Source organism: Ktedonobacter racemifer DSM 44963 (assembly GCF_000178855.1).
In the GTDB taxonomy this organism is placed as follows: domain Bacteria; phylum Chloroflexota; class Ktedonobacteria; order Ktedonobacterales; family Ktedonobacteraceae; genus Ktedonobacter; species Ktedonobacter racemifer.
The window spans coordinates 2,956,656-3,187,341 of record NZ_ADVG01000001.1 but is presented as its reverse complement, the minus strand read 5'-3'; the positions used below and the strand labels follow the sequence as shown (position 1 = coordinate 3,187,341).

Genomic DNA, 230,686 nt, shown 5'->3' with positions numbered 1-230,686 from the left:
CTGCTCTACCAAACGCCGGGGAAGCGGGTAACCTACGCATGGGGGCATCTACTAGCGCTTGTGGCGCCAGTTAATATGTTCTGGGGGATCATCACCCTAGCAATCTCACTGTTATTGTTCATCGGTTACATCCCTTTGACGCGGTTCTTGCGACGTGTATATGGGCATGCGCATGCACGGGTGTACCTGGAAAGTGGTAGCAACGGCTAGGGTTTGGTGAATGTTTCTCCATTGTAGATGTATGCTTTCGTAGATATAATAGAGGAAACAGGTTACAGCTATTTTATTGTTTTACGTTTGTATAAGTAAGGAATGCGTATTTCTATGTTACGGCGATTCTTGCTCTATCGGTCTGTGTGGTGTGGTCTAGGGGTGGTCTGCCTGGTGCTGGGGATACTCGGGGCGATAAACGTCGTGCTGACGCGTTCGGCCCTGCCTTCGGTGAGTTTCTCCTGGATTCTGTCAGATCTCCTCTGGTGGCCGGGGTATATCCATGGCCTGGGCTTTGGAGGCGTGCTGACGTATATCGGTATTGGCATCTTCCTGCTAGGCATAAGCTCTGGACGTGGGCGTGTGGCATACTGGTGCCTTCAGGCGGCGACCTGGTGCGCGGGTCTGAACACCTGGTACCAGCATGCGGGAAGCTGGGGACCCGGCGCTCTGGGTATTATCATGCCAACAAATCTGCTTGGATGTGTGATAACCCTTGCCTGCTCGCTTGCGCTCCTGGCTGCATATATCCCCATAACGCGCCTATTTAGACGACTCCTGGAGGCAAACTCGGCCGAGAAGGACCTTGAAGCGGCTAAGACCACGGCAGAGGCTTAGCTTTCTGAATTGTCTCGCGATCTTTATGTATTGCTGCTTGCCAGTAGATGCGTCAGGATTGCGGGATTATTTTGGGCGCGCTCGATAAAGGTGTCTACCTGCTGTTGGCTCAGGGTCCCATTGTCGACCTCGGGTTGCAGGTTGCTATGGAGTGTATCGCTGATCAGTTGCTGTAATTGCGTGGTTGAGACACCATGATTGCTGGCGACCTGCGCGATATCTTCTCCACCTTGCAACTCCTGGATCAGGGCCTCTGGCGAGGTATGCAGGTCATTGGCTATCTGTGTGCGTATGGAAGAGAGATGCTGGCGTAGCACGAGCGGCATGGAGTGGCCTGGAAGAAATGGACTCTGTCCACCTGTATTATTTGCCGCGTGCGGAAGGCCGGGAAATTGTATGATGCCTGGGCGTTGTGCCCCGTTGGGATGTGGATAGAGGCTATTGAGCCTCGGTATGAAGGCAAGCGTGACGACCGTTACCAGGACGAGAGCTGTCACCAGGGCCGCTGTGGTGATATAGAGCCATTTGCGCATGCGCTGTTTGGCTCTCCTGGGCTGCGGCTGCTGGTAGGGATAGCGAGCGTACTCCTGGTAAGGGGGGAATGTGGGGTGAGTGGCATAGGGGTCTTGCGCGGTTACAAAAGAACCTTCCTGGTCTGGGTGAGGATAGACAGTCTGGGTCTGCTCATTATAGTAATTGCGTTGATAAGGGTCCAGGCTGACGTGTGGCAGCGTTGAAGCGGGAAACGGCGCCTGGTAGTCCTGGTATATTGACTCTTCATGTGGTTCAGAATGCCTTTGTGGCTGGCGTGGATTATGGCTGTGTGGTTGCTGCTCCATGAGATGACTCTTCTCCTCTTGGTAGATGCCTGTTCTTTTTCAGTATAAATCTGAGCTATGTTGAATTATTTGAGTGTATGTGTATGGTTACAAAAAAGAGACCGGAACAGCTCCGGTCTCTCGCGTGAAAAAGGTTACTAAGGAATGGGCTTTGAAAGGAAGCGTGCTATTTGGTCTTTTTGCCCTTCCCAACGTGATTGATCACCATCTCGAGGTAGTTGGGGTGCTTGCCCATGGCGGTTGTGAATTGGTCAACCTCGCTCTGGGTGAGCTGTCCCTGGCTGACGCCCTGTTTGAGCACGGTCGTCACGGCATCCTGCACGTCTTTTTGCAGGTCCTGCTCAGAGACACCCTGGGCCTTGGCGATATCGACTGGTTTCTTGCCGGATTTGATATCGTTGGTGAGCTGGTCTGAGGTCAGCTTCAGATCTTTCGCGAGCGCGTTTACCAGGTCTGTGCGATGCTGTACCAGGTACTGGCGAACGGCTGAGGACTGGGCGCCCTTCCCGTTGTAGCCACACCACTGGTGTTTGCCCAGGTTCTGTTTGAGCTTATCTGCCTGGGCCTGGGTGATTTTTCCATCTTTCACCATCTGGTCCAGGATATCCGATGCGCTCTGCTGGTGTGCGTTTTTGAGCTGATCAACAGAGATATTCAGGTGCTTGGCCATATCTTGCTGAAACTGCTGGCAATATGTTGCATCGCTGGTAGTCGTAGTCGCGCCCTGGTTGATGACGCTACTGGCGAATGCCGATAGTGGTGTAAAGAAGAACGCGCCAAAGAGAGCCGCGACTACAAGGGCCAGGCTCCCCAGGCCAACAAAGATTGTTTTCTTCATAGAGTAAATCTCTCCTCTGGATGATGTATATCTATTTACTTCACTTTTTAACGTCGGTACATGCATATTCTATGATGCAAAGATGAACGAAAGCTCTTGTGGGTTTCAAGATTTGCTCAAGATTGCACGTGGGCGGATGAAAAGGTCTCTTTTTCTGTTGAGGCTATGCTAAGATACTGTGTAAAGCGAAAGAATTATGGTGGCTATTGCCTGGTGGGTTTTGGAGTAAAGAGCCATGGCGCAGAAAATTTTGATCATTGAAGATGAAGAAGGTATTATCCATTTACTCAACCTCTATCTTAAGGATGCGGGCTATCTGACCATTGCCGCGCGCGATGGTGCCGATGGCCTGGCGTTGCATGCTCGTGAGCACCCCGACCTGGTGGTCCTGGATATTATGTTGCCCGCCATCGATGGCTTTGAGGTCTGTCGGCGCATCCGGGCCTGGTCGCAGACCCCCATTCTGATGTTGACTGCGCGCAGCGCCGAGGACGACCGCATTAATGGTCTCGAATTGGGCGCGGACGACTACTTGCTAAAACCATTTAGCCCGCGTGAGCTGGTCAGCCGTGTGCGAGCCATACTGCGCCGGATCCCATCGAGCCAGGAGGCTACGCCTGCTTCTAAGGAGACGAAAGAGGATGAGAAGTCAGTTCTGCGCTTCCCGGGACTCTCGGTTGATCTGCTGGCACGGCGAGTGGAGGTGCAGGGGCGCGAGGTCGCGTTGACACCAACCGAGTTCGATCTCCTGGCCTTGATGGCCCAATCGCCTGACCGGGTCTTTACACGCGAGATATTGATGAACAAAGTTTGGGGCTATGACTATCTGGGCGATGGACATACCATCGATGTGCATATTAGCGCCCTGCGTAAGAAGATTGAGGCGGGAGAGCAGCAGCGCTACATCAAGACGGTGTGGCGTGTAGGCTATCGCTTTGAGATAAAGGGTACTCGTTAGGACGAAGAGCATGCTTGTTTGAGCAGTACCGGGAGAGAGCGATGACGCAGAAACGTATGCGCTGGTGGCAGAGTATTCGCTGGCGCCTGGCCCTGGGATCAGTAGGGGTGATGATACTAGCGATGATCCTGCTGGTGGCAACGGCGATTCTGGCTATACTTTACTACTATGATAGTGACCAGAAAACGCAGTTGAATGAGCTATCGGAGACCCGTGCCCAACAGATTGGGCGTGAATATAGTCATCAACTCAGTATTGGCGAGGCCAGTGCCGCCGCTCTACAAAAAGCTTCTGTGATGACGCTACCAGTTGCGCCCTTGAAGAACTTACAAGACCAGACTTTTGTGAATGTGGTGTTGGGAGCAAACAATCGGATTGCCTATCCTACGCAGTCAAAAGTGTCGTCCAAACAACTGATGCGTACCGCGCAGATACGTGCCATCTATGCCTTTATTACCAAGTACCTGGATCCTAGCCAGAAGGGCAGCGATATTACCCAGTTCCGCAATGATCTTGCCCAGGCGCAGAATGGTGACACCGTCACAGATACTCTAGGTAACAAATTGTTGCCACAATCCTTTATTATGCGACCAATCTTCACCGATGGTGACTCGCACCACGAGGTTGTGGGTGTGCTTTTTGTCGCCCCCCGTTCTACAGTGGAGCGTTCCTTACCACAATATATCTCAAATGTAGGAAGCGTAGTGCTGCTGGCGCTGGTGGTGGTGGCTCTGCTGGCCGCGCTAGGGGCTATCCTCTTCGCGCGTACGATTACGCGGCCGCTGGAAAAAATGACGGTCGCGACACGCCAGATGGCTGTAGGCGATTACAATGTCCGCGTACAGGGGCAGGCGATGGGTGAACTGGGCGAGCTAGCAACTACATTCAATGAAATGGCCTCTCAGTTGCACCAGGACGTGGAGGCCCTGCGTGAGCAGGAGCTCTGGCGTCGCGAGCTGATTATGAATATCACCCATGACCTGGCGACGCCGCTGACCGCCATCGCGGGCCTGGGCGAGGCCATGGTCGATGGCATTAACCAGACCCGCGAGGATTACGAGGCAACGGGGAGAATCATTGTACGCGAAACACTACGTCTGCGGCGCCTGGTGAAGGACTTGCATGTCATGGCCAAGGTAGAGGCGGGGGCGCTCCATCCACAGCGCACCTCGCTACGTATGGCGGCCCTGGTCGATGAGGCGATAGCGGTCCTGGCCCCCGAATTTGAGCGTGCGGATGTGGAACCGTTGAATAATATCTCCTTTGAACTTCCCCAGGTCGAGGCGGATGCGGATATGATCACGCGTGTTGTCTCCAATCTCTGTGACAATGCGCTCCAACATACGCCATCGGGAGGACAGGTCGTGGTCGATGCCCAGGTGCAGGGAGCCGAGTTGCTGATCTCAGTCACCGATACTGGTAAGGGCATCCCCTCCGAGTTGCTTGCGCGCATCTTCGAACGCTTCTATCGCATCGATGGTTCGCGTCAGGCACAGGGAGGCGGGGGAAGCGGTCTGGGGCTTTCTATTGTACGCGCGATTGTCGAGGCCCATGGAGGGCGTGTCTGGGCCGAGAACGCCCCTGGCATGGGGGCGCGCATTATCTTTACCTTGCCCCTGGTAGCCGCTGGCCAGCCCTCCTTTGCCGACGCCACTACGCAACCCCTCCAGAAAATTGGCCTGCTGGCGACATCCCAACCTGGTGGCTCTCCCTCCTCTTCAAAAAACTAGCGGATAAGATGTGGCGATACTTGCAGCACCTGCGGTGCCGCATATAGTTAATAAAGTGCGGTGGTGAGCTGGCTATGCCAGCTCACCACCGCACTTTATTAACTATATGCGACAAAGCATAATCCTGATGGCTGGACGCACAATGATATACTGTGAAAAGCCCATGTTATGGCATATGTTTGTGTGTCGATTAGTTTCAGGATAAAGTATGACGACGCCTATTTCTACTGAGTATGAGGGGAAACTGTCGGCGGGATTGGCGCGCCTGACCCGTGTGATCAATACCGAAAGTGAGCCTGAGCCTATCTACGAGGCAATTCTGCGCGAGGCGCAGTCCCTGGTAGATTGTGAACAGGCTCATTTGTATATCTATGGTTATGGCCTTGATGGACAGGCACACCCTTCGTTTCTGGCAACCCTGGTGGCCGCCGAGAGCACTACCAGCGCTCCATCGGTCAGGGTTGAGGTCTTATCAGCCAAGCGGGCAGCGTGTCTGATGGCTGAAGAAGAGCTGCTATCGCGAGCGGTAGCACTGAGCAAACCCGTGACCGGCCTGGTGAAGGGAAGCCAGGAGAAGACGCTCGGCGTCTTCCCTTTAGAGGCACGCGGACGGCTTCAAGGCTTGCTGGCCTTGAGGTACACTCGGCGCCTGGTAGGTGATGAGATCACTGTAGGTGCGCGCCTGGGGGAATTGGCCGCCACGGCGCTCGCGCTTCTCGCCTCGCAGCGACACCAGCAAGAGGGTGAGGTACGCTTCCTTTCCAGGCTCGCGCATGAGTTACGCTCTCCCTTGAACGCGATAAATGGATACCTGGATCTCTCGTTAAGTGGAGTAGGTGGCGAGTTAAGCGAGCAGCAGCGTGAGTTTATGCAACGTGCCCGTGTAGGAAGTGAATATTTATATGCCTTGCTTGAGGATCTACTCCTGCTGGGGCGCGCCAACACTGGCCAATTGCAGTTTCGCAAACAGGTAACACACCTTTCCGAGCTAGTGACGAATGCGCTTGAAGATCTGGAGTTGACGCTTGAAGATGCGGAGATCCAGGTTAGCACACAGCTGGCGGATCTGCCGCCTATATATGCCGATCCCATCCGTCTTCAGCAGGTTCTGCGCAACTTTTTCTCTTATCTCGTGGCACAGGCCCGATCCCAAGATCAGTTGCTTCTGCTAGCCTCTGTGGAGGCTGAGAGCGAAACACCAATTGAGGAAGATAGACAAGAGGAAAATGGGCGCTGGCTGCACCTGGAGTTAGAGGGTCCACTGGGAGATCACCAGGAGGCCCAAGAGAGTGAGAAGGGTGTTTTCGCTTCCGAAACGCTACGTGCCCTCGCCATTGCGCGCTTGATTATAGAGCAGCATGGTGGCGTCTTGACTCAGGAGGAGCGCGCTGGTGGGCGATGCGCGTTGTTGGCGCGCCTGCCTATCGTCTTATCCTGAGCGAGGATGTGCTTGACCCCTCACGTCTGCGGCGCTCGTTATGTTTGGTAGTGTGATGCGGATTGGCAGCGACAGGCTGCCAATCCGCATCACACTACCATGCCTAATTGCTATGGGGAGAGGATTTATAATAGAGGTGAAGGGAAATTTGAGGGCGTGAATTGGCACGTTTTCGTTATTGGGTAGACAAAAGGCGAAAGAGGAGAGATTGCTGGAGAAACCCTTGACGCGTGGTATTTCGCGTGTTATTCTCAAGTTATCCCATCGTGTTTCTTGGCACTGTCTATTAGGAAACCTGAGCGCGCTTGCCGTGCCACCTTCAGGTGGTCCCCGAATGGGGGTTGGTTTCCGCATACGAAGTCAGCAGCAAATGCCAGGAAAAATGCGCGGTACTGTACTTGCTTTTCATCAGGAGAAGGAGACCGACTGTGGGTATGCTAAGGATCATGTCTCGTCGTGGTGATGATCGCATCATGTGGGACCCCAAAAAAGTTGAAGCGAATGATCCCGAAGCGTTGGCTGCCGTACATGAGGCGGAACGCATCTTCGAAGAAGCGCGTGTACGTGGCGCAACTGCATTCAAAGTTGTCGAGTCAGGTCCTGTAGAGCGTATTGATAAGTTTGACCATACCGCAGAGCAGATCGTTCTCGTGCCGCGTGTCGTCGGTGGGTGAGGAGAGAACTGCTTATGTTGGAAACGCTGAGTTTGTTTCTCGGCATCTGGCTGCTGTTTCTCCTACTAGCGATCTATTACCTGTCGCAGTCGCCTGACGGACGGGTGGGACGTTTACGCGAGACAGTAAGCGAGCATCTCTCGGCTGAGAGCAGAGCGAAGGCCCTGCTCCAGGAGATGCTCTCAGAGGGCCAGTATCAACAGCTCATAAAATGTGGCTATCTCGAGGTATCGAGTCCATCGTATGATAGCCGCATTTACCGTATACCTGGCTCTGGCGGCCTGGTAAAGGTCTATGAGCGAGGCTGCGCGATTATGGAGTTGTGTTTGCAGCCAACTGAACCCCTCCCCGATGGCGATGTCGTGGTAATGCACAAACTGATGATTGAAGCGAACGAAGAGGAGTATCTGCAAAAAGCCAATCATTTTGCGCCTGGCATTATCTCTCTGCGATGCCAGCACCTCTAGCGCATTTCAAGGAGTGGGGAGATAGCTATAAGTAAAGAGGAGGGATGGGCATGTGGTGGGGCAATTGCCCCACCACATGCCCATCCCTCCTCTTTACTTATATTAAATATTCCTGCTAAACTTTGTAAAACAGAATACGTATATAGATTGAGAGAAACAACAAAGGCTTTAGTAGCGATTTTTTATTTTATTGGCTTAAGTGCGATTTTATGAAAATAGGTGCGTTGGCATAAAGTAAAAAGCCCTCAAAGATTGGTCAGGGAGGAAACTGCCAGGTATGACTGAATGTCCAAATTGTAAAGCACCTGTGCGTGAGGAAACACGTTTCTGTAGCGCATGTGGTCAACGGTTGCAAACGCAATCCTCTACCTCAGATGCGCCCACTGTCCCTGCTTCTGGCGGGTTTTCCACCGTCGCTCATACGTTATTGCCGGGTATGCGGCTACAGGGCGGGCGTTATCTCGTCAAGAAAGTGCTGGGCGAGGGAGGCATGGGGGCGGCAGCCCAGGCGACGGACAATCGCCTGGATGATAAACCGGTCGTGATTAAAGAGCTTATTTCAGATTCGACGGATGATGCCCGCTTTCAGGATGACGTGCGCAATTTCAAGCGCGAAGTGGCGATGCTTGCGCATATAGATCATCCGCTTATTCCCAATGTGACCGATCACTTTCAAGAAGGATCGCGCTATTTTATGGTTCAGGAGTACGTGGAAGGGGAGACGCTGGAGGAACGGATTACGCGTCTGAACCAGCCATTAAAAGAGCGCGATGTCTTGATTTATGCGTTGGAGGTACTGGATGTGCTCGATTATCTGAGCCAGCAGACGCCCCCCATCGTGCATCGTGACATCAAGCCCGCCAACATCATAATCGGGAGTAAAGATAAGAAGGCGTACCTAGTAGATTTCGGCATCGCACGCGCGGAGGTGATGCGTAACGCCCAGCGTAAGCAAACGACCGCGCTGGGAACACCTGGGTATGCACCTCCAGAGCAGTATCAGGGGAACGCCGATCCCCGTTCTGATCTGTATGCGTTGGGGGCTACGCTACACCATTTGCTCACAAATCGTGATCCCCGGCACCACGCGCCGTTTAGCTATCCGCCTGTACGAACCCTGAATCCACAGCTCTCGCCTGATATTGAGCGCGTATTGACGCGGGCGCTGCTCAACGATATGACGCAGCGCTACCAGAGCGCCACTGCACTTCGTCAGGACTTTGTCTCGATTCTACAGCAACGCTTTGGTGTCTCGGATAGCCTGGGTCACTATGGTGCGACCTCTTCAAGTTCGTTGCCAGCTTATTCGGCGCCTACTACGGTAGGTACACCACCAGTGGGTCAGAGTGGTGGGCTAGTGCCAGTGGGTCAGAGCGCTTCTGGTGCGATCCCACCGACAGTGCGCATGGTGCCACAGGGGGGAACAAGTGTCACGCCGCCTGTCCTGCCACCTGTATATGGCCCTCCCCCCTATACGCCACAATCATTAGCAGCGCCAGGCTGGGCGGGTCCACAGTCGCAGCCTCGCCGTCGCCAGCCCTGGTGGCTTTTCTTGCTGCTCCTCTTGCTTGTCTGCCTCTTGATTGGTGGGGGTGTGTTTTTCTACCAGGGCTTGCTACAGGGTAAACATACGACCACGGAGCCGAATAAAGCCGGTATGGGCGTGACGCAAATAGGCAATGAATTGATTGGTGTGAGCGATGGAAGCTATAGCTTTGATACAGGGCGGGCCAATGGAAGCTTGATGACGCAGGCCGCGGAGCGTTATCGTCAGGGGGATATTGGTGGCGCGACCTCTCTCTGGAGCCAGGCCGCGGCGCAAGTTACTTCAGATGCCGAGCCGTTGATCTACCTGGAGAACCAGCACGTCGCGACGGTTCCTCATATCACCTTGGTTGTCGCGACTATGCTCTCGGGTGATGGCTCATCGGTGGGAGCGGGACGTGATAATCTCCAGGGGGCCTACCTGGCGCAAAAGGAGTTTAACGATGGCGCTAAGCTGAGCGGGGGCCTCAAGGTGCGTCTACTTCTTGCGAACTCTGGCAGTAAATCGACGTATGTTAATCAGGTAGTCGAGCGTATCAAGAACATCGTGGCAAGCGACAAGACGGTGGTTGGAGTCATGGGCTGGCCCTTTAGCTCGCGCGCGGTCGGCGGTGCGCAGCTATTGGGTGAGGCGCATATCCCTCTTCTCTCACCGACCGCAACCAGTGACCAGCTCACCGGGATCTCGCCCTATTTCTTCCGCGTTGCCCCAACGAACAAGGCGGAGGCTATCGCGGGCGCCAGGTATGTAGCGAACACGCTGCACGCGAAGAGCGTGGCGGTGTTTGTGGACGTGGCTGAATCCTATAGTCAGAGCCTGGCGCAAGACTTTGAGCGCCAGTGGCAAAGTGATGGAAATAAGCTTGCCACCGAGGCACGTTATACTACTGGCGACGGAGCATCGATTATAAAGGCTTTGCCAGGGGTGCTGGCGACACACCCCGATGTGATCTACTTCGCGGGACACTCGGCTGATGTGAACGTTCTCCTACTGAACCTGCCCTTGGGAAATATCCAGGTTATGGGTGGCGATGCGCTCTATGAGCTTAATGGCTACACCTCTAGTGCGCGTGCTGGCTTTAGCCGGCTGCGCTTTACCGCGCTGGCCTACCCGGATGAGTGGTCGGTGCTTGGCAAGGAAGATCAGACCCCAGGCTTTTTCGCGGCTTATAGCGCGACGTATAATCCCAGCCGCAATCCCCCACCGTCAGTCTATGGATATACACGTCCAACCAGCGATGTTATGCTCTCATATGATGCGATGACGGCGCTGCTGAAGGGGGCGGAGAATATCTTGAAGACGGGCAAGACGCAGATCACTCCGGTTGACCTGAAGAATGGCCTGGCCCAGATCAGTGGCTCTCATGCCTTTCAAGGAGTAAGTGGACAGATTAGCTTTGGCCCTAACGGTGATCCGGTGGATAAGGCCGTTGTGATTTTGCATGTTTCAAATGATGGTTATATTCAGATGGAGAGTGGAATCGAGGGGCGTTTCTCTCTTAAATAGGAGAGAGGAGCCTCTTGGCCCTTAAGCAGCGATAAGACCTCTTCATTTGACGCTGAGGGCAAGTTTGCGTGTATTATGTATATGTTATCGTTCTGGGTCGTGGTGATGCGGGGGAGAAGATATTTCAAGATTGTATTCAAGCAAGATTATCACAGGACGTTCTTATTACAGCTCGCGGGAGCAGTAAATGCCCCGCGTTCATTTGCAAAGTGGTAGGCAGAATTCCATGAAATGTCCTTTTTGTGGTACGGATAATGTTCCCGGCGAGAGTTTTTGTAGCAATTGTGGTGGCTACCTCGATTCCTCCGCGCCCAGTTCTGTGAGTAGTGGAGGGACGTCGAACACCGCGACGATTGTCAGTACTGCCCCTACGACAGGTGGCGGTCTGGCAAGCTCCGGTTCTCTCATCCCCAACGCGAGGCTCCAGAATGGTCGCTATGTCGTCGAGCAGGTGCTGGGGAGTGGTGGTATGGGGACCGCTGTCCTGGCGAAAGATACACGCGTCTCTAATAAGCGTGTCGTCATCAAAGAGCTGGTCTCCGATAGTAAAGACCCGGTGCAATTCCAGGAAGATGTACGCAACTTTGAGCGCGAAGTAGATACCCTGGCCAATCTCGACCATCCATTGATCCCCACCGTGACAGATAGCTTTCAGGAGGGGACGCGCTACTTCATGGTTCAGGAGTATGCGCCTGGCGAGAATCTAGAGACGCATATCGACCGACTGGGTAAGGCCATGCCTGAACGCGAGGTTCTGACCTATGCCGTGCAGGTGCTGGATATTCTGGATTACCTGGGGCAGCAGACGCCGCCGATTGTGCATCGCGATATCAAGCCCGCCAATATCATTATTGGCAGCAAGGATAAGCGCGCCCACCTGGTGGACTTTGGTATTGCGCGCGCCGACGCGGCGAAAAACGCGAAAAAGCAGACCGCGGCCCTGGGAACGCCAGGATATGCTCCACCTGAGCAGTATCAGGGGAAAGCCGATGCGCGCTCAGACCTCTATGCCCTGACGGCGACCATGCACCATCTCTTAACGAACCGCGATCCGCGCAATTATGGCCCCTTTAGCTATCCGCTAGCGCGGTCGGTCAATCCGCAGGTCTCACCCGAGACGGAGCAGTTGCTAACAAAGGCCTTGACAATTGATCCGTCCAAGCGTTTTCAGAGCGCTGCCGAGATGCGCCAGCGCATTGAGCAAATCTTGCGCGATCGCTTTAACATGACGCCTGATACGAGCATGTATATGTTCTCGACATCGGGTTCGATGACCATGCCCGCGGTGAGCACGACGCCCGCGCCTGCAACTCCTCCGTCACCTCCAATCCAAAATCGTGGACAGCAGCAGGGGGCGCAGCCTACGTTTCCACCACCCAGGGTGGTGCCTCCTCCTCCACAGCGTCGCTCTGGGAGTGGCCTGGGACGCGGGCTGGCTATCCTGGTTGGGGTCGTGGTCCTGATCCTGCTGGTCATCTTTATCACGCCCTTTCTCTTTAAAGGGAACTCGGCCAACTTGTCAACGAGTAGCCCCACAGCCTTGCCAGTCGCGACACAAACCGCTGAGGTCAAGTCCAATGGCATCGGTGTGCAGCAAATTAACAACGAACTTATCGGTTTAAGCGATGGCACGGTGGCCTTCGATACCAACCGACCTGATGGTAATTTGAAGGTGCAGGCAGCGCAAAAACTCAAGAGTGGTGATTCCTCTACAGCCCAGTCATTGCTGCACTCGGCACTGGCTCAGGACACCAATGATGCCGAGGCCTTGATCTACCTGGAGAACCAGCATGTAATGAACTCGGGCTCGCCCTATGTGACGCTCGTGATTGGCGCGACCCTGACGGGGCAGAATAAAGATGTCGTCCAGGCTGGTCGTGATGCCTTGCAGGGCGCGTATGTGGTACAGAAGGAGTTTAACGCCAATAATGGCGCGAAACTCAATGGGACGCTGGTGCGCGTGTTGATCGCCAACGCAGGCTCCTCCTCAACGAATGTCGCTCAGGCGGCCAGGCAGATTGTGCAATTCTCGCAAACGGATAAGACCCTCATCGGGGTCATGGGATGGCCCTACAGCGGTTACGCTCAGAACGCGATTGGCGTCTTGAGCGCGGCCAAAATTCCCATGCTCTCGTCTACCGCTTCGAGCGATGACCTGACGGGAGCTTCGCCCTACTTCTTCCGCGTCGCTCCACCCGATAGTGTGCAGGGACAGGTAGGGGCGCAGTATGCGCTGAATAAGTTGCAGGCGAAGAATGTGGCGGTCTTCGAGGACCAGAGCGATGCCTATAGCCGTAGCCTCGCGGATGCCTTCACGCAAGCGTACCAGAAGCTCAACGGCAACGTGATGGGTCCCTATCAGTATACCAAGGGCGACCAGGCATCAGTAACCTCGCAACTCCAGAATCTAGCCAATGAGTCGACGGTCCCCGACGTGATCTACTTCTCGGGCTACTCGGGCGACGTGGCTTTGCTTATGAACCAGGTCGCGGCTAATAGCAAATTTGCCAATACCAAGATCCTGGGTGGAGATGCCCTCTATAACCTGGGAGGATATGGTAATAGTAGCAGTAGTGCTGGCTTTGATCGCCTGCGTTTTACGTCCTTTGCCTATCCCGATGAGTGGGAGGTGTTGGGCTATGGTAAACAGAAGCCAGGCTTCTTTGGCGAGTATAGCGCCATTTTTGACCCGCATCAGCAGCATAAGGGAGGTTACGGCTTTTCACGCCCATCGTATAATGTCATGCTGGGCTATGATGCGACGCTCACGCTGATCAAGGCAGCAGGAAATGTGGTAAGTGCGGGTAAGAAAACCTTCTCTGGCGATGATATACGTCAGGCGTTACTCAACATCAATGGCGGCAATGCCGTCCAGGGCGTGAGCGGGCAAGTCTCATTAGGCCAGGATGGTAACCCGGTCGATAAAGAGGTGGTGATCCTCTACGTCGATGCGCATGGCCTTACCCATATGGAGAATCAATCGGGAGTTGGAAAGTTCCTGGTAAACTCCTAGTATTGATTATTCCGTGATTTGCCTCTGGGTAAAGGTATGAGGGTGGCATGGGCATTTGCCCATGCCACCCTCATACCTTTACCCAGAGGCAATATTACTGTTTTTTCTGCGAAGAGGCTGAGAGGCGTTGGATGATCTCTACCTGCTCCAGGCCTTCAATTTCAACGATCTTTTGTCGCCCAGTTGTTCCGCGTATAAGTGTGATGGCGCGTTTGGGCAGCGATAGTGTCTCTGCAAGCAGTGCGATCAAGGCGGCATTGGCTGCCCCATCCACCGGGGGAGCGGTGAGACGCGCCTTGATCGCTCCCTCTTCCCATTCAAGTGTATTTCTGTTGCTGCGGGGAATAACCCGAACCGGCACCTGCATAGAGTGCACCTTCCTGACCGTTGCGGTTACCAGTTGGGGGGAAGCGCCTGTAGCAACAGGATCTGGATAATGTAGAGCAAGAACCAGGCCAGGATGAATGAGATGTCGAACATCCCAATAGGTTTGACATAGCGGCGAATAGGCACAATAAAGGGATCGGTCACCTTGACGAAGAAGCGGATGAAGGCGTTGCGCTCATCAAGGCCGAACCACGAGGCGACGGCGCGTATCAACATCGAGAGGAGCAGAAAGCCGATGCCATATTGGACGATGATGTTAAGAATGGGAAAAGGTAACATATACTATTTACTCCTGGACTGTACGAACATCGATCAGTGTGAAGCCCATTACCTGGCGACGAGTAATGCTTGTCACGCGCACACCCTGTAACTCGGGTAGCGTTGTGAAGTGGCGTTGGACATATTCACCAACCGGACGGGCGGCGGCCCAGCCAGCAAGTGAGGAGACCGCGGCGGTTGCCAGGCGCGTGCGGCGTTCGCTGGCGGCCATACCAAGCAGGGTTCCCAGCGTGACCAGCGAGATGCCTACAGAGAGATTGGTTCCGCAATTGGGATGGATTGCTAGTTCTTTCTCGCCCGCTTGCAGGCGATGCAGGGCCTCATCAGCCGCGCGGCGAAGCTCTCCAAGGTCGACATCACCAAAGACGATGAAGCCATTAGGATTGGAATGGGCGGCCACGTTTAGCTCAGGAATGCGTTGGCTCAGGATGGTAATAGTCGCATGCTCAAGGGCATGATTCTGGCGTGTACGACGACTAAACAATATACTCTCAAAGTTCACTGCGAGCCTCCTTTACGTGTATGCTCGGGCGCCAAAGATTGCCCGTCCAATGCGAACAATGGTGGCTCCTTCCTCTATTGCGATGACATAGTCATTGGTCATGCCCATAGAGAGTTCAGTACAGGTTGGACCCAGAATCTCGTCGCGCAGATGATCGCGTGCCTCGTGTAAGGCGCGGAAGACAGGGCGAACCTCTTCTAGGTCCTCGACCTGTGGCGCGACCGTCATCAGGCCACGTATCTCCAGGTGCGGCAAGGTTGCGACCTGGCGCGCCAGATCAGGGATATCAGTGAGCGTGACTCCAGTCTTGCTGGCCTCGCTCGCCACGTTGACCTCTAGCAAGATCGGCAGACGACCAGGTTCTTGATCTGTCGCCTCCTCTGCCAGCAGGCGGTCAAGCGTCCTGGCGAGATGCAGGCTATCTACACTCTGTACAATATCAAATGCACTCACGACTTTGCGCGCTTTATTCGTTTGCAGATGTCCAATCATATGCCAGATCAGGTCTGCTGGATGAAAGACTTCTATTTTGCTTAGGGCTTCCTGCACACGATTCTCGCCAAAATGCCTTATACCTAGATTATATGCTATCTGTATCATTTCTAGAGGTTTCGTTTTGGAGACCGCCACCAGGGTAACCTCTGAGGGCTCGCGTTGAGCGGTGTGTGCCGCTTCTGCGATTCTTTCACGCACATGCTTGATGTTGGCGCTCATCTCTGCTATTTGTTGATCGGATGCTTGATGCTCTATCACGATGACCGCTTTCAGCCTTTCCTCTTGAAATGGATAGTCAGTGTATATATGTCAATTACGTTTGAGTTGTACTCCTGGTTCTATCAGAAAGATTTTTTCTTGCGTAAGGTGTCAGCAATGCGGGCGAGCGCGTATTGCTGACACCTTACTCTCCTTGAAGCGCGATGAAGACCGCGAAGCGCCCGGTTTTCCCCTGCTCCTTGCGGTGTGAGAAAAAGCGCTCAACGTGGCAACTGGTACAGAGGTTTGCCGCCTCAATATGCTCCTCAAGCAGGCCAGCCAGGAGTAGCTGGCGGCGGTGCGTCTCTTGCAAATCGAGACGCAGGCTCTCGCGACCCTGCACATCGACTGTGCTAAAGGTCGCCGACTCGCGGACAAGCTTACGATATTGGGGATCTGTAGGTGCAACATCGAATAATTCGCGACCCATAAAAATTGCGCGTACCTGTTCAGAGACCTCGTAGCAACATGTGCCAATCGTGGGTCCGATACCTGCGAGGATGTCTTCTGGCTGGCAGCCAAAGCGCTCGCGCATAGCCTCAATCGTCGCGGGTCCGATGCCTCGTGCTGTGCCGCGCCAGCCCCCGTGTGCGATGCCGGTGACCTGTTTGACGGGATCATAAAAGACAAGAGGCGTGCAGTCCGCGAACGACATGGCCAGGCCTACACCTTGTTCATGGGTAATGACGCCATCGCCCTTGCGAATCGTCTCAGGTGCCCAGCCTGGTCGATAGTAGGAGACCTGGCCCCAGTCGGTACGCCAGGGGTCCTGGTAGGTAAACGTATGAATATCTGCTTCGTGGACCTGCCAGAGCGTCACACAGGGCCGGCCCTCCATATTCATTGCTTGCAAGACTAGTTGGCGATTCTGGATAACGCTCTCCACAGAGTCGCGTAGTGTGCTGAGAACTGGTGTGGAGGTATTGAGTCCGGTAAAGGGGGCCTCACTCACGCCGCCCGCGCGCGTAAAAACACCATGGATTAGATTGGGATAGGGGGTAAAAAGTTCAAATCGCAGGTAGTGTAGGTCGCCAAACTGCTGCTCAATCAAGGTTCTATCCTTTATGCTCTAACAAGAGAAGGGCTGGTCTGTTCCTCGCTATATCTGTGGCGCACTTCTCTTATTTCATATTCGGTCTCTGCTTTATGTTTCTTCATTCTAGCACATCCATCGGGTGTCTCAATCTTTCGCGCCTGCGGCGCTTATGAGCTAAGTCAGTGAAGGACGGGCGCGGGCATTCACCCGCGCCCGTCCTTCACTGACTTAGCTGGTGAGTGCTAGAAGCGTTGTAGGGCCCAAGCTGGCTTGGACTATGGTCCATCAGGAGGTTGGGAGGGCTGTGTTGGGAGAGGCGTGATGGTTGATGTTGCGTCTGGCTCAGAGGTGCTTGTGGGGAGAGGCGTGATGGTTGATGTTGCGTCTGGCTCAGAGGTGCTTGTCGGCAGAGGCGTGTATTCGGTGTCAGAATTGCGATCCTGGACGTTGCAGCTATGGGTACTGGCATCCAGGGCAAAGACGTGATTGAGGAGTGGCTGGAGCGCCGCGCATTCTGGGAGTATCACCGCCTGTGTGGTATCAGTTGTGGCGTCATAGATCTCTTGTGCTGTTCCATAGTCTTGCTCATTCTGCCCTGGCCCAAGCGTGATATGCTCAATCGTGTGTGTATCGAGGGTGCGCGCAAAATTGGCCAGGTTGAGTAGTTCGCCTGTGTCCAGGTCAGTATAGGTGTCACCCTGCATATCATTGAGAAGGCTGGCGAAATGTGTAATGACATTGGTCAGGGTCAACTTCTGGCGTAATGCCTCCAGCACCTGCTGCTGGCGTTGGTTGCGGCCAAAATCTCCAACCAGGTCGCCATGCCGCGAGCGTACATACTTGAGCGCCTCGGCTCCCGAGAGATGTTGTGGCCCGGGTGGCAGATAGAGGCGAGTGTAATTGTAAGCATTGTTGTAGGCCTTGTCTGGATCGGCCTGCTGTCTGGTATCATCGGGATAGGCATCATCCACAATGGGGTGGTGCGCCTCGATATCGATTCCTCCCATGGTATTGATGAGCTTAGCAAAGCCATCTAGACCGATCCAGGCGTAGCGATCAATTTTGATACCATAGTCTTCCGCAAGCGTTTTCTCTGTCAGAAGGACACCATCTTCGAAGCGATTGGCATGCTGTGTACCCAGGTAGAAGGCCTGGTCAAGCTTATACATTCCATTGGCTTCTGGCACCCAGACCCAGGAGTCACGTGGGAGTGAGAGCATCGTAACATGATTGTGTATGGGATCCACGCGTACGACTATCACAACCTGCGTTAGTACCTGGGGGAAAGTGTATTTGGCATCATTATCGCTCCCCAGGAGGAGAAAGTTCCAGGCATGGCCCTCAATACTCGCAGCCTTATTGACGGGGCGAAGAAACTTTGCCAACTGAGCCTGTAGCGGGTTGCCAAGCTGAAAATAGCCAGCCACGCTGATGAGTATAGCAAGCAGAAAGAAGGTTAAAAAGACATACGAGCCGATATGGTTTTTTTTGTATCGTCTGGAGGCTTGCTTTTGTGGAGGCGTAAGCTCAAAATTAAACACTGAAGGGTGTTTGAACTGGTGAGGCTGCGTTTGCCTGCTGAAGGCTTGTATATGAGGCTGCGTTTGCCTGCTGAAGGCTTGTATGTGAGGCCGTGGTGTCTGCTGTAGTTGTGAATCGAATTGCGTATGATCCGAAGGATACTGCTTCATAGACACTTCTCAGTTCTAGCTTGTAGTAATACGGCCCGGGGGTAGCCCTGGCTCGACAAACGCCTATGCCATCAGGTATTTTTTACGCTCATCCAACCGCAACGCACTGTGCGCTAAGAGGCGGAACAGTTCTGGCATCATGGGCGCTCCTTGACGAAATCTCGCCCATATTTATAGTATAGTGAAGGAGAGTATTGATATTCTCCGGGTTACTACGAGGAAGGTTGAATATGGTTTTAGCACAGATACAGCAAGCATTACAGGTGGAAGGATTGGCGGGGTGGCTCTTTTATGATTTTCGCGGCTCCAACCCGATTGCCTATAAGGTGCTCTCGCTCTCCACGCGCGAGTTCTACTCACGACGCTGGTTCTATTTTATTCCCGCGCAGGGCGAACCCACGGCCTGCATCAGCTCGGTGGAGTCGCATGTGCTGCGCTCACTGCCGGGAAAGCGGCTTGTGTTTCGGACCTGGCAGGAGCTAGAGACGCACCTGGGAGCGCTTCTGCCAAAGGGCGGACGCATCGCGATGGAGTACTCTCCGCGCAACGCCATCCCGTATATCTCGCGTGTCGATGCTGGAACGATTGAAATGGTGCGTGCCTGCGGCGTCGAGGTGGTCAGCTCGGCAGACCTGGCGCAGTACTTTGTGGCGCGTCTGACGGAGGCGCAGGTGCGTGGACATCGCGAGGTGGGCCGTCGCCTGATCGCCGCCAAAGATCAACTGCTCGCAGAGTTGGGTCAGGATCTACGCGCCGGTCGCGAGCTGCATGAGTATGCGGTGCAGCAGCGCTTTGTCGCCTTGATGCGCTCCATGGGCATCCAGCTCAATGGTAGTTATCCCATCGTCGCAGTGAATGGCAATGCCAGCAATCCGCATTATGCACCAGGTGAAGAGCACAGCAGCCCTATCCGCCGTGGTGACCTGCTCTTGCTGGACTTCTGGGGTACGCTAGAGGGCGAAGAGGATGCTGTCTTTGGTGATTACACCTGGATGGCCTTTGCTGGGAGCGAGGACGAGATTCCCCAGAAGCAGCGCGAGGTCTTTGAGGTCGTGCGCCAGGCCCGTGACTCCGCCATCGCCTTTATTCGGGAACGTCTGGTAGCAGGCACGCGTGTCGAGGGGCGTGAGGTCGACGATGTGGCGCGCAACGTCATCGCGAAGGCAGGCTATGGCGACTACTTTGTGCATCGCACCGGCCACAACATTACTACCATGGACCATGGCGATGGCGCCAACAATGACAACTTCGAGACCATGGACTCGCGTGCCCTGCTCGCCGGCACCTGTTGCTCCATTGAGCCCGGCATCTACCTCCCCGAGTTCGGCGTCAGAAGCGAGGTCGATCTCCTCATTCACGAACACGATGTCGAAGTAACCGGCGTGCCTGCGCAGGAGCGCCTGACTCCCCTTTTATAGTCGATGGAGAAAGTGTATGGGGGCGAACGGGCTATGCCCGTTCGCCCCCATACACTTTCTCCATCGACTATTGAGATTACAACCCTCCTCACATTGGGGCGTATAAGATAGTGATGACCGCAACGCAATAATTATTGATCCCGTTCGACAAGAATGTTTGCGTATAGAGCGAGATGTATTGCTATAAATGGTCGTGGATAAGCTCAGAAGCAGCTACAAAGATCCTCTACAATGTGAGCACAGCCAGACTGGAGGCTTCGACCCATGGGCGACGAGTATCGCGAAAACGACAACTATAACTACGATCCGCATACCCACGAACAAAAAGATGGGTTTCAGGGATCTTCCGATGATTTAGATAAGCGTATTGAGGATATCAAGCGCCTGGTGGTGCAGGGAGCGAACGAGGCTCAGCAGCGTATCAAGCGCGTTGTTGACCGGGCTGGTGGCTACTGGCAGCAGTCACAGACGACACCTATGCCTCATCAACCCTCAAGCGTTGAAGAGCACCGTATTCGTCAACTTGCTAACATGTGGAGTAACCAGAACTGGCGCGTCGCGCGCGAACTGGGCACCTATATGGAGGTGCGTTCCCTGCGCACCGATGAGGTCTGGGAAGTCACGCTGGAGACGCGCTGGGAGACCCGCACTATGGAGATTGTCAACGAGCCATATCAGGGACGCAACGTTGGTATGCCGCGGCCCTTGCTGCCAGTCTGGGACTACCAGTTGGCAGATGTGGTGGGCTTAAAAGCCCCGCTGACACGCACACGCTTGAACGATCTCGACGAGGTGGTCTCCTGTACCAACTGCAATAGTACAGGGCATGTGCTCTGCTCGAACTGCAATGGGCGTGGCTGGATCGTCTGCCCCGAGTGTAAGGGGCGTACCAAGAAGCGTTGCACAACCTGCCGTGGGCGTGGCTATATCTCTGATGTTACACCCGGTGGCGAGAAGAAGCCCTTCTTCCAGCGCCAGGCCGATACGCTGATGCGTTCAGTTAGTGGCAAGTTCTCCGATGCGCTGGATGGGATTCGCCAGCAGGGCGTGCCTGTTCCCAATCCCATGGATACCGACCCCGCGAGCAAAGGTCCTGTTATCCCCTGCCCGGATTGCGTCAAGGGCGAAATGCCCTGCACCTGTGGCAATGGCAAGCGGGTCTGTGATGTCTGTGAAGGCGCGCGTATGGCACTCTGCAACAATTGCGCGGGCACAGGGAAACTGGTACGCCATCGTGAGATTGTGCGTAGCTTTGACCTTCGTACGCAAGCGCGTATCGTGGGAGAGAGTGTTATCCCCTCGCAATACCTGGAGAAATCTCATGGCGACCTGGTCTATAGCGCCGAAATCACGGAGCCGCTCTACGCCGATGCCCCCCCTGACGAGGTACCAAACGACGTGTGGCGCTCTGCGGTGGAGATGATCAACGCGGAGCAGCGCCAGGACAAGCCGGGTATCGATCCCCAGACGCAGTCGCGCCCCACGCTCCAGGTTGTGGAACTGGTGCGCATCCCCTATACCGTCGTGGACTATCACTATGCCGACCAGGATTATACGCTGTATATCTACGACAACGAGGGGCAAGAGAAGTTTTACGCCGATTCTTATCCTGTGCGCTGGGATCGCATAGATCGCCTCTTTAAGGCCATCTCCAATGACCTGTTGACGCCAGCCCCAGGTGCGGCTCCTGGAGCGACAGGCACACCCACATCCTCCGAGGAGAGCAATCGTGGCTATAAAGCCGAGCGCACAACCGGGGGCTACCGGGTGCCCATTGAGTTCTCGCCCTACGAGCCCGAAGAGGAAGAGGGCGAGAAAAAGCCCGAGAAGCCCGATGACAACCAGGGCTTTAACGGGAACGACTATCGCTATCGCTAAGCAATAGACTTGCTCGCGTGAGCAAATGCGGTCCTCTGTCTGGTGTTGCATAACGCCATGCAGAGGACTTTTTTCTATTTCTCAACAGGATGTGACGTTTTCCGCGCCTTCCCGATAGTTATGAATGGATAAGTTCGTGCACGGACAACACTCCACAGAGACATAGGAATTAAAAATGCGGCAATCATTATTCACGGATGAGAATGTAGACTCACTCACATCCAGTCTCTATCAGCAGTACGCACAGGCGCTCTTTACCTACCTGCGTTTGCATCTACCTTTGCGCGAAGATGCGGAGGATATTCTGGTGGACGTTTTTGTAGCGGCCATGGAAAACTCTACATTTCAAGGTCTCGCACCGGGTCAGCAGCGCCAGTGGCTCTGGCGTGTCGCGCACAACAAAGTCGCTGATCACTATCGTTCAGCGGCGCGCAAACGGCAGATGTTGACGCTTGAAGAGGTTCAGGATGAACTTCTAGAGGATGAAGAGTTCGCACCGGCCTGGCTGGCCGAACGCAGCGAAGAGTATCAGCGCTTACAGGCACACGTCCAGAGACTACCAGAGTTGCAGCAGAAGCTGCTCCATCTGCGCTTCGTCAATGGCTTGCGCAGTGCGGATATCGCACGTATGCTCGGAAAGCAAGAAGGGGCTGTGCGAATGCTGCTCTCGCGTACGCTTAATCTATTGCGCTCTACCTACGAGAAACACTGAGGTGGCTTACCATGACGGAACATAATAACCAATTTACACCCGAGGACGTAGATGCGCAGATCGAACACTTCGCTGGCTCATCACGCGAGCAATCGCATCTGTTGAGCAATGCGCACAGCCCGGACGAGAGACTGGTCGCGGATCTGCAACTCATGTATCGCCAGGGGGCACCCCGGGCTATAGCTGATGAGGATGAGCAATCGCTTCAGCATGCCTGGGAACGTATCGCAATGATTGCTGCTGCGAAACAGGCCAGGAGGCCTGGGCGCCAGGCGCGCCCGAATGCGAGGAACGCAGTTATGAATCGAGCAGACAAACAGCCAAAGAACGTGACGAACTTATTCGAAAGGCGCACATGGCAACAGCGTATCGGGCTGATTGCCGCTGCCTGTGTGATTGTGCTAGTCGTGGGCAGTATGGTGCTACTCTTTAATGCCGCGCGTATAAAAAATACAAATTCGGCTTCAGGACCGCAGTTGGGAGTTACAGCCACGGCGACGCCAACCATCGCCAGTGGTAAGCCCTCTACCACCAACTTACCTATCAAATTGAGCAAGAACGTGGGGAAGGTAGTTTACACCTGGAATGGCCGTGCGAATGGGCAGATGGATGGCTTTTACGACCTGGCCTGGTCGAAGAATAGTAAGCGTATCGCCTCCGCCAGCCTGAATGTTGTTCTTTGGGATGCCACGACCGGAAAAAATAGCGTTGTACTTGACTCTAATCAAGGAAGTCAGTTTAGTGGAAGTATCCTGGCGGTGAAGTGGTCACCCGATGGGAGATATGTTGCTTCGACATTTGGGGGTCAGATTCTGATTTGGGACCCTGCGACAAAGACGATACTTCATAAGCTAACCTACCCAGGCGTTCCCGTTGCCAGTACCGCTACTGGTAGTGGTAAGTACCTCAATAGCTATGCGCCTCTGAGCGGTGGCGTTATGATTTATGACTTTGCCTGGTCGCCAGATGGCAAAGAGATCGTCGCTGCTAACCCCTTTCACAATGGGACATCGGCAAATGAGTCCATGGTCACCTGGGATGTAGCAACACAGCAGATCAAGACCAAATTTATTGGTCACACCGACGCTGTGAACAAGATTGCCTGGTCGCCGGATGGCAAGTACATTGCCTCGTCCGCGTACGATAGTACTGTGCGTGTGTGGGATGCGAAGTATGGGCAGGAAGTGTATAAGCTTAGTGGTCCTTACGCTGCACTGGCCTGGTCTCCAACTGATGCCAAACGCCTGCTTATCGGCTTCGCAAATGGCACACTGGAGAGCATTGATGCCACAAATGGCGCTAATCCCCTGAAGTATAGTGAACAGGTTGGACTGGGTATCTCATCTGTGGCCTGGTCGCCAGATGGCAAGATGGTGGCCGCAGCTGGTAAGGGTGTAAAGCTCTTTGATGCGCAGAAGGATGCCTTACTCTACACATATGGCGGTAACGCTGACTTTATTCGCTGCATGGCCTGGTCTCCCGATGGCAAATATATTGCTACGGGCGACAACATGGGCGAAGGTGGAAGCAATACCAATGATGTAAAGGTGTGGATCGCGCGATAGTTAGTTAGAGAGAACAAGAGAGGGGCATCGCGATACCGCGATGCCCCTCTCTTGTTCTCTCTAAGAGATTATACCGTGGCATGCTCACGCTGCTGGAAGTAGGCTTCCAGCTCATCTAAGCGGACCTGTGTCTGTTTGCTATCGATATCCTCACCCTCGGCGCGCATATCCTTGATGGTGATGACGCCATTCGCCAGCTCGTCGGCGATAATGAGGATGGCGTACTCGGCCTGTGAGTTGTTGGCCTGCTTCATCTGGGCCTTGCGGCTGCGGTCGCCGTAGCTCATCTCGGTACGTAGGCCGGCCTTACGCAGGCGCGCTGTGACGTGGACCGCCGCGTCCTTGAGCTCTTCTGTGCGGTCGAAGTAGACGACGAAGACCTGGGCCTTCTTCTCGGCGGGTGGCTCAATCCCCTGGCGCTTCATCTCCAGGATGGTGCGCTCAATGCCCGCGCCAAAGCCAATACCGGGCACATGTGCTCCACCCAGGAGCTCGGCCAGGCCATCGTAGCGCCCACCACCATTGATGGAGAGCTTACTGTCAAACTCCGAGATAAACTCAAACACCGTGTGGCTATAGTAGTCCAGGCCGCGTACCAGGAGAGGATTGATCTCGTAGGGGACTCCGTAAGCCTCCAGGTAGCGGCGCAAGGCGGCGAAATGCTGTTGCGCGCTCTCGCTCAGGTGATCAATGGTCTTGGGCGCGTTGGCGATTTTGGCCTGGTCCTGCGGCTCTTTACAATCAAGCAGGCGCAGTGGGTTCTTCTCAAAGCGCACTTTGCAGTCCGCGCAACACGTATCGAGCAGGGGGCGATAGTACTCTCTGAGCTTCTCGATGTATTGGGGACGGCCCTCTGGATCACCAATGCTGTTGACCTGGACGTTGATCTGTTTGAGGCCCAGGCGAGTATAGAATTGGTAGAGCAAGGCGATCATCTCTGCATCCAGAACTGGATCGTTCTCGCCGAGTGCCTCGCAGCCAAACTGGTGGTGCTCGCGGTAGCGCCCAGCCTGTGGCCGATCACGGCGGAACATAGGCTCGCTTAGATAGTAGAGCTTGACTGGCTGAGGCAGCCTCGACATGCCATGCTCCAGGTAGGCGCGCACAACGCCCGCCGTGCCCTCCGGGCGCAGCGAGAGGTTCTGGCTGCGGCCCTCTTTGTCGGCGCGGTCGTCAAAGCTATACATCTCTTTTGAGACGATATCAGAGCTCTCGCCAGAGGTGCGCCGGAAGAGCGAAGTCTCCTCCAATAGCGGGGTCTCGATGCGGCGATAGCCAAATAGCTCTGCGATCTCCTGGGCGACCATCTCTACATACTGCCAGTAGGGTTGCTCGTCTGGCAAGACATCTCTAAATCCTTGTAAGGCTCGAAATTGTTCTGACATAATGGCTCCTGCTCCTCCACATACATACGATTGGGGCTATTATAGCAAATTCTACCGTGAAAGGCACCTGCTTTGCAGCATTTTCGCGCCTGCGGCGCTCAAGGTAAGGGTGTATACGTGGAAAATGGCAAGGCCATTTTCCACGTATACACCCTTACCCTGGAGGGCTCGCGTAGCGACCCGAGGCGCAGCGATTCGAGGCACAGAGCTTATGTGATCCAATGGCCGGTGACAAACTGGGTGAGGAGGAGGAAGAGCAGGTAGCCTGAGATAAGCAGGTAGTGTAAGTGAAAGGCACGGCACTGTCCGATGTTCGCCAGGATAATGAAAGCCGGGAAATCCATGAGCAGATAGCGTGGAAAGGACTGGAGGGGGAAATCGCCAGAAGAAGGCCGTGGGGAAGAGCGAGAGATAGAGAATACTACGTCGTGCCAGTCCAGGGGTAGATGCGAATACAAAATCCTCCTGCACGAGGCGATAGAATACCATCAGCAGCACGAACCAGGCGAGGTGCGAGATGACCGTGCCCGCGAGGTAGGGCGAGGGAATAATGGGTAGTGTCAACCGGATCAAGAGGGGATAGAGTGGAAAGAAGGCCGAATGTTCGATCTGACTATAGCCCTGGATCGTAATGTGTTCATAGTGCAGACTGTCCCAATGCTCCCAGGCGTGAGCCAGTACTGGCCATGATGCTGCTCACCAGGAGAAGTCTGCCAGGGTGTACAGGAGACTATAGCATGTGCCGACAAAAAACGCGACATGCAGGGCCAGATAGAGCAGGACAACTTCGCGCGCGGCCTGATACCATGCGAGCAGGTGTCTGGCCTTCTGCCCTGAACAAAACGGGTCTCTATAGCTGCGTGGGGCGTGGGAACTACTCGTCTCACTGCGCCTCAATCCCTTGTGTCCGCTAAAGCGGATAAGCCTCATAGATCACTTTCCCCCGCTTCTATTGGCCTGTTAAAAGATATATGGTCTCTGTGAGGAATGTAGCAAGCAGATAAAATGATGTGTGTCTATATGTTGAGGCTTGTTCCTGTGTGGTAGGATACGAGGAAGAAGGTTTTATCCCTCATAGTCCAGGAGCCAGTGATGTCTGTTTCATTTGCCGAACAATATGCGAGCCTGTTGAAAGATGTCTTTCGCGAGCAGGCGCAGCAACAACTTGCACAGGGCGCGGATGCGCTAACATGTGCCGATATATATGCCGAGCAGGGCAAGCCCGATTTTACCCTGGCCTTTTTGCTTGCATTCGATGCTGAAGACGAGGTCAAACGCGAGATTTTGGCACGTTCATATGAGATGCGGGCTGATCTTTCGGAGGAGCAGGCCAGGAAGTTTTCCGAGGAGTTTCACCGCTCTTTCCCCTTGATCGCCCAGGAGGCGCAGAAAGATCGATCCGCCGCCCAGAAGATCCGCCAGGGGCAGAAATTGCGCCGGAGCACGCACCTCAAAGCGCTGCGTATGAACCCATAAACATATGTATGCTGAAAGAAGACAGAGAGTTGGCCGGGTCGCTCGTGAGCGACCCGGCCAACTCTCTGTCTTCTTTCAGCTTTTTATTTTTAGGCTTAGGCGTTCTCGCCTTCGTCTGAGGTCTCCTCGTCCTCCTCGATTGCGTCGGGGATTACCTCTTCAACCTCAGTTATGGCTGTCTCCTCACCCTCGACCACTTCGGCCTCGGCCTTTTCCTCGTCATCGGTCTTCTTGCCGTTGGCTACAGCGACGGCGACGACCTTATCATCTTCGGCGAGGTTCATCAGAGTGACGCCCTGAGTGGCGCGACCTGCCTGGCGGACCAGGCTTACATCGGTACGGATAACCACGCCGCTGGCCGAGATGAGCATCAGGTCGTTATCCTCTTCAGTGACCATGCGAGCCGAGGCAACCTTGCCGGTCTTCTCAGTGACCTTGGAGGTCAGCACGCCGCTACCACCACGATTGTAGGTGGGATACTCATCGATGGGGGTGCGTTTGCCATAGCCGTGTTCGGTAACGACCAGCAACTCGCCTCCAGGAATGACCGCGTTTAGGGAGACAACGGTATCGTCGTCTGTCAGGCGGATGCCGCGTACGCCACCACTGGTGCGCGAGGCAGAGCGGAGCTGGTCAACGCCAAAGCGAATAGCGTGGCCATGCAAGGTGATCAGCAAGACGTCTGCCTCGGGGCCAACGAGCTTGGCGCCGATCAGTTCATCGTCATCCTCCAGGTTCATGGCAATCAGACCTGAGCGGCGGACGACCTCGAAATCACTCATCGCGGTCTTCTTGACCTCGCCTTTCTTGGTGGCGACGACCAGGAAGTCATGGGTGTGTCCCTTGGGGACGTAGACAATAGCAGTGACGCGCTCACGCTGTTCAATCGAGATCAAATTGATCAGATGCTCGCCACGAGCCGTGCGACTGGTATCGGGCAGCTCATAGACGCGTAACTGGAAGACGCGACCCCGATCCGTGAAGAAGAGCAGGCTATCATGCGTATGTGGAACGAGCAGGTGGCGAACCGTATCGTCCTCGCGTGTCGCCATGCCAGTGACGCCTCGTCCACCGCGACGCTGCGCGCGATAGGTTCCAGAAGGCAGGCGCTTGATATAGCCCTTCTCGGTCAGGGTTACCACGACCTCTTCGTTAGGAATCAGGTCCTCGTCCTTGAAGTCGCGGACCTCGCCCTCCTCGATTTCTGTGCGGCGAGCATCGCCAAACTTCTCTTTGAGTTCCTTGAGGTCCGCCATGATGATGCCGCGAATCTCGTTGATATCGCTCAGGAGCTTGTGGTAGTAGTCGATATGCTGCAAGACATCCCTGAGCTCATCCTCTACCTTCTGGCGCTGTAAGGCGGCCAGGCTGGCGAGGCGCATATCCAGCACCGCGCGTGCCTGCTCGTTTGAGAAGCCGAAGGTTTGTTGCAGTTCTTCGGCCAGGCCAGCCGTCTCGCGCCGTGAGCCGCGAATAATATTGATAACCTCGTCCAGGTTATCCATGGCGATCTTCAAGCCCTCTAAGATGTGCTTGCGTGCCTCGGCCTTGCGTAGCTCAAACTGGGTACGCCTGGTGATGACCTGCTCGCGATGGGTAATGTAGTGCTGTAAAAACTTCTTGAGCGTCAGGGTTTGCGGCTGCGAGTCGACCAGGGCCAGCATGTTTGTATTAAAAGAGCTCTGCATGGCCGTATATTTAAAGAGAGAGTTGAGAATGCTGCGTGGATTGGCGTCACGCTTGAGTTCGACAACCATGCGCATCCCCTGGCGGTCCGACTCGTCGCGCACCTCAGAGATACCCTCAATTCTCTTATCGCGAGCCAGTTCAGCGATCTTCTTGACCAGGTCGGCCTTATTGACCTGGTAGGGAAGCTCGGTGGTGATAATGCTGGCACGTCCGCGCTCGTTCTCTTCGATATGGGTGCGAGCACGGATCACGATGCGACCTCGACCGTTGGCATAGGTATTGCGGATGCCTTCGCGTCCCTGAATGAGACCACCGGTTGGGAAGTCGGGGCCGCGTACGATACGCGCCAGGTCTTCGGTTGTGGCTTCTGGATTCTCAATCAGGTGGATAATGCCATCACAGATCTCGTGGAGGTTATGAGGTGGTATATTGGTCGCCATACCCACCGCGATGCCCGTTGTACCATTGAGCAGCAGATTGGGCAAGCGAGCTGGAAACACCACCGGCTCCTTGGCCTGGTTATCGTAGTTGGGAACGAAATCGACGGTATCCTTATCGATATCGCGTAGAAGCTCATCGGCAATGGCCGCCATTTTAGCTTCGGTATAGCGCATGGCGGCGGGTGGATCATCGTCTTGCGAGCCAAAGTTGCCCTGACCCAGGACGAGGGGATAGCGCATCGACCAGGGCTGAGCCATACGCACCAGAGCTTCATAGACAGAGGCATCGCCATGAGGGTGGTAGCTTTTAAGCACCTCGCCCACGGTACCAGCGCATTTGCGATACGTTCTGTTGGATTGTAGCCCCATCTGCTCCATGGCATAGAGAATGCGTCGATGCACGGGTTTTAAACCATCGCGTACATCGGGGAGCGCGCGGCTTACAATGACACTCATCGAGTAGTCGAGATAGGCTCCCGTCATCTGCTCGACGATGTTGACTGTTTTGATATTGCCTAGTTGCATAAAACATCCTCACCCAGAAAAAATCAAGACATAGCCAGATGGCGATATCGGAATGAAGTGCTGGTGTATAACGACTGTGTATCAGTTGCAGCTCTTACAGGTTTAGGAGGGGATTTAGAAAATTTGATCCTGCCTACGTTTATAGTATAGCACATTTGGGGCATAGTAACGAGTTTTTGCCCTTAGGTAATGGTACGTTATTAAGTTGGATTCATGTAGGCTTTTGGAAACAAATTTGGTATATTCTGCCCTATGTTTTAGAGATATCGTGTGGTATGATTTAATGCAAGAACGGAAATTGCGGGAGAGTCATATCACCTGTAGTCACAAAGAGGGCGAGTAGTGTTGCGTCCATTAACACTGATGCCATAGGGGAGTGACGAACATTATGTCTTTGCCATTTACAGAAACGCAATGCTTCTATGTAGCAATTCTGGCATTTATCGTCATCGGGTTTCAACGCGGCTGGAAGAGGGAACTGGTCTCGCTTGTGTTTGTGCTCCTGGCCATTTTCCTGGTGCGCCCCGATAGTGGAAAATCGTTTAGCGATTTTCTGAATCGCCTTCCATCCGTCTTTGGATTTCTCGTAACAGGAAACACCACAGGAACCCCTACGACTCCGACGACGAACTTTCTCTTAGGTCCCTGGGGGGCTATCATATTATTCGCTGCAGTTGTAGGGCTTGGCTACTTCATTGGGAATAAGGCATTCCCAAGGCCAGGCGCGCCAGCGGAGCGCTTTATTGGTGTTATTCCGGGGATTGTCTCGGGAGCCTTTATTATGGCCTTCCTTAGCAGTCTGATCCCTAAAAGCGCCAATGGGCAATCGTTTCTCACTGTTGCAGTCCAGACGCCTGATCCTGGCAATTTTGTGCCTATTCTCTTCCTCATCGCCATCGTTGCGGTCATTGTGGCCCTGATCGCTTCACGAACGAAGAAGGCTGGTGGGGGAGTCAAAAAATAGCAGGCGTTTACGCTGTCGTACCGTACTATAGGCTCCGCTTCAGGGGCCGCCTTTCAAGATCTTATTCCGAAACCCAACGTCACTCACGTGACTAGCGCTTCGCGCTCAGGGTTTTCGGATCAGAAGTAACTCGCGTTTGTGGCACGTTGCTCGGAGATGGAAGCATCGAGGTGAAGAATGGCTGAAAAAATCAGGGAGAAGGCCGCTAGCGCCACAAAGCAGGATCCCTGGGCTTCTGGACGCCAGCGTTTTAACTTGCAACAATTTCGGCGCAAAGGCCGAAAAAACAAATGGACCTTTTCTGGGCAGCAGCCTGATGAAGAGGTCCGTTTGGTTGTGCGCCGTCACTGGTGGTTTCTGATCCAGCCAGGCGCGCCAGTCATTGGCCTGGCCTTCCTGCTGGTGCTCCTGCTCTGGGCCTCGACGGTCCTTCCAGGGGATACTACTCTCTGGTGGACAATTAATGGCCTGCTCTTCCTCTGCCTGCTGGGAGTAGGAGGCTGGTTTGCCTATCGTCACCTGGTCGCCTGGTGGTATGAGACCTATATCATTACTAACAAGCGCATTATCAATGCGCGTGGTCTCTTGCAGCCTACACGCCAGCAGACGCCGCTTGAAAAGGTAGAGCAGGTAGGTACAGGCGTCGACTCGATGCTGGGCCTTTTCCTCGGCTTTGGCACGGTTCACGTCTACCTGGCGGGTGGCGACCTGGTCATGAAGGAGGTTCCCAACCCCAAGAAGGTGCGTGACGCCATCCAGGGGATCACGGACGAGATCAAGGCCAAGAAGAAACCTGAGCCCCCGATTCCGCAGGTGGAAGATCCGGCCCTGGCCAATGTGCTCAAAGAGCTGGCCAAAGGGAAGCCGGTCCCCGAGCTACAGAACGCGGATGCCGACCTGCCGCCGCTGCGAGGTGAGGAGGGACGCTTCCAGGGTCCCAGGCGCACCTTTGGTGGTATTTTGCGCATCCCGACAGATGTGCGCTATACCTCCGGCGAGTATACCGTCAAGTATGTGCAGCGTTCGCGCTATGTGCTCTGGCGCAATGAGATCATTCCCGCGGCCTCGCTCCTGGTTGTGCTGCCGTTGACCTTGCTGATGCCCTCGTTTAACCTGGTGACCGGGCCATTTCTGGGCTACTGGCTCTTCTTTATGGGCCTAGTGGTTCTGGGCTTGCTGGTCGCGATGGGCCTCATCTACATGAATTATGTCGATGATGTCTATATCCTGACCAATAAGCGTATTATTGATATCAATCGCTACTTCGTCTTCTTCTTCGAGCAGCGTATCGAGACCGAATACAAAAGCATTCGCGATGTCAAGGTCATGGTGCCCAATCTCCTTGAGCGCTTCCTGGATATTGGAAATGTCTACATTGAGACGCCGGGCAATAACCCAAACATCATCCTGGAGTCGGTTGACCATCCCTTTGTGTTGCAGGACGAGATCTCAGCTATTCGTGGACACAAGGAGAAGGTGGATAAGGCCAAAAAGGAGAATGAAGACAAGAAGAATATGGAGCGCTGGTTCGGCACCATCCTCAAAACAATTGAAGATACGACCAGGAGTCGTGGCGCGCCTGACTTGCGGCATAAAGACCTGCTGACCGCGATGGAATATGCCCATGAGTATGGGCTGGAGGTCTCGGTCTGGGGTGAGGCTGAGCCTACCAGCGCGATGCCGCCGGGCTATGTCTTGCATCAGAGTCCGCCGCCAGGAACCATCATGGAGGCCGGCAGTTGTATCGAGGTTGTCTTGAGCACGAGTCTGCGTACTCCTCTTGCCAACCAGGTCCAATCCTATTAGCCTAAAAGAAAGAGCTAGCCCCGGTCTTGAACCGGGGCTAGCTCTTTCTTTTAGGCTCTGCGAGTGTTGAGGGGATCTATGCGGGCTAGAAGTGCCACGCACTCGATATGATACGTCTGGGGGAACATATCTACAGGCTGGGCCGAGACCAGGCGATAGCGTCCACCCGTGCAGAGTGTCGCAATATCGCGTGCCAGTGTGCTGGGATCGCAGGAGACGTAGCAGATGGCGCGTGGGGCCATCGTCTGGAGGGCCTGCAAGGCCTTGGGATGACAGCCAGTGCGTGGTGGATCGACCAAGGCCAGGTCGATACGCTCACGGCGATAATGAAGCTGATTGAGCACACGCTCAAGCGTTCCCTCTAGCGAGGTAATATTGTTCTGGTTATTGAGTGTAGAGCTGGCACGGGCATCCATAACCGCGCTGGGCTGGGATTCCACCGCCAGCACGCGTGCGGCACGTGTGGCCAGGAAGGTGGAGAAGAGCCCGACACCGCTATAGCCATCGAGGACGACCTCGCTACGCTGTGGTTCGAGCATGGCCAGGGCGCGCTCAACGAGAACCGCGGTCTGCGTCAGGTTTACCTGAAAGAAGGAGTCCGCTGAGACACGGAAGTGCCGGCCTAATACCACATCATTGAGAAATTCCTGGCCCACAAACACACGGCCATAGCGTCCACCCACACGCTCAATGATCACGCCGACCATGGCGGGCGAGATGGCCATAAGCTCTTGCGCGAGCTGCTGGGGATCCTCAATCATCGAGCCTGGGCGGGCATGCACTGTGAGCAGTGTAGGCACGGCCTTGATGGTGTTAATGAGGCCTGGATTCCCGCTGCTCGCCTTGCCGATGGCGCCACGGATGGTAAAGCCCTGGATCATCTCGCCGCGTGTATCGCCAAAATAATCAATAATTTTCGCGCGTACCAGTTGATAGATATGGTCGAGTGCCGGGTGCAGCAGGGGGCAGGTTGGCAGATCTTGAACTTCGTGGCTATCCGTAAATTTCTGCCCAATCTCACCGCGTGGTCCAATGGTGAAGAGAGCGATATTGCGGTAGTGCCAGGGAGGGAGCGTGGGTGGCATCCCGATGGTGGGGTGGACCAGGGCATCAGGCTGTTTCCCAATACGCACCAGGAGCTGGCGTACAATATGGGCCTTCCAGGTGAGTTGAGCCGGGTATGCAATATGCTGCCATTGGCAGCCGCAGTCGGTCATGAGTGGATAGGCTGGTTCGACGCGCTCGGGCGCAGGGCGGATGATTTCAAGCAGCTGCGCTCGGGCATGTCCCCTGCGTTCCTCAACAATCTCGACGCGCACCCTTTCGCCTGGAATACCTCCAGGAACGAAGAGGACGCGCCCTTCATAGCGTCCTACGGCGTCGCCTCCGTAAGCAAGATCGGTCAATTCAACATCAATACTCATGTTCACCTCGGCGGTCACCTGGCGACAGTTTTGTCGCTGATGTCCGTCCCATCCTTCCAGCGTGATTTTCAGTGTAATTTCTAATGGTGCTCAATCTATTACTACGTAACCCCAGGGGAAGAGTCTCGCAAAACGAAAAGGACTCGCGGCTGAGCAGATATACTGTAACATACTCGCGAAACAAGGGCTAGTCTTGCACCTGGTCCGACTCTATATGCTGTTTTGTCAATATAGTGCCTGAACGAAAAGTCCTTTCCTCAACCTCTTCCTCGTATCATGAGTGATCTCTTCCTTCCGCCACTGCATAGATAGGTATTTATAACTTGAAAAGCTCAGGGCATTAGAGGGGTAGGGGGTGTTTGGGTTGACTATAGAGCCGAGTGCCAAAGCGGCTTAGCAGGACCGCACCCAGGCCAAGTAGCCCGGAGAAGAGCGAGACCAACCAGCCAATATAGGGGATTGACCCGGCCAGGGTCAGAACCATGATACCCACTACGACCTGTACCAGACGTGTGTTATAACGATGCTGTGGCGCAAACTTATGGAAGAGCATCGCCCCGATATGCCAGCCAATAGCTACAGTGCCAAGAGTCCAGGCGGTCAGAAGCCCGACAAAGATAATAATCGCCAACGGTATAGAGACGATAAGGGCAATCAAGACCGCGAGAACAGCCGGGGCCAGGAGTACACTTAGTAATCCCAGGACCAGGCTACGACGCGTTTTGGTTGTCGCCGTTGTGCGCACCAGCATCACATGTTCTGGCAATAATACTGTGAGTAATACACTTAATACGAGCCATGTCAAGAGGGACCAGAAGCGTATATCGGGTCCCAGGTCGCTGATAACGAGGAGTCCCACACTTTTGGTGCATTCAAGGACAGAACCATGTAGCTGGTATTGAGGGCCAGAGAACCAGTGCCCACCGCAGAGGCGGATATCCCCGTTAACACGCGCATTGCTTTGCATGGTGACGTTGCTGCCATAGGTCGTGACCTGTCCATCCACATAGCCATTGATGATAAGGTCACTGCCAAAGGCCACCACATCACCCCGTACAAGGCCCTGAATGATGATTTTTCCGCCAAACGCGGTTATATTGCTGCAAATCACCTCTCCACTATTCACGACCACGATAGAGCCAAAGAACGCTTTATGATAGGCTCCGGTACATGAGGATGGTGAAGATGGCTGCGGTTGATGTTCGGCCGCGAGCGCACGGTCAGACTCACTGTGCCAGGCTATCAGGCCACCCGCGAAGAGAAGGAGCAGGAGGAGGTAGTGGCGTGCGATGGAAACAAGGCGTGCAAAAACAGGGTTACCTACAACGTTGTGCTTCATACAGGAACTCGCACTCTCTTGATCATGCTCTTACATGGCAGAAGATCATAATACCGGTTGCTCAGGCTTCACGTGGGGGGCGCATTAAATGGAGCCACATCCCCATCATGACAACGACTGCGAGCGAGACGCCAGTGAGTAACCAGCTATTATGGGTGGTCAGATTGACGCCTTCCTGGATATACTGCACCAGAATGACCAGGACCTCTATAATACCACTCAAGGCAGACAACACGGGCGCAGCGAAGTCTGACTGAATGAGTAAGATCGCGAAGAGGAGCAGTGGCACACAGCTCAAAGCGAAAAACGTGAGGGCTGCCAGAACTGTGCCAAAGGGGCGTATACGCGAAATGCGCGAGTGCTGCTGCTGGCGGATATCTTCAAGCTGCTGGCTGACGCGAGCGCGCTGGTGAATCGCTTGCATGATCTGATCAGTAGAGACGCTGGCAAAAGCGAGCTGTGGCTCGGAGGCGTGAACTGCTTGTGCACGCTCAAGTTCCTGCTCGAAAGCGCGGCATCCCTGGCACTCGGCAAGGTGTCGTTTGAGTTCGCGTATTTTGGCTGGTTCTAGCTTGCCGTTGCGCTGAGCCTCCAGCCCTGCTCTAGCCTCGCTGCAACGCATCGGGTGAAACCTCCTCCTGCGTAACTTGCTTCTTGAGATGGCGACCCAACAGCTCACGAGCACGGTGCAGGCGAGCCTTCACGAGCGCGGGCGTTAGCTTGAGTGCTTGCGCGATCTCATCGTAGGAGAAGTCGTACCAGTAGCGCAGCACAATCACCGCGCGATACTTGCTAGGGAGCACCTGGAGATAACTCTGGATCTCGTCATGCTGTTCATCCTGTAGCGCTGACTGCTCAGGACCAACATTCGCGTCCACGATCCACTCCAGAAAAGGCACATCCTCCAGGGGAAGAGCCAGGAAGCGGCGGCGGCGCAGTTGGTCAATCGCCAAGTGTGAGGCGATGGAAAGCAGCCACGTGCTAAACTTGTGCGCGGGCTTATAGGTTGCCAACTGAGTGTAGGCGCGGACAAAGGTCTCCTGGGTGATATCCTCGGCCTCTGTCGTGTTGCCAAGCATCCGATAGGCCAGGTTCTGGACCGCATCTTTATAGCGCTCAACCAGGGATGCGAAAATGTTCTGATCGCCCTGGAGAACGAGCGAGACAATCTGCAAATCGCTCAACGTTTCCGTCTGAGGCGACGCCCAGGCCTGGCTTGCGCTAGCCTGGTTGCTACCAGCGACGCTCTGTGCGCCTGCTGGATTAAGTGCTCCGGTTTTATGTGTTCTATGTGAAGTTGTTTTGGGTGCCGCGACTGAACCGATATTTCCCAACACGTGGGAAGCGTTCACCGTCGAATCTAACATTGGTCACCGCCCACTACTTGCGTTCTAAACAATACAATCAACAGGTAAGGCTACGAAATAAGCATTGCCACTTTAAACTCTACGAGCGATATCTAAAAAAGTTGTAATCTTTTAAGCGCAGTGTAACATGACTGAGCCATCGTGACAAGTAGGAACCACTATCATGACATGCTATGACGCATTATTTTATGAAATTTCCTTCATTTCAAGAGAGTTTCAACTGCTCGTATTGTGCTTACACTTCTATATTTCGGCAAACACTTTTTCATTTTTATGGCTCAGGTATCCTCGGAGTATAAGCCTCGCCATATAGGTAAACGCAAAAACTTCGTTTCATCAAATGAAAACAGTAGGCTGAGGGCAGTTTATTTCGCAAGTTTCGCAAGTTTGCCACTCGCTATGGGCAGGCAAAGTCAGGGTGTGGTGGGAGGCAGGCAAAGCCTGCCTCCCACCACACCCTGACCATTTACATTGATTGCGAAGGATTTCTCATTGGCGATATCTCCCAGGATGGGGTTTTCGCTGGTAGATCCTGGGATGGAAGAGGGGCGCTCGTAGGTAGTTGCGATTTAGGTGCGCCAATCGCGTGAACTATCGGCGCAACCTCTGGCATGTTCGCGCATGACGGCGGTAACTTGAAGCCTTGACCAGCTCGATAAGGCTACAGGTATTGAAGATGTACGTGTGTCTGCTCATACGTTTAGGCATACCTTTGCAAAGTTTTACCTAGAACGTGGTGGTGAGGTGTTCAAGTTGGCTCGTGAGATGGGCCATAGTACTGTGAAAGTGACAGAGATTTACCTAAAGGACTATCGCAGTTCTGAGGCGCGCCGAGAACATAAAACATACTCGCCTATTGGAGATCTAAATCTTCCCAACAAAAAGAAGCGAAAGCGGAAGGAAGACAAGTAGCGCGTTTAGCCAAATAGTCGAAAATCTGGAGGTCTGGGGATATGCTGATCCCCAGACCTAGCAATGTTTTTCTTAGTCTGGGGATTGTCTAAAAATGGCAAAAAAAGAGAGTCTTCAGACTCTTTCGTGGGAATTCGCGTTTTTTCTAGGGCCGCTTGAGAAGCGGATTTCCTGAGAGGGTAGGGCGAGAGGGACTCGAACCCTCACGGCCTCTCAGCCTGGGGATTTTAAGTCCCCTGCGTCTACCATTTCGCCATCGCCCCGTGTGTGCCACGATAATAGCACGTTCAGCGGCTTTCGTCAATCATTTTTTGACGGTTGTGTCGATATTTTATTCTGCTTGATTGTTGAAACAGTCATTAGCGCCGAAAACATGAATAATCCTAGCTGGTGTGTCAAATATTGACGCTGGTGAACGACTGGGGCATAATATGAGCCGTGTTGGAGTGAAGAAACATTCATAGAGAAGAAGCGACCAGGTACGGAAATATGACTAACAGTGGAGAGAGCTTGCACATATCCTCTGAGCCGCGTGTGCACGGCTATTATGATGTTATCGTTGTGGGCGCGGGACACGCAGGCTGCGAGTCCGCGCTGGCCAGCGCGCGCATGGGACTCAAGACCCTATTGCTCACGATGAATCTGGATAGCGTGGCCTTGATGCCCTGTAACCCTTCTATGGGTGGACCAGCCAAGGGCCACCTGATCAAGGAGATTGATGCCCTTGGCGGTGAGATCGGGCGCAATACTGACCGCACCTTTATCCAGATGCGCCTGCTGAATACCAGTAAGGGGCCAGCGGTTCAGGCCTTGCGCGCGCAGTGTGATAAGCAGGCCTACCGCCTGGCGATGAAGTTTGTGCTGGAGAGCCAGCCAAATCTCGATCTACGGCAGGCGACGATCTTGCGCTTGCTGAGCACGCAGCGCGACGATGGGCGGCATGTAATGCATGGCGTGGTGACCAGCAACGGTTGGGAGTATCATGCGCGCTCAGTAGTGATGACGACGGGCACATTTATTAATGGTCGCCTGGTGGTTGGCGAGAAAACGCAGCCAGGCGGGCGCGCCGGAGAAGGTCCGGCGCTAGGTATCTCCGATTCGCTGCGTGCACTGGGCCTGGAGATGCGGCGTTTTAAGACGGGTACACCCCCGCGTATCGATGCACGCACGATTGATTTTAGCAAGACGGAGCGCCAGCCAGGAAGCACTATCCCGCTCTATTTTTCGCAGGATACAGAGGCGCGCGAGGATATCCAGGTACCTGGTGGGAAGCCAAACTCGGTCTACCCAGTGCTGGAGGAGGACCTGCGCGGCTGGCGTCCGCAGTTGCCCTGCTATCTGGTGCGAACGACCGAGCGCACCCATCAGATTATTCGTGATAATCTGCATCGCTCTCCGCTCTATACCGGCATTATCGAAGGTGTTGGGCCGCGCTACTGCCCCTCTATTGAGGATAAGATTGTGCGCTTCGCCGACAAGGTCTCGCACCAGATCTTTCTGGAGCCGGAGGGCTGGCGTACGGGCGAGGTCTATGTCCAGGGCATGAATACCAGCCTCCCTGAGGATGTGCAGCTGGAGATGCTGCGCAGTATTCCCGCGCTGGAGAAGGCGGAGATCATGCGTGTCGGCTATGCCGTCGAGTATGACTATGTCTTGCCCACGCAGCTCTTCCCTACGCTGGAGACCAAGCCCGTGGCGGGCCTCTTCCTGGCGGGCCAGATCAACGGCACCTCCGGGTATGAGGAGGCCGCGGCGCAGGGCATCATGGCGGGCATTAATGCTGCCCTCTATGCGCGTGGCGAGGATGGCTTTGTGCTGGGTCGACATGAAGCCTACATCGGTGTCTTGATCGACGACCTGGTGACGCGTCCCATGAGTGAGCCCTATCGCCTGCACACCTCGCGAGCTGAGCACCGGCTCCTGCTGCGCCCTGAGAGCGCTGATCTGCGCCTGGGCGACCATGCCTATCGCCTGGGCATGATTGGAGATGAGCGCTATGAGCAGGTAGTGCGTAAGCGCGAGGCCATCCAGAGTACCCTGGAGGTGTTGGAGAGCGTGAGCTTTACCTCCTCAAGAGTTACAGAGCAGCACGCGGAGACGCTGGGGATTGCTCCGCTGGGACAGAAGATGTCCGCGAAAGAACTGTTGCGGCGCCCAGCCGTGAAGTACTTCCAGATCGCACAGCTCTCGCAACGTATGGTTGAAGAGCGTGTAAGCATGGATGGCGCGGAGTCTGCGTCCAGGATCTTTATGGAACTGACCGACCTGCCGGAGGATACCGCTGAAGAGGTTGAACTCCAGGTCAAGTATGAGAACTATGTGCGCAAGCAGGAGCAACTGGTGCGCCGCACCTCGCGCCTGGAAGAGATGCGTATTCCAGAGAACCTGGATTATCGCGATGTGCAGCACCTGCGTACGGAGGCGCGTCAGAAGCTGCTTAAGACGCAGCCAAGGACGGTTGGGCAGGCCTCACGTGTAGAGGGAGTAACCCCCGCGGATATAGCCATTTTGATGGTGTATATCCAGAAAGTACGGGCTTTAAGGCTGTAATCTTGACATAAACCTATAGTACTGTGTACCATACACAGGCATAGGGGTTATAAAATATTAGTAAGAAGAAAAAGCAGTAACATTAAACATTCTCCTCGAGTGGTGGTACTGCTTTTTTCAGCAACCATGTTGGGGAGAGATCGCTGATGGAAGGGAGTAGCGACGTTATTACCCACGTACATGCGCGCTTACTACCCAATGGTTAACCTGGTTTACATGGGGTAAATGGCAATTACGTGATAGGTAATTGCCTATATGTTAGATGGACATTGGGAAGTGCCCACAGCCCACAGCAGTGTGCACGGCAACCTGAAAGACAGGAGAGGGAAGACTGTGTACATTCTCGTCGTAGATGACGACCGCTTTGCCAATACTCTGGTGCAATTTGTACTGAGCAAAGAGGGATACGAGGTAGAAACGGCGGATAACCCCCGCGGGGCCTTGCAAATGATTCAGAAGCGAGAACCGGACCTCTTGATTCTGGATGTCACGATGCCGTATATCAATGGTTTTGAGTTTTCCGCCAAGCTAAAGGCGGAAGGCTATGAGATCCCCCTTATTTTCATGACGGCCCAGGACACCATTGAGGCGAAGCTCCAGGGGTTCAACATTGGCGCGGATGATTACATCTGCAAACCCTACAACCACCAGGAACTGGTCGCGCGTGTGCAGGCCGTTTTGCGTCGGATCAAAAAGAGTGGCAAAACGGGCAACCAGAGTATCCGTGGAGGGCAGATAGAGCTCTTCCCGGCCGAACTGAAAGTTGCCGTGACGGGGAAGCAGCCCGTTACTCTGACGCCCACCGAGATGCATGTTTTGCGTGTCTTAATGCATAGCGCGGGCCAGGTGGTGAATAGAGACCAATTATTGGCGGAGGTCTGGAACGATAACGAGAACAACAGCAATATCGTCGATGTCTACATCCGTCGTTTGCGTGTCAAGCTGGAGGACGATCCAGACAAGCCGCTCTACATTCTCTCGGTGCGCGGCGTTGGCTATAAGTTTGTTGGCAAGTAGACAAGTAGACAAGTAAAGATGTAGGGATGTGCTCATTTCTTTCGCGTTCGAGTGAAGAAGAGCTGGCTTGAACAAGAACGTGAAGACATTCGGAAATGTAGGGGGTCAGGGTGCGGAAAGATATGTCACAAGAGGGGTCAGGAACGCATCGAGAAGAGGAGACGTATGACCTGGCGGTCGCGTCGCCTCGCCGGGGGCGCCGCAAGCGTGAGGAGACGGTGCCGTTAGAGCGCGAGCTGGTGCTTACGTCTTTTATGACGCACAGCCCGGACGCGCTACTGGTTCTGGATAAAGACTTTCGCCTGCGCGAAAGTAATCCAGCGGCCAGGGAGATGTTGCGTTTACCTGTAGGCAAGCCGGGGACGCTGTGGAAATGTCGCGAGGTGTTACGCTGCAAGAACCTGAACCGTATGGAGCTGTGTGGAACTTCGAGCTGTCCCCTGGCGCGGGTCCTGCAACAGGATGAGCCGCTACAGAACGAAGAACTGCTGGTCGGAGCAAAGGAGGAGATTTTTTGCGAGGTCTCTACCAGCGTAACTCCTATTCATATAGCCGCAGAGCCGTACGCGGTTTGGGCTCTGCGGGACCTCTCGGCCCTCAAGGTAGCGAACCAGGTGCGCTCGAATTTTGTCTCAATGGTTTCACATGAGTTGCGCACACCCTTAAACTCGGTCCACGGCTTTATTGAGCTTCTCTGGCAGGGGCATATGGGCGAGTTGAATGATGAACAGCGCCTCTACCTGGGATACGCTCAAGAGGGGGTTCAGCAGCTTATCTCAATCGTCGAAGACATTTTGTTTATGACGCGCTCGGACCTGGGGCAGTTTGAAACTAAGCAGCAAGGCGTACAGTTGCTAGAGCTGGTTCGCCTGGTGACGCAGAGCTTGCAGCCGCAGGCGGTGAAGGCGGGGGTTGCGCTTGTCTTGGAGATTGTGCCCGAGACACCTCTCTTATATGTTGATCCACAGCGCATCAAGCAAGTCTTAAATAACCTGATCTCCAATGCCATTAAATATACGCCACCCGGTGGCTCGGTGACTATTACGGCCAGCGTGCATGATGCACGCTTTCAGATGATCAGTGTCACCGATACCGGCTATGGTATTCAGGTTGAGGATCGCCCACATATTTTTGAGCGCTTCTACCAATCCAACCATAGCCAGCAATCGAAAATGGGTGGGTATGGCCTGGGTCTCTCAATCGCCAGATTGATCGTGGAGCAGCATGGCGGCACCATCAGCTTTGATACCGTGGTAGGCAAGGGTTCGTCTTTCTACTTCACACTGCCCATCCTGGAAGGGGCAAAGCGGCAGAAGGCCGCGAGCCGAGAGTAGTGGCACGACGCTGCTGAAGCACGCGTCTACATATAATGATACGGGCGTATCGCGCCATTATATGTAGACGCGTGCTTCAGCAGCGTCGCTCTCAGCTTTATTCTATGACCACAGGGTAGGCTGCTCTGACGCTTCTGGCTCGACCCAGGTTTTGTCTTTGGAGAGCTTATCGGCCAGGCGCGTTGGCTCCGGCAGGCGGTAGCCCTTACTACAGGCCAGAACGTAGCGGATGCTGGTCTCCAGGCTAATGAGATGCCCTGGTGAGATAATCATGGGGTTAACACGTGTGCGTGTGCGCACCATGGCACCTATAACCTCTTTTTTATAGATGAGAGGAACCCAGGAGCCAGCCTCTTCGTCGAGAGCCTCTTTATCGTAGTGTCCGACCAGTAGCGACTTGGCGCAGCCAATAGTGGGGATATTAAGCCAGAGACCCAGGTGTGCGCCGATGCCGATGCGCCTGGGGTGAGCGATGCCCTGACCATCTACCATGACCAGGTCGGGTTTCTGGCGTAGTTTGCGTATGGCGCCCAGGACGCTAGGCGCTTCGCGAAATGAGAGGAGACCCGGCACATAAGGCATCTGTATCGGCTCCTCGTAGATGTGCCGCTCCACAATCTCCAGGTCGGGGAAGGAGAGGAGCACCACGGCTGCCTGAGCCATATTATGCTCTTCATGGATGGCCATATCGACTCCCGCGATGTAGCGTACCTCGCCCACCTGATCCTCAAGAATAATATGCTGCGCCAGTTCATGTTGCAGGGCGATTGCCGCCTCAGAGCTCAGATTCCATGGGTGCGGTACTTGCATATGCCTCTCCCCTCTCTGCGTTGTGAATAAGGTGTGTTATCGAGCCTCGGCGATACAAATCAGGCGTGGACTCTCTAGCTGGTAGGGCGCCAGGTCATAGTCGCCATAGATATCCTTTACCTGAAAGCCTGCCTGCTCCAAAAGGAGTTCAATCTCTCCACGTTCGAAGAGGTAGTGATGTGTCGTGACGACCGTACGTTGAACGGGTCCGCCCTGGTGATGCTGATCATAAAAATGCGTTAGCTCCAGCAGGTGGCGATCATGCGAGGCGGCCGGGCTGACAAAGTGGGAGAGCCAGGTTTGATCATCCGCTTGCCAGGTTCCCTGGTGTAGCATCTGCCCACTCATACCCTCCATATAGCGCAGGTCACCGTTGCTAATGTCCAGAATGAAGGTGCCACCCATTGAGAGATGGGCACGAATGGTGGCCAGGGCCTGTTTCTGCTGGACGCGTGATGTAATGTGTGCAAAGGAGCCAAGCGCGATAAAGGCCAGGCGATATTTCTGCTCCAGGTGCAGAGTGCAGACATCTTGCTGTACCAGGGTACAACGATTGCTGAGGCCAGCATGGTCTAATGCCTGGCGTGCGAGGTCCAACATTTGCGCTGAGGTATCGACGCCCGTAACCTCGTAGCCATCCTCGGCCAGGGGAAGCAGGACGCGGCCACTGCCGCAGGCCAGCTCTAGAATCTTGCCGCCGCAGAGTTCAGCGAAGTTGCGATACATATCGAAATCTTCGCTGAACTGGGCGTGTTCGGCATCATAAAAAGGCGCAATCAGGTCATAGTTATTCATTGTGTGAAAACCCTTGTACTTCTTCTCCGAAAACCTTGAGCGCGAAGCGCTAGCTACGCAAGTGGCGCGCGCCTCCGAATAGGGGTTCGGAATAAGATCTTAGGGCGGGGAGAGATGCTAGATGCCATCGGCCTCCACAATCTTCCAACTGCCATTTATCTTATTGAGCGTGAGGTGAACAACGTACACTTTGTTGGTACGTGTGACCGTTACCGCAATTTTCGCGACGGTATTGTTCAATGATACCAGACGGGGGCTGCTACTTTCAATGCTTCCCAGCTGTTGATCGGCGCTTTGTGCGGCACTTGTAAAGGTCTCTTCGTCAGAAATCTGAGTGGTATTCCCATCATCTTGCGTGATCGAGAAGCTCGCACCTGGCGATACATAGGTATAGGCCTTAGTATAGTCCATTGTCTGCAATGATTGATAGTAGAGGGTGACCCTGGTCGGAGCCTGTACCGTGTCAGACTGGACCAGGCTGACGCCTAAGTAGCCAAAGACACCACAGATACCACATCCCAGGAGGGTCACACCTCCCAGCACACCAAGCGTAATCCAGAGCCACAGGAGCGAGGACTTCTTGCGTGGCGGCGGCATAACTGGGTAGGGATAGCGTGGCATGCCTGGAGCAGGGAATGGACCCGCTGGTGGCAGCGCGGGTAGGGATAGCCCTGATAGGCAGGTAGTGGAGCCTGATACTGCCCAGAGGGAATATGTGACGGTGTGGCTTGCGCAGGCGTTGTAGGTGGTAGAGGTATATCAGTGGACAGGGTTGGCTCATTGGGATCAAAGGACATATGAGTACTCCCTTTTCTTAATAATGGGATGCTACTGTTCTGTTAAAGCTCACTTGAAAAGGAAAAGAGGGGAGTGCAGAGGGGCGCAACCCCTCTGCGTCCCTTTCCCCTCCCGCCGCAGGCGGTATGAATCCCTTTCAAACGAAATTGAACAAAGTACTAATGTGTCGAACGCGGAAATGAAATATATTCTATAGAAGTGCATGTATGTAGGGACAGTATAATCAGGGACATGGGAATTTACAAGCTTCAAACAAACTGACAGGAGGAAAGGATCACATGCGCGCGTTAGTGTATGGAGCGCAAGGCCTGGCCTTAGAACATGACCACCCACAGCCACAGCCTGGAGAGGGCGAGGCGCTGATCCGGATTATGCAGGCGGGCATTTGCAATACAGACCTGGAGATTACGCGAGGGTATAAAGGCTTTCAGGGGGTGCTGGGGCATGAATTTGTTGGGGTGGTCGAGGCGATCCAGGGGCTTGATGCGCGCGGGCAATATAGCCATTTGCTGGGTCAGCGTGTAGTTGGTGAGATCAATATTCCCTGTCGCGGCGCGCAATGCTGGTATTGTCGCCAGGGAATATACTCGCATTGCCCTCGGCGAGCGGCACTGGGGATTGTGGGCAGGGATGGCGCTTTTGCCGACTATCTCACCCTGCCCGTTGAGAATCTACACCTGGTATCCGACGAGGTCTGCGACGAGGAGGCGGTATTTGTGGAGCCGCTCGCGGCCAATTTTGAGATGCTGGAGCAGGTGCATATCACGCCCGGTATGCGCATGCTGGTACTTGGCGATGGCAAGATGGGGCAACTGGCGGCCCAGGTCCTGGCTCTGAGCGGGGGCGAGGTCTGGATGACAGGGAAACACGAGGAGAAGCTGGCCCTTGCGCGCAAGCGAGGCATTGTAACGCAAACAGTAGCTGAGACTGAACGCCTGGTGCAGGAGGGCGAGCGTCTCGATCTGTTGGTGGAGTGTACCGGCTCGGAACAGGGCCTTGACATGGCTCTGCGCCTGGTGCGGCCACGCGGAACGATTGTACTCAAGAGTACTGTCGCGGAGAAAGGCGCGCTGGATCTCTCCCGTATCGTCGTTAACGAGATACGCGTGCAGGGATCGCGCTGTGGACCCTTCGAGCCAGCCCTGCGAGCCTTGCGCCAGAAGCACATAGATGTTGGACCTCTTGTCAGTGTTCGTTACGCCTTCGAGGATGCTGTGGAAGCTTTTCGCCAGGCTGAGCAGAAAGGCATGCTCAAGATTCTGCTCAAAATGCATTAATATCCGTACTCTGCTATACTAGAAGCTCATCTAGAAGCCCATCAATACGAAGCATGGAGGTTATGCGTGTGTTATCAGTGCGGAAAAGGGCCTGGCAAGAGGCTGCCTGGCCCTTTGCTTTGAGCCGTCTCCTCGCCATTATCCTGACTTATCTTGGAACAACGCGTTTTCCTCTGCCTGGGGAGTGGAAGTGGCACGGTTGCTCTATTTCGGTGCATGATTGTCTCTTTTCCTGGATGCGCTATGATGTGCTTGCGTATGTTGAGATTGCTATGCATGGTTATAGCATTACCCGAGATACGGCATTCTTCCCGCTCTGGCCCTTATTGATCCATAGCGTAGGTATGTTGTTCGGCGGTTCTCTTCTGGTCTATTTTTTGACGGGTATGGTGCTCTCAAACCTCTTCTTTTTCCTGGCCTTAATCGTTTTTTACAAATTGTTAGAGCAGGAGTTTGAAGCCTCCATTGCCAGAAATGCCCTCTGGTACCTGACATTTACCCCCTTCGCGATCTTTTTTGTCGCGGCCTATACCGAGCCGCTCTTCTTACTGCTATGTCTGCTCTGTTTTTATTTCTGGCTTCGTGGAGGCAAATACGATTGGTGGCTGGCGGGGCTATGCGGAATGTTGGCCTCTATGACGCGTTCAGCGGGTATTTTCCTGGCTCTGCCGTATATCATCGTATATGTACGGCGCTATGTATTTCCTTTGCCGTTAAAGTTAGAGCGTTGGCGCGAAAAGGTGGGTGCGCTACTGCCTATTGTGCTGATTCCGTTTGGCCTGAGTTGCTATATGCTCTACCTGTGGTATGCCAAAGGCGATCCATTGCTTTTTAGCAAGCAGGAGGCTACATGGGGGCGGGATTTTGCATTTCCCTGGCAGCCCATCTGGTTTGGTATCAAGCAGATTTTTGATCCCACCCTGCGTGCCAGGTTTAATCCGATGGATTTAGCCTTTGTCTTGCTGCCGCTATTGACTCTTGCCCTGGGTTGGAGGCGCCTTCCTTTACACTATATGCTCTTTGCCCTGGTTATGGCGTTCTTTCCTCTCTGCTATCCACAGTTTAATACGCTGGCATCATTCCCACGCTATCTCGTAGTTATTTTTCCTGTGACGATGATCCACGCCGTCTGGAGTAAGTACCCACGTTTTGACAAAGCCTACCTTGCGCTTATGCTACCGCTGTGGGGCCTCAATGTCATGCTCTTTGTCAACCACTACTGGGTTGCTTAGTAGAAAGAAGAGAGAGGTGTGGGTCAGCGCTGGCCGCTAATGGGCTAACAGACATCAGAGAAAAAGCGGGTCGAGGCGTACGCCTCGACCCGCTTTTTCTCTGATGTCTACACTTATTTATCGCGCTCGGACTGATGCAGCGCGGCCTGGGCGGCGGCCAGGCGTGCGACGGGAACGCGGAAGGGCGAGCAGCTCACGTAGTCGAGCCCGACCTGGTGGCAGAAAGCGATGCTTTCAGGATCACCGCCATGCTCACCGCAGATGCCCAGCTCAATATCCTTGTTGGTGTGGCGCCCCTTGGCCACGGCCATGGCGACCAGCTGGCCCACGCCCTCACGATCAAGGGTCTGGAAGGGATTGGCGGGCAGAATCTTAACCTTGTCTCTCTGACCGGGGACATCCAAGCCATCAACATACTTGAGCAAGAACTTGCCCTCGGCGTCGTCGCGGCTGTAGCCGAAGGTGGTCTGCGTCAGGTCGTTGGTGCCGAAGCTAAAGAAGTCGGAGACCGGTGCGATCTGATCGGCGGTCACGGCGGCGCGTGGAACCTCGATCATGGTGCCAAACTTGTACGCGATGGCGCCACCAGACTCGCGCGCTATCTCAGCTGCGACGCCCTCCAACTGCCTCCGGACCTCGCGTAGCTCATTGACGTGGCCGACCAGCGGAATCATAATCTTTGGCTGGAGCTTCTTGCCCTCGCGCGCCAGCTCGGCCGCGGCCTCCAGAATGGCGCGTGTCTGCATGATGTTGATCTCGGGGAAGAGCAGGCCGAGGCGACAACCGCGTAGGCCCAGCATGGGGTTCATCTCACGCATAGAGCCGACGGCTTCGAGCATGGTCTTCTTCTCTTGCAGTTCCGCCTCGTGTCCGCCCTGGGTCTCCAGGCGAGTGACCTCGACCAGGAGCTCTTCATAGGAGGGCAGGAACTCATGCAGTGGTGGATCGATCAGGCGAATAACGACTGGATAGCCCTCGCCCGTTGTGGGACTGACCATGGCCGAGAAGATGCCCTTAAAGTCGCTGCGCTGGAAGGGCAGCAACTGATCGAGCGCGGCCTGGCGCTCCTCGGGGTTGCGTGCGAGAATCATCTTCTGCACGATGGGGAGGCGCTCCTGCTCCATAAACATATGCTCGGTGCGGCAGAGGCCAATGCCCTCGGCTCCAAAGGCGACGGCGCGCTGTGCATCGCGTGGGTAGTCGGCATTCGCCCAGACACCAAGCTTACGTACCTTATCGGCCCAACCTAGCAGTGTCTGTAAGTCTTCCTCCCTGGCGAAATCGGGATCAACAGTCTGAATGCGACCCTGGAAGACCTCGCCCGTCGCGCCATCAATCGAAATGTCATCGCCCTCACGAATAACAATATTAGAATTGTTGACGCGGAAGAGACGCTCGCTATCACTGACGCGGATGCCCTCACAGCCAGCGACACAGGGGAGACCCAGGCCACGTGCCACAACGGCGGCGTGGCTGGTCGCACCACCGCGTGCGGTGAGGATACCCTTGGCAACGAGCATGCCATGTACGTCATCGGGGCTGGTTTCCGGGCGCACCAGTACGACAGATACCCCGGCTTTGCCCAGTTCCTCGGCGCGATCCGCGTCGAAGACAGCTTTACCGTAGGCCGCGCCCGGCGAGGCGTTCAGGCCCTTTGCGAGCAGACGGCCCTCCGTCGTGGCCTTTCGCTTCTCCGACTCATCAAAGCGGGGCAGGAGCAGCTGGTAGACATGCGCGGGTTCAACGCGTTGCAGGGCCTCTTCAGGCGTGATCAAGCCCTCGCGCACCATATCCACGGCGACCTTGATCGCGGCCCTGGCGTTGCGCTTGGCTGAGCGTGTCTGCAACATGTAGAGCCGACCATGCTCGACCGTAAACTCCAGGTCCTGCATATCGCGGTAGTGCGCCTCCAGGAGTTTAGCGATCTCCAGGAATTGGCGATAGACTTCGGGCAGGTCTTCGTGCAGGCGGCTGATTTTTGATGGCGTACGAATACCAGCGACCACATCCTCACCCTGTGCATTGAGCAAATACTCGCCAAAAATCTCGTGCTCGCCGTTTGAGGGGTTGCGGGTAAAGGCCACACCTGTGCCGCTATCACTGCCCATATTGCCGAAGACCATACTCTGGACATTCACGGCTGTTCCTAGATTGTGCGGAATTTTGTTGAAGTTGCGGTAGTCGATGGCGCGTTTATTGTTCCAGGAAGCGAAGACGGCCTCGATTGCCTTGCGCAACTGTTCATAGACGTCTGTGGGGAAGGGCTGTCCCGAGGCTCGCTCCGCGACCTGCTTAAACTCGACGACTAGCTCTTTAAGGGCCTGAGCGGGAATCTCGGCATCCGTCTTTGCGCCCGTGCGCTGCTTGTAGATCTCCAGGATATGTTCAAAGTCCTGGGGATTAGTATTCAACACGATCTTGCTGAACATCTGAATGAAGCGGCGATAGGCGTCATAGGCGAAGCGCTCATCCTGTGTTAGGGCGATGAGGCCTTGTACGGTTTCATCATTGATACCCAGGTTCAGCACCGTATCCATCATACCGGGCATAGAGAACTTCGCTCCGGAGCGAACCGAGACCAGGAGTGGATTCTCCCGACCTCCAAACTGTTTACCAGTCTGTGCTTCGACAATTTGCAGCGCGGCGAGGGCCTGATCCCACATACCAGCGGGGAACTGTTTCTGTTCCTCGTAGTAGGCATTGCAGACCTCGGTTGTGATTGTAAAGCCAGGAGGAACAGGCAGACCAGCATTAGTCATCTCGGCCACGCCAGCACCCTTACCACCGAGGAGGGCACGCATGGAGGCGTTGCCCTCGCTAAAGAGATAGACCCATTTTCGCGGAGACTGTTTGACAGCCTCCTCCAATTGTGTGTGTGTGATCTGTTGCGTCATGAAGATGTGTCCTCCACTTGTGCTTGTGGGTCCTGCCATGGTCTGTCTTCTGTCACATCGACAGGTCAAGAATAAGGCGTACCTTTTCCTGCGTGCCAGGACCCTGGTCGCGCTACAAATCGCGACCAATGACTACGTTGTCAAAACAATATTACGTGCCCAGCGTAGGACTGTGCGAGCGCTCTGAATATAGCTACTCGCTTCATCGGCACTGATGACCTCATCGGCCTCTTCAGGAGGGGTATCGGCGTAGAACGTCTCGGGATGAAACGGCGAGAGCCGGGCCATCTCCTCTTGAATTGAGTCCGGTGCTCCAACCTGTGCGCCCAGTGCGTGCAGGTCATGATTATATGGAGAGCGGCGGCCAATGTTGAGCAAGCTCACGGCTTGCGCAGCCTTTTCCGCCACCTGGTTGCAGTAATCGGCGCAGGCAAAATGACGCCCCAGGCCAATTTCAAGCGTGGCTGTGGTCATATCCTGTGCGGCCTCCGCGAAAAGCCCTAATGCACCCTGAACATCATGGTCCGGGTATACCTCCCTGTCCTCCTCATCCTCCTCACCTTCAAAGGGCGCAGGCGATGCCGCCTCTGCATGAACAAATGGTTGCTGGGTCTGATCCTGTGACTCTACTCCACCTAGGAGGAGAGCTTCTAGATCGCTTTCAGTGGAGTCATGATCGCTGTATCGATGGTTGGGCATTTCATGCATGTTAGACATGGTAAGTGTTCCTTCTACAGGGTGCCGAAACATAGGCACGTTTTACGAGGTGTTGTATAGCATTGATTATTAAGTAATGCTATCCCGAACATAGTATTCCTAATCAAGCTAATCTGTCAATGGCTGTAGGAGCATCCTTCGATGTGTTTAAGAAGTATCAGTTTAGCTAATACTTGTTTGTAATATTGATGTATGTGTATGTAGATGAAGGAAATTTTTTGTGTTGACGGATGTAATGAAATAAATTGCAAGAAAAGCGGAAAGCTGTATAATAGTGTATCAGACTGTTGGCGACAGGAGCGGTTTGCGCTTCGCATACGTGTATCTATGTATGTTGATATAAAAATGGTTATGCGTGAAAGTGAAGGTGCAAATGAATATAGATGAATCGATGTCTGTTATGGCACAACCCATGGTGATCGGTGTCTTTGAGAAGCGGGAAAAGGCCGAGGAGGCATTGGAGGATTTGCGCCGGGCGGGCTTTACGGATCAGCAAATAGGCTTTCTCTATCGTCATCTTGATACTCAGGAGAGCGAGAAAAAGATCTCGACCGAGTCCGCGATTGGGGCGGCGGCAGGCGCCATCGGCGGTGGTGCCTTAAGCAGCGTTCTGACGGCTGTCGCGATCTCAGTCATTCCGGGTGTGGGCCCTGCCATCGCGGGTGGGATCATCTTTGCCGCGCTGGGAGGAGCCGCGCTGGGAGCTATGGCGGGTGGCTTTGTGGGTATGCTGATTGGTATGGGCGTACCCGAAGACGAGGCACATTACTATCAGGGAGAACTGGAGCATGGTCGCACCATTGTCACCGTGAAGAGCAATGAGCGCTATGACGAGGCACGGCAGATGCTGAAGCAGCATGGCGCCTATGACGCGACCGAGCGCATGGCACAATTGCAGCCGGGGGATACGCAAGCTCAGTCCTCGCTCCCGGCAGCAAGTTTCCACGATGAAGACACAGTCGAGCGTGGAACGCCTGAGTACAATCAGAATGTGCCACTTGAAGAGGTTGATACCATCAAAGTCGAGAACTACCGCCCACCAGTGCGATAACAATAACAGAGTAGCCACGTACGCCAGGAGCGGGCCTGCTACTGGCGTACGTGGCTACTGGAGCTGCGCTCTGGCGTACGTGGCTATTGTTGGGACCAGGGGGGATTGAGGGTCAGGATCTGGTGATAGATGGGGCAACTGTCCTGGTGCGCGCCGGGCAGATAGCCTGTGCTCATGAGGAATTCATTGACGATCTCGCCACCCGTAAAAACAAAGTTCTTTTTGAAGAGTTTGACCCACTGCTCCTTATTTAGAGGATGATGAAGCGTGAGCCAGTTCGCGAAGGAGCCATGCTGCTCTCGCAGGACGACGAGGCGGCGCGCATTCTCAATCACAGCGCGGACCTTCAGGCGATTGCGAATGATGCCCGCATCACTGAGGAGCCGCTCTTCCTCCTGTGGTCCATAACTCGCAACTCGATCAAGATCAAAGCCTTCAAAGGCGCGCTGAAAGTTCTCCTTCTTCTTTAAAATAGTCTGCCAGGAGAGACCTGCCTGGTTGATCTCCAGGGCCAGGCGCTCGAAGAGGGCGGCGTCGGTGGCGAGGGGAAAACCATACTCCTGATCATGGTATGCCTGGTGCAGCGGATGCTCGCGGGCCAAGTCGCAATAGCTCTGAGCCATAGGTTCGTGTGTCCTCTTTTCTCTCGACCAAAGGTCCTTCATTGGGAAGTGCCTATCTGTTTGTTACGCAATATGCTCGTTTGTAGCGTAAATACTTCGGTTTGCTCTGTCAAGACAGGACTAAATACCTGATAGCGAGTAGGTAAAAAGTCATCATTTCCTGTGCCTGGCGCTCTGTTGCGTTGGAATAGAGTGAAAGCGCATAGACGCCGGGAGGGGATGTGAAGTGTGGAGGAGGTGCGCGTAAAATAGACGTTAGATATCTGCATTTGGGACGACGAAGGAGCTGCAAGCATGTTAGCAAGTATTCGTGATCTTGCGATCATGGGTGTTATTTTCTTATTATTTTTGATCGTCGCAATTATTGCCCTGGTGCGCTGGTCAAAACGGATCAAGCACATCCGAAAGTGCGAATTATTGGACCTTGAGCACGAGCTTGAGAAGATGCAGCGTGAGGTGCCGAATTACGCGGCGGCTCTGGTAATCGTTGATGTAGCTGTAGGAATTATCTTTCGCTCGAAGATCTCCCTGGTCCTCCTGGAGGGTATAGGTGTCGTCAATATCGTCTATTTGATTGTATTGCTTGTAGGCGTCGTAGGGTGGAGAATGATGGCGAGGCGTTGGCAGAAGATCCAGGAGCAGCTGCCGATCCAGGAGATTCGTGCGCAGATGTCGATGCAGGCGCAGGTAGGCGAGCAGGACATGGGGCTTCAGCAGCCCTGGCAGGCTCTTCCAGCTCCTATGCAGTGGCCAAATGGCCAGATGGATGGCTCGCAGGGGATGTGGCAAAACGGGGTGGCACCTGAGGCGCAAAACCAGTGGCCAACGGGCGGACAGATGGCGATGCCGCAGGGCCAGTGGCAAGGTCAACAGGAGTTCGACCAGCAGAATCAGTGGCAGGCTACGCCCATGCCCTCCTGGCAGCAGAATGGCTCTGGCCAGAACTGGTAAAAATTAAGTATCCAGATAGAAAAGCCGCTCTCTTCGACGAAGAGAGCGGCTTTTCTATCTGGATACTTGGGTTTCTTTGCTTAGCCGTAAAAGTAGCCACACTCCAACGTGAGTATGGTGTATGATTTGATCGTGGTATTGTGGGCTTTGCCCGCAATACACACCACAATACCACGATCCTACGAGCGCCGCAGGCGTGAGTAGTGAAGGCTTCACAAGTTCCTGGGAATGAAGGAGTAAACAGCGGTATGTTTCCATCGATGGTGGTTCCTGCTATACTACAGGTGCGCCCTGAGCTATGTCTGGAAAAGACTGAGCAACGAGAGAAAGTAGCAGCCAGCATGCCTGTGGAAAAATCTGCGGATCGACCAGGAGATAGAGCGTTTAGCGATGAACTGGCCCTGGAAAAGCTCTATGAACAGTTCCGACGCCCCATACATTCCTATGTCTATCGCCTGCTTGGAAACGTGGAAGATGCCGATGATATAACACAAGAGGTCTTTATACGTGCGTGCAGTGCCTGGGATGGACTCTATGAGCGAGATCATTTGTCGTCCTGGCTGTACCGGATCGCGACCAATTTATGTGTTGATCAACTGCGTCGACGCAAACGTATCTCCTGGTGGCCCCTTTCACGCCGCTCGCGCCAGGCCGAAAATGATGATGATGTGAGCGATGACGCCTCCCTCCTTTTAGCTGATAGTGGTGGTATCCCAGAGATCGCTGAACGTGAGCATATCCGTCTAACCCTGGCCAACATGCCCGAGGAGTACGCGGCTGCGCTTGTGCTACATGCTGCACAAGGGGTCCCCTACCAGGAGATCGCAGCTATTATGGAAATCTCGCCAAATGCCGCCGCGACGCGCATTTCCCGGGCCAAAAAGATGTTTATGGAACAATACAAGCGATTGAATAAGAGTAATGCGAGTGTGCAGGAGCGGCGAAAATGAATGATATTTTTCTCCCTCCCCTTCCTGCGGGACATGAAACCGATTCCCGGGCCTGCGAAATCGTTCACCTCTACCTGGCTGTGTGGGATGATCTGACGCCAGAGCAGCGACGAAGCGTCGCCCAGCATGTGCGTGGGTGTGAGTCGTGTACACAAGAGATGCGCCAGGTTCAGCAGGCAACACGCCTGGTCGCTGACCTCCCTCCATCACAACCCTCCGAGCGTGTTGATGCCGCGGTTCGAGCCGCGATAGCCGCACGCGCACAGGAGCGCGGCAAAACGAGTGACGAGTCGCGCCCGGTAGCCTTTCCAGAGAGACGCCGTGCGCACGCGAGAGCACGCTGGCGCCCTGCGATGCTGGTGGCGGCCGCGCTGATGGCTCTGGGAGTGTTACTGGTCTCTTATCTCTTCTTTCTACGCTCCGCGCAGGAGTTCCAGATTCCATCTCAGGTAAGCTGGAACGGCTATGTGCTCTACCATATCCAGACGCAGCAGACAAGTGATGGTGCATCCTACCAGGTCAAGACCTACCATGATTTCACCAGTAATATGTTCCATGTAGAGACAGTCATGGATGATAAACTGGATGTTGTAGCGGTAGGCAACGCCCAGCATGGAGTCCTGGGGAAAGACATGATGAATCACGTGGCGCAATGGGATGCTGACAACTGGGTCGACAGCAACTCTATGTTTGATCTGCAAAAATTACGGGCGAATATCGCGGCGGGGCGCGCCAGTTATATCGGTAAGGGAACCTTCCAGGGACGAGAGGTCTATCAGATTCGCTACCAGAATGACGATATTCTTCTGCTTGATATGCATTATATGCCCGTTAATGTGCTGGAGCAGAAGCCTTCCTCTGGCGAGAAGCCGATGTATGATACCCTTGAAGTGCTCACGCAGCAGCAGGTCCCTGAGAGCCTCTGGGACATGCAGGTACCCCCTGGCTTTAAGATGGGCGAGTTACCGCAAAAGCCTTAGATTTGCCCCTTCTCGGTCATAAAAGATAGAATAAGATAGAAGTTTGCTAGACCCTATGGCCACATCGGTGTGGCATTAGCATGAGGAGAACTCGCATGACCGAAGAACATATTCCGGTAATCGTAGGCGCGGCAAGGACGCCGACAGGCAAGTTCCTTGGTAGTCTCGCCAGTTTTACAGCCCCCCAGTTGGGGGCTATCGCCATAAAAGAAGCTGTAAAGCGCGCAGGTATCGACCCCAGTAGCCTGGATGAGGTCATCATGGGCAATGTCGTGAGCGCGGGCATTGGGCAGGCGCCGGGCCGCCAGGCCGCCATCCACGCGGGCCTTCCCGATGATATTCCCGCCTTCACAATCAACAAAGTCTGTGGCTCGGGTCTCAAAGCCGTCATGCTGGCGGCGCAGGCCATTCGTGCGGGCGATGGCCAGGCGTATATCGCGGGCGGCATGGAGAGCATGAGCAATGCCCCCTATCTCTTGCCCAAAGCGCGTACTGGTTACCGCATGGGTGATGGCAAAATCATTGACTCTGTGGTCCGTGATGGCCTCTGGTGCGCCTTTGAAGATATCCATATGGGCAATGAGGCAGAGATTATCGCCGAGAAGTTTGGCGTCACGCGCGAGGAGCAGGACCAGCTGGCGCTGCGCAGTCACCAGCGCGCGGCGGCAGCTACAGCCGAGGGCCGCTTTAAAGAGGAGATCGTGCCAGTTGAGGTGCGACAGAAGAAGGGTTCTTTGCTGGTTGAAAACGACGAGCCTATTCGTAGCGATACCTCACGTGAGGCGCTGGCGCGTCTCTCGCCAGCTTTTCTAGAGGATGGTACGGTGACGGCTGGTAATGCTCCTGGTCTAAGCGATGGAGCCTCGGCGACGGTCGTTGTTGATCAGGCCTTTGCGCAGGCGCAGGGCTTGCCCGTCCTGGCCCGAATTACGGGGTATGCCTCGGCGGCCATCACACCGCGCTATATCTTCGCAGCCCCCACGCGTGCCGTTCGTCGCCTGCTGGAGCGCACAGGTATGCAGTTAAGCGACTTCGACCTGATCGAGGTCAACGAGGCCTTTGCGGCCCAGGCGCTTGCCAATGGCAAAGAGCTGGACTGGGATTGGGAGCGCGTGAATGTCAATGGTGGCGCTATTGCCCTGGGCCACCCCATCGGCTCCAGTGGCTCACGTGTCTTGATTACCCTGATTCATGAATTGAAGCGCCGAGGTGGCGGTCGCGGCCTGGCAACCCTCTGCCTGGGTGGCGGTGGGGCAGTCGCGCTCTCCGTCGAGGTATAGTTTTTTAATGAAGTAGCGTAAATAAATGTGGTGCAGGCAAAGCCTGCACCACATTTATTTACGCTACTTCATTTTTACATGCCATTGGCGCAGGCGTACCAGGAAGACTGTTCCCAGCCCTCCCAGGAGCAGTGCGAGCACAGTCCAGCCATAGACTGCGCTGTACGAGGAGTGTGTGATACCTAGTCCAAACAGCGGGAAAAGCACGATCATGGCCAGGCTAAAGAGCCCCGTTTGAAACGAGAGGACAGTGGCGCGCTGAGCCTCGGGACAGCGCTGGTTGATATAGGTGCTGAGTGCTGGATAGAGCACAGCGGTCGCGGCCTGGAAGAAGATCAAGAACCCCAGTAAGCTTGGGATCATCTGTGGCTGCATCATCAAAAGCAGACCCGCTGCCTGGGCTAGGACAGCCAGGGGCAGCAGCCAGCGCTCTGGAATCTTGCGCATCATCGCAGGCACCATGGCCGTGAAAAGAAACTGGCTAACTTTGCTCAGCGCGATGATCAATCCTATCGCGCTCAGAGCGAAGCCCAGGCCATGCAGTTGCAACTGGACATAGAAGTAGATTGTAGTGCCACAACTCTCCGTAAGCCCTGAGATCAGGATCAGTCCCAGGATCGCAGGTGTGTTCCAGACAGTACGCAGGCCGCTGCCCAGGTGAGCTAGGACATTAATGCGCTCCTCTGGCTGGCGCTCTTCTATACCCTCTGGCAACAGACAGAGCGGTAGAATGGAGACCAGGCTGACAAGCGCTCCACAGATAAACGGCAGGGTTTGCATGATGCCGCCCAGATATCCTCCCAGCGTGGCGCCTATCATCTCACTTACCAGGCTAACCATCAGCGTCCAGCTCATGAGCTTGCTATATAGCTGTGCTTGGCGCTGAGCATCGGCATAGCCAGTCAGGGTCCAGAGCAGAGCATCGTTGGCCCCACCCAGGAAGGCGAGTGAGATGCCCGAGAGCGCGAATGCCAGGAGCATAAAGGGCGCCGTGGGATGAAGATAGAGTAGGCTATCTACTGCGCTAATCAGACAATAGAGAATCAGGCTTTTGCGGCGTCCCAGCAAGTCCGCGAAGATCCCGGTTGGCACCTCGGCGACGAACTTGGCGATGTGAAAAGTCATTTCAAACAGACCAATCACAAAGGGGCTATATCCCTGCGCCGCCAGGTAGATCATCCAGATAGCGCTGGTCAGCTGTACGCGCGAGGATGCGGTATAACCAAAGAAAGCGGTCAGCCAGCGACGCCAGGGGCGCGCCTGGGATATGCTGGCGGATAAAGTGTCCTCTGTCGAGGATTCCCTAACTGAGTCATTCATGGCTTCTAGATACTCCCTCTCATGAGATAGTAGGTAAAGGGAACGCTAGTGAGTGCTTCTGTAGGAAGCAACAGACGTGAGAGAGTACCTGGCGCGGATGGCTTACACGGGCAAGGGTAGCACATAGCCCACACGCTATGTCCCATGGAAGGGTGGAAAAAGGGCTAAGAAACAGAGGACGAAAAAGTAGCCATGCCAAAGGCAGCAGAATCTATCGCAGGACAGGAATATCCTGAGAATGGAGGCTCGGCGCTACTTCTCGCCGCATAAGCGCTACGCCAGGCTTATGCGGCCACCACATGGCCGAGGATTGATGGAATGAGGTGATGATGGGCCAGTCGCCCGGCGCTGGCGCGCGCGGTGACCTGGCGCATATGCTGTCGTGTCATATAGTTGAGGATAACATGCCCTCAGTCGCAAGTCAAGCGCTATTTCTGGCCTTTTCCAGCTCGCAAGCTCGCCGTTGGTAAGAGATATAGGCTTTGCCACCGGGTAAGGGTGTGTGAGATGGTGGGCCTGGCTCCGCCAGGCCCACCATCTCACACACCCTTACCCATACACCTTCTTGCCTGAGGCGTATGGTACAATAGGGATGTTACAACTATGAAATGAATCGTCTATTTGCGTTTCAAATATACTATTGCCTTTATGCATATGAGGAGAGCTTGCGAAGATGCTTGAACAGAAATCGACAGAGCCAGAGTTGCCTGAGGTCGAACAAGGGACGCTGTTTGATAAAGAAGAACTTGACCGTTTGCATGTGCAGCGCACACAATGGGAAGAGGGCCTCGTTAAGAAGTCGGTAGAGCGCATCCCCGAGCAGGACAACCTTATCACCACCTCTGGTGTGCCTATCGAGCGACTCTACACACCCGAGGATGTGCGAGGACTGGATTATCAGCACGACCTAGGCTATCCCGGCGCCTATCCCTATACGCGTGGCGTTCAGCCAACCATGTATCGCGCCAAGCCGTGGACTATGCGCATGTTCGCGGGCTTTGGCACTGCTGAAGATACCAATAAGCGTTTTAAGTATTTATTACAGCAGGGGCAGACGGGCCTCTCGGTGGCCTTCGATATGGCGACCCTCTATGGCTATGATACCGATCATCCCCTGGCGGCAGGCGAGTTTGGCAAGTGTGGCGTCGCCATCTCCTCGCTCGCGGATATGGAGGTGCTTTTCGAGGGGTTGCCCCTGGATAAAATCACCACCTCTATGACCATCAATAGCCCAGCCTCGGCCATCTGGGCCATGTATATCGCGAACGCCGAGAAGCGCGGCTTCTCCATGGCGCAACTGGGAGGTACGCTCCAGAACGATATCCTGAAGGAGTATAGCGCGCAGAAGGAGTTTCTCTTCCCGCCAGAACCCTCGATGCGCCTGGTGACAGATACCATCGAGTTTGGCACGCGCCATATGCCGCGCTGGAATACCATCAGCATCAGCGGCTACCATATCCGCGAGGCGGGCGCGACCGCTGTGCAGGAGCTGGCCTTTACCCTGGCCGATGGCCTGGCATATGTTGATGCCGCCCTGGCGCGTGGCCTGAAGATTGACGAGTTCGCGCCCAGGCTCTCCTTCTTCTTTGATGTGCATAATGATTTCTTCGAAGAGATTGCCAAGTTCCGCGCTGGTCGTAGGCTCTGGGCGCGCTTGATGAAGGAGCGCTATGGCGCGAAGGACCCACGCTCCATGATGTTGCGCTGTCATGCGCAGACGGCTGGCGTCTCCCTCACAGCCCAGCAGCCTGAAAATAACATTATCCGCACCACTATTCAGGCCCTGGCAGCGGTCCTGGGTGGCACCAACTCGCTGCATACCAACTCGCTTGACGAGGCCCTGGCTCTGCCCACAGAGAGCGCGGCCCTGATCGCCTTACGCACGCAACAGGTCATCGCTTCTGAGAGTGGCGTAACCAATACTATTGATCCCCTGGGAGGCTCGTACTTTCTTGAGGAATTGACCGAGCGCACCGAGAAGGCTGCGCTGGGGTATATCGAGCGCATTGATGCCCTGGGTGGCGTGCTGGCATGTATTCAGAACGGTTTCTTCCAGCGCGAGATTGCCGAGTCCGCCTATCGCTATCAGCAGGAGATCGATCAGCATAAGCGCACGATTGTGGGCGTGAATGATTACGCCATCGAAGAGCATATCAAGGTACCGACGCTCTATGTGGACTACGAGGGCGAAAAGGCCCAGATTGCGCGGCTGGCACGCGTGCGCCACGAGCGTAACAATCAGGCGACGCAGCGGGCTTTGGAGAATCTGAAGCGTGTCGCTGAAGGCACTGAGAATACTATGCCTGCCATCCTTGAGGCGGTAAAGTCTTACGCTACGCTTGGTGAGATCATGGATGTCTTCCGCGACGTCTTTGGCGATTATATGGAGCCCGCTGTCTTCTAGCGCGCCAGTTGTGTGCATGTCGGCAGCGTGAACAGTGATGAGAACCAGGGGCGTAAGACGGTGTACCTGTTTGATCTGGAGTGGTACAATGTCTTGCGCCCTCTTCTTATTCCGAAACCCAACGTCGCTCTCGCGACTAGCGCTTCGCGCTCAGGGTTTTCGGATAGGTAGTATGTATAGAAAAAGAAAGAGATCTGGATGCAGCAATACTCTGGCCTGGTGAAAAGGCGCGGTCTGGCAGAAGACGAATTGAACGCTGTCGCACACCTTATGGAGCTCTGTTATCAGCACGATCAGTCGTGGGTGCGGGTGAACGTGGGAGATTTGCGTCATCCAGCAGGCTTACTCTGCCAGAGCTTCCTGTACTATGAGGATGCTCTCCTGGTTGGCTACCTGGGAGTTGAAGGGTTGGGAGCGAGTGTGCGCGAGGTAACAGGTATGGTTCATCCCGCGTATCGCCGGAGAGGTATTTTTCGCCAGCTCCTGGCCGCGGCCCGACTGGGGTGCGAGCAACAGGATATCGCCAGGCTATTCCTGATTACTGAGCAGGGGTCGGAGAGCGGGAAGGCCTTCATCGCTTCGACTGGTGCGCGCCTTGAAATGGCTGAGCATGAGATGGTCTTGCAGCAATTTCAAGATCACTATGTGCTCGATGATCGTTTGCTGGTGCGCCAGGCGGAGGATGATGATCTAGAGGGCTATTTGCAGGCGGTCTCGACGAGCTTCGGTGAAACGGTTGAGCGCAGGCGCCCCCTCGTGACGCTCTTCTGGCATAATCCCAAGTTTCGCTTCTACCTGGCGACCTTTGGCGAGGGGGAGGTAAGCTGCCGTGAACCGGTTGGCTGTTTGCGCCTGGATGTGCATGAGGCCGAGGGGAAAATTGGCATCTATAGTGTTGGGATCATTCCCGCGTACCGGGGTCGTGGTTATGGGCGCCAGATGTTAGAGTCTGTGCTGCGTGACATTCCTGAGCGTGAGCAGAAGGTGATTACCCTGGACGTAGAGACTGACAACACGCCCGCGCTCCATCTCTATCGCTCCTGCGGCTTTCGCGTCGCGCGCACTTACGCGTACTACGCCCTGGACCTGGTACTGGCGGGCACATTGTCACCGGTGGAGTGATAGACCCACGTAAATAATAACGCTACTCTAGTAGCGATGAGGCAGGAAATATCGTTATGCATTGGTTAGAATTGACTGTTACGACTCATCCCGACGCTGTCGAATCGGTAAGCGAGCTGCTCAGCCGCTATACAATTGAGGGGATTGTGATTGAGGACCCGATTGAGCTACTTGAGGATGGGCAGGCGTATCGCGTGCGCCAGGGAGAACCTGTGCAGGTCCATGCCTATACGCCTATTGACGGGACCGAAGAGGAGATCAGCCAGCGGGTGCGTGAAGGTCTTTGGCACTTTGCCAGCATTGGCGCCCATTTTGTGGGAGAACTCCAGACGCGTGCCGTCAACGAAGAAGACTGGGCCAACGCCTGGAAAGAGTACTATCATGTGACGCTTATCGGTGAGCGGCTCGTAATTCGCCCTTCGTGGCGCGAGTATACGCCCAAGCCCGAAGAGGTTGTGCTAACACTGGACCCTGGCATGGCCTTTGGGACCGGCCTGCATCCCACCACGCGCATGTGCCTGGAGCAACTGGAGAAACGAGTCACGCCTGGCATGCGTATTCTGGATGTAGGCACTGGTTCTGGCATTCTGGCGATTGCCGCCGCCAAATTGGGGGCTGAGTTTATTCACGCCATTGATAATAGTAGTGTCGCAACCGAGAGCGCAAGCGAGAACGCAGCCTTAAACGAACTTGCAGAGCGGGTCAAAGTTGAACTGGGCGAGCTGACGCCTGAGAGCGCCGGGCAGATGAAGGGGCAGTACGATATCGTCGTTGCCAATATTATTGCGCATGTGATTGGCGCCATCGCGCCACAACTGGCGACAACCGTAGCCCCAGGCGGCCTGCTCGTCGTGAGCGGCATTATCGAGGCACGCAGGCCAGATGCCGAGGGGCCGCTACTGGAGACTGGCCTGGAACTGGTGGAAGAGACGATGATCGAAGATTGGCTGGCCCTGGTCTTCCGCAAACGTGCCTAACATATAGTCCTCGTTTATTAGAAGGTGTTCTCAGCGTCTGCGACGCTTCGTAGGTGTCAGTGTGTGGTGGGAGGCTGGCTCTGCCAGCCTCCCACCACACACTGACACGGCGAGCCACGCAGTGGCGAGTAGATCTGAGGAGATGGGACACAGATAAAGAGGTTGTATGCATCGTTTCTTCATTGAAGAGGCGCAGGTCGAGCCTGCGCTGCTCAGGCAGAAGGGCATGGCCATTCTCTTACCCGAGAATGTCGCGCACCAGGTGCGGGATGTGTTGCGCCTGGCCCTGGATGAGCGCCTGGTGCTATTGGACAACAGCGGCGAGGAGACGCTCTGTGCCGTCAAAAAGAGCGCGCGTGGCGAGGTAGTGGTCGAAGTTCTTGAGCGCCAGCGGGGAAAGAGCGAATCGCCAGTAGAGGTGATGCTCTGCCAGGGTATGCTCAAATCCGCGCGCTTTGAATGGATTCTGGAGAAGGGGACAGAACTGGGTGTCTCGACCTTTCTTCCGACCACCTGCCAGCGCTCCACCACTGGCCTTGAGGAGGCAGGAACCTCCAAGCAGAAACGCTGGCTACGCATTATTCAGGAAGCATCGGAGCAATGTGGGCGCGCGCGCGTCCCCACATTGCTCCCTGTGCGCCCCTTGATGCATGTGCTTGGCGATATACCAGAAGGGACGCTGGCGCTGATGCCCTGGGAGGAGGAGCGTACGCAGACGTTGCGTAGTGTCTTGCGTGAGGCCATGACCAACTATGAGGAGGCACCAACGCAGCGCCTACGCGTTATGCTCTTTATCGGTCCCGAGGGCGGTTTCATGGCTGAGGAAGTCATGATGGCGCGCCGGCATGGCGCCAAGATTGTGACGCTGGGCGAGCGTGTGCTGCGCGCCGAGACCGCTGCCATTGCCTCAATCGCCAACATTATGTATGAGATCGAGACTACCCTACGCTCTCGAGGGACGACCGAACAGCTCTCCATTCAGGGCTAAACGCCGGTTCGGCTCGCAAGCTCGCCTTTGGTAAAGGGGTGCCTGGTAGCGGCCTGGCAGAGCCAGGCCGCTACCAGGCACCCCTTTACCCCTGAGCGCCGCAGGCGCGAAAAGAGCGGGCAATCATGCCAATTATGAGGCCGCGCGCCAGCGCTTTTTGTTGACCATACGCGCACCTCGTGCTAAGATAATCTAATACAGTTCATTTTTATTCACCTTTCTGTTGAGTATTTGAGCAAGCAATCATGGAACATGTAGTACCTGGCGCGTTGCGGCGCCTGCGAGCCACGGATATTATCAGCATGGCCGGGCTGGCGGCGGCGACACGTGGGCAGGAGTACGCGCGCCTGGACGCGGTACAGGCGACCAGGCGCGACGATGGACGCTTGAGTGGCATCGTCGAAATCGCGGCCTCTTCAGCCAGCGAGTCGGGTCCAGAGGAAGAAGACGCCTTCTCTTTCCCCGAGCCTGATGCCGGCAGTCACTATGTAACAGTAGAACTGCAAGGCGCGATGCAGTGGCAGAGCTCCTGTACCTGTGAGGCCCCCTCAACGGCGCTGTGCGAACACGCGGCAGCCCTGTTATATGAGTGGCTTGCCCATCCAGGACTCTTCCGCACGCTTGCCGCGCAAGCAGCTATGGGAAATAGGCCACAGAAAGAACGCTTGCAAGACTTGGTAAACGACGCTGCCGCTGCTCAGCTTCCCACGAGTAAGACTCCCCGAGAAAAGCCTTCCTCACGCACAGGTGGCGCTTTCAGGCCGATATTGCCTCCTCAACACACGCTGGTGCAGGTCGGGGGTATGCGGGATATTCTTCCACAATTGGGGATCAGCGAGCTACGCAGTATAGCGCGTGCATATGCGATAACGGCTGGAAATATGAATAAGCCTCAACTGATTGCGGTTTTGCTGGAGCAGGTCGCGCGTCCTGAAACAGTAAAAAAGGTCGCGGCAAGCCTGGAGAAGCCTCTACGCCAGTTTCTGGCCGCGATTACTCTCTACGGATCAGCCATCCCCGATGAGGAGCTACGCGCCCTCTATGATCGTTTCTCACTGGGGCAGCCCGCGCACTACCAGCAGGCGCTTGTGTCCCTTCAGAGTGAGGGATTGCTCTTCCGCACCAGCCTGAATAGTGTCTCGCTCGCGCGTGGAGCGCTGGGCAGCGGTCAGCTTGAGATCGGCTGGTTTGTGCCCCTGGAGGTGCGAGCAGCCCTGAAGGTAACCGTGCCGATGACCCCCTATACGCTGCCCGCGGGCGTTCAGGAAGGCTCTGAACGCGACGATCAGCCGCGCGTACGTAGCATGGAACCGCTGCGCCTACTCTCCGAGTTGCTGTTGCTTGCGCGCCTGCTTGATGGCACCGGCCTGGATGAGGAGAGTGCCTGGTTAGATTTCTCAGATACCTTGCTGGCAGAGTTCACAGGCACGACACGCGCCTCAGATGGCTCTTTCTTGCTTCAGTCCACAAGCGATCAGCCGCCTGAAAGTCTTATTGCCCGCCTGCGTGAACGTTTGCCACGCTCTCGGGCCTTCCTGCGTTTTGCGTTGCGCTTGCTGCGTGGTGGCAATATGCTTCGGCGTGCTGATGGTGATCGCAACCGTCTTCATATTGCTGATTCGCTGGCGGAGAAACTGCTGGGCGAGGCCCAGGTGCAAGAGGCCCAGGAGCTCTTCATGCTCTGGCTAAAACATTCGTCTATCGACGAGTTGCTGGGGTTGCGCGAAGATGGCGTCGACCTGCGGTGCCGCGCGAACGCGTTGCATCAGCCGGTCTTGCGTATGGGCGAGCTGGAGATTGAAAATAGCGAGGCGCGTCAGTTATTGGTCTCGCTCCTGGCTCAGGTGACGCCTGGACAGTGGATGCATTTTGGGGCCTTCGCGCGCTTTGTGTATCGGCTGAATCCCCTGTTTCTCCAGAGGCGGCAGCGCTATTTTGCCTCCCCACACTGGTGGCTGGAACGACAGGATGATAAACCACTCAAGCCCTCGCAGTTTAAAGATTGGCAGCGGGCAGAGTACCACTACCTGGCAGCGTTAATTCAAGGGCCACTCTACTGGTGGGGGATCTGCGATATTGTGAGTGCGCCTGATGGCGCGTTGCTGGCTTTTCGCCTGACACCACTGGCGTCCTGGCTCTTACAGGGGAATGGCGTTCCTGGCGAGCTTGAGCGAGGACGAAGACGGCGCCTGACACGCCTGCTGGTGGTCGTAGATGCCCAGGAGGTGCTAGTTCCGGCTCACCCAGCGGCCTGGAACCTCATCAAGGTGCTGGAACGTTTCGCTCAAGCCATGGGCATTCAGCGCAGTTATCTACGGTATCGCTTCACGCCACAAGCGCTTAGCAAGGCGTTGCGTGCTGGTGAAGATACCAACGCTCTCTTCAAAATTCTGCACTTGCTTGTGCAGCGTCAGCCAGAACTGGCCGACGCGCTTGCGCAGGTGACTGCTCGCCTGGAGCGTTTGCAGAAGAGTTATGGGCAGGTACGCTTCTATACTCATGTCCCTTTGCTTGAGGTCGCAGACCAGGTCGTTATGCGAGAGCTTGAGGCGACGACCTCGCTGCATGAAGTGGTGGCGCGCCCGTTGAGTGAGACGATGGCACTGCTCCATGAGGGTGGGGCTACGCGCTTGAGCGACGAATTGAAGCGGCGTGGAAGTGCTCCTCTTGTGCATGAGAAGGATAATTATGAAGCCTAGTGACGTAGAATTGCTAGAGGCCATTCCTCTCTATCACCTGCACACACTTGCCAGGTCCAGGCAGATTCTGTTGACCGGTGCCACGCCTGAGGCCAATGTCAGCGCAGATGCCAGCGCATCGGCTGAATTAGGAGAGGTCGCACGCCAACTCTTTGATGCGGATGTCCTGCGCACGCTGGTGCGAACCCTGGGCGAGGGTGAGTGGCTGATCTTGAAAGAACTGGTGCTCTGTGGTGGGCGTGCGAATAGTCGTGATCTGGCCTTTTACTGTCACAGTGCCGGACTGCTTTCTACGCGGCAACAGACGGGAGAACCACCCAGTGAAATGGGGGTTGTGAGAGCTTATCGCATAGAGAATACGCACAAGCCTATAGCCTATCCTCCTGCGCACCCGCATGGTCCATTCGAGCAGGCCATACGCTCTCTCTTGTTGGAAGGCTTGCTCTTTTGGAGTAAGCAAACCAGCTTCGCGGGCCGGGAGTATAGTAGTGGGACCCATGACGGCCTGCTTATTGTTCCGCTGAGTGTGGAAACCGCGGTCCACGAGGTTGCAAAAGAGCGCGAGCTGGGGGCAGGGCCATTACTGTCGGCAGTGCCAGAGAGTGGAACAGACGCACGGATGCGGCTTTTACAGCGCTGGCTCTATTCCTACTGGTCTGTGGTGGCGGAGGTCCGCGAGGGGTTGCCTCTGCTCAATAACGGCCTTCTCTCTCGCTCGGCGCTGCGTAGTGTGTTGGCGCGCATGGCTGAGGGCGAGGACGACGTGGTGCGTAATGAAAATGAGTCGCTCCGTTTACTCTTTCTGCGCCTGCTGGCGATGAAGGTGGGATTGCTACGTGAGCAACAAGGGATGCTTCAGGCTGCCCCTGCCGAGGCGTATTTCGCGTTACCGTTCTATGAGCGTGCCAGGCAGTGCTATCAACTGGCGGTTGAGGGTTCCTTCTGGAATGAGATGTTCTACCTGCCTGCGATCAATGTCAAGCCGGGTCCAGAGCTGCTCGCAGAGGCCCACCCAGAGGTGGTGCGTTCGCGCCAGGTCGTGCTTGAGCGTGTGTTACAGGAGATCCCAGGGACATGGATAGACCTGCCCACCTTTGTCGCGCGTACCAGGCTCTATGCTCCCTCGCTCCTCTTTCCTCGTCACCAGGGATCACGTATGGATCGCTATTCCAACGAGTGTAACCCCTATGGCTGGGATTTTCGCTTACAACGTGGCTGGCTGACGCATCGCGAAGGCTGGTATCTCGTCGAAGGTGGCTTTATTCGTGCCGTGATTGAGGGCGTGCTGTCGTGGCTTGGTATCGTTGAGATGGATGCAAAGGAGCATCCAGGTGCGTTTCGCCTCTTGCCCGCGGGACGGGCGCTATTTCGCGCAGACGAGCAAGCGCTAGAACAGCCTGAGGGGCGCTTGATTGTGCAGCCAAATTTTGAACTGGTTGCCATGGCACCTGTTGCTGAGTCTCTCTTGCTTGCCCTGGATCGCTTTGCCGAGCGGGAGCAACTTGAATATGTCGCGCACTATCGCCTGACCAGGGCCAGCGTCACGCGTGCGATTCAGCGTGGGTACTTGATTGAAGATATGTTGCGGACCCTGGAAGTGGCGGCAGATGGAGCCCTGCCCCAGAATGTACGCTATACCCTTCTGGAATGGGAGCGCCAGGCCCGGAGGGTTGAAATCTGGCGTGAAGCCACGCTGATGGAGGTGGCGGATTCAGTCTTGTTAGATGCCTTACTGGGAGAGCAAGAGACGTCTTCGCTCTTTGGACGACGCTTATCGTCCACTCTGGTGGAGGTTGCTCCTGGCAAGCTGGCTGAGGCTCAGCAAGTATTATGGGAGCGCGAGCAGCTTCCAGCCGTGACACGCGCGGGTACACTCAGGCGAGAAGATGGGGAGGAGAGGCAGGAGCCGCAGTGGCGCTTGCGCGAAGATGGGCTGCTCCAGCCACTTTATGGCGTGCTCAACTTCTATCTTGTGCGCGTTGCCGAGCGCTTTTGTGCCTATGACGAGGCGAGAGGTGGCCTGTGCCTGACCGAAAGCTCGGTACACGCCGCGCTCAAGCAGCATATGACCCTGGATGAAGTCATGGATTTCTTGCGCCGCTACTGTATTGATGACATTCCAGGGTCGCTCGTGCTACGCCTCAAACTATGGGGCAATGGGTATGAGGGCCAGCGCCATATTGGCGTCGCCCGCGCGCCGCTATTGATCCTCCCCGAGCAGGTCCTGAACGACCTGGAGGCAGACGAAGAGATCCACAACTTCTTGCAAGAGGTCATCGCGCCAGAGCAACGCCTCGTTCACATCTCGGAACAACACCTGGAGCGTGTACTCCGCCTCCTCCGCGAGCGTGGCTTCACCACGGACTAAGATCTTGCTAAAAGGGATGTGCTCGCTACCCCGCGAGCCGCAGGCTCGCGGGGTAGCGAGCACATCCCTTTTATATTGAGCGAGCGCCGCAGGCGCGAGAAGTCACGCCAGAATGGGAAGTATGGATCTAGCTGAAGAGGCAAAAAAAGAGGCCTCAACCTGTTGACAAGGACGTGGAGGTATGATATCTTATAAGCGCAGTCGGGGGTGACCGAAAAGTTACGAAAGTAACCAGCGAAGTGATCTCCAAAGACATGCGGGAGTGGCTCAGTGGTAGAGCGTCACCTTGCCAAGGTGAATGTCGCGGGTTCGAATCCCGTCTCCCGCTCCACCTTTTTAGGGCGACGTCGCCAAGTGGTAAGGCAAGGCTCTGCAAAAGCTTCACCAGCGGTTCGAATCCGCTCGTCGCCTCCAAAAGACGTGAGTTTGTAATCACGTCTTTTTTTTATCCCCAGGATTCCACAGTATGCGAGAACAACGCACCTACTCCACCGATGCCATCATCTTAAAACATTCTGATCTAGGTGAGGCCGATCGCGTCCTGACCTTACTCACTCCCTACAAGGGCAAGATTCATGCCGTTGCAAAGGGGGTGCGTCGCCCTGTGAGCCGTAAATCGGGACATTTAGAACTTCTCTGTCAGAGCCGGCTCTATATCGCTCAGGGACGCAACCTGCATATTATCACCCAGGCCCAGACCAGCGACGCCTTTCTCGCCCTGCGCCAGGGCGATGACATATGGTATCGCACCTGCGCCATCTATCTTGCTGAGTTGGTGGATCGCTTTGTCGAGGATGATACCCAGCATGAGGATGTCTATAACCTGCTCCTCCTGGCGCTCAAAACGCTCGATGAGGATGCGCGCAAGGTGCAGCAGCAGCACCTGGACGACTCAAGTGAGCCTGAGCATGAGCGGGATCGCAGCATGCTTCTGTTACGTTACTTCGAAATCTACCTCCTTTCCTGCATTGGCTATGAACCCCTGTTGCGTACCTGTGCGCACTGCGATGCTGAGCTAGAGCCGGTCGTCAACGGCTTTACCCCCTCGCTGGGTGGCGCGCTCTGTCCCAATTGCTCCCAGTTATGGGCGCAGAAGATTTCTCCCAATGCCCTCAAAGTGTTACGCCTCTTGCAGCGGACAGAGTGGGCGCGAGTGCCCCACCTGCGTCTTGATCCCCGGCTTCACGCTGAAGTCGCCATGGCTATGCATGGACTCTTGCGCTATCATCTTGAGCGAGAACTCAAGTCCTGGAGCTTCCTGGAGATGCTGATCTCGCTCCCCCCAGAAAGCAAATAATTCAGGGTAAAGGATATCTGGCAGCTGGGGTGGCGGAGCCATGTATAGCCCAACGCTGCTAAAGCACGCGTCTTCATATAATGGCACGAAACCTGCGTACCATTATATGAAGACGCGTGCTTTAGCAGCGTCGTCGTCCCACTAGGCAATCATGCCATTCTATGGTATGGTAGCGTACAGTTAACTTGTGTGGCTCCCTAGAAGTTGTGTCTCTCTCCATCCACTCTGAGGAGGTCCCTATGAGCGAAGTTGCTCAGCCTACCAATCCTGGTCGCCAGGCTTCTCACTCCAATCCCTCAACTCGCGCCCGCTCTGTCTTCTGGGTTATGTTCAGCATCAGTTTATTGAATTATCTGGATCGTTATGTCTTTAATGGCGGAGTCAATGTTATCGCCAAAGAGCTGCATTTTGACCTGAGTCAGACGGGACTGCTGTCCTCGGCGTTTCTCGTTGTTTACACTATTTTTGCGCTACCTGTCGGCTACTGGGCAGACAAGGTCAAACGTAAAAATGTGGTCGCCTGGTGTATCGCGCTCTGGAGCGTAGCGACCGCGCTGACTGCTTTCGCGACCAATTTTACTACCCTCTTTCTTGCACGTATGCTGCTTGGAATTGGTGAAGCCGGCTATTTTCCTGCCGGGACCGCACTCTTAAGCGATTATTATAGTCGTAGCAAGCGTTCACGTGTGATGAGTACCTGGGGAACGGCCCAGCTCTTCGGCATTCTGATTGGTATGGGCGCTGGAGGAGCCGTGGCGGGCCTGTATATTGGGAGCTGGCGCCTGGCCTTCATCTTTACGGGTATACCGGGTTTAATCCTGGCATATCTGGCCTGGCGTATGCATGAGCCAAGGCGCAACCAGGCTGATGAGGAAGAACTGGCTTTGGAGGCACAGCGTGTCGAGGTGTTGCCTGAGATCCAGCAGACATCACAGAGTGCCGTGCCTGTTGAAGTTGGGAGCACACAAGAGGGCCAGACTGGCTGGACGCGTATATTACGGCTAGCCATGAAGGATGTGCTAGTGTGCAGCCGGACGCTGTTGCGGATCAAGACCTTGAGCGTGTTGATCGCGATGCAGATTTTTGCCTTCTTTGTACTGGGTGTCAATACCACTTTTCTCTCCATCTATTTACAACAGAAAGATACCTTTGGGTTCACATCTGGCCTGGCGGGCATCTACTCTGGGGGAATTATCGTCCTGGCGGGTATTGTAGGCACGCTGGTGGGAGGATATGCCTCGGATATGTTGAATCGCAGGCATGCAGGGGCCAGGGTTCTGGTCTGTGGCATCGGTTTTCTTCTGTCTGTACCCGCGTATGCCGTCGCTCTTCTGGCAAATAATCTCGTTCTCTTTACCATCTTCTTTATTCTCACCGCGTTCCTGCTCACGATTTATACCGGGCCAAGTACGGCGGCGACCCAGGATGTCGTGCCCTCTCGCCTGCGCTCTTCAGCTATAGCGCTCTCGCTCTTGATTGCGCATATGCTGGGGGACGCCTTTGCTCCGACCCTGGTAGGTGTTATGGCGACGTCCTTTGATCCGACCGGAGGAGAGCATTTTCGTCTTGGTATGGCGGGCCATGACCTGGCGACGTCCCTGCTCTATACCTGTCTACCTGCCCTGTTTATCGCCGGCTTGATAGGAGTATCTGGTGCCAGGTGGATGGCGGAAGATATTCGTGAGGCCCAGCGTGTAGACGCCCAGGAGCTGACTGAACAGGCCAATAGTGTGGTAGGAATGGCACAATAGGGTCAACAACATGCGCATAGACGTAGACAAGTGCGTCTCTTTCTTTGTATTATGAAAGGGTGGCTGGTAACGCCACCCTTCATTTTTGGGGAGGAAGGTTGGGAATAGAACAAGCTAAAGCTGGAAAAGGAAATCGTAATTCTATGATCCACTTCTATGAACTGGCACAGCTCGATGCTTCGCAGCGCGAGCGCCTCTTGCGGCGCTCGGAGGTGAAGATTGATGAGCTTATCGAGTATGTGCGACCAATTGTCAACGCGGTACGGGATCGGGGAGATGAGGCCCTGGTCGAGTTCATGGCTCGTTTCGATCATGTGCAACTGTCACCTGAGCATTTGCGTGTGAGCCGCGAGGAGATCGAGCGCGCGCATACCTTGCTTGATAAAGACGTCTATGCCGCGATTGAACACGCGATTCATAATGTACGGACCTTTCACCAGCATCAAATGCCGCATGAGCAGTGGTTTACGCAGGTTGCGCCAGGTGTAATGGCAGGCGAGAAGATCACGCCGATCAGTAGCGTAGGCCTCTATGTTCCACGCGGGAAAGGCTCCTTCCCTTCTGTGCTCTATATGCTGGCGACGCCCGCCAGTATTGCTGGCGTGCCACGCATCGTCGTGTGTACCCCGCCTGGACCCGATGGCCAGGTTGACCCGGCTTCGCTCGTGGCGGCGGACCTGTGTGGTGTGCATGAGATCTATCGTGTAGGTGGTGCCCAGGCCATCGCGGCCCTGGCCTATGGTACAGAGCATATCGCACGTGTGCATAAGATTACGGGACCGGGGAACCCCTATGTCTCGGCCGCCAAACGCCTGCTCTATGGCACGGTCGATGTGGGTCTGCCCGCTGGACCAAGCGAGGCGATCCTGCTCGCGGATGCAAGCGCCGATCCTGAACTGGTGGCGCGCGACCTCCTCATCGAGGCAGAGCATGGTCCTGATTCTTCGAGCCTGCTGGTAACGGATAGTCGGGAGCTGGCACTGGCCGTGCGTGAGCTCTTGCCTGGCAAGATTGCCGCTTTGCCGGAGCCGCGTCGCACCTTCTGCCAGACCGGGCTGGAGAGCGAGAACGGGACGGGCGGGATTGTCCTGGTAGCGGATCAGCAAGAGGCCATTGCCTTTGTCAATGAGTATGCGCCTGAACATATGGAGGTGCATGTCCGTGAGCCATTTGCCGTCCTGCCCATGCTCCACAACGCGGGCGAAATTTTGTTGGGAGCGTATACACCAACCAGCCTGGGGAACTATAGCCTGGGTACAAATGCCATTCTGCCCACGGGTGGATTTGCACATACCTTTTCTTGTACCTCGGTCTTTGACTTCCTGAAGCGTACTGGACTGGCGTATGCCACCCGGGAGGGGTATGCCTCGCTGAGCGAGGCCACCCGCCGCCTGGCCGAATTTGAGGGCTTCCCCTCACACGCCAACGCGGTCACGGATCGTCCCGATCCTATGTGAGTCCTGAGGACAGCATTCCAAAGAAGATGGGTTTTCTCACATATGCATATGCTACAAACCTGCCGCTTGTTCGTTCTACCACGTGAGGAGCGAACGGCAGGTTGGGAGAAGTGGACCATATTTGGAGATGAGCAGTGCTCAAATATGAGCAATTCCGCTTTATAAATATGAAGTCCGCTACTGCTCACCAATGCGAAGATATGTTATAATGCCCCCTATAATCAGGATGTAAGAAAAACGGAGTTTGGCAATTGGGTGGAAGCAACGAAGTTCGGCCGTGAAGTGAAAGATATGATAGAGCGGTAATATATGGATAATAGTTACTCAGCAGATCAGAATCGCCTATCGCCTGGTAGTAACGCTCAAGCGTCCGCGCCTGAGTCTGCTAATCAGCCTGTGCTGCCATCGACTGATGGGGAAGTGATAGGATCGCGCCGTCGTTTAGCGCCGGGAACCGAGCTATCAGATCATCGTTATCGCATTGAGCGCCTGGTGGCGTCGGGAGGCATGGGCGCGGTGTATCGCGCGATAGATACCCGTTTCAACCGCCCCTGCGCCGTCAAAGAGATGCTTGATGAGTTTAGCGATGAGAAGGACCGCGCGCAAGCGGTTGAATGGTTCTCGCGTGAGGCGACACTCCTACTTGACCTTAACCATCCCTGTATTCCACGTGTGCGCGACTTCTTTATTGAGCGTGGTCGCCACTACCTGGTAATGGATTTTATCGAAGGCTCTACCCTGGCGGAGGTCCTGGAGAAAGAGGGGAATGTGCTGGGGATACAGGGGGTGCGTGGCGTTACCGAGGTCCGTGCACGGATCTGGGCCAGGCAGCTGTGTGATGTGCTCAACTACCTGCACCGGCAGACGCCTCCTATCATTTTCCGTGATCTTAAACCCTCAAATATTATGGTCACCGGGCGCGATGAAATTAGATTGATCGATTTCGGTATTGCGCGTAGCTTCCAGTCTCAAGGGAAGGCGACCATCATTATGACCCTGGGTTACGCTCCTCCAGAGCAATTGCATGGTCAGCCAGAGCCTCGGAGTGATATTTACTCTCTGGGCGCGACCCTGTACCGCCTATTGACCGCGCATGACGCCGCCAATAACAAACCCTCAATCTTCGCCTTCCCCCCGCTGCGCTCGTTGCGTCCGGATATCAGTCCCGGGTTTGAGCAAGTGATTATGAAGGCCCTGGCCTATGCGCCAGATCAGCGCTGGCAGAGTGGCATGGAGATGGGCAACGCTACCGCGGTCCTTCCTCCCGTAACAGGCGTTCCTCCTATGCGCTCCGAACCTGTCTCTGGCGGACCCGTAACAGGCGGAAACAGATCGTCAGGCCCACAGGGAAATAGTATGCCTGGGCAGGTGGCTGGATCGAGCGCTTTTCCTCCTCAGCAATCCACGCCTAATGCCGGCATGACGGGTCCCGCCGGAACGTACATCGCAGATGCGCTCCGCCACCTGGCTGCTGGGCGCACTGAAGATGCCTATGGGGCCGTACAGTTTGCCTATGGCAGAGAGCCAAACAATGCCCTGGTACATAAACTCTTCGGGCAGGTGTTCGCGCGTCGGCGCCCAGCACAGATTGATCAGGCGATTCAGGCCTACAGGCGCTCGCTTGAGTTAAACCCTGCTGATACCGAGACCCATAAACTGCTGGGTGATGTCTGGCTCTATCTGCGCCCCATGCCCACGCAAGCCATTCCCGAGTATGTCGAGTCGCTCAAGCTAAACGCCCAGGACCCTGAAACTCATTTTCGTCTTGGACAGTGCTACGAGAAGACACGCCAACTTGACGGGGCCGTGTCTGAGTATCATGAAGCGTTCAAGCTGGCGAAGAGCCTTCCCAACCAGTCACAAATGCTGGTAGTCTTTGCGCAAACCCTGGGAAATCTGGCCTTTTACTTGAGGCGCTACAACCTGGCTGAAGAAGCCTTTGTGCAGTTGCTCTTTCTGAATCCCAGCGACTATGCGACGCGCTTCCAGTTGAGCCAGGTGTACGAGAATGAGAACCGCCTGGACGATGCCTTGCGTGAATGCGAACACGTCTTGCGTTCCCCAGGTGTCACTCCAGCCGTCCAGCAAATGCGCCAGCGCTTGCGTATGCGCATGGGTAGGTAAACGTGGATCCGCGTTCGCTCTGCATATTCGGCATAAAGAGGTAATGTCAAATGCGTAGGCAAGGTGAACCCTCACGGGGACAAGGATGTTGGTGGCAGGCGGCCATATATGGTCTGCTTGCCCTTGTGTTGGCATTGCAGTGGTTGCTGGTCTCTACAACAGGAGCATTTGCCATGTCGAGGGCGGGGCGAGCGAACGATCCCAGCCAGGAGGTCGCACGCGCCGGAACAGCGGTTGTGCGTTTGCTTGCTACGTATGAGATCGCATCAGAGACGAGCGCGCAACCTGAGCACTCGGCATCGTCCCTGCCCCTGGGATCGCTGGGCGTGCGCAATCAGCTCTTTTATACCTGTACTGGCCTGGGCACGATTATTGCAAGCTGGTCGGCTGCCGAGCTGAGCCAGCGCTTTCCAGATGCTAGTTTCGCGAATCAGAATACCTGGGTGCTGACGGATAGCAGCGTCGTAAGCAAAAGTGGCTCAGGTTGTCAGGCAGCAGGTGGTGGACGCCTCGTCACGTTAAAAGTCTATTTTAGTAATCTCTATAACAGCGATGCGCAACCGGTTGTCGCGTACGAGTCCGATGCTCAGAACAGTGTTGCCCTGAATACCTTTTGCCTGGATGAGAGCGAGAGCTGTGTACAGGATAGCCCGGTCGTATTTTCCTTTAATTCCAATAAACTATATCCATATGTAGATATGGCACAAACAAATGCTATCCAACCAGCCTCGCTTGGTCTGACCACGAGCAGTCCGACCAGCCAGGCTCTACCGCCAGTGAATGCGAAGGAGTCGCAAGCTGCGCAATATCTCTCACCTGCGCTTCTGCCCGCGAATGCGGCGCTCGAACCAGGAACGCCACTCCTGGATAAAAGCGGGGCCTTAGTACAACTGCGTCTCAAGAACCAGGTGATAGAGAGAACCGAGTTAGTGGCGGCTTTGCAGAAGGTGCCACCTACAGGAACGACGCATGTGTTGGATATAAATAGAAGTCTTGAGAATGATGTACATATGAATTGGGCGCAAGGAATCGCAAATTATTATCGACAGCCTCCCGACTATAGACGGGCCGAGGATTTCTTTCATAAGGCATTGCTCGCCAACACGGATTTCACAGGCGCGCATCTATTTGAGCAGAAGGCAAGCGAGGCATTGAATGTGAATAAACAATCTACCAGTAGTACCCAGGCAACCAGCGTGAGTATCACCGTTGCGGGCATCCCGGTCCCGATTTTGCCACTTGTGATTGCTGTCCTGGCTGTGCTCATTATTCTGCTTATTCTGACCAGCGTCTCTTTTGGTCGTAAGCGTGTGCAGCGTAAGCGACAACGCAGGCTACTGGAAGAGGCCGAGCGTAACGCCTCAGTTGAGGCCTCGCGTATTTCGGAGGAGGAGGAGAAGCTGCGCCAGCAGCTCCCCGCCTGGGAGCATAAGACCATGCCTATCGCCAGAGATGAAGATGCGGGGGCCACGTACTCTCCCGTACCTGTCGCGGCGGAAGTCTCGCCAGCAGCGGCGGGCAATATCGTGACGCCAACCGATCAGCCGACCGTGGTGAATAATACCGCGCCCTCGATGCAGGCCGTGCAACTGGTCTGTCCCAATTGTAAATCCCCGGTGTCAAAGGGCGATAATTTCTGCCATCATTGCCGTTGCCCTCTCTCGCCTTCGGCCTCTGGTCTGAATTTGCGTATACCATCACAGTATTTGCGCGACCAGCAAAAAAACGCGGCCCCAGTCGCGGGAGCCGTTCCCTTCCCCTCTATCGCTGACCTGCCAACCGTTGAGTTTACGCCCGAACCTGAGGAGGCGAAGGCCCCGGTATCCAAGGTTTCCGCGGCAGGTGATTCCGAGAGGACGGAACCCGGGCATAAACCCAGCCAACCCATTCACTACCTTGTGGGGACGCATACTGATCCTGGTATTAAGCGAAAGCACAAGCCAAATGAGGACAGCTTCTTTGCGGCCAGGGGGGTATGTCGTGTCTATGGTGAGGTTCTGCCGTTTGGCCTCTTTGTGGTGGCCGATGGCATGGGGGGGCATGCCGCGGGACGCGATGCCAGCCGCCTGGCTATCCAGACCATCGTAAACTTTATGGTTCCCAATCTACGGCCGGAGAACGATCTGCCACGCGAGGGCCTGGTGCGCCTCCTGGTGGATGGTGTGCAGCAGGCCAACCAGGCGGTACACCAGCATAATATGGAGCTGCATGCCGACATGGGAACCACGATGACCGCGGCCTTCATCGTGGCTGACACCGCCTATGTGACCAATGTCGGTGATAGTCGCACCTATCTCTACCGCCAGGGTGAGCAGTTGCGCAAAGTGACCAATGATCACTCGGTCGTGGCAAGCCTGGTCGAGGCTGGTATTATCCAGCCAGATGATATCTATACTCATCCCAAACGCAACCAGATTTATCGTAGCCTTGGCGAGAAGACCGCCATTGAGATTGATGCCTTTGAAGAGCAGGTACACGATGGTGACCTGTTGCTGCTCTGCTCCGATGGACTCTGGGATATGGTCCGTGATCCACAAATCGAGCACATGATCAAACAGTCACAGAAGGATGTGCAGGACATCGCGGATGCCCTGGTTCAGGCCGCCTTGCGTGAGGGCGGCGATGACAACGTGAGCGTGATTGTGGTGGGGATACGGGAGGCGCAAGAGGAATCCCGGGGACGTGGTTTCCAGGTGCTTGCCAAGCCCGACACGGTCCAGTTACCCCAACTCACGTGAAATTGTCGCCTCTTACTCACTGTGCTATAATCATTGCAGCATCTTCTTGCCTCTGTCGATATTCGGCAGAGGCTTGTATTGGGAGGAACGCTTGTGTCTCTTGGGTACTTATACGCGGGTATTCTGTTAGCGGCCGGCTTTGGTTTTGTTATTCTTGCAACTACGGTCTCTAACATACTCTCACCCCATAAAAAAACAAAAGAAAAATCCCAGACCTATGAGTCTGGTGAAAAGCCAATTGGCTCGGCCTGGGTACAATATCCACTTGGTTTCTACATCTTTGCCCTACTCTTTGTGGCCTTTGATGTGGATATTGTGTTTATCATTTCCTGGGCAGTCATCTTCAAGCAATTAAGTGTTTTTGGTTTTGTCGAGATTCTCTTCTTTATCTTAATACTCGCGCTTGGCCTGGTGTATGCCTGGCGTAAGGGAGTGACACGATGGATCTAGTACCACGTTCTACAAATATGCCTAGTGCGACAACGGGCTATCGTGACCAGAACGCTGCTCTGGCTCGCGACCTGGCTCCGCTCTCGCAGATCACAGGCAAGCCTGTCAATGCTACCACGCTCAAAGGGGATTTCCTGGGCCTGGTCGTTGATAAAGAGAACCTGGTGGCCGTCTGTCGCTTTGTGCGCGACCAGCTGGGATTTGATTTATTGGTGTGCGTCTCGGGTGTCGATATGCTTGATCACCTGGAGTCGGTCTATCACCTGCGCTCAACCACGCGTGCGCAGTTGCTACAGATCAAGGTACGTATCGAGCGCGAGAAGCCGGAAGTTGATAGCGTGGTCTCGGTCTATCCAACTGCTAACTGGTTGGAGCGCGAGACCTACGACATGTATGGCATTCGCTTCGCGGGCCATCCTGATCTCCGCCGTATGTTGCTGGATGATGACTTCGAAGGCTATCCCTTGCTGAAGGACTTCAAACAAGTGCCAATGACCGCAAAGCCTCGGGCGACCACGCAGATCGATCCGAATATGGCGGTCTCGGGCAAGTTCCAGCAGCAGCACCTGGAGCATGTGGTGCAGAAGAAACTGGGTCAGGGCCTGGAGGAGCGCCTTCATCCTGGCACTCCAACCTTCGGCCATGCTTTCCAGGATTATCAAGAGGCGGGCGAGCAACAGGCAGATACGGAATAAGCCTGGGAAGTTGAAAGCACGTCTGATAGAGAGCGTTTAACAGACACTTGTGGATCGCTTTCTTTCTATTGCAGAAGAACGTGAGTGTGGGCTATGCCAAAGGCCAGGACGCATCGTAGAGGCGCGGGACGCAGTCGTACTGAGAGCCAGAAACAGGGTCGTGAAACACAGGGCGTCGGCAAGGTCGCACCAGGTCAGGACAGAGAGGGGCGCGCGAACGGAAAGAGTCGTGCAGGGGAGGCAGGACAGACGTTGGGGAGTACCGCACGCTCGGGGTCTTTGGCACGTTCTAAGGGAGCGTCCCGGGCAAGAAGTGGTACACAGGGAGTGATGATGCCCATCCTCGTCGCTTGTGTTTGTTTTGGGACGGCGGTAGCACTAGCATTTTTCTCGGCGGACCCTAATCGCTACCTGTTTAGTGCTCTGGCGACACTCATGGGATGTATGTGGTCCTATATGTTCTGGGTCCGCCTGCGACGCCTGCAACGCAGATAAAACTATTGGCAGGCACTGAAACATACTAAACGAGGAAACCTCATGGCTACAAACCAAGAGATAAATATTCCGGTCGGCATCGTGAGCGAGGGTGGCGAACTAAAGTCTCAGGAGATGTTACTCAACCTGGGACCTCAGCATCCAAGTACACACGGCGTCTTGCGCCTGTTGCTCACGCTTGAGGGCGAGACGGTCGTCGATTGCACCCCGGTTATTGGTTATCTGCATCGCGGTATCGAAAAGATTCTGGAGAATCGCCCGATTATGGGCGGCATCCGTTATATGGACAACGCGGATTACCTTTCGCCTATGCTCAATGAGACCGCCTATGCCGGAGCTGTCGAGCAGTTGATGGGAATTGAGCTGCCACGCCGCGCGCAGTATATCCGCCTGATTACTAACGAGTTACAGCGTATCGCCAGTCACCTCGTGGCCGTGGGCACCTATCTGCTCGACCTGGGCGCGACCACTCCTGTCATGTGGGCCCTTCGTGATCGCGAAACCATCCTCTCGCTCTTTGAGGCGCTGGGTGGTAGCCGCTTTAACGTGAACTATATGCGCGTGGGTGGTGTCCTGCATGATCTGCCCAAGGGATGGCTCAAAGAGTGCGAGGAATTTCTCGACCAGTTTGTGAAGAATCATGCCGAACTGACGGCCTTGATTACTGGCAATGAAATCTTTGAGGCTCGTACCCAGGGCGTCGGCTATATTGATCCACAGCAGGCCCTGGCCTATGGCCTGACCGGCCCGATGCTGCGCGCCAGTGGTATCAACTGGGATCTGCGTGTGAACCGTCCTTACATGGCGTATCGCGAGATCGCAGTGAACCCCCAGGTGCGCCAGGAAGGCGACTGCTACGCCCGCTACAGCGTGCGTATGGCCGAAATGCTTGAGAGCGTGCGCCTCTGTCGTGAAGGAATTGATAAGCTTCCGGGTGGCCCTATCAGCACACGCACACCGATTGCGCTGCGTCCTCCACGCGGTGAGACCTACTTCGCGATCGAGAGCAGCAAGGGTGAACTGGGGGTCTACTTTATCAGCGATGGTAGCGAGTATCCCTGGCGCGCGAAGCTACGTGGCCCTTCCTTTGTCAATCTGCAAATCGTGCCTGAGCTACTGCGTGGTCATAAAATGAGTGACACCATCGCGATCATGGGTAGCACCGATATTGTGCTGGGTGAGGTTGACCGCTAATGCCTCCTGGAATTCAGGTGGAATGGGCGCTTCAGGCGCCGTTCCTCGCTGAATGCTCCGGGTACCTACCTTCAATGGTTACTACCGATTCGGAAACCTGAGCGCGGAGCGCTAGTCGCGAAAGTGACGTTGGTTTCCGCATAAGATCTTAGTAAACAAGGCGAAATGGCTGCTTCTGCGCCCGGCACTCGGTAAGCAGAAGCGTGTTCGTTCGCGCTGGAGTCATCTACGATGTTTACAGTTCTTGCTGATGATGGATTGTGGACACAACTGGTCAATGGCATTCTCTCATGGGATACCTTGCAGTTTGTGGTCGCCATCCTCTCAATATTTGGATTCGTGCTTACGAGCGCGACCATCCTGGTTCTGCTAGAGCGCAAGGTTATTGCTTGGGTGCAGGACCGTCTTGGCCCCTATCATACTGGCCCCTGGGGCCTCTTACAGAGCGTCGCTGACGTGGCCAAGCTCCTGCTGAAAGAGGATGTTCACACCGCTGATAGTGACCTGCTCCTCTTCTGGCTGGCACCCGCCGTCTTCCTGGCGCCGGCCATCGCGACCTTCGCTGTGCTGCCCTTCTCGCCCTATATCGGGGTTCCAGGAACAGCCCTGGCGACTGGTGTCGTCTTCTACGTTGCCATTAGTTCGATCGACGTTGTGGGCGTGGTCATGGCTGGTTGGAGCTCGAATAACAAGTATGCTTTGATCGGTGGCTTGCGTGCCGCCGCCCAGATGATCTCTTATGAGCTACCTCTGTTCCTCTCGCTCGTGGGTGTGATCATGCTAACCAGTGTGCTGGCGGGTCATCCTGGCTATCCCGGTGTGTCGGGCATTGGTACCGTCTCCCTGCGTGAGATTCAGAACTTCCAGAATATCTGGGCTAAGACTGGCAATCCAGTGCTGGACTTCCTCTTCGAAGGCTTCACGCCCTGGGCCTGGTTTATCCTGGTACAGCCTCTGATGATCCTCATCTACTACACTTGTGGCCTGGCCGAGACCAACCGCGCGCCCTTCGACCTGCCTGAGGCCGAGTCCGAGCTGGTCGCTGGCCATATGACAGAGTACAGCGGTATGCGCTGGGCGATGTTCTTCCTGGGTGAGTATGGCAACATGACCGTGGTATCAGCGGTGACGGCCTATATGTTTCTGGGTGGCTTCGCTGGCCCTGGTGTCTCCTACCTGGTTGGCTTAAACAACATCTGGTGGGGCCTGGCCGGCAACCTGCTGGGCCTGGTCTACCTGATCCTCAAGGTCTATCTGCTCTGCTTCGTCTTCATCTGGATTCGCGCCACGCTGCCACGCCTGCGTGCCGACCAGTTGATGCAATTTAGCTGGCTGATCTTGATGCCAGTCACCCTGGCCAATATCATCGTCACCGGCGGTGTCTACCTGATCTTCGACGCGCTTCACCTCCCCATCGTGGCCTTCCTGGTGACGCTGGGTGTGATTAACTGGGCGTCGGTCTATGGCTTTGTCCAGCTGGTGCGCCGCGCGACGGTGGCTTCGACCCGCCGCGCCCAGGCCCCCGCGATCCGCGCGCAGCGTCGTGCGGCTGCCGTGGCCGGCTTGCAGTTGAGCGATGGCGTTCCCGCTCGTGCTCAGCTGACCACTGGTGGTTCCGAGAAATAAATATCAAGCACAAAAAATACCTGCTGGGAATGCTCCCAGCAGGTATTTTTTGTGCTTTTGACGACGCTAGATACCATAGAGTGCCAGGGTGAGGGCGGCGATCCCGATAGTGACGAGCGAGCCCGCGATGACCTGTCCCGTCGTGTGGCGGTGCAGGACCACACGCGACCAGCAGACCAGTGCTACCAGGGCATAGGCTGGCAGGACGACCTGCCCATAGAGAGCGGTCAGCAGGGTCACAGCCCCTGCCAGTGAGGAGGCGTGAATACTGATCTTCCAGCGGCCCCAGAGCGTGACCAGCATCATGATGCAGCCAATAAAGAGTGTCATGAGAAGGGCGGTTTGCAGCGTATGAGGTCCGTGAATAAGTCCTAAGAGGGAGAAGACCGCGAGAACAGAGAGCAGACAGATGATAAAGGGGCCGACACGCTGTGAACGTTTGCTTACATCCATATCTGTAAATTTACCAAGCTTGACACCGATCAGGATATAGAGCATAGGACCCACGCTCACGAAGAAGAGCGTGAGCAGGGTATAGCCGATGGCCTGTAGCTGATTACTGGTGCGATAGAGTGCTACCAGGAGGATCGTTGGGATGGATACGACTGGTGGTGAGAGAATGGCTGAAATAGAATGTGCAATCCGCAGACGCAAGGTCCGAGGTGGCAGCCCAGCGGGGGAAACGCCGGTACTGAGAGTATTTGACATGCTCCTGCCTTTCAAAATGATGTCATTGAGGATTCCGCGTTAACGGGATACCCGAGTACCTGGCTGGCAGTTGTCGTAAAGGTGTGTGCGTCTCCGCTACACCAGACTTGGAGCAATCCCTGCTCAGGTGAGGCCTGATCAATGGGATGTGCGATGCCAGCCTGCTCAAGAAGAAAACGAGTGCGACGAGCGATAGCAGCACCGCTATCGATAACCTGGACGCCCGGGCCTACGATGTGCCGAATAGCTTCACGCAGGGCGGGAAAATGGGTGCAGCCCAACACCAGGACATCAATGTCGTGCTGGAGCAGGGGATGCAGAGACTGGCGTAAGGTCGCTTCAACCTCTGGCCCCTGTAGCTGTCCCTTTTCAACGAGTGTAACCAGTTCGGAGCAGCCCTGAGCATAGACTTCGACGCCAGTGGCGAAATCCTCGATGAGCTGTTGCAGGTATGCGGATTTGGCTGCTTGATTGGTTGCGGCCACGCCGATACGCCCCTTCCGGGTCAGGCTGGCCGCGGGCTTGACCGCGGGCACCACGCCAACAAAGGGCACGTCAGGGAACGAGAGACGGAGCGCTTCAAGAGCGGCCTGTGAGGCCGTATTACAGGCGACAACGATGAGCTTGACACCGCGCTCCAATAAAAAACAACTGGCCTGCTTTGCCAGTTCGATAATCTCTTGCTCGCTACGAACGCCATAGGGACAGTGCCTGGTGTCCCCATAGTAGAGAAAGTCTTCGTGCGGGAGAATCTTTCTCAGCTCGGTAAGAATCGTTAGCCCCCCCGCACCCGAGTCATAAACGCCAATGGGAGCGTAGGGGCGATGTGTATCATCACCCCTGCTCTCATGCCTGGCCAGGGGAGAGAGCGACTCGACTCCCTCTCCCAGCATCGTATGCACTTGTCCCTCATCAAAATTAGTGTTACGAACGTTCATGCTTTCCCTTGAAAAACCTCTTGTCTAAGCGTCAAAACTGCGAAATTCGTGCTGCTCACCGAAGATGTGGCGTAGCGTATCGCTAATCTCGCCCAGCGTCGCATAGGCCTCCACCGCCTCGATGATCAGCGGCATCAAGTTCTCGCTACCACGCGCCGCCGCTTCCAGCGCTTGCAGGTGCTGTTGAACCTGCTCGTTATCCCGGCGCTGGCGCAAGGTTACGAGTTTGGCTGCCTGCCCACGCCCGATGGCTGGATCAACGCGTAGCAGCTCGGCTGGTGGCTCGTGTTGCTGGGTGAAGCGATTGACGCCAACCACAATCGCCTCCTCCTGCTCAAGTGCGAGCTGATAGGTATACGCAGCCTGTTCGATCTCGGACTGCATATAGCCAAGCTCAATCGCGCGTACGCTTCCACCCAACTCGTCAATTTTCTGAATGTAGGCCCAGGCCTGCTCTTCGAGCTGGGCCGTCAGGGACTCGACAAAGTAGGAGCCTGCCAGTGGGTCCACGACATCGGCGACCCCAGTCTCATAGCCCAGGATCTGTTGTGTACGCAGGGCCAGGCGCGCCGAGTCCTCAGTGGGAAGCGAGAGGGCCTCGTCCTTGGAATTGGTATGCAGGGACTGGGTGCCTCCCAGCACGGCCGCCATGGCCTGATATGCCGTGCGCACCACGTTATTATCAGGCTGCTGAGCCGTGAGTGTCGAGCCAGCCGTCTGCGTATGGAAGCGAAGCATAAGTGAGCGTGGGTCCTGGGCATGGAAGCGCTCACGCATAATATGCGCCCACATCTGACGTGCCGCGCGGAACTTGGCGATCTCCTCAAAGAAATTGTTATGACAGTTAAAGAAGAACGAGAGCTGGCCCGCGAACTTATCGACGTTGAGGCCAGCATCGAGGGCGGCCTGCACATAGCTAATGGCATTAGAGAGCGTAAAGGCGATCTCCTGCGCCGCCGTCGAGCCAGCCTCACGAATATGATAGCCACTAATACTAATCGTATTCCAACGCGGAATATTCTCGGCACAGTACTGGAAGATATCCGTAATGATCCGCATCGAGTGCTGGGGTGGATAAATATAGGTGCCGCGCGCGATATACTCTTTGAGCACATCGTTCTGGATGGTGCCCGAGATCTTGCGCAGATCGGATCCCTGCTTCTTCGCCACCGCGATATAGAGCGCGAGCAGGATGCTGGCCGTAGCGTTAATCGTCATGGAGGTGCTGATGCGTTCTAGGGGCAGGCCAGCGAGCAGGGTCTCCATATCTTCCAGACTGGAGATCGAGACACCAACCTTGCCAACCTCGCCCTCAGAGAGCGCGTGATCCGCGTCATAGCCAATCTGTGTGGGGAGATCAAAGGCCACCGAGAGGCCAGTTGTACCCTGTGAGAGCAGGTAGTGATAGCGTTTATTTGACTCCTCGGCGGTGCCAAAGCCCGCGTACTGGCGCATGGTCCAGAGGCGTGAGCGGTACATGGTGGGCTGGACGCCGCGTGTATAGGGGAACTCGCCGGGGAAACCTATCCGTTCGTGTAAGTCGAGCGCTTGTACATCTTCTGCGGTATAGAGGGGTTGTACTGGTATGTGTGAACTGGTCTCAAAGCGGTCTCTGCGTTCCGCCGCTTTCTCCTGTGCTTTGCGCAGAGTGGTAGCGCGCCACTCCTCTGCACTCCGACTAACATGCTGCTGCATAGCAGTCCTCCTTATTGCATACCAATGGCATTATACCATATTGCCGAGCAGATGCCTCTGACGACAAAGGATGAGTCAAGGGGATAATGGTGATGTCGAGGTGCGCGGACGGATGCCCGCGCACCTCGACATCACCATCTTTTGGTAGTTATTTGATATCTATCTGATAGCTATTTGATAGTCTTTGGTCTTCGTATTTCGCCAATAGCTGTGTATACTAGTTTAGGATGTTCAGTCAGAAACGTTAGGGGCAGATCAGATGGGTAGCGAGATAGCTCTCTTGAAAGAGCAAATCGAGCAAGAGTATGATGCGGTACATAGTGGTTTGTATGGCCTGGTGAGTGGAACCGCACGACATGTCTTTATTCATACGCGTATGCAAAACATTGAGCGCTATCATCGGCGCCTGCGTGTTCTTGTGGGGGAGAATGCCGCGGATGATGTGCTCTGTGGCGTCCATGATACAAGCCATCTGCGTTGGGTGAGAAAATATCCTACTCAATTACCCTAACCCACCACTTTGACCACCATCGGTATTGATTAGCAGCTGGCCTCTCATCGGAGAGGTCCTGCTAGTCAATACCTTCCATACACGCTAGCTCTCCTGCTCCCCAGCGATAATGATCAGCACTTCACCCTGGTCGACCGCCTGGCCCTTCTTGACGCGCACCTCTTGAATAGTACCGCTGATGGGGGCATTCAGGTCATTCTCCATTTTCATGGCTTCGAGAATCACCACTGTCTCACCCTCTTGAACCGTTGCACCAGGCTCAATCGGGACCCTAACCACGAGGCCCGGCATAGGAGCCGCGACCGAGGCCATTCCGCTGGCCGTGCTTCCCTTGACCAGGCTTGAGAGCAGGCGCGTATGTTCATCTTCAACCTTGATCTCAAAGCGCTGGCCCGCGATATGAATTTCGTAGGTCTCACTATCTCTCTGATCGGCCCTGGTGATGCGGCGGGCGAAGATATCATAGGAGCGGCCGGCGATGATCAGGCTAAAATGACCGCCAGATCTGCCTGAGGACTGGCTCTCGCTGGCCAGTGTTGCGACCTGGCGCCAGTCAATGGGGAACGTCGTCTCTTCCAGTTGAATGCTCTGGCTGGCCCCATTGTCGCCAGTTGTGACCCGGTAGGTTTCCTTGCTTGCTTGGCTTGTAGCGATATACGTCATTGTACTTTTCTACCCCTGGCTTATATAGCAAATACACGAGCGTAACCAAGGACCTCTTCACAGGTGGGTTGGCGCGCCCATAGATGGCTTCTGATATTCGCGTGTGGTGTGTAGCATCCTCACGCCCTGTTATTGTACCATATTCTGTTTCCAGGTTTCCCTTTCTCATCTCAGGAGGGCCTTCGCGCCGCAGGCGCGAAGGGGTAAGGGATGTGGGTGGCAAATAGCAAAGCCATTTGCCACCCACATCCCTTACCTCCTGGAAGGCTAATGTAACGAGCCGATACCAAATGCTTGGAGAGCATTAGAAAGTCCTGGTTGTGGACAGGCGCTTCAGGGGCTATGCTTGTATCGATATCAGAGTAAGAGGGGTATGCAGGAGGAGATGCATGGCTATTTTTTCTTCGTGTGCGTGGTTAGTTCTAGTAAGGGAATGCCAGGTGCCAGCGAGTATGTGTTGTGATTGACCTGTTCGCCAACATTGTTGCGCTGATTATTACCCTTGTTGTTGAGCAGGTCAGGTAGCAAGGAATATGAGTTGTTATTGACCTGATAACCGATGGTGTTCCCCTGATTGTCGACCTGACTACCGGGAGCATTAAATTGATTTCTAATAGAGTTTGCCTGATTATTTACCTGGTTTCCACTGTTGCTAGCGTTGTCCTGATTGTTGCCCACGTTATATCCCTGATTCCCGCTGTTGCCCTGGTCAACTCCCCAGTAGTAACTGTTATTACTATTGTTGCCGCTTTCCTGGCCGTTTAGGCTGATCACTTGTCTGTTGATTTGGTTCCCAATAATACTTCTCTGATTGTTCACCTGGTTTCCACTGTTGCTAGCGTTGTCCTGATTGTTACCCGCATTATATCCCCGATTTCCGCTATTGCCCTGATCAACTCCCCAGTAGTAACTGTTATTACTATTGTTGCCGCTTCCCTGTTTGTATTGATTGTTCACCTGATAATTTTTTTGCTGCGAGAACCTGACAGGTGGGCGACTCGAGGAGGCGAGCGCGGTTGCTGGCAGACCTGTTAAAAGTAGGATTGAGAGTATCTGACTCGTAACAACAAGGGACACATGCTTGTTGGGGAGAGAAAATATCATCGTGCTCTTCTGACTATCCATTACTAAATAAAGAATCTTTGATAGAAGGGCTTTTACACCTCAAACAAAAGCCCTGCTTTCACCAGTGTACTGCTTTTGACACTCCCCCGGATAAATCCAGGGGGATTCTTCCTTCATCCAGGTGACTTGCTGACTCCCATTGCTGAGAGGCAGTAGCGGCCTTCCTGTCCAGAAGCGTTTCATGCACTCACAGGTGCATCAGTTCCCGTATGCCCTACGGTACTGAGAGCCTTCTGCAAAATGTTGAGCGCTGCGTTATGATCCCTGTCTAAGACCACACCACACCCCGTACACACATGCGTGCGCACACTCAATGTTTTCTTCACAAGTGTTCCACACGCACTACACTCTTGACTAGTATAGTGTGGGGAGACTGCTATGACAGGGATTGTATGCATTGCTGCATAATACTTGACCCAAAGCAGAAATTGCCCCCATCCAGCATCATGGATGCTCTTGGCAAGGTGCCTGTTCCTCACCATATTGCGAATCTGCAACTCTTCAAAGGCAATCAAATCGTGAGATGTGACGAGCGCGTTTGCCTGCTTTCTGGCAAAATCTTCGCGCTGCCTTTGGACTTTCAAATGGGCATACGCCACGGCTTGGCGGGCTTTTTTGCGGTTTTTACTCTTCTTTTGTTTGCGTGAGAGGCGACGTTGCAAGCGTTTGAGACGCTTTTCAGCCTGACGATAGTGGCGGGGATTCTCGACGGTGTTCCCTTCAGAATCGGTAGAGAAGGCTTTTAAGCCAACGTCAATTCCGACCTGTTTGCCAGTGGGAACATGTTCCACCCTTCGCTGTGCCTGGATACAAAACTGAGCATAGTACCCGTCTGCACCTCGGATGAGACGAACACGAGTGATAGCGGGTATGGGGCGAGTCGCAAGATCACGACTCCCGATCAAACGCAACCTCCCAATGCCACACCCATCGGTGAACGTGATATGTTTGCCATCGGGGTCCAACTTCCAACCTGTCCCCTTATACTCCACCGAGCGGTTATCATGCTGAAATTTGGGATAGCCTTTCTTGCCGGGCTTGTTCTGTTTGCAGTTGTCATAGAAGCGTACAATGGCAGACCACGCCCGATCCGCACTGGCTTGTCGAGCCTGAGAATTGAGCGAAAAGACGAAGGGGTGTTCTTTGGCAAGGACGGCGCAATGCATTTGCAAGTCATTCCTGGTGGCGTGGTCATCCATCCACAAGCGGAGGCACGTATTGCGAATGAACTGCACACTGCGAATAGCTTCATCAATGGCGGCGTATTGTGCCTTGGTGCCATCAATCTTATATTCGTAGATGAGCATTGCGCCCCTTGCTCCTTCCCTCTGTGTGATGCTATAATTATACATCAAAATTTTGATGTATGCAAGAGGTGAAAGAGTGAGACGTACAAACATTTACCTGAATGAAAAGCAACACCAAAAATTGCATGAGCAAGCTGAGAAAGAGGGTGTCCCTGCCGCAGAATTGGTACGACGTGCCGTGGATGCATTCCTGTTGTGGTATGATCCGTCCTACTGTCCAACTCCACCCAATCCACCCCAAACAAGGAAGAGCCATTCATCCCCCGGATAAATCACGGGGGCTTTCTAGCTCGTTTTCTGTAAGAACTGGCTTATTCGTATGTGCTAGTACGAAGAGTTAAGGGAGCAGTGGTGGAAATAGAACGTGTTTACCTGATTATGATCAGGTAGAAGCGGTTAAGCGCGAAAAATTTCTAACATTCCTCTAATATTTCTCCTATGCGCTTCTAACAATATATATGGCATACTCGCTTGCAGAGAATTAGTAAAGAGTAGTTATGCTGAAAGAAGAGGATCATGTCAGCAGCGCGCGAAGAGCCACAGGGAGAGATGAGCAGAAGAACGCCTCATAACCGGGTGGTAAGACGTTGTGCCAATTGTGATATTGAGATCCTCTGGTCCCCAGTTATCATGCACGGCGTGACATATTGTTGTCCCGGGTGTGCGGCGGGCGGGCCATGTAGCTGCGACTACTCACAGTATCCTTCGGTGAACATTGCCGGTGTCATCCACTATCAGAACGAGGGTGATGTTTCTGATGAGGATGGACCCGTGCAAGAGGCATAAACGTTCTGTTTGTTATAAGGAGTTGTAAAGTGGCTAAGATTCGACCTGTTGGTGATCGCGTGGTTGTAAAGCCAGCGGCAAAAGAGGAAGTAACCAGAAGCGGCATCGTTATTCCTGACACGGCCAAAGAGAAGCCCCAGGAAGGGACTGTCATCTCTGTCGGTAGTGGTCGCTTGCTTGATAATGGTGAGCGCGCGACCATCGATATCAAAGAGGGTGATCGTGTTCTGTTCGCCAAGTATGGCGGCACCGAGTTCAAGCTAGAAGGTGAAGAGTATCTCGTTCTTAAAGAGAGCGATATTCTCGCCATCATTGGTTAACGACAAGCCCCAGATTGGGAGAAATGTTGGTGCTTTAAGCACCCGATCTTACCCAGTTGCGAGATAGAAAAGGATACAGGATTAGACATATGGCAAAACAGGTAGTATTTAATGATGAGGCGCGTCGTGCCTTGAAGCGCGGTATTGATACCCTGGCCAGCGCTGTTAAGACGACCCTTGGTCCTAAGGGCCGTAACGTTGCCCTGGACAAGAAATTTGGCGCTCCTTCCGTCACGCATGATGGCGTGACCGTTGCCAAGGAGATCGAGCTGGAAGATCCCTGGGAGAATATGGGCGCGCAGCTGCTCAAAGAGGCCGCGACCAGAACCAATGATATCGCGGGTGATGGCACCACCACCGCCACCGTTCTGGCTCAGGCTATCGTTACCGAGGGCCTGAAGAACCTGGCCGCGGGTGCCAATCCTATGCAGCTCAAATACGGTATCGATAAAGGGACCGAGGCCATTGTCGCCTACCTGCGTCAGCTGGCGATTCCCGTTGAGGGCAAGAAGGAGATCGCTCAGATCGCTTCGATCTCGGCCGCCGATGAGCAGATTGGTGAGCTGATCGCCGACGTGATGGACAAGGTCGGTAAAGACGGCGTCATCACGGTTGAGGAGTCTCGCGGTATCAACTTCGAGACCGAGTATGTCGAAGGTATGCAGTTCGACAAAGGCTACATCTCTCCCTACTTTGTGACCAATACCGAGAAGATGGAGACCTCCCTTGAGAACCCCTATATCCTGATTACCGACAAGAAGATCAGCGCGGTTCAGGATATTCTCCCCGTGATCGAGAAGATTGTCCAGCAGGGTCGCCGCGAGATCGTCATTATCGCGGAAGATGTCGATGGTGAGGCTCTGCCTACCCTGGTCGTCAATAAATTGCGTGGTATCCTCAATATCCTAGCTGTCAAGGCCCCTGGCTTTGGTGATCGCCGTAAAGAGATGCTTCGCGATATCGCTACCCTGACCGGTGGACAGGTGATCAGCGAGGAGATGGGTCGTCGCCTGGATAGCGCAGATCTCTCTGACCTGGGTACAGCCCGCCTGGTGACCTCCAGTAAGGATGCTACCACCATCATTGAAGGTCATGGTGATGTCTCCGAGATTCAGGGCCGCATCCAACAGATCAAGGCCCAGATCGCAGAGACCACCAGCGACTATGACCGCGAGAAACTCCAGGAGCGCCTGGCCAAGCTCTCTGGTGGCGTTGCCGTCATTAAGGTCGGTGCTGGCACCGAGGTCGAGCTGAAGTATCGCCAGACCCGCGTGGAGGACGCGCTCTCCGCGACCCGCGCCGGTGTTGAAGAGGGTATCGTCCCTGGCGGTGGTGTGGCCCTGGTGAACGCTGTCGAGGCTCTGAACAACCTCAACCTTGAGGGCGATGCCGCGACCGGTGCCACCATCCTGCGCCGTGCGCTCGAAGAGCCCCTGCGCCAGCTAGCCATCAACGGCGGTAAAGATGGCTCCGTCGTGGTCGAGGGTGTGCGCCGTGCTCAAAAGGAGCACAACAGCAACCATATCGGCTACAACGTTCTGAGCGATACCTACGTCGATATGGTCGAGGCCGGTATCATCGATCCTGCTAAGGTGACGCGCTCCGCCCTACAGAACGCGACCAGCATTGCGGCGATGATCCTGACCACCGAGGCCCTGGTCACCGATATTCCTGAGAAGGAAAAAGCGGGCGCTCCCGCTATGCCTGAGTACTAGTCGTTCGTGTAGCGACAGACAGAAGCGCGGCAGTCCAGTAGTGGACTGCCGCGCTTTGCTTTGTGCTGTATCTCATGAGAGGAAATGCATTGAGTCGAGTATGTGCTGAAGGTATTTCGTCAACGCTTCTTGATAAATATCCTGGGGCGTATACATCTGGATATTGTAGTAGGTCTGCTTATAGCGCACGGTAAGTGAGTTTACATGGACGACGTTACCGCTGGTGAGTGTGACCAGTCCTTCTTTCTGCTGCCAGACCTGGTTGGCGATCTGCGGTTGAGCCGTGAGTGTCTGGGTGGGTTGAATCTGGGCCACGCTCTGGTTGCTGCCCAGGGCGCTCAGGACCTCTTGATTTAAGTCATCGGGGCCGCGAAGCGTTCTGGTGGTTTTCTCGCTGTAATGCACGACGGCAAACTGAACGCCCTGATCTTGTGACGAGAGCGTGACTGTGGTTCGGACATCGCTTTTATCGGGCGCGTTGGCCGTCCAGCCCGTGGGATATTGAAAGGAGAGGTTGAGGTCTGGATCACTCTCTAGCATATAGGCTGTTGCGGTAGGGAGCGGTGTGCGCTGGTCGGCTGTTAGCTGAGGCGCTGGCGTGGTCGTATGTGTATCTGAGGCGACGATGTCAAGCGCACGTGTCGTGTGGAGTGGCGTGGGTCGAGCATGCTCGATCCCCAGGCGTAGAAGGCCATAGGTGATGCCTGCTCCCACAAGTGGTGGGAGCAGCAGCAGTAGTCCCAGGAGGAGAACGCTGGGGAGCGCTCTCTCTGCACGGACATGCCTTCTTCTGCTTGGTGTGAGTGGTACCACGCGTGTCGCGGGTGTATTCACCAGTGTCAAGCTGGCGGGAATGGTTGTAGGCCACGCAGGGGTGCCCATGGGAAGATAGGAATAGGTCTGTGTGGATCGAGGGGAAGTGGATATGACTTCGGCATTCGCGCCGCAGACGCTACACTTCCCATTTCCACCCCTCGCCTCCGCCTGATCGGCTGCGCAATGCGTACATTTCATAGAGTTTTTCCCTTGGTTTATTCGCCTGGCGGAAGAAGCGTGCAATCGAAGCGTACGACGCCACTTCGCCTGTCGGTAACAACTTTTTGGACCTGGAGCTGAATTGGCTCGCCTATATTGACGCCCACATCATCGACATCAAGCACGCGACATTCAAAGCGGCGCTCTGGATTGGTCTCATCTGCCAGTACGCAGCGTACGTAACGATGCTCTTCACCTTGGATGGTGGTTTTTTGTCCTGTTTCTTTGACCACTAAGATGCCTGCACGAATCATAGTGTATGCTCCTTTGGACGGTCTTTGCCCAGAAAATAGCGTTCTATGTTGGATTATTGGCCGAGAGCACTGCGTTTGTCAACCTTTTGTGAGGGCATCGGAGAAACTATATATGTGAGTTTGCTGCCTGGATAAGAGCAAAGAGGCCTGTGGCGCACGTCCACAGGCCTCTTCTTTTTAGTCTTCATTTTTATTTTGCGGCTACTGTCTCTTCACGCGCAGCCACAACGGGAACCTGGAAGGGCTGGCCAAAGCGGCGGCGCAGCAGCATGGCCAGGGCTGGCCAACCATCTTTCCAGGGGGCAAGTTTTTTGTCCTGGCGCGGGTAGTAACTGATCGGTACTTCAAGGATGGTGTAGCCAGCCTGGAGGAGGCAGGAGGTAATTTCGGGCTCGATTTCGAAGCGGCGACCTTCCATCGGCAGTGCTTTGGCAACCTCGCATGGAAGCATTTTGTAGCAGGTCTCCATATCGTGAATGCGACTGCCAAAAAGGATGTTGGTCATTGTGGTCAGGAAGCGATTTCCCCAGCGCGTGGTAAACTTCTGTTCCGCGAGGTTGCGATAACCGTAGACCGCGATGTGGTTTAAGCCCTGGGTCTTTCCCTCTTCCCATTTACGGACGAGTGCTGGCAGATCCTGAGGATCGTATTCCATATCTGCGTCCTGGATGGTGACCATATCACCAGTAACCAGGGCAAAGCCCGTGCGTAGACCGACGCCTTTCCCTTGATTATGCTCATGGCGCACATAGCGGTAGGTATTGAATGGGGCTTGTTGGCGCATCTCTTGAAGGATCTCCCAGGTGCGGTCGGTTGACGCGTCGTCTACCACCACAACCTCCATGTCGAGATCTACTTCAGACAGCTTGGTGAGCATGGTCAATACAGTTTTCTCTTCGTTATAAACTGGTACAATCACCGAAAGACGCATAAGATAATGCCTCGTTTCTCCTCTTAATGACGGGTAAATATATTTAGAATAACCTTCCTATAAAAACGGATGACTCAAGGGATAGCAACGCTATGACTAAAAGGGCTATTGATTCCATACGTCAATGACCTCCGGTCTCAGACTGGAGGGTTGTTGTTACCTCTGGACTCCACCGCACCTCAGCGTACCTTCGCAGGCGCGCTGCTTTGGCTTCACGGCCCGAGGCATCAGGGATGATTGGTAGGGTAGACCGCCAGCGAGGTGCCTTATCCGTTGCACTCACAACGACATAAGACCCTTTTCCAACGGTCCCCCACAGAACCGTGCTTGCACGCTTTCCATGCACACGGCTCGCCAAGAGTACCTTTTTCAAGTTTCCAGTCTCTCTGGGATCTTGTGACTCATCCGAGTCAACCCCTTTCGAGTGGAATGTACTCTCTGGAGTCCTTCCTCGTGTCTCACCCATTACGGTGAGCGTTTGGGGTAGGGTAAGAGGCCGGGTCCTGATGATTCAGGAGCACCAACCCCTCCCCTCCGAACGCAGCATGCACCTTTCGATGCACTACGCTCTCCAGAGGCCAGTGTCTTTTCAACACGACTCCCACAGCGGTCTTTTGACACATCCATGTCAACCGCCACTTTTGAGTCTGGTCTCCTGCGACCCTTTGTCAGATAAAATCCGACTCGTATGGTCGCTCCGTCACCTTGCGCTTTACAGCGTTTAGGCGATCCCTCAGTTCCTCCAAATGTCTCAGTCTGTACGTAGGTGCCCATTTCGTCACTTCCTGCTCCTTGCAGGCTGGCTCCAACGAGAGCTTGCAGGGGAAGTAGTACCGTTCCCCTGCACGTTGAACACAGGCGATAGTCCCTTCTCCTGTGGGCTGGCGTTTTTCCGCCATGACTTGGATTCAGCCAATCAAGACTTCACCTTATACAGCTTCGCTTGACTTCCCTCTGGCTCCTGGGACTGGAGCTTCACCAGCATTTTACACGACATGCTACTTTCCCTTCAGTCCTTTCGGTTGAAGGTATCTCCGTCCACTTACGTGGGCGAATAAGTCGCTGTGTTACTCACCTTGCTCTAGTGAGCTTACCCCGACGGGTAAGAGAGACATTTGTGGCACAAAGGCGCACTACTATGACTCCTCCGTCGCCCTGCGTCTCGCGACGTGTAGGCGATCCCCAGGTTACACAGCGAACTCGGTTCGTACGTAGGTTCCCGCTCGTCGTTTCCTCTTCCCTAGAGGCTGGTTTCGATGGAAGCTCCGCAGGAGTACTTGTCATCCTCTGCGGCATCGAACAGCAGGCATCGACGCTAATTGGGCCTGCGGATGGGGGTAGCATCACCACGACTTGGGTTTAGACAATCCAGTCTTCGCCATATACGACCTAACTGACCAACCTATGGTTTGTAGCGTTCAAACGTCATTGGCCTTTTTGGCACCATGCTGTTGTCCCCTCTGTCCTTTCGGGAGAAGGTAAGGTGCTGTTTTAGCCACTTCGCTTCAGTGGCACCGTCCTCTGACGGCAAAGTTCACTGCGCCTCTCTGGGCGCACACAAGCATCCCGTCCTGATCCAGTCGTGCCGGACCAGGAGCGTTCTCATGGTGATATTCCTCGCGCCAACCAGATCGGTGTGCAGGCAGTAATGACACTGCTGGCACACAAACAGCAACCCTTTGTGTGGGCGGTTCTTCTCGGACGTATGCCCACACATCGGACACGCCTTTGAGGTGTAATCGGCATCCACTTTGATGGCGAGCGACCCGACAAGCGCAGCCTTGTAGCTGATGAGCGTATGCAACTGGGCAAAGGACCACTGCGAGTAGACCCGATTGGCTTTGCGAGCCTTGGGAGAAACTGGCTCGTAGCCCTTGCCGTTCTTCTTGCGCTTGCGCTTCCTGCGCCTGGTTCGCTCTCGGATATCCGTCAATTGTTCTAGCCCAAGAAGGGTGTGTGGGTGCTGCTCAACGATCTGTTTGGCGAGGGTGTGATTGGCTTGCAATTTCAACCGTCTCTCTCGTTGCTCGATACGTCTGAGGCGACGTTTCGCGCCACGAGTGCCTTTTTGCTGCAAGCGTTTGCGTAAGCGTGCGTAATGGTTGGCTTGGTGTCGAACTCGTTTGCCTGGATAAAAGCTCGCTTTGCCTGTGGAGGTGCAAGTCACGGCCAGGTAACGAATGCCCACATCCACACCGACGACCTCTTGAAGGTGTTCGGCTCTTGGCTCAGGGACGTCAATGGAGAGGGAGACAAGCAAGTACAACCGTTTCTTGGAGGCATCGTACCACAATTTCGCATCCCCGACGGTAGCTCCCTGCCGAATGAGCGTGATGTGGTTGCCATACCCCTGGTAGGCAACGCTGATCCGTCCATTGAGCGTGCCGATGCTGACCTGCTGGTTTCGCTGAAAGGTGTAGTCGCGCTCATAGGTGTATTGCACCGTCGGAGATGTGTAGTGTGGTGGCTGATCTAAGAACTTGTTTGTAAAGGTCATTTTCTTGCCAAGCGTCGGATCATCAAGCGAGTCATAGCAATGTAGATCATAGCTTCGCTGCTTTCTGTCAGCGTTTCATAGTCCTTACTCAAGCGACGACATTGGGTGATCCAGGCAAAGGTTCGTTCGACCACCCACCGCCTGGGCAGGACAACAAAGCCTTTCTGATCATCGCTACGTAGCACGGGCTGGAGAAGAAAGTGAAAATGCAGCATCACCCATTCGAGCAGATGACCGCGATAGCCACCATCGACCCAGATGCGCCGGAGCTTTTTGCAAGCCCCACCCAGGCGCTTGAGCAGAAGTTTGGCTCCTGCCGCGTCGGACATTGAGGCTGCCGTGACCACAACGGCCATGAGCAAGCCTAACGTATCAACCAGGATATGGCGCTTGCGACCCTTGACGTGTTTGCCTGCGTCATAGCCACGGATACCAGGCCCCTGTGTCGTTTTCACGCTTTGACTGTCCAGGGCACCTGCGGTTGGATGCTTGTGACGGCCAACTCGTCGACGAACCTGAGCACGCAGTGTCTCATGAATTCGGAGCCACGTCCCATCGCGACGAAACGCGCGAAAGTACACATACGCGCTTTGCCAGGCGGGATACTCTTTGGGCAGCATACGCCATTGGCATCCTGTCACGACCACGTAGAGGATCGCGTTGATGACGGCTCGCATGGGTAGGGTTCTGGGTCTTCCTCCCGGCTTGGCCGCTGGGATCAACTCTTTGATACAATACCATTGGGCATCCGTCAGATCTGTGGGATAGATTTGGTTTGCTTTCATATCCCAAGTGTATCTCACCTGACTGGTTGCCCCTTTTCAAACAGGCTCTAAGCCTTTAAAGCGCTTTTTGGTGAGCTTTGCGCGGCGATGCTCGGCATTTTTCTTGAGTTTGGTCCACAGGCCCTTGTAGGTGGTGGCAACCTGCCGCTCAACACTACAGGCGAGTTGGGAAGGGAGACGATACCGAGCACGTAACTCAGCATACATGCCCTTGTGCAGCCTGCTCACGCTGCTGGTTTTGCCCTGCTCGAAGGCATAGCGACTCACCGCATTAAGGGCATCGCGATACGCCAGTTGCGTGTGGCGCAGTGCCTCAAACTGCTCTGGGGTTAGTATGAGCTTGAGTTTTGCGGTGATAATCTGGTGCATGCTGGCTCGCTTTCAAGAGGGGTGGGAACGCCACCCGCCCAATCTCCTGCTTTCCCAATGACGTGTTTTGTGCAGAGAGTCCTGGTATTTGTCACGCTTTTGCGGAGAGCTGATTTTTTTGCTGATAAGCATCTCTTCTCCTCCCAGGTCAGTAGGTAATGAACAACAAGCGGATATGGTTCATGTCTGGAAGGGTCGCATCATTGGAGAAGGACACCGATTGTACTCCTGGTCGGGCTAATAACAGGCTCTTGGCCTGGGCTTGGCTCTTGCCTGCAATGCTAGCTCTGATGCGCTCCTGCTCGGCCTGGGAGAACTGATACACCCATGTCCCTGTCCCTGTTACCTGGATGATTGTTGTTTCCTGTGCCGTGGTCGTGATGTGAACCTCTCCGCTCGGCGTGTAGTCTGCTCCTAGTTGTTGCTTTGCCTGGGTTGTAAGGGCCTGAGTAAGCAGATGTTGTAAGGCTTGCGTCTGGTAGACGATGCCTGTACATGTCTCGTCAAGGGTGGCTTGTACGCTTGTTGCCTCCTCTCCTGGCTGATGGTTGGCACTCTTTTTTTGCTGGCAGTGTAACGGCGTTGTAAGCGTTTCAGTGCTTTGGACCTGAGCCTGTAATGCGGCGGTAGTGCTCAGGTCAAGGCTAGCTTTCAGTCTTGCGCCTGCGCTGTCGATGTCATGCTGCGTCACCGTCTGATAGTCGCGTGCCTCTTGTCCTCCGCTAAAGGCTCCATTGATAGCAGAGATATTGACGCGACAACAGGGGCCATAGATCGCGCCTGCCTTGAGATTGCCTGCTGGTCCTGCCTGGGTTGCGTGGGCGATTACGTTTGCTTGTCCTAATATTGGATAACTGACCGCATTCACGCTCACATCCTGGTCAGTGACCACTTGTACCCCGTTGGCTGCGGTCACAAGGGTTCCAGCGGGGATCGTCTGCGCATAGGTTGCACCATTATAGAAGGTGATGTAGCCGTGTGCGCTCTGGGCGTCCTGGTGCGCTTTTCCGGTGGTGGCGATGGTGCGCGCCTGGCTCATGGTCACGGAGGGAAGTACCCGCCCTGGTACCTGGCGATGCGTTTTGTCGGCGCTCCCAATGGTCACGACCAGGCGTTTTTCGACTACGCGTGTGACTGGAACAAGCGTGACTGTGGTGGTCGGCGTCCAGAGAGGTAACACGTAGAGCAGACACCCCACAACAAGCGCACACGCGCATACGATGAAGCTGAGAAACACAAGGGGGCGCGTGTGCGCTCTGACCCATTGTAACGGCCTTCTCTCGCCTCTCTCTGGCTCCTGGTCAACGGGTGGGAGACTTTCAACCGTATTGGCTGACTCCTCTACCTCTGGTTCCTCCTCGGGGTAAATGTGGATCTCAACATTCCATTGTTGGCGCTCGTGGTCGTACTCCTGATTGGCTTGTATGTGTAGGATGTCGTCTGTTGTGTGCGTCTGCTGGTGTTGCTGATCAAGCTCGCGGAGAATCTGCTCCAGGTCGTTGTGCATGTTGTCTTGCATAGGGTTCCCTCCAATAAGCAGGAAGGGGAAGAGCATACGGTGATGATGATACTCTCCCCTGAGACATTAGGCGTTTGGGATGCCATCCCACGGCGCTCGACAGGTATCGAGGGGACCGGCGCTAAAGGTGATGTAGAACAAGACCCCTTTGTTGAGCTGGTCGAGCTGGTCAAAGAAGCGTCTGGAACGGTTCCACGCCAACGGATGACGATATAATCATCGCCTGACGTGGTGACTTTCCCATAAGAGACTAACACCGCTTGTATAGGGCGCTCTGTCTGGAAAGCGGTTTGAAAGTTGAGGGCAAGAGTGGCTGTTATGTTCTCGGCACACGAGAGAACGACATATTCATCTTCCCCGCTAAAGGTGACACCCAGAAGTTCGTTGACGCGCTCGGTCAACATGCGCATGGTGCGGCGTGATCCCCTGGGGTCGCTCTCCTGGGGGCGCTGTGGCTGCTTAGCCTGGATGGGACACGCTGGCGAGAGAATCACGCTTTCACCTCCTTCATAGGTGTCGAGCTAAACACATCGTTCTCGTTCTTGTAGGCGATGCTTTGATCTCCAACTCTGACAATCATGTCAGGCTTGCCATCATGGTCAATGTCCTGAAACACAAGCTGCACAGGGTTCAAGTCCGGTTCGCCTCCTGTCAAAGCTATGCCTGTCTTGTAGGAGTGGGCATGGCCTGGGTCGCCTGCTGCCAGTTCAATGACGGTAATCTGTCCATGCAGGTTCAAAGCGAGAAAGTGCGATGGGGCCGCGCTGCTGTCGTGGTTGTGGCCGACAACGGCGTCAATCTGGTAGGTGCGGGGGCGTCCATACTGCATGTCGTCTTGCCACGTCTGCCACGCGTGTTGTCCTATGTTAATTCCAAGCCATCCCCCAACCATGAACACGCCTATGAGTCCCGCATAGGCAGGCCAGCGGGGAAACTGAAACCGTCGAGGGATGCCAACAGGCAAGAGGGGCGGCTGCTGGTGCTGCCTCTGCTGTCTGGGTTGGTTGTGAACATGGATGCTGACCCGGCACGTTGCCTGTGGGTCTGTCCTTGCTGGCTGATAGGTGCCTTGGCGTACGACGCTGGTATGGGTGCGTGCCTCATACAAAGCGTCTTCGTCGATCTGGCCCTGAGTATCGATGTCCTCTCTCGGCGCTCTGGTGACGCGCTTTGTACGCGTGGGCGGCTGCTCGGTTTCCATGCTTGGACGATAGCGAGAAGGGGGCATTAGCGTTCCTCCCTTTCGTGGCGTATGGGCTTTGGGGCCTGGGCTTGCTCCTCTCGTTTGCGCATGGCGTACTGATAGAACTCCTCGTTCCAGCCACACACATAGCCGTAGCGCCAAATTGCCGGGTGCCACGTGTCGTACATGGCCCATTGCAGGGTGTTCTCGACATCCTGGGCAACAATCTCGCGCTTTTCAAAAGACAGGGCGAGAAACTCGCACCGTCCCGATTGCACGCCGTTGTAAAAGGTCGGATCGGCACAAATGAGGATGTTATCAATGCCTGCGGGTTTCGTCTCGTCTGTCAGTCTGGGAGTGTCTTCTGGGTGAATGCCAAACGAGGTGCCGACGCGCTGACGTGAGGCGTCTGGCTGCTGCTCACCAGAGAGGTGAGACGTCGTGCCCATGGTATTGTGCTTCATGCCGTTTTCTCCTGTGTCTCCCTCCTGCTGCTGCTGGGAAGCAAGAAGAGGAAGCCAACTCTCAGCTAGAGATGCTTTCCTAGGATGAAGTTGATGGCTTCGTCGGGAGTCATCAGCCCGTCTTTGACATGCTGGACAGCTTCAATAATGCCGTCTCTGTCTTGATGACATGGGCACGAGGAGTGATAACAATACGGATTGTCGATGCTATGAAGAGGGGTATCAGTTGGGAGAACAAGAAGAAAGTTGTCTCCATAAGGTGCAGGCACCTCAGAGCGCCTGCCTCGTGAAACAGTGGAGGGTTGTTCAGGGGATGCTCCTTCAAGCAAGCCCTTCACCCATCCGATGACCCAGCCATTACTCTCGCTGGCCGAATCGGGAAAGGCAAGCAGGCGATGAACCATGTATTCATACAGGTCATGATCGTTCAGCGGGGCTGGCTCCTGCCGATACGCCTGGTAGCCTGCCTGCACACCGTGAAAGAAAGCGATATTCGAAACCGTGACTGGTGCATCCATCGGGTGGCCTGAGCGTAACTCCATTGAGGCTCGTTGTGACATATGCATCATCACTTTCTTGACTGCGGAGCCTCGATGCGCTATGCTGAGCACAGAGAACTCCTGAACGGTGGACAAAAGGTTTTTGTGTGTTCTCACTCACTGGCTCTCGTTGGCAGACGAGGGTCAGTTTTTTCTTGTCTGTGATCACCTGCTGCTACTATGCTATAAAGAAACATGGCTAATCGACTGGAATCGTTCTTTTCTATGTCAAGTGCTTCATTTCAAGTATACAAAATTTGGTTTTGAAAATCAATATTATTCAAAACCAAATTTTGTATTTTGTCACAAAAGCCAATATTCATAAGATAGGACAAATTTGCGTTGCAAGGGAGAGAAGAATTGTAAAAATGGTAAGGAATGATGTAAACTACACTAAATACGTATAAAAGGGAGCCGTGATATCACATGCCGCGCCTACAACCGCCTTCAGGGTATCTAAGCTTAAAAGATGCTGTAAAATTCTTGAGTGATCACGGTCTACATGTAAGTGAAGCAATGATTTATAAATACGTGAAACAGGGAAGATTAGAACGGGAAGGGCCAGAATCTCGCAAACAAAAATACTACAGCATTGATGCGCTCAAGAAAATCCTCCGTGAGGAGACCGGACGCACAGGGGGTATCGAAGTGCAGTTCTCGCAGGCAAGTATCGAGGATCTAGAGAAGATCACTCAACTCTCAGCTAAACTTTTTCGGACGGCAACACTACGGCCTATCCCTACAGAGACACGCAAATCGTGGTACGAAAAAGAAAACCGAGGCCACTATGTTGTCAAAAGACTCAATGGAGATATCGTTGCTTATTTGCATATTGTCGCTCTCACAGACGAGCGTATAGAAGCGTACATGCGTGACGAGATTCGAGGAAGAGACATTACAGGTGAGGATGTACAAAGACTAGAACCGGGTAAGCCCGTAGGATGTGTGGTAGTAAGTATTGGAAGCGACCCAGGCATAAAGGACCAAGCACTACGTCATAGATATACAAGTGTCCTTCTTCACGGCGCTAGCAAGGAAATCGAGCAAATAGGGAAGCAGGGGATTATTATCCCGCGTCTCTATGCCTATACTGAATCTAAGAGCGGCATACTCATGAGTGTAAGAATGAAAATGAAACAGTATGCCGAGCCTGTCAAGAATCGGTATACCTACTGGCTTGATGTACTTCAATCATCGATTCAACTTGTACGAAACTACCAACGCTCTCTTGGAGAGTGGTTTGTCAGACACCCAGAACATGCACAAGCTCTTGCTGAATGGCTACACCATAGCCATCCAGGAGATCCACTTATGTAGACTATGATACCCAACGCCTCCTTCGGTTACCTGAAGAGTGCTTTCTTTTTGTTAAAAAAGTTTTTAATATTGAAAACCAAATTATGAAGACGCTTATGTGCTTGACATGCAAGAAGAGGCTGTTTCTAAAGCCATCAAACAGTTTCAAGCATGTTTGAAAGCAACAGAGCAGCAAAGAAAGAAGAATTAGTCTATATAGCGGAATACTGGCATCACCCACACGAAGTAAATATGCCCTATCTTAATCACATAATTGATAATATAGGGCATATTATGCTACTAGGCCCTTGAGTATTAACGGACCGGAATACAACGCTAAGTGTATTGTTTTCCGACTTTGACTCTTGCAAGAGTACTTGAGATTGCAAAAAACAAGCATTCAAGCAGAAATCAAACAAGTAAGCAGAAGAGCATGAGCGAGAAAAATAAGAAAAGGGTCAACTAGGGAGGGAACAAAGCAGACGATCAAGCCATGGAAAGCAAATGAGCAAGCAGAAAAGCAGACAGCAGCATCCTCAACACATCCACTCCCACAAGCAATCAAGTACAATGACTACCGGGCCTGGAGATGTCGCCGTCGCAGGTTGATCAAGCGTTGTCGTTCCTCTGAACGGGCGCGCTCTTGCATCAAGGCAATGTAGTCATCCAGCAACATCCGTTGGCCTTGCAGCCCTTTGATGGGAAGCTGCTTGATCATGCTCTCATGCTGCAGGACCTCAAAGCAGCGTTCAGCAGCATTGACACTCAAGGTGATCAACTGCCCAGCCAATGCTTGCTTGATGTAATAGTCAGCCCCATCAACGCTCACGCGGCCGTCTGACTTGACGCGTCGCGCATAGGCTCGCCCGTGAACCGCTTGCAACCAGGCATCCGGGTCAACCAGAACTGGAAGTGCGGGTAAGGTGGGCAGAACAGGATGCGCCTGGCTGGGAGGACGATTGCCACAACTGCGCCCCTGATGAGGACGCTGCGTGTTGTAGAAGTGCTCAAAGGCCTCGGTGACATTGCGAACCTCTTCAAGCGTCCCAGGACGATGCACGAACAGACATTCTTCCTTGTAGGTTCGATGATATCGTTCCACATAGCAGTTGAGTTCCGGGTGGCGAGGAGGCAAGACGTTGGGCTCTATCCCGACACACAAGAGGAATTGGCACAGGGCTGAGGGGAAATCACGCGCCGTTGCACTGCCCACCCAACGGGGATCGCGGTCAAAGGTCAAGATGCTGGGACACCCATAGCGACGCAAGAAGGAGATAACCGCCAGGAACGCCGTTTCTGCGTGGAAGTCTTCATGGACCTGTGCGTCAAGCAAGATGGAGGTGCCTGCGTCGACCCGCATTGCAAGCTTCGATCACATGCTGTCGCGCGGGCATCAGGATCATGCAGATCGGCAGGAACGGTGGAAACATCTTTAAAGTCGAGTTGCACTTCTTCCCGCGTGAGCTCTTGGCAGACGCGGAGAGCGCTGACGGGGAGGATTGCGCTCAATAGCTCCCGCAGCATCCAGGATACGCCAGATGGTGCGTGTCGAACGAGGCAAGCGGACCGCTTTTGCCTGCAAGGCTTCATCTCGTTGCAGATAATACAGGATGGCCAATGGCCCAGGTGTGCGCTGGAACGGCTCCGGGGGAGACTGGCGGATCGAAAGCACCCGCTCTTTGACCTCGGTGTCAATGCGAGGCTGGTGATGATGAGGAGCACGAGAGCGGGAAAAGAAGATGGAAGCATCAAGCGTTCCCTGGGCTTGGGCCTCTCGAAACCGCTGTCGCCAGGTACACACCATGCTCACAGAGCAGCCGACCGCATCAGCATACTGTTGGAGGGTCCACTCAGGATGCTGCTGTAGCAGGTGGAAGAGGTGAGCACGCTTTCCAACATATTCGACTTCCATAGCATTGCCTTTCTCAGAAGTGGAGAGCAGAGGAAACGATCACCTATCCTGGAGTATACATGACGAACAGGAAGGGAATCGAGCAAACGAGCGGGCTCTCTTTTGCTAATTGCTTGCTTTATTGAAGCAAACAAGTAAGCGAAATTACACTGTTTGTTTGCTTTTAGCAAGCGAGCAGTCAATACATTCACAGATTACTTGCTTTCACGATCTTAAGTACTCTCACAAGAGTCAAAGTCGGAAAACAATACACTTAGCGTTGTATTCTGGTCCGTTAATACTCAAGGGCCTACTACGCCCATGTGCAAAAAGCCCCTGCGGCACATTATCCTATTTTTGTTCGCGATAGATTGCAAGAACGCTTTCATACTTGGAAAGGCGGCGCTTCCTCCCTGGTTAAAACGTAGGGGTATCCGCACCGTTCCATACATGAAGAGTACCATCAGTTAATGCCACCAGCAAGTAGCGTTCGGTATAGTCGAGGGCGCTGATTTGCCAGGGATGATACAACTTTTGTATGAGTTGTCCCGTCGCGATGGACCAGATATCAACGACACCCTCATTGATCTCGCTGTCCTCGCGCGCGACGGCGACAAACTGGCAATCGGGAGAGAAGGCCACGCGGGCGCTACTGCCCATGGCTCCTGTTCCTAGCTCGCTATAGGTCCCACTCACGGTATCACAGATTCGTAATTGCTTCCCTTGATAGGTAAAGGCAACGAGACGAGCATCCAGGCTGGCGGCATAGGGTGGTGTGCATTCTTCGCACTGCCCAAGTTCCAACGAGTTGAGAATCTGGGGCCGCATACCTTTGAAGCGTGTCTGTGTAGTAAGGTCCCAGCGACGTGCTATTACGACTTGCTGGGGATTGCCTGTGACCCGGGCGCAGGAGAGGGTGAGCAGGTGGCGTGCGTCATGGGAGAGGGCACGCAGGCGGATGGCCCAGAAACTGCGATGCTCGATATTCTCCTCCAGGCAGACCACTGGCGGACGCGGGGTCTCATCGCCCATAAGATGGCTCTCGATGTCGCTACCACGAACGCCCCAGGAGCGGGGGGCCTTGATATCGCTGGGAAGGAAGGGAAGGGCTGTATGCACCAGGCGTTTCCCATCCAGTTCGACCCGTAGGGTTGTGTCTACAGAGTAGGGTGCGGAGACGGCGCGCTGTTGCAAGGAAGAACTCCAGATGCGTTGCCCACTTAAGGTATCCCAGACATGCAGGGAGAGGCGTCCCCACCCCGCTAACAGCGATCCGGCCTCCGAAAACCTGAGTTCGCGCAGCGACTCGATTGTCAATGCTGGATCAGCCTCAAACTGGATAATCTGTGGCTGAAGCGCCTGCTGCACGACCTGCCAGATACTTCCTTTGCCATCGAAGGAGCCACCTGCGATGAGTAAGCCGTGTGTGGTTTGTCTCCCCTTTACAGCTGAGACCACGCCCATAGAGCTGTGAATCGAGAGTTCTGCATGAAAGGGTCCCCTGGTGCTAAAGATATTGAGTCCACCAAACTCTGGTTCGATGGGGTGTTCAAAGCGTTGGGGGCGCGAGCGTGGATGTGCCGCGCCATTACGCAAATCAATGACGCCCCCAATGACGATATCATAGCTGTGACGTTGCTCCTCATCACTCAGGACGGCATAGGCACGGTTAATGCGCTTCATCTGATGCGCCGCCTCTGGCCCGGCCAGGTCGGGATGATAGCGGCGAGCAAGCTGACGGTATGCACGTTTGATGGTCTCATTGTCGGCGTTGAGTGGTACGCCGAGCGTGGCGTAATAGTTCTCAGGTGTATCCATGCACTATCTCTAATACTATCTACCAATTTATCAAATCGAAACGATACGTGTGCGCTGTCGGTATTTGCCAATCCCTTTGATCGTGCACAACTGGCGGATAATCGCATCGATCAGGGCCTCAAAAACATTGGGATCAGGCTGGAGCGTGCAGGGGCCACAACCCATTGAATAGTTTGAGCCAGGACAAGATCGACGCGGGTAAGATATGCTGTTGCCTCAAGAACGAGATCGCTAAATGGTTTTTGTGTGGTCATAGCAGCCTGTTATATCTCATGAACCTCGATATTCCTACCTGCTCATTGTACGACAGAAAATCAGTTCTGACCACATCCCCCCTCTTCGCGTCTGTGGCGCTCAGGGGTAATGGGTGTCTGGCAGCGGGCTGGCTTCGCCAGCCCGCTGCCAGACACCCATTACCCTAAGGCGAGCTCGCGAGCTGAGATAAGGGCGAATGTCGTACAATGAACGGGATGAGGAGAGGCACAAAGAGAGCACAGCCGTAAAAAGTAGGATGAACATTGTTTAGCAGCAGAAGAGAGGTAGCGCAGATGAGCGAAACACCGCGCTCGCCGCAGGGCGAGCAGCAACATAGAGAGCCGCAGCATACGAATCGCCTGGCCCATGAGACCAGTCCGTATCTCTTGCAGCACGCGCACAATCCTGTGGATTGGTATCCCTGGGGGGAAGAGGCCTTACAAAAGGCGCGCCAGGAGGACAAGCCAATTCTCTTAAGTGTGGGGTATTCAGCCTGCCACTGGTGTCACGTCATGGAGCGTGAGTCCTTTGAGAATCCCGCGATTGCAGCATTGATGAATCAGCATTTTGTCTCGATCAAGGTCGACCGAGAAGAGCGTCCAGATATCGATAACATCTATATGCAGGCGGTCCAGGCTATGACACAGCAAGGCGGCTGGCCGATGACCGTCTTCCTGACTCCCGATGGGCGCCCATTCTATGGTGGGACCTACTTCCCACCAGATGACCGCCATCATGGACAATATGTGATGCCTGGCTTTCGGCGGGTTCTGCTCAGCCTGGCGCAGCTCTATGCCCAGGAGCGTGAGAAGATTGAGGAGCAGGCCGATGAACTGGCGCAATTCTTACGCCAGCGCGAGGGCATGCCCCTACGCCGCCGGGAGAATGCCACGCAGGGCTTACCTCAGCTCGACCTGCTAGTGGTGGCCAGCCAGGCCCTGGCCAACGATTTTGATGCCCAGCATGGTGGCTTTGGTGGCGCCCCCAAGTTCCCACACTCGATGGCCTTAGAGTTTCTCTTGCGTGTGTACCTGCATCGCAGCAAGCAGGAACTGAGCCTGGGCCAGCTGCCCGGAAATCTGACCGAGTTGGGAATGGTCGAGAGCTCGCTGGAGCACATGGCAAAGGGCGGCATGTACGATCAACTGGGGGGTGGTTTCCATCGCTACTCGGTCGACGCAGAGTGGCTGGTACCTCATTTTGAGAAGATGCTCTATGATAATGCCCTCCTGAGCTGTGCCTACCTGGCGGCCTACCTGGTCACGGGCAAGCCCTTCTATCGCCGTATTGTTGAAGAGACGCTGGACTATGTCGCGCGCGAGATGGTCTCGCCAGAAGGTGGCTTCTATTCCACCCAGGATGCCGATAGCGAAGGCGTGGAAGGGAAGTTCTTCCTCTGGCAGCCCGCTGAAGTCGAGGCGCTATTGAACGCCCCAGATGCCGCGATCTTCATGCGTTACTACGACATCAGCGCTCGTGGCAATTTTGAGGGCAAAAATATTCTCCATATCAACGTCGAGGTAGAGCAACTGGCCAAAGAGCTGACATTGAGCGTGCCTGAGGTGGAGCAGATCGTGAAGTCTGGACGTGAGCAGCTCTTCAAGGCACGTGAGCTACGGGTGAAACCGGGTCGCGATGAGAAGATTCTGACCTCGTGGAATGGGTTGATGCTGCGTAGCTTTGCTGAGGCGGCACGCCACCTGGGACGCGGTGACTACTTGGAGATTGCGATCAATAATGCCAATTTCCTGCTGCGCTCACTACGCCAGGATGGGCGCTTGCTACGCACCTATAAAGATGGGCGTGCGCGCTTGAAAGGCTATCTCGAAGACTACGCCTTCCTGGCTGATGGCCTGCTCGCGCTCTACCAGGCCTGTTTTGATCCGCGCTGGTTTGCCGAGGCGCGGACGTTGATGGACCAGGCTATTGCGCTCTTTGCCGATGAGCAGAATGGAGGCTTCTTTGACACGGGGAGCGATCATGAAGAACTGGTGACGCGCCCCAAGGACATTATGGATAATGCCACTCCCTCCGGGAATAGCGTCGCCGCCGATGTCCTCCTGCGCCTGGCGGCGCTCAGTGGCGAGGACGCCTATCGTGAGCGCGCTGAAGCCTATCTCCAGTCACTTGCGGACGTCATGGTACAGCACCCGCAATTCTTTGGCCAGGCCCTGGGGGCGCTCGATTTCTCGCTCACTATGGCCCGCGAAATCGCCTTATTGGGGAGTCCTGAGGCGGCGGATACGCAGGCGCTACTGAATGTAGTGAACACGCGTTACCTGCCTAATAGCGTTCTGGCCTGTGCACGCCCCGATGACAAGGAGGCCATACGCGCCGTTCCATTATTGGCCGAACGCACGATGCAAGAGGGGAAGGCCACGGCCTATGTCTGCCAGAATTTCGCCTGCCAGGCTCCCGTCACCACGGCTGAGGCTCTCAGACAACTTCTCTAATCATTTACATAGCGTAGCTCGCCTTTGATCTCATGGCGACAAAGAAGTCCACCAGTGGCGAGATCTTCCAGGGCGCGGGAGGCCGCTTTGACCTCCTGGCGCCCGATTTTACTTTTTCCTGGGGGCGCAAAGCGCCTGGCGGCCTGCTCGGGAGTGAAGACGCTCAGGGAAGAGGGATGTTCGTCCAGGTAGCCTTTGATGGCCTCCATATACCAGGAGGATAGGTCACTGGCTTTGGCAGGTGGAGGCAGAACCGCGATATACACGGGACAGGAGGCCAATTGTAAGATGCGCTGTGAAGTGCTCCCTAGCAGGAAGCGGCGGATTTTATGTTTGAGCGTATCTTCATGGCGCCCAACGACGATAAAACTGGCGTGTAGCTCGCGGGCCGCTCGCGTAATTTCATCGGCTGGCAGTCCTTCACGGACCACTCCCTCCGTACGTTCCATGCTAATGCCCTGTTGAGCTAGTAAGAGACGTGCTTTATAGAGGATGGCCTGGGCATGTTCGCGTTGAATAGTAGTCGCTGTCCCTGGAAAGACCTGCCCCACATACATACCTGGTTGTGCTGGAACGACCTGGGTAAGTGGGATCACATGGAGAAGGAGAAGGCGGACAGTAGGAGCCGACTGCTCTAAGAACGCACTGATCGAAGTGAGCGCGTGCAGAGTTGTAGGAGAGAGATCAGTATCAATGGCAAGTACAATACTTGAACTCATTTTGTTTCGCACAAGCCTCCACTAAAGGATGTGAAGTATCTGACTCTCTTTTGGTTAGCTAAACCATTGTAAGAAGCACGCTTTATGAGTACTCTTATAAGTACAGTATACCTGTTTTCCAGTGTTGTGACAAGAAAAATAAAGAAAGCGATTAGATGCTCTTACCAGGACGCCAACGTGATCTAAGATGGGAGACAAGTCGAAGCTTCTTGACTTTTGCATAGTAATTCTCTAATCTAAGGATATTCTTTTTGTAACTGTCCCGCCGTAAAAATGGTTATAATAAAATGTAATCTTTTTGGTTAATAAAAAAATTATGACTTTAATATTGAGATAAAAACAGGTTAAATATTTAATGGTAGTTTTGCCATAGAGGCAGGAAGTCGCAGTGTGGGAGATGCCTCAGGTTCGTGTGACAATCGAAGCTCATAAAGCAGAGGCATAAGACGAAAACAGTGATATGCAGGTTACAGTAACTTCAGCCCACGCTGAAGAGGAAGTTAGGAAAGCGTGATGGGGATTAAGATGGAGAAACCACCTGGAGAAATGACCCTGGCGGAGCTTGTAACATGTTGTAACCAGGAGATGGCCCGCTACCGGCGTAAGGAGCCAAGCAACGATCAATACAGTTTAGAAATTCTGCGGCGGGCCGTGGTAAATCGAGATGAGCAGGCCTGGCTGGTCTTGCAGCGCCTATTTAGCGATAATATTCGCCTCTGGATGGGACGGCATCCCAATCGTGAAGCCGCGCTGCGGCACGAAAGCGAGCAGAGTTATATTGATGATACCTTTCGGCGTTTCTGGCAGGCGGTCAGCGATCAGAAGCTGCGCTTTTCGACCCTGGGTGGTGCGTTAAGCTATTTGCACCTGTGCCTCAACTGTGCCATTATGGATACGTTGCGGGCCTTTTCGCGCTCTCATATCGAGCCTCTACCAGATTATGGTCAGGGAGGGCATGAGGAGCCATTTGTAGAAGATCGTTATCATGAAAATGAACTCTGGGATATTATCAAAACCATCCTGCCTGGCGAAAAAGAGCAGCGTATCGCCTATTTACACTTTCATTGTAACTTAAAGCCGCGTGAGATTATCCATTATTGTCCTGGTGAGTTTAGCGGTGAAGACGAAATTTATCGCCTGAAGCGCAATATCATGGAGCGTATTCTGCGCAACTCAGACAAAATTCGCTGGCGCATGAGTTATAACGAGCAGTAATTGGTGTGGTGAAGGCGCCCCAGGCAAGCTATAGGGGTAACGAGTGTGATGTGTGTTGGCAACCTCCAGCTACCAACACACATCACACTCATTAATCCAGGCGCGAGGCGTCCCGCAAAAAGCAGGTATCCATTTTGTATAAGCAACCATCACAAAGTATCATCATCTCTTGCATATCTCAAGCAGATAGAGTATACTTGGATGTATGAAGTTATCGAGTTATGCCAAGAAGATTGGGATCAGTTATAACAGCGCCTGGCGTATGTGGAAACGCGGCCAGATTCCCGGCTATCAATTGCCCACCGGCACCGTGATCATTGATCCGCCAGAGCTTCGCTCGGTTCCGGTCCACGCCGTCGCTGTGTATGCTCGTGTTTCAAGCAGCGAAAACAAAGACAATCTGGAAAGGCAAGCCGAGCGGCTGGTGACCTGGTGCAATGCCCAAGGCTGGTCGGTCAGCAAAGTCGTCAAAGAGTGCGGCAGTGGCATCAACGATCAGCGGCCCAAGTTTCTGGCGCTGCTGGCAGATCCCAAAATCGGGCAGATCGTGGTTGAACACAAAGATCGCGCTTCTCGCTTTGGCGTGGCCTATATTCAGACCTTGTTGGCTATGCAAGGACGGAAACTGGTCATCGTCAACACCGCTGATACCGCCGACGATGATCTCATGGGCGATTTTATCAGCATCATTCCCTCGTTTTGCGCTCGTCTTTATGGTCGCAGACGAGCCAAACGCAAGACGGAACAAGTGCTAGCGGCTTTGCAGCAGAATGGACCCGCCTGTGAGCAAGAAGCCCCAAAAAGCCTCGCTTGATGAGAAAAAAAAGCGCAAGCGCAAAAAGAAGACGAAGCAGACCATCACTCGAGCGGTGACCCATATCCGTCTCATTGAGGCCAATCCTGGCAAACTTGAGGCGCTCGATCAGCTTGTGGCGGTTTACTTGCCGCTGTGCCAACAGTACACCACCCTGTTTTGCGAGGCCGAGACAAGCCCGGACAAGTACCAAGAAACCGTCTTCAAAACCGATCTTTCCGACCGCTTGCATCGAGTGGCAATACAGCAAGCCGCAGGCATTGCCAAAAGCTTTCGCACGAATCGAGCGAACGCCTATCAGGCGTACCTGGAAGATGTGGCTGATTACGCTCAGGCCAAGGCTCAGGCGGAAGGCCGGATGTCCGCCTTCAAACGCCGCGAACCGACCTGGACCGAATGGGATCTCCCTGTGCTGCGTGTGCCAGTCATCCAAGCCAATGTCAACGTGGTGGTGCTCGAGAAGTCGGAGGACTCCACGTTCGACTACTGGCTGCGCGTGTCCACCTTAGATGTCGGGAATCCGCTTCGAGTCCCAGTCAAACTCGCCTCCTATCACAAACGAGCACTCGAAGGCCGCACGCTCAATGCATCCACAACACTTCACAAGCGCAATGGAGTCTGGTGGCTGACGCTCTCCTTTGACGAGGACGTTCCTCTTCAAACCAAGCCTGACGCCCCTACAGTAGGCGTCGATGTGGGCATTGCCCATTTCCTCACGACCTCCACCAATAAAGAGTATGGCAGTTTTCATGGCAAGATGGCCCGACAGCACAAGCACGATCGGGAAAAGCGTCGCCGCAAGGCGAAACTGCGAGCCTGTCTGGAAAAGAAAGGCGTCCCAAAGGGCAAGCTTCCTTCGACAAGTTCTGAAACGTCGCAACGCTTGAGCCGTCACGTCAAGCAAGAGATCAACCGGGCGGTCAATGCGTTGGTCAAAGATCATCGAGATGCCAGACTCATTTATGAGGACCTCAATGTGGCCTCGATGCGCTTCAAAGCAAGGGTGATGAACAGTTATCTGTATGCTTCTCACCTGGGGCATATCCCAGAGCAACTGGCCTGGGCCGCCGCCAAACAGGGCATGGCAGCCCACACGGTCCGAGCCGCCTATTCCTCTCAGGAATGCCCCCGCTGCCATTATGTCGATCGCGCTAATCGGCCGAACCAGAAAACCTTCAAGTGCCTGGTCTGTGGTTACGCAGACCAGGCCGACCGCAAAGCCGCACAGACGCTCGCGGGACGCTGGGGGGATCGGAAACTGGCGGCATGTCGCTCGACCTCGGAGGTCAAGGCGCTCCTCATGACGCGGCATGAAGCGTGGAAACAGCAGAATCAGCAGAGGATCCAGGATGCCGGGCCTCCCGTCCAGTTGAGCTTCTGGGATCCCCCAGAGATGTTCCTGGAATCATCTCACGAGTGAGCATCTCTCAGTAGAGAGAGGTGCATAGGATGCTCGTAGTGCATCCTCCCGCCTAGTCCGCTGTTTGGTAAACAGGCGTAGGTTAAAGTGAGAAGGATAATCATTGCAATAGATGGTTATGCTTTGATCAACTATATAGCATTAGTTATCCTCAGAGGAAGGTGATTGGAAAAAGAAGGCGCGAAAAATGGCATATGGAACGTTTACAAAGCGATAACAGTTTGAGAAGACAAGCAGAAAAATAAAATAGATGTGGGTTTTTGCCATTCCCACATGTATGTATCACCATACATAGCAAGAAAGGAGACGTGCTTGCTTCTATGTCAGGGATGATAAGGAGGAAGTACTATCTTAATGATGAAAAATTGTTCGCATATTATGGCTCCAGAAGATGATGCATTGCTCAGCCTGGCGTTAGATGATGTCCCTCTCTCGACAGAGGCGGCATGTCATCTCGCCGGATGCGCGCAGTGTCGAGAGCGGTTGGAGCGCTATAGACAGACAAACAATTTTCTTCTTAATTCTCTGTACCGTAGTCAGTGTCCCGATGCTACGACCTTAAATCTCTTTTGTGCTCATTATCTCTCCCCTGACGAAGTCATGAATGTAACTGAGCACCTTGCATTTTGCCCTTTGTGTGCACAAGACGTACACGAGATTCGCCGGGTGTTGCAGTCCTTCGAGGCCTTTCCCGCTGAGAGTAGGCAGCCTCTTGGTGTATTGCGCCGGGCGGCGGAGCGCATAGTCGCCACGCTTGTGCCCTGGCAGCCCCAATTGGTGACACGTGGAGAGGTCGCTGAGACGCCCTGGCCACGCCAGTATCGGGCAGGCACACTCAATATCTCGCTTCACCTCTCACGAGCCAGCAATGGCGATCTAATGATGCTCGGGCTTTTCTCCTGCGCCGATCCCGATGAGAGCATAGAAGCATTCGAAGGAGTCGATGCACACCTCTATCCTATCCTCAATCACTTGCAAGAGCCTGGCGACATACAACCGGAAATTATGCTTAGCACTAGCTGGGAAAAAGAGCCTCCGCTTATATCCACAAAAATCGATGATCTGGGCAATATTGTCTTTAAACCTGTGCCTGTAGGAAGCTATACGCTGGTCGTGCAGTTACCGGAGAATGAAGTCGTCATCGAGGGATTGAAGATCGAACGCAGCTAATGGGGTCGCACATGGTACAAGAATCCGTCAGGTACCCCATGCCTAAAGGCAGGGGCTTGTGAACGCAAGCCCGGACCTGTCCAGACTTCGCCATGAGCTTTCTGTTTCGGCAGACGGCTATTGGGCTACGATAGAGGTGAAGCGTTCAAGTTCCTACCTACGGGTGCGTGCCAGCCTGTAGCTCTAGAATCTCTGAGTTAAACAGCAAAACGGGGTGTTATGCAGTGCTCAGGGAAAAGTACCGCCCTCTATCATTGTCGAGGCAACCATTACCTACGAAAGTAGAGGCTCAACTTGAGCAACGTGTTTGTGATTGATAGTGACTACAAACCATTAAATCCAGTCCATCCAGCACGGGCAAGGCTTTTACTCACGCAAGGGAAAGCTGCTGTGTTTCGCAGATACCCTTTTACTATTGTGCTCAAACGGGTAGTTGAACAGCCAGAGGTGCAACCCTTGCGCCTCAAGCTTGATCCTGGAAGTAAAACCACGGGGATCGCCCTGGTGAATGAGGGCAACGGTAAGATTGTTTTCGCGGCTGAACTTGAGCATCGTGGGCACAAAATCAAGGGAAGCCTGGATGATCGTCGTGCGGTTCGCCGCAACCGACGTAACCGTAAAACACGGTATCGCAAACCGCGATACCTGAATAGGCGGCGTAAGAAAGGATGGTTGCCACCATCATTAGAAAGTCGGCTTGCCAACATCCAGATGTGGGTAGCTCGTTTGTGTCGCTATGCTCCCATTGCGGCCATCAGCCAAGAATTGGTCAAGTTTGATCTGCAATTGATAGAGAATCCAGACATAACAGGGATTGAATATCAGCAAGGAACATTGCAAGGATATGAGATCAGAGAATTTTTGCTGGAAAAGTGGGAACGCAGATGTGCCTATTGTGGCAAACAAAATGTTCCGCTTCAAGTCGAGCATATCCATCCACGTGCTCATGGTGGCACCAATCGGATAAGCAATCTTACGCTGGCCTGTGAGCCATGCAATACCGCAAAAGGCACCCAGGATATTGCGGTGTTTCTCACCAAGAAGCCTGATGTGCTCACGCGTATTCTGGCCCATGTGAAGAAGCCACTCAAGGATGCCGCAGCGGTGAATGCCACGCGTTTTGCGTTATTCGAACGGCTCAAAGCCGTGGGGTTACCTGTGGAGTGTGGCAGCGGTGGCTTGACCAAGTACAATCGCACCATGCGAGGATTGCCCAAAAACCACTGGCTCGATGCGTCGTGCGTGGGCATGAATACGCCTGTTACGCTATCGCACAAAGGAATTGTGCCCTTGCGCATCGCAGCCACAGGGCATGGGCGCAGGCGTATGTGCGTACCTGATGAGTTTGGCTTCCCCAAGCAGCACAAAGCACGCAAAAAAACCTTTTTGGGGTATCAAACGGGTGATATGGTCAAAGCCATAACGCCCAAAGGAACATTTGAAGGACGAATCGCCATTCGCCATCGGCCTAGTTTTCGACTTGGGAAGGTCGATATTCACCCCAAGTATTTGCGGTGTGTGCATCGATCTGACGGTTATGAGTATATTCAGAAAGGAGTGCGCCATGCTCCTCCCCATGTCTAAAGCCAGGGGTCCCCGCATGGCGCGATTTTATGATGGACCTGGAGCCATTTATACAGCGCTTGCAAGCCTTAGATCTCGACGCAGGGAAGCGTTTTCTCCAGGAACACAGCGCTGAACTGGGAGAGCCTGCTATCTTTGGTCCTCGCCTGCGCGAAGCATCGCTCAAGCTTGACCATGCTCAGCCGTCGCTCGCCCTCAAGCTTGCCGATCTCCTGATATTTTATGGTCAGCATACTGGCCATAGAACCTCATATGCCCTGGGAATGACTGCCCGTGGCAACTTACTAGCACATCAGGGATACCATCAGGCCGCGCTAAAATACCTGGACGAGGGCGGGGACGTATTTCAAGCTTTAGGAGACGAGCTGAACTGGGCGCGTAGTCGTATTGTCTGGATTATCTCGTGTGCCGAGTCAGACGATATTGAACAGGCCTTGAAAGTTGCCGCGCAAGCGCGTGAGACCTTTATGCGCTTAGATGAATATTACTGGGCCTGCGCGATTGATATTAATACAGCTATTATTTGTAAATATGCTGGCCGTTATCAGCAAGCCCTGGAGCTTTATGATCGTGTATTAGCTACATATCCACTCCTGAAGAGTTTTGATGAGAGCCATATTCGACGTTCGATTGCTATTGCAGAACACAACAAAGCTACGAATCTCGCCTTGATTGGTGCATTTGAGGAGTCATCCAGCCTACTGAATAAGTCGCAGCAGAGCTTTCAAACTCTTGGAGACGTTACTTCCGTTGTCTTAAGCGAGATGAATATCGCCGAGAACGCTTTTGTGCAAGGATACTATGGTTCAGCATTGAGGCATTTTTATGATGCTCGTAGTATATATCTGCAACACAAAGTCGAGAACCCCCAGATTTTGGCGCGTATGCTTCTGCAAATGGCGATGTGCTTTTTGAAGTTGAACCGGATGAGTGATGCTTGCCAGATAGGATCGCAAGCAGTCGAGCTAACAGAAAAGTTAGAAATCCTAGCCGACCGGATTGAGAGTTTGCATGGATATGCCAATACTCTGATTGCTTCAGGGCACTTGCACGATGCTCTGGAGCCTCTTGTCGAATCTGAGAATATTTCACATGGTTATAATTATCTTACCGCAATGACACAATTGCGTCGTGCGGAAATTTATAATAGACAGCAAGCCTATGGCAAGGCTTATGAACAGGCCGCCTACATCAGCAAATACTATAATGCCCAGGGGCTGATTGCGCTCCTGATGCAAGCGCAACTTGTCATGGTCGAGGCTGCGATTGGTTTGGCACAAACAGGACAGGCAGAACGTTACCAGGTTAATCTGGCACAAACGCAGGAACTCTGCCGCCAACTCGTCAAAAATGCCAAACACTCCAATTTACAGGATGGTGTGTATCGAGGCCAACATCTCCTTGGGCGGATGGCGCTTCTTCAAAATGATCGACAACGCGCTAATAGGTTCTTTCTGAGCGCGATAGGGCGAATTGAGCACCTTCTGAGTGACCTGGTATATGATCTCTCACCTACTTTCCTGCGAACTGCCTGGGAAGTGTATGAGGATATGATTGCCCTGCAACTCCAAAATGACCATGCTGAACTGGCTTTGCATTACCTGGAGCGTGCACGTTCAATCGCCTTACGCCAGTATATACGAGCATCACAGGATAAGTTGGGGCTTGAAGAAACCGGGGTTATTGATGAGGATACCAGGGAGATCGACGATGTGAGGAGAGCGAAAGGTGCTTCGCTTTTGCAGCGTGAGTACGAGCTCTCGCTCTGGCAGAAAAAGTACCACGAATACAGTGCCTTGCTGGCGACGCGGGATGAAGACCTGGTGGCTGCGATCAATCGTGAGGAGATTGAAGCCACCATCAAGCAGTGTGAGACAAAGATTGCCGAGCTCTTTGAATGGTTGCATTTGTTGCGCTCCGATGGCGCTCTGGTTCCATCCATAACCAGGCGGCGGCGCAAACGCGTACGTTCGTCCATGTCTGGAGTAGATGTGCAACAGTTACGCCAGGCTTTACAGCCAGGGCAGACGCTGCTGACATATTATCTCTCTAAGGATACGCTGGTCATTTTTGTTGTAACTGCCCAGGTTTTTTTTGTTTGTAAGCAGCCAGGTGTCCTCCCGCAATTAGAACAATATTTGCTGCTCCTGCACGCGCATTTACAGCCAGGAGGCTGGCCTGATGCCTTGCATCTTCCGCAGCAGGTCATTCGTGGTTTGCTGAAGAAACTTTACCGCCTGCTTATTGCTCCCGTGGCGGACCATCTTGCAGATACAACCAGGCTGTTGACGATTGTTCCCTATGGCATTCTACATCAGCTTCCTTTCCATGCCCTCTACGATGGTTCGCGTTACTTGATCGAGGATTTTCAAATCAATTATTTGCCTGCGAGTAATTTATTGTTGGACCTGCAGAAGATGTGGCACTTGAATGAGGATGAACTCGCGACGGCCCTGGTGATGGGGTGTTCTGGACATAGTAAGCTTCCCTCGGCCTTAGAGGAGGCGGCCTCGATTGCTGAACTGCTCCATGGGCAATGCTACCTGGAAGAGGAGGCCACCATTGCACATCTGCAAGCCAGAGCGCAGGGTTGTTCGCTCATTCACCTGGCGACGCATGGTCATAGTCGCCTGGATGCGCCAAACTTCTCTTCGGTTGTGCTGGCGGATGGCTACCTCAACGCTATCGATGCCTTCTCACTGAATCTGCAAGGCTGTGAATTGGTGACCCTGAGCGGGTGTGAGACCGGCCTGGCCCTGAGCGGTGGTGGGGACGAACAACTGGGATTGGGGAGAGCCTTCTTAGCGGCGGGCGCACGCTCGCTTGTGATGAGCATCTGGTCGGTTGAAGATGCTTCTACCAGCTTCTTGATGCAGACGTTCTATCAACATCTGCTTCAGGGAGAGAGCAAGGTAGAGGCGCTACGCTTAGCGCAACAAGCCATGCTCAGACACGCGGAAGCGCGCTATAGCCATCCCTACTTCTGGGCGGCCTTTCGCCTGGTTGGGGATATGCAGCCTTTCAGCCAGCAAGTAATCAAGATGTTGCGCGAGAAAATAAATACTTGAGCCTAAAAAGGGGTAGTTATGGCGTCTTTCTAATAGATAGAAATATGTATGATGTGGTATTTGTAGACCATCATCCCATGGAGGTAGTCTGTGTCAACATCATCGATGAATATGCGCGACCCCTGGTGGAGCGCCGCCAAAATGCTTTGGGTAGAGAAGCATGTGACTCTGACCTTTCACGTTGAGGATGGGCGCCAGCTAGGCGACAAGAGTGCATCCGGCTCTCTAAGTATCGAGGATCTCAACCTTTTTCTCCAGAGGCGTGGCTTTCAACTCTCTCCTTATCTCTCAGATGTAACGCCTGACAATGGGCAGGAGGCGTCCGAGGCTCAGCAAAACCAGCCTACGACCCTTGCTTTAAATGAATGGCTGTCGCATTCTAGCTGTCACTGTCGCTTCAAGACACCCGATGGCAGCGGTGTGACTGTTGTCGGCTTTTTTACGGTGGATGATATCAAAGCTGAGTATCCCATGCAGGATATGTTGGCAGCTGGGTATGATCAATCCTACGCTCGCCAGGTTGTCAATCTTATCAATCATAACCTGGAGGAGCTTCGCCAGGATCTCGACCTGCCTCTGGTGGCAGCCGCGCCAAACTGGGTGGGCGGCGCTGCACCTATAGGAGGCTGCATTATTCATAGTGGACCGGCCTTGCCTCCCTTGCCGCTCCCGGCAAGTGATAGCGATGGACAGCATCCTGGTGCCTGGGATATTACCTTGCCAGATCTGAAAGACTCGCCCATTGCCGCGAAGAACGGGAAAGGGGTGACAGTCTTTGTGCTTGACACCATGCCTGAACTTCCCTCAAATCCCGATGCGACAACGAACGTCATCACTGAGGCGGCTCAGCGTGCCAGCGCTAACAATAAACTCTTACAGATGGTAGCTGAGCAGATGAACCGCGAGCAGTCTCCCTTCATTAAGTTCTCTTATCAGCCGCTTTGCTCCCTCCTACAAGAGAATGCCGAGAACCAGATGGTGGTGGGCCGGGATCTCAACGGGAAGCAGTACGCCTTTGGTATGCCTGATCATGGCCTCTTTGTGACCGGGATTGTGCGTGAGCTCGCCCCTGAGGCTGATATCGAGTATATACGTGTGCTAAACGACTTTGGCGCGGGCGATTGCTATACCCTGATTAACACGCTGGAGTGGATCCATGGGCGTATGTCGCGCATCGATCCACGGACGGGCCAGCAGGGAGACCTCTTCAATAAGCCTGTGGTGATCAACCTGAGCCTGGTCATGACGCCCTCGGATGAAAACCTCTTTACCTACTGGCATGCCTCTTCCGGCAATGCATATGGTCAGAATAGCCTGAGCATGGCCTATGACCTGGCGACCCTGCGTGCGCCGTTGCAGCGAGCTATCCAGCGCCTGAGCGAGTGTGGCGCGGTAATCGTGGGCGCGGCTGGCAATGATTCAAACACGCCAGAGCTGGCGGGACGTATTGGCCCACGTTACCCGGCGGCCTTCCCTGAGGTCCTTGCCGTTGGCGCGGTAGATTGTGATGGCGAGGCGGCGCGCTATAGCAACTACCCCAAGCTGCCAGCGCAGCGTAACGGTATCGCGACCTATGGCGGCGGTATTCCCACGCGCAAGGAGATTGAACGCGACGAGGTGGACGCGCTGATTGGTCTCTATAGCTCACAGAACTACCCCGCCTTCGAGGGCAAGAATCCGCCCGCGCCACAGTATCCCGCTCCTAATAGCAATGGTTGGGCCTACTGGTCCGGTACCTCCTTCGCCACGCCGATTGTGAGCGCGATTGCGGCGCGTGTACTTGAGCATATCCAGCCTATGAACCTCCCGGCGCGCCATGTCGCCGCTGAAGTCATGTGGGCGCTGACGACTCCCGATGGGCAGCAGGAGACGCTGGGAAGCTCGCTTAGCGTGCAGCCTGAGTTGGGAGTAAGCCTCCTGCGCGCGGAGCAGGTCCATCCTGGTCAAGTATCACCCTCAGAACCCATTCCTGTCGAGGCTGTGACGCATGACTAAACGTGTATCTTGATGTCTGCATACAAAAGAAGGAGCCAGGTAAAAACCTGGCTCCTTCTTTTGTATGCAGACATCAAGATGCTCTCTGGTCAACGGTCACCAAAGAGAAGTTTGATAATGGTAAGGAGAATGACGGCGCCAATGACCGAGATCACAATGGTGCCGCAGAAGTGGAAGTTGCCGTTGATGTTTAGGTAGTTAGCGATCATTCCTCCGATAAACGAACCAATGAGTCCAATCACGATATCTCCAAGGCAGCCAAAGCCGCGTCCTCGTACCAGGATGCTGGCGATGTAGCCCGAGATGAGACCAACGAGCAGCCAGGCGATAATATCACCGGGCTGGAGAATGGCATAGACATTGCCGGGATGAATCGTAATCATAAAAGATGAACGCTCCTCTCAGCGTGGAACTGTCAGGTTGCTATTGATAATACTCTGCCATGATATACGTTGCTGCGATCATGAAAGTTATATGTTAGTGTGAGGAATGGGTGAGGAGAAGAAAAAGAGAAGCGGCTATCGCCCAATCTGGCGATAGCCGCTTCTCTTGAAAAGGCGGTGTCCTGGTTACAAATTTCTACGTATCTCCCCAGGACATGAGAGGCCTGTGATGTGCTACATACTAAAGCGTAGAACGTGCGCGGCCACGTCCAACGGCGTGTAGAATGGCAATAAGAATGCAGGCGCCGATAAAGGCAACAATCAGACTGCCAATCAGGCCAAAGTTTCCGCCTGGGATCAGCAGATTGGCAATGAAGCCACCAATGAGAGCGCCGACGAGACCAACAATCAGGTCTCCAAGGATGCCATAACCACCACCACGCATGACCAGGCTGGCGAGGAAGCCCGCGATCAGGCCCACGACAATCCAGCCAATAATGCCGCCGGGATTGAGAGTAGCTCCAAGGATAAACGTCGCAAATGTAAGCATGCGATTCTCCTCCTTCGCTCTTATCAACGGAAAATGGATACCTGGATAAACAACTTAACGTTCTGACACATTGTCAGGAATGTGTCTTTGAAGCAATGGAGTGATACTATTCTTGTGTTGACTACAAATTCTAGTATCGTTGCTTGTGTTTTTATAATAATGGAAATGTTTGCATAAATCAAGTCAGCAATAAAAAGTCTAATAGTTCTTAGGTGTTGTCTGAAAAATCCTTTATTTGCTTAATAAATGCTTAAATGATTCTTTTTTTCTGGTCGTTTGGGTTCTTGTCTTCTACCTCTGTTTAGTATTTACTCATGACTTCTCGCCACTACGTGGCTCGCTGGTCTAAGGGATGGGCTGGTGGACTGGCTCCGCCAGTCCACCAGCCCATCCCTTAACTCAGCGAAGGGTCGCAGAAGCGGAGCCAGCGAGCCAGCCCATCCCTTAACTCAGCGAAGGGTCGCAGAAGCGGAGCCAGCGAGCCAGCCTATATATGATTCAGCGAAGTGCCGTAGAAGCAGACCCAGCGTGCCAACCCATTCCTTAATCCAGCGAAGTTTCGAAGACGCTGAAAGCATCTTGTGAAGAGAGGAACTAAATATTTGTGCCTTTCAAGTGATGTAAATACGTAAAAATGCTAATAAGCTCTTGAATTATGCTTGTTTTTGCTGCATAATAAGCTTTGCGGGGTAAAAATGTTTACCCGCTTTTTTGTAGCAAAGATAGGAAATGAGGATACAATGACTGTGGATGATTCCTCTCCCATTTCGGCGCCCTCGTCTGTTCATCGGAAGACAGTCTCGCGTCGCACTTTCCTGGTTGGGACAGGTCTGGTGGGCTTAGCCGTTGCTGGCGGGGCAGGCTGGCTTGCGACACAGCGCTTCTCGTCTCATGCAATAACCTCTCCAGGCAGGGGGGCCGGGCGTTTGCCATCAGAGATTATGAACTAGCATGCTAATCAGATCATCATTACGGCACATTCAGATTTGCACCACTCAGAGGGCGTGCAGAAGATTTGCCAGGCCCTTGGTCTGGAACAACTGCGGCAGTTCCTTGGAAATCATGGATACAGCATTGCTCCCTTCGGCCTAAATGAAATTTCCTCTTCACTCTTGCTCTCTCCATCTATGCATGCCGATACATTGCATGATATGAATGATCCGCTGGGGAAATGGCTCTTTCCTTCACCTTCAGGTGAGGGTACACTACTCACTGCTGGGTATCGCGTCTGGAAGTCGAATAGCAGCCAGGCGAATGCGTCCCAGCAAGATGCAGATGGTCAATCAGACCTGACAGGTGAAATTGTTCAGTTGCTGAATACCAACCAGGAGCATTTCAGGCAAGCATACAATCTTCCGCTTGTGGCAACCATGCCAAACTGGCTCAGTGCTGGCGCTCCTGTAGATTGTCTTATCCATGGTGGACCTGCGACACCTCCCATTCCCGCTACAGAGAAATGCGCAGATTGGCACTTTACCCTTCCTGATCTTTCTCCTGCGCTGCAAAAATCTACTGGCAAGGGCGTGACCGTCTTTATCTTAGATACGATTCCCACTACAGAACAAATTAGCACTGCTGTACGTGGAGCTGGCAGTGGGAACCGCTTACTCAAGCGGATCGCGGAACGCATCGCCGATGGCTCGATTGTGATTCACCATAATACCCTGCCTGGCGCCCTGAAGGAGAGCGCCCAGGATTTAATGGTGACAGGCAAGGATATTTATGGACACCTGGCCTATTTCCAGATGCCGGATCACGGTTTATTTGTGGCTGGTATTGTGCAGGACCTGGCTCCAGAGGCGCGCATTGAATGTGTTCGCGTCTTGAATGATTATGGTGCGGGCAACATGGCCGTACTTCTGGCAGCCTTGCAGCAGATACAGCAACGCATGGAGTCGGGAGACTTGAGTGGCAAGCCAGTCGTGATAAACCTGAGCCTTACCGTCTCCCCCTCGCACGAGACCTTGCCACTTGTGTGGACCGATGCGATTAAGGCTGATAGCGTTTCTGGGGAGAATCTCGAACTCCTGCGTTCTCCTCTGCATATGGTGCTACAGAGTCTCACCAGCCTGGGCGCGGTCATTGTGGCCGCCGCCGGGAATGATTCGGATCCACGCGATACCTCTCTGCCCATGCGCGGCCTGCGCATGAATCCACGTTATCCCGCCTCCTTCCCCGAAGTGATTTCGGTGGGTGCCGTGGATAGCCATGGGAGCGCTGCTCGCTATAGCAATTATCCCTCGCTGCCGACACAACATAACGGTATCGCCACTTATGGCGGAGAACTACCCGAGTCCATAAGTAGCGGATCAGAGATGACAAAGGTCACGAAGATTGATGCCCCGCGTGGCGTCTATAGCTCGCCTGTCTATCCCGCGCTTTCACGCGACGATGCCCAGGAGAGCTATAAGGTCACTCCGCAAACGACCTGGGCTTACTGGTCTGGTACCTCCTTCGCCACGCCTATTATTAGCGCGGTAGCCAGTCGTATCCTGCAACAACTACAAGATCGGGGCGTACCAGCCCAACAATGGTATACAACAACCTTTAACGCCATTACGACCTCGCAGGGGCAAGAGGATGTGCTTGGACACACATTAACTACCCAGAAAGAATTCAAAGTAGGCTTGCTGAAGGCTACTCAAAGTTGCTCATAAAACAAGCTATGTAGGACGAAACGTCATGCGCCGTACCAGCGGCGCATGACGTTTCGCTCTCAACTCCTGGTCATTTGACCATTGCCCTCTTCCGCTAGCCTATGTTAAGGTATGGGCATGTATCTACTTATTCAGCGGGAGTAATGCTCACATGCCTTCGGTGTCGAATTCCTCAGAACCTCGTCTGCAAGGAGACAAAGTAACACACAAACGTGCTGTGGTTTCTTCCTTCTGGCACCTGCCACGCAACGTCTATTTATTGCTTTTATTTACCACGGGAAAAGGCTTTCAACTTAGTATCGCCGCGCTCACGCTCAACTATTATGTGCATAGCCTGGGCTATCAGCCAGATTTTATCGGCGTTTTTAGCGCCATGCCCGCCGTTGGGGCCTGTATTGCAGCGGTACCTACGGGTATGCTCGTCAATCGCATAGGGCGTAAGCCGGTTCTGCTGCTGACGGCCTTCCTGACGCCGTTGATGCTAGCGCTCTGTGCTCTGATGACATCGGCGCCACTGTTACTGGTCGCCAACCTGATTCAAGGACTGGTCTCGACTGCCTACTGGGTGACGAACCTGCCGTTGCTCTCGGAGAGTACTACTCAGGAGCAGCGGGTCGGCGTGCTGGCACTCAATAGCTTTCTCTTGTTGGGCATTGGGGCGCTGGGCAATCTCCTGGGCGGAGCGATTCCTGAGTTTGTGGCTGGCCTGCTACATGCCTCGGCTGGCTCGACTATTCCATTGCGCTGGGGCGTCTTTAGCGCTGCCCTGTTTACCTTTGTCTTCGGTCTGCCGCTCTGGCTGCTGCAAGAGCCGAAGGGACTCGACAAGGCAACATCACGTGAGGCTGCCAATGAGCAGGGCAATGAGGTTAGAGACGTTCAATCTGAACGATCCTCTAACTGGCTCTTCGTGAAATTGCTCCTGCCCGACCTGGTCTTTACTATGGGCGAGGGAGCGGTTGTCGCCCTGATCCAGCTCTATTTCGTGCTGCGCTTCCAGCTCTTACCTGGTACCCTGGGCATCATTTTTACGATCTCGGGCCTGGCTGGCGGACTCTTCTCGTTAACGGCGCCGCTATTTGTCAAACGCTGGAGTAAGCTGCGCCTGGTGACCTCGGTGCAGTATATTAGCGCTCCTTTGATGGTCTTGATTGGCTTTGCGCCTACGCTGCCGTTGGCGATTACGGGCGAATATGCACGCTCGTTTCTGCGCACCTTGATTGAGCCTGTCTATGCCGCCTTCGCCATGGAGCAGGTCTCAGATCGTCAGCGCGCCATTCTCGCCGGTTGCTACTCCGTGACCTGGAGTATTGGCTTTAGCATCGGTCCGATGATTGCAGGCTGGTTACAATCTAGCGTGAGCCTTTCAGCCTCCTTTGTCTTTGGTGGTTTCTGTCTCCTTCTGGCCCCCAGCCTTCTGCTCCTTTTCTTTGGAAAGAAGAGCACGTCTATGCAGCAAAATATCTCATGAAATAGCAAAAATAGGTGCAATGCGTGACTTTTAGCGGCTAATTTGCGACATTTATATATAGGGGGATACGATTGTAGGGTATGCCCAGATAAATGTGAAAAAAAAACACCTTTTGTGTTATATAATTCGATATTGCTTAAAATATTTTATGTCAGCGCGTGCCATATGTTACTAAAGTGATAAGGGAGCATTGATGAGACCAAGCGTAGTCGATCCAAAGCGTTCATCTCCAATGCCAGTCAAGCCGTTTGATGGAGCAGCTCGGCATGTGCCGCATTCAATAACCTCTTTTCCCACCTATCCGGCCACTCCAGGTTTTTCCCGTTCTCGCGGAACACCTAAGACGCCCCCGCCAGCGGCGAATGGAGGAAAGACCCGCCCCTCGCTGGTGCTTGCGCCCCTGGAGGGTTGGTTACCCCTCGTCTGTTTAGGAGTGGCATTATATTGTGTGATTGCGTCGATGCAGGCCGCAAAGTGGGTGGGACATGATACATTGTTTCCCTGGGGAGGCTTGCTGGGCATGGTGCTCGGCTTGATCATTGCGAAGTTACCAAAGGGTCCACAAAGCCTCTTTCACCTGGGGACCTGCCTGCTGGGTTTCTGGTTCGCTTTATGGTTGACGAGTTTTGCCGCCTATCACGTCCCTATCGTGCTTGTGCTGAATGGCTTGCGTTCTGTCTTTACTGGTTCGCTGCTGGACCTTCCGCCTGGATTAGCGGAGGCGCTCTTCTTCTTTTACCTGACCTTCCTGACCTTTTTTCTGGGCTACTTTGGCTGCTGGCTTGTCTATCGCGCGCGTTTACCCTGGCTTGTGGTCTTGATCTATAGCGCGATTCTGCTGGTAAATCTCAACTATGTAAAACAGGATGCGGTCTACCTGGTCTGCATACTGGGCGGCGCTCTGATGCTGCTGGTGGCGCGTGTACACCTGGCGGCCCAGGTCGCGCAATGGAGGCGTGATGGCCTGTATACTGATCGCTCCTGGTTGCGCGGTATGGTCTGGCGCTGCATGCAGGTAACCTGTGGTTTTACGCTCTGTACGCTTCTACTTAGCAACTTCTTGCCTTTTGCACAGCAGACGCAGGGTGGCGTGGTATTCTGGGATCACCTGGATAATGGGTGGAACAACCTGGTGAATGGCCGTTTCTCCTGGCGTGATCCTTCCAGCCTGTTTAATGGCACGCCGTCGAATTTCTTTGATAAGCGTTTGCATATTACTGGCCAGGTGAACTTGCCTAGGGGCGAGGTTCTTTCATACACCAGCTCTAATCAGAAACCTCAATACCTGCTTGGCTTTACATTCAATGACTTCGATGGCCATCTGAGCTGGAAGAGTTCATTAGATCAGAACGCTACTCAGTATTTTGAGCCGAATGCCATGCTGCAATCTGATGTACCTCAGGTCAGTGATGACCAGATCACTACCCGCGTGACATTAGCGCAGCCACCGGGAGGGCCTGCGTATATCTTTGCTCCAGAGCAGCCTGTGCGCTTTGATGTGTCAACGGCTATCTCTTATGACGTGACGGCGAATACCTGGATGCAACAGAATCCCTTGCAGAAGGGCGAGATATACACTGTGATCTCTCAGCTCCCGCCACACGATCCAGATCTTCTCGCCACAGTTCCTCTTCCCGAGCACGACCCAGCTTTCTGGAATGCGGATACCAATTATGACATTATCAAAAGCAGCTACACGCAAATCGATGAGAAGGATTACTCGCCTCGTGTGCTGGCTCAAGTCAAACAATGGGTGGGGAATACGTCTACGACCTATGGGGCGCTCAAGGCGCTGGAGCAGCATCTCAGCGACCAGGCTCAGTTCACCTATTCTGTAAGCAATCCAGATATCGTCAGTAGCGCGAATGTGGTTGATTGGTTGCTACAGAATAAACGTGGCTATTGTACCTACTATGCCAGCGCCATGATTGTGATGGCACGCATGTTGCACATTCCAACGCGTATGGCCAATGGGTTTAGTAGCGGCCATTTTGATGAGCAGCGCAAGACCTGGATTGTCGATGGACAGGATGCTCATAGTTGGGTGCAGGCCTATTTCCCCAATCTGGGCTGGGTCAATTTCGAGCCCACGCCGGGCTATTCTACAACCTCACCTGCCAAACCAACGCCTACGGTGACGCCAACGCAACCGGCGCAAAAGCCCACTCCAACGAGCACTGCTACTGCGAAGAATACTCCATTGACGCATCATCAGTCAACGCCACCACCGGATACGGCCATGGGCGGTACGGGTGTACAAGGTGCAGGTGGTATAAGCGATGCCGTATTGCTGAATATAGCCCTGCTGGCGTTGCTGATCGCGGTGATTATATTTGGCCTGGCGCTGTTCACTTCCTGGTGGCGAGGTCTCTATGCGAATAGTACTTTTATCGCGAGCACCTACTGGCGTTTTTGCTGGCTGGCGAGTAAGTTCGGCTTTGCACCACGCCCATGGCAGACGCCGTATGAATATAGCGGAATGCTGAGCCAGCAGGCGCCTGAACAGGTCGCTCCCTTGTGGCGCCTGACCGAGCTTTTCGTGCGGGATCGTTGGGGGCCACGATCCAGCGTTCCGTCTCCTGATACCTCGGCAGAGACTCGGCGCATGCAGCCCGCGTTGCGGGGCATGGCCTGGCACTTGCTGTTGAACAAGTGGCGAAAAAAGTAGGGGCTTGCCCATTTCAAAGCTCTGAGAGACCTATTTTAGATAAGTGTCTTTAGATGCTTTAATGGTTGTTACACGCACATTCTCCTCTCGTTCTGTATAATGAATATCTAGGGGGATACACGTAGTATCCTCCTGAGGTGGAGAGGAGGAGTGCGATGCCACTGGAGCCAATGGTGGAGAGTGCATTTGGGTTGGGTCATCATGTCAGGCTCTACCCTGAGTACCTGGACGTGAATGGTAAGGCATATAAGCTGACGCGCTTGAAAAGCGTGCGCCCTCAGTATCATCATTTATTTGGCGTGCCCTCAGCACGCGTGGAGCTGTGTTTTCAAGAGAAGAAAATTGTATTACGCGGCATGCCAGATGTCGAAGTGGCTGAGCGCCTGGTCGCGTACTTGCATCACTGGCTGCGTTTGCATGCTGGGAACGATGTCTGCGTAGTGGATGCACGAACTGAGCGGCGCCGTTCGCAGCCGAGGCATCCGCGTCCATCCTCGCCCGGGTCTTCTTCCCCCCAACCAGCTCTGGAATCTACGCTTCTTGATGTCGAGGTAAGCCTGGACAACGACATTTCCCCCATCCGTCGCTGTTCCGTGGCCGAACCAGGCGATATACCACGCTGGGCGCGGCGTTACCAGGAGCAGCGCGAGCGTCGTCAGCGCCGTTTCTTGCTTGAATGTATGCGCCATACCTATGGATTTGATATAAGCCAGGTCCTGACGCAGCTTGAGTCTGAGCACCTGCCTGTCGTTGAAATTCCTATGCCTCTCTTACCTGGTGAAGAGGCGCATTATATAACTGATGCCATGCTTTGTGGGCAGGAGCGCCCCTCGATGAGTGGTAAGCGCTATATGCCCAGAGATCATGGCAAGTTGGTGCTGACCAGTGAGCGCCTGATCTATTTTGGGCGTAAAAACCAGATTGTGCTGGCCTATGCGCAGGTGTTGCATATTTCGCGTGTGTATGAAGCAATTGCTTTTACGGCGGAGCATTGGCCCCGGCCAGAGATCTTCGCGGTTCGCCATCCGGTAGAGTGCGCCCTGTTTCTCGAACGTATCTTGGCGCATTGGCAACACAGGCAGGAAGAGCAACAGCAGGATCGCTTGCTGGAGCTGACACCCTCGTTGGCCTCGCGCTTGAACCTGGGACAGCTTCCCGATGCGGGGATAGTGGAGGGTTTACGCCAGAAGCAGATGGTGAGTCGTTTGAAAGCCCAATTTCAGCCCAGTAATAATAGTAATAATAAAGGGCGCAATTGTGTAGACTGAGGGCTTATGCGGAAACCCCATGGCCACCACCGTGGCGAGTGTGTTCAGGCTTCCGCATAGGCTGTAAATTGAGTACCAGGGGTTGACGAGATGGGAGAGGAGTTTGCACACCCATGATCGATACAATGTTGGCGTTGTGGAATCAGAAAAACAGGCGCAGGGGTGCTAAATTTTTTGTGACGTTTATGTTCATGTGTATCTGTGCCTCTATGCTGTGTGTCATTGTTGGCATGAACTTTTGGCCTACGTCGGGAAGTCAGAGACCAGGGCGCTCCGCGAATGCGGACCAGCGAGAGGCAAAGGCTACACGGACCATGTCTACAGGCGCGAAGCAACACCAGCCGGGTTCTGGAACCGTGACCCCGGTAACTCCGGACGATGTCGCGAAAGTACCCGGCATACAGCCATGTGATAGCGCTGCGACAAACGCATCTTCCCAGGGAAGTTCAAGCGATGGTACCCAGGCGAACACGAACTCATCGGGCTCCGGCCAGCCCTCGGCCCCTGCTCAGAGCAATGGAGGTGGGACGCAGCAACAGTACCCTCCGGCCCAGGGAGGCGCCCAACAGTATTATCCACCCAGCCAGGCCTTGCCAGTTGCCAGAGCAACCAACCCTCCCGCTCTCCCTGTAGCGCGTAAAACGGCGAAGCCGCATCCTACTGCGTCCGCTACACCTACTGTAACGGTCACGCCAACAGGAGAGCCAGGAGAAGATGATACACCAACGGTCGATCCTGCTGATGGAGATCAGGACACGCCTACCATTAGCGCAGGTAACGATGGTGCGACGCCAGGCATTGCGAATGTGGATGGAACGCCCAGCGTGACAAACGGCGATGGGACATCTGATGCTGGCGACAACAATAAAGGCCCCGAAGGAACGCCAACGCCTTTACCGTCGATTACGGCGGCTGGGGATAACTACGACCCTTCTATCTTTGATCCCCCCTTCTTCTGGCCCCATGCTGGGGATGCCATCCGTATCGAGATGCCACGCATGTATTGGAACTACAGAGGGGAGAAGATTCGCTACTGGCCGCTGACGTGTCTGCATCACACGGCTCCTGTCCAGCAGACAGACGATACTTCGGCTCTCTTGCTGCGTAACATCGCCTTTATTCTGGGCGGTTCATTTATCGCGACCGTGCTGCTGCTTGGTTCAGCCTATCTTATCAAGCATCGCAAGCGGAGTGTAGGAGTGTAGGAGTGTATAAGTAAGCCAAAAAAGGGATGTGTAATTGATCGCCAATCACGCATCCCTTTTTTGGCTTTTAAAGCGTACTATAGCGAATATGCGCGAAGAATTGAGCGATGAATAAGAGCAGGAAGGCGCTCCCGAAGGCAGGGAGAAAGGTGTAAAAAAGCGTCCCAGGTTGAATGCCCAGGGTAGCGATTACTACTCCCCCCAGGATGCCGCCGAGGACACCGATAAACATGTTGCCTGCGCAGCCAATAGTATTGCTGTGGAGCATCATCTCTGTCGTCGTGCCCGCCAGTCCTCCCAAAATAATCCAGAACGTCCAGGTCCAGAAGTTGTTAAAAACAGTACTTTCGACAACCGCCGCGAACATACACCCCCTCCTTTGGGTCATGGTATCTGCCGATCTTACTTGTAGTATAGACCAGGCCAAAGCAGGCAAGTGTTGATGTAGCCGTTGCCCACCTCCTGCTCTAACTAAACATCGCTTCATACGTATACAGGTATAGAATATTTTGTGCTTGCACCCTCGTGCCTGCGGCGCTCGCCCTGGTTGGGAGTGTGGTGCGCCCTGGCAGCCACAGGCTGCCAGGGCGCACCACACTCCCAACTAGAAAGGCTAACCTGCTGTTGATCGTCTCTTCTATTTAGTTCCTGAGTTATACTCAAGATGTACCTTGAAGCTGTATGCTCATAAAACTATACATGATATAATGTGCCTGTATTTTTAAGGTTTTTGACAATTGCGCTATTGCACCACAGCCGAGCAGTAGGAGAACGCTGAATCATGCAATTACTAGGAAAAATCCTGGGCGACCCGAATAAAAAGGAATTAAAGGTCATACAACCCATCATCGATAAAATTAACGCGCTAGAAGCAGAGATGAAGGAGTTGAGTGACGAAGAGTTGGCCGCTAAAACGGTTGAGTTTCGCTCCCAGCTCGCCCTCTACCTCAAAGGCGGCAAGGTGCTTGAAGACGAACTGGTCCTTCTGCTACGTGAGGCGCTGGACAAAGCCGAACCCTGGGCCGACCAGCTTACGGATGAGCAGTTGCACCAGGCAATTTCTGAGTATCGACAGAAGCTTGAGCACAAGCGTAATGGCGAGTATTTGCTGCGCACACGCCTGCAAGACACCCTCTCCGAGTGTTTTGAGCAGGGATACGAGAAGCTTTCTCCTGCACTCAACGAGCTACGCGTGGGTAAAGCCATTAAGCTTGCCGACGAGCGGCAGGAACGGCCTGATGAGGCCAAGGATCCCCAGCAGGCCATTCTGCAATTGCTGCAAGAGGCGGAGCCTTTGCTGAAAGAGGTCGATGAAGACGATCTCAAACGTGCCTTTACGGAGTTCTGGCCCCATTTTGAGGAGACCAGGCGCAAGGCGAGCGATGGCGAAGAGGGTTCTAATGCGCACCTGGAGCTGCTGCTGACCAATATTCTGAAAGAGCTTCAGCCTGAACTGGTGGCCTTGCGCGCCAATCAGATGGATGAACTGGCGCCAGAGATGGTGAAGCGCTACCGCAATGGCAAGACGTTGGACGATCTCCTGCCTGAGGCGTTCGCGGCGGTACGCGAAGCAGGCTGGCGTGCCATCAAAATGCGTCACTACGACGTCCAGTTGATTGGCGGCATCGTCCTACACCAGGGCAAAATCGCCGAGATGGGTACAGGTGAAGGTAAGACGCTGGTCGCGACCAGCCCCATATACCTTAACGCCCTGACCGGTAAAGGCGTGCATCTCGTGACTGTCAATGATTACCTGGCGCGCCGTGACTCTGAGTGGATGGGGCGCATCTATAAGTTCCTTGATCTGACGGTTGGCGTTGTCGTCAACGCCATTGATCCCTATACCCCTGAGCGTAACGCGGCCTACCAGGCAGATATCACGTATGGCACAAATAACGAATTCGGTTTCGATTATCTGCGCGACAACATGGTTACTTCACTGGACCAGGTCATGCAACGCGAGCTGTATTTTGCCATCGTCGACGAGGTGGATAATATCCTGATCGACGAGGCCCGTACACCGTTGATTATCTCTGGCCAGGGCCAGGAGTCGACCGATATGTACGCGCAGTTCGCGCGCTGGGTTCCACGCCTGAAGGCCGAGACCGACTATACTATCGATGAGAAGACGCGTAGCGTGCTCATGACCGAAGAGGGCATTGAGAAGATTGAGAAGCTGGCCGGTGTCACGAACATCTACGATGAAGAGAACCTGGACCTGACGCGTTATATGGAGAATGCCCTCAAGGCCGAGATCATCTTCAAGCGCGATAAAGACTACATCGTGAAGGATGGCGAGGTCGTTATCGTTGATGAGTTTACCGGGCGCCAGATGGCGGGCCGGCGCTATAGCGAGGGTCTACACCAGGCGATTGAGGCCAAAGAGGGCGTCAAGGTTCAGCGCGAAAACCATACCCTGGCTACGATTACCTTCCAGAACTACTTCCGCCTCTATGAGAAACTGGCGGGTATGACCGGTACCGCCATGACCGAGGCCGAGGAGTTCCATAAAATCTACAAGTTGGATGTGGTCAACGTCCCGCCCAACAAGCCCAGGGTTCGCGAGGATATGTCCGACTATATCTATCGCACTCAAGAGGCTAAGTTCAACGCGGTGGTGGAAGAGATCAAGGAGTGCTATGAGCGCGAGCAGCCGGTGCTGGTGGGTACAACCTCGGTCGAGATCTCGGAGTTGCTCTCTGACATGCTGAAGAAGCAGGGTGTGCCACACGAGGTCCTGAACGCAAAGCACCACGAACGTGAGGCACATATCGTGGCCCAGGCTGGCCGCAGTAGCGCGGTAACTATCGCTACCAACATGGCTGGTCGTGGTACTGACATTCTCCTGGGCGGGAACGCAGAAGGCTTCTATGACTCCACCCTGCGTAAGCATGCGGAGCGTGTCGATTATATTCGTGAAATGCCTGAGCGCAACGAGGATGAGCGGGCCGAGAAGGAAGAGGCCATTCAGGAATATCTCGCGAATATGACGGAGGCGGAGAAGCAAGAGTTGCTGCGCCAGAAAGAGCTTGAGTGCGAGAAAGATCGCGCGAGAGTACGCGAGCTCGGTGGCCTGCATATTATTGGTACTGAGCGCCATGAGTCGCGGCGTATTGATAACCAGTTGCGTGGTCGCGCGGGCCGCCAGGGCGATCCTGGTTCCACACGCTTCTTCCTGGCCCTGGACGATGAGCTGATGCGCCGCTTCGCCGCTGACCGTGTATCAGGCCTTATGGAGCGCGCAGGCATGGGCGACCTACCGCTGGAGAGTAAGCTCTTCTCGCGCATGATTGAAAGCGCCCAGAGCCGCGTAGAGGGCTACAACTTTGATGTGCGTAAGAACGTCGTTGAATATGACGACGTGATCGCGCAGCAGCGTGCCGTCATCTATAGCGACCGCCGCGCCATTCTTGAACATGGCGATATGCATGAGCGTATCGTGAAGATGATGGAGGGCGAGGTTGCCCGCATCGTCAACGCCTGTATCCCGGGCAATGTTATCTCCGAAGAGGAGGAACTGGAGACCCTCTTTAAGACGCTGGAGGTCTGGGTCAACATCCCAGAGGATATTCTGCCAGAGAATATCAATTCTGTTCGCCGCGAACAGCTCAAGAGCGACCTGACCGAACTGGTGTTGGAGCACTATGAGAAGCGTGGCGAGGAGTTGCGGCAGCAAGCACGGGAGTTAGGAGTGCCCCAGTATGATCCGTTGCGCGAGTTTGAGCGTACCTTCCTCTTGCAGGTCGTGGATCGCATGTGGATGGATCATATCGACGCCCTGGACGTGATGCGTGCCGGTATTGGACTGCGCAGCCTGGGCCAGCGCGACCCCCTGGTCGAGTTTAAGAATGAGTCCTACCGCATGTTTGATGAGCTGAAGGTGGCGATCCAGCACCATACCGTGGATGCGTTGCTCAAGCTTATTCGCAATGATGTGCGCCTGGCCATCGACCGTCCCGCGCCCGTGCGCAAGATTCCCGCGAATGTGCGGACGAATGCCGATGCTATCGCGGAGGCCAGTGGTCAGAGCAAGAGCGAGAATGGCGAGGAGGCGCGTGCGCGAGCCAATGGTCAGCGCAAGAGTGGGCAGACCAGGGCAAAGTCCGCATCAGGGCGTTCGACGAAGAGCCAGAGCAATGGCAACAGCAACGTCAATGGCAGCGCCTCGGCCTCTGCCAAGGTTGGGCGTAACGATCCCTGCCCCTGTGGCAGCGGCAAGAAGTTCAAAAAGTGCCATGGCGCATAAAGGTTAAAAAGCAATCATCGGGCAGGAAAGAGTGCCTCTTTCCTGCCCGATGATTGCTTTTGGGGAAGCTTACTGGCGCATAAGGGAAGACTTATTGAAAAGGTGTGTAATTGACACTATTAGACAGGGGAAGACGTCTGAAAGCCGTTCTATATGCAGGAAGCGAGCGCTTTCTATGCTTTTAAGCAAGGAGATAAGCCTGCTGATGTATATATCTGGCCAGGGAGCGTGACCTGATATATAACATTTTGGTTATGCTTTACCTCAGAATCTGCGAAGTAAAAGCCTGGACTATTGTTGCGCCTACATGGTACTCTTGGTTTAGAAGATAGGGAGACAACGTCGTCTCCTGGCAGAACAGGGAGGTGACAATGACGCCACCTCCTGATTCTTATGCCACTTAGAGAAGGAGAAGAACAGATCATGATGAGCAGTCAGCATGCAGAAAATGGGAATGCGCGTGATTTGCAGATGGCCTGGCAGGGTGAGACTCGCTGGCGGGGCGTCGAGCGACCCTATCTGGCGGAAGATGTCTTGCGTTTACGGGGCTCGGTACATATTGAATATACGCTGGCTCGCATGGGTGCCAAACGCCTCTGGACGCTGCTGCGCAGCGAGCCCTTTGTGCCTGCACTTGGTGCGTTGACCGGTAATCAGGCTGTCCAACAGGTGCGCGCTGGATTGAAGGCTATCTATCTAAGTGGCTGGCAGGTTGCAGCGGATGCAAACCTGGCGGGGCATATGTATCCCGATCAGAGCCTCTATCCAGCCAATAGTGTGCCGCAGGTCGTGAAGCGTATCAATCAGGCCTTACAGCGCGCCGACCAGATTCAGCACTCTGAGGGGAAAGGGGATATCTACTGGTTTGCTCCCATTGTTGCCGATGCCGAGGCTGGTTTTGGTGGCCCCTTAAACGTCTTTGAGTTGATGAAGGCCATGATTGAGGCTGGCGCGGCTGGCGTCCACTTCGAAGACCAGCTTGCTTCAGAGAAGAAATGTGGGCATCTAGGTGGTAAGGTCCTCATACCAACCGCTTCTGCGGTGAAGAACCTGGTAGCGGCGCGTTTTGCCGCGGATGTCATGGGCGTGCCAACCGTGCTTATTGCGCGTACCGACTCTAACGGAGCGCAGTTGATTACCTCAGATATTGATGAGACCGACAAGGCCTTTCTGACGGGTGAGCGCACCCCCGAGGGCTTCTTCCGGGTCCGCAGTGGCATTGAAGCGGCGATTGCGCGTGGTCTCTCCTATGCTCCCTATTGTGATCTCATCTGGTGTGAGACCTCATCCCCAGATATGGGGGAGGCTGAGCGCTTTGCCGCTGAAATCCATGCGCGCTTCCCCGGGAAACTCCTGGCCTATAACTGCTCGCCCTCGTTTAACTGGCGTAAAAATCTGAGCGAAACCCAGATCGCGGAGTTCCAGAAGCATTTAGGCTCGCTTGGCTATGCCTTCCAGTTCATCACCCTGGCGGGTTTCCACGCGCTTAACTACAGCATGTTTGACCTGGCACGTGGCTATCGCGAAGAGGGTATGACCGCCTACTCCCGCTTGCAGCAGGCAGAGTTCGCTCTAGAAAAAGTAGGGTATACTGCTACCAAGCACCAGCATGAGGTTGGCACGGGCTACTTCGATGAAGTTACCCAGGTCATCGCGGGCGGTGCGTCCTCTACTACGGCGCTTACAGGCTCCACGGAAGAGGCCCAGTTTCACTAATAAAAAAGTGATATAGTGCATCGTGGTGGCCGCAGGCCACCACGATGCACTATATCACTTATCCAGGCGAGCGCCGCAGGCGCGAGAAAGAACAAGAAAGGCAGTGCCTGATCATGGCTCATTCTCTTCATACATCATATGCTGAAGGTATTCAGGTGCTGGCTCCCGTGACCGCTGAATTCGCGGAAATCGTGACGCCAGAGGCCCTGAAATTCGTTGCCCTCCTCTCACGAGCCTTTGAGGCGCGACGGCAAGAGTTATTACAGTGTCGCGTGACACGCCAGGCCGAGATCGATGCGGGCAAGTTGCCAGATTTCCTGTCCGAGACGGAGACGGTGCGCAAGGGCGATTGGACGATTGCTCCCCTGCCGCGTGACCTGCAAGATCGCCGGGTCGAGATTACGGGTCCAGTTGAGCGTAAGATGGTAATCAACGCCTTAAACTCGGGCGCGCGCATGTTTATGGCTGACTTTGAGGACGCGCACTCGCCCACCTGGGAGGCCACGATTCAGGGCCAGATCAACCTGCGCGACGCGATCCGGCGCACCATTTCCTTTACCAGTCCCGAAGGCAAGGTCTATAAACTGAACGAGCAAACGGCAGTTCTGCTGGTCAGGCCGCGTGGCTGGCACCTGGATGAGAAGCATGTGCAGGTTGATGGGAAGCCTGTCTCGGGCGGCATCTTTGATTTTGCCTTGTACCTATACCATAATGCGCGGGAGCTCCTGCAGCGTGGCTCTGGTCCCTACTTCTACCTGCCGAAGATGGAGAGTCACCTGGAGGCGCGGCTCTGGAACGATATCTTTGCCCTGGCCCAGCGCGAACTGGGAATTCCTCAGGGGTCAATTAAAGCCACGGTCCTGATCGAGACCATCCTGGCGGCCTTTGAGATGGACGAGATCCTCTACGAACTACGCGAGCACTCGGCTGGCCTGAATTGTGGACGCTGGGACTATATCTTTAGCGCGATCAAGAAGTTTCGCAACCATCCAGCCTTTATCTTTCCCGACCGGGCTAAGGTCACGATGACAACGCATTTTATGCGCTCATACGCCTTATTGACCATTGCGACCTGCCATCGGCGCAACGCACCCGCGATTGGCGGGATGGCCGCCCAGATTCCCATTAAGAGCGATCCACAGGCCAATGAGGAGGCCATGGAGCGAGTGCGCAGCGATAAGCGCCGCGAGGCGACCGATGGACATGATGGAACCTGGGTGGCCCATCCTGGCCTGGTGCCAATCGCCCTGGCAGAGTTCGACGCCGCTATGAAGAGCCCCAATCAGATTGAGCGTAAGCGCGAGGACGTGCAGGTTGGCGCCGCTGACCTGCTCAAGGTGCCTGAAGGCACGATTACCGAGGTGGGGCTACGCAATAATATCAGCGTGAGTCTGCAGTACCTGGAGTCGTGGCTGCGTGGCCTGGGATGTGTCCCCATCAATAACCTGATGGAGGACGCAGCTACCGTTGAGATCTCCAGGGCGCAGATCTGGCAATGGATTCGCCATCCTAAAGGTGTGTTGGAGGACGGACGCAAGGTGACGTCGGAGCTGTATCACCAACTCCGCGAGGAAGAGCTCCAGAAGCTGAAGGATGCCCTGGGCGAAGAGCGCTACGCGACGCGTAAGTTCGCCCCCGCCGCAGAGATTCTCAATCAACTCGTCTCAGATGACCAGTTTGTCGAGTTTCTGACCCTTCCCGCATACCAGTATCTCGGCTAAGCGAGCCGCGATATTGTTTATATAGATACCAAATAGAGACCAAAAGAGTGGTATGGCTGTGTGCGAGTGGGCAATCGCCCACTCGCACACAGCCATACATTCATACTTGAGCGCTGCAGGCGCGAAAAAAGGTATCCCCTCAAGGGAGCGAAGTGTTATAATACTACAAGCTATATTCAGGGTGACTGCTCCACACTTGAGAACATGTCCTAACACCCTTTCCAGTCTTACGAGTCAGGCAGGAGTCCATCCACATGAGCACTCGCTTTGCATCCCCTACGAGTTATCGTGTCGCTGCTATTCAGTATGCGCCATCCCTGGGCGAGAAAGAGAAAAACGTTGCGGATTTGCTCGCTCTCGTTGAAGAGGCTGCTCAGCATGGTGCGCGCCTTATCGTCCTCCCAGAGATGTGTACAACCGGTTATTGCTGGACAACGCGCGCGGAGATCGCCCCCTATGTGGAGCCCATTCCCGGACCAACGACCCAACGCTTTCAGGCCTTAGCCTCGCGTTATCAATGCTATATTGTCCTGGGCATGCCGGAGGTGGACGCGCTCACACAGGTGTATTATAACGCTATGGTTCTTCTCGGCCCTGATGGCCCCATCGGGACTTATCGCAAAATGCATTCATATATGTCAGAATCTCGTTGGGCGCGTGATGGCGATGGGGGGGTGCCTGTATGGGAGACACCGCTTGGGCGCCTGGGCGCTATGATTGGCCTGGATGCCACCTACTTTGAGACGGCGCGCCTTGCGGCCTTACAGGAGGTAGATGTTCTTGTCTGTCCAACGAACTGGACGCTTGAACAGCATCCCACAAACTGGTGGATGGCGCGGGCCTTTGAAAACGGCGTCTACCTGCTGGTAGCGAATCGCGAGGGCAATGAGCGTGCCATGCATTTTCATGGTGGAAGTTGCCTGCTAAATCCAGATGGTTCAATTCAAGTTGCGCTGGAGACCGGATCAGGTATTCTCTATGGTGAGGTGGACCTGGCGCATAGTCGCGAGAAGCGCTGGGGAAGCGAGCAGGAGGTGTATGGGAACCGCCTCCAGGATCGCCGCCCACGCGAATATATCTCGCTTGTCAACAATCAATACCTGTGGGAACCCTTGCGTTATCATAGCTTGTATGAGCTAGGGGAGCTACCCCAGGGGCAGTTATCATGTGTGGGTTTCCTCCAACTAGGCCTGAGCTCCTTCGCGGCTTCGCAGGCGTCGACCACGCTTGAGACGCTGCAAAACCTGGTGCGCATGTGTATTCGTGATAATGCCCCTACCTGTCCCGATATCCTGGTGCTCCCTGAACTGGTGCTTCCTGGCCCTGTATTGCTGCATCCAGCGACGCAAAATCCCGCGAAGGAGTTCGCGGACCACATACGTACACAGGCCATTCGTGTTCCGGGTCCCGAAACGGATGCGCTGGTCGCCCTGGCGCAGGAGCTTCAAGTGAGCATGGTGCTTGGGGTCGCCGAGTATGCACAGGGGAACTACTACAACACGATCCTGTTGCTTGATCCCCATGGCATCTATGGCACCTATCGCAAACTACACCTCACACAGCGGGATCGACTCTGGGCCTCGCCGGGCAATCTTGGTCTCTCGACATTTGATACGCCCAGTGGCCGCATCGGGCTGGCAACAGGATATGATGTGCTTTTCCCGGAAACCTTACGTGTGCTGGCAGGGATGGGAACCGATCTCGTCTGCGCCCCCGCTTTCCTCGATTTCCCGGCTCCTGTACCGGTCGCGGCGACCCCTGGAGCGCGTGCGTCGTTTAGTTTCTTTATGGATGAAGATGGGAGTCAGCCTCATCACCTGCTCTGGCGGGTACGTGCCGCCGAGCATAACGTCTATCTCGCCCTGGCGAACTGGAGCCAGGAGTGCGCGGGCGGGCGCGCCAATGGTATGAGTGGCGTGTTTTCGCCAAACTATACCAATGAGGTCGTCGCCGACGAAGATGAACCAGGCTTGATGATGATGACCATTGATACACGTGAGCAGCGCACAGGGCGGCGCACCACGCATATGCTTGACTATGCTCCCGGCGATATGGCAGGCTCTTTGACGGGCGAGCTGGCTTATAATATTCTGGATTCTATTCCCGGGAACGTCGTACGCGCCAAGCCAATGCTACGTAAGCGCCAACCCTACTGGTACCTGGACATTGTGAAAGAGCGGCAGTCATAGCCTGTTGTGCTTCGGGGCATACGTATCAATGCCTGTCAATGAAGACGAAGGAGCGTGTAGGGTCCATGCTGGCATGGACTGCGAGCGTAGCGATCTCTCCAGCGGCTGGGTATCAACCTACGGGCGAAGAGTCCATGCCAGCATGGACCCTACAATTAATTGGCACCATATGAAAGGAAGCATATGCGTCTGGCTGACAAGGTTGCGATCATTACGGGGGCTGCGAGCGGTATGGGCAGGCTGGCGGCTGAGATTTTTGCCAGGGAAGGGGCAAGCGTCGCCCTGGTTGATATTGATGACAGGGGCGAACAGGCGGCGGCTGAGATTCGCCAGGCTGGTGGAAAAGCCCTCTTCTGCCGTGCTGATGTCTCAAGCGAAGAGGCGGTGAAAGGCATGGTGGCTCAGGTTATAGCGGCGTTTGGGCATATCGATGTACTCTATAATAATGCGGGAGTGATGCCGCCAGAGGATGAGGGCTTGGAGCAGATCACCGATGCCTTGTGGCAGAAGGTCATGGATGTCAATCTCAAGAGTGCCTATCTCTGCTCACGCTACGCAATTCCGCATATGCTTGAGCAGGGCAGGGGTTCGATCATCAATATTGCCTCGCTGGTCGTTTTTCTGGGGTGTACGGTCCCCCAGGATGCTTATACTATCTCTAAAGGTGGCCTGCTGGGCCTGACCAAATCGCTGGCAGTGCAGTACGGTCGCCAGGGCATTCGCTGTAACGCTATCTGTCCCGGCCCGATAGAGACCGAGTTGCTTCGTCATCTCTGGACCAACGAGGAGGCGCGTAATACGCGGCTCAATCGTATCCCGATGGGGCGTTTTGGTGATCCAAAGGATATTGTCTATATGGCCCTATACCTGGCCTCCGATGAATCTGCCTGGACGACCGGGGCCTGGTTGATGGTGGATGGAGGGATCTCCTCAAACTATTTTTAAGTACTACCTATCAGAAACCTGAGTGCTAGCCACGCGAGTGGCGCCGCTGTGTCCCCGAATGGGGGGAATGGGGGTTGGTTTCTGCATAAGAAGTAGACTGATGCTGGGCGTAGGAGTGTTTCTCTCGCAAGGTATAACGAAAAGGTGGTAGGAGTTGTTGCATCACCCCTCAATGATGAGTGTGGAGCGTGTCTGGCTCAATGGGTAGGACCGGTATGGGACAGCATAAAAACGAGCGAATACTGAATAAAAGAATGCACCTGGCCTTCTATACTGGCGGCACAATAGGGTGGAGTGTGGTGCTAAGCATCCTGCTCTATCTGTGTATTGTGCTGCTCCTTGGATTACTTGTGTATCGAGAGATGGCGACCAGCGATGTGTGGACGGGCCTCTTACTCTTCCTGGTGAGCCTCCTTTCGGCCCTGGCGCTAGCTCGTTCACTGGTTACCTTGCGGCAGAATCAGACCTTCTGGCGTTCCCATAAGCAGCAACAAAATGAAATTAATCTGTTGCGCATGCTGGTGAATCCTCTGGTAGATGTGTTAGATAAGGCGCGCCTGCATGAAGAGGCGACGCGCCAGCTCTCGACCATTTTAGGGTATGATGCTGTCGTGCTACTGACACTGGAGGAACCAGGAGAAGGCGCATCTTCTGCACAATCGCTACTCGTTCATGCTGTCTCCTCTACCTCAACCCCACTTAGCTGGCGTTCGCGCGAGCCAAATAAGCTTACCTCCATTTGTCAGGCAGGCGAGGAAACAACGATTAACTGGCATATACAGAGGGTGGCTCAATTTGATACCTGGATGCGCCAGCAACGCGTCTCGCTGATCACCTTTTTCCCCCTGCTCTATCATGGCAAGAAGCTAGGGGCGCTTGGGGTTGCGCGTTGCTCGGGTAGCGCTTTGAGCATGAGTGAAGCCTCGCTTTTGCGCCTCTATGCTGAGCAGTTGGCGACCTTTCTAGAATATGCCCGCTTGTATGAGGAAGCACATGAGCGCCAGGTCTTCGCCCAGGCTCTGGCAAATATCGCGACACGTTTGAACGCGGCCGCCATTGAGCTGGGAGAAATGAACCAGTTGATTTGTGATGAAGGCGGGCATGCCCTTGACGCTGACTATACTATCTTTTATTTGCCCGATGAGAAGCGTGAGAAACTTGTGCCTTTAACCTGTTGGGATAAAGAGCAGGAGAGAGTGGCTCCCTCCACTATCTGGCCCGAGCTGAGTGTGCAGGAGCCAGATGGGCAGACCTTTTTTGATCTCCAAGCCCGGTTAGTGCACCTAGAGAGAGCCGATGCCGTCTCCGTTTGTAAACTATCGCCTACTCGTTCGGATGTCAGCCCCCCAGACAAGGCGGCTTGCGGTAGTGTGCAGAAAGGGGTGTTGCGCAATGCGCTCTGGCAATGCGGAGTGAACTCCGCCATCCTGGTGCCGATGATGGCAGAGGGGGAGCCGATTGGTTTGTTGGTCTTCGCTCGAAGACAGTCGGCTGGGCGTCAGCGACGCGCTTTCTCTGTCTTTGATTTGCCACACGCCCAGGATTTTAGTGAGCAGGCCGCAGTGGCCTTCACTAATGCTCGCCTGTATGAGCGCTTGCGTAATGCACACCGGCGTCTGCAAGAACTGGACCAGATGAAGGACCAGTTTATGATGACGGCTTCTCACGAACTACGTACTCCCTTGACCGCCGTTCAGGGCTATATTGAGCTTGTAGTGCAATATGGTGATGTGCTGCCTCCTGAGGAGCGTGCGGATTTCCTGGAGAAGGCGCGTCGTGGATGCGATGAACTGACGATGCTTTTATCGAATGTCATGGATGCGAGCCGCCTGGAACGGGATGTAATTATTCGGCCAGCCTTGCTCAAGCGCGTCTCTGTCTCCGAGGCCTTTGAGAGCGTAACCCTGATGATTGAACCGAATCTTACCAGGGAGAAGCGGGAATTGCATGTACAGGTGGCCGATGATCTCTCGGTGCAGGCTGATCCAATGCGCTTGCGCCAGGTCTTGCTCAACGTGTGCGTCAATGCATTAAAGTATTCGGAACCAGGGACACCACTTTACCTTTCTGCCTCGGTCTACCAGGCGCCAGGGGCTGTGGTGAGTATCGATGTAACTGATAGAGGGAAGGGGATCGCGCCAGAGGATCAGGAGCTTGTCTTTCAGCGTTTCTACCGTTTAGAGGGGGATGTGAATAGTCCAGTGCGGGGATCGGGGCTGGGCTTATATATCTCCAGGCGATTGATAGAAGCCATGGGCGGGAAAATCTGGATTACGAGTAGCGGTATCCCAGGAGAAGGGTCGACATTTACGATCCAGCTACCCATGGCCTAAAAACGAGAGATGTGGGATAGGATGCAGGCTCAGCATGAGCGCTTCCTTATTTAGTGGTTCCTTCTTGCTTGCTTGCGGCTTCGGCCTGTTTCTTGACCAGGGGCGGGACGTGTTCCCCGCAGAAGAGGAAGCGGCGACCTCCTGAGAGGAGCTGGGCATAGGCGGCAGGCTCGCCACAGGTATCGCAGCGACCCACGTGTGTTTTAACGGCTTTCATAAAATGGAAGACCTCCTCGCGGCATTGGTATATTGCAGAGAACAGAAGCGTTTATGTCTTCTGGGAAGTATGTTTCTCAACCTGTTCCCTATCATATCACAAACGGTCTGTTAAACCCAGAGTAAGGTATATTGTGATGTGCTCTGGTGGGCGGGCAATGCCCGCCCACCAGAGCACATCACAATATACCGCCTCTTACATAAGACATAGAGAAGAAAGGGCTTTGGGGGCGCGTTTTTGTGCGAAGACATAGTAGAAGAAGCGAGATGAGAAGGCTTCTTAAGCTGCTTTTGCTTGTAAAGACATTTTTGCCAGAAGGCAAACAGGAAACAAAGGGCGATGGAAGTGGGGATAGGTATACTATAGATAGTAGTGAGCGGTGATGAGTGGGGTGCCAGCCTGCTCTGTTGAGCTATGGCCCGCACACTGTTGAAAGCGTTGCTCCAGGGATAGAGAGTTGAGCCAGGCTCCTCTTGCACCCTGTTGAGCCGCCTGTACATGTGCGTTGTCTTGCTCCAGACAAATTTTACATTCATCATCGCCACCACTCCAGATTGTATCCTTCCCAACGCCTGGCTCCGTGAGACAGAGCGACATGGTTTCCCTTTGTGACCCAGGGAGAGGCGACTGAAATTTCGGTCGCCTCTCCATTTTTTTTGCTGGCCCTGTTACATATACTAACAAAGTGCGGCGGTGTTGAAAATGGTGAAATGGTGGAGGCTGGCGGCCGCAGGCCGCCAGCCTCCACCATTTCACCATTTTCAACTATGATGTCAGTTCTGCGTCCGCCTCGATTTCGCTGGCGTCGGGTTCGGCAAGGTGTGAGGATGGCTCGCGCATCTCTATGTCGAGCTTATCATCGATGGCTTTAACGTGAACCTCGCAGTTCTGGGGGAGGTTCGCCAGCAGGATGCGCAGGCTGAGCGGAACAGTGAGCAGCTTTTCAATCACGCGGCGCAGGGGGCGCGCTCCCTGGGTCTGGCTGAAGCCCTCCTTGCAGAGGAGATCGATGGCGCTCTCGTCCGCGTGCAGGATCAGCCCTTGTTCAAGTAGGCGTGCGGCCAGCTCGTTCATTTGCAGCCCTGTGATGGAGCGAGCCTGGCTCTTATCCAGCGGATGGAAGATGACCACGTCATCGATGCGGTTGAGAAACTCGGGGCGGAAAGTTTGACGTAGCCGCTCCATAAGCAGGTCGCGCTGCATCTGCTCGTTATTTTCGCGTGAGTGCGCGCGGAAGCCACTGGGCATAGAGCGCCCCAGCATATCCGTTCCGACGTTAGAAGTCATGATCCAGATGGCGTGCTGGGCGTCGACGGTATGGCCCTGGGCGTCCGTCAGGCGTCCCGCGTCAAAGACCTGGAGGAAGAGATCAAAGACCTCGGGATGAGCCTTCTCCACCTCGTCAAGCAGGACAACACAGTGGGGGCGACGGCGTAGCTTGCCGGTTAGTTGTCCCTCCTGGTCGTAGCCGACATACCCTGGAGGGGCACCAATCATGCGCGAGACCGCGTGTTTCTCCATGTACTCCGACATATCGACGCGAATCAGGTGATCATCGGAGCCAAAGACCTCGGCAGCCAGGGCGCGTGCTAGCTCTGTCTTGCCGACGCCGGTGGGACCCAGGAAGAGGAAGACGCCAGCCGGGCGATGGCGTGGCTTCAGGCCAGCACGTGCGACCTGGATGGCCTGCGTCACGCGATTCACCGCCTCATCCTGGCCAATGACGCGCTCTTTGAGGCGCGTATCCAGGCTCAGTAAGCGGTCGCGTTCCTCGCGTCCAGGGGCCTGCACAGGGATACCGGTGCGATAGGAGATAACCTCCGCAATCATGGGCGCGGTAATAACAGGCATGGCTTGAAAGTCGTCGCCATTATCTTCGAGGTTATCGGCTTCATCTTGCTGCTTTTGCTCCATCCAGAAGATGCGGGCCTGCGAGCAGGCCTCGTCGAGCACGCTACAGGCTTTATCTGGCAGGCGCAGATTGGGCAGATACTGGACCGAGAGGTGAACTGCAGCCTGGAGAGCCTCATCGGTAATGCTCGTATGATGATGCTCCTCGTAGAGGGAGCGCATACCTTGAAGGATAGTGAGCGCATCTTCTGGCGATGGCTCCTCGACCAGGATGGGGCGCAGGCGGCGCTCCATCGCGGCATCCTTCTCAATCATGCGATACTCTTGAGGCGTGGTGGCGCCAATACAGCGCAAGCGTCCGCCTGCCAGGGCTGGCTTGAGGATGCCTGCGGCATCGATACTGCCGTCGGCGGCGCGCCCGGTGCCGATCAGCATATGCATCTCGTCGATAAACAGGATGATATTCCCGCTCGTCTCCGCCTCTTCCAGCACCTTTAGCAGCCGTTCTTCAAACTCGCCGCGATACTTGGTGCCAGCGACCAGGGAACTGGCTGAGAGTTCGATGAGTCGTTTCCCTCGTAGCTCAGCAGGGACATGGCCTTCGACAATTCGCTGGGCCAGCCCATACACGATGGTTGTTTTGCCAACGCCGGAATCGCCGATGAGGATGGGATTATTGCGATCCTTGAGCATCAGCGTCTGCATGAGCAGGCGAATTTCTTTATCGCGCCCAATGAGTGGCGTCAACTGATCGCTGGACGCCTGCTTCGTCAAGTCGCGTCCCAGGCGCTCAAGCACGGAGTTGCCGCCCTTGGCGCCTCCATCTGCTCCCAGCACGCCGGGAATCTCCTCTGGTACGGCCTCTGGATTGGCGCCCGCTGAGGGAACAAGTTCCAGCAGGGCATGGGCATCGCTCTGGACAATCAGCTCAACTAGTTGTGTAGGATTGATGCCCAGTTTGGTGAGTAGCTCATGCGTCACACCGTCGCCTTCGCCTAGAACGGCCTGCGCAATGGCGCGCTCATCGACCAGGGACGAGCCTGCCGTGACCGCGTTGCGCTCGGCTGTTTGCAAGATCTCTTTACAGCGGCGGGTAGGCAGAATGGGGGTGTCGATGCTAGCCTTGCCTGAACCCAGGGCCAGGCGGATGACATCGCGCACTTGTTTGGGTGAGAAGTTGAGCGTGCGCAGGGCATCCTGCGTGCAGCCACCATCGAGCTTGGTCAGGGCGATAAAGAGATGGGGGGTACCCAGGTAGTCCTTATGCATACGCCGGGCCTCGCTCAAGGCAATTTCGAGAACGGCGCGCAGGAAGCGGCGATCCGGCGTGCTCGCAGACGGAAGGATTGGCGACATAATCTGACTATCATCCAATGCGTCGAATTGTGGTTCCAGCGGTCTATCCTTTGTCGCGAGCGACGTCGTGACCAGGCGTTGCGTGGGATCACCATACAGGAGGAAGGAGGCCCAGGTAGTATCGTTGCTATATTGCTGGGAGATGGCCTGGCGTGTGCGACGCAGGGCCTCGCCCAGAGTCACGCCATCAGCGATATCCTGATAGAGCAGCGCCATAAAGTCGCGTGCACGCAAGGGGTTTACCGGCCAACGCATAGCAATAACGGCACCGGCACCCGATGACAAAAAGCGATTGGCCAGGCGCTCGGTATGCTCATCGCGTTCTTGCTGGTTGAGAGCATTGGTGCCGATGCGTGTCTGGCGCTCGTCCTCGTAATAGCTCAGAAAGATCAGGGGGCGCTTTGAGAGGGAGAGCGAAAGGTGTTCAATCGTATCGGCATCCAGGCGTGAATTGCCCGCCAGGGCCAGGACTGGCTCATGACCACTCATCAACGGTAGGGCGCCTGCGTAGTGGATGATCAGGGGATTCTCTGTCGCGGCGCGCATACGCAGTTCCAATTGATTGGCCTGCTGGCGGTAGAGAATACTGCGCGAGACCGTCTCGGGAAGTGTGGTGCAGAGGGTCGCGACCTCCTCTTCCGCGCCACTAAATTCGCCCGTAGGATTGACCAGGAAGAGCACAGAGACTTGTTGGCTCTCGCGTTTCCCCTGTTTGCGTGCCTGGCGTTCTACATATGCACCAGGTTGAGCAAGATCACGTTCCTGATACGTATGGGAGGTACGTCCAATGCTTAGAGATTGGCAGAGATAGCGTCCTGGCTTCTGACTCTGGTCAAAAAGTAATTCCCAGGGAATGTCCGGGGTATTGGTTTTGAGAAGCAGCGGAGTCGTTAGATTGCGGAGCGCTTCTTGTAAGGGGGGAGGGAGAAGCGAATCGAAGAGGAAGCGACCAAGAACGAGCTGCACATCATGGAGGGTATTGGAGGAGCGTTTCCCCTCAGCCAGACCTGACGTCTGCGCAGACTGCGCAACGGCTTGCAGCATGCGGCGAAGTCGTTCACGTGTCTCTAAGCTCAGATCGACGCTGATCTCCTGTCCCATGGACGCCTGGCCATCGGGAAGATCAAGACGAAAGCGATAATGTGTGTCTGATCGAATAATTGTTAGGATCGCTGGCTGTTCCATAGAATACTTCTCTTCCACAATCTCCCAAAAAACATCTAAAACGTATGGCGGCTACAAAACAGGAAAAGTATTTCAGGGTGTTCTATCGCACCAAGCTCATGCTATTTGTACAGTATAAGATAGCATATTCATTCCAGAGAGGCAATAGCTAAAAAGCCCCGTCAAAATGTTCCAAAAGAATATGATGTGCTGGTGGTAGGCGAAGCCTGCTCGCCAGCACATCATATTCCCTTCTACACGCCAGGTCCAGGATAACAATTGCTATCGTGTGCCAGCGCCTGCTGCGGGGACTTGAGCTGGAAGCTCTGATCCTGCGTGAGCGTGCCATTGAAGTAGGTGCCTGCTGAGGAGAGGCTCGCGCAGTTTCCCGTGGGTGGCAGGAGCGAGAGATCCCACTCGGGGAAGGTGCCACTCTGCCGCTGGATGAGAAGCTGGTAGGGAGCCGTTCCCATTGGGGGAACGTACCAGGAGACGGTCGCCGTTAGAGTACAGTTTTTCGGCACCACGAGGTAACCTGCGAACATCGCGCGTCCTGGCTCATCACTCTGAGAACTGGATGGCCCGCCAATCTTGTTTAAGGGATGCCACTGGTGATAATAGGGGTCGTTGAGCATAGGCGCGCTCGCTCCCGCCTCGTATTGTCCCGGTGGACAGATCAGCTCTTGTTGGGGATAAATGCCATCTCTGGGGCAGGTGCCAAAGCCTCCACCACAGAGAGGGTCGTTAGTATAGAAGCCATCGCCGCTCAGCAGTTTAGCGGTGGGGGGGACATAGATGCGCACATAATCGCGTAGAGTATCCAGCCCATAAACAGAATTGATCTGGTTATAGGCCAGGCGGAGCTGAAGGACATGGGTTGCCCCCCCCTGAGCGTCGAGGGACACTGTGTCCTTAAAGATGCTGCGTGTAAATTGCGAGGCCTTGCTGGCACTCACGTTTTCCTGCACGATGTAGAGTCCATCGTGGGTTGTGGCGCGGTCGATCTCGGCGGCATAGCCATAGCGACTAAGAAGAGCCTGGGCCTGTGGATTACCCAGGTAGACCTCTAGATCCTTGGTTTGCAGGCTATGGAGAAACATGGTCGCCAGTTGTAAGAGATCGTTGACAGGCGCGTTCTGGATGCGCTGCATCAGGGCTTTTTCGACACGACTGGTGAAGAGCTTACGCGCCTGAGCAGGATCTTCAACGTGCTCGATAAGCTCGCTGCGCCGAATGCCCGCGTTATCAAGCTGGTAGTAATGCAGGCGCTCCTCCAGATTTTGCGAGGTGACGGTCTCGTTATACTCGCTAATGGTCAGGGGACCCGTGACAGCGAGTACGCGCTGTATCATAAAAGGCGAGAACATAATGACGCCATCGATATCGCGTTTGACCTCGGTATGATACAAATTCGTGATGATCTTCGCTGAGGTGGGAAAGTCCGCGGAGAGATTGGCATCGCGGATGCCCCAGTTATCGAATGGCCACCAGGAGCGATAGGCTTCGGGCGCTGCCTGACCGCTGGTGGGAGTATCTGGTGCGTATTCAAGCAGGGCGATATCCTTGAGCGTAATAGGCGAGACACGCCCACCTGTCACGGTTACCTCGGCATATTGTCCATTGAAACCGCCGGTCGCGCGTAACTCGCCTCGATCCATCGTTTGCAGGAGAAAGGTCCGTGGCGTGTTGACGCCAAGTAGCCAGTTGGCAACGCCTGCCAGGCTCTCAAGGAGCGAGAAGCCCTGCTTCAATTGAGGCAGCATTTGCAGATATTGCTGAGCCTGGGCGCGCTGCTTCTCGCTTAAAGGAAGCGCGCTGATCTGTAGCTGTTGTGCCTCGTTAGTAATGCGCTCGATGCGCGGTTGAAGCTGGTCGAGCGTCTGCTGAATCTGCGCAATATCCGTAGAGGTAAAGAGCGGGTCTTTCGTGTTTCCCAACAACGGCGTATGCAATTTGGGAGCGAGCTTGCTGACCAGTGTCAGGGCATCATTGCCGACATAGGTCGCCTCAATGCCGATGCGTAGCGCCTGGCGTGCGGCGACAATTTGTTGCTGATAGGATGAGAAGTTTGTCTCTACCAGGTGAACCAGCGACGAATTATCGAGAATTTGCTGGGCCGAGGTAAAGTCCATGCGCGCGGCATTGATCTCCTCCTGCGCCTGCTGGATGCGCTGCGGATTGAGCAGGTTGGGCGTCTTCTGGGCAGGATTCTGCGAGGTCGAACCTGAAAGCAGGCTCTTGACGTTTTGCAGGTGCTGAATACCCTGATTGGCGTGTGCGCGCAGGGCATTGTATGTCGAGAGACCACTGAGGCCATAAACGATTCCGCCAGCCAGGGGCGCGAGGATGCTGAAGACCAGCAAGAGGCGTAGGCCTAGAGAGAGCTTCTGACGCCGGGTCAGGGGCTGAAATATCGATAGGTGAAGCCTCGCTGCCCATATCTGTGGCTTAAGAGGCGGTAATGGAGTGGTGGCAGCGGCGGCTACAGACTCCCCAGGCGTGGTTTCTGCCTTCTCTGATTCTGCCTTCTCTGCTGCATTGGTCGTGTCTTCTTTAGAGGCGAGAGGGCTTTCAGGCACCATGTCCGTTGCTGGAGCCGGCGTAGTTGGCATGGGAGTGATGGGAGAAGGCAGCGGAGCGCTTGCATACTCAGTCAAGGAAATGGCACTCGCCCCTTTTTCGTCTTCCTGCTCATTAGGAGTGGTCGGGATACTCTCCTCAATTTGGCCTGGTGTTACCTGCTGGTCGCCTGCTTCGGCTATATTCTGCTCGAAGGCGGGTTGCTTGTCTGCATTATCGTTCACTAGTGCCACACATCTCTCTTCTTTGTACGTATGCACGCTTGGATATCCCTTGCCATAACTATAACGTATCAGTTTGCCTGTACGTTTCATGATAATGGCCTCTATCCTGGCATGAGGGCAGGAAGAGCGTACAGGGACGACGCTGCTAAAGCACGCGTCTACATATAATGGCGCGAAATTCCGTACCATTATATGTAGACGCGTGCTTTAGCAGCGTTGAGCCGTTTAGCGCGAGAGTTTACGCGTGGGGCGTCCGCGTCCGCGGACGGCTGGTGGATAATAGGTGGGGAGTGCTGAGATGATATCCCCGATGCGCAGTTGCACCTGGAGGTAGCGGTGCCCCTCCCGATGATAGTGTGCGAAGAGCATCAGGCTGTGATGGGCAATGACATCGGCGTCATCGGTATGGCGCGAGAGAAGCATTTGCCCCCCTACGGACTCCTCGGCTGTCGTAACGGCCATTTCTTCGCCATCGTCTCCCATAACCAGCTTGCGTGTCTCACGCTTCTGGGGGCGATAGGGCCAGAGAATCAGGGCAATCGACTGCCCCTTGAGGCGTTGCTCGCGCAGGCGATCACTGAGATAGTTGGCGAGCTTGCGCGCCGCGGCACATGCTTCATCGGCATCTGCGGCATGATGGAAGCGGATGCGGGCATTCTGGCTGAGGGGTGGCACATCGGGAATAACCAGGCTGATGTCTTCTCCCTGCGCGACATGATAGAGCCAGCCTCCCAGGCGTCCCAGGCGGCGCGCAAGCCCATCTTCAGTCAAATTGGCGATCTGGGCAAAGGTCGTAATGCCAAAGTCACGCAGGTGCGCAAGCATCTCAGCGACCGCAATGGGATCGGCCTGCTCGCTTTTCCCCTCGATATCGGGTGTATGGACGCGGTTGGCCTCATTTGTTTCTGCTAATTCGGGGAGTGCGCCGGGAATGCCAGTTCCCGCTGAGCGCAGTTGGAGCAGCATCGAGAGCGGGAGCGTCTGGACGAACGATGCCTCACGCCCAGGTGGAATATAAAGTACGCCCTGGCGTCCATCGCGCCGGCTCATAAGTGCCGCCAGTTCAGCGATGGCCTTGCCATTAGCGATACCAATCTGTGCGGTAAGGCCCATCTCGGCGATTTCAGCGCAGAGGCGCTCGCCCAGGGTCACAGGCGAATCAAACGCCAACTCGCATCCGCGCAGGTCGATAAAGACGTCGGCCAGGGGCAGGGATTCAATGATGCGCGAATAGGCGCGGTAGCGCTCGCGTAACTTTTGTAAGTAGGGCTGGTAGCGTTCATTGGAGGCGGGCAAGAAACGCGTTCGGGGAGCGATCCGGTGCGCACGCCGTAGCGGCATGCCGGGAATAATGCCCAGGCGTACAGCCGCTGGCGAGGCATCAATGACACGCCCAGGTTCATTGGGGCGTCCGTTCCCGGTCCCGATGACAAAACTCAAACCGCGTAAGGTTGGATCGAAGATCTCTTCGAGCGTGCAATAGAAATTACGAATACGTACATGCATCACGCCCTGGCGCAAGCGTGCGCGTTCGGCGGCTCGTGCAGCCTGCTCTGGCGACATCTCCACGCCGTTATCGACGGGAGCCGCGTCTTGTGCTAGCTGGTCTACATGCAGCAGTGAATGGGTTGAGGGTGGTGCTGAATGAATGGGTGGTTGCATGTTATTCTTCAAAATTCTTTGTTACTTCTGCTACTAAATTCTTCTATGAACAGGTGCCGCTCTGCCCGGTAGGCAGCATTAGCAAGCCTACTAATACTAACGTAAGCGACGAAGCTGTTCGCGTACGAATTCTTCCGTCGCAAGCGGTTTGCACTCCTCATTGTGATACGCTAAATGCACTGTGTCAAGTCTTCTTCGCTTCTACTTTCGCGTCTGCGGCGCTCAGGGGTAGGAGGGAAGGGCATGTGGCACGGGTAAATGCCCGTGCCACATGCCCTTCCCTCCTACCCTCGGCGAGCTTACGAGCTGAAATGAATGACTTTGGCGCAACTCTGTTTTTTTGAGAAGAGAAAGGCGTGACAGATGTAAGCTATATCAAGTACAATAGTAGTAGTGTTATTAGTAAAAATAGGACGCGGAGGTGGAGATGGGGCAGCAGGAATCATCATCCTCGATGGCAAATGGGCAATTTAAGGTTGAAACTGTTCAACGCTTAGTACAAACCTTGCTCTCCCCCTTACAGGTGTACTGCGCGTACACTACTGAACAGGGGAGTAATCTTCAGACCTTGCAGTTGTGTGTCTATCATCTCCTCGTTACGATGCAGGCCCTCTATCAGCATCATATACCAGCATTAGCGCAATTGCGAATGCCAGCCGTGGCGGCCCAGAGCGGCCAGGCGGGAGAGACACACAAGAGTGTTGAGATCTTTGCGCTTCGCTATCAGTGCTGGCAACGTTTGCGCGAGATTGAGGGGCAATGCATACGCCTGTTGCCCTGGGCTCATATGCTGAATACTATGCTTACGATGATGCTCGATCAAGTTGAGCGCTTGCCGGAGTCCCAGCAGAGACAGCAGGCGCTTGCTCGTTCCCAGTCTGAGAAGGCTACGGCCCTATCCCGGCGGGCTGGACACGACCTGGTAATGCCTATGAAGGACTGGCTCGACGTGTATACACGCCAACCTGTTTTTCTATCCATCCTGGGCCAGAGTGGCCTGGCCCCTGACACGTTGCAGCACCTGGATAGAGACCTCATAAGCTTTTTGCAGGTAGCAATCAACATGTTAGAGGAGACCTTTCCTAACGTGGTTGAGATACTTCCCGCGCGTAAGCATGTTCAGGCCCTGGTGCTCCTCCAATTGTTGCAAAGAAATGATTTCTTAATCATGCAGGCTGTCTCCTTACAGCGCGCCTTGAGCCTGCTGCGGTATCAGAGCGTACCCGTGGGTAAAACAGAGTAAATATACTGATCTTAACCGAGAGGGAAAACTTTTAACGCAAATACAACCTGTTTCGCTGTTCGATGTCCAGCCTCTTACGGGTATGCTTATGTCGGCATGTATCCATGCAAGAATTTAGAGAGGCGAGGAGTTGTAGCATGCGCGAGCAGGAGGCGTCTGGACTAGTATATCCGCCATCTATGAATGCATATGCATATGTAGACCTTGGGGCGTTACACGAGTTGGAGGATGCGGTACTGGCGCTCTGGCAGCGTGAACAGAGGGAACTGGCGCTGGTCTCGTTTACGTTTGAGTTTGAGCAAGCCGAGCAGGCTGCTAACGGCACGCGTGCTCTCGTGGAGCGCGTGCGCGCGTTTGTGCGTAAGACAGACCAGGTCTTTGTATTAGGGGCAAGCTGCTACTTTCTGCTGCTTGAGGCCAGGTTGGAGGGCGCGCACATCGTCCAGGAGCGCCTATGGCAGGCGCTGCTCTGGCATGTGCATGGGCAGGAGTTGGACACAGGTGAGGGTCCCATGGCGATGCAAAGCAGCCTGAGGACCTTGCCAGATGCACCACAACAAAGCGGACAACTGGTGCGGCAGACCTTGCGTGAACTCCGGCAGGCATCGCGCTCCTTTCAATTCTACCAACGGCAACATTTGCATCCACATGAGGTCCTCTCCTCTCCATCTGGACCTGATGACCTTGCTCGCCTGGCTCAATGTATGGGTGTTCCCTATATTTCCTCGCTTCCAGGCAACCTCCCAGTACAGGTGCGGAACCTGGTAAGCAAGCAATTGGCGCAAGAGCTTCAGTGTTATCCCCTTGGCTGTGAAGACGATATCTTGACGGTCGCGATGGCTGACCCCCGCAATGAGGCCGCCCTGAGCCGTTTACAGCAGGAAACCGGTTTGACGATTTATCCTATCCTGACAAGTAAGCATGAACTCCAAGGTGTATGGCTGTGAGGATGTTGAAATAAAGCCGCTCCAGTGACTATAATAACCTGAAACATGTCTTGTATACAAGCATGATGTTCTACATTACCCCCCTCTCTCCGGCGGTGCGGTTGAACTGTGCCTTAGAGCTATAGTTGTCAGAAAGGTTTAACAACATGAGGATACTGGTCACGGGTGGTGCTGGTTTTATTGGTTCACATATTGTTGATCACTATATTGCCGCGGGCCACGAGGTGGCGGTGGTCGATAATCTCTGGTCGCATGGGGGTGGCAACCTGGCAAACCTCAATCCACAGGCACAATTATTTCGCGCCGATATTACCGATGAAGAGTCCCTGGCCCATATTTTTGATGCAGTAAAGCCCGAGACTGTGTGTCACCAGGCCGCCCAGCACAGCGTAGTCGTTTCCACAAAGGATCCCAAACTCGATGCGCACGTGAATGTCTTTGGTTTACTTTCTATCCTGAATAATTGTACCCGCGTGGGAACGCGTAAGATTATCTTCGCCTCCTCGGGTGCGACCTATGGCACGCCTATGTGTTTGCCTGTTGATGAAGATGTAATGCAGCGTCCAGAGTCGCCCTACGGCATCACCAAAATGGTCGCTGAGCACTATCTGCGTTACTGGCATGAGGCCAATGGCCTGACGTATACCGCTCTGCGTTATGGCAACGTCTATGGTCCACGCCAGGATCCGAATGGTGAGGCGGGCGTCATCGCCATCTTTGCCAGGCGCTTCTTGACGCACCAGCCTGTGCGCATCGATTGGGATGGTGAGCAGAGTAAAGATTATGTCTATGTGGCCGATGTGGCTCGCGCCAATGTGCAGGCTCTTACGCGTGGCGATAACGAGGTTTTCTGTATCGGCACGGGTGAGGCGGTCTCGGTCAATGGTATTTATAAGACGCTAGCCGCGGTTACTGGCTATGAACCAGAGATTGTGCGCGCTCCCAAGCGTCCTGGTGACCTCTATAAATCGCAATTTAACTGTGGCAAGGCTGAGCGCCTCCTGGGTTGGAAGCCAGAAGTCTCCTTTGAGGAGGGCGTGCGCGCAACCCTGGCCTTCTTCCAACAACAGAGCTAGCGAAAAAATACTGAGTCGTCGCTCAGGGTAAGGGGTGTATGTGGGAAAAATGCGGGCATTGCCCGCATTTTTCCCACATACACCCCTTACTCGAAGGATCGCGTAGCGAGTAGAAGAGCAGATCCGCCAGAAATTGAATTGGGTAATTAATTTCTCTATGATTGGGAATAAAATTTCTCACGAAAAATGTTCTCTCTTAATGGTGACCTTCTTGCCTGAAAGGTTGCTGTTCAAGGTTTTTTTCTTGCTCTTTACCATAAAGAAGAGGACGTTTCAGAGTATACATTATGAAGGAGTGAGTACATGGCGGATAATCGCAAAGTGCGCGTTGCCATCATTGGTGTTGGGAACTGTGCCAGTTCTCTTGTGCAAGGCGTCCAATATTACCAGAATGCTAAAGAAGATGATTTTATCCCGGGCTTGATGCATGTCAACTTGGGTGGTTATCATATCCGAGATATTGAGTTTACCGCGGCCTTCGATATCGACACCAACAAGGTTGGCAAGGACCTGAGCGAGGCCATCTACCAGGAACCCAATAACACCTATCGTTTCGCGGATGTCCCCTACCTCAACGTCAAAGTGTACCGGGGTATGACGCATGATGGCCTGGGAAAATATTTGTCTAAAGTGATCACAAAGGCGCCTGGTTCAACCGCTAATATCGCGCAAATTCTTCAGGATACCAAGACCGATGTGGTCATTAACTATCTGCCGGTAGGCTCTGAGACAGCAACCAAGTGGTATGTTGAGCAGATCTTGCAGGCGGGTGTGGGTATGGTCAACTGCATTCCAGTGTTTATCGCCCGCGAGGAGTACTGGCAGCAGCGTTTCAAAGAGGCCGGAGTGCCGATTATTGGCGATGACATCAAGAGCCAGGTTGGTGCCACCATTGTGCATCGCAAGCTAGCGCGCCTCTTCCGTGAGCGCGGTGTCAAGCTTGAGCGCACCATGCAGCTCAATGTCGGCGGCAACACCGATTTCTATAACATGCTGGAGCGCGAGCGCCTGGAGTCTAAGAAAGAGAGCAAGACCAACGCAGTCACCAGTCAGCTTGATTATGAGCTGGGAGGCGACAATGTGCATATTGGTCCCTCCGATTATGTGGCCTGGCTTAGCGACCGCAAATGGGCCTATATCCGCCTGGAGGGTCGAACCTTTGGCGATGTGCCCTTGAACGTCGAACTCAAGCTTGAGGTCTGGGATTCGCCCAACTCCGCAGGCGTTGTCATCGATGCCGTGCGCCTGGTGAAGCTTGCCATGGATAATGGCATCAGCGGCACACTGGAGGCACCCAGCGCCTACCTGATGAAGTCGCCATCAGTTCAGTACTCAGACGACATCGCCCGCGACATGACTGAGGCTTTCATCCAGGAGATGACAGGCGCGCGTGAGGGGCGGGAGGCCGCCCTCGAGCAAGACAACAGCCACAAAGCTGGCGCCCGCTAACTTGCTTGTTCACAGAGTTCAGGCTTAATCAAGGGTAAATAATAGGTTGCTCCCTGGCAGCCAGAGGCTGCCAGGGAGCAACCTATTATTTACCCTTGTGAGCGCCGCAGGCGCGAGAAGTCAAAAAGAAAAAGGAGGTAGTGCAGAAGAAAACTCTTCTACACTACCTCCTCCTTTTGTATGCGGTCCACTTAATAGAGCTAGCGTTGCTGTAGGGGGGAAGAATTCTGTACGGGTGTCTCGGGCACAGATCGTAGCAGCTCCTCGCGCACGATGCTAACATCTGGAGGAGCGCTAATCCCAATTTTGACGCGCTCGCCTTCAACAGCCAGCACCGAAATGTTAATTACACCAGCAAGCACTATACTTTCGCCAACTTTTCGTCGCAATACAAGCATGCATAGCTCCCTTCATCAGAAGCAAATTCCAGGCGTCCCTGCGCTGCGAGGCTTCTCAATGCGTGTGCGTGAGGGCGCCGCATTAGTAAAATGGCAAGTCACGATGTGCCCTTACCATTGCCAGTTTCAAACGCAAGGCCCGTAGACAATGGGTATCGTTCGCACAATCTGCTCATCGATATAAACTTACACGAGATAAGTTTCATTTCTCAGTATACATTCTGCTACAACCATGCTCTCTACGATGTAGGTACCATTCTGAACTTGTGCCTGAAGTTCTAGAATGCGCTCAGTGCGTCTTTGAACCCCTTTTTCATAGGTGGGCAGGTTATAGAGAACGACTGCACGGTTTGGGGCCGTATGAAAGATTATCTGCTGTGAGTGGCATGGGAAGGCTTCATGGACAGGCGCCTCCCATGTCGTATAGGATATGACCCGATTTTCAAGCCGTTTGTGCTCTACATATATTCATGCTCAAAACGAGCATTCATAATATTCTCTCCGTCGCGTTACTGAGAGGGTACTCTCATTATACCGCTAACCCCCTCGGGGTGTCTTTATCTACACATTGTTATCGACAACCCAGACGCCTTCATTAAGAGAAAAAACGGTGGAAACTCGGGTCGCTACGAGAATTACTGTTTGTGAATATGACGCTCACGCCTACCATTTTTAGTGTGTACGCGTCGTCTCCATATGATGTTTCCCACCCGAATGGTGGTAGGCATATACGGGCTGCGTTTCGCCCTCATTCTTTGCTTTCCCCTGCTCCTTGCTGGGAACTGTTTCACCCGTTTGATAGGCGCTCAAGGTCGAGCGGAGCCGTACGAGGGCCTGCATACGTAGCTGACAGACGCGAGACTCCGAGACATTCATTATACGACTGATTTCCTTCATGGTTAGCTCTTCCTTGTAGTAGAGGGAGAGCAAGAGTTGCTCACGTGGCGGGAGATGCTGGAGGGCTGCAGAAAGGGACTGAATTAGCTCTTCGTGTTCAACTGCTTCACCGGGATCTTGCTGACTCTCATCCTCTAGCATATCACCCAGGGAGGCGCTCTCATCTTCCTGAATGCTTGATCCCATCGGGGCATCCAATGAAAGCACCGAGACGCTCATCTCCGTGAGCATCTGTCGATAGCGTTCCACGCTGACATCCAGTGCCTTAGCGGCCTCTGCCTCGGTCGCGGGCCGTCCCAGTTGCTGTTCCAGCTCGGCGTGAGTCCGTTCGATCTGGCGGATACGTGAAACGGATGAACGAGGAAGCCAGTTCAGTTGGCGGATCTGGTCAATTACGGCTCCACGAATGCGAGGAGTAGCAAAAGCCTCAAAGCGCACTCCTCGTGATAGATCGTAGCGGTCAATCGCGTTGATGAGGCCGATCATGCCATAGCCGATGAGATCCTCGCTATCCATGATACTGGTTGGAGGGATGCCTAAGCGACCAACTGCGAGACGTACGAGAGGCGCGTACATAGTAATCAATTCATTCCGGAGTTCTGAGCTTTTATGTTCCTGGTATCTTTCCCAGATTTCACTCAAGGTAGCCGTTGCCTGCATGGGCTTATTGCCACTCCTTTCAGCAGAAATAATCTCTTTCTGCGCTCTCCTTCTTCTGCTCTTGGTACATAAAGTGTAGTAGCGATGAGTGGCAGAGGGACATTGACTCTAGTCCCTGGTTTGGGCAACAAAAGTCCCTAAGCCATATCCCTCTCTAGGGACTATAAAGTCGGGTGTAGAATGCCGATAAGGAAAGCTAGAGTAGCACCTTGATGAGCCGTGCTCTTGCACGCAAGCTTAAAAGGCGAAAGATAACAAGGAGAAGAGATGCTTATGTCGAATTCACATGATTCATCAATGGGTGGTGATTTTTATGAACAGCCTCACGAGGGGCTTAGGCACTCCCCAGCGATGGACCCTGAGGTCTCTGCGAGGGAGATTGCGCGTGAGCAGGTCCTCCTGCATGCCTTATTAGAGCAGGGCTTCCTCTGGGATGAAGCCATAAAGCTCATCAGGATGCGTGAGCATTTGTATGAGAATACGGAGATGCGCCAGCGTATGGCTGAAGATTGTCATATCCAATTTGCTCGCTGGTTATATGAACAAGGCGAGTTAAACGAAGAATAAATCCGCTCTAAAAGTGCTTGTCAAGGCGGGGAAGATGTGTTATACTCCGTGGCGGAGAGGTGTCAGAGTGGTCGAATGTGCCGCTCTCGAAAAGCGGTAGGGTTAATAGCCCTCGCGGGTTCGAATCCCGCCCTCTCCGCTTATCCTGGAGGAGTCTCATAGTGGTCTAGTGAGCACGACTGGAAATCGTGTAAGGTGATGAGCCTTCGCGGGTTCGAATCCCGCCTCCTCCGCCATCTTACCCTATACCAAATATGCCGACTGTAATAGTCGGTTTTTTTATTGAGTTTGAGAACCAAAAGAGACTCGCGTCCTCTCCTCTGAGCTCTGAGGATCTCCGCCGCTCTATCCCTTAAAAGCAGATGCCTCCCTGCTCTGGTGTCCATGCTCCTGGCAGTCTGTGACGCTACTGGTGTAGACAAGCCGCAGGCTTGGCTGGCCTTGTAACACCCAACTCCTTCCTGGTCACAGTTGCTGATCACGCCGGATGGCATTTTCTGAGTGCGCCGTTAACTTCTCTAACGAATACATCACAAACTTATACATAAATGGAGCATAGCTGGCGTTTTCCTTCAGGAGTGCTAGCCGACGCTCTACTTTGTCGATCTACGACGTGCGGAAACCGGTGAGGTCACAAGGATCTAAAGTCATACGACTTCGTCGTAGCTTACGTAGCACTGGGCCTAATGAGAAACGATACTAATAAGAAGCGATCCTTCGTTGGCTCAAGCCACTTGCCGAGCCAACAGTGGAAAGAAAAGCCCCTTACCGTGCGAACCGACTCCCTTGCTCCTCAGAGTCCATTCTGAGCATTTACAGTTGCGTCCAGCCTGCGATGGTGATGCTGAGTATGAGATTTTCATTCGTTGAATAGGTGACAAGCGTGGTAACACTGCCGCTATCGGGCGAGAGTACTTGTAGTTTTCTTTGTTTGTTATTGTCAGAGTTGTCGGTAATAGATAACCAGGCCATGTCGCGTGAGATGTTCGTCCAGGGCGTTTTGATCCAGGGAGTAACATAGTGATCGGCTGTGTTCGTGCCTATTACTTGTTTGAGACCCGTACCGTCCAGATTGACGCGCCAGATGCTATATCCAGGACCTGACGTCTCTTGTGCCACCTGGAAGAAGATGCTGGTTCTGGTCACCGCAACGATGTGGGTAGCGTAGAATATGGGGGGCGTGCTCTTGCTCAACAGAGGGCGAGGTGTGGTGCCGTTGAGGAGGTGGGTGACGATATGGCTGGTTCCCCTTGAAATCAACTCCTCCTGATTGCCTGGACAATCGCTGCTGTAAAGCGTCCGCATGTCGGGGGCGAAAGCATAATCCCAGCAAAAGGTCGATCCCTCGTCGACGAGTTGTTTCAATTGCTTGATGGAGGTGTAGGCACGCTTCTGTGCGGTATCCAGCAGGTAGACTCCGAAGAGCGATGATGAACTGGAATGATAATCATAGAAGTGATGAGCGACGGCAAGATGCGTGTTATCAACCCAGACGAGGGGTGCGACATAATCGAGGTTATCCTGGATGGTTTTAGCAGGATAAGCGTCATAGAGCGAGCCGTCGCCTGTGTCAAGGATACCGGTCCCAGCTCTGGCTGGCGTATAGTAGGTAGATGTGATGGAATAATCAAAGGCGATGTGCTTATTGTCGGGAGACCAGGAGGGTGCGCCGATGTCAAAGGAGCCGATGCGCGACTGGGAAGGGATCGTCTGATCAGCGCAAATGAGCGTTTGTAGTCCTTGTCCATCGGCGCGCACCACCTGAAGTTTCCCTGGAAATTGAAGCTTATAGCCGTAGGTAGGATCCCAAGCGGTGGAAGACCAGGCCAGGAAGAGTATCCACTGACCATCGCCAGAAACCTGCACCTCCGTCACGAGCGTTTGGTGTAGCGAGAGCACCGTGCTGATCTGGCGCGTAGCAGGATTATAGCGTTTGAGCAGCGTCTCGCCTGATGTGCTATCGAAGTAGAACAAGTTGTTGCTCTTGCCACGCGCGAGATAGGCGCTAACCATTGGGCGCGCCTTGCCATTCGGCGGGCAACTCGTTTCGGTTGGCGGCATCTTCTCGGTCGCGCGGGCCGGGAGAGAAGGATGAGTGGCGGAGGTGTCATGCCCCTGCTGCATGCTTCTGGCGATAATGGGGGCGGCGGTCATAACCCCTCCAGTGACAACAGCCACGGTGAGGACGCCAATGACGATCTTCCCCAGCGCGGTTTTCAGGAAACCAGCAGCAGCCTTGCCTATCGCTCCCTGGCTGGTAGATATGGACGTCCCTGGAGCGCTAGCGGGCAGGTTTACCTGCGGCGTTCCGGGCGCACCGGGAGTGGCAGGAGTATCGCTGGATACGGGAACTATCACCGAGGGGGGCATCCCCACGCGAGCGTCTCGTGCCCCTCCATCACCGATGGAGGGCTGCACGTTGGGAACCTGACACCGCTCTGTTGGCTCATCCTGTCTCATAGAGGGCACACCCGGCATCTGGTCTCTCTCCGTGGCTTCGTTCTGGCTCGCTACAGCGAGCCAGTGACCACAAAAGGCGCAGAAGATCGCCTCGACAGGATTGTCCCGTTTACACTGAGGACAGTGCGTCATCTTACGTGCAACCTTTCAAATGGGATGATAGCAAGTATTCAACTTGTCCTCGGCTTGGTTCGTTGCCCCTTGCCACCAATAGGTGCTAACAATAGGCCCGAGATCTAAGCGCAAACCGCCTCCGGCCAAGCACAGCAGTGCTCTTGTGTGCCACTTATTTTGCGTCAACAGTAGTCTGAGTAGCGATATATGCCGTAAAAGCATCATCGTAGGTCGGCAGAAATCTTCTCACACGTGGTCTCTCTTTCCTCTCTCAAGTATGCCTTGTTTTCCATCTTCAATGGAAGAACTTTCATTATCAAGAAGTTAACAGTCATTTATAAGTTTGTTTCCTCTCGTCATCTCGACGACAAGAGGGGGAGTGAAATGCTGAATACTTCCAAAAAACGAGACCACCTATCGCTCGCTTCCTGTGCAGGTAAATCCCAAAAGTGTTGTGACGCTGCGTTATCCATTCACTCCAGGTGAGAATATCCAGCACAATGAGAGGTATAAGTATATTCGTTGAGTATCAGTCACTTATCAGGAAATGCTCACATTTATGCTATAATAAGTGCTACCATGTCGAGTGTTCTCAATATGCAGATCGTTCGCATTCTGGGGCATCGTGAAAGGATGCATGATTCTTGAAACAGCAGCCCATCTCTCATCGACGTGAGCGTCTCCGCGACGCGCGGCTCAGACGTCACTGGTCACAACAGGATGTTGCAGATCAGTTAAATGTCACTGTTGTTACCATCAGTCGTTGGGAACAGGGGGTCACGACTCCCAGTTTTTACTTTCTCCGGCAATTATGTGCGCTTTTTGAGTTGTCTGCTACCGAGCTCGACCTGGACCCCCACAAGGAAACGACTTCTCTGGATATTTCAGTGGACCAGACTCCGTTCCTGCTTGATCCGGTTCTTCCCTCCTTCCAGCAGGAACAGCATCAGCTCATTGGCCGCCAGAAGGAGATTCAGCACATCGCGGAGTGTCTCTGTTCTCTCCAGGGTGGCACCTATGCACTGACCGGCTTACCGGGAGTAGGGAAAACTGCCCTGACCATCGCGCTGGCCCATCATCCCCAGGTGCGTCAGCATTTTCGTGATGGCATATTGTGGGTAGGTCTGGGTCCCACACCACGCGTGATCGACTCGTTAAGTCGCTGGGGCAGTCTCCTGGGACTTAACGCTTCTGAGGTCCAAACATTGACCACTGCTGACGCCTGGGCAAAATACTTGCATCAGCGGATTGGGAACCGTCGCCTATTGCTAATCCTGGATGATGCTTGGGACCTGGCTGAGGCTGTGATCTTTCATCTTGGTGGCTCTCAGTGCACCCATCTGCTCACCACGCGCTTTCCTTCCCTGGCTTATGCATTTGCCAGGGAGCAGGTAACTATTCTGCACGAATTGACCGAAACTGACAGCCTGGCGCTTCTCCACCAACTTGTGCCACAGGCTTTTGAAGAACATCTTCCAGAACTGCGTGTGCTTGCACAGACCGTCGGTGGCTTGCCCTTGGCCCTTCTGTTGCTTGGCCACACGCTCCAGGTCCAGGCACTTAGCGGTCCACCACGCCGTCTCTCACAGGCCCTGCACGAACTCAATCAGAACATGTATGCACGCTTGCAGATGGCTGAACCGCTTCCCTCCTGGAAAGAGATCCCTGGGTATACAGCGGGAAGCTCGATTTCGCTCCAACTCGCTATTGCGATGAGTGTTCGCCAACTTCCTGACGCTGTTCAGGAAGCACTCCGCGCGCTGGCAGTCTTTCCTCCCAAACCGTACAGTTTTTCTGAAGTGGCAGCCCTGGCTGTGTGCAATACTTCCGTTCAGATTCTGGATACCCTGATAGACAGCGGGCTCATTGAACCCTACGCCGCAGGACGCTACCAGATCCACCAGACCATTGCTGACTATGCGCGCCTGCAGGCAAGCGATCCAGCGGTGGAAAACCGCCTTGTGACGTTCTTTCTGCACTTTGTCTGTACCCATCAAGAGGATACGCAAGCGCTTGAACAAGAGCTCTACATCATTACACAGGTATTCCAACTCGCCTTTCTCCGTCACCTGTATGAGCCTTTTCTTCAGGGGATGCTGGCGCTGCTGCCCTTTCTCGAATGCCAACGATTGTATGGGCTGGCTGACACGCTTTTGACCCAGGGGCGAGAGGCCGCTCTGGCTCTGGATGATCAACTGAGCCTGGCCCACATCTGGCTGGCGCGTGGCAAAATGGCCGAGTTGCGTGGCGCGTTCTTGCAAGCGCAACAAGCCTTTGTTGAAGGATTGGAACTTGTCCGCCAATTGGGGCAACAGGAGTTGCTCGCGCATTTTCTCGTTTCGCTTGGAGGAACGCTGGTCGATACCGAGACAGCCGCTCAGGCGGAACGCTGTCTGGTCGAGGGACTGCAAGTGATTGAGGAGTTAGATGACAATGCCCCGCGCTGCCTGGTATTTCAATACCTGGGTGAGTTGGCTGACAATATGGGTGAGATGAAGAAAGCGACTGTCTTGTATCAACAAGGATTAGCGCTTGCGCGCCAGACGCAGAACTGGAAGATTGCCAGCGCGCTTTTACAGGACCTCGGCACGGTCGAAGTGAGAAGGGGCGTGTATCAAGAAGCCGAGCGCTTGTATCAGGAAGGCCTGGCGTATGCGAAACAACAGCATGATCAGCAACGGCAGAGTGCGCTGTTCATGTGCTTGGGCATGCTCGCCTGGCATCAACACCAAGAGCAAAAAGCGGTGGAGCTCTCGCTGGAAAGTTTGCGTCTAGCACGCGAGATTGATCAGCAGATGCGAATCAGCTCTGTCCTGCAAAATCTGGGTATGATGATGCGTGAGCAGCATCAACTTCTCCAGGCTGAAGCCTATCTGCAAGAGAGCCTCGCCCTCGCACGGCACATTGGTCACCGTTGGCTCATCATCGAGACATTGGGCGAATGGGGTAAGCTCCAGCTTAAACAAGACAACTTCGCCCAGGCGAAAGCAACCTTTGACGAGATGCATGAACAGGCGCAGGAGATGAATGGGCCGCTCCTCATTGCTCTCGCGTTGTTTGGCTTAGCCCAGATGGCCGAGCACGAAGGTGCACGCGAACAGGCACTGGCCTATATCCAGACTAGCAAAACCATTCTCGACGAACTACACAATCGCGTCTTGTATCAGGAGATCGAGGACTGGTGCACATCAGTGCTTCTGTCGCCGGAGGGAACCAACTCATAGCAGGTACCTGTCGTTATTATTGTGGGATACCAGGAGAAAACACTGGCACCCCACGAGGTAGTGTTGCAAAAAAAATTAAAACTCAGCAAATTAAAGTAGATTTGAACGCCCCTCACAAGGAAAAGATGCAGAACATTCCCCCTTTTCTATAGCAAGGATCCTTATGCTGTAATTGCTTCCTCCATTTCCTCTGCATTAAATTTTTGCAACACTACCATTTGATAAGTAACTGTTATGAAGATGTTATGAATGAGATATTTACATCTTTGCTTATGTATCGATATACTCTTTGGAGGAAAAGAGCTATAGGTGTCCGACTTCCGCTCAATCCCCATTGAGAGATCCTCAATCTTGAGGAGCCGGCTTCTCGTACTTATCTTCTCAGGGATGGCGGGCTTTGTGTAAGATGTTTCAGGAGGAAACGTCATGCTCGATTGGACAGGGAACAAACTTGGCAACTATCAGATTGTGCATATGTTAGGACATGGAGGCTTTGCCGAGGTCTATCTCGGGCAGCATATCTATTTGAAAACCCATGCAGCAGTCAAGGTATTACAGACCCGGTTGACAGAGCATGATCTTCAGGCGTTCCTTCAAGAAGCGCGCACCGTGGCGAGTCTGACCCATCCCCATATTGTGCGTGTCCTGGAGTTTGGCGAGGAGAGTCACACTCCTTACCTGATTATGGAGTATTGTGCCAACGGCACGCTCCGCCAGCACCATCCTAAGGGGACACGCGTCCCTCTCCCTGAGTGTGTCACATACATCAGACAAATAGCGGAGGCGCTGCACTATGCACATGAGCATAGGATCATCCATCGCGATGTGAAACCTGAGAATATGTTGATTGGGCAGAACGGAACGCTCCTGCTCAGCGATTTCGGGATAGCGATTACTTCACAGAGTTCTCGTTACCAGGGCCGCCAGGATATTGGAGGAACCATTGCCTATTCCGCTCCAGAACAACTTCAGGGCAAGGCCAGTACTACTAGCGACCAGTATTCCCTCGGCGTTGTCCTCTATGAGTGGTTGACCGGCGAACTTCCATACAAGGGGTCCTTCTCTGAGATCGCCAGTCAGCATCTCGTGGCACCTATTCCCTCCGTTCGTGACAAAGTGCCAGCGCTCCCGCTCGCTGTTGAGCATGTTCTCCAGAAAACCCTCGCAAAGGACCCTCAGCAGCGTTTCCAGAGCATGCGGGATTTTGCGGCAGCGCTCGAACTGGCGGCGGCAGGCAAACCTGCTTCAGACATGATCACGGCTGGCGCAAGCGATCTAGCTGACAACGAGGCGAACATATCTACCTATCCTAAGCCCCAGCCTGTTACACTCGCCGAGCCACCCAATAGACCCATAGATCATCCCACCGTCAGAGAAACACCACATCTCTCAGCGCCTTCATTTCCCACCCCCCCATACCGCTCAATCCAGACATCACCTCGCAAAGAGAAAACTGGCCTCTACCTTACTATCATTGTGATCCTCATTCTCGCTTTAACAGGCGTAAGCATCCATACATTCGCGAGTGCATCCACAGGGAAGACGCAGAATGGAAATACAGCACTCCCCAATGGGCTGACAAATACACTGCCAACGTCAACTCCTACACCCACACTCACTCCCACAGTCATACCAACACCAACAGTCATACCAACAGTCGCCCCAGGAACCATCAAAGTGAATAAACGATTGACGTGTAGCGGATGCGATGATCCGATTGTGACAACCATCAATACCATTACCTTTGACCCGACTAAACAGAGAATGGTCTGGAGTATTACCCTGTACAATGCGAGTGGGGCATACCAGACGATGCAGTTCAAAGGGTTTGATTTGCATGATATGAACAATGAAAGCAACAATTACAATGGAACAGGAAGTATACTTGCAGAACACTTTACTGGTGATGATGCTTCCATAGCGCCTAATGAAAGCGTACAAGCAGAAGCCATCTTTTCTTTTACTCCGCTCCATGGAGAACCCTACAAACTGACAGCCAGCTATCGTTGCCTTTGGGGTTGTCCCGATGTTACCTTTGACCCTATACAATTCACTTTTTAGATCAAGGACGTTCCTGGGTATCGTCCTGAGCACGAAGTCCCACGATGATGCCCAGGAACATATGGCGGCATTCTCTGATTAAGATTGAGATGTCGAGGGGGCCCTGCGACAATGGAACGTGACTGGGTTGTGGTATCCTGTACGGTTGGGATATGTCCGCCTCCGCCATCTTACCCTATACCAAATACGCCGACTGTAATGGTCGGTTTTTTTATTGCCCACAAATGCAAAAATAATGGGTCGAAAAGCCAGAGAGAAATCCGGTGTCATGCGACACCGGATTTCTCTCTGGCTTTTTGTATTATTCTGGGGGTTCAGTATGAATTGTTACGGTATCCAGGTAGGGATGCGCACGGCGTAGTGCACGCTTGGTCTCTTCCGCCCAGGTGTGGACCTGGCTGAGCGGGGCGTGCGCCTCGCAGGTAAGATGCAATGTGACATCCAGTGTTTCAGGTGGCGCTAGCGTTAAGGTCGTTGTGCCGCCGCCCTGCGTCTCTTGCATAGGCGTGTGGTGCGCGACCCTCTGGCTCTGGTAGAGGCGTACCTCGTGTGTTCGGCCCTGCCCCACAATGCTATCGGCTATGCGCGTGATGTCTGTTTGCAGCGACTGGTTCGCGTGTGTGACCTCCTGGCGGTAGGCAATAGTGTTGTCAGGAGCCTCGATATGCGTGGTGACGCGACTGAGGAGCGTGTTATGCTCCATAACTATCCGCTCAAAGTGGGAGGCCTTGGTATGGGCCTCGCGCAACGTCATATCTGCCTGTACCTCTACATCCAGGTCGACTTCAAGTTCGGTATTGACCCTGCGTACATGGATGTTATGCGCGTGAATTCCCTGAAGTTCAGCTAGGTAGCGAATCTGGTCGGCGACACTTTCATTCGGCGACGCAATAGGCTCGATATGCACGATGACATCATATTCGCTCTGTGGCGAGGTTTCGCGCGTCGCTTCGATGGCCTGTTCCTCAATCACCTCGCTCAAGACGTGCGTTTGTTCGAAGGGCAGCGTACGCGGGGCTGCAATCACAATATCCATAAAATGCTTATTGCCCGCGCGACGAATGCGAGTGCGGCGTACCTCGAGGACGTTGGGCAGAGCGCGCAGCTGTCTCTGTAGTTTGGGTGCTAACTCGCCTGGGGCCTTATCGAGCAGGGCGTCAAGGGTCTCACGTATCAGACGCGTGCTGACCCAGATCACGATGCCAGAGACGCCCAGGGCCGCGACGGCATCGGCCTGTCCCAGCCAGCCTGGCAGGTGCAGGTAGTTCGCCACCGCGACGATTCCCAGCCCGATCACCACCACCGCTGAACTCCAGATATCGGTGCTGAAGTGTAAGGCGTCGGCCTCAAGTGCCTGGCTACCATGCTTGCGCGCCGCCTGCATGAGGGCGCGTGCGCGCGTGATATCCACGACAATCGAGGTCAGCATAACGAGAAAGCCCCAGATGCTCACCTCGACATGCCCCTGCTGGAAAAGCAAGCGGCCAGCGGCCTCGTAAATAATCCAGAGCGCAGTCCCAATGAGCAGAAGCGCCTCTATAAAGGCGGAGAGGTTCTCCACCTTCCCATGCCCGTAGTGATGATCCTCGTCGGCGGGCTGGGAGGCGATACGCACAGCGAAGAGCGTCATCAAGGTCGCGACCAGGTCTAGTCCCGAATGTGCAGCCTCCGCCAGAATGCCCAGGCTCCCCGTCATCAGGCCAACAATAAGCTTAAAGCTTGTCAGGCCGATGGCGGCTCCTACCGAGGAGAGAGCGACCAGCGTTTTCTCGCGCTCGGGTCGTGGCGTGGATGTATGATAAGCGTTTTCGTCTTGCTGCATGTCTGTCGTTCTTCTAGATTCAGTCTACTTGTATGCTCATTCCTTTGGGGTTCCACGGGGAAAAGTCGTACATGTTGCCTGCACGGGAACCCAGTGTCTGATGCCTGGGTTATTTTAGACGAAGAAACGCTTGTTGTCCAGAGGCAGGGACAAAAGGCTGAATTTTTAGTTGAATAAAATTGATAATTAATAGAAATAAAAAGTAGCTACCTGGTTGTTAGTGGTGAGCTGGCTCTGCCAGCTCACCACTAACACATTACCTGCGCTATTCTACGAGCGCGGTTCTGGCACCGGCCAGCAGGGCCTGGCGGGTTGGACTATCAATGGTCTCGTTGACAACGATCTCCTGGGCGTGTAGGTAGTGGAGGAAGCGTGATGAGGCTCTGGTCAGGGCTGCCAGAAGGGTGGCATCCAGAGCGATGTCTTGCTCCCACCACCAGTTGGCAATCGTCCAGGTGCCTTTCTCCAGGCGCGAGTCGATACGTGCCACGAAGCGGTCGCGGTAGAAGATGGGGAGGACATAGTAGCCCCAGCGACGTTGTGGCGCGGGCTTATAGACCTCCCAGATATAGTCGAAGTCGAAGAGTTGCAGCACGCCCTTGCGGTCCCAGAGCAGGCTATCGAGGGGAGCCAGAAGGCGCATCTCTTCCGCTAGCGTCTCGCTCGCGGCGCTCTCAAGCAACGGAAGAGCGCTTGTAGGCAGGTAGTAGGACCACTCCTTTTCGCCGACTTTGACATGGGTGAGCAAGCCCTCGGCGACCAGGTGCGCGATAGCTGCCTTGCGCGTTTGAGCGTCACCACAGGCGCTCCAGATCGCGGATTCGGCGTTGGGGCGCAGCAGACCAACCGCCTGGAAGCGCCGTCCAACAATCCAGCGGTGATAGGCCTCGCGGTCCAGTAGCGCTGGCGTCTGAAAGTGCATATCGGGGATGACGCGCTCGGGTCGATCATAATAGTGGCGCCCATTGCGACGATGGTGGGTGAGGATCAGGCCACAGACCCACATTGAGCGCAGGGCGCGCTTGGCTTTTTTGGTCAAGCCATACCACGAATTGGCGTCGCTCATGGGTGAGCGATCCTCAAACTCAAGCGATGAGAGCGGACCATTGGCATCCATCGCGGCCAGAATCCTCTCAGGGGTCTCGGGATCAAGATCCAGGATCTCGCGATCATGATATGGGCGGTACATCTCGCGGATAGTGGCGCGCAGAGGCCAGTTGCTGATGGGAACCAGGCAGGCCTGCTTGTCCAAGGCTAAGTGTCATACAACAAGACTATCCACTGTTCTCCCTGAATTGATAGCGTTGTTTGGTCGGGCTGTATGACGATGAGACGTCGTGAGCACATCAAGAGTGCCGCGTCTTTTTGGCTCCCTTGCTCCGCTCACGACGAAACTCTGGCCGTGCATTCGTCCAATGTGTGACAAGGCAGGAGGGAAGATACTTGCTTCCTGATACTCCTGCATTTCATCGATGGTCACACACACAAGAAACCGAGCCTGATCATGCTGGCTCATGCTTGACGCTGGTGTGCAATATCTTTTGGAATAGGGCCGGATTTACGGATGGCAAGATCCGGGGAGCCGTCAAGCGTCGTATATGGCTATCTTCCGGCGAACTTATTTGAAATTGTCAGAACCAAGTTTATTGCGGTTGCAAAGGAGCAAAAGGTCAAGCTTGTGAGGCGTTCCCAGTAACGAAAGCTTATCAGTATTGCCGATAGATACAGAGGCACCTATAGTTGATCAAAGCATAACCATCTATTGCAATGATTATCCTTCTCACTTTAACCTACGCCTGTTTACCAAACAGCGGACTAGGCGGGAGGATGCACTACGAGCATCCTATGCACCTCTCTCTACTGAGAGATGTTCACTCGTGAGATGATTCCAGGAACATCTCTGGGGGATCCCAGAAGCTCAACTGGACGGGAGGCCCGGCATCCTGGATCCTCTGCTGATTCTGCTGTTTCCACGCTTCATGCCGCGTCATGAGGAGCGCCTTGACCTCCGAGGTCGAGCGACATGCCGCCAGTTTCCGATCCCCCCAGCGTCCCGCGAGCGTCTGTGCGGCTTTGCGGTCGGCCTGGTCTGCGTAACCACAGACCAGGCACTTGAAGGTTTTCTGGTTCGGCCGATTAGCGCGATCGACATAATGGCAGCGGGGGCATTCCTGAGAGGAATAGGCGGCTCGGACCGTGTGGGCTGCCATGCCCTGTTTGGCGGCGGCCCAGGCCAGCTGCTCTGGGATATGCCCCAGGTGAGAAGCATACAGATAACTGTTCATCACCCTTGCTTTGAAGCGCATCGAGGCCACATTGAGGTCCTCATAAATGAGTCTGGCATCTCGATGATCTTTGACCAACGCATTGACCGCCCGGTTGATCTCTTGCTTGACGTGACGGCTCAAGCGTTGCGACGTTTCAGAACTTGTCGAAGGAAGCTTGCCCTTTGGGACGCCTTTCTTTTCCAGACAGGCTCGCAGTTTCGCCTTGCGGCGACGCTTTTCCCGATCGTGCTTGTGCTGTCGGGCCATCTTGCCATGAAAACTGCCATACGCTTTATTGGTGGAGGTCGTGAGGAAATGGGCAATGCCCACATCGACACCTACTGTAGGGGCGTCAGGCTTGGTTTGAAGAGGAACGTCCTCGTCAAAGGAGAGCGTCAGCCACCAGACTCCATTGCGCTTGTGAAGTGTTGTGGATGCATTGAGCGTGCGGCCTTCGAGTGCTCGTTTGTGATAGGAGGCGAGTTTGACTGGGACTCGAAGCGGATTCCCGACATCTAAGGTGGACACGCGCAGCCAGTAGTCGAACGTGGAGTCCTCCGACTTCTCGACCACCACCACGTTGACATTGGCTTGGATGACTGGCACACGCAGCACAGGGAGATCCCATTCGGTCCAGGTCGGTTCGCGGCGTTTGAAGGCGGACATCCGGCCTTCCGCCTGAGCCTTGGCCTGAGCGTAATCAGCCACATCTTCCAGGTACGCCTGATAGGCGTTCGCTCGATTCGTGCGAAAGCTTTTGGCAATGCCTGCGGCTTGCTGTATTGCCACTCGATGCAAGCGGTCGGAAAGATCGGTTTTGAAGACGGTTTCTTGGTACTTGTCCGGGCTTGTCTCGGCCTCGCAAAACAGGGTGGTGTACTGTTGGCACAGCGGCAAGTAAACCGCCACAAGCTGATCGAGCGCCTCAAGTTTGCCAGGATTGGCCTCAATGAGACGGATATGGGTCACCGCTCGAGTGATGGTCTGCTTCGTCTTCTTTTTGCGCTTGCGCTTTTTTTTCTCATCAAGCGAGGCTTTTTGGGGCTTCTTGCTCACAGGCGGGTCCATTCTGCTGCAAAGCCGCTAGCACTTGTTCCGTCTTGCGTTTGGCTTGTCTGCGACCATAAAGACGAGCGCAAAACGAGGGAATGATGCTGATAAAATCGCCCATGAGATCATCGTCGGCGGTATCAGCGGTGTTGACGATGACCAGTTTCCGTCCTTGCATAGCCAACAAGGTCTGAATATAGGCCACGCCAAAGCGAGAAGCGCGATCTTTGTGTTCAACCACGATCTGCCCGATTTTGGGATCTGCCAGCAGCGCCAGAAACTTGGGCCGCTGATCGTTGATGCCACTGCCGCACTCTTTGACGACTTTGCTGACCGACCAGCCTTGGGCATTGCACCAGGTCACCAGCCGCTCGGCTTGCCTTTCCAGGTTGTCTTTGTTTTCGCTGCTTGAAACACGAGCATACATAGCGACGGCGTGGACCGGAACCGAGCGAAGCTCTGGCGGATCAATGATCACGGTGCCGGTGGGCAATTGATAGCCGGGAATCTGGCCGCGTTTCCACATACGCCAGGCGCTGTTATAACTGATCCCAATCTTCTTGGCATAACTCGATAACTTCATACATCCAAGTATACTCTATCTGCTTGAGATATGCAAGAGATGATGATACTTTGTGATGGTTACTTATACAAAATGGATACCTAATAACAATAATGTCAGAGAATTTTCCTTTCACCATGCGCTGGGGGCAGGAAATACTGGATATGCTTCACGGAATAATCTTATGACATTGTGCCTCAGATGTTCCAAATCATGGGCTGCCTGCCGTGTCATAAAATAAACAGGACACTCGGGTCTGTTACACTTGCATGGCTCAATAGCGCCTGACTTGATGAATTCATCAAATCTTGCACGTAATTTTGCCAAAGCTTTTTCTACTTCCTGAATTTGTTCGCTAATGTTAGGGTCTTTAAGTTGATGGCGTGAGGGAATAAAGCGGTGTCTTTTTTACTTGGTAAGAGCCATACATCAAAGTGCACCACTGCGGATGAAAGTCATCTATTCAGAGACTTTCAGAAGAAATGCCGTGAAACATGGGGCATTTACCACTCCCAGCTTCGTGCGCAAACAGGGTGAATACTGTCCTCTTTTCATGTTACACTCAAAGCAATTGGGACAAACCGGAGGACACGAGCTGATGCTGACCCTTTCACGCGCCGAAGCCCGGCGCTTTCTGGCTAATTATCACTTTACCCCAACCGATGTGCCTGGTGTCTTTGATCGCCTGGGAACGGTGCAATATGACCCGCTCAATCCTGTGGGACGCAACCCTGATCTGGTCTTGCAGGCGCGAGTGCCAGGCTACCAAGTAGATGACTGGCAAAAAACTGCCTACACCGATAGGGTTGTATACGACTCATGGGATAAAATGGCATGTTTGGTTCCGGTGGGAGACTGGCCGATGCGAGCGATGATCCGCAGCATGCATCGACCCTACCATGACCGCGAGATCTTGAAGACACGGGTGGGGATAGCGGAGGCCATTCTGGCGGCCATTGATCGTCAGGGGCCGCTTTCGTCACTGGAGTTCGAGAAAGAGCTGCGTACGAGCATCCCTGGTCAGGACAAATGGGGCGGCGCTACACACGTCAGTCGCGCTTTACGAGCCATGTGGGTTTGCGGGATGCTTGTGACCCATCACCGCCAGGGCGGGCGTCACTATTACGACCGGCCTGAACGCGTCATTCCTGCACACTATTACAGCGTGCCTGCACCCGATGAGGAGAGTTATTACCGCTGGATACTGGCCCGCCGCTATCAGGCAACCGGCTTGTTACGTCCGAGCGCAGAGGCTGCCATCTGGTCCGCGTGTGGCAAGAGCGAGCAGCGCAGGCGTGCCCTGGCACAACTCGTCGAGGCCGGTGAACTGCTCCAGGTGCAGGTGCATGCCGGAGGAAAACCACAGCTCTATCACATGCCTGCTAACTTACTGCCGCTACTTGATAATCCCGCGTCGGAGCCACGCATGCTTTTTCTGGGGCCCCTGGACAGCCTGCTGTGGGACCGGCGCGGCGTGATTCAGTTGTTCGATTTTGAATATATCTGGGAAGTTTACAAGCCCGAACCGCAGCGCCGCTGGGGCTATTATGTGCTGCCGGTTTTCTATGGGGATCGCTTTGTGGCCCGCCTAGATGGCCGCTTGGAGCGAGGGAGTTGGACGATTACCCGTTGGTGGTGGGAGCCAGATGTGACGCCCACGGCTGACCTGCTGGAGGCGCTGCACGTGGCCGCCGAAAACTTCGCCCACTACCTGCGTGCCAACAGTGTGCGCGTTGAAGAGGGTGTAGCGCCCTCGGTCCGTCAGGCAATGACGATTGAGTAGCAAGCAGAGGAGGTTACTCCTTCTCTCCCCGCCTTTTTGAGCAGGCCGGACGACCGGGCGCTATTCGATTTGCCGCCTGTTGCGGAAAAGGATGTCGGGCAATAGGAAAAGAAGAAGGTTGATTGCGCCCATGCTTCGCGCAATAAAAATGCGCCCCTCGATTCCGAGAGGCGCGCACGCTGGCCAAGATGTTTTTAGGGTGGGCTAGTTTGGCTTGTCAGAATGATAAAGCCCCAGAAGAAAGCCGACATTATAGGCAAGGCGCTGCGCTTCGTCAGCCATAAAGTCACGCATGAATTTCACCAGCTCCATATCCGTATCTGGCCGTGTATCGTGGTAGATCGCTTGCTGACCTGTTCTGAAACCAGCCTTTACATCGGGATGCTCAATGTCGAATGGCAACTCCAAAATCGTCATTATTTGTTCTCCGGTGGTGTTTTACTATATACGCCATCTTTTGTGCCGTAGAGCGTGATACCGATAGAGCTACCATCAGTGCCGACCGTCACATCGGTAATGCCGTCATTATTCACGTCACGGGTCTCGAACTGTACCGGCGTATTGTCCTGGGCGCTTTGCAATAAGAAAACCTGACTTTTTTCAGGATGGCCGTTAGGAACATCAAAAACGGTGACATAGCCTCGGTAAACTTCACCGATAAAGTGATGCCCGTGAAAATCAAAATGCGATACATGCACATCGCCGTAGTGCCATTGTGTTTGAAGCCAGTTCCACCACGGAAGCACCACGTTAAGGAGGAACATGAGCAACAGGAGCGCCGTACACATACCTATGCCTATGTTCAACAGGCCATTACCCTGCTTGCACGTCTTTTCCAGCAGGTCTTCAGTATGTGGCAGCTTCTGTGTGCGTTGCTGGGCTGCCACCGGCTTAGGGGCTGCTTCGGAAGCGGGCGGGGTGCATATGTTACATCGGCGGATTGCGCGAATGATTGCGGGCGCATATCCCGCACCGGACGATACGCCATGTTACACCTGCTTCCCCTGAATAGTGCGGGCGGCCTCCTCGGCGGTGAGCAAACCGTCAAGGTACTGCTGATTTACGGGTTCGATCAGCGCCGGTTCTTCGTGGCAACCGCAAGTGGGGTCAAGGCAGAAAAGCCACCTCCCCTTGTGTACAGGCATAGGCGTCAAGTTAAGAGAAGAGAGCTCAGCCTGACAGGTAAAAGCTCCTGTGTCATGATAGAAGTAGGCAAACTGCTATCAGAAACAGGAGCTTTTCTATGAAAAGTATAGCACCCTTGTGCCAGGCCTTAGAGGAATTGATCTATAAAGATGCGCCTCGTTTGGCTCAAGAACAAGGATTGATTGTCCGTCATCGTTGCTTTTCTGCGAGCACCTTGCTGCTTTTACTCGTCTTTGGCTGGCTGAAACATCCGTTAGCTGGTCCCAGTCAACTGGCCCGCTTTGCGCACTCGGTGGGGGTGAGAGTGAGTAAACAAGCAATCTTTGAACGCTTGACAAAGAACACAGCGCATTGGCTCTTGAGCGTGTTACAGCAAGCAGTTCACACGCTCCTTCTCGCATCTTCTTTATCTGTTGGGCTCCTAGCTCGTTTCCCTGCAGTTCTCCTCGAAGATACTACCTGTATTGAATTGCCATCGGCTCTCGCCTGGCTCTGGAAAGGAAGCGGAGGGAATGCATCTCCATCGGCTGTCAAACTCGGCGTGCGCTGGGATCTGCGCAGTGGCAGGTTGGACGGACCAGCACTCCATCAGGGACGTGATTATGATAGCCGAACGAGCACCCACACACTGCCTTGCGAGCAAGGCAGTGTGTGGGTGGCAGATGCTGCCTATTACTCCCTCAAGCAGTTGCGTCAGATGGACCAACAAGGGGTCGTTTTTGTCATTCGCCCACGGGGCAATTTGGTCGTGAGTACACCCGAGGGGCAACGCTTGGATGCGGGCATCTCACTTGTCCGCTTTGACCGACACGGTCATTGACCTTTCGGTCCGTTTAGGCTCCATTCGCTCCCTCTGGCTCAATGCGCGGATTATTGCCTTACCTGTCTCTGATGAGGTGGCTCAGAAACGCCGTGAGCATCTGCTGGACAAGGCCAAGAAGCAAGGGCATGTGTTCTCCTCACATGCCCTTGCCCTTGCTCGCTGGACCTTGATTGTTACCAATGCGCCTGTGGAACGCCTCTCAGCAGAAGAAGCACTGCTGCTGTTTCGGGCGCGTTGGCAGGTGGAATTGCTCTTCAAGCTCTGGAAGAGTCATGGGCATGTGGATGAATGGACCAGCCGGCTTCCCGACCATATTCTTTGTGAGTTCTATGCCAAGCTGATCGCTATGCTCGTAGAACATTGGGTTCTTCTTGAGAGTTGTTGGGATGATCCTCACCGTAATTGGATGCTCTGTGCTGATCTCCTTCGAGATCAACTCCCGCTCTTGATCCTCGGCATTCGTGGATATATCCCTCTTTCTCAAGCCCTTGCATGTATCCGTGAAGCGTTGTTGGGAAGCGCTTCCATCCCTGCTCGAAGTACGCGCCCCAGTACCTCCCATCAACTTCTTGATGGGGTTTACTGGGGCTTAACTTGACGCCTATGCCACCTCCCCTTGTGTACAGGCTCATCTTCCATCGGTATAACGGGAATAAAATTATCAAACGGGCCTTTTATACCGTTCATGATATTTGCCTCCGTCAATCGACAGGCGAAGCCCGGACGTGGTATTATTACCAGTAGACTTTACGCCTGTCTGGCAGCAAAGCACGCTCTATAAGGCGCACCTTGCCGCCACTGAAAAACAGTAAAAGGATAGGTTGTTTCATATTTGCACTGCGGTTACTTTGGTAGAGTGGAGCGCAGTACAAAGAATGTAGAAAAAGTCTCTGAGGAACGCCTTGGCTCTGCGCCTTGGCGTTTCTTGGCATCACCTCCTTTAAGCCTGGATGGTTAGTCAGCCAGATTCAGCCCTTCAATATCCTTATAGGTTATCTCGCGGCCTAGTCCCCTGCTGATAGCATTGGCAATCTGGCCAGCTTTCGCCTTGTAAACCCGCTTCCCGGCTATTGCATCATTGAGGGTTCTTACGTCAATATCAGCTTCACGGGCAAACTTTGCCTTCGACCATCCAAGCTTAACCCTGTAATCTTCTAAAGTCATAGGTTAAGCACTCCAAAAAGAAAGATTTATTACCATCCTAGTATGCCATCACATACACCCATATGTCAATCTTTTACCATCAAATGATAGCAAAACCATACATTCTATGGTATATTTATTAACACAGGTATTGTTGTAAAATGAGTAGATAAGGGCTTTCTGATATTCGAAAGGTGGCAAAGGAATGTCGCAACCCAAGGCGTTCAAACTCCGTCAGGTGGAAGACCGCCGTAACAACTACACCGGAGTGTTGCCGGAAATCGACAAAACACGAACGACCGCCGTGCTGGTAAGGCAATCGAAGAGCGGTGCTGATACCACAATGGCGGAAAGCAGGGAAACCCAGCTAGGGTTGCAAGAATATTCCAAGCTGCTTTATGGCAACGCGGAACCGCAGGTTGAGCTATACGATGAAGGCGCTGGCGTATCAGGTCAAAAGCGCATTGATCAGCGTGCGGAGCTAGATCGCCTCTACCGGGATATGCACAAGGGCATCATAGGAACCATCGTTCTTGCGAGGGAAGACCGGATTTTCCGCAATAAACACATGGATCAGGTAGGCGTTTTCACGAAGCTGGCCGAAGAAAAGCGGATTAAGGTCATTGTGCCGCCTATATCGTCTGCCGCCAGCGATGAGCGCACCAAAGTTTATGACTTTACCAGCTACCGAGATTTAGTAGCTTTTCAGGATAAAATGCGCGAAGCCTACGGCTACATTGCAGGCCATGTAGCATACATGCTGCAATGCAAGCAGAACAAAGCGGATAAAGGCGGATATGATGGGCGGCTGTTGCCTCCTGGGCTTGCGGTAAAAGGCCAAAAGCAAAACCAGGTTATCGTGATTTATGAGCCGTGGGCACAGGAGATGCGCAAACTCGCACTTAGGGCGCAGGCGTTGGACTGGAATATCGGTAAACTTAATCGGGAAGTCGATCGGATGGCTTACCTTTTTCCTGAAATCCCCGATGAGGACAGGGAAAAATATCTGATCAAGACCTGCATACATCGCATTCCGGGCGTGGGGTATAAGCCCCGCTCTGACCAGACGTTAAGAGACTTGTTCACAAACGAGATGCTGATAGGCTGGTGGCAGCCGGATGATGATAAGCCGGATGTCATAGTCGATAATCACCCTGCCGTTCTCGACTATGCCTTGTTTGCTGAAGGGTATGCCAGGCTGAAAGGCTATACGCTGGAAGGCGAGCTTATTGATAACTACAGAGGGAAAACACGTATCCAGGAAACACGCGAAACGCCGCCCGATTTGCTTTTTCACGGCAAACTTATTCTCACGCCTCCTTCGCCAGATGAAACGACATTTATATCCTCTTATGAGCAAATTTACGAACAGAAATCAACGCTTAACTATCTGGGATACCGTAAACGCAACAACCAGATGACAAAAAGGCGCTGGTGCTGTATTCCGGGAAACGCCTTTGACACTATCGTCATAGAACGCCTTCTTGCGCTTGAAAACGCTGACATTACGATGAGTGACAAGGTAAAAACAACGCTGGATCAGGTCTATAACCAGCAATCGGAGGATTTCGTCAGCATTCCGCAGCAGATACAGGGCATCAAGACCCAATTGACGGAGAATGCCAAGAAGCGCATGAAAACCAGCGTTGATGATCCTATGTATGAAATGCTGGAAGAAGAAAAGCATGATTTGATGCAACGCCAGAAATCCCTTGAGTCCAAGAAGGAAAAGCTGGGGATGGTGGATAGCCCGGAAGAAATCGAGCAGTTGCATTCCCTGCTTGGCAATTTTGAATCGGTATGGCCTACCTTTGACTTAGACCAGAGGCAGAGAGCCTTTAGCCTGCTCATCAACCGGATAGAGATTGAGGTGGTTTCACCTCATTGGATACGCCTGTCTATTGACTGGCTGGATGCTGTATGCCCGCGCCTGGACGTGGCATATGTCTGGAAAGCATCGCCTAGCCGTGGTGAAAAGTTCAGCGAAGAAGAAAAAGAAATCATCAGGCAGCATTATCCGCGCACGAACTACATGGAAATCTTGGAGCTACTGCCGGGTAGGACGTGGCAGTCTATCCAGGGACAAACGGCGTTAATGGGTATCAAGAGAGAGGTGGTAGCCGACCCCGGCGTATGCGTGGGCATATGCTACAGGGATATGGTGCCTAAGATGGATGGGGAATACCTCTTCAGGGATTACGAAACCACCATAGAATACATAAAAAAGGCCATAAGCAATACGGCAAAGAGCGCGGCCCCCCTTTACGCGCTCTGGGTGCTCCCGGAAACAATGGATGGACTGGAAGGGATTGTTGAACGATACTTGGGTGGAAAAGACTGCTTGTCCCAGGCGTCGTAAACCATGCGCTGGGTATAGGCCGCGTGCTGCCAGTCGTCGACCCGGTAGCCAGGAATGCGTGCCTGGAAAACCAGATCGGGATTGCGTCCCACAGGATTGAGCGGATCATATTGGACCGTGCCCAGGCGCTCAAAGACTCCGGCCAGGTCGGTTGGACGAAAGTGGTAGCTGGTGAGGAAGCGCCGCGCATGCTCGCGTGAGATATGGATTGTCGTCATCGTATGGTCCCACCCTGTTTTAAAATTAGCCTGATAGTGTCTTGCCTTTGAGTATACCTTCAAAAGAGGGTATAATAAGTCCTGATTGGCTCTACCCTGGCAAAAGATCTTGAGAAAGGGAACAGTCACATGTACTTCCCCACGACACGCGTCCTGACGGTACTTGAATTATTGCAATCGCGTGCGCGCATAAGTGGCCCCGAACTGGCGGAGCGCCTGGAGGTAGATGTGCGTACCATTCGGCGCTATGTCACAATGTTGCAGAGCATGGGCATTCCTGTGCAAGGTGGGCGTGGGCGCTACGGCGCATATCATCTCCGCCCAGGCTTCAAGCTCCCTCCATTGATGTTTACCAATGATGAGGCCCTGGCGCTGACGCTGGGACTCTTTGCCGCGCGTAAACTGGGGCTGGCCGAGGCGACGCCCGCGGTTGAAGGGGTGGCGGCCAAAGTTGAGCGTGTCTTGCCCCTGGAGCTGCGTGGACAGATGCAAGCCCTCCAGAACACCCTGGAGTTCCAGAGCCTGAACGCTAAGGGTGTGGCGCGGGCTGAAGTCATCTCTGTCCTCTCAACGGCGGCCCAGCTTGAGCAGAGCGCGTTTTTATCTTACCAGGCCTTCAAAGGGGATATCTCTGAGCGCGAGGTAGACCCATACGGCCTGGTCTATCGCATGGGCTACTGGTATATGGTTGGCTATTGTCATCTGCGCCAGGATCTGCGCAGCTTTCGCCTGGATCGGGTGTTAGAGGCCAGTATGGGCGAGAGGCCCTTTACGCGCCCCTCAGGTTTTAACTGCCTTGAGTATGTTACAAGGGGCATTCCTATGACGCCTGCGCGCTGGTATATCGAAGTTGTGTTGGAGGCGACGTTAGAGGAGGCCCAAAGCATGGTCTCGCCTACTATGGCCCTACTGGAGCAGGTGGTGGGCCAGGAGCGGCAGGTCTTATTTAAGTGTTACGCCGACGACCTCGACTGGATGGCGTATCACCTGGCGGGTTTGTGCTGTCCATTTATTGTACGTGAGCCACAGGCGCTCTGTGATGCGCTTTTCCGCCAGGCTGAGAGAATGCGTGACCTGGCGGAACGGGCGAGCCGTCGAGAGCAGATATAACAAGTTGTTAGTGGGATGAGGCCTCCTGCTTGGCCCCGTCCCACTAACAACTTGTTTAAGCCAGTTCTTTTTCCAACTGGTTGATCGATTCGAGGAGCTCGCGCAGGAAGAGCTCTGCATCCGTGACCAGCCCCGCGGCCTGGAAGGTGCCGCGATCCGCCAGCTTGGTCACAACCGCTGGATTGATATCGACAACGACTGTGCGCACACGTGCGGGCAGGAGATTACCCGTGGCGATGGCGTGGAGCATCGAGGCAACCATAATCGTCATATCGACATCCTGGACGACCTCGCGCATATGATGCTGCGCGACTGGCATATCTGTGATGACGCCAGGCATTGGGCCATCATCGCGGATAGAGCCTGCCAGCACCAGGGGGAGGCCGCGTGTCACCGCCTCATAGGTAATACCCTCGCGCAGCAGGCCAATCTCAATTGCTTTCTCAAGCGAGCCGACGCCGCGCATGGCATTAATGGCGCGCAGATGGTTACGATGCCCGCCCTCGACCTGCTCGCCCGTTTTCAGGTTGACGCCCAGGGAGGTGCCAAAGAGCGCGGACTCAATATCATGCGTAATGATGGCATTGCCACCAAAGATGGCGTGGATATAGTTGCGGCGGATCAACTCGGCGACATAGCGGCCCGCGCCAGTATGGATTACGGCGGGACCAAGTACGAAGAGGATCTTGCCGCCCCGTTCGCGTATCTCATGCATCTGGCGCGCGATATTTTTGATGGCCAGGACCTTGGCGCGCTCGGATGAGACATCACTCTGCATAAAGGCAAAGGTCTCATGCCCGCGCTCGCGCTCGTAGGGTTGTACGCGAATACCTTTGTGTCCAACGACAACCTGGTCGCCTTTGCTCACCTCGTGCATGGGTTTGCAGTAGGCTCGCTGCTTCTCAGCCTCGACCACCACCACTACGTCCATCTCGATATTTTCTACCAGGACCCACTTGCCACCAATGCGGATCTGCGTGGGCAGATTGGTCGTCGAATAGAAATTGGGTGGCAAGACGCCATCCTGGGTGACCATCTCGGTCTGTGTATCGTGAGCATCAACCAGAATGGCTCCAAATTGCTGTAGCTCTGAAATAATGAGTTCTAGCGTTTCGGGATCGGGAGCCTCAACCTGGAAACGCGCATAGCTCGACTCTGACTTCTGCTTCCCGATGCTAATTTCCTGGACGGTGAAGTTCCCACCACGATCCATAATGGTATCCCAGGCGCGTGGAAGCGACCAGGAGTCGATAATATGTCCACTCAACTCCACTACTTCATGAAATGTACCCATAGATATGTTCTCGCTTTTTATAAGGGAAAGACCCTTCTCGTCGGACCAATAGATGATTCTGCTGCTAGTGTAGCCCCTCTATAGAAGGCTTGTCAATCAATGGATGAGAAGGGGTTAGACTTGCTTTCTTACATACATGCTCTACTTACTTATCTCGGCCAATGGGGCAGATTTGTTGAAAGACACAGGCCCGGCACTTGCTGGCGCGCTGTGTCTTCAAGGGTGGGGGATCCTGGGGGCCACGCTGTTCCATGTCTGAGAGCAGGCGGATAACCTTCTTGCGTAGTGCGGGTGTATAGTCGATGGTGAAATCGCGGTCGGCATAGCGCACGATGCCATGCGTAGGGGGAAGCTCAGAGTAGTCTTCCAGGATCAGGCAGTAGGCAATAAGCTGCATGACGTGGTTGCTATCGGGCTGTGTCACGCCTGAGACGGTCAGTTTCAGCTCAATAGGAATGAGCCTCCCATCGGGATGCTGCACGATATAATCGGGTTTGCCAATGAGAGGATAGTTGCTGGAGTAGAGCGTCTCTCCCTGTCCATCGGCGTCCTCATACACGAGTTCACCGGGCAGGCCCAGCGCCTGTTTGTACTCTTCGTGCAGCCGCTCTTGCTGGCGTACACGCTCATTACGCCAGAGCAGGAGCAGGGCTAACGCGAAAAGTAAGAGTCCCAGACCTCCTGGTAACAGGATGTTCCCCACCAAAATACCCCCTCTTGCTTAGTAACCAAATCACTCAATGCAGAAAGGCCGAGGCAATGATCAGCGCCAGGGCCAGGACGACCAGGGCCACGATGACGAACACCAGGCGCCGCATGGCATCATTGGAACTGGGCGTCAGGATACGCTCCTCCTTCCGCTCCGCGACCTCTTCCGCGTGCTCGCGATGTTGTGCCTTCCCTTCTTCAAAGGCACCTCGACGGAGCAGAAGTTGCTCTATGACCTGGTATTCAGGAAGTGAGGGCGCCTGGGCATCGTGCTCCTCCTCCAGTTCCACCAGGCGCGCGAAAAGCTCATCGTCATTGCCCCGCGCCATGGGGTCATAGCGCTCATGCCACCAGGAGAGCGAGCAGTACTCAAAGGAACCGACCTCACTGGCCGTAAAGAGATGCTGTGATTGATGCTGTGGCTTGCGTCGCTGCTGCATAGTCCTGGACTTTCCTAAAGCTCTTTGCTGGGTAAGCCAGCCAATTGTAGGGCCCAAGCTTGCTTGGACTTCTCCTGCGAGCAGAATGCCTGGCTCACGGGTTTAAGGCCATGCAAGCATGGCCCCCTACAAATTATACGTGTGATGGTGTATTAATTATTACGTGTGAAGGCGTTAAACGGCTATGCCTGCCAGACCCAGGTCTTCCGCGACGGCGGACATGGCCGCGATCACAAAGGCGATATGCTCGTTCAGGTCAACGCCTAGCTCCTCGGCACCCTTGACCAGGTCCTCACGGTTCACGCCAGCGGCGAAGCCCTTGGCCTTCATCTTTTTGCGCACTGAGGAGACCTCTAAACCGTGGATTCTCTTATCTGGGCGCACCAGGGCGGTGGCTGTGATCATCCCAGTGATCTCGTCGCAGGCATAGAGCGCCTTGGAGAGTAGATTCGTGCGCGGATGCGTCTCAAGATTGAGATCATTATGGGCCAGGATGGCGTAAATAATGCGTTTGTCGTAGCCAGCATCACCCAGCCAGACTGCGGCGACCTGCGTATGCTGGTGCAGATCGGGATACTCCTCATAGTCGCAATCGTGGAGGAGTCCCGTTATTCCCCACAACTCTTCGTCCTCACCATAAGAACGCGCATAGGCACGCATAGCGGCCTCAACCGAGAGCATGTGCCTCTGGAGGCTGATATTCTGGACATGGCTTGTCATCAGTGTATATGCATCTTTTCGTGTTGGCATACTATTCCCTTTACTTCTTCTCCGAAAACCTGAGCGCGCTTGCCGTGCCACCTGAAGGTGGTCCCCGCGTGTCCCCGAATTGGGAAATGGGGGAAGCGCTAGTCACGTGAGTGACGCGCGTCCCCGAATGGGGTTGGATTTCGGAATAAGATCTTACTAGATTGAGCAGAAAAGCGCATTGGCTAACAGTTTGGTCATATTGGTAGTGTATTATAACATGCAGCACGAAGATATGCATTGAGCGAAAAAAGCCATTCAGGTACGTCTAGATAGCTCACCTGAATACGCCAAAATTCATCGTGGGGCATCCCCTCCTCAAGAGCTTTTGCCAGGTTCCCTTCCCGCCTAATCAACAGGCCACGACTCAGGTCAGCCCCACTATGGCTGTCGATGGACGTTTTCAACAACAGAATTATGAGCGCGTTGTCCAGAAGCAGTTTGGCCAGGGGATGGAGGAGCGACTCCATCCTGGAACTCCTACCTTTGCGATCATAGGGAGCATAAATATTGTGCTGGGTTGTGTGGACCGATGAAACGATGGTAGTACCCGCGCAAGTCTACATGCTTTCAGCGAGAAGTCCGAACAAAAGTGCTTCTTATAAAAAGTTGCGACAACACAATAACTTGTGTTGTCGCAACTTTGTGAAGGTGAAATCCTAGGAGGAGGAAACCTTCCTTCTGTTCTTGGCTTTTACTGAATTGGGGCAACTCCAACATAGAAGTCAGGGGACTCCTTGCCACGTCTTGTTGACGCAAGAGGGCAAGCAATTAGAAAAGATCACCTCCCTTTGTTCTGTTTATTCCCTCGCTCTCTGAGAGGATCGCGGGTCAAAAGGAACCGCCGTGAAATCTATAGTCTTGCCTTGCAAGGCTGCAATAAGTGGGTCAATTTGTGTATATGTCACGCTGATGCGTGGATTCTGATTTCGAGCATCCGCATGCTGAATTGACTGAACCGTCATGTTGACCGCATACTCCACACGTTGCAGATCTTTCTCGGCTTGCGCTGCTCGCTGGAAACGAATAAGTAAGGTATTCAGCGCTCTTGAAATCTGCCAGAGAACGTTTCCCTGGTTAAGTGGCGCGCGCGCGTTCAGGTTGCCGTTTGCCACCTCGATATGGGTCTCCAGAATGAGTTGAATGCCTTGCTCAAGTTCTTGCTTCTGATCCGCCAGTTCATGCTCCAATTTGGCAATCATCTCCGCCTTGTCAGCACGCTTAGCTGCCTGGTTCGTTCCACTGACCCACAAAAAGGCGACAAACGCGACGAGCAGTTGTACGCCCACAGGCCGAACGAGCATGGGAATGAGCTGAGAGGCCAGGTCATGATTGAGAACCGGGTCATGCGGCTGCCAAAGCAGACTTACAGTAATCACGGCCATGTTATAGATCATTACGATGAAGACCGTGCCTGGAGCGAGGAGCGAAACACAGAGTAGTTCACCAAAGACAAATAATTCAAACTGTTGGATGCTCGGTTCGTCGAGGGGCCAGGTCGTGAAAACAACCATGGTGAGTGCTGCCTCGAACGCGAATGTGAGCAGAATGCCCGCGATCTGCGGTTTTTTGGCCCGATTAAAAAAGAGTGCAGGTATGCAGAGGGCAAGCATGCCCAGATCCGCATAAATTACATAGTGATTGGGCAACGCGAAACAGCCAGGGATAAATAAAATAAAGGTTACAAGGAGCCAGAAGACAATCGTTGAGAGCAAATGTGATTTTCTGGCGGCTTCTCGCTGCGCGAAGGAAGCATTTACAGGAGGGTCTGGGATGGAGGTCTTGTCATACCACCATTGAAACAGCCCATGTCGCTTGCTTTTCTGGTCCACCAGTTCGTTGGGAGACCATCCTCGATTGGATACATCCTTGTTCATTGAGGTGTGTCTATCCTTTCTCGATAAAGCTTAGATTATAGTGATGACTTTGAGGGCCAAGAGCACGCGAATCGCTTCCTCTGTGACCTCTGGCCGCAGTGGCAGCTCTCTCTTTATCTCTTCAACGTTTCTCTGTCCATCAATCGCTCTATACACCGTTGTTAACATCAGTTTGTGCTGATCTGTCCAACTATGTAGTGTTGTCATATCCAGCGGCGCAACGATTCTAGGGATAGGAGCACTGTGCTCCTGGCGAGGAGGAGCGTTGAATTGTGATGTTGGTGGCGTCGATGAAGGTGGTGCTGGTAGCGATATGAGTTTCCACTCAAATGGCCCCTTCTCGTTATCTACGGTGGTCAGGGTACTAAGTGCCATTGGATAATGTTCACCACTCCTCGCTTTAACATAACAAGAAGTCACCTTTCCTTCAACGAGTTGTATGTATCCCGTACAACGCCCACGAACGCCAGGTACATGATAAAGCTCAGCTTGCAATAGGCCATTTTTCCGATATCGCTCAAATACGCTGAGACTGAAAGCTAAGCCAAGGCTCGCATCAAAATGATCTTTACTCATGCTGCATCTCTTACCCATCGCTGAAAATGCTGGCATCGCCTTCTCTCCACGCTTTTTGTAGAGCGTATGGTGCATTTGAGCACCGTAAAACGGCGATCTTCACTTTTCACGGCGGGAGAAGACGACAAGGGCCGACCGGAGCCAGGAGAACCTCTACTCCATGCAACTGAGGTTAAATGTAGCATATTCACAAGCGGGAATCTATAAAATTTGTACGATGAAGGCTCTGTTACAACCTCAATACTGGCCTTCGTTTCTTTCGAAAGACGCAAACATAAATTTACTCGATTGGCTTCACAAGCTCCTTGAGCCGCGCTTATCCTGACTCTAAAATTCACTTTTTGTAGCGTTAAGCACTCCCCAAAATTTGCCTATATAATGCTAGTAAATTAGTCATGTATGAATAGTTGAGTTTTTACTATGCTGATCAATATATATATACATCTGCGTTATAGCATTTTTTAGCTATTATGAGAAGATGACTAGACAGTATATTGGTGAGGTGGTATATACAAATAGAGTTTAACTGTTTGCAAATTGTAGAGAAAGGAACATTTTTTCTAAATACGTGCTTTTCTCCTCCTGGCGGAATTTCTTAGATTGTCCTGTTCTTTCCTGTGCATCGCAACACAATCTCGGGATTTTGGCAGAGAGCCACCAGCAATGTCTTCTCCTTGTGCCCTACTGTTTTGGATATAGCCAGTGAAAGGAGTTATGTATAATCATGTCGGAAACATCTACTGTGTTCTCTACTGTGACAGAGCCACTCACCACACCTGCCACGCTGGAATCACCTGCCATCCATATTTTATTGCGTACACTTGAGGAGGTCGGCGTTACCCATATATTTGGGGTTCCAGGTGGCCCCCTTGTACCCCTCTTTGAAGCTCTTGCGCAACGGCAGCGTATCCAACCCGTTTTGGCCAAACATGAGGAAGGAGCCGCATTTATGGCCGAGGGATATGCACGTGTGAGCCGTGGATTGGGTGTCTGCTGCGGGACCAGTGGCCCTGGTGCGACGAACTTGCTGACGGGCATCACTAGCGCAACGAGTGATTCAATCCCTGTGTTAGCTCTTACCGGTCAGGTCGCGACAAGCGCCTTTGGCAAAGGCGGGTTGCAAGATAGTAGCAGCGGGAACCGGACCATCGATATTGTTGAGGCCTATCGCACAGCGAGTAAGTTATCGCTGATGCTCCAGAGTGGTCAACAGATGCAGCATGTGATCCGCCGTATGATCCGCGCTGCTTTGACTGGGCGGCCTGGGGCGGTGCATCTTAATCTTCCTGCCGATGTGGTCAAGCAATCCGTTCCCGATGATGGGCTTCCTGTGACAAAATTTTTTACGCACACCCTTCCCTCGGGTGATCCAGCGGCGATCCAGCGCGTGGCTACCACCTTGCAAACAGCGAAAAGGCCCGCCTTGCTCGTTGGGCATGGGGTGAATCTTTCTGGCGCGTGGTCTCTTCTCCAGCGAGTGGCGGAAGCATTACAGATTCCGGTTGCCACGACGCTGAAGGGCAAGAGTGCCTTTCCAGAGCGGCATCCACTCTCGCTTGGAGTGTTTGGCTTCGGCGGTCATCCCCTAGCGGAAGCATATTTGTACTCCGAAGAGGTCGACGTTCTGGTGATCATTGGCACGAGCCTGGGGGAGTTCCAGACGAACGGGTGGGATAAGAGACTCGCGCCACCTCATCGCACGATCATTCAGATTGATCTTGATCCCCTGACTATCGGCAATATTTATCCCGTTGACCAGAGTGTAGTTGGCGATGCGAAGGCGATCCTCAAAGCGCTTGCTGAGGCACTTGGTACCTTGGCCCTGCACCACCAGGAAAGACCGCGCCCGACAGACAGTGTGCTGGAACACATGCGGGCAGAGACTCCTCGCTACTATAGTGCCGAAATGCTCCAGCAAGGGGCCTCTCTTCTCAAGCCGCAAGCAGTCGTCTCGAAAATGAATGAGGCACTGCCTGACGAGACGCTGCTCTTTGTCGATAACGGCAACTGCCTCTCGTGGGCTGGTCAATTTTATGAAGCCCGCCAACCCGGCACAGTGTTTTGCGCAACCAATACGGCGTCGATGGGGTATGCTATCGCCGCCGCCATTGGCGGCAAGGTCGCAGCTCCCCAACGACCGGTCGTTGCCCTGCTTGGAGATGGTGCCTTTGGCATGCACGGTATGGAGATCCATACGGCTGCGGAATATCACTTACCGATCATCTGGGTGGTCCTCAACAATGGGGGACATGGAATGGTGTATAACGGCGAAAAGTTGCTCAATGGGCAATCATATCTGACGACGTTTGGCACCCCATTGGATGTGTGCGCTATCGCCTGGGGTATCGGTATTGATGCTTTTAAAGCTACGAATCTTGCCGAGTTTGAAGGAGCCCTGCGCCACGCGCTTGAGGCACAGGTGCCTTGTGTGATTGAAGTCATGGTTGATCTCGAAGAAGTCCCACGTTCTTTGCAACAACGTGCGGATACACTGACTGCCTTCTTTGGCAAACAAGAGTAGGCACCGCAGCGTGACACTACGTCATCGGTAGCCGCGAACCTGGTTGACCTGGTTCGCGGCCTGTTTGAATGTTCATTTTGGAACAGCGTGACCCTTTTTTTGTGCGTACATTACTGGCATCACTATGTATTGGTGCGTACATTACTGGCATCACTATGTAGATGAATAAATTGCAAAGAAATTGAAGAACAGGCATGCAGCAGTTACTGAAACATCTTGCTAGCCAGCCCAAGGAAATGTTCCAGAGCAGGCAGAAGAAAAACGTGAACCGCATCGGAATCAAAGGCTGCGGCTTTAGCGTTCCGCCGCATATTCGCGGCAATGACGATCCTATTTTTCGTCAGGTAATCACGATAGCAAATGCCCAGGGGATTGCCGAAAAGGACCTCTTCACGGGCATGAAAGAAAGGCGGTACCTGGCTCAAGGTGAACGGCTTGAACCATTGATGGTTGAAGCGTCTCGGTTAGCGCTCCAACGGGCGCAGGTCACTCCAGAAGAGATTGATCGGCTCTATGGGTATGCGTCCGTCCCAGAGTTTTATACACCCAATAGCCTTTATCTGGTGCATCAAGGCGTCCAACTTCCCAACCACACCCTGGTTGTACCTATCAATAACGAATTTAGTACCTTTTTGCTTGGTGTGCTTGAAGCATGTACTGCCATTGCAGCGGGATGGAGCGCACACGCTTTGATCGCCTGTGGGACCAACTGGACCCACTATATGGATTATACGCAAGGGCATGCGCTCAGTGTTGGCGATGGGGCAGGCTCTGCTGTCGTTGGCCCAAATGCAGATTATGAACTGATTGACTACGCAACACAAACGCTGAGTTTCCAATATGGTGCGATGACGATGCAAGCACGCGATACTCCGCGCGCGACATACAAAATTACGGAGGATACAGGTATTTATTCCTTCCAGGTATCCGCGATGGAGGGAATACCCACCATGGTGCAAACCTTGCTCAATAAACATGGGTTGACGGGGAAGGACATCGCCCTCATTACCCACCAGGCATCGCGAGTGTTGATGGATCACTGGGCAGAGCGTCTTCAACCAGGACAATATCTGGACACCCAGGCTCAGTTTGGGAACCTGACCCTGGCCTCCTATCCAGTCACACTTGCCTACCATTATTTGAATATCGCGGCTGACTACCTGGTGCTCGCGGCAGTTGGCGTAGGCTATCATCAAACAGCGCTACTCCTAAAGCGGCATAACCATTAAGCGTGCCAGGATATAGCCGCGGGTGTATCAAAGGGGGGGCTTCATATTCACGGTGCGAAGAGAAGAGGAAGCTCTACTTTCTAGCTTATAGAGCGATAAATAAAAGATATTGATTTATTAATAATGCTGAGTATATTGCATTGGAGAAACTCATCCTTTGTGGATTTTATCGCCAATTAGTAGTACCATCCGGCTACACTGAAGATGACGTGAGCTAAAGACTATTTTGAGATAGGTATACTATCCATAGTTTCAAGAACGCCTATGTAGTGGGAATGTTCTTGGACACTTGGAAAAGGTCGCTTCCCATACTCTTCCATCGCGACTCCATGCGGACAGTTGCTATGATGCCTGGTTATGGGAAGGCTGATCGACCTGAACTTGAGAATGGTGACCCATCTAAGGAAAGATGGCCGATCACTCGTTTTTAGTAGTTTGTCAAGGAGGATTTTATGTTCGACGAGAAGAAGATCATGTTCCAGGAGTTGAGTGATGAGGATCTGGACCAGGTTGCTGGTGGCTCCGGTCTATTTGGCGGTATCCTGGGCTCGGCCTTGAATACAGTCAACGGCACGGTTTCGAATGCCACGACGACGGCGACTTCAACAAGCCTCCCTCATGTGACGGGTGGTGCGAACATTGGCGCACAGACTCCTGCTGGTAGCGTGAACCTTAGTCTTGGCACTGATCTCGGCTTCTAGCAACGCATTGACTGATGGAACGCAGGGAAAACATCTAGACGTTTTTTTATGTGGTCTATCATATGATTTCTGAAATGCTGCTCTACTCGTAGTCACTGGGAAATGCATTACGAGTAGAGTTCTCCAGCCGGTTGGTAAGGTGTTTCACGCACTTACCAACTGGCCCTTAGTGTACCATGTTTTCTATGACCTCTTCAAATCGTTCGATTTTTCGCGAAGATGCGTATAAACGGTATCTTCAGAAGCAAAAACAGGGCATCATCCTACGCCTGTCGAGACCTCCAGTGTGGATTTTCGCCTGGCTGCTCTTGCTTTTTTTTCTGGGGGCAGGTTTGTTGGCGTGGAGAGCGCAGGTCCCGGTTTTCGTGGAAGGGCAGGGGATTGTGACGCGACAAAACTCCACACATGGAGCGATCATCGTCGCGGTGCTCTTTGTGCCAACGAGCCAACAGAAGCAGATACATCCTGGTCAACTTGTCGACGTACGTGTTGGCCCAAAGGCAACACCCTGTAAAGGTGTCGTTGCGTCCCTTGAGCCACGTGTGATGAGTCCTCTGGATATACGCACTCGTTTTCAGCTTCAAGGTGAAAGCGCATCGATGGTTGCGGAGCCTTCTGTAACGGCGGTTATACGCCTTGATGCTACTCTCTCAGCCGATCTCTACGCAGGGAGTACATTTTCAGCTCGTGTCCGGGTTGGATCACAGAGTGTGCTTTCTCTGTTGCCTGGCCTCAACCAACTCGTTTCGTAGTTGGAAACACAAGGTGTCAGCTGTTTCGATATGTATGACCACTTTAAAGGGGCGTAGTTTCACGTTCCTAACCCTGCTTTTTCGTTACCAGGGGGAGAATACATTCATAGGGGATGCTGTGCTTATGGAAAAACATATACCGAAGGGATATGACACCGCTCGAGCTATTTATGATGCCCATCAGACGAGCAAGAGGCAGAAAGCTGTGCAGCCTCGATTATCATTACCTAGCCATGAACAGGGGGATAGTGGATGTTTGCCGTGTGAGCCAGTTTCTCCGACACGCACTAGCGCTGAAACTCCCACCCATCCTATGAGGGCACTCAAAGAACTTGTGGCAGAGTCTGCACTACCTGTGGTATCTCTTAAAACCATAGTGATTGATCCCTCGCGCTTATTCTCAACTGAAGAAATGCAGACACCTTCGAGGCCGCGTTTGCTCTCCCTACCTAGCCATCACAGAAGCACAGGCGTCTCGAGATCAGTTTCACCCAGTCCGCAGACTGGGAAGCACAGTACGACGCATCCGGCCATCCTGTCACTCCCCAGCCGACAGAAAGAGGCTGGGACGTTACAGGAGAGACAGCGGGTCGATGTCGCCAACGCTTCTCAACGTCGGCCCGATCCCTCGGTGCGACCCTCGCAGGAGCACGAGCAACCGCGACAAACAACAGAGAAAACGCGCACCCAGGATTCTGCTCGTCCTCGCCGTGTAAAGCACCTCCGTCGCGTTCCTGAAATGAGACAGATGACCGCAGTTGAATGTGGAGCGGCCTGCCTGGCGATGATTCTCACCTATTATGGATATGTCACCAGTGTTTCAGATGTTCAGGAGCGTTGTGGCGTCGGTCGGGATGGCTTGTCCGCGCGTGCCATTGCGAAATCCGCGCGCCAGTATGGATGCAAGGTGCGCGCGGTCTCTTTAAAGGTCGAGGATTTCCGTTTTGTCTCCCTTCCGGCTATCATACACTGGGAGTTTAATCATTTTGTGGTTGTTGAACGCTGGTCGAAGAGGTCTGTTGACCTTGTTGATCCAGCCGTTGGGCGTCGACGCATCACACACGCCGAGTTTGCAGAAGGCTTCACGGGCGTGGTCCTTATGGTCGAGCCAGGACCTCAGTTTACGCAACAATCTTCCCAGCATTCTTTCTCCCTGAGGACGTATGCGCGTTCCATGCTGTCTCTCCGCGGCATTCTTGTCCAAATCATTGCTGCATCGCTGTTATTGCAGTTGCTTGGCCTCTGCGCCCCCCTTCTGACAGCAGTGGCGGTCGATGCGATCATTCCATCCGCGAATCGAGATCTTCTCATGCTGCTTGGTGTGGGAATGCTCCTGCTGATTCTCGCGCAAGGCATCACGAAGCTTTTGCGTGCCACGTTGATTATTTATCTGCAAACGCGCATTGACGTGCAAATGACGCAGCACTTCTTTACCCATTTGCTCAGTTTGCCATATCGCTTTTTCCAGCTTCGCTTAAGTGGTGACTTACTTTCTCGTATGAGCAGTAACGCTGCGATCCGCGATCTTCTCTCCAGCCAATTGGTCTCGACGGTACTCGATAGCAGCAGTGTGCTTCTTTCTCTGATTGCCTTGATCTGGTTATCCAAACTGATCGCGGGCGTGACGGTACTCATTGGCGCATTTCAGATTGGCTTGCTACTGCTCACTGCTCCATCTGTGCGCAGGCTTATGCAACGCGAACTCATAGCTCAGGGGAAAGCGCAGGGCTACCTGAACGAAACCTTGGCAGGTATCGCTACCCTCAAGGCTGCTGGTGCTGAAGAGCGCGCATTCGACCGCTGGACGAATTTGTACTTTGAGCAGATGAATATCTCTATTCGCCGCAATTATCTGGTCTCGTTGATTGGGGTGATCTTCGAATTGCTCTACAATCTATCCCCCACGCTCTTGCTCTGGATAGGAACGCTGCAAGTCATCAATGGCACGATGCCTCTTGGCACGATGTTCGCGCTCAATACGCTGGCAAATCTCTTCCTGATGCCGCTCAGTTCGCTTGCATCGAGTGGACAGAAATTGCAGATTGCTGGCGCCCACTTCGAGCGTATCGCCGATGTGCTTGAGGCCGAACCTGAACAAGATCCGCAGCAGGTGCGTACACCGCCAACGCTGACTGGTCGCATCGAGGTTGGCAATGTGAGTTTCCAGTACGCGCCACAAACGCCGCTGATTTTGAAAGATATTACGGTGAATATTGCTCCTGGGCAGCGGGTTGCGCTGGTCGGGAGAACAGGCTCAGGCAAAAGTACGTTGGGGAAATTGTTGATTGGGCTGCTCACGCCAACGCAAGGCACGATCTCGTTTGATGGAATACCACTGCAAGAGTTGAACTATCGCGATGTTCGCAGTCAATTTGGAGTTGTTCTGCAAGAATCCTTCATTTTTAGTGGCTCCTTACGCGAAAACATCGCGCTCAATCATCCAGAGATGGACTTGGCACATGTGATGAGAGCAGCACAATTGGCAGCTATCCATGAGGATATCGAGAAGATGCCCATGGGGTATGAAACGGTCATGTCTGAGGGAGGAAGTTCCTTTTCCGGTGGGCAGCGCCAGCGATTGGCTCTGGCTCGTGCCCTGGCTCACCAACCAGCAGTCCTTTTATTAGATGAGGCAACTAGCGCGCTCGATGTCACAACCGAACGCGCGGTAGAACAAAATCTCTCTCGCTTCTCCTGTACGCAGGTCGTCATTGCGCATCGCTTAAGCACCATTCGCAACGCGGATCTGATTCTGGTGCTGGATCAAGGGCGTATTGTAGAGCAGGGGTCTCATGAAAGGCTCCTGCGTCGAGGAGGCTACTATGCCCAACTGATCCAGAGCCAGATTGAAAGCGGTGAGATTGAAGCCGCGTAGCTTTGTTTCAAAGGAGGAGACCTTCTCGCTCTCTCTCGGGGCTTGACTTTTCGCGCCTGTGGCGCTCACGGGGTAAGGTGTGCCTGGTAGTGGGATGGCTCCGCCATCCCACTACCAGGCACACCTTACCCCGTGAGCTTGCGAGCCGAGGCGAACGCCAGAGGAGAATGAGAGGCTCTGTTCTCACTCTTTCCATTCGGCTTGTCTGGCTGCTAGAATATAGAGAACCTATACATCTGTTAGACGAGGAAAGAGGAGCATATGATCCATATTGACGCGAAGCCTATTGATCTCAAGCTGACTACGCCTTTTCGTATCGCGCGCTCAGTGCAGCATGTCGCCGCGAACGCGGAGGTACAACTAACGTATGGCGAGCATATTGGATATGGCGAGGCCGCGCCCAGCCGCTACTATGGCGAGAGTGTCGAGACCGTTCTGGCCTGTATCTCACTCTTCGCGGGCAACCTGGGCGACGATCCATTTGTGATCGATGACATTATGAGCCGCCTGGACAAGGTGATTGGTCGTAATCCCGCCGCGAAGGCTGCCGTGAATATGGCGCTCTATGATCTTGTGGGCAAGCAGCTGGGGGTGCCGCTCTATAAACTCCTGGGCCTCGATCCGGCACGCACGCCCTACACTTCCTTTACCATTGGTATCGATACACCCACCGAGATGGCTAAGAAGGCTCTGCTCGCTAAGGACTTCCCTATTTTGAAGATCAAGGTTGGTACCAAACAGGACCTGGAGATCATCAAGGCTATTCGCGAGGTCTCTTCCGCGGTCATTCGCGTGGATGCGAATGCTGGCTGGACGCCTAAGGAAGCGATCAAAAATATTAATGCCATTGCGCCCTACAATATTGAATTTGTGGAGCAGCCCATCCCCGCGCACGATCTGGCAGGCCTCAAGCTGATTCGCGATAATGTGTCCCTGCCCATTATCGCGGACGAGAGCGCCGTGGCCCTGACGGATATTCCTCGCCTGAGCGAGTGCGTTGATGGCATCAATCTGAAGCTGATGAAGAGCAATGGTATCACCCAGATCCTGAAGATGATCCATGTCGCGCGCGCGCACGACTTAAAGATTATGCTTGGCTGTATGATCGAGAGCTCGCTCGCCATCACCGCCGCTGCCCACCTGACACCATTGGTCGACTACGCGGACCTCGATGGCAACCTGCTCATTGACGACGATCCCTATACCGGCGTCACCGTCGAGCAAGGCAAACTGGTCCTCCCCGAGGGACCCGGCCTCGGTGTCAAACCCCGCTAAAGTTTCGTATTGATGAAGATTGAAAGAGGTAGCGTATGAGCAGGCGGTCGCCCGCTCATACGCTACCTCTTTCAATCTTCAATTTAAATCATATTGACACATGTCTATTCTTAAATTATCATACGATCAAACATGTAATGTATCTCTTACAGGATTGCACTACTCAGGCCGAACCGGGTTCGCACGAGAGAAGCAAAGGAGATGTTATGGACGTAGCCAGGAGAACTCCCGGCAATGAAGAGGGCGATATCCTCGCGCAAGCAAGGCAGCCATTCCCCTCTATTGAGAATATGGCCTCGTACCGCAGAGAATCCGCACGTATCAATGAAGTTCCCTCGCGCTTGCTGAAAGAGCGGATTGTTTTTGTGCCTCCCTTTATCAATGATGAAATTGCTAACTACCTGATTGGCGTCCTGCTCTACCTTGAGAGTGACGATGCCTCCAAAGAGATTAGCCTGTATATAAATTGTCATGGCTCCCTGGATGGCAACCTCTACTATGGCCTGGGCATCTATGATACGATGCGCTACCTGAAGCCAGAGATCACGACGGTCTGCCTGGGGGCGGCGCAGGGCGTGGCCGCTGTGCTGCTCGCAGCGGGCACCAAAGGCAAGCGCTTTATCCTGCCGCACTCGCAGGTCGTTCTGCATCAGCCCTTAAGTTCGGTCAAAGGCCAGGCCAGCGACATCGAGATTCGCGCCCATGAGCTGCTACGCCAGCGCCAGAGTTTGTACGAGATTCTGGCCGAACATACTGGCAAAAGCGTCGACCAGGTTATGCAGGACGCCGACCGCAGGCGCTACATGACGGCGAAGGAAGCAGTCGAGTACGGCCTGGTCGACGAAGTGATTACACGCGAGGAATTGGCGCAGTAAGCGGAAAGGCAGCAAATATGGTAGAAATCATGGATAGCATTGTATACCCCCACGATCCCCGGCGGCAGCGCGAGGGTTTGCGCTCGATTCCCTCTATTCGCAATGAGTATCGCGGGGGGCGTGAGGGCAGCTATGGCATTGAAGACCTGCTGTTAAAGGATCGTATCATCTTGATCGGCAAGCCTATTGATGATATGGTGGCTTACCAGACGATCATGCTCCTGCTCTACCTGGAGCACGAGGACTCTTCGCAGGACATCAGCCTGTATCTCAATTCGCCAGGGGGAAGCGTCACGGCGGGTCTGGCCATCTATGACACCATGCAGTATATCAAGCCGGATGTCTCGACAGTCTGCGTGGGCATGGCCATGAGCATGGCTTCAGTCCTGCTCGCGGGCGGCGCGAAGGGAAAGCGCTTCTCTTTACCCAACTCGACCATTCTGATTCACCAGCCATTGATCTCGGGCGAGATCGCGGGCCAGGCCTCCGACATCGAGATCGAGGCGCGTGAAATTATTCGCACGCGCAGCGAACTCAACGAACTCCTGGCTAAGCATACTGGACAGCCCGTCGAGCGCATTGCCCAGGACTCGGATCGCGATAACTATATGACAGCGCACCAGGCCGTAGAGTACGGCCTGATAGACGAAGTATTAGAGTCTTGAGTTGCAATAAAAAAGTTCTCGGCTGCACGTGCAGCCGAGAACTTTTTTATTGCAATTACACTATATGCTTAGTGAGCGGAGAAGTGCTGCTGGAGTGCGTCCATCAGTTTCTCGGCGCCAAAGCGAATGACGTCGGTAGTGGGAAGGCCGGTCTCTTCCTCGGCGGCTTTGATGGCGGCTTGTGCCTCCTCGTCGTTCATCCCAACTGTCATCAGTGCCAGGCCCACGACTTTGCACTTGCCATCCTGGCGAACCCAGTCGATAGCATCTTCATTGATGTGTATCAGGCGTTGCAGGGATGGGAGAGGACAATTCTCATAGCCATCAATGGTTTTTGCGCCTGCCAGGTGGCAGAAGATCATGGCATCGGGCGCGGAGCCGTGGATCAGTCCCAGGGTTACGGGAGAATAACCGGGATGATTAAGCGCACCCTGTCCCTCGACGAAGACCCAATCATGTTCCTCGGCCAGTTGGAGTACTTGTTCCTCCACCATGCCCGCCACAAAATCGCTGATGAGGTGGTCAATGGGGAGGCCATTGTTGGAGATCATAATACCAGTCTGGCCTGTCGCCAGGAAGGATCCATTGAGGTCGCGCTGGGCCGCGACGCGTTCGAGTTCCAGGGCCACGGTCATTTTGCCCGCGGAGCAGTCGGAACCAACCATCAAGACCGTGTGGCTACCAGAACGGTGGGGTGCGAACTTGGCCACGCGAGGTTGTCCCTGGGGACGGCGTACATCCCAGATCATGACGCCCTTCTGTTCTGCCGCCGTGCGCAGCTCCTCGTCGTCGGAAATAAAGGTGTGTAGGCCGCTGATGATGTCCAGGCCATGCTCTATGGCTGTGGTGAGCTGCCAGCGCCAGCTTGGAGGCAGCGCGCCCCCCACCGGGGCAATGCCGATCATCAGCGCATCTGGCTCATATTGGAGGGCCTCGTTGATATCACGCACCATGGGGATGTCCTCGCCCAGGGCGACATTAAGGGCCTGGGCCACATTCTTGCCCGCGTGAGTGCTATCAATCACGGCGACCACTTTGTCCTTGCTATACCGGATGACGCCAGTCGCTGTCTTGGCTCTGTGCAGCGTAAAGGCTGCCTCCGCCAGGATCACAATTCTTCGCATAGCGCAGCTCCTTCTGAAAATATAAAAATGTCCACTATAATTGCTCCCATTATATAATGCCAATGTCAATGCCAATGTCAATGCCAATGCCGATTAAGCAGTCGGTGAAGGAACACTGAAGGGAAACTAACTGGTAGCGTATATGGAAGGTTGTACGTATTTAAATGTAAAGGTGATTCCCAAGCAACTACAACATAGTTGAATCCCTGGAAGGATAGATGTTTATGCACGATGAAGAGCAGCGAGATGATCAGGAAGAGCGCTTGAGAGCCAGGACATTTCCACTGAGCAGTACCCAGCTAGCGCTTGATGTCGAAATCATTGTCGCAGGTCATATTTGCCTGGATATTACTCCGGCTCTGCCTGAGGGCGTGGGGGCATTGACTCCCGGTCGATTGGTTGAGGTAGGAAAAGCGGGCCTTGCAGCCGGTGGCCAGATCGCGCATACTGGCCTGGCTTTACATAAGCTCGGCGTCAATACAGGCTTGATGGGCAAGGTGGGCGATGACCTCTTTGGGCAGGCGATCTTTCGCCTGTTGTCCTCGTATGATCCCAAGCTGGTAGAGAGTATGGTGGTTGCGACGGGCGAGGAGAGCGCCTATTCGCTTCTGCTGGGTCCTCCCGAGGGGGAATCTGTAGTGCTGCATTCGGCGGGATGCAATACGACCTTTGGCGTGGAAGATGTCCGCTATGAAATACTTTCAAAGGTCGCGCTTTTCCACTTTGGCTATCCGTCGATGATGGCGCGGATGTATGAGGATAATGGCGTGGAACTGGCACAGGTTTTCCAGCGCGTCAAAGCCTCGGGCGTGACGACCTCGCTCGATATGTGCGTGCCTGATCCCAGCGCGCCTGCGGGCCAGGTGGACTGGCGCGAAATTTTGCGGCATACTCTGCCATATGTAGATGTGTTTCTGCCTGGTATTGAAGATCTTCTTTTTATGTTGGATCGCCCTCTCTTTGACAAGCTCTCCTCGAAAGCTGGTAAAGGGAGTATGCTCGATAAAATCAAGCCTGATGTGATCTCACAATTGAGCGATACCTTGTTGGAACTTGGCGCGAAAATTGTTGGTATTAAATGTGGACATCGGGGTTTATACCTGCGCACCGCGAATGCGGAGGTGCTGGAGGGTCTGGGACGCGCCCAACCAACCAGCCTGATCAACTGGTCTGAGCGCGAGCTATGGGCACCCTGCTTTGAAACGCAGCTTGTAAGTCCCAGGGGGGCAGGGGACGCAACCATCGCCGGTTTCCTGCTGGGATTGCTGCGCGGGATGCAGCCTGTGTCGACGCTGGCGGCGGCCTGTGCCGTAGGGGCCTGTAGCGTCGAGGCACCTGATGCGTCGAGCGGCATTCGAAGCTGGCCTGAGACCCTGGAACGGATCGCCGCCGGGTGGCCGCGCCTGCTCCCTAAGGGAAAATCCCGCTCGCCCCTCGATATGCAGAGCTTTAAGTGGCGCTGGCACGAGACGCAAGAGGTGTGGATCGGCCCAGGTGATAGCCATTACGCGTAGCTGATTGGTTTACCTCAATAGAGGAGAGCGAAAGAGGCATAACCGCAACAACAGGTTTGGCATATGCTGGTGTCGGGAGGGCTTCAATTGGGTGGCTAAAAGGATGGGCAAGCAGGGGCGAAGAAGGCTGGTAGGAAGGTGTTTGGGCTACCTGGTTGCCCTCTAGACTCTTACAGGCATCCATGCTATCATAAAGTTCATCGCATGGCGTGGATACACGATAAAGGAGTTAACTTTTCATGCAAACCAACCTGTTCCGCTGGTTATTCGAGGATCCCGTTACCGCCGGGTCCAATGGTGGACTTCCCGGGACCGAGCCGTTTCATTTTCTCTGGCCCTGGCTTATCTTCTGTATTGCGGGTCTTTTAATCACTTTTTACTACTCAGTAGAGGGCCGCAAGCGTTTTGTGAAGAGCAAGCCCCTGGCGAAGCGTATGCTGGACAACTACCTGGGCTGGTTCGCGGTCATTTGTTTTATCGGGCTACCCCTGATCTTCGCGCGTGTCTACCTCGATGGTTACTTCTTTGCCTGGCGTTTCTGGCGCTACCTCTGGCTGTTGAGCCTGCTGGTCTGGGCTGGCGTTTGGGTGTTCCACCTGGTGAAGCGCTATCCTCAGGAGCGTGCGGGCTATGATGCATACAAATCACGTCAGCAGTATATGCCCCGAGGAAATAAGCGCAAGGCGGCCTCGCGTTAAGTGCCTATTCGGAAACCTGAGCGCGGAGCGCTAGTCGCGTGAGCGACGTTGGTTTCCGCATAAGAAGTGACCATTGAAGAGAGCACATTCACGAAGATCACAAAGATGAGAACAACAGCGGGCATTCTGCTCGTAGGGGGACGAAGTCGCCGCATGGGGCGCGATAAAGCGCTGCTCCCACTGCGTATGGGTGAGTCACCAGGCCAATTCCATGTCGAGGCTGCCGCGATTGCGGAGCAACAGACCTTTGTCGCATACCTGACCTCTCTCCTGCGTACGCGTTGTTCGGAGGTGATCCTGGTGGCGCGTGATGAGGAGCAGGGTAGGCACTATGCGCTGCCTGGCGTACGCATTGTCGCCGATGTCGAGGCGGATATAGGTCCCTTGATGGGGCTCTATAGCGGCCTACAGGCAATAGAGGCCACCCACGCCCTGGTAGCCGCAGTCGATATGCCGTTTGTACAACCGGCTATGCTTGACTGCTTGCTTGCTCAGAGGCTTGATGAGGCTATAGTCGTCCCGCGTGTTGAGCAGATCCCACAGGTATTGCTGGCTGTGTATCCACGTGCACTGCTCCCACTCATTGAAGAGCGCCTCAGGGCGGGACGGCGTGATCCGCGTTCATTGCTGGAGAAAGCGCGTGTGCATTATTTAGAAGAGGCGCAACTGCGGCGCGTTGATCCCGATCTGCGCTCCTTTGTGAATGTGAATACTCCTGAAGAACTACAAAAAGCAGGTTTATAATCAGGATAGTGGTATGGTATGAGTTGGCAGCCTTCGGCTGCCAACTCATACCATACCACTATCCTGATTAATTATTCTCCTGGGCGCAGACGTTTCCAACGGCGCTGGGCCAGGCCTTTAAGTTCGTCCTCGAAGCCGCGTTGCTGGAGCCAGGCGCGCGTCTCTCCTGTTACGACCACGTCCGCCTCATGTAATTGCTGAATACTGGCGGCTCCACTCAACTGCATCGCCACTTTGAGTTCGGCGATGAAGCCTTGCAGGAGTTCGCAGACCGCCTCATAGCCCTGACTGGCCGCTTTCAAGAAGGGGAATCCCATGCCCACCAGGGACGCGCCGAGCGAGAGGGCTCGCGCCGCATCCAGGCCATTGCGCACACCACCGGTAGAGATCAGTGGCAGACGGGCGACACCACATTCGACGACCGCGATGGGGGTTGGAATGCCCCAATCGCGATAGAGCGCCCCGATACGCATGGTTTGCTCATCGCCTCGTGACTGTGAGCGGAAGGCCTCCAGGGCCGACATACTGCTCCCGCCTGCGCCCCCAACATCAATAGCCGAGACGCCGCAGGAACGCAGGATCAGGGCCTGCTCACGGTTAACGCCCGCGCCCGTCTCTTTAGCGATGACGGGCAGCTCTAATTGTGGAACAAGCTTACGCAGGGCCTCAACCTCGCCAAAGGCGCGTCGGTCGCCCTCGGGCTGTGCCGCTTCCTGCAAGCTATTCATATGGATCGCGAGCGCGTTAGCGCCAATCATTGCCGTGGCGCGCTGCACCTGTTCAATGGTAAAGGGGGCGTGGCGCTCCTGTGCAATCAGTTGAGGGGCGCCAATATTGGCGATCAAGAAGGCGTGGGGAGCCTGTTCACGTGTCACTGCGAAGCTGTCAGAGACCTCGGGATTGACGATAGCGGCGCGCTGGCTGCCCACACCCAGGGCCAGACCGTACTCTTCAGCGGCGCGTGCCAGGTTGCGGTTGATCATGAGCACATCGGGATGCCCACCGGTAAGCGATGAAATGAAGAGAGGATAGCGCAATCGCTGCCCGAGAAACTCGACCGAGGTATCGACGGCATCCAGATCTACCTCTGGCAAGGCCTGGTGTACCAGGCGAATGTCGTTCCAGTTTGCCTGCTGGGGCGCGGAGACATCCCGCTCCAGGGCGATGTTGACATGCTCAATCTTGCGTTGTTTTACTTCATCGGTCATGCGATCTGCGATCCTTTCTGCATGGCTGGCTTCCTCAAGCGAGCCACTTCCTTCTTATGCGAAAACCAACGCCGCTCTCGCGGCTAGCGCTTCGCGCTCAGGTTTTCTAATAGGAAGCTTACTCAAGCGCGTGGCGACCCCGGATTCTGGCTATTAAGAGATAGACGAGTGGAAGGCCAAAAATTATGGCAGTCTGATAAGTAGCAATAGGATCTCGACTAAAACCGGTGAACGCGTAGAGAAGTAACGCGGTCGCCGTCAGCATAAGGATTGTGATCGAGAAGAGATCGAGACGACGTAGTACGACAGCCCAGAAGAGCCACAAGACATACCAGGGCCAGAACCAGCCAGAAACCAGGATTAAATACCAGAAAATGGTAATCGTCCATCCATTTACTAGTGTATCGATGCTTGCCAGTTTTCCTTCTGGGTCAATTTTACGCGTGAACTGCTCAGGAAGTGGTTGCCTGACAGCCAGGCGCGCATCGCGGATCTCGCCAAACTGGCGCATATAGATCAGTACAAACACAAAGGTGGCTGAGGCGCGTACCGTCAGGTCCGCCGAGGCCACGGGATTGAGGTAGGATGGCATGTGCGAGAGCTGCGCAAACCAGGTGAAGAGGGCGCGTAAGGGCAGGGCCAGGAAGCCTGCCGGTGAATGTACAAAGTGAGCCATATCGATGGCTGAGGTCAAGGCGAAGAAGGTATTAGCTCCATTCCAGAGCGGCAGGAAGAGGAGCAGCGTTGGCAGCAGCATGGCCAGAAGACGCCAGGTAAAGGCGAGCGCTATCTGCCAGGGGTTGCGGGTATGGTCCACGCTAAACCAGGCATAGAGTGGCAGTACCAGGAGTGCGATCAGGTTTGTGCTGACCGCCAGGCCAAAGCAGAGGAGCGCGCCAGCGGCATAGCGTGGTTGCCTTGCGCGTAGCAGACACCAGGTACCCAGCAGCAGGAGGAACATGCAGAGTCCCTCGTTATGGCCGTTTCCAGCCAGCTCAATCAGGGCCAGGGGATTCCAGGCATAGAGCAATGTACCCACCAGGCGGCGCGAGGGCGCAATCCGCCCAAGAATACTCCAGACGAGCAGGATATTCAGTAGATGCGTGAGTAAGGCCAGGCCTTTAAAGAGCAATAAGAGAAATGCTGGCGAGGCGCTTAACTGGGTGATGAGGGCCGAGAGATAAAGCCAGAGAGGGGCATAGGTGCTTGCCTCGTGGCGGCTGGAGAGGATCCAGGGATACGAGGGATCGGAAGGGATCTGGGCAGGCGTGGTCCTAAATGGATCAAGATGGTAGCTCGTCAGGGTTCGCCCGGCGAAGATATAGGTAAAGACATTATCTGAGAAGAGCCGTGGGAGGAGTAATAATGTCAGGCCAAAGAGCAGAGCGCTCCCAAGCAGAAATAGCAGCCAGCGTGAACCCTTCATATCTATATCTCTATGAGTATGCAGGCTGCGTAGTGCCAGGACATAAAGCACATTGAAGAGCAGCAGCGTCGCGCCAAAAAGCAAAGCGGGTAGCTCCACAAACTGGAGCGTCAGGGCTGGCAGACCTGAAGTGAGCCATTGAAAGGGCTGAACCAGCCAGGGATAGCTGGTTGGAAGTGGAGTTGGACTCAGGTGCAGGGCTGGCAGGGGCGAGATCGCGAGGAGAAAGAGATACAAAAGCTCTGTGGCGATAGCTAGCCAGAGTAGCCCCCAAAGCGAGTGACGTGTCTGTGGCTTTACACCAGTTGATGGTGGCGTGGAGATTGGCAAAAGTTTATTTAACAAACAACATATAACCTCTATTTTATTTATATTGCCCCGGCGGGACAAGATGACCAGTAACTATTATATAGCATCCAGTCAGTAGAGACATTGAATGGACGTGTGGCCTGGGCGAAGTCCAGGCCACACGTCCATTCAATGTCTCTACTGGCATAGCATTTATGCTAAACCTACGCGTTTGAAGGAGGTATCGACATGCTTGGTGTAGAAGTCGGTGTTGGTCAACTCCTCTAGCTCGGCGCGGGAGAGGTACTGGGTAACCTCGCTATCGCTGCTCAGGGCATTGAGAAGGGCAGGACCCTGGATGGGACCCGCGCTAGCCATCGCCCAGACCTTCTTGGCGTTGCGCTGGACCATCTTGTAGGCCTCCTGGCGGCCAACACCCTTATCGATGAGGGCCAGTAGGATGCGCTGCGAGAAGACGAGACCACCAGTCATGCCCAGGTTGGCCAGCATGCGCTCTTCATCAACCTGCAGGCCATCGATCACATTGGTGAAAATGTGCTGCATATAATGGAGGATGGTGCAGGAATCCGGAATGATCACGCGCTCCGTCGAGGAGTGGCTGATGTCGCGCTCATGCCAGAGGGCCACATTCTCCATCGCCGTCACGGCATAGCCACGCAGCAGGCGAGCCAGTCCACAGATGCGCTCACAGAGCTCGGGATTGCGCTTATGGGGCATGGCGGAAGAGCCCTGCTGACCAGAGCCAAAGGGCTCGAAGGCCTCGCTAAGCTCGGTACGCTGCAAGTGGCGAATCTCCTGCGCCATCTTCTCAAGCGAGCCGCCAACCTGTGCCAGGGCGGTAATAAAGTGCGCGTGGCGGTCGCGCTGGACCACCTGGTTGGAGATGGGAGCCACGCCCAGGCCCATCTGCTCGCAGACAAATTCCTCAATGTGGGGCGGAATCGTGGCATGAGTGCCAACTGCTCCCGAAATCTTGCCGACCGAGACCTGCTCGATCGCTGCCGCCAGGCGCTGCTGATGACGCTTCAACTCATCGTACCAGAGGGCCAGTTTCAGGCCAAAGGTGAGGGGTTCGGCATGGATACCGTGCGAGCGTCCAGCCATCAGGGTGTACTTATATTTCTTTGCCGCCTCGCCGACGACCTCAACCAGTTTAGCCAGAGAAGCGCTCAGGAGTTCGCCGGCATCTTTCATCTGGGCCGCCAGGCCAGTATCCAGCACATCGGAGGAGGTCATGCCCAGGTGGATAAAGCGACCCTCGGGTCCCAGTTGCTCCTGAATTGAGCGCAGGAACGAGATCACATCGTGATGGGTCTCGCGTTCGATCTCCTTCATTCGCTCCGCGTTATAGTGAGCATTGCGAATCTTGGCGATATCTTCAGCGGGAATGACTCCATCTTTAGCCCAGCCTTCACAGGCGAGCAGTTCAACCTGGAGCCATTTGTCGGTCTTATTCTTATCGGACCAGATAGCAGCCATCTCTGGCAGTGTATAGCGTTCAATCATGACAGTCTGATATAACCTCAGTTTGTGTTAGTGGGGGTGACATTTTCGTCCGCTGTAAGTGTATCACATCATCGCTATGAGCTAAACTCATACTCTTTTTATATGTCGCGCCTGCGGCGCTCGGGGGTAAGGGGTATGGGTGGAAAACGGCAGAGCCGTTTTCCACCCATACCCCTTACCCCCGAGGCTCGCGCAGCGAGCCGAGACAAGAGCCAGAAGAGCCTCTCCCTTTTGGGCATAAGAGAGTGCCAAAAAGTGTTATCTATGGTAGAATATGAGCGAAAAAGCGTATGGGAGAGGACCAGTACCAAAAGCTTGGCCCCTCTGGACGCACATAAACGCAGGGAATACTGTAGGCTCCTATTCTGTTCTCTATAGGGAGAGGGATAGGTTATCATTATTGTGGCTGATCGGTGCCATGCATCTTGACGTGGTGAGACCAGACATGTACAATCTTCTCACGCGTAGAGATCAGAATGTATAATCTTCTCATACGCAAAAGAATATTATCCGTGAAAGCGGTGGCTCAACTTGAGCGAAGGGGTTTAGTCGTTCCTCTTAAAAATGGCTCCCCATAAGGGGAAAGGGAAAAGAAAGGAGCGGCTTTGTTCCCTCACATGGCGAGCAGCCAGGAGTCTCCACAAAGCCGATTTGGTAGATGAAACAAGGAATCCATCCAAACGTTATTGAAGCCACAGTGAGCTGTGCCTGTGGCAACTCTTTCAAGACCTTGAGCGTTAAGCCCGTCCTCAAAATTGACGTGTGCTCAAAGTGCCACCCGTTCTTCACGGGTCAGCAGCGTATCCTAGACACCGCTGGCCGTGTGGAGCGCTTCCGCAAGCGCTTTAGCTTGGAAGAAGAATAGGCCTTTTGCTTATGGAAAAGGGATAAAGGAGACCTCCTGGAGGTCCTTTATCCCTTTTTTGCAGTCTGTGAGATGGTTGATGCATCCAATAAGATCTTATTCCGAAACCCAAAGTCACTTACGTGCCTAGCGCTCCGCGCTCAGGGTTTTCGGATCAGAAGTAAGCCGGATGCACCAATTCTTAGGGGGTGAGTTACCTGGTGAAGCAACGCACCATATTGTTCCTGATCGCGGATACTGGAGCCGGGCATCGTAGTGCTGCCAATGCCATTCATAATGCGATCAAACTTATTTCGCAGCAAGAGCAGGAAGCCTGGCAGGCGCAACAGGTAAACCAGCACACTGATTCAGAAACGACAGGCGCTACCAGCAAGGCTACGAACTCCTTACCCGAACCGACAAACTACCGCGTTGAGATCGTAGATGTCTTTGAAGAGTATAGCCGTTTCCCGCTACGTGAGGCTGTCAAGCTCTATGGCCCAACCATTCGCTATAATCCTAAACTCTTTGGCGATGTCTTTCATTTAAGCAACCAGGAGGGAACGGTCAAGGCCGTTCAAACGCTGGCTACGCCTCTGATCCTCAATGGACTCATGCGCTTGATTACCAGCGTCCAGCCAGATATCATCGTTTCTATTCATCCACTGCTCAACCATGTAACGGTGCATGCCTTACAGGAGTTGGGCCTGAAAATTCCCTTCTTGACTGTGGTCACCGACCTGGTAACGGTCCACTATACCTGGTTTGCCGAAGGGGCCGATGCCTATATTGTGCCCACCGAGGAGGCAAAGCGGCTCTACTTGCAGCGCGGATTGGACCCTAAGCGCCTGCATATGCTTGGCATGCCCATTGACCCCAAATTTACCTTGCCCACCGAGGAGAAAGAGGCGTTACGCAAGCGCTTTAATCTTCAGGACGATCTGCCGACGGTTCTGCTGGTTGGTGGTGGTGATGGCGCAGGTGGCTTGCAGGCCGCCGTCAAGGCTATTTCACAGGCGCGTCTCCCCGTACAACTGATGGTGGTGACCGGGCGTAACCGCCGTCTCTACGCGCATCTCCAGCGCACGCGTTCAAACTTCCATGTCCCGGCGAAGATCTTTGGTTTTGTGCATAATATGCCAGAATTAATGCGGGCCGCCGATATTATCGTCACTAAGGCGGGTCCCGGCACGATCTGTGAGGCGCTCTCCTGTGACCTGCCAATCATCCTCAGTGGCTATGTACCCGGGCAGGAAGAGGGCAATGTTGAGTTCGTGCTCCATAATGACCTGGGCGTGCTCGCGCTGGACCCACGTACACTGGTGAACGAGTTGCGCAAACTTATTAAACCCGGCTCCGAGATCTTGCAGAGGCGCCTGGCGAATGCGCGCAATATCAGCCGCGCTCGCGCCTCCTTCGATATCGCGCAATGCATTTTGAGCTACCTTCCCGTGCCCGAGACCGGAAGCATCTGGCAGTCGCGGCAGTGGCAGCGGCAGCAACAGCGTCTCTCTGGTCGCCTGCGTTCCTCGATCCGCATTCGACGCCAGGGGGTGCGTGTGCGTCGCCCGGTGATAAGCAAGACGCTACTACGCAATCCTGTGATGCGTCGTTTCGCGCGTACACGTGACATCTCAGAGAACAGCACGACGCAAGATACCTCCTCAACCGAGCGTGCGGTTAAACGCTTCAGAGGGTTACGTCGATAGTAACCAGCAGAGGCATCATTGGTCGGCATCCAGACTGTGGACCGATGACCCGTTCTATCACTCTTTGTATCAATCTTTATATATAACACGCTCTATGAGATGTGCGCCCTATTAAAGGAGATCGTTATGGCCAGGTTTTATTATGGTGGACAGGCGGTGATTGAAGGGGTCATGATGCGGGGAAAGACGTCTTTCGCGGTCGCTATGCGCAAGGCTGATCAAAGCATCTATGTGTATGAGGAGCCGCTGCCAGAGCGCCTTCGTAGTAAATTTTTTCGCTTGCCCTTTGTGCGTGGCGTGTTGCTACTCTGGGAGACCCTGGTCCTCGGTTCGCGCATTATGACGCTTTCGGCCAATGTCGCCTCCGAAGAACCTGGAACTGAGTCTGATAATCAGGCAACCACGAAGACAGAGCAGGCCCCTGTCAATGAAGATCCAACGAAGATGAGTGGATCAATGACCCTCTCGCTGGTTATCTCCATGACCATCGCGGTGGCAATCTTTTTTGTGGGTCCGCTGGTGGTAACGAATCTCCTGGGGCATTGGATTGGCACAGGCTGGCTAAGCCTTATCCTGGAGGGTGTGCTACGCCTGGCGCTCTTGATTGGCTATCTCCTTCTGATCGGGCGCGTGCCTGATATTCAGCGCGTCTTTGGCTATCACGGAGCCGAGCACAAGGCAATTAACGCTATGGAGCACGGTGAGCCGCTGGATGTCGGGCATGTGCGCACTGCCACGCGTGTGCATACGCGTTGTGGGACCGGCTTCTTGCTGATTGTCGCGGTCCTCTCGATCCTCGTTTTTGCCCTGGTGGTGACGCCCTCACTGCCGATTAAACTTCTATCGCGTATCGTGCTTGTGCCGGTTGTGGCATCCATCGCGTATGAATTGATGCGCCTGGGCGCGGCCAACTATCGTTTGCGCCTGGTGCGCTGGCTGCTTGCCCCTGGCCTGGCCTTGCAGAGCTTGACAACGCGCGAGCCGGATGATGCAATGATTGAATGCTCGATTGCCGCTCTGCAACGCGTACTGGAGAACGACCAGAAGGCGGAAGCTGAGGCGCAAGAGCCCGCGCCGCTTGTGACAGCCTAGTTAGCCTGGCGTGTAAGTTCTTTCTAGTAGGAGGATGTGTGCATCGTGGCGGCCGCCTAATCAACCCGATGTGTGCATCGTGGCGGCCTGCAGCCGCCACGATGCATACATCCTCCTACCTAGCGAGCGCCGCAGGCGCGAGAGGTCACGCAAATATACCATTGTAAATGGGAAGGAAAACGCATCGGTGACGCAATCACAATCAAATCAGGTCGCTCCCCCTCCTGGTGAGAGACCAGAAGATAAAAATATCAAGGCCTTTGCCGCGGTTGAGCAGGCTGAACTAGAGCAGCAGCAAGCCTCCTCTCAGGCTCGGACGGTCAAATTTTCATTTTGGCGTTGGGGCACCAGTGGCGTCATGCGCCTCCTCTATCGCTACTGGACGCGTATCGCCGCGCATCTCTGCCCGGAGGATTCGCTGGGGGAGCGCATTGCCCATGCTTTGCGCGTTCCGCTGCCTGATACGCTCAATATGAGCTGGGTCAACAGTCATCTCGCGGTTGGTGGCCGGGTACGCCCCGAAGATATTGCGGCACTGGCGAAGGTTGGGGTAACCCATGTCGTCGATACGCGTTCAGAGTATTGTGATGACGCGGAAGCCATGCGTGCCCAGGGAATTGAGCTTTTGTATCTGCCCGCGCCTGACACCTGGCCGCTGAGCATTGAACAGTTGCTAGAAGGATCGCGCTGGGTCAATGCGCAACTGCAAAAGGATGGGCGGGTCCTGATCCACTGTGAGCATGGAGTAGGGCGCAGCGTATTGCTAACCTGTTCCGCGCTGGTGTATGGAGGTATGCATGCCTCGGAGGCGCTTGAACTGGTGCAGCGCCAGCGCTGGCAGGCCGCGCCCAATGGTCGTCAGGTCGCGCGCTTACGCGAATTTGAAGTGGCGTGCAAGTCGCTGCCAAGAACATAACGTTCGATTGCTTCAGCAACGCCATCCTCGGCGTTGCTGGCGGTGATCGCCTTCGCCGCCTCGCGTACCTTCGCGCGTGCCTGCCCCATGGCGACTCCCCAGCCCACGCTTTGCAGCATCTCGATATCGTTATTCCCATCTCCTATGGCCATAACCTGGCTGAGTGGAATGGCTAGATAGCTTGCTAACGCCTGGACACCGCTGGCCTTGGAGCAATGTTGATGCATGATGGATAGCTCGGCTGTGCGATAACTGCCCAGGGGAGTTGTATTCCAGGCGCACTCAAGGGCTGAGATCTCAGGAAGCATGCGCTGAATAATCTCCTCCGATGTAAAGGCGACGACGCGTAGGGGATCAGGCTGACCGAGACAGCAGCGCTGATAATGCAGACGCCGGAGACCTTGCGCGATTTCGAGGTAGGGCGCGATCCAGGTTGTATCAAACTCCTCCGGGCCGGTCCAGGACTCCTCTTGCTCCTCATGGTAGTGATGAATGATAGGCTGGACCTTGTGCCGAACCAGGATCTCCAGGGCCTGGTGCGCGATCTCGGCCTGCAACTTCTGCGTATGGAAGATGCGTCCACCAGGATGCTCAAGGATCAGGGCGCCGTCATACATAATGATCGGGAGATCTATGCCTAGCTCGGAGGCGATATAGCCAGTGTTGACGTAGCGCCGGGCCGTAGCTAGCGTCACAATAATGCCTTTCTCGCGTGCCTGCTCTATCGCGGCGCGTGTACGCGGCGTGATATGTTTGTGTGGGTCGAGGAGCGTACCATCAATATCGATTGCGATCATTTTGATGGATGTGGGTGGAAGAGGTTGTTGCATAGCTTTTAGATAAATTATCTCATTCTAGTAGTTGATAGAGAAACTGTTCATAGCTGTTGTATGGGATCTGCTATCCCTCCGCGCTCTGCTAGGGAGTATTCCAGGTGCATAGTGCTCTTGTGCTTATTATAGGAAGTATGAAGCGACCTTGCAATGTTGAGCAAAAAGTACCGGGGGGACGACGCGTGCTTCAGCAGCGTCGTCCCAACACAACTTCCATACTCTCTTTGTCGGCAGAGAAGAAGAATAAGAGCAGGGGTGTCATACCCCTGGTATGAGGATGTCCTGGCATCATAAAATATGTGTAGGCTTTTTTGTTTGGAACTAGATGGTAGAAAGATAGGGCGATACTGGTGGGTATAAATATGCAAGAAGAACAATTTGCTGAAATGGAACATACTCCTCACTTTGAGGTGAATGATAGAGGGCAGAGTACTAAAATGGATAGAACACAACCAGTGGATACGAGCGTGATTCAGCCGCATATGCGCCATCACTGGATCGATAATGAGGACCTGCCGCTGTTGCCTGATATGCAGCCGGTCAGCACGGTGCGCGATAGCCTGTATGAATTGATCCCCCTGGGGCCACGTGAGATTAAGTTGATTGGAACCCCTGAGTTTCTCCGTTTGCAGCAGGTGAAGCAGCTTGGCTTTGTCTACCGCATCTGGCCGGGGGCGACGCATACACGCTATGAGCATAGTCTTGGTTGCTATCACCTGACTGTGCGGGCCTTACGGGCACTGCTCCAGCGTGGCGAGCGTGGTGGTTTGGACGGGGTCGCGGTCAGCAGCATCCAGGCACTTGTCGTGGCGTCTCTGCTGCATGATATTGGTCACTATCCCTACTCGCACACGATTGAGGAGCTGGGTTCCCCGATTCTGTTGCACGAGCGTATCGGGCGCACGGTGATTGAGAAGAGTTCTATCGCGGATGTGCTGGAGCGCGACTATCATCTCTCGCCTGAGCGCGTAGCCGATTTCATTGATCCCCCTAAAAACCGGCAGAGCCATCCCGATGATGAACTGCTCAGCCACCTCTTGAGTGGTCCCCTGGATGTCGATAAACTGGACTACCTACCACGGGATGCGCGTGGCTGTAACGTTCCCTATGGAGGCGTGGATGTCTCGCGCCTGTTGGGGTCGCTGCTGGTGCATAAGGTGGATGGGAAGCGCAGCATCGTCGTTACCCATAAGGGTGTTAGTCCCCTGCATTCCCTCCTGCATGCGCGCCAGGAGATGTTTGACAACATCTACTGGCATCATACTAGCCGTGCCTTCCAGGTGATGCTGGTGCGCGCGGTCCAGGATGCGCTCCAAAGCGGGCAGCTGAAGGCGGACCAACTGGTGGGCCTGGATGACTACTCGCTGATGACCCTGTTGCGAAGTGAGCCAATGCCGCAGAGCACACGCGCCCTGGCTGAGAGCCTGACCAATCGCCAGCCACATAAAGTCGTGCTGGAGATCAGCCGCATGGCAGGTCGCTTCTTTAACCGCTTGGATGCGTTGTTCTGGGACGCGGAACGCAGACGGCGGGTGGAGTGCCAGCTAGGCGAGCGTCTCTCAGTGATTCTGGATACCGAGATCGCCGAGCATGAGCTGCTCTTTGACATTCCGCGACCGGAGAAGTGGGAGATGGATCTCAATATCGTGTTTGAGCATCCGCCTGTGGGCATGAAACCCTTTATGAGCTGGGTTGAGGTGACCGGGCTACAGCCCGATGACCTGGCACGTTATGAGCAGCACCAGCGCCGTATTCGCCTGGTGGTGTCGGAGCGTCTGCGGTCATTGTTGACCTCGCACCGCGACGATATTGTCCTGCCCACCCTGGAAGAATTAGTATAAGATAAAGATAATATATGTGGGGTAGGCAAAGCCTACCCCACATATATTATCTTTATCTTATTTATATTTAGGATTGAGGGTTTACCGTGTGCAAGACTGCCTTCTCGCGCTTCTGATACATCTGCTTTAAGGCTTTTTCGCGTAGGCGGCGCGCGGGCGCATACTCCATGTCCAGGCGGAGGGCTTGCTCGGAGCAGCGGGCGGCCTCGCGGTAACGCTCAAGTCTGAAGAGCGTATCAGCCTTGAGTGTCCAGAAGCGAACGCTATCGGGGTCAAGCTGAAGTAGTTGATCGAGCGTCTCGCTGGCCTCTTCATAGAGGCCCAGGCCGCGCCAGGCACGCATATAGTTCTCCCAGGCAAAGAGATTATCAGGCACCTGGGCTATTAGTTCGCGGGCCACCTCTTTGAGGGCGTCGTACATCTCAAGCGAGCGCAAGGCCTGTACGGCCTGGATGAGTGAGGGCGTATGACCAGGGTGCATGAGGAGCGCCTCGCGCGTCACTGCTATAACCTCTTGCATACGGCCCAGGCGGCAGAGGATCTCGCCCTTCATTTGCAGCACAAAGAGATTCTGTGGGTCCAACTCAAGCGCCTTACTGAAGTTTTCGAGTGCCTCATTGAGGCGATTAAAGTTGAGCAGAGCAACGCCCTGGTTGGCCCAGGTTCGTGCATCATCAGGAGCGAGCGTGACCGCGCGTTGGGCGCTCCGCAACGCCTCGGGGAAGCGCTGTTGCAGCAGTTGTAGCCCACTTCGATTCAGCCAGGCGAGCGGGAGATTGGTATCGAGCAGGAGTGCCTGGTCGTTGGCGATGGTGGCTTCAGAGATGCGCTCCAGTTTCTGTAAGGCGCGTGCCTTGAAGGCCAGGCCTTGCGCTGAATTGAGCGCAGTCTCAAGCATACGCCTGGCCGTCTCCAGGAGAGCCTCATAGTCGCCCATGGCATCGAGCGCCGTTGCCAGGCCGATAAGCGCCTCTTTATCTTCCTCGTCCTGTTTGCTTAGCTCGCTGAAGTAGAGAATGGCCTGCGACCAGTTCTGGGCCTGCAATTGCTCCTGAGCCTGCTGACGTAACTGGTCAGGCGTAAGCTTATTCTCGCCTGGATATTGTTGCGTAGGTTGCTGCTCGGGCTGATTGAATGTATTCACCGTTTGTGTATTCTCTTCCATTTAACGCTGCTCTTCTCTGCTCGGTTTGAATCCATTATCTCATTAACAGGAGTTATGGGCAACCCCTATCAATATTTGAAACTATACAAAATTTTTACAAAACCTATAAAGATTTCTAAAAATACCCTTGTATAGTATGAACAAGCAAGTAAAAGTTGACTTGCCATGGCCCTTATCTATAAAGCATGGACACCGCTTTCTTATACGCATCGTGTCAGGAGGATACTAGATGCTCAACGAAAATGATTCCACGGATGATGCGACAAATGGTACAGATTATACAAAAATTGATATGTATGCACCATCTACGCAGGATGCCGAACAGTATTCTGGTTCGCAGGAGACCTTAGATGAGCATGAGAAGGTGCAGCCATTGCCACAGGCAGGGCAGCCCGCTTCTTGGGCTCAGCAGACGCAGGCTGGTACCTATGCCGCCTCAACGCCTAATGGGTCGGTACCTCCACCCGTTGGACAGCCGCCAGTGCGCAGGGGACCCAGCACGGCATCTATAGTCCTATTGGCCGTAGTACTCCTGCTCGTCTTTGGTACGGGGCTCTTCGCGGGCTGGCAATTTGGGCGCGGCGGTGTAAGTACACCCAACTCGTCACAGGCTGGCCTCCAAACAGATAGCAGTTCACACTCGCAGGTAACCATCCCTGCACTGAGCGATAACAATATTCAAACTGTACGCGAAGCGGTGGTGACAAATATTCAGCCCGCGGTCGTACAGATCTCGACCGGCTCCAGCCTTGGTTCGGGTGTCGTGATCGATAAGCGTGGGTATATTGTAACGAACAATCACGTGGTCGCGAATGCCCAGAGCCTGACCGTCAAGCTCTTTGATGGTAATCAGTTGAGCGCAACCCTGGTTGGTACGGACGCCACGGATGACCTGGCGGTGATCAAGATTAATCCACCCGCCAACCTGGCGACCGCTAACCTGGGCGACTCATCCTCGCTCAAGGTGGGTCAAGAAGTGCTCGCAGTGGGTAACCCACTGGGGAACTCGCAGACGGTAACTCACGGTATCGTGAGCGCGCTGGGTCGCAATGTCTCAGAGGGTAACGGCGCAACGATTCCGAATACGATTCAGACGGATGCGCCAATCAACCCTGGTAACAGCGGTGGCGCCCTAGTCGACTTGCAGGGCAATGTCATTGGCATTCCAACCCTGGTCGCCATTAACTCAGAGTTCAACACGCCAGCCAATGGTGTTGGTTACGCCATCCCGTCCAACCGGGTGAAGTTTATCGCCACACAGTTGATCGACAATGGTAAGGTAACGCATACTGGTCGTGCGGCCCTCAATGTAACCGTGGTTGCTGTCGATGCCAGTATGGCGCAGCGCAACGGACTCGCAGTGAAGCAGGGTGTGATGATCGTCGAGGTGACGCAGGGTGGAGCGGCAGCCAAGGCTGGCTTGCAGGTGAATGACGTTATCGTACAGATAGATAACAAGAATGTTACCGATTCATCTTCGCTCTCAGATGCTCTTCTGAGCAAGAATGTGGGCGACAAGGTAGCCGTCAAGGTCTACCGTGGCAACCAGCAGTTGACCATTAACGTGGCCCTGGGTGAGTTGCAGGCGCAGACCAAGTAAGCAAACAACTTTGACAACACCTCATCGGCCCTTACAGGTTGATGGTGTCACTATATAGCGCTTTTCCTTGTGCTTGGGATTGGGGGAGGGCGGGTAAGGTTACTTACCCGTCCTCCCTTATTTTTGGCGTTAGCTCAAGGTTTCATCACGCGAAAAGGCTTCTCAGACCAGTAGAACCTTGGTAGGGACCCACTTCAGCGCTTCGGGCTGCGCCCACAGGCAATCAATCGCCTTCGGACGCGCTGAAGTGGGTCCCTACCAAGGTTCTACCGGCCTGGGGAGCCCTGTCGTATGATGCGTGTTTTCCCTCGTACCATTATATGTAGACGCGTGACCTGCCGTGCCACCTTCAGGCGGTGCCCTTTATGGGTATTTAGCAGCGTTGGCCTCATGGGGTCACAGGCTGTGACTGTGGAGATGCGTTTGTAGAGGTGGCTGTTGCCTGGCTCTTCTTGGAGCGCCGCCCAGTCAGCAGGACGCCCGCGAAGAAGACGATCCAGCCAAGAGCCATAATGATCCAGAAGGTGCTCTGTAGACCCAGGACACGTGCCAGGGTACCGGCGGCGGCATCGATCAAGGCTCCGGCCATAATCAGGACGTTGGCCCAGAGTAGATTCAGCGATTGCAGGCCACCAACCTGGCTCTGCTTGCGCACGAGCTTCAGACCAGAGTAGAGGGCCACTCCAGCGATGGCGACGACTCCCAGCGTATTGAGCAGAATCGTGGTGACCAGCCAGGGACCGGGATGGAGTGTGCCTGTACCGGGTGTGCCTGCGATCTGGCTCAATTTCTGCATATCGATAGACCCATCAAAGGTAAAGGCCGTGGCGATCACACTCAAAAACGAGAGGAACGTCAGGCAGGAGCGTGTCAACATTGGTTTGCCCAGGAGGGCAATGCTGCCCAGGCCCAGCCAGGAGGGCATAAGGGCTGCCCCGAGAGTATAGTAGATGCGGAAGCAGAGGATGCCCAGGCTACTGGTTGGCTGAGCTAGTATCATCACAACATAGGCGATAGTCGCCGCGAAGGCCATCAGCAGGGCTATCGACCAGTAAAGCTGATAGACGCGCCTCCGGCGTAGGTACTGGCGCGTAATCATGCCCGCGAAAATCCCCGTCACCAGGACATTGATGATGGGAGAGGCAAATAGAAGTATGGTGTTCATAATCACAACCTGTGTCTGATTGGCTTAATTGAAAGTATCATTGCTCTCATAGACTATACAAAAAACCGCGCTTACGCGCAATGCATAGAAGCTCTACATAGGGCAGAGAGAAGGCCCATGGCAGCACAGAGCTGGCTTAGAGGCGCAGGGGAGCTCTCAAAGCAAACAGGCCTATTCCTCCTACCAGGAGGAACAGCAGGCCCAGCCCCACTCGTCCCAGGACCGTATTCAGATCGAAGAAGAACACTACAGGCCAGCTTGAGATTGAACTGGGAACAGGAGTTGTCGTGGGTGACTTTGTTGTCATCTGAGGTGTAGGAACCTGGGGCGATGCCTCCGTAGCGTGAGGCATCGTACTTCCTGGCTTCTCTGTTTTAGTATTTGATTGTGCGCTGTAGCCACTAGAATTGGTTCCATTAGAAACACTGGAGGTTGGAAGCATCGCAAGCAGGCTGGAGCCTAGGAGGAAGAGGCCGATGACTGCGGCGAGAGCGCTCAAGGTACGCAGCCCACTTCGCGTATAGAGCGACCAGCGAGCGCGTGGCCTCGTTGGCGTGGGTGAGACACTCTCCCTTTCGTCATCTTGCATTTCGGGAAATATGTCATCGGCCTGGGCAGTTGCATACAGCGGTGGTGTATCAGGGAGGCTGCTAGCATTGCGTGCAAGGGTAAAAGACCTGGGTAGGGCTGGGCGTGGGAGGGCCTGGAGGAGCGCGATGGTACGACGCAGCTCATCGAGTTCTTGTGCGCATCTCGCACAGGAGCTCAAATGCCTCGTCAGGCGTTCCTGTTCGGAGGAGGTAAGCTCCCCATCCAGGTACGCTGAGAATTCTTCTGATGTCAGGTGTTGTTCGTCGTATGCCAAGCGTCTACTCCGTCTCCTCAAACATAAGCTGTGTCTATTGGTAGAGATCCATTCAACTGGTTAGACGGTAATCACGGGGTAAAAGTTCCCGGTGTTGTGAGAGATACTGGCGGAGCTTAGTACGTCCACGCGAGATGCGGGACCGGACCGTTCCCAGCGTTGACTGAGTGCTTGCGGCCACCTCTTCATACGAGAAGCCCTCGATATCGCAGAGGACGACCGCGACTCGCTGATCAAGTGGCAACTGTTGCAGGCCCGTTTGAATCAGCTCCTGAAGCTCCTGGTTAAGTAGTCGCGCCTCGGGATTATCGCTGAGATGGGTATCAACCAGGGCGCCAAGTGCCTCCTGGGTGTGGGGTTCGTCATCGTCGGTTAGCTCATCCAGCGAGGCGGCGGGATGGCGTTGCTTATAGCGCCAGTAGTCACAGGCCAGGTTGGAGCCGATGCGCAGGAGCCAGGCACGAAAGGAGGAGCCGCCTTTGAATGACTGGATATGGCGAAAGGCGGAGAAAAAGGCATCCTGCGTCACATCGGCCGCGGCATCAGCATTGCCGAGCACGCGCAGGGCAGAGGCATACATTAGCTGCTGGTAACGTTCAACCAACTGATTAAATGCCTCAAGGTCGCCGCGCTTACTGCGAGCAATAAGCCATGCCTCATCTTCTGGCGTGTGCTTGCTCATACCCTCTCTTGCCTCTCTTCTGAGCGACGGTGTCGCTCTTATGCCTGCTACGCCCGCTAGTGTAGCACAGAATCCCATTTTATGCACGTCCTGGGTCTCTTCTGTTAGCTAGCTTCGTTGACACCCTTCTTTTTTGACGATTATAATTATTTTGAATCAACTCGCTTCTGTTTGTGCAAGAAATGGCCGTTGATTGTGCTTGTCCGTTTCGCTGATGAGGCGGATGCTGGTTCGACGATAGGAACCGCCCAGGCGTATTCCACCAAAAATTTACATCTCTTCGGAGGAATTGCGATGACCACTGAAGGTCTTGAAGATGTTGTGGCTACAACATCGCGAATTTGTGATCTCGATGGTAAACTTGGTAAGTTAACGTACTACGGTATAGATATTCATGACCTGGCTCGTCATTCGAGCTTTGAAGAGACCGCGTACCTGCTCTGGCATGGTGTTCTGCCCACCAAAGCGCAACTGGCGGAAGTGGAGCAGCAGTTACGCGCCAACCGCGCTCTGCCGAGCCGCATCATCGACCTGATGCATTTATTGCCATCTTCCACCACTCCGATGGATGTGTTGCGCACGACCGTCTCCGCCCTTGTAGCCTTTGACGATGACTTAAGCGATAAGTCCACCGCCGCCAATGAGCGACGCGCCATCCGCCTGACATCCGCGCTGCCCACGATCATTATGACCTGGAATAGCATCCGCGAGAAGCGTAACCCCGTTGAGCCTCTCCAGACTGGCACGCACGCGGCGAATATGCTCTACATGCTGACAGGCAAAGAACCAGATGCCTATACCGCCCGCGCCCTGGACGTGGCCTTGATCCTGCATGCCGATCATGAACTAAACGCCTCGACGTTTGCCGCGCGTGTGACCGCTGGCACCAAGGCTGACATGTATGCCTCGGTTGTCGCGGCCATCAGCGCCCTCTCTGGCCCTCTGCATGGGGGCGCCAATGAGCAAGTTATACGCATGTTGCTCAGGATTGGCGAGGTGCGAAACGTTGAGCCGTACCTGGAGGATGCCCTGGCGCGTAAAGAGCGCATCATGGGCTTTGGCCATCGCGTCTACCGCACCGAGGACCCACGCGCGACCCACCTGCGGGCCATGTCCCAGGAGCTGGGCGAGCGCACAGGCGATTCACGCTGGTACGAGATGTCGCGCGCGATTGAGGAGTATATCAAGGGCCATAAGGGCCTCAACGCGAACGTCGACTTCTACTCCGCCTCGGTCTACTACATGATGGGTATTCCCATTGACCTGGATACGCCCATTTTTGCCTCCAGCCGCATCTCTGGCTGGACTGCGCACATCCTTGAACAATACGCCAACAATCGCCTCATTCGCCCTCGCGCCGACTACGTTGGCGCGAAGATCACCGAGTACGTTCCCGTGGAACAGCGCGGATAATAACAAAGTAAGCAATACGGACAAAAAAGAGCGTTTTGTATTCGGTAGGGACCCCCACGATGAATCGGGAGGCTAGCGTGTCCGAATGCCATTTATGGCAGTGCGGCGCAAGTCGAAGCCTTTGATGGGCAACAAACGACCTCCCTCCGACATAGTGGATGGGAACGTTTGGGGCTGCGCCCACAGGCGATTAATCGCCTTCGGACGCGCTAAAGCTGGTCCCTACCGGCCTGGAGAGCTATGTCGCGCGATGGCAAGTTTCCCTATGCCAAATAAATCGTTAAAGGGCGCAAGTACGCGTCTACATATCATGGTACGGGGTTTTCTGTATCATGATATGTAGACGCGTACTTTAGTAGCGTCGTGCCTCCAGAAGGTCCTGTTTGAGGCTGGCGTAGCTCTGGTAGCGCACCTGGGGATCTTCAGCCAGGGCGCGGCTCAAGATAGCCTCAAATTCGGCTGAGACGTTGGGGTTGAGCATGCGCACAGGCGGATAGGTTGGGTAGTGAGGCGGCGCGACATTCGTGATGGCGTGGTGCATGCTGGCCGCCAGGGCATAGATACAGGTCCGGATATCGTAGGGTTTATCCTGGATGGGGAGATAGGGCGAGATCACTAGCTTGCGCGTGGTGCGCTTCCCGTGCTCCAGGCGGCCGCCCGCTGACTGCAAAGGGGGCGGAACCTGAAAGCCCGTCAGGTGGACGCGGTTACGCTGCTGCTCGATAATGATATTGGCGGGCGAGAGGTCGTAGTGGCGCACAATGGGTTGTTGCTGCTCCAGGGCGATCAGGATGTTGAGCACGGCGAGCATATAGGTGCGCACCTCAGCCTCGGGAATGGGGCGCAGCAGCTTCTGTAGACGTTCCTCGATGCTTTCGCCATTGATGTAGGAAAGCACTAGATAATAGTGGCGTCCCTCCGCGAAGCGATCCAGCACGCGTGGTACCAGAGGATGGCGTAGACGGGTCAAGGGCTCGGTCACGTGATCATAGTGGGCCACATCCCTGGCGCGCTGTGCCAGGGGGAGATCGCTGCACTCCCAGCGCTTGAGAACGACGCGCTGATCGTTCTGGCGTTCATCGGTCGCGATGGCGACCATAGTATTGCTCTCTTCAGATTGCTTAAGCACATGTTTGATGGCGTAGCGACCCTGGCGGAGCGTGACGCCTATCAGCGGGCTGCGAGGGACCATGGCGGCGGGAACGGTAAGGCGTCCACATTGGGAGCAGCAGCGCTGGCCAAAGCGTACAGGGGCCTCGCAGTAGGGACAGCGCCGATTGTCATACTCGGCGCCACAGAAGGAGCAGCGCGCGGCCCCGCTACGATTTTGTTGTCCGCAGCGCTGGCAGACATAGCGTTGCAGCGCGATCTGCACGGCCTGGGTATAGCTCCTGGCGAAATCGCTGATGCTGTTATAACGCTGGCGATAGTTCTTGGCGAGGGCGCGCATCAAGACCGCGCTGACCTCAGAGGGGATGCGCATATTTAACTGGTGAGGTGGCATTGGTTGTTCGCCTGCGTGCGCGTACCACATCTCCTCCAGGCGTTTGTACACAAAGGGTGTGCGCCCAGTGAGTAGTTCATAGCAGCAGATCGCCAGGGCGTACTGATCTGAGTCGCGGCGGGGAGTCCCCTGCCATTGCTCAAGCGGCATGTAGGCAGCGGTTCCTGTGATTTCGCCCAGCGAGGCATGCGTCTGCATCCCTAGATAAAACGTTGTGCCGAAGTCCGCGAGCAGCACCTGGCCATTGCGCCCAATGAGCAGGTTGCCAGGTTTGACATCCTGGTGAACCAGGCCATTGTTATGCACATATTGCAGCGCTGAGGCCGTCTGGTGGATATAGGGAATGAGCTCTTCGGCAAAGGCCAGGCGGCGTGTCCCATCCTCGCGACGGAAGAGATCGAGAATGGTCTGGGGAGCATACTCGGTGACCAGGTAGGGGCGTTCGTTCCCCGTGAGCTGGCCGAAGTTATATACAGGCAAAATATTGGGGTGGTGCATGGCCGCGATTCGGCGTGCCTCCTGAAAGAAGCTGGCCTGAGCCTTGGCGGTGAGCTGGTCAAGGCGCAAGACTTTTAAGGCCAGCGTGCGGCTCAGGGGCGCGGGTTCACGTATTTTATATACCTGTCCATAGCTTCCGGCGCCAATGAAGGCCATAATTTCATATGAGCCAATATGCGACCCTTGCACGAGGAAGTCACAGTGTTGGCAGCAAACCGCGTCAGGGGGATTGGAGTGTGTCCCACGCGGATTCAGGCAGTAGGCCAAGGACGTCTCCTACATCTTCTCTATCTGTATTAGTGGCATAGAAACTATCGCTTTCTTTCTACCACATGTACGCCTGTAAGGGGGATGAGTTGCGTTCCTGACAAAAAAGCGGAAGAGGTCATATACCTCTTCCGCTTTGAGCATGTTTGCTTATCTCTACTAGCCCACGCTACCGGACATCTCAAGTTGGATCAAGCGGTTAAGCTCGACCGCGTACTCCATCGGCAGCTCTTTGGTGATGGGCTCGATGAAGCCGTTGACGATGAGGGAGTAGGCCTCGGACTCGTCGAGACCGCGGCTCATCAGGTAGAAGAGCTGGTCCTCGCCGACCTTGGAGACGGTTGCCTCGTGGCCGATCTCGGTCTGGTTCTCCTCGACGCGAATCGTCGGATAGGTATCGGTACGAGCGTTCTCGTCGAGCAGGAGCGCGTCACAGCGTACGCTGGACTTGGTGTGGTGCGCGCCTGGATTGATGCGTACGAGACCGCGATACGACGCGCGACCAGTACCCTTGGAGACCGACTTCGACAGGATCTGCGAAGTGGTGTGGGGGGCAAGGTGCGTGATCTTCGCGCCCGCGTCCTGATGCATACCGTCGTTAGCGAAGGCGACCGAAAGGACGTCACCACGCGCGCCCGGTTCCATCAGCATGACGGCGGGATACTTCATCGTGACCTTAGAGCCCAGGTTACCATCGACCCACTCCATGGTGGCATCGCGATAGGCCGCGGCACGCTTGGTCACCAGGTTATAGACGTTCTTCGACCAGTTCTGGATGGTCGTGTAGCGGATGCGTGCACCCTCCATGGCCTTGATCTCGACCACGGCGCTGTGCAGGCTGTCGCTGGTGTAGCTTGGCGCGGTACAACCCTCGACGTAGTGGACATAGGAGCCCGGCGCGGCAATAATCAGGGTGCGCTCGAACTGGCCCATGTTCTTCGCGTTAATGCGGAAGTACGCCTGTAGGGGAATCTCTACTCGTACATTCTCTGGCACGTAGACAAAGCTGCCACCGCTCCAGACGGCGCTATTGAGCGAGGCGAACTTATTATCGGAAGGCGGAACGATGGTGCCAAAGTGCTCCTTGATCAGGTCAGGATACTCGCGCAAGGCTGTATCCATATCTGTGAAGATAACGCCCAGCTTCTCAAGGTCCTCGCGCATCTTGTGATAGACGGCTTCGCTCTCGTACTGCGCGGTAACGCCCGCCAGGTATTTCTGCTCCGCCTGGGGAATGCCGAGGCGGTCGAAGGTGTCTTTAATCTCTGCTGGGATATCGTCCCAGGTTTTGCCCTGCTGTGGCACGGGCTTAATATAGTAGTAGATATCGTCGAAGTTGATGCCTGAAAGATCAGCACCCCAGGTGGGCATTGGACGCTTCTCGAAGAGTTTCAGGCTCTTGAGACGGAAATCCCGCATCCAGCTGGGTTCACCCTTCATCTCAGAGATCTGTGCGACGACACGCGCATCGATTCCCTTCTCGGACTTGTATGTATAATTTTCTGCTACGTGGAACCCGGCAGTGTAGTTGCCCTGCTCCAGTTCAAATGCCTGACTCATAAAGAATTACTCCACTCGCTGGCTGATGCCGTATTCTCTATTGGTAATGGAAGCGCGACGCTTCCCATCATCCATCCTGCTAATCCTTACTGGGCTACTCGGATTTTCTTTGGTATTATATGTCTTTTTATGCTGCTTGTCAAGGCGAACACCGCTTGCCGACGCTCCGCCTGGCCTCTAGACGCATGTGTGACATGTGCCAGGTAAGTTGACAGGGAGGAAAGAGGGAGGACGACGCTGCTAATGCACGCGCCGGTGACCTTTCTGTACACCCTCTAGAATCAATCGACCAGAGGGCTGCTTCTCTATAGGAGAGGTGGGCAAGTGCTTTTTGTGGTAAGAGCTTGACAGAAGGCGCATAAAGTTGCTATTATGGTGGCGTGTTTGGGGAGAGGCATCTCACCAAACCATACGCGCCCATAGCTCAGTGGATAGAGCATCGATCTTCTAAATCGGGTGTCGCAGGTTCGAATCCTGCTGGGCGCGCCCAAATTCCTAAAACCGCTCCAAAGGCGGTTTTTTTGTTGTTTTGGAGAGATATTGCGTGGGGCACGACGCTGCTGAAGCACGCGTCTACATATCATGGTACGGAGCATGCCATAATGCGGCCTATTTTTTGTTCTCCATGCGGCGGGCGATCTGCGGAGGGGGCTGCGCGGCTCCTCCGCGACGCGGCACCCCTCCGTTGTCGGCTTCATTATGAAGAGCATGCGCGTTGGCGCAGCAGCGGCTCGCGAATTGCCGTTGCATCCAGCTTGCTCGCGCCGAGAAACCGAACGAATCGCGCAAACCCACAAGCCAATGCCTCCGCAAATGCCTCATTGTTGCCAAGAGCCTCGTCCTCCAGCCACAAGCCCAGGATGACAAATGCGTTGGTCGTCCGGTCGAGTTTGCTGTCGAACCGCGCGACGAGCCGGTCGCCCCACAAAATCGGCAACGTGTAGTAGCCGAACTTACGCTGGTGCTCAGGCTTGTATACCTCCCACACGTAGTCGAAGCCAAATACTATTTTGGCTCGCCCGCGCGCGCTGACGTGATCGAGCGGTGCGAGGAAGACGACCTCTTCAGTCGTGGTCGTCTCCAACGGCGTCCAGGCCTTCGGCACGCGCCCTGCGCTCAAATCATGCAGCACTGCGGCGTCGCTCCCGAGCGCGTAGTGTACCATTTTCCAGCCTTCAACCTGCACCTCGATGATGTCGCCGTCGTCCAACATCGCCCCAATCATCTTCTTCGCTGCGCTCGCCGGATCGCCGCGCCGAAACGAATCACTCGTACGGTTGAGCCGCGACAGGCCGCTAAAGCTGACGTCCTTTTTGAGTAAGAAGCGATCAGCCTCGGCTTCGTCGCTCTCGCGAATAAGATGCACGGGCGCGACCTTTTCGGTAAGTGCATATGCGCGCTCAAAACGGTCGCGATGGTGCGTCATCACTTCACCAGTGAGCCACAGATAATACAAGGCTAGCGCGCTGTCCTTGCGACCGCGATAACTTTGCGTTCGTGTGCGCGTCGCCATGGCAAAGTCGCGGTTGCCCACGACGCCACGTTCGTGCAAGATGGCTCGCATTTCGACGATGGCATCAGCGTGGTCGCGGGCTATGGCGCGGAGCCGCGAGCCGCTATCGCGCTCGCGGCGCATGACCACGCGCCAGTGCGGCAGCTCATCCATCGGCCGGACGGCCAGCCAGCCACCCCAGTCAAAGAACTTGCGCTGCTGATAAGTCACATCCTCCCACATGCCAGGCGTGTAATCGATGACGCGGCTGTGCAGCTTAATGTCCTGGCTGCGAGCGATGATTTGCAGCGGGTCGAGTTGCAAGTACTCCATCGCATGCATGGCCTGCTCGGTTCCCTCGATGCCTCGCCAGCGCCGTCCGGGCCACAAGCCCTGCTTGCCGAGGATGAAGCGACGGGCTGTATCGATGTTGATGGTTAGCATGATGACCTCTCTCTGCTTCTCAACCACAAATATTAACCTCCTCCCGATCACCGGAAGCGTGATGGGATTCCAACGTTCGCACGTTGGGTTTCCTGCTTCGCTCTCGTCGTGTCCTCCCTGGTTCCATGCAGGTTTGGTCTCGACCTGCTCTCCACAGGCTTGCGCATCTCGCAGGACCTGCGGGATGTGGAGGGATTCTTTTTCAGCCAGGCAAAACCGGAAACCGCCTCTCTTCTTACAGAGAAGGTGGCGAGAAAGCCCCGGTCATTGATGCCGGGGATGAATCGCCACCCCCGCGTGAGCGTGAGGGCCGGGAAATGCCAGCCTTCTAGAACTTGTGTTCTTCCCGACTCTCTGGTACAATAGCCGTGCGGGGATCGATCGCATGTATGAGATTGAAGGAGGAGCGGGTATGCCAAAGAAATGCCGGGGACAACGCAAGAAGAAGGAACAGCAGGAGAAACGGCCTGCCACCCCCACCTTCCTGCTCGAACTGCCCCTGGTCGTCGATGCAGGGCAAGCCTCCCGCTTGCGTGCCCATTTGGAAGCTGCTCGTCAACTCTATAATGCCATCCTCTCCCAAGGTCAACAGCGCCTGCGCCGCATGCGCGCTGACCCCGCCTGGCAAGAGGCCCGCGCCCTTCCTCGCAGCCACAAGGCCGAACGGGCCGCTGCATTCACCACCTTGCGCAAAACGTATGGCTTCACCGAGGCGGCGTTGCATGAAGCCGTCAAAGGATTACGCGTGGGCTGGATTGCCGAGCATATCGAGGCGGTCCTCGCGCAAACCCTGGCGACCCGTGCCTATCGCGCCCTCAACCGCGTCTGCCTGGGCCAAGCCAGGCGGGTGCGTTTCAAAAGCCGAGGACGCGGCTTCTCCAGCATTGAGAATAAACGCAACGATACCAGCCTGCGCTTTGTGTTGCAACCACCCGAGGAGGGAAACGCAGGGTCTCTGCTCTGGAACGGAGACCAGCCGTGCCCCCGAATGGGGGTTGCCCGCTCTCATCGATTGGAAGGATGAAGTCGTGACCCATGGGCTCAGGCACCGCATCAAGTACGCTCGCCTCATCCAGCGCCCTGTCAGTAGCCCCAGAGCGGCGGGCGCTGATGCCCAGGGCTCTCGCTACGTCGTGCAGTTGGCTCTGGAAGGCAAACCCCACCGAAAGAAAAAGCACACGGTTGGCAAGAGTATCGTTGGCGGTGACCTTGGTCCCTCCACCCTGGCCCTCTTCCCCCAGGAGGGAGAGGCAAGCCTGGAGGTCTTCTGCGCAGAACTGGCTCCCGAGGCCCGTGCCATTCGTCGCTTGCAACGGCAAATGGAGCGGCAACGTAGGGCGGCCAATCCTGAGCACTACGGCGAAAAGGGGCGCATCAAAAAGCAAGGCAAGAAGAAGCTGCGGTGGAAACAGAGCAAGCGCTACCAGGTCACCCGACGACGCAAGGCGACCAAGGAGCGCACGTTGGTAGCGCACCGCAAGAGCCTGCATGGGCGCAAAGTGCATCAGGTAGTGAAGCTTGGCAGCACCATCATCATCGAAAAGATTTCCTACAAGGCATGGCAGAGGCAGTTTGGCAAGAGTGTGGGACTGAGATCACCTGGGATGTTTGTAGAGCTGTTGAGACGCACCGTTGCAAGCACGGGCGGCATCCTCGTCGAAGTTCCCACGCGCACGACGGCCCTGAGCCAATGGTGTCACGGATGTGGCAGACGGGTCAAGAAGCCGCTTTCTCAGCGCTGGCATCACTGTGCATGTGGCGTGGGGCCCGTGCAACGCGACCTGTATTCGGCGTTTCTTGCCGCCTCCCTCGATCCAGCAGATCCCATTCCCTCGTGTGCCCGATACCAGGAGTATTGGGAGGGTGCGGAGGCGCGCCTGCGGGCAGCACACGAGCGTACAGCACAACGCGCGAAAGAGGGGCAGATCTTGCCCCGAAGCTTGGGTGTGACTCGAGCCAGAGCGCGTCTGCCGAAAAGTCTGAGGGAACCCACACAAGAGCCAGCCTCTCTTGCCCAAGCAGGAAGGCTGGAAGCGTGGACGGAACGCTCAGAACCCCCGCTGCTTTAGCACGGGGAGTCTTCAGTAGAGTGGTATCTAATAAGGATATACCCCTGGCCCAGCGGCTCTATGTCAAGAAGATGAAGTTGTCGGCGGATAAGACGGCGCTGGTGATGAGTGAGGGTCTGACCCTGGAAGGTATCCCCCCGGAGTGCTTTGAGTACAGGTTGGGCAACCGTTCGGCGCTGGAGTGGGTGATTGACCAGTACCAGGTCTCGACCGATAAACGTAGCGGCATCGAGAGCGACCCCAACCGCCTGGATGATCCCCAGTATATCATGCGCCTGGTCAAGCAGATCGTGACGGTAAGTGTCAAGACGGTGGAGCTGGTGAAGGAGCTATCCGAGGCCGTTACGTCTGAGGACTGGCTGGGAGAACAGGCAGAAGCGAACATGGAAGAGCCTGCGTAAAGAGGAAGGACGTGCTTTAGCAGCGCGGCTTATTATCTTTTTGTTGGCAGCTATACATTTAGCTGTTTCATGTTATACTATGGTAT

At 54.4% G+C, this 230,686-nt stretch carries 180 protein-coding genes, 6 tRNA genes and 5 pseudogenes (1 of these 191 running past the window's edge); 108 read left to right on the top strand and 83 right to left on the bottom strand.

Annotation, left to right across the window (positions count from 1 at the left end; all coding sequences use genetic code 11):
* Window positions 1-210 carry the 3' portion of a hypothetical protein gene (locus tag KRAC_RS13525; protein ID WP_007907815.1) on the top strand. 312 nt of this gene lie to the left of the window's left edge, so only the last 210 of its 522 coding nucleotides appear in the window; its start codon lies off the left edge, out of view; the stop codon is at window positions 208-210.
* A 114-nt stretch (window positions 211-324) separates the two neighbouring features.
* Window positions 325-828 carry a hypothetical protein gene (locus tag KRAC_RS13520; protein WP_007907813.1) on the top strand — a complete coding sequence of 168 codons (504 nt, stop codon included), beginning with the start codon at window positions 325-327 and terminating at the stop codon, window positions 826-828.
* A gap of 23 nt (window positions 829-851) precedes the next feature.
* On the opposite strand, the gene KRAC_RS13515 is transcribed toward KRAC_RS13520, so the two are convergent.
* Window positions 852-1,667, bottom strand: coding sequence for a hypothetical protein (locus KRAC_RS13515; protein ID WP_007907812.1), 816 nt, complete (start codon window positions 1,665-1,667; stop codon window positions 852-854).
* 166 nt (window positions 1,668-1,833) lie between these two features.
* The gene (locus KRAC_RS13510) at window positions 1,834-2,505 is read right to left on the bottom strand and encodes a hypothetical protein (protein ID WP_007907811.1); all 672 of its coding nucleotides are present in this window, start codon (window positions 2,503-2,505) and stop codon (window positions 1,834-1,836) included.
* 235 nt (window positions 2,506-2,740) lie between these two features.
* Here KRAC_RS13510 and KRAC_RS13505 point away from each other — a divergent pair, with 235 nt between their 5' ends.
* The 7 genes from KRAC_RS13505 (at window position 2,741) to KRAC_RS61480 (ending at window position 13,837) form a co-directional block, all read left to right on the top strand.
* Complete coding sequence (locus KRAC_RS13505; RefSeq protein WP_007907810.1) at window positions 2,741-3,463, top strand: response regulator transcription factor; 723 nt, start codon at window positions 2,741-2,743, stop codon at window positions 3,461-3,463.
* Between the two features lie 41 nt (window positions 3,464-3,504).
* The gene (locus KRAC_RS61495) at window positions 3,505-5,193 is read left to right on the top strand and encodes a sensor histidine kinase (protein ID WP_007907809.1); all 1,689 of its coding nucleotides are present in this window, start codon (window positions 3,505-3,507) and stop codon (window positions 5,191-5,193) included.
* Window positions 5,194-5,401: 208 nt separating this feature from the next.
* Window positions 5,402-6,631, top strand: coding sequence for a sensor histidine kinase (locus tag KRAC_RS13495; RefSeq protein WP_007907806.1), 1,230 nt, complete (start codon window positions 5,402-5,404; stop codon window positions 6,629-6,631).
* Between the two features lie 434 nt (window positions 6,632-7,065).
* Complete coding sequence (locus KRAC_RS13490; protein ID WP_236037995.1) at window positions 7,066-7,305, top strand: hypothetical protein; 240 nt, start codon at window positions 7,066-7,068, stop codon at window positions 7,303-7,305.
* A 14-nt stretch (window positions 7,306-7,319) separates the two neighbouring features.
* Window positions 7,320-7,772 (top strand): hypothetical protein, encoded by a 453-nt coding sequence (locus KRAC_RS61490; RefSeq protein WP_007907802.1) that lies wholly within the window; start codon window positions 7,320-7,322, stop codon window positions 7,770-7,772.
* Window positions 7,773-8,049: 277 nt separating this feature from the next.
* Entirely contained in the window at window positions 8,050-10,824 is a 2,775-nt protein-coding gene (locus KRAC_RS61485) for a protein kinase domain-containing protein (protein WP_007907800.1), read from the top strand.
* 226 nt (window positions 10,825-11,050) lie between these two features.
* Window positions 11,051-13,837: a protein kinase domain-containing protein gene (locus KRAC_RS61480; protein WP_052568204.1), complete on the top strand. Its 2,787-nt coding sequence runs from the start codon at window positions 11,051-11,053 to the stop codon at window positions 13,835-13,837.
* 94 nt (window positions 13,838-13,931) lie between these two features.
* On the opposite strand, the gene KRAC_RS13470 is transcribed toward KRAC_RS61480, so the two are convergent.
* The 6 genes from KRAC_RS13470 to KRAC_RS61470 all read right to left on the bottom strand — a co-directional run bounded on the left by KRAC_RS13470 (window position 13,932) and on the right by KRAC_RS61470 (window position 18,485).
* Entirely contained in the window at window positions 13,932-14,204 is a 273-nt protein-coding gene (locus tag KRAC_RS13470) for a DUF167 domain-containing protein (protein WP_007907795.1), read from the bottom strand.
* A 26-nt stretch (window positions 14,205-14,230) separates the two neighbouring features.
* Window positions 14,231-14,503, bottom strand: coding sequence for a YggT family protein (locus KRAC_RS13465; protein WP_007907793.1), 273 nt, complete (start codon window positions 14,501-14,503; stop codon window positions 14,231-14,233).
* 7 nt (window positions 14,504-14,510) lie between these two features.
* Window positions 14,511-15,005 carry a DUF6391 domain-containing protein gene (locus KRAC_RS61475; RefSeq protein WP_007907791.1) on the bottom strand — a complete coding sequence of 165 codons (495 nt, stop codon included), beginning with the start codon at window positions 15,003-15,005 and terminating at the stop codon, window positions 14,511-14,513.
* 12 nt (window positions 15,006-15,017) lie between these two features.
* The gene (locus tag KRAC_RS13455) at window positions 15,018-15,758 is read right to left on the bottom strand and encodes a YggS family pyridoxal phosphate-dependent enzyme (RefSeq protein ID WP_211221272.1); all 741 of its coding nucleotides are present in this window, start codon (window positions 15,756-15,758) and stop codon (window positions 15,018-15,020) included.
* Window positions 15,759-15,903: 145 nt separating this feature from the next.
* The gene (gene pgeF, locus KRAC_RS13450) at window positions 15,904-16,809 is read right to left on the bottom strand and encodes a peptidoglycan editing factor PgeF (protein WP_007907787.1); all 906 of its coding nucleotides are present in this window, start codon (window positions 16,807-16,809) and stop codon (window positions 15,904-15,906) included.
* A 260-nt stretch (window positions 16,810-17,069) separates the two neighbouring features.
* Window positions 17,070-18,485: an LCP family protein gene (locus KRAC_RS61470; protein WP_007907786.1), complete on the bottom strand. Its 1,416-nt coding sequence runs from the start codon at window positions 18,483-18,485 to the stop codon at window positions 17,070-17,072.
* A 230-nt stretch (window positions 18,486-18,715) separates the two neighbouring features.
* Here KRAC_RS61470 and KRAC_RS13440 point away from each other — a divergent pair, with 230 nt between their 5' ends.
* The 4 genes from KRAC_RS13440 to KRAC_RS13425 all read left to right on the top strand — a co-directional run bounded on the left by KRAC_RS13440 (window position 18,716) and on the right by KRAC_RS13425 (window position 24,058).
* Window positions 18,716-19,903 carry a M24 family metallopeptidase gene (locus KRAC_RS13440; RefSeq protein ID WP_007907783.1) on the top strand — a complete coding sequence of 396 codons (1,188 nt, stop codon included), beginning with the start codon at window positions 18,716-18,718 and terminating at the stop codon, window positions 19,901-19,903.
* A gap of 264 nt (window positions 19,904-20,167) precedes the next feature.
* Window positions 20,168-21,781 carry a DnaJ-like cysteine-rich domain-containing protein gene (locus KRAC_RS13435; protein WP_007907782.1) on the top strand — a complete coding sequence of 538 codons (1,614 nt, stop codon included), beginning with the start codon at window positions 20,168-20,170 and terminating at the stop codon, window positions 21,779-21,781.
* 175 nt (window positions 21,782-21,956) lie between these two features.
* Window positions 21,957-22,493, top strand: a complete 537-nt coding sequence (locus tag KRAC_RS13430) for an RNA polymerase sigma factor (protein WP_007907780.1) — start codon at window positions 21,957-21,959, stop codon at window positions 22,491-22,493.
* Between the two features lie 11 nt (window positions 22,494-22,504).
* Entirely contained in the window at window positions 22,505-24,058 is a 1,554-nt protein-coding gene (locus tag KRAC_RS13425) for a WD40 repeat domain-containing protein (protein ID WP_007907777.1), read from the top strand.
* A 68-nt stretch (window positions 24,059-24,126) separates the two neighbouring features.
* Here KRAC_RS13425 and hisS read toward each other — a convergent pair whose 3' ends face one another.
* From hisS to KRAC_RS13410, 3 genes are all read right to left on the bottom strand, one after another.
* A complete protein-coding gene (gene hisS / locus KRAC_RS13420) occupies window positions 24,127-25,443 on the bottom strand; it encodes a histidine--tRNA ligase (protein WP_007907776.1) in 1,317 nt (438 codons plus the stop codon).
* Between the two features lie 209 nt (window positions 25,444-25,652).
* Window positions 25,653-25,901, bottom strand: coding sequence for a hypothetical protein (locus KRAC_RS13415; RefSeq protein WP_007907775.1), 249 nt, complete (start codon window positions 25,899-25,901; stop codon window positions 25,653-25,655).
* 238 nt (window positions 25,902-26,139) lie between these two features.
* Window positions 26,140-26,373, bottom strand: coding sequence for a hypothetical protein (locus KRAC_RS13410; protein WP_007907773.1), 234 nt, complete (start codon window positions 26,371-26,373; stop codon window positions 26,140-26,142).
* A gap of 162 nt (window positions 26,374-26,535) precedes the next feature.
* On the opposite strand from KRAC_RS13410, the gene KRAC_RS13405 reads away from it, so the two are divergent.
* Window positions 26,536-26,919: a hypothetical protein gene (locus KRAC_RS13405; RefSeq protein ID WP_007907771.1), complete on the top strand. Its 384-nt coding sequence runs from the start codon at window positions 26,536-26,538 to the stop codon at window positions 26,917-26,919.
* A gap of 95 nt (window positions 26,920-27,014) precedes the next feature.
* On the opposite strand, the gene gyrA is transcribed toward KRAC_RS13405, so the two are convergent.
* A complete protein-coding gene (gene gyrA / locus KRAC_RS13400; RefSeq protein ID WP_007907769.1) occupies window positions 27,015-29,573 on the bottom strand; it encodes a DNA gyrase subunit A in 2,559 nt (852 codons plus the stop codon).
* A gap of 388 nt (window positions 29,574-29,961) precedes the next feature.
* On the opposite strand from gyrA, the gene KRAC_RS13395 reads away from it, so the two are divergent.
* On the top strand, window positions 29,962-30,537 hold the full coding sequence (locus KRAC_RS13395; RefSeq protein ID WP_007907767.1) for a CvpA family protein: 576 nt from the start codon (window positions 29,962-29,964) through the stop codon (window positions 30,535-30,537).
* Between the two features lie 177 nt (window positions 30,538-30,714).
* A complete protein-coding gene (locus tag KRAC_RS13390; RefSeq protein WP_007907765.1) occupies window positions 30,715-32,343 on the top strand; it encodes a PH domain-containing protein in 1,629 nt (542 codons plus the stop codon).
* Between the two features lie 50 nt (window positions 32,344-32,393).
* Here the strand turns inward: KRAC_RS13390 and rlmD are convergent, their stop codons facing one another.
* From rlmD to KRAC_RS13370, 4 genes are all read right to left on the bottom strand, one after another.
* Window positions 32,394-33,767 carry a 23S rRNA (uracil(1939)-C(5))-methyltransferase RlmD gene (gene rlmD / locus KRAC_RS13385; RefSeq protein ID WP_157506426.1) on the bottom strand — a complete coding sequence of 458 codons (1,374 nt, stop codon included), beginning with the start codon at window positions 33,765-33,767 and terminating at the stop codon, window positions 32,394-32,396.
* Between the two features lie 340 nt (window positions 33,768-34,107).
* Window positions 34,108-35,106 (bottom strand): DUF8173 domain-containing protein, encoded by a 999-nt coding sequence (locus KRAC_RS13380; RefSeq protein WP_007907761.1) that lies wholly within the window; start codon window positions 35,104-35,106, stop codon window positions 34,108-34,110.
* A gap of 61 nt (window positions 35,107-35,167) precedes the next feature.
* Window positions 35,168-35,728, bottom strand: coding sequence for a hypothetical protein (locus KRAC_RS13375; RefSeq protein ID WP_007907759.1), 561 nt, complete (start codon window positions 35,726-35,728; stop codon window positions 35,168-35,170).
* On the bottom strand, window positions 35,709-36,473 hold the full coding sequence (locus KRAC_RS13370; RefSeq protein ID WP_007907757.1) for a sigma-70 family RNA polymerase sigma factor: 765 nt from the start codon (window positions 36,471-36,473) through the stop codon (window positions 35,709-35,711). Before KRAC_RS13370 ends, KRAC_RS13375 begins: the two co-directional genes overlap by 20 nt.
* Before the next feature lie 657 nt (window positions 36,474-37,130).
* Here KRAC_RS13370 and KRAC_RS79470 point away from each other — a divergent pair.
* A pseudogene (locus KRAC_RS79470) lies at window positions 37,131-37,385 on the top strand (site-specific integrase); the annotation flags it as partial.
* A gap of 180 nt (window positions 37,386-37,565) precedes the next feature.
* Here KRAC_RS79470 and KRAC_RS13360 read toward each other — a convergent pair.
* Window positions 37,566-37,648: transfer RNA gene (locus KRAC_RS13360), tRNA-Leu, on the bottom strand.
* Window positions 37,649-37,874: 226 nt separating this feature from the next.
* Here KRAC_RS13360 and mnmG point away from each other — a divergent pair.
* The 3 genes from mnmG (at window position 37,875) to KRAC_RS13345 (ending at window position 42,286) form a co-directional block, all read left to right on the top strand.
* Window positions 37,875-39,935, top strand: coding sequence for a tRNA uridine-5-carboxymethylaminomethyl(34) synthesis enzyme MnmG (mnmG, locus tag KRAC_RS13355; protein ID WP_007907756.1), 2,061 nt, complete (start codon window positions 37,875-37,877; stop codon window positions 39,933-39,935).
* A 333-nt stretch (window positions 39,936-40,268) separates the two neighbouring features.
* On the top strand, window positions 40,269-40,952 hold the full coding sequence (locus tag KRAC_RS13350) for a response regulator transcription factor (RefSeq protein ID WP_040442483.1): 684 nt from the start codon (window positions 40,269-40,271) through the stop codon (window positions 40,950-40,952).
* 122 nt (window positions 40,953-41,074) lie between these two features.
* Window positions 41,075-42,286: a PAS domain-containing sensor histidine kinase gene (locus tag KRAC_RS13345; RefSeq protein ID WP_007907748.1), complete on the top strand. Its 1,212-nt coding sequence runs from the start codon at window positions 41,075-41,077 to the stop codon at window positions 42,284-42,286.
* 102 nt (window positions 42,287-42,388) lie between these two features.
* Here KRAC_RS13345 and nfi read toward each other — a convergent pair whose 3' ends face one another.
* The 3 genes from nfi to KRAC_RS13330 all read right to left on the bottom strand — a co-directional run bounded on the left by nfi (window position 42,389) and on the right by KRAC_RS13330 (window position 44,512).
* Window positions 42,389-43,096 carry a deoxyribonuclease V gene (gene nfi, locus KRAC_RS13340; RefSeq protein ID WP_007907746.1) on the bottom strand — a complete coding sequence of 236 codons (708 nt, stop codon included), beginning with the start codon at window positions 43,094-43,096 and terminating at the stop codon, window positions 42,389-42,391.
* A 36-nt stretch (window positions 43,097-43,132) separates the two neighbouring features.
* Window positions 43,133-43,891, bottom strand: coding sequence for a class I SAM-dependent methyltransferase (locus KRAC_RS13335; RefSeq protein WP_007907743.1), 759 nt, complete (start codon window positions 43,889-43,891; stop codon window positions 43,133-43,135).
* 117 nt (window positions 43,892-44,008) lie between these two features.
* Window positions 44,009-44,512, bottom strand: a complete 504-nt coding sequence (locus tag KRAC_RS13330) for a nuclear transport factor 2 family protein (RefSeq protein WP_007907742.1) — start codon at window positions 44,510-44,512, stop codon at window positions 44,009-44,011.
* Window positions 44,513-44,967: 455 nt separating this feature from the next.
* On the opposite strand from KRAC_RS13330, the gene KRAC_RS13325 reads away from it, so the two are divergent.
* Both KRAC_RS13325 and KRAC_RS13320 read left to right on the top strand, forming a co-directional pair.
* Window positions 44,968-45,966 (top strand): MDR/zinc-dependent alcohol dehydrogenase-like family protein, encoded by a 999-nt coding sequence (locus KRAC_RS13325; protein ID WP_007907741.1) that lies wholly within the window; start codon window positions 44,968-44,970, stop codon window positions 45,964-45,966.
* A gap of 68 nt (window positions 45,967-46,034) precedes the next feature.
* Complete coding sequence (locus KRAC_RS13320; RefSeq protein ID WP_007907740.1) at window positions 46,035-47,198, top strand: mannosyltransferase family protein; 1,164 nt, start codon at window positions 46,035-46,037, stop codon at window positions 47,196-47,198.
* A 113-nt stretch (window positions 47,199-47,311) separates the two neighbouring features.
* Here the strand turns inward: KRAC_RS13320 and ppdK are convergent, their stop codons facing one another.
* Window positions 47,312-50,092: a pyruvate, phosphate dikinase gene (gene ppdK / locus KRAC_RS13315; protein WP_007907739.1), complete on the bottom strand. Its 2,781-nt coding sequence runs from the start codon at window positions 50,090-50,092 to the stop codon at window positions 47,312-47,314.
* Between the two features lie 132 nt (window positions 50,093-50,224).
* Window positions 50,225-50,809, bottom strand: coding sequence for a HEPN domain-containing protein (locus KRAC_RS13310; protein ID WP_007907738.1), 585 nt, complete (start codon window positions 50,807-50,809; stop codon window positions 50,225-50,227).
* Window positions 50,810-51,182: 373 nt separating this feature from the next.
* On the opposite strand from KRAC_RS13310, the gene KRAC_RS61465 reads away from it, so the two are divergent.
* Entirely contained in the window at window positions 51,183-51,860 is a 678-nt protein-coding gene (locus KRAC_RS61465; RefSeq protein WP_007907736.1) for a general stress protein, read from the top strand.
* An 83-nt stretch (window positions 51,861-51,943) separates the two neighbouring features.
* Here the strand turns inward: KRAC_RS61465 and KRAC_RS13300 are convergent, their stop codons facing one another.
* The gene (locus KRAC_RS13300) at window positions 51,944-52,483 is read right to left on the bottom strand and encodes a DNA-3-methyladenine glycosylase I (protein ID WP_007907735.1); all 540 of its coding nucleotides are present in this window, start codon (window positions 52,481-52,483) and stop codon (window positions 51,944-51,946) included.
* Window positions 52,484-52,777: 294 nt separating this feature from the next.
* Here KRAC_RS13300 and KRAC_RS13295 point away from each other — a divergent pair, with 294 nt between their 5' ends.
* The 4 genes from KRAC_RS13295 to KRAC_RS13280 all read left to right on the top strand — a co-directional run bounded on the left by KRAC_RS13295 (window position 52,778) and on the right by KRAC_RS13280 (window position 56,644).
* Window positions 52,778-53,434, top strand: a complete 657-nt coding sequence (locus KRAC_RS13295; RefSeq protein ID WP_007907734.1) for a hypothetical protein — start codon at window positions 52,778-52,780, stop codon at window positions 53,432-53,434.
* 248 nt (window positions 53,435-53,682) lie between these two features.
* The gene (locus KRAC_RS61460; protein WP_007907733.1) at window positions 53,683-54,384 is read left to right on the top strand and encodes an RNA polymerase sigma factor; all 702 of its coding nucleotides are present in this window, start codon (window positions 53,683-53,685) and stop codon (window positions 54,382-54,384) included.
* Window positions 54,381-55,364 (top strand): anti-sigma factor, encoded by a 984-nt coding sequence (locus KRAC_RS13285; protein ID WP_007907732.1) that lies wholly within the window; start codon window positions 54,381-54,383, stop codon window positions 55,362-55,364. The genes KRAC_RS61460 and KRAC_RS13285 overlap by 4 nt, the downstream gene beginning before the upstream one ends.
* 95 nt (window positions 55,365-55,459) lie before the next feature.
* Window positions 55,460-56,644, top strand: coding sequence for an acetyl-CoA C-acetyltransferase (locus KRAC_RS13280; protein ID WP_007907731.1), 1,185 nt, complete (start codon window positions 55,460-55,462; stop codon window positions 56,642-56,644).
* Window positions 56,645-56,707: 63 nt separating this feature from the next.
* Here KRAC_RS13280 and KRAC_RS13275 read toward each other — a convergent pair whose 3' ends face one another.
* Window positions 56,708-57,964: an MFS transporter gene (locus KRAC_RS13275; protein WP_007907730.1), complete on the bottom strand. Its 1,257-nt coding sequence runs from the start codon at window positions 57,962-57,964 to the stop codon at window positions 56,708-56,710.
* Between the two features lie 673 nt (window positions 57,965-58,637).
* Between KRAC_RS13275 and KRAC_RS13270 the strand changes: the two genes are divergently transcribed.
* The 18 genes from KRAC_RS13270 to KRAC_RS13190 all read left to right on the top strand — a co-directional run bounded on the left by KRAC_RS13270 (window position 58,638) and on the right by KRAC_RS13190 (window position 82,349).
* Window positions 58,638-60,368, top strand: coding sequence for an acyl-CoA mutase large subunit family protein (locus KRAC_RS13270; RefSeq protein ID WP_007907729.1), 1,731 nt, complete (start codon window positions 58,638-58,640; stop codon window positions 60,366-60,368).
* A 198-nt stretch (window positions 60,369-60,566) separates the two neighbouring features.
* Window positions 60,567-61,490 (top strand): GNAT family N-acetyltransferase, encoded by a 924-nt coding sequence (locus tag KRAC_RS13265; protein ID WP_007907728.1) that lies wholly within the window; start codon window positions 60,567-60,569, stop codon window positions 61,488-61,490.
* A 56-nt stretch (window positions 61,491-61,546) separates the two neighbouring features.
* Window positions 61,547-62,467, top strand: a complete 921-nt coding sequence (gene prmA / locus KRAC_RS13260; protein ID WP_007907727.1) for a 50S ribosomal protein L11 methyltransferase — start codon at window positions 61,547-61,549, stop codon at window positions 62,465-62,467.
* 166 nt (window positions 62,468-62,633) lie between these two features.
* Entirely contained in the window at window positions 62,634-63,455 is an 822-nt protein-coding gene (locus tag KRAC_RS61455; RefSeq protein ID WP_007907726.1) for an RsmE family RNA methyltransferase, read from the top strand.
* A 245-nt stretch (window positions 63,456-63,700) separates the two neighbouring features.
* On the top strand, window positions 63,701-66,154 hold the full coding sequence (locus KRAC_RS13250; RefSeq protein WP_007907725.1) for an SWIM zinc finger family protein: 2,454 nt from the start codon (window positions 63,701-63,703) through the stop codon (window positions 66,152-66,154).
* Window positions 66,144-68,522 carry a helicase-associated domain-containing protein gene (locus tag KRAC_RS13245; protein ID WP_007907724.1) on the top strand — a complete coding sequence of 793 codons (2,379 nt, stop codon included), beginning with the start codon at window positions 66,144-66,146 and terminating at the stop codon, window positions 68,520-68,522. Before KRAC_RS13250 ends, KRAC_RS13245 begins: the two co-directional genes overlap by 11 nt.
* Window positions 68,523-68,778: 256 nt before the next feature.
* Window positions 68,779-68,853, top strand: a tRNA-Gly gene (locus KRAC_RS13240).
* A gap of 9 nt (window positions 68,854-68,862) precedes the next feature.
* A tRNA-Cys gene (locus KRAC_RS13235) sits at window positions 68,863-68,936 on the top strand.
* 52 nt (window positions 68,937-68,988) lie between these two features.
* Entirely contained in the window at window positions 68,989-69,819 is an 831-nt protein-coding gene (recO, locus tag KRAC_RS13230; RefSeq protein ID WP_007907722.1) for a DNA repair protein RecO, read from the top strand.
* Between the two features lie 239 nt (window positions 69,820-70,058).
* Window positions 70,059-71,570: a spinster family MFS transporter gene (locus KRAC_RS13225; protein WP_007907720.1), complete on the top strand. Its 1,512-nt coding sequence runs from the start codon at window positions 70,059-70,061 to the stop codon at window positions 71,568-71,570.
* A 143-nt stretch (window positions 71,571-71,713) separates the two neighbouring features.
* Window positions 71,714-73,027 carry a histidinol dehydrogenase gene (gene hisD, locus KRAC_RS13220; protein ID WP_007907718.1) on the top strand — a complete coding sequence of 438 codons (1,314 nt, stop codon included), beginning with the start codon at window positions 71,714-71,716 and terminating at the stop codon, window positions 73,025-73,027.
* Window positions 73,028-73,336: 309 nt separating this feature from the next.
* Window positions 73,337-75,151 (top strand): protein kinase domain-containing protein, encoded by a 1,815-nt coding sequence (locus KRAC_RS61450; protein WP_007907716.1) that lies wholly within the window; start codon window positions 73,337-73,339, stop codon window positions 75,149-75,151.
* A 50-nt stretch (window positions 75,152-75,201) separates the two neighbouring features.
* Entirely contained in the window at window positions 75,202-77,889 is a 2,688-nt protein-coding gene (locus KRAC_RS61445; protein ID WP_052568198.1) for a PP2C family protein-serine/threonine phosphatase, read from the top strand.
* Window positions 77,890-77,982: 93 nt separating this feature from the next.
* Window positions 77,983-78,339, top strand: coding sequence for an NADH-quinone oxidoreductase subunit A (locus KRAC_RS13205; RefSeq protein ID WP_007907713.1), 357 nt, complete (start codon window positions 77,983-77,985; stop codon window positions 78,337-78,339).
* A complete protein-coding gene (locus KRAC_RS61440) occupies window positions 78,330-79,034 on the top strand; it encodes an NADH-quinone oxidoreductase subunit C (protein ID WP_007907711.1) in 705 nt (234 codons plus the stop codon). Before KRAC_RS13205 ends, KRAC_RS61440 begins: the two co-directional genes overlap by 10 nt.
* A 93-nt stretch (window positions 79,035-79,127) precedes the next feature.
* Window positions 79,128-79,529, top strand: coding sequence for a hypothetical protein (locus tag KRAC_RS71185; protein WP_007907709.1), 402 nt, complete (start codon window positions 79,128-79,130; stop codon window positions 79,527-79,529).
* Between the two features lie 42 nt (window positions 79,530-79,571).
* Window positions 79,572-80,723 carry an NADH-quinone oxidoreductase subunit D gene (locus tag KRAC_RS13195; protein WP_007907707.1) on the top strand — a complete coding sequence of 384 codons (1,152 nt, stop codon included), beginning with the start codon at window positions 79,572-79,574 and terminating at the stop codon, window positions 80,721-80,723.
* Window positions 80,724-80,954: 231 nt separating this feature from the next.
* A complete protein-coding gene (locus KRAC_RS13190) occupies window positions 80,955-82,349 on the top strand; it encodes a complex I subunit 1/NuoH family protein (protein ID WP_007907705.1) in 1,395 nt (464 codons plus the stop codon).
* A gap of 66 nt (window positions 82,350-82,415) precedes the next feature.
* On the opposite strand, the gene KRAC_RS13185 is transcribed toward KRAC_RS13190, so the two are convergent.
* From KRAC_RS13185 to KRAC_RS13175, 3 genes are read right to left on the bottom strand one after another with little or no spacing between them, the layout of a single operon-like run.
* Entirely contained in the window at window positions 82,416-83,057 is a 642-nt protein-coding gene (locus tag KRAC_RS13185) for a phosphatase PAP2 family protein (RefSeq protein ID WP_007907703.1), read from the bottom strand.
* Window positions 83,058-83,068: 11 nt separating this feature from the next.
* Window positions 83,069-83,995, bottom strand: a complete 927-nt coding sequence (gene murI, locus KRAC_RS13180; protein WP_007907699.1) for a glutamate racemase — start codon at window positions 83,993-83,995, stop codon at window positions 83,069-83,071.
* Between the two features lie 24 nt (window positions 83,996-84,019).
* Window positions 84,020-85,690 carry an acyl-CoA mutase large subunit family protein gene (locus KRAC_RS13175; RefSeq protein ID WP_007907696.1) on the bottom strand — a complete coding sequence of 557 codons (1,671 nt, stop codon included), beginning with the start codon at window positions 85,688-85,690 and terminating at the stop codon, window positions 84,020-84,022.
* Between the two features lie 259 nt (window positions 85,691-85,949).
* On the opposite strand from KRAC_RS13175, the gene KRAC_RS13170 reads away from it, so the two are divergent.
* On the top strand, window positions 85,950-86,201 hold the full coding sequence (locus tag KRAC_RS13170; RefSeq protein ID WP_007907694.1) for a hypothetical protein: 252 nt from the start codon (window positions 85,950-85,952) through the stop codon (window positions 86,199-86,201).
* 84 nt (window positions 86,202-86,285) lie between these two features.
* Here the strand turns inward: KRAC_RS13170 and KRAC_RS61435 are convergent, their stop codons facing one another.
* The 3 genes from KRAC_RS61435 to KRAC_RS13155 form a co-directional block, all read right to left on the bottom strand.
* Window positions 86,286-86,864, bottom strand: coding sequence for a biotin/lipoyl-containing protein (locus KRAC_RS61435; RefSeq protein WP_007907692.1), 579 nt, complete (start codon window positions 86,862-86,864; stop codon window positions 86,286-86,288).
* Window positions 86,865-87,257: 393 nt separating this feature from the next.
* Window positions 87,258-87,968, bottom strand: a complete 711-nt coding sequence (locus KRAC_RS61430) for a hypothetical protein (RefSeq protein ID WP_007907690.1) — start codon at window positions 87,966-87,968, stop codon at window positions 87,258-87,260.
* A 200-nt stretch (window positions 87,969-88,168) separates the two neighbouring features.
* The gene (locus KRAC_RS13155; RefSeq protein WP_007907689.1) at window positions 88,169-89,296 is read right to left on the bottom strand and encodes an RNA-guided endonuclease InsQ/TnpB family protein; all 1,128 of its coding nucleotides are present in this window, start codon (window positions 89,294-89,296) and stop codon (window positions 88,169-88,171) included.
* Window positions 89,297-89,351: 55 nt separating this feature from the next.
* Here KRAC_RS13155 and KRAC_RS78235 point away from each other — a divergent pair, with 55 nt between their 5' ends.
* From KRAC_RS78235 to groL, 4 genes are all read left to right on the top strand, one after another.
* The gene (locus KRAC_RS78235; RefSeq protein WP_274532095.1) at window positions 89,352-89,567 is read left to right on the top strand and encodes a ribbon-helix-helix domain-containing protein; all 216 of its coding nucleotides are present in this window, start codon (window positions 89,352-89,354) and stop codon (window positions 89,565-89,567) included.
* Between the two features lie 245 nt (window positions 89,568-89,812).
* A complete protein-coding gene (locus KRAC_RS71180; RefSeq protein WP_007907688.1) occupies window positions 89,813-90,082 on the top strand; it encodes a hypothetical protein in 270 nt (89 codons plus the stop codon).
* Between the two features lie 29 nt (window positions 90,083-90,111).
* On the top strand, window positions 90,112-90,402 hold the full coding sequence (gene groES, locus KRAC_RS13150; RefSeq protein WP_007907687.1) for a co-chaperone GroES: 291 nt from the start codon (window positions 90,112-90,114) through the stop codon (window positions 90,400-90,402).
* Between the two features lie 89 nt (window positions 90,403-90,491).
* Window positions 90,492-92,117: a chaperonin GroEL gene (gene groL / locus KRAC_RS13145; protein WP_007907685.1), complete on the top strand. Its 1,626-nt coding sequence runs from the start codon at window positions 90,492-90,494 to the stop codon at window positions 92,115-92,117.
* Window positions 92,118-92,189: 72 nt separating this feature from the next.
* Here the strand turns inward: groL and KRAC_RS13140 are convergent, their stop codons facing one another.
* The 8 genes and pseudogenes from KRAC_RS13140 to KRAC_RS13105 form a co-directional block, all read right to left on the bottom strand.
* Window positions 92,190-93,131: a hypothetical protein gene (locus KRAC_RS13140; RefSeq protein WP_007907684.1), complete on the bottom strand. Its 942-nt coding sequence runs from the start codon at window positions 93,129-93,131 to the stop codon at window positions 92,190-92,192.
* Between the two features lie 17 nt (window positions 93,132-93,148).
* Window positions 93,149-93,406: a hypothetical protein gene (locus KRAC_RS13135; RefSeq protein WP_007907683.1), complete on the bottom strand. Its 258-nt coding sequence runs from the start codon at window positions 93,404-93,406 to the stop codon at window positions 93,149-93,151.
* 190 nt (window positions 93,407-93,596) lie between these two features.
* Complete coding sequence (locus tag KRAC_RS13130; protein ID WP_007907682.1) at window positions 93,597-94,337, bottom strand: glycosyltransferase family 2 protein; 741 nt, start codon at window positions 94,335-94,337, stop codon at window positions 93,597-93,599.
* Window positions 94,338-94,458: 121 nt separating this feature from the next.
* Window positions 94,459-94,710 (bottom strand): hypothetical protein, encoded by a 252-nt coding sequence (locus tag KRAC_RS71175; RefSeq protein ID WP_157506424.1) that lies wholly within the window; start codon window positions 94,708-94,710, stop codon window positions 94,459-94,461.
* 1,161 nt (window positions 94,711-95,871) lie between these two features.
* A pseudogene (locus tag KRAC_RS13120) lies at window positions 95,872-96,819 on the bottom strand (RNA-guided endonuclease InsQ/TnpB family protein); the annotation flags it as partial.
* Window positions 96,820-96,830: 11 nt separating this feature from the next.
* Entirely contained in the window at window positions 96,831-97,619 is a 789-nt protein-coding gene (locus KRAC_RS13115) for an IS5 family transposase (RefSeq protein WP_007907679.1), read from the bottom strand.
* Window positions 97,620-97,664: 45 nt separating this feature from the next.
* Window positions 97,665-97,988: pseudogene (locus KRAC_RS13110) on the bottom strand (RNA-guided endonuclease InsQ/TnpB family protein); the annotation flags it as partial.
* A gap of 148 nt (window positions 97,989-98,136) precedes the next feature.
* Entirely contained in the window at window positions 98,137-99,507 is a 1,371-nt protein-coding gene (locus tag KRAC_RS13105) for a baseplate J/gp47 family protein (protein ID WP_007907678.1), read from the bottom strand.
* A gap of 42 nt (window positions 99,508-99,549) precedes the next feature.
* Between KRAC_RS13105 and KRAC_RS71170 the strand changes: the two genes are divergently transcribed.
* Window positions 99,550-99,723 carry a hypothetical protein gene (locus KRAC_RS71170; RefSeq protein WP_157506422.1) on the top strand — a complete coding sequence of 58 codons (174 nt, stop codon included), beginning with the start codon at window positions 99,550-99,552 and terminating at the stop codon, window positions 99,721-99,723.
* 274 nt (window positions 99,724-99,997) lie between these two features.
* On the opposite strand, the gene KRAC_RS61425 is transcribed toward KRAC_RS71170, so the two are convergent.
* The 3 genes from KRAC_RS61425 to KRAC_RS13090 form a co-directional block, all read right to left on the bottom strand.
* Window positions 99,998-100,735: a hypothetical protein gene (locus tag KRAC_RS61425; RefSeq protein WP_007907676.1), complete on the bottom strand. Its 738-nt coding sequence runs from the start codon at window positions 100,733-100,735 to the stop codon at window positions 99,998-100,000.
* Window positions 100,735-101,154, bottom strand: a complete 420-nt coding sequence (locus KRAC_RS13095; protein WP_007907674.1) for a hypothetical protein — start codon at window positions 101,152-101,154, stop codon at window positions 100,735-100,737. The genes KRAC_RS61425 and KRAC_RS13095 overlap by 1 nt, the downstream gene beginning before the upstream one ends.
* A gap of 65 nt (window positions 101,155-101,219) precedes the next feature.
* A complete protein-coding gene (locus KRAC_RS13090) occupies window positions 101,220-101,714 on the bottom strand; it encodes a hypothetical protein (RefSeq protein WP_244422043.1) in 495 nt (164 codons plus the stop codon).
* Between the two features lie 405 nt (window positions 101,715-102,119).
* Here KRAC_RS13090 and KRAC_RS13085 point away from each other — a divergent pair, with 405 nt between their 5' ends.
* Window positions 102,120-103,010 carry a hypothetical protein gene (locus tag KRAC_RS13085; RefSeq protein WP_007907671.1) on the top strand — a complete coding sequence of 297 codons (891 nt, stop codon included), beginning with the start codon at window positions 102,120-102,122 and terminating at the stop codon, window positions 103,008-103,010.
* Window positions 103,011-103,563: 553 nt separating this feature from the next.
* Here KRAC_RS13085 and KRAC_RS73720 read toward each other — a convergent pair.
* From KRAC_RS73720 to KRAC_RS73710, 4 genes are all read right to left on the bottom strand, one after another.
* Window positions 103,564-104,349, bottom strand: a complete 786-nt coding sequence (locus KRAC_RS73720; protein WP_052568193.1) for an integrase core domain-containing protein — start codon at window positions 104,347-104,349, stop codon at window positions 103,564-103,566.
* A 72-nt stretch (window positions 104,350-104,421) separates the two neighbouring features.
* A complete protein-coding gene (locus KRAC_RS73715; protein ID WP_040442475.1) occupies window positions 104,422-104,901 on the bottom strand; it encodes a helix-turn-helix domain-containing protein in 480 nt (159 codons plus the stop codon).
* Window positions 104,902-105,297: 396 nt separating this feature from the next.
* Window positions 105,298-106,698, bottom strand: a complete 1,401-nt coding sequence (locus tag KRAC_RS78230; RefSeq protein WP_007907662.1) for a DnaJ domain-containing protein — start codon at window positions 106,696-106,698, stop codon at window positions 105,298-105,300.
* A gap of 110 nt (window positions 106,699-106,808) precedes the next feature.
* Entirely contained in the window at window positions 106,809-106,952 is a 144-nt protein-coding gene (locus KRAC_RS73710) for a hypothetical protein (protein ID WP_007907648.1), read from the bottom strand.
* A gap of 294 nt (window positions 106,953-107,246) precedes the next feature.
* Between KRAC_RS73710 and KRAC_RS13065 the strand changes: the two genes are divergently transcribed.
* The gene (locus KRAC_RS13065) at window positions 107,247-109,406 is read left to right on the top strand and encodes a thioredoxin domain-containing protein (RefSeq protein ID WP_007907646.1); all 2,160 of its coding nucleotides are present in this window, start codon (window positions 107,247-107,249) and stop codon (window positions 109,404-109,406) included.
* Here KRAC_RS13065 and KRAC_RS13060 read toward each other — a convergent pair.
* Window positions 109,403-110,125: a universal stress protein gene (locus tag KRAC_RS13060; protein ID WP_007907645.1), complete on the bottom strand. Its 723-nt coding sequence runs from the start codon at window positions 110,123-110,125 to the stop codon at window positions 109,403-109,405. The two genes, KRAC_RS13065 and KRAC_RS13060, sit on opposite strands and share 4 nt — an antisense overlap.
* Before the next feature lie 510 nt (window positions 110,126-110,635).
* Between KRAC_RS13060 and KRAC_RS13055 the strand changes: the two genes are divergently transcribed.
* The 7 genes from KRAC_RS13055 (at window position 110,636) to KRAC_RS13025 (ending at window position 121,391) form a co-directional block, all read left to right on the top strand.
* Window positions 110,636-111,340, top strand: a complete 705-nt coding sequence (locus tag KRAC_RS13055) for a hypothetical protein (RefSeq protein ID WP_157506420.1) — start codon at window positions 110,636-110,638, stop codon at window positions 111,338-111,340.
* Between the two features lie 205 nt (window positions 111,341-111,545).
* A complete protein-coding gene (locus KRAC_RS13050; RefSeq protein WP_007907643.1) occupies window positions 111,546-112,154 on the top strand; it encodes an IS607 family transposase in 609 nt (202 codons plus the stop codon).
* Window positions 112,123-113,574, top strand: coding sequence for an RNA-guided endonuclease InsQ/TnpB family protein (locus KRAC_RS13045; RefSeq protein WP_040442472.1), 1,452 nt, complete (start codon window positions 112,123-112,125; stop codon window positions 113,572-113,574). The genes KRAC_RS13050 and KRAC_RS13045 overlap by 32 nt, the downstream gene beginning before the upstream one ends.
* A gap of 354 nt (window positions 113,575-113,928) precedes the next feature.
* Window positions 113,929-114,744 carry an anti-sigma factor gene (locus tag KRAC_RS13040; protein ID WP_007907641.1) on the top strand — a complete coding sequence of 272 codons (816 nt, stop codon included), beginning with the start codon at window positions 113,929-113,931 and terminating at the stop codon, window positions 114,742-114,744.
* Between the two features lie 294 nt (window positions 114,745-115,038).
* Window positions 115,039-116,328 (top strand): RNA-guided endonuclease IscB, encoded by a 1,290-nt coding sequence (iscB, locus tag KRAC_RS13035; RefSeq protein WP_007907634.1) that lies wholly within the window; start codon window positions 115,039-115,041, stop codon window positions 116,326-116,328.
* Window positions 116,329-116,357: 29 nt separating this feature from the next.
* Entirely contained in the window at window positions 116,358-119,396 is a 3,039-nt protein-coding gene (locus tag KRAC_RS13030; protein ID WP_007907630.1) for a CHAT domain-containing protein, read from the top strand.
* Window positions 119,397-119,486: 90 nt separating this feature from the next.
* Window positions 119,487-121,391, top strand: a complete 1,905-nt coding sequence (locus tag KRAC_RS13025; RefSeq protein ID WP_157506418.1) for a S8 family peptidase — start codon at window positions 119,487-119,489, stop codon at window positions 121,389-121,391.
* Between the two features lie 89 nt (window positions 121,392-121,480).
* On the opposite strand, the gene KRAC_RS13020 is transcribed toward KRAC_RS13025, so the two are convergent.
* Both KRAC_RS13020 and KRAC_RS13015 read right to left on the bottom strand, forming a co-directional pair.
* Entirely contained in the window at window positions 121,481-121,774 is a 294-nt protein-coding gene (locus KRAC_RS13020) for a GlsB/YeaQ/YmgE family stress response membrane protein (protein ID WP_007907626.1), read from the bottom strand.
* Between the two features lie 241 nt (window positions 121,775-122,015).
* Complete coding sequence (locus KRAC_RS13015; protein ID WP_007907624.1) at window positions 122,016-122,324, bottom strand: GlsB/YeaQ/YmgE family stress response membrane protein; 309 nt, start codon at window positions 122,322-122,324, stop codon at window positions 122,016-122,018.
* Between the two features lie 740 nt (window positions 122,325-123,064).
* Here KRAC_RS13015 and KRAC_RS71165 point away from each other — a divergent pair.
* From KRAC_RS71165 to KRAC_RS12990, 6 genes and pseudogenes are all read left to right on the top strand, one after another.
* Window positions 123,065-123,274 (top strand): twin-arginine translocation signal domain-containing protein, encoded by a 210-nt coding sequence (locus KRAC_RS71165; RefSeq protein WP_157506416.1) that lies wholly within the window; start codon window positions 123,065-123,067, stop codon window positions 123,272-123,274.
* A 54-nt stretch (window positions 123,275-123,328) separates the two neighbouring features.
* On the top strand, window positions 123,329-124,981 hold the full coding sequence (locus KRAC_RS13010; protein WP_007907622.1) for a S8 family peptidase: 1,653 nt from the start codon (window positions 123,329-123,331) through the stop codon (window positions 124,979-124,981).
* Between the two features lie 76 nt (window positions 124,982-125,057).
* A pseudogene (locus KRAC_RS13005) lies at window positions 125,058-126,452 on the top strand (MFS transporter); the annotation flags it as partial.
* Window positions 126,453-126,720: 268 nt separating this feature from the next.
* A complete protein-coding gene (locus KRAC_RS13000) occupies window positions 126,721-129,120 on the top strand; it encodes a transglutaminase TgpA family protein (protein ID WP_169460885.1) in 2,400 nt (799 codons plus the stop codon).
* A 155-nt stretch (window positions 129,121-129,275) separates the two neighbouring features.
* Window positions 129,276-130,388, top strand: a complete 1,113-nt coding sequence (locus KRAC_RS12995) for a hypothetical protein (protein ID WP_007907616.1) — start codon at window positions 129,276-129,278, stop codon at window positions 130,386-130,388.
* Window positions 130,389-130,501: 113 nt separating this feature from the next.
* The gene (locus tag KRAC_RS12990; protein ID WP_007907614.1) at window positions 130,502-131,593 is read left to right on the top strand and encodes a hypothetical protein; all 1,092 of its coding nucleotides are present in this window, start codon (window positions 130,502-130,504) and stop codon (window positions 131,591-131,593) included.
* A gap of 67 nt (window positions 131,594-131,660) precedes the next feature.
* Here the strand turns inward: KRAC_RS12990 and KRAC_RS12985 are convergent, their stop codons facing one another.
* On the bottom strand, window positions 131,661-131,960 hold the full coding sequence (locus tag KRAC_RS12985) for a hypothetical protein (RefSeq protein ID WP_007907612.1): 300 nt from the start codon (window positions 131,958-131,960) through the stop codon (window positions 131,661-131,663).
* 414 nt (window positions 131,961-132,374) lie between these two features.
* Here KRAC_RS12985 and secA point away from each other — a divergent pair, with 414 nt between their 5' ends.
* The 6 genes from secA (at window position 132,375) to KRAC_RS12950 (ending at window position 144,743) form a co-directional block, all read left to right on the top strand.
* Window positions 132,375-135,839, top strand: a complete 3,465-nt coding sequence (secA, locus tag KRAC_RS12980) for a preprotein translocase subunit SecA (RefSeq protein WP_007907610.1) — start codon at window positions 132,375-132,377, stop codon at window positions 135,837-135,839.
* Between the two features lie 423 nt (window positions 135,840-136,262).
* Complete coding sequence (gene aceA / locus KRAC_RS12970) at window positions 136,263-137,555, top strand: isocitrate lyase (protein ID WP_007907608.1); 1,293 nt, start codon at window positions 136,263-136,265, stop codon at window positions 137,553-137,555.
* Between the two features lie 113 nt (window positions 137,556-137,668).
* A complete protein-coding gene (gene aceB, locus KRAC_RS12965) occupies window positions 137,669-139,276 on the top strand; it encodes a malate synthase A (protein ID WP_040443522.1) in 1,608 nt (535 codons plus the stop codon).
* A 254-nt stretch (window positions 139,277-139,530) separates the two neighbouring features.
* Window positions 139,531-141,465: a nitrilase-related carbon-nitrogen hydrolase gene (locus KRAC_RS12960; protein ID WP_007907605.1), complete on the top strand. Its 1,935-nt coding sequence runs from the start codon at window positions 139,531-139,533 to the stop codon at window positions 141,463-141,465.
* 183 nt (window positions 141,466-141,648) lie between these two features.
* Window positions 141,649-142,410, top strand: coding sequence for an SDR family NAD(P)-dependent oxidoreductase (locus tag KRAC_RS12955; protein WP_007907603.1), 762 nt, complete (start codon window positions 141,649-141,651; stop codon window positions 142,408-142,410).
* 215 nt (window positions 142,411-142,625) lie between these two features.
* Window positions 142,626-144,743 (top strand): GAF domain-containing sensor histidine kinase, encoded by a 2,118-nt coding sequence (locus KRAC_RS12950; RefSeq protein WP_007907601.1) that lies wholly within the window; start codon window positions 142,626-142,628, stop codon window positions 144,741-144,743.
* Window positions 144,744-144,789: 46 nt separating this feature from the next.
* On the opposite strand, the gene KRAC_RS71160 is transcribed toward KRAC_RS12950, so the two are convergent.
* From KRAC_RS71160 to KRAC_RS12930, 5 genes are all read right to left on the bottom strand, one after another.
* The gene (locus KRAC_RS71160) at window positions 144,790-144,960 is read right to left on the bottom strand and encodes a DUF7455 domain-containing protein (RefSeq protein WP_007907599.1); all 171 of its coding nucleotides are present in this window, start codon (window positions 144,958-144,960) and stop codon (window positions 144,790-144,792) included.
* A gap of 360 nt (window positions 144,961-145,320) precedes the next feature.
* Complete coding sequence (locus tag KRAC_RS12945; RefSeq protein WP_007907598.1) at window positions 145,321-145,557, bottom strand: hypothetical protein; 237 nt, start codon at window positions 145,555-145,557, stop codon at window positions 145,321-145,323.
* Between the two features lie 168 nt (window positions 145,558-145,725).
* Window positions 145,726-149,352 (bottom strand): AAA family ATPase, encoded by a 3,627-nt coding sequence (locus tag KRAC_RS61415; protein WP_007907596.1) that lies wholly within the window; start codon window positions 149,350-149,352, stop codon window positions 145,726-145,728.
* A 233-nt stretch (window positions 149,353-149,585) separates the two neighbouring features.
* Entirely contained in the window at window positions 149,586-152,144 is a 2,559-nt protein-coding gene (locus tag KRAC_RS12935) for a DUF4012 domain-containing protein (RefSeq protein WP_157506412.1), read from the bottom strand.
* Between the two features lie 216 nt (window positions 152,145-152,360).
* Window positions 152,361-153,797: a DNA polymerase Y family protein gene (locus KRAC_RS12930; RefSeq protein ID WP_007907588.1), complete on the bottom strand. Its 1,437-nt coding sequence runs from the start codon at window positions 153,795-153,797 to the stop codon at window positions 152,361-152,363.
* Window positions 153,798-154,224: 427 nt separating this feature from the next.
* Here KRAC_RS12930 and KRAC_RS12925 point away from each other — a divergent pair, with 427 nt between their 5' ends.
* From KRAC_RS12925 to KRAC_RS12910, 4 genes are all read left to right on the top strand, one after another.
* On the top strand, window positions 154,225-155,040 hold the full coding sequence (locus KRAC_RS12925) for a hypothetical protein (RefSeq protein WP_007907586.1): 816 nt from the start codon (window positions 154,225-154,227) through the stop codon (window positions 155,038-155,040).
* Window positions 155,041-155,177: 137 nt separating this feature from the next.
* On the top strand, window positions 155,178-155,987 hold the full coding sequence (locus KRAC_RS12920) for a GspE/PulE/PilB domain-containing protein (RefSeq protein WP_007907584.1): 810 nt from the start codon (window positions 155,178-155,180) through the stop codon (window positions 155,985-155,987).
* Window positions 155,988-156,133: 146 nt separating this feature from the next.
* Window positions 156,134-157,063 carry a GDP-mannose 4,6-dehydratase gene (locus KRAC_RS12915; RefSeq protein ID WP_007907583.1) on the top strand — a complete coding sequence of 310 codons (930 nt, stop codon included), beginning with the start codon at window positions 156,134-156,136 and terminating at the stop codon, window positions 157,061-157,063.
* A 303-nt stretch (window positions 157,064-157,366) separates the two neighbouring features.
* Entirely contained in the window at window positions 157,367-158,512 is a 1,146-nt protein-coding gene (locus KRAC_RS12910; protein WP_007907582.1) for an inositol-3-phosphate synthase, read from the top strand.
* A gap of 200 nt (window positions 158,513-158,712) precedes the next feature.
* Here the strand turns inward: KRAC_RS12910 and KRAC_RS12905 are convergent, their stop codons facing one another.
* Together KRAC_RS12905 and KRAC_RS12900 are read right to left on the bottom strand one after the other, a co-directional pair.
* Window positions 158,713-158,910: a carbon storage regulator gene (locus tag KRAC_RS12905; RefSeq protein ID WP_007907581.1), complete on the bottom strand. Its 198-nt coding sequence runs from the start codon at window positions 158,908-158,910 to the stop codon at window positions 158,713-158,715.
* A 672-nt stretch (window positions 158,911-159,582) separates the two neighbouring features.
* Window positions 159,583-160,467, bottom strand: coding sequence for a sigma-70 family RNA polymerase sigma factor (locus KRAC_RS12900; RefSeq protein WP_007907580.1), 885 nt, complete (start codon window positions 160,465-160,467; stop codon window positions 159,583-159,585).
* A 273-nt stretch (window positions 160,468-160,740) separates the two neighbouring features.
* Between KRAC_RS12900 and KRAC_RS12895 the strand changes: the two genes are divergently transcribed.
* From KRAC_RS12895 to KRAC_RS12885, 3 genes are all read left to right on the top strand, one after another.
* Window positions 160,741-161,034, top strand: coding sequence for a hypothetical protein (locus tag KRAC_RS12895; RefSeq protein ID WP_040442463.1), 294 nt, complete (start codon window positions 160,741-160,743; stop codon window positions 161,032-161,034).
* 53 nt (window positions 161,035-161,087) lie between these two features.
* Window positions 161,088-161,173, top strand: a tRNA-Ser gene (locus KRAC_RS12890).
* 8 nt (window positions 161,174-161,181) lie between these two features.
* Window positions 161,182-161,270: transfer RNA gene (locus KRAC_RS12885), tRNA-Ser, on the top strand.
* 577 nt (window positions 161,271-161,847) lie between these two features.
* On the opposite strand, the gene KRAC_RS12880 is transcribed toward KRAC_RS12885, so the two are convergent.
* Window positions 161,848-163,626, bottom strand: a complete 1,779-nt coding sequence (locus KRAC_RS12880) for a zinc ribbon domain-containing protein (RefSeq protein ID WP_007907578.1) — start codon at window positions 163,624-163,626, stop codon at window positions 161,848-161,850.
* A 626-nt stretch (window positions 163,627-164,252) separates the two neighbouring features.
* Between KRAC_RS12880 and KRAC_RS12875 the strand changes: the two genes are divergently transcribed.
* Window positions 164,253-166,832 (top strand): tetratricopeptide repeat protein, encoded by a 2,580-nt coding sequence (locus tag KRAC_RS12875; protein ID WP_007907576.1) that lies wholly within the window; start codon window positions 164,253-164,255, stop codon window positions 166,830-166,832.
* 426 nt (window positions 166,833-167,258) lie between these two features.
* On the top strand, window positions 167,259-168,893 hold the full coding sequence (locus KRAC_RS61410) for a serine/threonine protein kinase (RefSeq protein WP_007907572.1): 1,635 nt from the start codon (window positions 167,259-167,261) through the stop codon (window positions 168,891-168,893).
* Window positions 168,894-169,194: 301 nt separating this feature from the next.
* On the opposite strand, the gene KRAC_RS12865 is transcribed toward KRAC_RS61410, so the two are convergent.
* From KRAC_RS12865 to KRAC_RS12850, 4 genes are all read right to left on the bottom strand, one after another.
* Window positions 169,195-170,715, bottom strand: coding sequence for a cation diffusion facilitator family transporter (locus KRAC_RS12865; RefSeq protein WP_007907569.1), 1,521 nt, complete (start codon window positions 170,713-170,715; stop codon window positions 169,195-169,197).
* A 265-nt stretch (window positions 170,716-170,980) separates the two neighbouring features.
* Window positions 170,981-171,967 carry a DNA glycosylase AlkZ-like family protein gene (locus tag KRAC_RS61405; RefSeq protein ID WP_052568191.1) on the bottom strand — a complete coding sequence of 329 codons (987 nt, stop codon included), beginning with the start codon at window positions 171,965-171,967 and terminating at the stop codon, window positions 170,981-170,983.
* A 619-nt stretch (window positions 171,968-172,586) separates the two neighbouring features.
* A complete protein-coding gene (locus KRAC_RS12855) occupies window positions 172,587-174,038 on the bottom strand; it encodes an RNA-guided endonuclease TnpB family protein (protein WP_040442461.1) in 1,452 nt (483 codons plus the stop codon).
* Window positions 174,007-174,615, bottom strand: coding sequence for an IS607 family transposase (locus tag KRAC_RS12850; protein ID WP_007907565.1), 609 nt, complete (start codon window positions 174,613-174,615; stop codon window positions 174,007-174,009). Before KRAC_RS12850 ends, KRAC_RS12855 begins: the two co-directional genes overlap by 32 nt.
* A 466-nt stretch (window positions 174,616-175,081) precedes the next feature.
* Here KRAC_RS12850 and KRAC_RS12845 point away from each other — a divergent pair, with 466 nt between their 5' ends.
* Window positions 175,082-176,377, top strand: coding sequence for a winged helix-turn-helix domain-containing protein (locus KRAC_RS12845; RefSeq protein ID WP_169460884.1), 1,296 nt, complete (start codon window positions 175,082-175,084; stop codon window positions 176,375-176,377).
* 204 nt (window positions 176,378-176,581) lie between these two features.
* On the opposite strand, the gene KRAC_RS12840 is transcribed toward KRAC_RS12845, so the two are convergent.
* Together KRAC_RS12840 and KRAC_RS12835 are read right to left on the bottom strand one after the other, a co-directional pair.
* Window positions 176,582-176,794, bottom strand: coding sequence for a hypothetical protein (locus KRAC_RS12840; protein WP_007907562.1), 213 nt, complete (start codon window positions 176,792-176,794; stop codon window positions 176,582-176,584).
* Window positions 176,794-177,264 carry a hypothetical protein gene (locus KRAC_RS12835; RefSeq protein ID WP_007907560.1) on the bottom strand — a complete coding sequence of 157 codons (471 nt, stop codon included), beginning with the start codon at window positions 177,262-177,264 and terminating at the stop codon, window positions 176,794-176,796. Before KRAC_RS12835 ends, KRAC_RS12840 begins: the two co-directional genes overlap by 1 nt.
* Window positions 177,265-177,620: 356 nt before the next feature.
* Between KRAC_RS12835 and KRAC_RS12825 the strand changes: the two genes are divergently transcribed.
* Together KRAC_RS12825 and KRAC_RS12820 are read left to right on the top strand one after the other, a co-directional pair.
* Window positions 177,621-178,343 carry a transposase gene (locus tag KRAC_RS12825; RefSeq protein ID WP_040442455.1) on the top strand — a complete coding sequence of 241 codons (723 nt, stop codon included), beginning with the start codon at window positions 177,621-177,623 and terminating at the stop codon, window positions 178,341-178,343.
* Window positions 178,300-178,944 carry a transposase gene (locus KRAC_RS12820; RefSeq protein ID WP_083814613.1) on the top strand — a complete coding sequence of 215 codons (645 nt, stop codon included), beginning with the start codon at window positions 178,300-178,302 and terminating at the stop codon, window positions 178,942-178,944. Before KRAC_RS12825 ends, KRAC_RS12820 begins: the two co-directional genes overlap by 44 nt.
* Window positions 178,945-179,300: 356 nt before the next feature.
* Here the strand turns inward: KRAC_RS12820 and KRAC_RS12810 are convergent, their stop codons facing one another.
* Window positions 179,301-179,510, bottom strand: coding sequence for a helix-turn-helix domain-containing protein (locus KRAC_RS12810; RefSeq protein ID WP_007907544.1), 210 nt, complete (start codon window positions 179,508-179,510; stop codon window positions 179,301-179,303).
* 184 nt (window positions 179,511-179,694) lie between these two features.
* Between KRAC_RS12810 and KRAC_RS71150 the strand changes: the two genes are divergently transcribed.
* Window positions 179,695-181,848 (top strand): serine integrase family protein, encoded by a 2,154-nt coding sequence (locus KRAC_RS71150; RefSeq protein WP_007907532.1) that lies wholly within the window; start codon window positions 179,695-179,697, stop codon window positions 181,846-181,848.
* Here the strand turns inward: KRAC_RS71150 and KRAC_RS70205 are convergent.
* Window positions 181,752-182,066 (bottom strand): hypothetical protein, encoded by a 315-nt coding sequence (locus KRAC_RS70205; protein WP_085954393.1) that lies wholly within the window; start codon window positions 182,064-182,066, stop codon window positions 181,752-181,754. The two genes, KRAC_RS71150 and KRAC_RS70205, sit on opposite strands and share 97 nt — an antisense overlap.
* Before the next feature lie 129 nt (window positions 182,067-182,195).
* On the opposite strand from KRAC_RS70205, the gene KRAC_RS12800 reads away from it, so the two are divergent.
* Complete coding sequence (locus tag KRAC_RS12800; RefSeq protein ID WP_007907531.1) at window positions 182,196-183,176, top strand: helix-turn-helix transcriptional regulator; 981 nt, start codon at window positions 182,196-182,198, stop codon at window positions 183,174-183,176.
* Between the two features lie 55 nt (window positions 183,177-183,231).
* Here the strand turns inward: KRAC_RS12800 and KRAC_RS12795 are convergent, their stop codons facing one another.
* From KRAC_RS12795 to KRAC_RS12780, 4 genes are all read right to left on the bottom strand, one after another.
* Window positions 183,232-184,470 (bottom strand): ornithine cyclodeaminase, nickel-pincer nucleotide-dependent, encoded by a 1,239-nt coding sequence (locus KRAC_RS12795; RefSeq protein WP_007907529.1) that lies wholly within the window; start codon window positions 184,468-184,470, stop codon window positions 183,232-183,234.
* A gap of 145 nt (window positions 184,471-184,615) precedes the next feature.
* Window positions 184,616-185,173 carry a CRISPR-associated protein Cas4 gene (gene cas4, locus KRAC_RS61400; RefSeq protein ID WP_007907527.1) on the bottom strand — a complete coding sequence of 186 codons (558 nt, stop codon included), beginning with the start codon at window positions 185,171-185,173 and terminating at the stop codon, window positions 184,616-184,618.
* Between the two features lie 34 nt (window positions 185,174-185,207).
* On the bottom strand, window positions 185,208-185,618 hold the full coding sequence (locus tag KRAC_RS12785) for a hypothetical protein (RefSeq protein WP_007907525.1): 411 nt from the start codon (window positions 185,616-185,618) through the stop codon (window positions 185,208-185,210).
* Window positions 185,619-185,792: 174 nt separating this feature from the next.
* Window positions 185,793-186,368, bottom strand: a complete 576-nt coding sequence (locus KRAC_RS12780) for an HD domain-containing protein (protein ID WP_007907522.1) — start codon at window positions 186,366-186,368, stop codon at window positions 185,793-185,795.
* A 299-nt stretch (window positions 186,369-186,667) separates the two neighbouring features.
* Between KRAC_RS12780 and KRAC_RS71145 the strand changes: the two genes are divergently transcribed.
* Complete coding sequence (locus KRAC_RS71145; RefSeq protein ID WP_157506409.1) at window positions 186,668-186,901, top strand: hypothetical protein; 234 nt, start codon at window positions 186,668-186,670, stop codon at window positions 186,899-186,901.
* Between the two features lie 264 nt (window positions 186,902-187,165).
* Here KRAC_RS71145 and KRAC_RS12770 read toward each other — a convergent pair whose 3' ends face one another.
* Both KRAC_RS12770 and KRAC_RS65815 read right to left on the bottom strand, forming a co-directional pair.
* Window positions 187,166-188,242, bottom strand: a complete 1,077-nt coding sequence (locus KRAC_RS12770) for a hypothetical protein (protein ID WP_007907518.1) — start codon at window positions 188,240-188,242, stop codon at window positions 187,166-187,168.
* 30 nt (window positions 188,243-188,272) lie between these two features.
* Window positions 188,273-188,818, bottom strand: coding sequence for a hypothetical protein (locus tag KRAC_RS65815; RefSeq protein WP_157506407.1), 546 nt, complete (start codon window positions 188,816-188,818; stop codon window positions 188,273-188,275).
* Window positions 188,819-189,542: 724 nt separating this feature from the next.
* Between KRAC_RS65815 and KRAC_RS12760 the strand changes: the two genes are divergently transcribed.
* From KRAC_RS12760 to KRAC_RS12725, 8 genes are all read left to right on the top strand, one after another.
* Complete coding sequence (locus tag KRAC_RS12760) at window positions 189,543-191,339, top strand: thiamine pyrophosphate-binding protein (RefSeq protein WP_007907512.1); 1,797 nt, start codon at window positions 189,543-189,545, stop codon at window positions 191,337-191,339.
* Window positions 191,340-191,533: 194 nt separating this feature from the next.
* Window positions 191,534-192,568 carry a 3-oxoacyl-ACP synthase III family protein gene (locus KRAC_RS12755; protein WP_007907511.1) on the top strand — a complete coding sequence of 345 codons (1,035 nt, stop codon included), beginning with the start codon at window positions 191,534-191,536 and terminating at the stop codon, window positions 192,566-192,568.
* A 452-nt stretch (window positions 192,569-193,020) separates the two neighbouring features.
* Entirely contained in the window at window positions 193,021-193,269 is a 249-nt protein-coding gene (locus KRAC_RS12750) for a hypothetical protein (protein ID WP_007907510.1), read from the top strand.
* Window positions 193,270-193,652: 383 nt separating this feature from the next.
* On the top strand, window positions 193,653-194,021 hold the full coding sequence (locus tag KRAC_RS71140; protein ID WP_157506405.1) for an HlyD family secretion protein: 369 nt from the start codon (window positions 193,653-193,655) through the stop codon (window positions 194,019-194,021).
* A gap of 412 nt (window positions 194,022-194,433) precedes the next feature.
* On the top strand, window positions 194,434-196,896 hold the full coding sequence (locus tag KRAC_RS12740; protein WP_211221271.1) for a peptidase domain-containing ABC transporter: 2,463 nt from the start codon (window positions 194,434-194,436) through the stop codon (window positions 196,894-196,896).
* Between the two features lie 261 nt (window positions 196,897-197,157).
* Entirely contained in the window at window positions 197,158-198,171 is a 1,014-nt protein-coding gene (locus tag KRAC_RS12735; RefSeq protein WP_007907507.1) for a dipeptide epimerase, read from the top strand.
* A gap of 206 nt (window positions 198,172-198,377) precedes the next feature.
* Window positions 198,378-199,046, top strand: coding sequence for an ATP-dependent Clp protease proteolytic subunit (locus KRAC_RS12730; protein ID WP_211221270.1), 669 nt, complete (start codon window positions 198,378-198,380; stop codon window positions 199,044-199,046).
* Between the two features lie 17 nt (window positions 199,047-199,063).
* On the top strand, window positions 199,064-199,711 hold the full coding sequence (locus KRAC_RS12725) for an ATP-dependent Clp protease proteolytic subunit (protein ID WP_007907505.1): 648 nt from the start codon (window positions 199,064-199,066) through the stop codon (window positions 199,709-199,711).
* A 68-nt stretch (window positions 199,712-199,779) separates the two neighbouring features.
* On the opposite strand, the gene KRAC_RS12720 is transcribed toward KRAC_RS12725, so the two are convergent.
* Entirely contained in the window at window positions 199,780-200,835 is a 1,056-nt protein-coding gene (locus KRAC_RS12720) for an N-acetyltransferase DgcN family protein (protein ID WP_007907504.1), read from the bottom strand.
* 224 nt (window positions 200,836-201,059) lie between these two features.
* Between KRAC_RS12720 and KRAC_RS12715 the strand changes: the two genes are divergently transcribed.
* The 3 genes from KRAC_RS12715 (at window position 201,060) to KRAC_RS12705 (ending at window position 203,791) form a co-directional block, all read left to right on the top strand.
* Window positions 201,060-202,349: a carbohydrate kinase family protein gene (locus KRAC_RS12715; RefSeq protein ID WP_007907503.1), complete on the top strand. Its 1,290-nt coding sequence runs from the start codon at window positions 201,060-201,062 to the stop codon at window positions 202,347-202,349.
* A gap of 239 nt (window positions 202,350-202,588) precedes the next feature.
* Window positions 202,589-203,047 carry a hypothetical protein gene (locus KRAC_RS12710; protein WP_007907502.1) on the top strand — a complete coding sequence of 153 codons (459 nt, stop codon included), beginning with the start codon at window positions 202,589-202,591 and terminating at the stop codon, window positions 203,045-203,047.
* Window positions 203,048-203,152: 105 nt separating this feature from the next.
* Window positions 203,153-203,791 carry a molybdenum cofactor guanylyltransferase gene (locus tag KRAC_RS12705; RefSeq protein WP_007907501.1) on the top strand — a complete coding sequence of 213 codons (639 nt, stop codon included), beginning with the start codon at window positions 203,153-203,155 and terminating at the stop codon, window positions 203,789-203,791.
* Window positions 203,792-203,862: 71 nt separating this feature from the next.
* Here the strand turns inward: KRAC_RS12705 and fni are convergent, their stop codons facing one another.
* From fni to purB, 3 genes are all read right to left on the bottom strand, one after another.
* Window positions 203,863-204,999, bottom strand: a complete 1,137-nt coding sequence (fni, locus tag KRAC_RS12700; RefSeq protein ID WP_007907500.1) for a type 2 isopentenyl-diphosphate Delta-isomerase — start codon at window positions 204,997-204,999, stop codon at window positions 203,863-203,865.
* A 118-nt stretch (window positions 205,000-205,117) separates the two neighbouring features.
* Window positions 205,118-206,770: an MptA/MptB family glycosyltransferase gene (locus KRAC_RS12695; RefSeq protein WP_007907499.1), complete on the bottom strand. Its 1,653-nt coding sequence runs from the start codon at window positions 206,768-206,770 to the stop codon at window positions 205,118-205,120.
* Window positions 206,771-206,926: 156 nt separating this feature from the next.
* Window positions 206,927-208,240: an adenylosuccinate lyase gene (gene purB, locus KRAC_RS12690; protein WP_007907498.1), complete on the bottom strand. Its 1,314-nt coding sequence runs from the start codon at window positions 208,238-208,240 to the stop codon at window positions 206,927-206,929.
* A gap of 658 nt (window positions 208,241-208,898) precedes the next feature.
* Here purB and rpmE point away from each other — a divergent pair.
* The 4 genes from rpmE to KRAC_RS61395 all read left to right on the top strand — a co-directional run bounded on the left by rpmE (window position 208,899) and on the right by KRAC_RS61395 (window position 212,801).
* Entirely contained in the window at window positions 208,899-209,105 is a 207-nt protein-coding gene (rpmE, locus tag KRAC_RS12685) for a 50S ribosomal protein L31 (RefSeq protein ID WP_007907497.1), read from the top strand.
* A gap of 200 nt (window positions 209,106-209,305) precedes the next feature.
* Window positions 209,306-210,793, top strand: coding sequence for an MGDG synthase family glycosyltransferase (locus tag KRAC_RS12680; RefSeq protein WP_007907496.1), 1,488 nt, complete (start codon window positions 209,306-209,308; stop codon window positions 210,791-210,793).
* A 126-nt stretch (window positions 210,794-210,919) separates the two neighbouring features.
* On the top strand, window positions 210,920-211,885 hold the full coding sequence (locus tag KRAC_RS12675) for a DUF1385 domain-containing protein (protein WP_007907495.1): 966 nt from the start codon (window positions 210,920-210,922) through the stop codon (window positions 211,883-211,885).
* A 187-nt stretch (window positions 211,886-212,072) separates the two neighbouring features.
* On the top strand, window positions 212,073-212,801 hold the full coding sequence (locus KRAC_RS61395; protein WP_052568187.1) for a protein-tyrosine phosphatase family protein: 729 nt from the start codon (window positions 212,073-212,075) through the stop codon (window positions 212,799-212,801).
* Here the strand turns inward: KRAC_RS61395 and KRAC_RS12665 are convergent.
* Window positions 212,744-213,631, bottom strand: a complete 888-nt coding sequence (locus KRAC_RS12665; RefSeq protein WP_007907493.1) for a Cof-type HAD-IIB family hydrolase — start codon at window positions 213,629-213,631, stop codon at window positions 212,744-212,746. The genes KRAC_RS61395 and KRAC_RS12665 overlap by 58 nt on opposite strands.
* Before the next feature lie 440 nt (window positions 213,632-214,071).
* Here KRAC_RS12665 and KRAC_RS12660 point away from each other — a divergent pair, with 440 nt between their 5' ends.
* Window positions 214,072-215,475, top strand: a complete 1,404-nt coding sequence (locus tag KRAC_RS12660) for an HD domain-containing protein (RefSeq protein ID WP_211221269.1) — start codon at window positions 214,072-214,074, stop codon at window positions 215,473-215,475.
* A gap of 67 nt (window positions 215,476-215,542) precedes the next feature.
* Here the strand turns inward: KRAC_RS12660 and KRAC_RS12655 are convergent, their stop codons facing one another.
* On the bottom strand, window positions 215,543-216,640 hold the full coding sequence (locus tag KRAC_RS12655) for a tetratricopeptide repeat protein (protein ID WP_007907489.1): 1,098 nt from the start codon (window positions 216,638-216,640) through the stop codon (window positions 215,543-215,545).
* A gap of 229 nt (window positions 216,641-216,869) precedes the next feature.
* Between KRAC_RS12655 and KRAC_RS12650 the strand changes: the two genes are divergently transcribed.
* Window positions 216,870-218,240 carry a S1C family serine protease gene (locus tag KRAC_RS12650; RefSeq protein WP_007907488.1) on the top strand — a complete coding sequence of 457 codons (1,371 nt, stop codon included), beginning with the start codon at window positions 216,870-216,872 and terminating at the stop codon, window positions 218,238-218,240.
* Between the two features lie 388 nt (window positions 218,241-218,628).
* Here KRAC_RS12650 and KRAC_RS12645 read toward each other — a convergent pair whose 3' ends face one another.
* The 3 genes from KRAC_RS12645 to KRAC_RS12635 all read right to left on the bottom strand — a co-directional run bounded on the left by KRAC_RS12645 (window position 218,629) and on the right by KRAC_RS12635 (window position 220,952).
* Window positions 218,629-219,405 carry a hypothetical protein gene (locus tag KRAC_RS12645; RefSeq protein ID WP_007907487.1) on the bottom strand — a complete coding sequence of 259 codons (777 nt, stop codon included), beginning with the start codon at window positions 219,403-219,405 and terminating at the stop codon, window positions 218,629-218,631.
* 136 nt (window positions 219,406-219,541) lie between these two features.
* The gene (locus tag KRAC_RS12640) at window positions 219,542-220,270 is read right to left on the bottom strand and encodes an anti-sigma factor family protein (protein ID WP_007907486.1); all 729 of its coding nucleotides are present in this window, start codon (window positions 220,268-220,270) and stop codon (window positions 219,542-219,544) included.
* Window positions 220,271-220,322: 52 nt separating this feature from the next.
* Window positions 220,323-220,952 carry a sigma-70 family RNA polymerase sigma factor gene (locus tag KRAC_RS12635; protein ID WP_040442441.1) on the bottom strand — a complete coding sequence of 210 codons (630 nt, stop codon included), beginning with the start codon at window positions 220,950-220,952 and terminating at the stop codon, window positions 220,323-220,325.
* A 294-nt stretch (window positions 220,953-221,246) separates the two neighbouring features.
* Here KRAC_RS12635 and KRAC_RS12630 point away from each other — a divergent pair, with 294 nt between their 5' ends.
* Window positions 221,247-222,365 (top strand): citrate synthase, encoded by a 1,119-nt coding sequence (locus tag KRAC_RS12630; RefSeq protein WP_007907483.1) that lies wholly within the window; start codon window positions 221,247-221,249, stop codon window positions 222,363-222,365.
* Window positions 222,366-222,717: 352 nt separating this feature from the next.
* Here KRAC_RS12630 and KRAC_RS12625 read toward each other — a convergent pair whose 3' ends face one another.
* A complete protein-coding gene (locus tag KRAC_RS12625) occupies window positions 222,718-224,634 on the bottom strand; it encodes a protein kinase domain-containing protein (protein WP_007907482.1) in 1,917 nt (638 codons plus the stop codon).
* A 159-nt stretch (window positions 224,635-224,793) separates the two neighbouring features.
* Entirely contained in the window at window positions 224,794-226,194 is a 1,401-nt protein-coding gene (sufB, locus tag KRAC_RS12620; protein ID WP_007907480.1) for a Fe-S cluster assembly protein SufB, read from the bottom strand.
* A gap of 413 nt (window positions 226,195-226,607) precedes the next feature.
* Between sufB and KRAC_RS12615 the strand changes: the two genes are divergently transcribed.
* Window positions 226,608-226,680, top strand: a tRNA-Arg gene (locus KRAC_RS12615).
* A gap of 211 nt (window positions 226,681-226,891) precedes the next feature.
* Here KRAC_RS12615 and KRAC_RS12610 read toward each other — a convergent pair.
* Window positions 226,892-228,157, bottom strand: coding sequence for a winged helix-turn-helix domain-containing protein (locus KRAC_RS12610; protein WP_007907478.1), 1,266 nt, complete (start codon window positions 228,155-228,157; stop codon window positions 226,892-226,894).
* 385 nt (window positions 228,158-228,542) lie between these two features.
* Here KRAC_RS12610 and KRAC_RS65810 point away from each other — a divergent pair.
* Window positions 228,543-230,199, top strand: a pseudogene (locus tag KRAC_RS65810) (nuclease/transposase family protein).
* Window positions 230,200-230,219: 20 nt separating this feature from the next.
* On the top strand, window positions 230,220-230,600 hold the full coding sequence (locus KRAC_RS12595; RefSeq protein ID WP_040442435.1) for a type ISP restriction/modification enzyme: 381 nt from the start codon (window positions 230,220-230,222) through the stop codon (window positions 230,598-230,600).
* The last annotated feature ends 86 nt before the right edge of the window (window positions 230,601-230,686 follow it).

What these genes read in the sequence shown, in the direction of transcription:
- KRAC_RS13520 (WP_007907813.1), top strand. Translation starts at nt 325, where the DNA reads ATGTTACGGCGATTCTTGCTCTATCGGTCTGTGTGGTGTGGTCTAGGG.
- KRAC_RS13515 (WP_007907812.1), bottom strand. Translation starts at nt 1,667, where the DNA reads ATGGAGCAGCAACCACACAGCCATAATCCACGCCAGCCACAAAGGCAT.
- KRAC_RS13510 (WP_007907811.1), bottom strand. Translation starts at nt 2,505, where the DNA reads ATGAAGAAAACAATCTTTGTTGGCCTGGGGAGCCTGGCCCTTGTAGTC.
- KRAC_RS13505 (WP_007907810.1), top strand. Translation starts at nt 2,741, where the DNA reads ATGGCGCAGAAAATTTTGATCATTGAAGATGAAGAAGGTATTATCCAT.
- KRAC_RS61495 (WP_007907809.1), top strand. Translation starts at nt 3,505, where the DNA reads ATGACGCAGAAACGTATGCGCTGGTGGCAGAGTATTCGCTGGCGCCTG.
- KRAC_RS13495 (WP_007907806.1), top strand. Translation starts at nt 5,402, where the DNA reads ATGACGACGCCTATTTCTACTGAGTATGAGGGGAAACTGTCGGCGGGA.
- KRAC_RS13490 (WP_236037995.1), top strand. Translation starts at nt 7,066, where the DNA reads ATGCTAAGGATCATGTCTCGTCGTGGTGATGATCGCATCATGTGGGAC.
- KRAC_RS61490 (WP_007907802.1), top strand. Translation starts at nt 7,320, where the DNA reads ATGTTGGAAACGCTGAGTTTGTTTCTCGGCATCTGGCTGCTGTTTCTC.
- KRAC_RS61485 (WP_007907800.1), top strand. Translation starts at nt 8,050, where the DNA reads ATGACTGAATGTCCAAATTGTAAAGCACCTGTGCGTGAGGAAACACGT.
- KRAC_RS61480 (WP_052568204.1), top strand. Translation starts at nt 11,051, where the DNA reads ATGAAATGTCCTTTTTGTGGTACGGATAATGTTCCCGGCGAGAGTTTT.
- KRAC_RS13470 (WP_007907795.1), bottom strand. Translation starts at nt 14,204, where the DNA reads ATGCAGGTGCCGGTTCGGGTTATTCCCCGCAGCAACAGAAATACACTT.
- KRAC_RS13465 (WP_007907793.1), bottom strand. Translation starts at nt 14,503, where the DNA reads ATGTTACCTTTTCCCATTCTTAACATCATCGTCCAATATGGCATCGGC.
- KRAC_RS61470 (WP_007907786.1), bottom strand. Translation starts at nt 18,485, where the DNA reads ATGAAGCAGTATCCTTCGGATCATACGCAATTCGATTCACAACTACAG.
- KRAC_RS13440 (WP_007907783.1), top strand. Translation starts at nt 18,716, where the DNA reads ATGGTTTTAGCACAGATACAGCAAGCATTACAGGTGGAAGGATTGGCG.
- KRAC_RS13435 (WP_007907782.1), top strand. Translation starts at nt 20,168, where the DNA reads ATGGGCGACGAGTATCGCGAAAACGACAACTATAACTACGATCCGCAT.
- KRAC_RS13430 (WP_007907780.1), top strand. Translation starts at nt 21,957, where the DNA reads ATGCGGCAATCATTATTCACGGATGAGAATGTAGACTCACTCACATCC.
- KRAC_RS13425 (WP_007907777.1), top strand. Translation starts at nt 22,505, where the DNA reads ATGACGGAACATAATAACCAATTTACACCCGAGGACGTAGATGCGCAG.
- hisS (WP_007907776.1), bottom strand. Translation starts at nt 25,443, where the DNA reads ATGTCAGAACAATTTCGAGCCTTACAAGGATTTAGAGATGTCTTGCCA.
- KRAC_RS13410 (WP_007907773.1), bottom strand. Translation starts at nt 26,373, where the DNA reads ATGAGGCTTATCCGCTTTAGCGGACACAAGGGATTGAGGCGCAGTGAG.
- KRAC_RS13405 (WP_007907771.1), top strand. Translation starts at nt 26,536, where the DNA reads ATGTCTGTTTCATTTGCCGAACAATATGCGAGCCTGTTGAAAGATGTC.
- gyrA (WP_007907769.1), bottom strand. Translation starts at nt 29,573, where the DNA reads ATGCAACTAGGCAATATCAAAACAGTCAACATCGTCGAGCAGATGACG.
- KRAC_RS13395 (WP_007907767.1), top strand. Translation starts at nt 29,962, where the DNA reads ATGTCTTTGCCATTTACAGAAACGCAATGCTTCTATGTAGCAATTCTG.
- KRAC_RS13390 (WP_007907765.1), top strand. Translation starts at nt 30,715, where the DNA reads ATGGCTGAAAAAATCAGGGAGAAGGCCGCTAGCGCCACAAAGCAGGAT.
- rlmD (WP_157506426.1), bottom strand. Translation starts at nt 33,767, where the DNA reads ATGAGTATTGATGTTGAATTGACCGATCTTGCTTACGGAGGCGACGCC.
- KRAC_RS13380 (WP_007907761.1), bottom strand. Translation starts at nt 35,106, where the DNA reads ATGAAGCACAACGTTGTAGGTAACCCTGTTTTTGCACGCCTTGTTTCC.
- KRAC_RS13375 (WP_007907759.1), bottom strand. Translation starts at nt 35,728, where the DNA reads ATGCGTTGCAGCGAGGCTAGAGCAGGGCTGGAGGCTCAGCGCAACGGC.
- KRAC_RS13370 (WP_007907757.1), bottom strand. Translation starts at nt 36,473, where the DNA reads ATGTTAGATTCGACGGTGAACGCTTCCCACGTGTTGGGAAATATCGGT.
- mnmG (WP_007907756.1), top strand. Translation starts at nt 37,875, where the DNA reads ATGACTAACAGTGGAGAGAGCTTGCACATATCCTCTGAGCCGCGTGTG.
- KRAC_RS13345 (WP_007907748.1), top strand. Translation starts at nt 41,075, where the DNA reads ATGTCACAAGAGGGGTCAGGAACGCATCGAGAAGAGGAGACGTATGAC.
- nfi (WP_007907746.1), bottom strand. Translation starts at nt 43,096, where the DNA reads ATGCAAGTACCGCACCCATGGAATCTGAGCTCTGAGGCGGCAATCGCC.
- KRAC_RS13335 (WP_007907743.1), bottom strand. Translation starts at nt 43,891, where the DNA reads ATGAATAACTATGACCTGATTGCGCCTTTTTATGATGCCGAACACGCC.
- KRAC_RS13330 (WP_007907742.1), bottom strand. Translation starts at nt 44,512, where the DNA reads ATGCCACGCTATCCCTACCCAGTTATGCCGCCGCCACGCAAGAAGTCC.
- KRAC_RS13325 (WP_007907741.1), top strand. Translation starts at nt 44,968, where the DNA reads ATGCGCGCGTTAGTGTATGGAGCGCAAGGCCTGGCCTTAGAACATGAC.
- ppdK (WP_007907739.1), bottom strand. Translation starts at nt 50,092, where the DNA reads ATGACGCAACAGATCACACACACACAATTGGAGGAGGCTGTCAAACAG.
- KRAC_RS13310 (WP_007907738.1), bottom strand. Translation starts at nt 50,809, where the DNA reads ATGTCTAACATGCATGAAATGCCCAACCATCGATACAGCGATCATGAC.
- KRAC_RS61465 (WP_007907736.1), top strand. Translation starts at nt 51,183, where the DNA reads ATGAATATAGATGAATCGATGTCTGTTATGGCACAACCCATGGTGATC.
- KRAC_RS13300 (WP_007907735.1), bottom strand. Translation starts at nt 52,483, where the DNA reads ATGGCTCAGAGCTATTGCGACTTGGCCCGCGAGCATCCGCTGCACCAG.
- KRAC_RS13295 (WP_007907734.1), top strand. Translation starts at nt 52,778, where the DNA reads ATGTTAGCAAGTATTCGTGATCTTGCGATCATGGGTGTTATTTTCTTA.
- KRAC_RS61460 (WP_007907733.1), top strand. Translation starts at nt 53,683, where the DNA reads ATGTTTCCATCGATGGTGGTTCCTGCTATACTACAGGTGCGCCCTGAG.
- KRAC_RS13285 (WP_007907732.1), top strand. Translation starts at nt 54,381, where the DNA reads ATGAATGATATTTTTCTCCCTCCCCTTCCTGCGGGACATGAAACCGAT.
- KRAC_RS13280 (WP_007907731.1), top strand. Translation starts at nt 55,460, where the DNA reads ATGACCGAAGAACATATTCCGGTAATCGTAGGCGCGGCAAGGACGCCG.
- KRAC_RS13275 (WP_007907730.1), bottom strand. Translation starts at nt 57,964, where the DNA reads ATGAATGACTCAGTTAGGGAATCCTCGACAGAGGACACTTTATCCGCC.
- KRAC_RS13270 (WP_007907729.1), top strand. Translation starts at nt 58,638, where the DNA reads ATGCTTGAACAGAAATCGACAGAGCCAGAGTTGCCTGAGGTCGAACAA.
- KRAC_RS13265 (WP_007907728.1), top strand. Translation starts at nt 60,567, where the DNA reads ATGCAGCAATACTCTGGCCTGGTGAAAAGGCGCGGTCTGGCAGAAGAC.
- prmA (WP_007907727.1), top strand. Translation starts at nt 61,547, where the DNA reads ATGCATTGGTTAGAATTGACTGTTACGACTCATCCCGACGCTGTCGAA.
- KRAC_RS61455 (WP_007907726.1), top strand. Translation starts at nt 62,634, where the DNA reads ATGCATCGTTTCTTCATTGAAGAGGCGCAGGTCGAGCCTGCGCTGCTC.
- KRAC_RS13250 (WP_007907725.1), top strand. Translation starts at nt 63,701, where the DNA reads ATGGAACATGTAGTACCTGGCGCGTTGCGGCGCCTGCGAGCCACGGAT.
- KRAC_RS13245 (WP_007907724.1), top strand. Translation starts at nt 66,144, where the DNA reads ATGAAGCCTAGTGACGTAGAATTGCTAGAGGCCATTCCTCTCTATCAC.
- recO (WP_007907722.1), top strand. Translation starts at nt 68,989, where the DNA reads ATGCGAGAACAACGCACCTACTCCACCGATGCCATCATCTTAAAACAT.
- KRAC_RS13225 (WP_007907720.1), top strand. Translation starts at nt 70,059, where the DNA reads ATGAGCGAAGTTGCTCAGCCTACCAATCCTGGTCGCCAGGCTTCTCAC.
- hisD (WP_007907718.1), top strand. Translation starts at nt 71,714, where the DNA reads ATGATCCACTTCTATGAACTGGCACAGCTCGATGCTTCGCAGCGCGAG.
- KRAC_RS61450 (WP_007907716.1), top strand. Translation starts at nt 73,337, where the DNA reads ATGGATAATAGTTACTCAGCAGATCAGAATCGCCTATCGCCTGGTAGT.
- KRAC_RS61445 (WP_052568198.1), top strand. Translation starts at nt 75,202, where the DNA reads ATGCGTAGGCAAGGTGAACCCTCACGGGGACAAGGATGTTGGTGGCAG.
- KRAC_RS61440 (WP_007907711.1), top strand. Translation starts at nt 78,330, where the DNA reads ATGGATCTAGTACCACGTTCTACAAATATGCCTAGTGCGACAACGGGC.
- KRAC_RS71185 (WP_007907709.1), top strand. Translation starts at nt 79,128, where the DNA reads ATGCCAAAGGCCAGGACGCATCGTAGAGGCGCGGGACGCAGTCGTACT.
- KRAC_RS13195 (WP_007907707.1), top strand. Translation starts at nt 79,572, where the DNA reads ATGGCTACAAACCAAGAGATAAATATTCCGGTCGGCATCGTGAGCGAG.
- KRAC_RS13190 (WP_007907705.1), top strand. Translation starts at nt 80,955, where the DNA reads ATGTTTACAGTTCTTGCTGATGATGGATTGTGGACACAACTGGTCAAT.
- KRAC_RS13185 (WP_007907703.1), bottom strand. Translation starts at nt 83,057, where the DNA reads ATGTCAAATACTCTCAGTACCGGCGTTTCCCCCGCTGGGCTGCCACCT.
- murI (WP_007907699.1), bottom strand. Translation starts at nt 83,995, where the DNA reads ATGAACGTTCGTAACACTAATTTTGATGAGGGACAAGTGCATACGATG.
- KRAC_RS13175 (WP_007907696.1), bottom strand. Translation starts at nt 85,690, where the DNA reads ATGCAGCAGCATGTTAGTCGGAGTGCAGAGGAGTGGCGCGCTACCACT.
- KRAC_RS13170 (WP_007907694.1), top strand. Translation starts at nt 85,950, where the DNA reads ATGGGTAGCGAGATAGCTCTCTTGAAAGAGCAAATCGAGCAAGAGTAT.
- KRAC_RS61435 (WP_007907692.1), bottom strand. Translation starts at nt 86,864, where the DNA reads ATGACGTATATCGCTACAAGCCAAGCAAGCAAGGAAACCTACCGGGTC.
- KRAC_RS61430 (WP_007907690.1), bottom strand. Translation starts at nt 87,968, where the DNA reads ATGATATTTTCTCTCCCCAACAAGCATGTGTCCCTTGTTGTTACGAGT.
- KRAC_RS13155 (WP_007907689.1), bottom strand. Translation starts at nt 89,296, where the DNA reads ATGCTCATCTACGAATATAAGATTGATGGCACCAAGGCACAATACGCC.
- KRAC_RS78235 (WP_274532095.1), top strand. Translation starts at nt 89,352, where the DNA reads ATGTATGCAAGAGGTGAAAGAGTGAGACGTACAAACATTTACCTGAAT.
- KRAC_RS71180 (WP_007907688.1), top strand. Translation starts at nt 89,813, where the DNA reads ATGTCAGCAGCGCGCGAAGAGCCACAGGGAGAGATGAGCAGAAGAACG.
- groL (WP_007907685.1), top strand. Translation starts at nt 90,492, where the DNA reads ATGGCAAAACAGGTAGTATTTAATGATGAGGCGCGTCGTGCCTTGAAG.
- KRAC_RS13140 (WP_007907684.1), bottom strand. Translation starts at nt 93,131, where the DNA reads ATGAAATGTACGCATTGCGCAGCCGATCAGGCGGAGGCGAGGGGTGGA.
- KRAC_RS13135 (WP_007907683.1), bottom strand. Translation starts at nt 93,406, where the DNA reads ATGATTCGTGCAGGCATCTTAGTGGTCAAAGAAACAGGACAAAAAACC.
- KRAC_RS13130 (WP_007907682.1), bottom strand. Translation starts at nt 94,337, where the DNA reads ATGCGTCTTTCGGTGATTGTACCAGTTTATAACGAAGAGAAAACTGTA.
- KRAC_RS13115 (WP_007907679.1), bottom strand. Translation starts at nt 97,619, where the DNA reads ATGAAAGCAAACCAAATCTATCCCACAGATCTGACGGATGCCCAATGG.
- KRAC_RS13105 (WP_007907678.1), bottom strand. Translation starts at nt 99,507, where the DNA reads ATGCAAGACAACATGCACAACGACCTGGAGCAGATTCTCCGCGAGCTT.
- KRAC_RS71170 (WP_157506422.1), top strand. Translation starts at nt 99,550, where the DNA reads ATGATGATACTCTCCCCTGAGACATTAGGCGTTTGGGATGCCATCCCA.
- KRAC_RS61425 (WP_007907676.1), bottom strand. Translation starts at nt 100,735, where the DNA reads ATGCCCCCTTCTCGCTATCGTCCAAGCATGGAAACCGAGCAGCCGCCC.
- KRAC_RS13095 (WP_007907674.1), bottom strand. Translation starts at nt 101,154, where the DNA reads ATGAAGCACAATACCATGGGCACGACGTCTCACCTCTCTGGTGAGCAG.
- KRAC_RS13090 (WP_244422043.1), bottom strand. Translation starts at nt 101,714, where the DNA reads ATGTCACAACGAGCCTCAATGGAGTTACGCTCAGGCCACCCGATGGAT.
- KRAC_RS13085 (WP_007907671.1), top strand. Translation starts at nt 102,120, where the DNA reads ATGCCGCGCCTACAACCGCCTTCAGGGTATCTAAGCTTAAAAGATGCT.
- KRAC_RS73720 (WP_052568193.1), bottom strand. Translation starts at nt 104,349, where the DNA reads ATGCGGGTCGACGCAGGCACCTCCATCTTGCTTGACGCACAGGTCCAT.
- KRAC_RS73715 (WP_040442475.1), bottom strand. Translation starts at nt 104,901, where the DNA reads ATGGAAGTCGAATATGTTGGAAAGCGTGCTCACCTCTTCCACCTGCTA.
- KRAC_RS78230 (WP_007907662.1), bottom strand. Translation starts at nt 106,698, where the DNA reads ATGGATACACCTGAGAACTATTACGCCACGCTCGGCGTACCACTCAAC.
- KRAC_RS73710 (WP_007907648.1), bottom strand. Translation starts at nt 106,952, where the DNA reads ATGACCACACAAAAACCATTTAGCGATCTCGTTCTTGAGGCAACAGCA.
- KRAC_RS13065 (WP_007907646.1), top strand. Translation starts at nt 107,247, where the DNA reads ATGAGCGAAACACCGCGCTCGCCGCAGGGCGAGCAGCAACATAGAGAG.
- KRAC_RS13060 (WP_007907645.1), bottom strand. Translation starts at nt 110,125, where the DNA reads ATGAGTTCAAGTATTGTACTTGCCATTGATACTGATCTCTCTCCTACA.
- KRAC_RS13050 (WP_007907643.1), top strand. Translation starts at nt 111,546, where the DNA reads ATGAAGTTATCGAGTTATGCCAAGAAGATTGGGATCAGTTATAACAGC.
- KRAC_RS13040 (WP_007907641.1), top strand. Translation starts at nt 113,929, where the DNA reads ATGATGAAAAATTGTTCGCATATTATGGCTCCAGAAGATGATGCATTG.
- KRAC_RS13030 (WP_007907630.1), top strand. Translation starts at nt 116,358, where the DNA reads ATGATGGACCTGGAGCCATTTATACAGCGCTTGCAAGCCTTAGATCTC.
- KRAC_RS13020 (WP_007907626.1), bottom strand. Translation starts at nt 121,774, where the DNA reads ATGATTACGATTCATCCCGGCAATGTCTATGCCATTCTCCAGCCCGGT.
- KRAC_RS13015 (WP_007907624.1), bottom strand. Translation starts at nt 122,324, where the DNA reads ATGCTTACATTTGCGACGTTTATCCTTGGAGCTACTCTCAATCCCGGC.
- KRAC_RS71165 (WP_157506416.1), top strand. Translation starts at nt 123,065, where the DNA reads ATGACTGTGGATGATTCCTCTCCCATTTCGGCGCCCTCGTCTGTTCAT.
- KRAC_RS12995 (WP_007907616.1), top strand. Translation starts at nt 129,276, where the DNA reads ATGCCACTGGAGCCAATGGTGGAGAGTGCATTTGGGTTGGGTCATCAT.
- KRAC_RS12990 (WP_007907614.1), top strand. Translation starts at nt 130,502, where the DNA reads ATGATCGATACAATGTTGGCGTTGTGGAATCAGAAAAACAGGCGCAGG.
- KRAC_RS12985 (WP_007907612.1), bottom strand. Translation starts at nt 131,960, where the DNA reads ATGTTCGCGGCGGTTGTCGAAAGTACTGTTTTTAACAACTTCTGGACC.
- secA (WP_007907610.1), top strand. Translation starts at nt 132,375, where the DNA reads ATGCAATTACTAGGAAAAATCCTGGGCGACCCGAATAAAAAGGAATTA.
- aceA (WP_007907608.1), top strand. Translation starts at nt 136,263, where the DNA reads ATGATGAGCAGTCAGCATGCAGAAAATGGGAATGCGCGTGATTTGCAG.
- aceB (WP_040443522.1), top strand. Translation starts at nt 137,669, where the DNA reads ATGGCTCATTCTCTTCATACATCATATGCTGAAGGTATTCAGGTGCTG.
- KRAC_RS12960 (WP_007907605.1), top strand. Translation starts at nt 139,531, where the DNA reads ATGAGCACTCGCTTTGCATCCCCTACGAGTTATCGTGTCGCTGCTATT.
- KRAC_RS12955 (WP_007907603.1), top strand. Translation starts at nt 141,649, where the DNA reads ATGCGTCTGGCTGACAAGGTTGCGATCATTACGGGGGCTGCGAGCGGT.
- KRAC_RS12950 (WP_007907601.1), top strand. Translation starts at nt 142,626, where the DNA reads ATGGGACAGCATAAAAACGAGCGAATACTGAATAAAAGAATGCACCTG.
- KRAC_RS71160 (WP_007907599.1), bottom strand. Translation starts at nt 144,960, where the DNA reads ATGAAAGCCGTTAAAACACACGTGGGTCGCTGCGATACCTGTGGCGAG.
- KRAC_RS12945 (WP_007907598.1), bottom strand. Translation starts at nt 145,557, where the DNA reads ATGTCGCTCTGTCTCACGGAGCCAGGCGTTGGGAAGGATACAATCTGG.
- KRAC_RS61415 (WP_007907596.1), bottom strand. Translation starts at nt 149,352, where the DNA reads ATGGAACAGCCAGCGATCCTAACAATTATTCGATCAGACACACATTAT.
- KRAC_RS12930 (WP_007907588.1), bottom strand. Translation starts at nt 153,797, where the DNA reads ATGCAACCACCCATTCATTCAGCACCACCCTCAACCCATTCACTGCTG.
- KRAC_RS12925 (WP_007907586.1), top strand. Translation starts at nt 154,225, where the DNA reads ATGGGGCAGCAGGAATCATCATCCTCGATGGCAAATGGGCAATTTAAG.
- KRAC_RS12920 (WP_007907584.1), top strand. Translation starts at nt 155,178, where the DNA reads ATGCGCGAGCAGGAGGCGTCTGGACTAGTATATCCGCCATCTATGAAT.
- KRAC_RS12915 (WP_007907583.1), top strand. Translation starts at nt 156,134, where the DNA reads ATGAGGATACTGGTCACGGGTGGTGCTGGTTTTATTGGTTCACATATT.
- KRAC_RS12910 (WP_007907582.1), top strand. Translation starts at nt 157,367, where the DNA reads ATGGCGGATAATCGCAAAGTGCGCGTTGCCATCATTGGTGTTGGGAAC.
- KRAC_RS12905 (WP_007907581.1), bottom strand. Translation starts at nt 158,910, where the DNA reads ATGCTTGTATTGCGACGAAAAGTTGGCGAAAGTATAGTGCTTGCTGGT.
- KRAC_RS12900 (WP_007907580.1), bottom strand. Translation starts at nt 160,467, where the DNA reads ATGCAGGCAACGGCTACCTTGAGTGAAATCTGGGAAAGATACCAGGAA.
- KRAC_RS12895 (WP_040442463.1), top strand. Translation starts at nt 160,741, where the DNA reads ATGTCGAATTCACATGATTCATCAATGGGTGGTGATTTTTATGAACAG.
- KRAC_RS12880 (WP_007907578.1), bottom strand. Translation starts at nt 163,626, where the DNA reads ATGACGCACTGTCCTCAGTGTAAACGGGACAATCCTGTCGAGGCGATC.
- KRAC_RS61410 (WP_007907572.1), top strand. Translation starts at nt 167,259, where the DNA reads ATGCTCGATTGGACAGGGAACAAACTTGGCAACTATCAGATTGTGCAT.
- KRAC_RS12865 (WP_007907569.1), bottom strand. Translation starts at nt 170,715, where the DNA reads ATGCAGCAAGACGAAAACGCTTATCATACATCCACGCCACGACCCGAG.
- KRAC_RS12850 (WP_007907565.1), bottom strand. Translation starts at nt 174,615, where the DNA reads ATGAAGTTATCGAGTTATGCCAAGAAGATTGGGATCAGTTATAACAGC.
- KRAC_RS12840 (WP_007907562.1), bottom strand. Translation starts at nt 176,794, where the DNA reads ATGACGATTTTGGAGTTGCCATTCGACATTGAGCATCCCGATGTAAAG.
- KRAC_RS12825 (WP_040442455.1), top strand. Translation starts at nt 177,621, where the DNA reads ATGAAAAGTATAGCACCCTTGTGCCAGGCCTTAGAGGAATTGATCTAT.
- KRAC_RS12820 (WP_083814613.1), top strand. Translation starts at nt 178,300, where the DNA reads ATGCGGGCATCTCACTTGTCCGCTTTGACCGACACGGTCATTGACCTT.
- KRAC_RS12810 (WP_007907544.1), bottom strand. Translation starts at nt 179,510, where the DNA reads ATGACTTTAGAAGATTACAGGGTTAAGCTTGGATGGTCGAAGGCAAAG.
- KRAC_RS71150 (WP_007907532.1), top strand. Translation starts at nt 179,695, where the DNA reads ATGTCGCAACCCAAGGCGTTCAAACTCCGTCAGGTGGAAGACCGCCGT.
- KRAC_RS70205 (WP_085954393.1), bottom strand. Translation starts at nt 182,066, where the DNA reads ATGACGACAATCCATATCTCACGCGAGCATGCGCGGCGCTTCCTCACC.
- KRAC_RS12800 (WP_007907531.1), top strand. Translation starts at nt 182,196, where the DNA reads ATGTACTTCCCCACGACACGCGTCCTGACGGTACTTGAATTATTGCAA.
- KRAC_RS12795 (WP_007907529.1), bottom strand. Translation starts at nt 184,470, where the DNA reads ATGGGTACATTTCATGAAGTAGTGGAGTTGAGTGGACATATTATCGAC.
- KRAC_RS12785 (WP_007907525.1), bottom strand. Translation starts at nt 185,618, where the DNA reads ATGCAGCAGCGACGCAAGCCACAGCATCAATCACAGCATCTCTTTACG.
- KRAC_RS12780 (WP_007907522.1), bottom strand. Translation starts at nt 186,368, where the DNA reads ATGCCAACACGAAAAGATGCATATACACTGATGACAAGCCATGTCCAG.
- KRAC_RS12770 (WP_007907518.1), bottom strand. Translation starts at nt 188,242, where the DNA reads ATGAACAAGGATGTATCCAATCGAGGATGGTCTCCCAACGAACTGGTG.
- KRAC_RS65815 (WP_157506407.1), bottom strand. Translation starts at nt 188,818, where the DNA reads ATGAGTAAAGATCATTTTGATGCGAGCCTTGGCTTAGCTTTCAGTCTC.
- KRAC_RS12760 (WP_007907512.1), top strand. Translation starts at nt 189,543, where the DNA reads ATGTCGGAAACATCTACTGTGTTCTCTACTGTGACAGAGCCACTCACC.
- KRAC_RS12755 (WP_007907511.1), top strand. Translation starts at nt 191,534, where the DNA reads ATGCAGCAGTTACTGAAACATCTTGCTAGCCAGCCCAAGGAAATGTTC.
- KRAC_RS12750 (WP_007907510.1), top strand. Translation starts at nt 193,021, where the DNA reads ATGTTCGACGAGAAGAAGATCATGTTCCAGGAGTTGAGTGATGAGGAT.
- KRAC_RS12740 (WP_211221271.1), top strand. Translation starts at nt 194,434, where the DNA reads ATGCAGACACCTTCGAGGCCGCGTTTGCTCTCCCTACCTAGCCATCAC.
- KRAC_RS12735 (WP_007907507.1), top strand. Translation starts at nt 197,158, where the DNA reads ATGATCCATATTGACGCGAAGCCTATTGATCTCAAGCTGACTACGCCT.
- KRAC_RS12730 (WP_211221270.1), top strand. Translation starts at nt 198,378, where the DNA reads ATGGACGTAGCCAGGAGAACTCCCGGCAATGAAGAGGGCGATATCCTC.
- KRAC_RS12725 (WP_007907505.1), top strand. Translation starts at nt 199,064, where the DNA reads ATGGTAGAAATCATGGATAGCATTGTATACCCCCACGATCCCCGGCGG.
- KRAC_RS12720 (WP_007907504.1), bottom strand. Translation starts at nt 200,835, where the DNA reads ATGCGAAGAATTGTGATCCTGGCGGAGGCAGCCTTTACGCTGCACAGA.
- KRAC_RS12715 (WP_007907503.1), top strand. Translation starts at nt 201,060, where the DNA reads ATGCACGATGAAGAGCAGCGAGATGATCAGGAAGAGCGCTTGAGAGCC.
- KRAC_RS12710 (WP_007907502.1), top strand. Translation starts at nt 202,589, where the DNA reads ATGCAAACCAACCTGTTCCGCTGGTTATTCGAGGATCCCGTTACCGCC.
- KRAC_RS12705 (WP_007907501.1), top strand. Translation starts at nt 203,153, where the DNA reads ATGAGAACAACAGCGGGCATTCTGCTCGTAGGGGGACGAAGTCGCCGC.
- fni (WP_007907500.1), bottom strand. Translation starts at nt 204,999, where the DNA reads ATGACCGATGAAGTAAAACAACGCAAGATTGAGCATGTCAACATCGCC.
- purB (WP_007907498.1), bottom strand. Translation starts at nt 208,240, where the DNA reads ATGATTGAACGCTATACACTGCCAGAGATGGCTGCTATCTGGTCCGAT.
- rpmE (WP_007907497.1), top strand. Translation starts at nt 208,899, where the DNA reads ATGAAACAAGGAATCCATCCAAACGTTATTGAAGCCACAGTGAGCTGT.
- KRAC_RS12675 (WP_007907495.1), top strand. Translation starts at nt 210,920, where the DNA reads ATGGCCAGGTTTTATTATGGTGGACAGGCGGTGATTGAAGGGGTCATG.
- KRAC_RS12665 (WP_007907493.1), bottom strand. Translation starts at nt 213,631, where the DNA reads ATGCAACAACCTCTTCCACCCACATCCATCAAAATGATCGCAATCGAT.
- KRAC_RS12660 (WP_211221269.1), top strand. Translation starts at nt 214,072, where the DNA reads ATGGATAGAACACAACCAGTGGATACGAGCGTGATTCAGCCGCATATG.
- KRAC_RS12655 (WP_007907489.1), bottom strand. Translation starts at nt 216,640, where the DNA reads ATGGAAGAGAATACACAAACGGTGAATACATTCAATCAGCCCGAGCAG.
- KRAC_RS12650 (WP_007907488.1), top strand. Translation starts at nt 216,870, where the DNA reads ATGCTCAACGAAAATGATTCCACGGATGATGCGACAAATGGTACAGAT.
- KRAC_RS12645 (WP_007907487.1), bottom strand. Translation starts at nt 219,405, where the DNA reads ATGAACACCATACTTCTATTTGCCTCTCCCATCATCAATGTCCTGGTG.
- KRAC_RS12635 (WP_040442441.1), bottom strand. Translation starts at nt 220,952, where the DNA reads ATGAGCAAGCACACGCCAGAAGATGAGGCATGGCTTATTGCTCGCAGT.
- KRAC_RS12630 (WP_007907483.1), top strand. Translation starts at nt 221,247, where the DNA reads ATGACCACTGAAGGTCTTGAAGATGTTGTGGCTACAACATCGCGAATT.
- sufB (WP_007907480.1), bottom strand. Translation starts at nt 226,194, where the DNA reads ATGAGTCAGGCATTTGAACTGGAGCAGGGCAACTACACTGCCGGGTTC.